Consider the following 230686-nt stretch of genomic DNA (forward strand, 5'->3'; position numbering starts at 1 on the left):
GCCTCCTTTTCATTCCATATCTAAAAATAGAAAAGAAGATTGAGATATAAGAATTTCGGTCGTAAAGTTTCTTAAAGTAAAATTAGATAGGCAAGATTATGAAAAAGCATCTTTCTTTTATTTCGGCTGTAACTTTGGCTTTGGGTATTTCAGCTAGTGGTATATCGGCTGCACAAGATGGTAGTATCTCTATCACAGGGGATGTCACTCAAGACGTGACCACAATGCAGACAGAAGATGGGTCTAAAAGTGCTGCATCCATTACAGGTGATGCCAATCTGATCGGTTTCTATTTTACACAAAAGAACTCAAATATGCGTAGTGGCCCGGGCACATCGCACGCTGTTATGACGACTGTTCCAAAAGGTCAGGAAATTTATGTGGATGGCCTTGAAGGGGAATGGTATCGCGTAAACTTCACCGAAGGCCAAATCGGATATATTTTCTCTACCTTGCTAGATAAAAATCCACCGAAATAAGGTTCGGATTAATAGGTTTGATCTGATGTGGTATCGACTTCTCAGTGTGAGTTTCTTTATAACACTGATCGCTTGTACACGCAGTGAAACCATTTCCTTATCACATGATGAAACTGTGGAAGTTAACTGTCTGCCAATTTATGGAAATTGGTGTGGCGAAGGATATCCCGCCTATCTTGATACCGGGTTTCACCCTGAACCAGTTGATGTGTGGGATCAAGCCTGCATGTCCCATGATATCTGTTATGATCAGACGAATGAAGATGGGCGTGCAGAATGCGATCTGGCTTTTACAAACGAAATCGATCGACTTTATCAGGATGGATATCCGGTCCCTGCGGCTATGAACGCAGCCTACATGTTATTCAATAAAGATTTAGTTTATCGCCAAATCTGGATCAGCCTACGCGATGTGGAAAAGACGTATAAATATTCCTGCCGTGGTGGAGATGGGCAGCCCGCGCTCTTCTGTGATGTGGGTATGGGACGAGATAATTGTGAGGTTGATCTGGACGCTTATGTTGAGACAGGTAAGTGTTCATGTGATTATGCCCCTACGATCTGGGATGACACAGTCAGAAAGTGGGGCACACGTATTTATTCAGCTATAGAATGACTAAGCTTCCAGACCAAAGGGATCGGTTATACTATGGGAGGGGTCAGTAAACCATTTTGGCCCCTCATCGGTCATATAAAAATGATCTTCCAGTCGTACACCAAATTCCCCGTAGATGCAGATCATAGGCTCGTTTGAAAAGCACATGCCACTGGCTAATGGTGTCTTATTCCCACGAACTAAATATGTATCTTCATGGACATCCATTCCAATTCCGTGGCCAGTACGATGGGGAAGTCCTGGTACTTGGTAATCAGGGCCCAACCCTGCTGCAGTAATAACATCGCGCGCGGCTTTATCTACATCCCCGCAAGCTGTGCCAATTTGTGCTGCATCAAAAGCGGCTTTCTGCGCTTTCTTTTCCAGATTCCAGATTTCTATTTGCTTTTCGGTTGGGTTGCCGAAGCAATAGGTGCGGGTTATATCCGATTGATATCCATGGATGCTGCAGCCAGTATCAATCAATACCATATCACCTTCTTTCAAGTTTTGTGGATAGCTTACCCCATGTGGATAGGCGGTGGGTTCCCCAAATAAAACAATGCAGAAGGTGGATCCATTATCTGCACCCATTGCCCGATGCATATCATCGATAAATTTTTTCACTTCTGTGGTGGTGATGCCTTTATGTAGGATTCGCGCAGCTGCTTTATGGACTTCCAGCGTTAAGTTTTTAGCTTGCTGTAGAAGGGTGATTTCCGATTTAGATTTAATGACACGGCAAGCGGATGTTACGACATTTCCGTTAATGAAAGAGAAGTCGCTCGCGACCTTTTGCAGACCGTCGACCACAAAGAATTGAGCCTTTTCATCAATTGCGACTGTTCCTGACTTAATATTTCGATCTCTAAGGGATTGTATCAGGATTTCATAAGGGCTTTCATGTTCTTCCCATCCGACTAAATCACCTATGAGTTTCATCTTTTCTTTGACGGTTTCAGCTTCAAACTGAGGGCAGATATAATATAGATCACCATTAGCTGGGATGATCGCACCTAATAGACGTTCGCTTTGATGAGATTTGATACCTGTGAAATAAGTAAGACTTGTAGTTGAGTCTAGATAAAGCGCATCAATGTTTTGTGTGCGCATGATGTCTTTTGCCTTTTTTATGCGGGCTTTATATTCATCTAAACTAATCGCTAATGCATCCTCACGCATGTTTTGCGCAGATGCCAATTCGGCTTCAATTGTTGATCCGCCTATACCAATCCCACTCATCTTTTGATCCCTAATCTGATATATCAATGATGATGACAAATATATCAGCTATAGGGCCAAGTCAATTTTGGGAGCAGTAGCAATAGGAATAATTGATTTATAAATTTTTAAATACTGTATCGAAGTCACGGAATGTATATTCAGACCGTGTTGCACGACGGTTTGGCCATTTTGGGGCAGATTTAAAAGATTTATTCTTCAAAATATGCTTCTTTAATAACCTATTGGCAGCACTTAAATTATCTTCACGGATAAAGTTAAGAATAACAGGATGGTCTGCTAATGTTTTGTTTTTACGGGTTTGTGTCAGCATAAAACGTGTCATCATTGCATTCATGATTGGAATGATATTGTCATAGCTGTCTAGTAAATATTGATTGCCGGCTGCCTGAACAATGGATCTATGGAAACGCGTATCATTCGTCTGACAGACTTCCCAATCCTCTAACTCAAATCCTTTTTGTAACTGCGTCCAGCAATCATCCAGTTCCTCTATCAACTTTGTTGAATCGCCACGCATGGCAATTTTGAGGGCATTTGTTTCGAGGATAACGCGAGTTTCCAATAATTGGCGTATTTGTTCTTTGTCGGGGACAGTTACGTAACAACCAGATTGAGGAACAATATCAACCAGACCTTTTCTTTGTAATTCTAGTAAAGCAGTCCGAACTGGTGCCTTACTGATATTTAGGGCCGTTGCAAGTGCATTTTCGGAAAGAGGTTCTCCGAAATCCAGCTTGGCCGAAATAATTGCATGTTCAATTTTTTCGTAAGCAAACTGAGATAAATTTGCAGGACGATCATTGTTATTTAGGGTCATGATTTTATTGTTTCATACTGGTACCAAATTCATTCGTTATCTTATGGAATGATTTCGAATTCTTCAAATAAAAACTGGAAATACTTAAATTACCACACTGTTTTTGTGGTAATTTAAAATATCTTATATGTTATTACAGGTATGAACTAGAAAATTGGTTCTAGTTTTATTGTCTATATGAAAATAAAATCTCTTACTTGGTAAGTTGGTGTGGTTTATTTAAAGCCTCTAATTCAAGTAATAGAGAAGAATGATCCAAGGTTTCATGCCCCTTACGAATCAATTTTTCATAGAGACATTTAGTGGTTTGAGTAACTGGAAGATTAATACCATCAATCGCCTCTAATGCGGTGCGTAAATCTTTTAGTTGTGTTTTACACATAGCACCTGGTTCAAAATTGCGCTCCAACATACGCATGCCATGTTCCTGCAAGATACGACTATCTGCAAAACCTCCAGATAATGCTTCTCGGACTGCCGCGGGATTTGCGCCACCAGCAGCAGCAAGAAGCAGGCCTTCTGATATCGCGGCAATGGTATTGCCAACAATCACTTGATTTGCGCATTTAGATAACTGGCCAGTCCCGCTTGGGCCGATATAGGTTGCTCGTCCCATGGCTTTGAAAATAGGTAAGGCTCTTTGGAAAATAGCTTCTTCACCACCGCACATAATTGTGAGGGTCGCTTCTGTGGCGCCTTTCGTGCCTCCAGACACAGGGGCATCCAGATGGTGAATGTTTTTCTCTGCAAGACGCTTTGAGTGATCTTGTGCCATGGCTGGTGGAATAGATCCCATATCAATGATAATTGCATTGTTTTGGATTGCATTAACATTGCCTTGTGTGAATAAAATATCTTCAACCACAGGCCCATTTTCTAGCATGGTGATGATCATATCAGCATTTTTGACGGCATCTGACACGGTTTCACAGACCGTTGCGCCATCTTGCTGTAATGGGGTTGCTTTTGTTTTTGTTCGATTCCAGACAGAAAGATTGAAGCCTGCTTTAAGCAAATTCTGAGACATGGGAAATCCCATAAGACCTGTGCCAAGTAATGCGATTTTTAATGACATAAAACCCTCCAAAATTTTTCATAGGGTAGTCAGCAATATCTTTGGTGCAAGTGGAAACTTGCCTAATGAGTATCAGGCTTTGAAGGGTGATATCTTGAAAAGTAACATGCCAGCCATCATTGAACTTACAAAGATTAAAATACTGACATTTCCTGTTCCTAGTGATGTAAGGGCAGGGCCAGGGCAAATACCTATGGTTCCCCATCCAACGCCAAACAAAGCGGAACCCAAAATTAATTTCATATCGATGTGTTGTTTTGACGGTATTTTAAAATCAGTTTCAAATAACGGATGTTTCAGCTTTTTTACAAAGAACCAAGATATAGACATGGGTAGCATCGCACCGCCCATCACGAACAAAAGGGTTGGATCCCATTCTCCGGCGATATCTAAAAAACCTAGAACCCTTTTTGGATTTACCATATCGGAAATTGTTAATCCGATACCGAATAGGCTGCCTGCAATCAGTCCTGTGATAAGCTGCATCATAATCCTCCTATATGATGTTGGGTGATATAGACAGTCAGTATAGCGAAAAACATGAAAGTACATGTCGCTATGATTGATCGAATAGATAAGCGAGATATCCCACAAACGCCGTGACCACTAGTGCAGCCGCTGCCAAGGCGCGTGCCAAAGCCGACCAATAAACCTCCAAAGAGAAGTGCGATCCAGTTATCTGATACGGTGATCGCAGGTTCCCAGAAAAATCTCATAAAGAGAGCTGGGACAAATATTAGGCTAATGAGAAATGAAACGGAGGACAGGTTTTTAGAATTCGATAATAGGTTGCCGAGTATCCCACTGATGCCCGCAATGCGACCATTGAAGAAAAGATAAAAAGCGCTCGCACAACCAATGAGGAGACCACCGATTAGTCCGTGTAACCATTCAGTTGGGAAATTATCCATAATGTTTCCTGACAATTAGTGTTTAGAAGGTCTTAAAGTAAATCCACGGGGATTTTAATGTAACTATGGCCATTTTGTTCTGGGGGTGGCATATGGCCTGCCCGCATATTGATTTGAACCGAAGGAATGATCAGTTTTGGCAGATCTATTTGTGCGTCACGAGAATCTCGTATTTGTTGGAATTCTGCTGCGGTTTTGGTGGCAATATGAATGTTAGTCTCTCGCTGTTCTTTTACTGAACTTTCCCAGCGATATTCATCTCGTTCAGCTGTTTTATAATCATGCCCTGTGAAAATACGTATATGATCGGGAAGAGATAGAATTTTATGAATGGACTTAAATAAGGTTGTGGCGCATCCTCCGGGAAAATCACAACGGGCTGTCCCAAAATCGGGCATGAAAATTGTGTCCCCTACGAAGGCGCAATTACCAAATACAATTGTGATGCAAGCTGGTGTGTGACCAGGCGTATGAAGAATTTTTCCGGGAATTGAACCTAAAGATAACACACTTTCTTCGTCTAGAAGGCGATCAAATTGACGCCCGTCTTTAGGGAATTCTTCTTCAACACAAAATATATCTGAAAACGCATTCTGGATGACGGATATTTCTTTGCCGATAGTCGTTATTCCACCAAGTTGCTCTTTCAGATATGGGGCTGCTGAAATATGATCCGCATGGATATGTGTTTCCATAATCCATTCAGTTTTTAAATCGTTTTCTTTGATATAATTTATGATTAAATCAGCAGGCGATTTGTCAGTGTGACCAGAAATAGGGTCAAATCCAAGAACAGAATCTATAATCGCGCATTCTTTTGTATCTGGGTTGTGGGCAATATAGGTAATCGTGAATGTAGGCTCGTCAAAAAATGCCTTCACAATTGGGTTGGGGGTCATTTACTTCATTCCTAGTGGTTTTGATTATGTCTAAACCTATAGAGGATGAAGTAAAAATATGTGACTAAGTCACTTTAATTATGTTGAGATTGTTTTGTTAAGCTTGAAATATCAAGAATATCAATAGCGCCACGGGCTAGTTTGATCCAGCCTCTACGTTGGAATTCTTGCAATTGGCGACTGATAACTTCACGTACACTACCTAATTCGACAGCCAAATCCTGGTGCGTGATATTTCGGATCTTATTATCTTTGGCGAGTTCTAATAACTTTTGAGCAAGCCTGATATCGATCTTGGTAAAAGTTACTTCTTGAATGAGATGAAATAGCTCAGTTATACGCCGTGAATAGGCTGTAAAAACGAAGTGTCGAAAATCTTTGGAATGCGATAGAAGGTCTTCAAAAACAGCACGTGGTAGGGCGGCAACTTTAATATCAGTTTCTGCAAAACCTTCTGCCAAATAATCTTCATATGCGAGCAGGCAGGCTGTTGTCAAAACACAGCTCTCGCCCGCATTTACACGATATAAAACTATTTCACGTCCACTGGGGGAAACTTGTTGGACACGAATTGTACCATCGATCAGAAACAATAGTTGATCTGGTGGTGTGCCTGGGCCGAATATTATCTGGCCTTGATGAATTGTTTTGATGATCGCTTCTTTCTCTAGGCGATCTTTGAGATCCGAATTCAAGCGAGACAGGCCATAAAATTTATCAACCCACATTTCAGTGTGTCTTTCTGCAATTTATCAAGTTTATATGTGTTTGATGCGGTTAAGTTTAACATCTAAATTTTGTTTAATATATTGACAGTTCCGTAACCTGTCATTAGCCATTTTAGAAGGAACTTGAATTAGAAAAGTTAGGGGGTTGCGATGCCATCGGCGAAAGAAATTAAGATTTATGCGAAAGAAAATAATCTTTCTAATGCAGAGGCTCGTAAAATTCTATTGTCGGAAGAAGCAAGTGTCATAGCCAAACCGGTTATTGAGGAAAAGGCTGAAGTAACAGAACAGCAATTACGTGAACTCGCACGCAGAGAGGGCACGATTGGGCTGGGGCTTGTTGTTGAAAAACGCGGTAGCGGTAAGCCCTCTAAGGGATTGCCAAAACTTAATAAGAAATCTCCAATTTTCCGAGTTGATGTTACCTTGGCAGAAATAGAGCAACTTGCGCAAGCTGCTCAAATGGCAATGCCGGGCGTGATGGTGGATGATTTCGCCTATATTTTAGGTGATGGATTAAAAGAAGGCGCACATCTTGAAAATGGAGAGCAATTTGCAGCCGCACTTTGTGGATATTTTGTGCATACAGAGGGATACCATCTAATCAAGGAAAATAGCGGAAATCCGGATTTTCAAGGGGCTATTATTCGCGTGATTTCTTACAAGGATGGTTATGTTATTCGGCCTGCTGATTATATTCGCAGCTATGAGCAAGTTGATAAAAGTTTTACTGAGATGAAAATTCAATAAGCATAATTTACTTTGCTTTTAGACTTGTCGGAATTTCTTGAAAGTTTGGTAAATGTTTTTCAAACCATATCTTTAACGGCTCCATCAATGGATTTTCCAGATGCTTGGCAAGTAATGCGCATACGCGTGGAAGATGTTGGAGGTAAACACCTTTCCCATCACGTTTATACAAGCGACTAAAGATACCGATAACTTTAGCATGACGTTGTGCTGCTAGGAAATTATACCAGTTCATAAATTGATCACGATTACTGCCAAAGGCTTTTTCAAAATACATATCAAGCATCTGGTTTTGTAGCTCTATAGGGATATCACGACGTGCATCCTCTAAGAGAGACATTAAATCATAAGCTGGATGTCCTAAGAGTGCATCTTGAAAGTCAAGTAAGCCGACCTGTGCATATGTGCTTCGGTCTCCAAGCAGCATTAGATTATCTACATGGAAGTCCCGCAAAACAATTGTGTTTTTTGCAGGTGGTAAATTGTTATACATCTCTGCCCATGCATCATGATATGTATCAATCTCGTTTTCTAGGGCCTTATGACCACGATGTTCGGGTAAATACCAATCTATAAGCAGGTCAGCTTCTTGTTGTAAAACGTCTTGAGAATAAGAGGGTATGGAGAGGAAACCGGCTTCAGGGGAATTGTGGAGAGCAACAAGTAAGTTTGTCGCAGCACGATACAGTTTTGTCTCGCTTGTTCCGTTATTTAATAGATTTGTGAAAGTGCCATCTCCGAAATCTTCCAGTAAAAGAAAGCCATCATCTTCATCCTGCTCAAGAACTTTGGGTGCTGAAAAACCTAAATTATTTAAATGATCGGAGATCGTAATGAATGGAACTGTGTCTTCATGTTCCGGTGGCGCATCCATTAGCATCACAGAGTGATTATCTTGTTCTAACCGAATATAACGCCGGAAGGATGCATCTGCTGCTAGCGGAACACGTTTGGCATTTCCCCATCCTGTGCGGGCGATAAAAACATCCATTGCTTTCTGGCGAATGGTAGGATCAAGAATGTCAGTCATTTGTTGATAGGCCTGTTAGAAAGGTCTGTGAAGACTTGTGAAAGAGAGACGAATATATTTATAGTCTGATTCTATACTCGGTGGGAAGGTGTATCCCCGTATCCAAAGGAAACTTTACTTGTTCTTCTATTTGTCCAAGATCTTTTATTTTCTATTAAATCCTATCAATGTATTTTTGATATTGATGCTGATTTCTGTGATTTTTTTATGGATGAATTGGTTAAAGCCTGCACGCTGGCTTATGACGGTAACAGTGACTATAGCCTTAGTTATTACTGTGTTCCCGCTTGGGACTTGGGGGCGAATTCATTTAGAGCAACGATTCCCGCCTCCGGCTATCTTACCTGCTGATGTGGATGGTATTCTTGTTTTGGGCGGTGCAGTGAACCCGGCATTAAGTGCGGAATACCAACAACTTATTTTGCAAAGCAATGTCGAACGACTCTTTGCTTTTGCCGAGTTGATGGAGCATTATCCCCAAGCAAAGGCTGTTTATAGCGGTGGTTCCGGAAGTTTGTTTGCGCAGGAGTATAAGGAGGCTGCTTTAGCTCAAGAGGTTTTGGAAAAGTTAAATATTCCTATGGGCAGAGTTTTAATAGAAGACCAATCAAGAAATACATTTGAAAATATCAAATTATCGAAGGAAATAGTCAAACCTGAACCTGATGAAACATGGATACTGGTAACATCCGCAGCTCATATGCCGCGAGCAGTCGGAATTGCAAGGCATTTGGATTGGAAGTTTATTCCTTTTCCAGTTGATTATAATTTCGGTAAGGAAATGGCGATTTCTCTGCAATTTCAATTTCATCAAGGGGCTGCAGATTTATACTCGGCTCTCTATGAGTTTGTAGGATTGCTTATGTATAAACTCACAGATAAGACAGGTGAGTTTTATCCAGCACCCGTAAAAGAAAATGACGATAAAGGAACAGGTTCATGACAATTGCTTTACTGACATCAAATGAAGACCCTGAAGAGTGGAAGCTGGAAGTTGAGAAGCAATTAGGCGCGGAGATACAGGTTTGGCCTGAAATAGAAAATCCCGAAACTATTGAATATGTTCTTGCTTCTGCCCCACCTAAGGGAGCAATCGCCAGCTTGCCAAATGTCAAAGCTGTGCAATCATTATGGGCAGGTATTGAGCATATTACATCTGATCCGGATTTCCCTAAACATCTGCCGATTATTCGTATGGTGGATATTGGTTTGACGGAAGGAATGCAAGATTACGTCTTAGGACATGTAATGCTGCATCACTTAAACACAACGAGATATATTAAGGCGCAGAGAAAGAAGAATTGGGATCCAATTGATCCGCCACTTGCACGTCAGCGTAAAGTTGCCATGCTTGGCCTCGGGAAATTGGGAGAAGCTTGCGCGCAGACGCTTCGTCAGGCAGGTTTTCAGATCTTGGGATGGAGTCGCAGTCAAAAAGAAATTGACGGTATTCAATGTTATTCCGGAGATACAGGCCTAAAAACGGTGCTTTCTGAAGCGAGTATTCTAGTTAATTTATTACCAAATACATCTGCGACAATTAAGCTTTTAGATGCTGAGAAATTATCCTGGATGCCAAAAGGGGCCTCGATAGTGAATCCGGGTCGTGGTACAATATTTGATGATGATGCCTTGGTAAATGCCCTTAAGTCAGATGCTTTATCCGCTGTTACGTTGGATGTGTTTTGGGAAGAGCCTCTTCCAAAGGATCATCCATTTTGGGAGATGGATAATGTGTTGATTACACCCCATATCGCTAGCGTGACACGTGTTGATACCGGGGCTGAAACTGCAATTGCCAATCTTAAGCATTTACAAGCAGGAAAAGATCTTGGCCAATTAGATGGCGTTGTTAACCCGGAGTTGGGCTACTAAATCATGCAAAGAAGATAAAGGATAGTTTAAGGCTATCCTTTTTGGTTTAGATCTCATATCCCAGACACACCAGAAGGCTCGCAGAATATATCTGCAAGCTCCGTAAATTAAATCGAAGCGAATTTCTAAGCGTATGTATCTACAACACGACCACGACCGCCTGTTGCGGCAGGGCTAGGTGTGTTGGTTACATCTGCAATCATTTCTACGATTTGTTCTTCTGCTTCTACTGCTTTCTTGATCGCAGAGATTGAGGTCGCATGCCCCATTGAAGCTTTGGTCGCCTGGACCGCGGTGGATATTTCCATATCAATTTCGACCTTTCTAGTCGCCTTTCCTAGTTAATGATACAGGCTGTTTCTGCCTATAATTTAAGGTCAGCTTTCTGCTGATAGAAATAACTATAGCATAAAAACAAAGAAAGTGAAGCGAGAAATATTATTTCATTCAACGTATGCGCCATTCCGCGATACGCTCCACAATTGCAGCATATAGTTTTTGAACGCCAGGGCTTGTTTGATAGGCACGTAACGATCCATGTAATAAACCCGTCCCGATATAAAGATGAGATTCAACACCAGCATCCTTCAACATCTCATGGTAAAGAACAGCATCATCCCGCAAGGGGTCATGTTCAACTGGCAAAAGCATTGTAGGAGGGAGGTTTGTTTTGTTTTCTGCATAAGCTGGGCGTGCAGACGATGGTGCGTTATTACGGCCACCATATACAATTTCACTATATTGTTCGATATCTGATTTTGTTAAGAGGGGAGCCTCAGCTTCGGTTTTGTATGAGTCGGTGGTCATATCGAACCCCAGACTGGGATAGATCAGAATTTGACCAGAAGGCATAATTTCACTGTTTTGATCGGCTAAATATTGTGACAGGCAAGCGGACATATGGCCGCCAGCGCTATCACCACATAAAATTATTTTATTAGTTTTAAAGCCATAAGTGTTTGCGTTCTCTAAACACCATTTCCATGCAAGACGTGCCGCTTCTTCGATTTCCTCATAGCTAGCGGCAGGTGCCAGCGGATAATCCACCGAGAGCAACTGTATTTGCGTTTCATTACATAGCCATGCAGTAAAACCGTCATGGCTATCAGGGTTGCCTACAACATATCCACCGCCATGGAAAAACAGAATCAAATGCTCAGAAATGCTACCTTCTTTTGTGTAAAGACGCGCAGGTATCGATTGCTCATCAACGACTAGATCAAAATCTTTAGCTAATACACCATTGGGACGAGGAGGCGTGAAAGCTTTGACATAATTTTCATAAATTGATTTTTGTTCTTCTGGGCCACGTAAAGCTGTATCTTCTGGGTAAAGGCGATTTGTTTCTTCCACGAAATCCAGCATTTCTTTTTCAATTGTCATGAAGATTTTTCCTGTTCATCTAATCAATTAAAGATTGATAGGTAAGTGCACGTAATTCTTTGCGTAATGGATAATGGCTGCTTGGTAAGAGTTGGGTCAAAAACATGACGATCATATCTTCTTTGGGGTCAACCCAGAATACCGTGGATGCTGCACCGCCCCAGCCATAATCACCGATATTGCCACTCAGTCCTGCTAGGTTGGGATTTAACATGGACCAAACACCTAGACCAAAGCCCACCCCTTTAAAGGACACCTCGCTAAAGACAGGTTGACCCATTGAGGCAAGGTCGCCAGGTAAGTGGTTAGCAGTTATTTGATCAACTGTTCTAGGACCAAGAATTCGTTCATTTTTGAATTGGCCTTTTTGACGCATCATATCTGCAAATTTTAAATAATCTGATGCTGTGGAGAGTAAACCGCCGCCGCCTGACAGGCATTTTACATTTCCTTCTAGATATTCAGTGTTTATCGCATTCTCATATAATTGCAGGCCATTTTCGGAGGTCGGAACATATAGAGAAGCAAGCCGATCTTGTTTTGAGGGCGAAATATCAAAGGCTGTATCTGTCATTCCGAGAGGCTGAAATATATTTTCTTCGAAATATCTATCCAATGTTTTACCCGATATCACTTCCACCAATATTCCTAGAATATCTGTATTAATACCATAATTCCATTTTGTGCCGGGTTCGAATTGCAAGGGGAGGTTAGCTACACGTTTTAGGACTTCTCGGTTGGTTCCATGAGTTGGGTCGAAATCTGTTTTTCTCTCAATATAAGCGTCAGAGAGTAAGTCGTTGTTAAATCCATATGTGAAGCCAGCTGTATGTAAGAAAAGGTCGTGGATCGTAACTTTATTTTTTGCCGGTACGCAATCATTCAAAGATATTGCATCTGGAAGCAGAACATTCATGTTTTTGAGTTCCGGTAAATACTCTTCAACCGGATCATCTAAATGAAACAACCCTTGTTCATACAACTGCATCATTGCAACAGATGTGATTGGTTTGGTCATGGAATAGAAGCGCAGTATGGTTTCAAAATCCCAATCCTGATTAGTATCAATATCTTTTTTGCCTATTGAATTTGTATAAGCAAGCTGTCCTTTTCGGGCGATAACGGTGGTTGCACCTGCCAATTTACCTGAATCAATATAGCGATGCATCCAATCAGTGATTCTCTGAAGACGCTTTGGACAAAAACCTAACTTTTGAGGGTCGTTAACTACTTGCATTGAATTACTCTTTACTTCCAATCGCTTTGATATCCAAATTATTATTCAATTTGTAAATTTTGCAAATGAAGAAAAGAAGGGGGGTGCATAAAAAAAGAGAGCTGCCCGAAATAGACAGCTCAGTTGAACAGGGGTTTAAAGGTACTACCCAACACTTGGGGAAAGGCTCTAGGGTTTAGGGGGAAGTCGAGCCTGTCGGGTAGTATGTTTTCTATATGGTTAGTATACGACAGATTTACACCCTTAGATGACTAAAAAAGATGTTTTTTTTAATCACAGATTTGTGAGCATGTTCTAAGCCCGTATTAATATTGAAAAATAAGATCAAAAAAATAGAGCCGCCAGCATATGCGGGCAGCTCAGTTGAACAGGGGTCTAAGAGTGTCACCTGATCCAATGAAGAAGGGTAGGGTTTGGATCTTGGGGTAGACATATACTTTATATATTCGAAACAGTTAATGTAGGGTTAACAAAATCAAAAAAAGTAGAAATTTTCAAAAAAACTTTCATTAACCCCTCAATTTTATGGTTATTGAGCCGTCCAGCCACCGTCTACTGGCAGTTCGGCTCCTGTCATCTGATTTGCGGCAGGACTACACAAGAAAAGAACCAGGTTGGCTAAATCTTCAGTTTTAACAAAATTCATGGATGGTTGTTTCTCACGCAGAATATCTTTTTCTGCTTCATCTTTTGAAACATCAAGTTTATCAGCGCGAATTTTAATTTGTTCATCGATTAATTCCGTATGGACCCAGCCCGGACAGATCGCATTGCATGTGATATTATCTTCCGCAGTTTCCAGTGCCACAACTTTGGTCATACCCACAACACCATGTTTCGCAGCAACATATGCTGCTTTATGAACGCTCCCTACTAAACCATGGACAGAAGCGGTATTAATGATGCGTCCCCAATCAGCTTGGCGCATATGCGGAACAGCTGCTTTCATTGTGTGAAAGACGGACGAAAGGTTAATTGCAATAATATCATCCCAATCTTGTTCCGGAAAATCTTCAATTGGGTGTACACGTTGAATACCAGCATTATTGATCAGGATATTCAAGCTGCCAAATGTATCTACAGTCTCTTGAATAAGAGTACGGATTTCATCTGGTTTAGCCATATTCGCAGAGCTGTAAGAAACCTTAACATTATGATCTTTTTCCATAGAAGCACGTATCTGTTCTATTTTATCTTCATCGCCAAAGCCATTTAGCATAACATTACAGCCTTGAGCTGCTAAACCTTGTGCCATGGCGAGCCCAATACCACTTGTTGAACCAGTCACAACTGCAACTTTATCTCTTAAATCAATCATGAATTTCCCCTAATGACCTTCTAGTCGAATTATTTTTAAGTTGGCTGCATTTTAAGATGCGTTTTTGCAGATGGCTACAGGCATTTTCATTTATCAATGTGCAAAATTGAACAGCAAAGTAACATGGTTAATTCTGGCGTATATGCATATATCTTGCTCAACTTTCTAAGACAGGATAAGACAGAAAAAACAAATCTAACAGGAGCAAAAAATGCCAAGAAAAACTGAAGTTATTCCTCTGCTTTCACCAAGTCCAGGTAGCCAACGTGAGTTGATTATTCATCGTTATGGTGAAAAGGGCAAAGGCAAGAAGGTTTATATTCAGGCAGCGCTCCATGCAGATGAATGGCCAGGTTTAATGGCTGCCCATCATCTTATTCCTTTGCTGGATGAAGCTGAGGCTGCGGGTGACATTCAAGGTGAAATTATTGTTGTGCCTTATGCAAACCCGATTGGAATGGCACAGCGCATCAATGGTAAAGTCGCAGGGCGATATTCTTTTGATGGCAGCGGAAATTTTAACCGTAATTGGGCTGATCTTGTTTCTGGTGCAGCCCCCTTGTTAAAAGGCAATTTGACAGGGAATGTAGAAGAAGATGTCGAAAAGGTACGCGCGGCATTCCGTGAAGTTGTCTCCCATCAATCTTGCCGGACAGAAGTTGATGAATTGCGTATGATACTCATGAGCCTGTCTTGCGATGCGGATTTTGTTTTAGACCTCCATTGTGATGGTGAAGCAGAATTGCATGTCTATGCAAATCAACAACATGAAGATGAGGCTTATGCTTTGTGTCAGGATTTGGATTCTCCCGTTTTATTGATTGAAACCGAAGCCGGCGGTGGTCCGTTTGATGAAGCTAATTCCTCTCCTTGGTGGCGCCTAAAGGACGTATTACCAGAAGCATCTCATCTACCACCTGCATGCTGTGCGGTAACTGTTGAGTTTCGTGGATTAAACGATATCTCCGATGAACTTGGTCGCAAAGATGCGCAGGGTTTAATGAGTTTCCTGAGAAGAATGGATATCATTGCAGGTAAGCTAACACCTCAAAGAAATGAAGTACAAGCTTCTTTCCTGCATGCAACTGATGTTCTACATGCCCCAATTGGTGGTTTGGTGAGTTATCAGGTTGAGCTTGGTAAGCAGGTCAAGAAGGGAGACTTGATAGCTGTGGTGATTGATATTGCTGCTGAGAATCCAACGGAAGGGCGTCATGAAGTGCATAGTCGTGCCAATGGTCGTTATTTTGCCCAGATGTCAGAACGACTCGTACGTCCGGGTGAGAGTATCGCAAAAGTCGCAGGCCAAGAAATCTTGGCGCATCGTGCCGAAGGCAACCTATTAGAGGCCTGATTTTGTAAATAAAATCAGAATAATATAATTTTGTTTGAAAGCGAGGCATCCAATGTCTCGCTTTTTTCGTACAATCCTTAAGAAAAATATTACTTTGCAATATTACTATTGATTTAATTAGTAATATTTAATTAAGATAAGAGAAAGCTATGGGGGTTTAGGCTAGCTTTTTCCGGGGGCTCGAAACTTAACATGTGGAGATAATTCCACAAAAAGGGGAAAGCATGTCTATTCAGAATAAACTTCTCGTCTCTATTCTATTATTGGGCGGTTTGTTATTTGCGCTGGCGGTAACGGACACCATTAAAGTTTCCCAATCATATATTGAGGATTTGGATGCTTTACATATCAACGAAGCATCCAACCAATTACTGGTAAGCGCTGGATCTTGGGCCGTGGAACGCGGCACATCCGCGGGAACATTGGGGAACCCGTCAAAAGCTTCTAGCGAGCAGCTTGCAACTATTAAAGAACGTCGAGAGATTGCAGACGCTGCTTTCCTAAAGGCAGTTGAAGAGATTGAAGAGCTGGAAAATGAACTGGTTCACAATGATATCATTAAAGTGAAGAAGCAGCTGAAGGTTGTACAGTCCTTACGTGGGGAAGTTGATAAAGCGTTAGCGTCTAAATCTGATCAGGATCAGAAAGATTTAAGAACAAAGTTCTTTAAAGAGATTACTGATCTGATCGTAATTTCCCAAAAGCTTCGATTGCATGGGGAATCCCTACTTGGCGAAAACGTGCCTTCCCATGTGGCGATTGCCTTTTCTATTCGCCATAATTTATGGATTGCCAGTGAGTTTTCTGGCCGTGAACGTGGTTTGGTAGCTGGAATTATTGGCGCCAATGTAAAGTTTACGCCAGAGCAAACCTCTCTGCTAGGACGAATGCGTGGTGAAGTGGAAGCTGGATGGTCTGTTGTTAAAGATTTGGAAAATGAATTAAGCCCGGAATTTAGAAAACAGGTTAAATTAGTTGAGAGCGTATATTTTGGCACCTTCACCTCCTTGCGGGATAAAGTAATCAAAGCCGGTCAATATGGTGAGCCTTACCCGGTTGAATCTGCAGCATGGTTTGCTTCTGCGACGGAAGGCATTAAGTCTCTTTTGGAAGCACAAGCTGTTGCAAAAGTCGATATTATCAACAAGATCGAAAAAGGACTTCAAGGGGCGCTCATCTGGTTAATTATTGATGTTGCTGTGGCAGTCATCTCTTTGATGGGGATGTGCTTTGTTGCCTATGTGATTTTATTCCAGGTTGTGAAGCCGCTTTATAAGATCAGAGATGCGCTCATCAAACTTGCGGATGGTGATTTTGATACCTTTGTTCCAAATATCGAAGGCAAAGGTGAAATGGCGGAAATGGCACGGGCGACCTATAAATTTAAACAGGAAAGCCGCGCGGCAGAAGCCTATCGTAAAGAACAACAGGAATTCCGTATCAAAACCCGTGAAGATCAACGTAAACAGATTATGAGTTTAGCGGATCAATTTGAAGAAACTGTGGGTGGCGTTATTGCTGCATTAACCGCTTCATCAACACAACTTTCATCAACCGCAAAAGAAGTCAGCGAGGTTGCTAATCGTACAGCAACGAAATCAAGCGGTGTACGTGATGCAGCCCATAGTGCAGGCAATGATATGAGTACGGTTTCGGACTCGGTTGAGGAAGTGAACCGTTCTGTGAATGATATTTCGACAACGGTTGCCGAAGCAAGCCAATTGACCACGCAGGCTTCTGAACATGCAGCCGAAGCTTCTGAGAAAGTGGCAGCGCTGAATGCATCAAGTGCCAAGATTAATGATATCGTGTCATTGATCGCAGATATTGCGGACCAGACAAATCTATTGGCCTTAAACGCAACGATTGAGGCGGCACGTGCAGGTGATGCGGGTAAAGGATTTGCCGTTGTTGCGAATGAAGTGAAGTCTTTGGCGTCACAAACACAGAATGCGACAGAGGAAATTTCGTCTCAAGTTGGTCAGATGTTATCTGAAATTAGCAGTTCAACATCAGCTGTGGATCAAATCACGGGTGCAGTTGAGCAAGTTAACGCAACCATGGGGCAGATTGCCTCTACAGTTGAACATCAAGCAGGTGATACACAGACCGTTGCATCTTCTGCAAAAGCGGCGATGTCATTGGTGCAATCGGTTGTAACAGATATTGATGCCGTGTCAGCAGATGCCGCAGGTACTGGTTCTGCGACAGAAGAACTACAGGCATCTGCCCATGAATTGTCACGTAACAGTGAAATTTTAGCTGCAGAAACGGCCAAATTTATCGCTCATATCAGAGAAGATAAAACAGAAAATGACCAGCCATCAGGTTAGTGTTGATCTATGTGACGAAACGAAAAGGCAGGAAGAATTTCCTGCCTTTTGCTTTTACAGCTCTTATAAAGCTTGAAAGGCTTCTAAAACTGACTGTTTCATAGGGGTCGTATCACGACCAATTAGTTTTGAAAGAGTTTTACTTTCATCAACTAGCCAACCATTTGAAATTCCTGTGCCTGCATCTGCCAAAGCGCCTGCAAAACCTTCAGGTAAGCCAGCTTCGATAAGTGCTGATTTAAAGTCATCTTCTTTAAGATTCACATAGGATATGTCTGTTCCGGCTGATTTACCAATTTCACTGGCAAAATCGCTTAAATCATAAGATGAATCCCCACCTAATTCATATGTTTGATTTAGATGTTGATCTGTTTCATCTGTTAACACGACAGCTGCAGCTTCCGCATATTCTGCGCGTGGTGCTGTCGTTAGGCGACCCTGACCAGCACAGTTATAAACAGCTTTCCCTTCTAAGGCCTGAGCAATTCCCATAGTATAATTTTCCGTATACCAACCATTTCGTAAAAACGTATAGTTCAAGCCCGACTCTTTAATTAAAGCTTCCGTTTCTTTATGTTCCTGTGCCAAAAAAATCGGCGATGTATCTGCTTTGAGTAAACTGGTATAGGCCAACAGATGTACGCCTGTTTCAGCAGCAGCATCAATGACAGCTTTATGTTGCGGCGTACGTTGTCCCACAGCGTTGGATGAAATAAGTAATAGCTTGTCGATCCCTTTTAAGGCTTTCACCAATGATGCAGGATCATTGTAATCCGCATGACGAATCTCAACACCTTTTGCGACAAATTCTGGGACGGAATTCGGATCTCGCACCACAGCTACAATATTCTCACTACTTGTTTTCGAAAGTAAGGATTCGATAACCAATCGACCTAGTTGGCCGGAAGCACCTGTAACAGCAATCATTCTTTTGTTTCCTTTGAATTATATGTTGGAATTATCAAAGGGAATATGGGTGATTGATTTTGTTATCGGTAGTGGATAATTTCGTAAATTATAGTTCGGGTTTTGAGTACAATGAATTTAAATCGTCTAAAGCTACTGGCAATATTTGCAATTGTTGTGGAACAAGGAAGTTTCGCGGGAGCCGCGCGACAATTACATTCCAGCCGTTCCCGAATTAGTGAACAGATTACCCAACTGGAAGAAATGTTAGGTATTAGGTTGCTCCATCGATCGACCCGTCAATTGTCTGTTACTGAGGATGGTAAGGTCATCTATGAAAGAGCGCGTGATTTACAAGATATCCTGGTCGATACGGATTCCCTGGCAGACCAATCTGTTCCCAAGGGGCGCGTTTCTATTACAACAACGAATGATGTTGGGATTAATAAACTATTACCATGTTTGAAAAGCTTTCAAACCCAGTATCCAGAAGTTTTTGTGGATGTCAGATTGGAAGATGAAAGAACCGATTTGATTGCAGAAGGTATAGACTTGGCGATCCGTGTGGGGGTGCCAAAGGATGATCGTCTTATTGCGCGTGTTTTGTATCGAGATCATTTCCAAATTGTTGCGTCTCCAGATTATCTTGAAAAAAATGGAACTCCTAAAAGCATAGAGGAGTTGGAACAACATAACTGGATATCTTTGGATATTTCTTCATCAGATGGCGTTCAACGGTTTTATAAAGATGGGAAACAAGTGCAGGTAAAACCGAGATCATATTACAGCTGTAATTCGCCATTGATGATGCAACAGATGGTTTTGGAAGGGATAGGTATAACGGCTGTTCTACCTTCGACAATGCAAGCTGCACTTACCAGCAGGCAATTAATCCCACTTTTTCCGGAGCTACAAGGCGCCCCAATAGAGTTTTATATTGTTTACCCTTCAAGACGACAATTGCCATCACGAACCAGATGTTTAATTGACCATCTGGTCCAGTCTAAGGAATTTCAAAAATAAGGCTTGTGAAATTTTAAGCTTCACGTGGTTTTAAATGCGCATGCCAATGGCCTTCGACCCATTTCAAGAATTTGGCAATAAAGAAAACCAAAATCATGTAGAGGATTGCAGCAGATATAAAACCTTCATAGGCCACATAATATTGCCCATTAATAATGCGTCCTGCTTTTAGGATATCTACGATCGTAATTGTGCTGGCAATTACACTGCCGTGAAGCATAAAGATGATTTCATTGGAATACATCGGTAAAGCGCGGCGCAAACTACTTGGCAAGATAATACGACGTAGACGCATTAATGGGGACATACCTGATGCGATCGCAGCTTCTACCTCACCAAATGGTGTGGCTTCAATAGACCCGCGAAGGATTTCAGTTTGATATGCACAGCTATTCAAAGAGAAAGCGATTAAAGCACACCACCAAGGTTCTCGTAGAATAGGCCACATAAAACTTTCACGTACAAATTCGAATTGCCCTAAGCCGTAATAAATCAGGAATACCTGAATAAGTAACGGAGTGCCTCTAAATAAGTAGGTGAAAGCCCAAATAGGCACATTAAAGATCGGGTGGCGATTGGCACGTGCAAAAGCAAATGGTACAGAGAAAATCCAACCAATGGCAATAGATAAAGCTGTTAATGCTAATGTATTACCGACACCTTGGATGAATAAATCATAGTGTTTGATTGGTAGGTTCCAATCAATAAAACCCCAGTTTAGCCAAGATAATTCTTCCATGATTAAGCCCTCCGTACACCGACATTGTATTTCTTATCCAGACGACGGAGGCCGAACTCGGAAATTGCGGTTAAAACCAAATAAATAAACAATGCGAAAAGCAAGAATGTGAATGGCTCGCGATATTTTAAACCGACAGCTTTTGCAATATATGTCAGCTCTTGTAAGCCAAGAACAGATACCAAAGCGGTTGTCTTCATAAGAACAAGCCAATTATTTGTGAAGCTTGGCAATGCATAGCGCACCATTTGTGGCCAAATTATGCGGCGGAAGATCATACCCTTGGACATACCGCAAGCAACGCCTGCCTCTATTTGTCCTCGTGGGATTGCCAAAATAGCCCCACGGAAAGTTTCGGTCATATAGGCGCCGAAAATAAATCCAATCGTTACTACACCAGCTGCAAAATGATTGATTTCGACATATTTCCAGAGGCCAGTTTGTTTACCAATATCGTTTAGAAGTTGTTGCCCGCCATAAAAGAGCAGCAACATCAAAACGAGATCAGGGATGCCACGTACGATTGTTGTGTAAGCATTCGTAACTTTATTTGCGATCCGGCTTTTACCGAGTTTACCCCAAGCACCTAATAAGCCAAAAAATACGGAAATAATTAAGGAACAGACAGAAACCAGAATGGTCCAGCCAATGCCTTGTAATAGTAGAACACGAAATTCCCAAATTTGTTCCATAGAAAAGCCTGATCAAGTGATAGTTAAGGATAGAGAGAGAAAGAAACGGGGCGAAATATTTAATATTCCGCCCCTGATATCTTACTTACGAATTAGCCACCGTAGATGTCAAAGTCGAAGTATTTATCGTTGATTTCTTTGTATTTGCCGTTTGCACGGATTGCTTTAATTGCTTTAGAGAAAGCATCACGCAATTCTGTGTCTTCTTGACGTACACCAACACCAGCACCTTCACCGAAATATTGTACGTCTGTGTGATCTTGGCCGAAGAATGCATAGCCTTGGCCAGCATCTGTTTTCAAGAAGCCGTCGTCGATCGCAATAGAGTCAGCCATGATTGCATCCAAACGACCTGCTGTCAGATCTAGGTAAACTTCTTCTTGTGTACCATATTCACGGATTTCGGAATCCTTGAATGTTGCTTTTGCATAATCAGCGTGGATTGTTGCAGATTGAACACCGATTACTTTGCCTGCCAATGTTGCTGGCTTATCGTCAGCAAACATACCAGCTTTTGAAGCTAGTTTCGCAGGTGTGTTGTAATATTTTTCAGAGAAGTCAATTTTCTTTTTGCGCTCTGGTGTGATGGACATAGAAGCAATGATGCCATCATATTTGGAAGCCAAAAGACCTGGGATCATGCCGTCCCAATCTTGTTCAACCAACTCACATTCAACTTTCATTTCCGCGCAAAGTGCGTTTGCAATATCAATATCGAAACCAATGAGTTCACCAGAAGGTGTTTTTTCAGAGAATGGAGGGTAAGCGCCTTCCACACCAATACGTACTTTGTCTGCTGCGTTTGCCATGCCAGCTGTCAACGCGATTGCCGCTGCAGCAACTGTCAATGAAACTTTTTTAAACATGGTTATCTCCCTTAGTAGTTATATTAAGTATCAACCGTTAATTTATTCTATCGGCCACCCTGTCCGATAGAGTTTTAAATTAAATGGGTGGGTCAGTCTCTTGTTTTCGCGAGGAACTGACGGAAACGTTCTGATTGAGGGTTCGTGAAGATTTCTTCTGGTTTACCTTCTTCCTCGATGCGGCCTTCATGCAGGAATATCACATCAGAGCTGACATCTTTGGCAAAGCCCATTTCATGAGTGACAACAATCATTGTACGGCCTTCGTCGGCCAGATCACGCATAACTTTTAAAACCTCGCCCACTAATTCCGGATCGAGGGCAGAGGTCGGTTCATCAAACAGCATCACTTCCGGATCCATTGCCAAGGCACGGGCAATAGCTGCGCGTTGTTGTTGGCCTCCGGACATGTGGGATGGATAATAATCAGCGCGTTCGTGGATGCCCACTTTATCCAATAAAGCTTTCGCTTGTTCTGTCGCTTCTGCTTTACTTTTTCCTAATACGTGAACCGGGGCTTCGATGATGTTTTCCAGCACCGTCATATGCGACCATAAATTGAAACTTTGAAATACCATCGCAAGTCGTGAACGAATACGTTCCACTTGTTTCATGTCTGCGGGAACTGGACTACCAGTGCGATCTGCGGACATGCCGATGGTTTCGCCATGTACTGTCACTTTACCAGAGTTGGGGATTTCCAACATATTCAGACAGCGCAAAAATGTACTTTTCCCGGATCCAGAAGATCCAAGCATGGAAATTACGTCACCTTGTCGTGCAGTCAGCGAAACGCCTTTTAATACTTCGACATTGCCAAAGCTCTTATGCAAGTCATCTACTTGCAAAACAACAGACTTATCCGTCACTACGGTACCCCTTGACCCTAAACTCTACAAAAAGCAGAGAATATAGTATTTTTATTTATTCTATATATTTATATAAGTAGGGTATTTTTTCGACCCATTCTTTATATCATTTTGTTAAGGTCAACATAGAATATAGGCAGGCGTCAAGACTTTTGGTGGTAAAATCCTGCCATTCTTGGTGAAGTTAAGTCATTCTTGCCTGATCTAAATTGGTTTTGATAATATTATTTCGTCACGTTTTCGTGTGTTTCGAATTTTACAAGATTAATTGCTTGTATTTTTATTATTTTGCATTTAGATAAAAATTTATCTATTTCATCTTGAAGTTGGTGATTAATTGAGTAGTCATTGATAATTATCATCTATATAGTATGGAAGAGATGGATGGGGGGACTCTTGTCTTGTGGCAGAGATGGGAGTGGAATTGATTAATAATAAGATAAAGACGGTTGGGTCTGACATAATGAAGCGATTTCTTGGGTTTTCACTCGCATCAGTATTAATGAGTAGTACTGCATTAGCTGTGCCTTTAGAGGAGGCCGTGCGTACGGCTTTGCAAACGAATCCGGATATTGGGATCGTAATCGAGGATCGTCGGGCAACGGAATATGAATTGAAGCAATCCGAAGCTGCTTATAAGCCAGATGTAGATCTTAATGCAGGTTTCGGTCATGAATATAATGACGATCCTGGTGCTAGAAACTCCGGTGATAGTTATAATTCAATGAACCGCTATGAAAGCGGATTAAGTGTCACTCAGATGCTTTTTGACGGTTATGCAACAGATTCAGAAGTCGCGCGTCAGGAAAGCCGCGTTATTTCTGCAACGCGTCGTGTGCGCCAAACATCAGAACAAATTGGTTTGGATGCCATTCAAGCATATCTTGAAGCACGCCGTCAGCGTGAACTTACCGAACTTAGTGAAGATAATGTGCTTATGCACGAAGAGACACTGGATTTAGTGACGCGTAAAGTTGAAGGTGGCGCGGCAACAATTGCTGATCAGCAACAAGCCGCATCTCGCTTGGCGTCTGCGCAAGCGTCCTTGGAGGATGCCCGTGTCCGTTTACGTGATGCCGATGCGACCTATGTGAGAATTATTGGTGAAAGCCCCGTGTCGTTGGAGCGTCCCGTTGCACCATTTTGGGCGATGCCTTCGAGTTTAGATGAAGCAATTGATTGGGCGATCGGTAATAATCCGACGGTAAATGTTTCAAAGGCTGATTTGGAAACAGCAATACGTGAATTTGATTCTGCGAAATCAGGTTTCTTTCCTACGGTGAATCTAGAGTTAGGAGCCGATGCTAATCGTAACGTAGATGGGACGCGTGGTGCTGAATATTCAGCAGAAGCAATGGTACGTATGACCTATAACCTCTATAATGGTGGCGAAGATACTTATCGACGACAAGAAGCATTGGCGCGTATCGCGCAGTCTCGGCAAGAATATAATCGGGCGGTTCGTTTAACTGAAGAAGATATGCGTCTTGCATGGAATGCGCGAGACGGTTCGGTAAGTCGTGTAAGAGCCCAGCGCCGTGAGGTCGAGGCTAATGACGTGGTGCGTACCACGTATCGTCAGCAATTTGATTTAGGTGGTCGAAGTCTATTGGAATTACTTGATGCGGAAAATGAGTATTTTTTCGCTCGTACGAATATGATTTCTACAGAGTTTCAGGCGATATTCGGCGTTTATCGTGTGTTGGCAACAGGTGGGGTGCTGCTGGCTTCCTTGGAAGTGCCTAAGCCGATCGAAGCGAGTAGTGAATTGGATCCTGTGCCTCATCAAAAGGTGGATTTGGCTGCAAAAGATGCTCAAAGCATTAATATTGATCCGGTGTTGGGCGAGGAAATGGAAGTATTGGATGCGCCAATTCTGGACCCGGCAGAGTTAGAAGAGATCGAGGGGGAAACGCTTGATCCAAATTCACTGGAACTTGATTCTGATGTTTTTGAATTAGAGGAACCGCTAACCTTAGATCCTGTTTCCGGCATTTCGGAACAAGTGACGCCCGTGTCAGAGCGGATTGTTGTGGATGTGGTTGATGTAAACACTTCGGAGAATGCTCAAAAAGAGAAGGTGTCTTCAGTGGTGCTCACATCGCTAGGGGGGGAGGTTCCTGAATATGCTGGATTGGGGCAAGATATCCCTGTGGTTGACTATGCGGCATTTGATGATCCTGATGAAAGCCCTGAGCAGGATTTAGAGATGGTGAGTAATAGTATTTCTGAGCTATATGGGGAAGAAGAGAGCGCTTTTTAGGCGATTTCTTTTAGGGTTCTGAAAAGATTTTCAGTCATAACTTGATATGTAATTACGTGTATTTTGGTTGGTTCTATATATCCTTATCTTTATAAAGATGTATTTAAGTATCTGATATTTATTATATTTTAAAATAGATAAAATTTTAAATATATTTTAATAATTTTTTGTTGAAATATATGGCTTATCCTATATCTTATAACTGAATTCTAATGTGGGGTGATCTGTTTTAGGTCGCCTTTATGTCGTGAGATATGGTGGGTGGGCTGCTAAAGCGACATTATCAAAAGAGGTAAAAGAGAATGTCTGATATTACAGGTAATGACGGTTCTGTTTTTAATGTAACTGCTGAAACGGCTGAATTGGCGGAGCGCGCAATCGTTCTTGAGCAGCCAGCTGGTGGGGAAATCGCGGAATATCAAATCGAACCTGGTCAGCCCTTGCGTTTGACTTTTTCTCTTGATGATGTGGATGTTGAGCAGACCGAAAATGATATTATCATTTCTTTTGCTGATGGTTCCCAGATTATCTTAAACTCCTTGGTTGATGCTGCTTTCTCGGAAGAACCTCCGATTTTGTTGCTTGCAGATGGTGGTACAATGTCTGCAGAGGAATTGATTGAGGCGACAGCTGACTTGGATGCCTTGGCTGATGCGTTGCAAGGTGTTGATACGGCCTCTGGCGAATCTGCGGGCTCGCCTGTGACAAGTTATGGTTCCCGTTTTTCAGATGCAATCGAAGCTCTTGATGGGTTTGATCGTCCAGATGATATTTTTGGTGGTTCTGAGCCTGATCCTATCCCTGGTCCTGTTCCTAATCCCACTCCTGATCCTGATCCTGAGCCTACTCCTGATCCTGAGCCGAACGACCCATTCGTGGAAGTAACGCCACCGCCATTGGTTGCTTATGATTTGGATCTTGATCTCGGGGCGCCGCCAGCATTTGATGCAAAATTCGCAGGTGATGATTTCCTTGATGCTGCTGATTTTGATGCTGCTGTATTTGGCGGCGGCGGTGATGACGTTATTGAAGGTACGACGCAGGATGATGTGTTGTATGGCGATGGTCAATCCGTTGGTGAGTTTACACTTGATATTGAGACGACTTACACAGAAACCACAGATGGTGTTGTTACTGATGTTGATTTGAATTCACCCGACGTGACTATTGTTGTGACGGTTCCTGAAGGGGTTACTGTTGCTGCGCCTGCAATTTCATTGGGTGATAATCAGTGGCAAGTGGCAGGCAATCAAATTAATGATGTGGTGTTTACTTCTGATGCTGATGTCGATGAAATTGACATTAGCTTCTCTGCAACTGCGCCATTCGTTGCAGGCGCGGTTGAGGATAGTTTTACAGTTACTATCAATGAAGAAACTGCAGGTGATGATACTATTGATGGCGGTTCTGGCGATGATGAAATCTATGGTCAGGAAGGCGACGACACGCTTGAAGGCGGGTCTGGTGAAGATGTAATTCGTGGCGGCATTGGAAATGATAACATCGATGGTGGTTCTGGCGCGGATAAAATTTACGGCGAAGACGGCGATGATGTGCTGGATGGCGGATCTGGTGATGATAGTATCAGCGGTGGTATTGGTGATGATACTATTGATGGTGGTTCCGGCGATGATTTGATTGATGGTGGGGCTGGTGATGATTTTATCGAAGCTGGCTCTAGTGATGATACTGTTGGTGGCGGTATAGGTTCAGATGAGATCTATGGCGAATCCGGTGATGACACCTTGCTTGGTGAGGCTGGTGATGATGAGCTATATGGCGGTAAAGGTAGTGATGCGCTTGATGGCGGTACGGGTATCGATACCGTCGATGCTGGCGAAGATGATGATGTTGGTAAATTCACCGTTGGTGAAGGTGGTGTTGGTGAAACCTATGCAGGTGGTGAGGGTACAGATACCTTACTTGTAAGTTACTCTGCGGATGATCTTTCTGATCCAGCAATTGTTGCCGATCTTGTTGCTTTGAAGCAATTTATTGCTGACAATAGTGATGCGTCTAGCTCTGATGGTCCATCTGAAACATTTGATGCTATTGGTTTGACCGTTAAAGATTGGGAAGATATCGAATTTGATGGCCCTGCTGTTGATGTAAGTGCAACAGTGAATGTTGGCCTGATGCAAGGTGATGAAGATACAGCCATTGCAATTGATGTCTCTGCTACATTAACCACAGATAATGGTGCGGCTGAGGTTACATCTTATACCTTCTCTGGTGCGGGTGATGCGCAGCTTTCTGCAGGCACATATGATGCGGATACAGGCACATGGACAGTTGATGCAGATGACATTGCAGGTCTGACTATCACACCGGTTGCTGATAGTGATGCAAATATCAACCTCTCTGTTGTTGCCAATGTGACTAACTTATTCACCGATGAAGTGACATCCACAAGCTCTGAGGCCGCAACTGTTATTGTTGAGGCGGTTGCGGATCAACCGAACCTAAGTGTGAATGATGCGTCTGGTAATGAAGATACAGCGATTGATCTGGACTTCTCTGCAGTTGTTACAGATACAGATGGGTCTGAAGCAATTACGTCTTACAGCATTACAGGTGTACCATCCGGTGCGACTTTATCTGCAGGCACTTATGATGCGGATACAGATAGCTGGACATTGACCCCGGCAGAAGTGGCTGCAGGTGTGTCTGTCACCCCGGCTGCTGATAGTGCGGCTGACTTCACCTTGAATGTGACAGCAACCACCACGGATAAAGATACAGAAACAGGTGAGACTTCTACAGCAACTTCTTCCGGTCAGATCAAAGTGACTGTTGATGCGGTTGCGGAAGCGGCTGATCTTGATGTTGAGAATGTGTCTGGCAATGAAGATACAGCCATTGCCTTGGATATTGCTGCTACTACAGATGATGGTTCCGTGATCACCACTTACACCATTACAGGTGCAGGTGATGCCCAGCTTTCTGCAGGCACATATGATGCAGATACAGGCACATGGACAGTTGATGCGGCTGATATTGCAGATCTGAAAATCACACCGGTTGCTGATAGTGATGCAAATATCAACCTCTCTGTTGTTGTGAATACAAAGAAGACTGATCCTGAAACAGGTGAAGTGTCTACAGCCTCTTCTGAAGCAGAGACAGTGACTGTTGCCGTGAATGCGGTTGCGGATAAACCGAACCTAAGTGTGAATGATGCGTCTGGTAATGAAGATACAGCGATTGATCTGGACTTCTCTGCAGTTGTTACCGACACAGATGGTTCTGAAGCAATTACATCTTACAGCATTACAGGTGTGCCATCCGGTGCGACTTTATCTGCAGGCACTTATGATGCGGATACAGATACCTGGACATTAACCCCGGCAGAAGTAGCTGCAGGTGTGTCTGTCACCCCGGCTGCTGACAGTGCGGCTGACTTCACCTTGAATGTGACAGCAACCACCACGGATAAAGATACAGAAACAGGTGAGACTTCTACAGCAACTTCTTCCGGTCAGATCAAAGTGACTGTTGATGCAGTTGCGGAAGCGGCTGATCTTGATGTTGAGAATGTGTCTGGCAATGAAGATACAGCCATTGCGTTGGATATTGGTGCGACTACAGATGATGGTTCCGTGATCACTACTTACACCATTACAGGTGCGGGTGATGCGCAACTTTCTGCAGGCACATATGATGCAGATACAGGCACATGGACAGTTGATGCGGCTGACATTGCGGATCTGACCATCACCCCAGTTGCTGATAGTGATGCAAATATCAACCTCTCTGTTGTTGTGAATACAGAGAAGACTGATCCTGAAACAGGTGAAGTGTCTACAGCCTCTTCTGAAGCAGAGACAGTGACTGTCACAGTGAATGCAGTTGCCGACAAACCGAACCTAAGTGTGAATGATGCGTCTGGCGATGAAGATACAGCGATTGATCTGGACTTCTCTGCAGTTGTCACAGATACAGATGGGTCTGAAGCAATTACATCTTACAGCATTACAGGTGTGCCATCCGGTGCGACTTTATCTGCAGGCACTTATGATGCGGATACAGATACCTGGACATTGACCCCGGCAGAAGTAGCTGCAGGTGTGTCTGTCACCCCGGCTGCTGACAGTGCGGCTGACTTCACCTTGAATGTGACAGCAACCACCACGGATAAAGATACAGAAACAGGTGAGACTTCTACAGCAACTTCTTCCGGTCAGATCAAAGTGACTGTTGATGCAGTTGCGGAAGCGGCTGATCTTGATGTTGAGAATGTGTCTGGCAATGAAGATACAGCCATTGCCTTGGATATTGCTGCTACTACAGATGATGGTTCCGTGATCACCACTTACACCATTACAGGTGCGGGTGATGCGCAGCTTTCTGCAGGCACATATGATGCAGATACAGGCACATGGACAGTTGATGCGGCTGATATTGCAGATCTGACCATCACCCCAGTTGCTGATAGTGATGCAAATATCAACCTCTCTGTTGTTGTGAATACAGAGAAGACTGATCCTGAAACAGGTGAAGTGTCTACAGCCTCTTCTGAAGCAGAGACAGTGACTGTCACAGTGAATGCAGTTGCCGACAAACCGAACCTAAGTGTGAATGATGCGTCTGGCGATGAAGATACAGCGATTGATCTGGACTTCTCTGCAGTTGTCACAGATACAGATGGGTCTGAAGCAATTACATCTTACAGCATTACAGGTGTGCCATCCGGTGCGACTTTATCTGCAGGCACTTATGATGCGGATACAGATACCTGGACATTGACCCCGGCAGAAGTAGCTGCAGGTGTGTCTGTAACGCCGGCTGCTGACAGTGCGGCTGACTTCACCTTGAATGTGACAGCAACCACCACGGATAAAGATACAGAAACAGGTGAGACTTCTACAGCAACTTCTTCCGGTCAGATCAAAGTGACTGTTGATGCGGTTGCAGAAGCGGCTGATCTTGATGTTGAGAATGTGTCTGGCAATGAAGATACAGCCATTGCCTTGGATATTGCTGCTACTACAGATGATGGTTCCGTGATCACCACTTACACCATTACAGGTGCAGGTGATGCCCAGCTTTCTGCAGGCACATATGATGCAGATACAGGCACATGGACAGTTGATGCGGCTGATATTGCAGATCTGAAAATCACACCGGTTGCTGATAGTGATGCAAATATCAACCTCTCTGTTGTTGTGAATACAAAGAAGACTGATCCTGAAACAGGTGAAGTGTCTACAGCCTCTTCTGAAGCAGAGACAGTGACTGTCACAGTGAATGCAGTTGCCGACAAACCGAACCTAAGTGTGAATGATGCGTCTGGCGATGAAGATACAGCGATTGATCTGGACTTCTCTGCAGTTGTCACAGATACAGATGGATCTGAAGCAATTACATCTTACAGCATTACAGGTGTGCCATCCGGTGCGACTTTATCTGCAGGCACTTATGATGCAGATACAGATACCTGGACATTGACCCCGGCAGAAGTAGCTGCAGGTGTGTCTGTCACCCCGGCTGCTGACAGTGCGGCTGACTTCACCTTGAATGTGACAGCAACCACCACGGATAAAGATACAGAAACAGGTGAGACCTCTACCGCAACCTCTTCCGGTCAGATCAAAGTGACTGTTGATGCGGTTGCAGAAGCGGCTGATCTAGATGTTGAGAATGTGTCTGGCAATGAAGATACAGCCATTGCCTTGGATATTGCTGCTACTACAGATGATGGTTCCGTGATCACCACTTACACCATTACAGGTGCAGGTGATGCCCAGCTTTCTGCAGGCACATATGATGCAGATACAGGCACATGGACAGTTGATGCGGCTGATATTGCAGATCTGAAAATCACACCGGTTGCTGATAGTGATGCAAATATCAACCTCTCTGTTGTTGTGAATACAAAGAAGACTGATCCTGAAACAGGTGAAGTGTCTACAGCCTCTTCTGAAGCAGAGACAGTGACTGTTGCCGTGAATGCGGTTGCGGATAAACCGAACCTAAGTGTGAATGATGCGTCTGGTAATGAAGATACAGCGATTGATCTGGACTTCTCTGCAGTTGTTACCGACACAGATGGTTCTGAAGCAATTACATCTTACAGCATTACAGGTGTGCCATCCGGTGCGACTTTATCTGCAGGCACTTATGATGCGGATACAGATACCTGGACATTAACCCCGGCAGAAGTAGCTGCAGGTGTGTCTGTCACCCCGGCTGCTGACAGTGCGGCTGACTTCACCTTGAATGTGACAGCAACCACCACGGATAAAGATACAGAAACAGGTGAGACTTCTACAGCAACTTCTTCCGGTCAGATCAAAGTGACTGTTGATGCAGTTGCGGAAGCGGCTGATCTTGATGTTGAGAATGTGTCTGGCAATGAAGATACAGCCATTGCGTTGGATATTGGTGCGACTACAGATGATGGTTCCGTGATCACTACTTACACCATTACAGGTGCGGGTGATGCGCAACTTTCTGCAGGCACATATGATGCAGATACAGGCACATGGACAGTTGATGCGGCTGACATTGCGGATCTGAAAATTACCCCAGTTGCTGATAGTGATGCAAATATCAACCTCTCTGTTGTTGTGAATACAGAGAAGACTGATCCAGAGACCAAAGAAGTGTCTACAGCCTCTTCTGAAGCAGAGACAGTGACTGTCACAGTGAATGCAGTTGCCGACAAACCGAACCTAAGTGTGAATGATGCGTCTGGCGATGAAGATACAGCGATTGATCTGGACTTCTCTGCAGTTGTCACAGATACAGATGGGTCTGAAGCAATTACATCTTACAGCATTACAGGTGTGCCATCCGGTGCGACTTTATCTGCAGGCACTTATGATGCGGATACAGATACCTGGACATTGACCCCGGCAGAAGTAGCTGCAGGTGTGTCTGTAACGCCGGCTGCTGACAGTGCGGCTGACTTCACCTTGAATGTGACAGCAACCACCACGGATAAAGATACAGAAACAGGTGAGACTTCTACAGCAACTTCTTCCGGTCAGATCAAAGTGACTGTTGATGCGGTTGCAGAAGCGGCTGATCTTGATGTTGAGAATGTGTCTGGCAATGAAGATACAGCCATTGCCTTGGATATTGCTGCTACTACAGATGATGGTTCCGTGATCACCACTTACACCATTACAGGTGCAGGTGATGCCCAGCTTTCTGCAGGCACATATGATGCAGATACAGGCACATGGACAGTTGATGCGGCTGATATTGCAGATCTGAAAATCACACCGGTTGCTGATAGTGATGCAAATATCAACCTCTCTGTTGTTGTGAATACAAAGAAGACTGATCCTGAAACAGGTGAAGTGTCTACAGCCTCTTCTGAAGCAGAGACAGTGACTGTTGCCGTGAATGCAGTTGCCGACAAACCGAACCTAAGTGTGAATGATGCGTCTGGTAATGAAGATACAGCGATTGATCTGGACTTCTCTGCAGTTGTCACAGATACAGATGGGTCTGAAGCAATTACATCTTACAGCATTACAGGTGTGCCATCCGGTGCGACTTTATCTGCAGGCACTTATGATGCGGATACAGATACCTGGACATTAACCCCGGCAGAAGTAGCTGCAGGTGTGTCTGTCACCCCGGCTGCTGATAGTGCGGCTGACTTCACCTTGAATGTGACAGCAACCACCACGGATAAAGATACAGAAACAGGTGAGACTTCTACAGCAACTTCTTCCGGTCAGATCAAAGTGACTGTTGATGCAGTTGCGGAAGCGGCTGATCTTGATGTTGAGAATGTGTCTGGCAATGAAGATACAGCCATTGCGTTGGATATTGGTGCGACTACAGATGATGGTTCCGTGATCACTACTTACACCATTACAGGTGCGGGTGATGCGCAGCTTTCTGCAGGCACATATGATGCAGATACAGGCACATGGACAGTTGATGCGGCTGATATTGCAGATCTGACCATCACCCCAGTTGCTGATAGTGATGCAAATATCAACCTCTCTGTTGTTGTGAATACAGAGAAGACTGATCCTGAAACAGGTGAAGTGTCTACAGCCTCTTCTGAAGCAGAGACAGTGACTGTCACAGTGAATGCAGTTGCCGACAAACCGAACCTAAGTGTGAATGATGCGTCTGGCGATGAAGATACAGCGATTGATCTGGACTTCTCTGCAGTTGTCACAGATACAGATGGGTCTGAAGCAATTACATCTTACAGCATTACAGGTGTGCCATCCGGTGCGACTTTATCTGCAGGCACTTATGATGCGGATACAGATACCTGGACATTGACCCCGGCAGAAGTAGCTGCAGGTGTGTCTGTCACCCCGGCTGCTGACAGTGCGGCTGACTTCACCTTGAATGTGACAGCAACCACCACGGATAAAGATACAGAAACAGGTGAGACTTCTACAGCAACTTCTTCCGGTCAGATCAAAGTGACTGTTGATGCAGTTGCGGAAGCGGCTGATCTTGATGTTGAGAATGTGTCTGGCAATGAAGATACAGCCATTGCGTTGGATATTGGTGCGACTACAGATGATGGTTCCGTGATCACCACTTACACCATTACAGGTGCGGGTGATGCGCAACTTTCTGCAGGCACATATGATGCAGATACAGGCACATGGACAGTTGATGCGGCTGATATTGCAGATCTGAAAATCACACCTGCGGCACATGATGCTGACGATTTCGAACTTTCTGTTGTTGTGAATACAGAGAAGACCGATCCAGATACCAATGAAGTGTCTACAGCCTCTTCTGAAGCTCAAACAGTTAAAGTAGTTGTAAATGCAGTTGCGGATGCGCCAAACTTGACTGTCGACGAAGATGTGACAGCGGTTGGGGATTCTGGCGAAGACTTGGTATTGGACGGCACAAGCGGCGATGATCGTATCACTGGTGGTTCTGGTAATGACGAAATTGACGGTGGTGCGGGTAATGACACCTTAATTGGCGACAGTTTCGAAGGTATGGCAACAACAAGCTTGGATATTGCGGCTTCGTTGAAGGATACTGATCTGTCAGAAACCTTGTCTATTACTCTTTCTGGGTTCGGTATTGATACAGTTTTGACAAATGCGGCTGGTGAAACATTCACAGGTGCAACAGAATATGATTTAACAGCAGATCAACTTGAAGGCCTAGAGTTGAGCGTTCCGATTGATACCGCTAACTTTGATATTACAGTTACAGCGACTGCAACAGATAGTGAAGCTGCAGGTGAAGTCGTAGATGCATCTGATGATGTGGCAGAAGAAGTTGCAACCATCAGTGTCGATGTATCTCATATGACAGGATATGGTGATGACATCATTACAGGCGGTGCCGGTGATGATTATATCGAAGGTAACGACGGTGATGACGTTCTAATTGGTGATGGCGAGCTTAGCCTTGGCGAAAATCTCATTGTGAATGGTGAGTTTGAGGCAGATACACCAGGTAGCTGGAGTACTTTCCAGAATATTGAAGGTTGGACAGCGACCGAAGGTCATATTGAAATTCAGGATCATGGCCATGGTGGCACACCTGTTTCTGATGACAGTTTCCTTGAGTTGGATGCCCATTATAACTCTACTGTTCAACAGGCAGTGGCCTTAACAGCTGGTAGCTTTGTTTTGGCATTCCAATATTCTGGTCGTGATAAAGGTGCTTTGGATGCGGAGGAAACAAGTGATTTCTCTGTATCTCTAGTGAACTCAAACGGTGAAGTCGTCTGGTCTGAATCTTTTGAAGATGTTGAGAAAGGTTGGCAGGATGCTTCCTTCGATATCGAAGGTATAGAAGCTGGCGATTACAATCTTGTCTTCTCTGGTGCGGGCTTAAGCGATAGCTATGGTGCTCTGATTGATAGCGTATCTTTGCGTGGTTACGAAGTAGCCGGAGATGATACTCTTGTTGGCGGTGCCGGGGATGATGATATTTCCGGTAATGCAGGTGAAGATATTCTTGATGGCGGTATCGGCGACGATACACTTGATGGCGGTGCAGGTATTGATACTGTCGAAGCTGGTAGTGGTGACGATACGGGTCATTTCACTGTTGGTGAAGGTGGTGCCGGTGAAATTTACGCCGGTGGTGAAGATGAAGATACCTTGGTCGTGTCTTACTCCGCTGATGATCTTTCTGATCCGGCGATTGTTGCTGACCTTGTTGCCTTGAAACAATTCATTGCTGACAATAGTGATGCGTCTAGCTCTGATGGTCCATCTGAAACATTTGATGCCATTGGTTTGACTGTTAAGGATTGGGAAGATATCGAATTTGATGGCCCTGCTGTTGATGTAAGCGCGACAGTGAATGTTGGCTTGATGCAAGGTGATGAAGATGAAGCTATTGCAATTGATGTCTCCGCCACATTAACCACAGATAATGGTGCGGCTGAAGTTACATCTTATACCTTCTCTAATATCCCGGATGGAGCTCTGTTTAATAAAACGGGTGAAGTGAATGCAGATGGTTCTGTGACATTCACTGCGGATCAAATGGATGGTTTGACCATTACACCGCCATCCAATGATGACAGTGTTATGGAGCTGGATGTTGTTGCGAATGTAACGAACTTATTAACTGATGAGGTTACATCCACGGATGCAGTTGATGCGAATGTAAATGTTGACGCAGTTGGGGATACACCGAACTTAAGCGTGAATGATGCGTCAGGTGATGAAGATACAGCGATTGATCTGGACTTCTCTGCAGTTGTTACCGACACAGATGGCTCTGAAGAGATTACATCTTATACCATTACAGATGTGCCATCCGGTGCGACTTTATCTGCAGGCACTTATGATGCGGATACAGATACCTGGACATTGACCCCGGCAGAAGTGGCTGCAGGTGTGTCTGTCACGCCTGCTGCTGATAGTGCGGCGGACTTCACCTTGAATGTGACAGCGACCACAACGGATACAGATACAGAGACAGGTGAGACCTCTACAGCAACTTCTTCCGGTCAGATCAATGTGACTGTTGATGCAGTTGCAGAAGCGGCTGATCTTGATGTTGAGAATGTGTCTGGCAATGAAGATACAGCCATTGCGTTGGATATCAGTGCCGAAGCCGCTGATGGCGGTGAGATGACAGGTATCACAATCACAGGCGTGCCATCTGGTGCGACTTTATCTGCTGGTACTTATGATGCAGTATCCGATAGTTGGTCTGTGGACGCGGATGACATTGATGGTCTAAGCATCACACCACCTGCGGATAGTGGCGCAGATATGACCTTGTCTGTTGTTGCGCATAGTGAGAAAACTGATCCTGAAACAGGTGATGTCACAACAGCATCTACTGATGCTGAAACGATGACTGTCGAAGTTCATGCGGTAGCCGATAAACCAACCTTGTCTGTGGAAGCCCCAGCGGTTGAGACTGTTACAATTGATATCAGCAATGTGAAAGATACAGATGCGGATCAAGGCTTTACAGTATCTGCGAAGAATATCGATGGATCTGATGGTGAAATCAGTATTAATACGCATCCATCACATACCGGTTTCGGTGTGGTTGGTCATGCGTCTGGGCATGGATCGGAACTTGGAAGTAATGAAAGTGGCTCTGAAAGTATCTCTGTAGAGTTTGATCAGGATGTATCTTCTGTCGATGTGTCCATGGCGTGGCAAAATCGTACAGAAGATGCGACTGTAGAATTCTATAAAGATGGTGTGAAAGTTGGTGAAGTTACCTTCCGTGGTGTGACAGATCGTATCGACGAGGCTGTGACATTAGCACCAACCAATGGCTCCGATTTTGATGAAATCGTCTTCCATGCAGGTACGGATCGAAATGATGACTATTTGATCAACTCTATTAGCTTCGAGCGTAGTGTTGAGCCAGATAACATTATTAATACAGATGAAGACACACCAATTGAGTTGGATATCTCTGCAGGTGTAACCGATACAGATGGTTCTGAAAGTATTGTGAATTATCAGATTTCAGGTCTACCTGAGGGCGCTGAACTATCTGCGGGTGACTATGATGAAGATACAGGTATCTGGACAGTGTCACCTGATGACATTGACGGTATTACACTGACATCTGCAGAACATAGTGCCGAAGATATGACATTAACCGTCACAGTTAACAGCCAGGATGTTGATCCAGAAACCGGGGCTATTGAGACAAATAGCACAACGGCACAGCTTCAAGTGAATGTGAATGCAGTTGCTGATCAACCAACCGTATCTGTTGATGAAAATGTAACAGCAACAGGTGATGCGGGCACGGATGATGTTCTTGTTGGAACGGATGGTGATGATCGTATCTTTGGTGGTGCTGGCGATGATACGATCGATGGCGGCGCGGGTAATGATGCAATTTATGGTGACGTATATGAAGGTATGGCGACTACAAGCTTGAATGTAGAGGCATATTTGAAAGATACGGATACGTCTGAGACATTGTCCATTAACCTATCCGGTTTCAGTACAGATGCAGTCTTAATCAATGCGGATGGTGAGGAATTCACAGGTGCTACAGAATATGATCTGACACCAGATCAACTGGATGGTCTTGAATTAAGCGTTCCAACGGGCACCGCAAACTTTGATATCACTGTTACAGCGACAGCGACAGATAGCGAGGCTGATGGCGAAGTTGCCGGTGCAACAGATGATGATGTTGCAGAGACAGTTGCGACAATTCATGTAGATGTTGCTAACGAAGTTGGTGCTGGTGATGATGTCCTAACTGGTGGTTCTGGTGATGATTATATTGCTGGTAACGCAGGTGATGACACAATCATTGGTGACGGTGGTACATATGTCGAAGGTGATGGTGGTTCCATTACTTGGGAAAATGTACGTGATACTGATATGGGCTTCACTGTAACGGCGAAAACATCCGATGGTGAAGGTGGCCTGCAAGATGCCCAAATCTCCACAGGTAATTCCCGTGCTGGTAAAGCCTTTGCCGTCATTGGAACACCAAGTGCCGGCGTGAATGGTCAGTTAGGATATGACAAAGAGAACGAAGTTTCTGAAGAATTATCCGTAGCTTTTGATCAAGATGTGAGTTCTGCTACTGTTGGAATCTCCAACCTTTATAGAAATGAAGGTAATCGTCATGAAGGTCGCAGCGAAGCCCATGAACAAGGTAAATGGGTTGCGATGAAAGATGGCGAAGTTGTAGGTGAAGGTACCTTTACTGCGACACAAGGTAGTAACCAGACTGAACTTAACATCAATATTCCGGACGGATTTGATCAATTAGTATTCACTGCAACAGAATATTCTGGCGGTCAGGAAACCACGAGAGATAGTTCTGATTATTGGATCACAAACATTGACTTCGATTGGAAAGATCCGGCAAGCTTTGATGATAGTCTGCATGGCGGTGCTGGCGAAGATCATATTTCTGGTAACCTAGGTGATGATATTATCACTGGTGGTGCGAATGATGATACGATCGTTGGCGGTGCTGGATCTGATTTCATTGTTGGTGGTACAGATGATGGTGAGGCTGAGATTGGCCAAGGAACTACAACCGAAATGCAATGGTTGAATGGTGATGGTACACAAGCTGATCTGATTTATGTAACAACCACAGAAACAACTTATACAGAGTTTGAATATGATGGTGGTGGTCGTAATGCCAATAACGTGAATGCAAATAATTATGCAGAAGCGTCTGAGGCGGCGAATGGCAGAAATCACGAGAATGGTGATTTGGTATTTAACAACATCAATAATTCAAGCTTCAATGTTGGCGGTGGTGATGATCTCTTCGTTGTGAAGGGGAATTCAAATAATGCGAACATTAATCTGGAAGGTGGAGATAACGTTGTTATTTTTGAAACCAATCCGGGCCAGAATGTAAATGTAAATGTTACAAATGGTGATGATGTTCTTGTATTGCCGGGCGATCAATCTGATTACAACCTAGGTGCATTGCATAACAATAATGGTGTTTACAGTGGCCAAATTACTGGTCCGAATAACATGAATTTGACGATCAACAATTTTGAGACAATCAAATTTGCTGATAGCGTTATTGGTGATGCAAGCTTGGTGGAAACCACAACAACGGTTACAACTGAAGAGATTGATGTGGTTGCTATGGAAGCATCTGGTGCAACATTAACCGCTGTTGAAGTTGAGGTGCCTGGTACAGTTACGGTGACATTTGAAAGCTCTCGTGCTGGTTATCATAATAGCTTTGGCTACTATGTGAAGGATGAGAATGGCGAACCTACTGAAGGCGTGTTGATCTGGAAAGATCTAAGAAACGAAACCGCACAAGGCGAAGAATACGAAATTGAAATCCCTGCTGGTAAGACAGCTGATGATATCGGTTTCTTCCTGATCCCGGATGGTGATCGTCGCAACAGTGATCTTGAGGATGGAATGGACGTTACCTTCCAGAAAAATGCTCAAGATGAATGGGTTGTTGTTGATCCAGATGGTGATGTCTTGAAAGGACGTAGTGAGCCTGCTTACTTCGATGGTCCTGCTGAGATGAACCCGGATGGTATTGTCCATGTTCAAATTGATGAAGATGGCGAACTTGGCTTCGAAGATCTGAAGGGCGGTGGCGATAGAGACTATGATGACGCTGTTGTGACTGTTGAGGTTGATGAAAATCTAGAATTTGATTTCGAAGGTGGTGATCAGCTTTGGGGCGGTGAAGAAGGTGGTGATGGCGATGGTCAACAAGATTTATTCTTCTTTGCAGAAGGTGATGGTGTTGACACTATTCACGACTTTGAAGCAGGTACAGATCAATTAATCATTAGTGGTTATGATCGTGATGATATGGATATCTTTGCGGACGGTAATGATACAATCATTAAACTTGGCGATAATGGTGACGCATTGAAACTGGTTGATGTAGACGCCTCAATCTTCGGTGAGGATAATATTTCTGAATATGATGCTGATACTGATGATAGTGGTGCGTTAAGCGCTGAAGAGTTAATGGACATGAAAGATGACCTGTTCAAAGGTGAGGGCGAGGAAGAGCGCGGTGGTAATGATGCCGATATCGTTCTTGTTGAAGGCCTTGATACAGCAGTTAATATCGAAAGTTCCGAGGAACCACCTACCTCTTAATAGCCCCTCAGGTAGAATGGATCGGAATGAATGGCACCTCTCTTATTTGAGAGGTGCCATTTTTCTTGAAGTGAAATGTGAATTTTAAGTAAAATTTGATGGATTTTCGGATGTGATACTCTTCTAATGTTGCCTTCGGCAGCGAATAAGTAGAAACTGAAACCGATTCGGTATAGTTTTATCCTTGAAAACCAATACCTATCTAACAATTTCTAATGTGATAGATAAGATGACGGATAAAGAGAAAATAGTAGATCAAGAAACAGGTAAAGACACTGCCCAAGCGTCTGAAGAACCTGTGACCACTGAGGCCGAGAGCCAAGCGGAAAGTGGGGAAGAAGTTTTACTTAAAATTCGTCAAGCCATAATGGACTCGAAAGCTGTACAAGAGGAAACGCCTGCTCTTTTAGATGCAGATAAGCCATTGGAAGGAAGCGCGGAAATACCTGCCAAACCTTCTGACGCAAATGGCGAAGATGAGGAGATAGATTTTACCGCAGCAAAGGTGGTGTCGACAACCGATGCAGTAAAAATTGCTGGTAAGGAAGAGGAGGAAGAAGAGATCGATTTTAGCGCTGCTAAAAAGATGAGTGAACATTCTTCCGATGAAACAAAATCAGATGCCTCAGAGGAAAAACTTTCGAAGCTTGATAAAACGAATATATCTCAAGAGGATGCTCAGCCACGTGTTATGAAAAAGGCTCGTAAAGCAGCTTTTGCACGTAAAAAAGATGAAAAAGAAGCTGTATCGGAAAAAGAAAAGGCAAATGAGTTTTCTGCGATTGGGGCACAAACATCTGCACAACAAAAGCCTGATGAAGAACGAAGAAGTGGTGAGCGTCGGGCAAGTGCACGCTGGCATATTAAACCCAATACAGGGCAAAATGATGATCCTTTACTGGGATGTTTGACTATCCTCTGTACCCTTCAAGATCGGCCTATTTCTGCAAATGCATTAACAGCTGGCCTTCCTCTTGAAGATGAAGGTCATATGACGCCAGATTTGTTTATTCGTGCTGCAGAGCGTGCGGGTATTACAGCAAGGCTTCAAAAACAAAATTTGGATGCAATTAGCCGCTTGGCGTTACCATGTGTTTTATTATTAAAAGAACAGCGAGCTGCGGTTTTAACTGAGATATCGTCCGGTGGTAAGGCAACCATTTTGTTACCAGAAATGGGCGCAGGAACTAAAGTTGTTAGTTTTGAGGAACTAAAAGAAAATTATATTGGTTACACCCTTTTTGCGCGACCAGAATTTCAATTTGATGCGCGTGCCAAAGAAGAAAAGGTAGAGAATCCGAAAGATTGGTTCTGGGGAAATATCATGTCTTCCTGGCGCCTTTATTTGGAAGTGATGATGGCTGCTTTGCTGATTAATTGCTTCGCGATTGCCAGTCCACTTTTTGTGATGAATGTGTATGATCGGGTCGTACCTAACTTTGCGGAAGAAACTTTGTGGGTTTTGGCGATCGGCGTTACGATGGTCTTTGGTTTTGATTTTATTCTAAAGCTTCTCAGGGGATACCTAGTCGATGTTGCGGGAAAGACTGCGGATACGCGGATTGCCGCACGTTTATTCCAGCAAATGTTAGGTATGAAAATGGCGGACCGGCCTCAATCAGCAGGTGCGCTTGCCAATTCCATGCGGGAGTTTGAATCTCTTCGAGAGTTCTTTACCTCTAGTACTTTGGTAACGCTGATTGATTTACCATTTATATTACTTTTCCTGACGATCATTTATGTGATTGGTGGTGGCTTTATTGTGATGGTACCAGCGTCGATCGTACTCATCGTTGCCTTGGTTGGTTTGCTGATGCAAATGCCAATGAAAAAGGTGATGAAAGATACACATCAAGAAGCTCAACAAAAACATGCAATTTTGGTGGAAGCGATTACAGGAATCGAGACGATCAAGTTGGCTGCTGCAGAAAGCCGTATGCAACGTGCATGGGAAGTTTTCACCAGTCGTACAGCCCGCTCTTCCATGTTAACGACTCGATGGGCACAATTGGCGATGAACTTTTCCGGCATGTCCATGCAGATGGTGACTGTGGGAGTTGTCGTCGTTGGTGTATATCTTATTCAAAACGGTGACTTAACAGTTGGTGCCTTGGTTGCTTGTACTATTTTATCAGGCCGTGCTTTAGCACCTCTTGGGCAAATCGCAGGTATTGCTACGCGTTTCCATCAGGCAAAACAAGCATTGTCAGCCCTTGATGATATGATGCAAACACCTGTTGAACGCCCACAAGGTCGTACATTTGTACATCGTCCAACATTCACAGGACATATTGAATATAAGAATGTAGGATTTACTTATCCCGAAGCACAGACTGAAGCTTTACGCAATGTTAGCTTTGATATTCAAGCCGGTGAGAAAGTTGGTATTATTGGTCGTATTGGATCAGGCAAAAGTACTGTAGAGCGCCTTATGCTCGGCTTGCATGATCCGACCGCAGGTTCTGTGATGATTGATGGCACAGATACTCGGCAGGTTGATCCGGCAGATCTACGCCGTAATATCGGTGTGGTGCCACAAGATGTTTATTTATTTTTTGGGTCTGTAAAAGAGAATATTGCCCTTGGTGCGCCTTATGTAGATGATGCCGCTATTATCCGTGCAGCTCGTATCGCGGGGGTTGAGGAATTTGCGTCCAAACATCCGATGGGATTGGATATGCCTGTTGGGGAGAGGGGCGCGAATTTATCTGGTGGTCAACGTCAAGCTGTAGCTGTAGCACGTGCTTTGTTACTTGACCCACCTATCCTAGTTATGGATGAACCGACCAGTTCCATGGATAATACTTCTGAAAGCCGATTTAAGTCACGTCTTGGAACGGTAATTGGGAATAAAACCCTGGTTTTGGTAACACATCGTGGATCATTAATGACATTGGTTGATCGATTGATTGTGATGGATGGTGGTATTGTTGTTGCAGACGGGCCAAAAGAAGCTGTGATGGAAGCTTTGGCCAGTGGTCGCATTCAAACAGCTAAAGATTAAGAGGGCGTATAGTTATGTCTATCAGAAGAAGCTGGGAAAGAGATATTGCCGATAGCGAGATGGGGCCTATGGCCAATCGCGGTGCCAGTCGTGTTGCCCATGTTATGTTGTTTTCAATTTTTACCTTTTTTGTTTGCTTTATTATTTGGGCGTATAATGCAGAACTTGATGAAGTAACCCGTGGTGAAGGGAAAATTATCCCATCTGGCCAAACCAAGATCGTTCAGCATTTAGAAGGCGGTATTATTTCAAACATTCTTGTCAACGAAGGTATGGTTGTTGAGCAAGGCCAAGTTTTATTACGGATTGAAAATAAAGTGGCGGAAGCTGCACTTGGCGAAAAGAGAAAGCAATATTTGAACCTAACAGCACAAGCTGCGCGTCTTGTGGCGGAAATCGATGGAAATAACAATATCCAATTTCCAGAAGAAGTGCGGATAAATGCACCAGAGATTGCACGACAGGAAGAATTGCTTTTTCAGGCACGTCGTAGTCAGCAAGAAAATCAATTAAGCTTATTACGCAATCAAGTCGAGCAAAAAGATCAAGAATTAAAAGAGATCGACAATAAATTTACTCAATTACAAAAAACACGAAAGGTGACACAAGAAGAATATGATCTTGTGAAGCCGTTGGTGGATGTGGGAGCTTCTCCGCGTCTTGATTTGTTACGTGTGCAGCAGAAACTTGCAGAAATCGATCAGGAAATAGACGCTAACCGTGGGGCTATTCCGCGTATTCAAACCCAAAAACGTGAAGCAGAAGAGCGTATCGGTGAGAAAAATTTAACTTTTCAGACCGAAGCTCAGGAACAGTTGAACCTTGTGCAGGTGGATGCAGCACGTTTGTTGGAAGATATTTCTGCTGGTGTGGATCGTGCGGTCCGCACAGATGTGCGTTCTCCAGTGCATGGGGTCGTAAAGCAAGTGCTGAAAAATACCATCGGTGGCGTAGTAGGGCCCGGAGATGACTTAGTTGAAATCGTTCCTTTGGAAGATACTTTATTGGTTGAGGCACGTATCCAGCCATCAGATCGCGCTCAACTATGGCCAGGATTACCAGCTGTGGTAAAAGTCTCTGCTTATGATTTTTCTATTCATGGCGGCTTGGATGCAACTTTGACGGATATTAGTCCGGATACGATCACAGATGAGCAAGGTGAAACATACTATCGAATCCGTTTGCGGACAGAACAAAATAATCTTGGCGAGGATAAGCCGATTAGAACGGGTATGACAGCGACAGTGGATATTTTGACAGGTCGCAAGACTGTTTTGGATTATCTATTAAAGCCTATTCTTAAGGCTAAAGAAAACGCATTACGAGAACGTTAATTTACAATTAATTATAGAACAGAGAGATATTAAGATCATGAATGATCCATTTAATGCATTTATTCGTGAAGAATGGCAGGCAGATGCAACAGGCGAGGGAAAGCTTAATAGGATGACATTTGCCGTGAAAGATATCTTTCATATGGCAGGTCATAAAAATTCATTTGGTAATCCAGATTGGTTACGCACCCATGACGCGGCAACGCAGAATGCGCCAGTTATTGAAAAACTACTGGCTGCCGGTGCGACAGGCCGGGGGGCAACCCATACAGTTGAGATGGCATTTTCCTTAATAGGCCATAATTCACATTATGGAACACCGATTAACCCTAATGCACTGGATTGTGACCCGGGAGGGTCTAGTAGTGGCTCCGCTTCTGCAGTTGCAGGTGGTTTGGTTGATTTTGCGCTTGGTTCAGATACTAGTGGCAGTGTACGCATTCCATCCAGTCATTGTGGTCTATATGGATTAAGACCGACACATAACCGTATCCCGTTGGAAGGTATCCTTCCTTTAGCGCCGGGGTTTGATACAATTGGTTGGTTTGCTCGTGATCCACAATTGTTGCGTCGCGTTGGTCAGGTGTTGTTTGATGATTGGGAAACGCCTTCCAAAGATCTTAAGTTTCTTGCGCCTAAAGAGATATGGGATCAAGCATCCCCTGCAGTGGTTAAAGAGTTACTTCCTAAATTGGAAGTTATTGCTGAAATCTTCGGGGATATAAAGGAAGTCGAACTTACTAGTCCGAATGAAACTATAGAAGATTGGTTTAATTCCAACCGACATGTTCAAGGTTGGGAAATATGGCAAACGCATAAAGATTGGGTTGAAAAAGAAAAACCAACCTTTAGTGATGGCGTGGCTGGTCGTATGGAGTGGGCACAGACAGTAACTGAGGCTGAATGGAAAGCAGGTGAAGAGGTACGTGCCGAAGTTGCCAATAATCTAAAAAAGATTATTGGAGACGGAACCATTTTGGTTTTTCCATCCTCACATGAGCCAGCGCCATTAAGGGATTTACCTGTTGAAGAGATGGAAGCATACAGATTTGCTTCTTTGCGCATGACATGTCTATCTGGAATCACAGGGACACCACAGATCACAATGCCATTGGGGCGTGTGAACCGTCGTCCGGTTGGTTTGTCATTCCTTGCATGGCGAGGAAATGATGAGAAATTGTTAGCTTTAGCAGAGGCTCTTGGGGGCGAAGCGAAAAATGGCCTCGCCCAATTTTCACTTTAAAATCTAGACCTCGTATTGAACAAGACTATGGCATGGGGCGTTCATTTCGTCCCGTCCACCTAAGCCTTCCAATTCAATAATGCATGCGCATGCCGCAACATCCGCACCTACTTTTGTTGCTAGATCAATCGCAGCACGCATTGTACCGCCTGTTGCAAGTAAATCATCGAGGATCACAACACGTTGACCTTTCTCGATCGCGTCTGCTTGAATTTCAACGGTATCGGTACCATATTCCAGTTCGTATTCGTGACCAATGGTTTGACCAGGTAATTTACCTTTCTTTCGTACCATCGTGAAGCCGATACCAAGTTCTAGTGCTAGAGGTGCAGCTGGTAAGAAACCACGAGATTCGATACCAATTAATAAATCTGGTTTGATTGGCTCTATAATTTCTTTCAATTGTGCTACGCATGCTTTCCAGGCATCTGCACTCGCTAGAATAGTTGAGATATCATAGAAAAGAATTCCTGGTTTAGGAAAATCAGGTACGGTACGAATATGATCGCGTAAGTCCATTACAGATACTTTCTTAGGAATGTTTAAGGTTGCCTTAAGCTAAACATTTTAAGATATATTGGCAATATACTGAACGCGAACCAGTGCTATAGAAAATTAAGGAATTAGAGATTTGTTCAATCCTCTTCGAACAAAGACGCAAAGAAAATTAAAGCTACAGATGTTTATCTTACTTCTGTTAGCCAATTTGTTCCCTTTAAAAGTTTACTCTCAAGAAAATTCCACAGCCAATAATTCTGCTTATCTCATAGGAACAGGTGACTATAATAGAACCAGTTATGCTATTGGTGGCGCAATATGTTACTTGTTCAAGAATATTCCAGAGGTGAGGAAAAGAGGATGTAAAGCGTTATCCGGGACATCTGTGCAGAATATTTATGATTTGGATGAAGCAGGAGTGAATTTCGCAATTCTTGAAGCCGATTGGCAGGAACAAGGATATACAGGTAGCTCTAAAGAGGATTTTCCTGACGGGCCAAGAGAAGAATTACGTCGCGTTTTCGGATTGCATGAAGAAGTTGTCATGGTTCTTGTAAAGGACGATAGCCCTTTTCAAGTTTTTGAAGATCTGAAGACTAAAAAATTACAGCTTGGACCAAATGGTACTGCCGCACGTGAAACATTTGAGTTGTTGCTTAAACAGAAAAATTGGTCGATGAATGATTTTACCATAACGACCGAACAAAATATCTTGAAACAAATTAAGGCACTTTGTGCCGGTGACGTAGATGCGATCCCGTTTGTGACTTCTTTTGCGAATGCATCTATTGTAAATGCATTAAATGAATGCAGTCTTCGATCAATCCCTTTCAGCAAAGAGTTGATTGGCGATCTGGTGGGGCAATATGGCTTCTATTCCTATACGATATTAGCGTCTGAAATGGATAAAGTGTTAAAAGGACATACGGGTGTTCTAACGGTTGGCTCTGGGTTGATTACATATGCAAATATGGATGAGGAAATCGTCTATAAGCTCGTTAAGACGGTTTTTGAAGACCTGGAACAGTTAAAGAAAATGCATCCTGCATTGGCAGGGTTAGGTCGCCAATTTATGTTACGTGAAGATGTGTCGTTACCCTTTCATCCTGGTGCATTACGTTACTACAAAGAACAGGGATGGAAATAAATCTGGTCAAAAGTGATTGAAATCATGTAGTTTCAACACATCATTATTTATATGCAGGAAAGCAAAATGGAAGTCACAGGGCAGGATATTTCCCAATATTTGGAACGCCTAAAATCTGCGCGTGTTTTATGTGTTGGCGATGTAATGTTAGATCGTTTTTGCGAAGGTGCTGTTGCACGCGTATCTCCAGAAGCGCCTATTCCTGTCTTACATGTTTCCCGGGAAGAGGCCCATCTTGGCGGCGCTGGTAATGTCGCGCGGAATTTGTCCGCCTTGTCGGTCTCAACAAATTTGGTATCTGTTTGTGGTGATGATGCACCTGCACGCGAGTTAGAGCATTTGCTAGAAAGTCATGATGGTGTGAGCGCCAACCTGATAAAGCTAGAAGATCGTCCTACGATTATTAAAACTCGCTTTGTTGCGGGAGGACAACAGTTACTGCGTGCCGATTGGGAAAAAATTGCATCTATTTCAAGTGAGATTGAAAAGAATATTTTGACACAAGTTGAGCAGCAAATATCTGAAGTTGGTGCTTTAATCCTTTCTGACTATGGAAAAGGTGTGCTTGGAGAAGATCTTATTCAAGCAATTATTAAAAAAGCCAATGAGGCGAATGTTCCAGTTATCGTAGATCCAAAAGGGGATGATTTTAGCTGTTATGCAGGTGCTTCCGTTTTGACACCTAATCGACAGGAATTGGCGCAAGCTTCAAAAATGCCGGTTGGCAGTGATGAAGAAGTAATCAATGCTTGTGAATACTTGATGGAAAACTGCACTATTTCTGGTGTGTTGGCAACGCGCTCAGAACAAGGAATGAGTTTAATCTATAAAGATCGCAAACCTCATCATTTAAGCGCACGTGCAATGGAAGTCTTCGATGTTGCTGGTGCAGGAGATACTGTTATAGCTACCTTTGCTGCAGGAATTGCTGCTGGGATGACAATGGAAGAAGCCGCGTGGCTCTCCAATGTCGCAGCGGGTATCGTTGTTGCGAAAGTTGGCACTGCTGTGGCTTATCCGGATGAAATTTTATCTTCTGCGCATAGTGGTTTCTGGCAGGAAGGAGAAGATAAAGTTATCTCATTGGATACTGCTGTTAATCGGGCACAACGTTGGCGTCAAAAAGGGTTGAAGGTTGGTTTTACGAATGGCTGTTTCGATCTATTGCATCCAGGCCATATATCGTTAATTGAACAAGCCGCAGCGAATTGCGACCGTTTGATACTTGGATTGAACAGTGACAGTTCGGTTAAACGGTTAAAAGGTGAAACCCGCCCGATACAAAATGAAGTAAGCCGTGCAACGGTTCTAGCCTCCTTGGCAAAAGTTGCCATGGTTGTCATCTTTAGTGAAGAGACGCCGATCGAACTTATTCGTGCGATCAAACCAGATGTCTTAGTCAAAGGCGCGGATTATACCGTGGAAACTGTTGTTGGCGCCACGGATGTTCAAAGTTGGGGTGGTGAAGTTGTCTTGGCAAACCTGGTTGAGGGACAATCAACGACAAGTACAATTGCTAAAATGAATAATTAATCAGGTAATTGAAAATCCGGATCTTCTATATAGGTAACTTTTTTCGCTGCCATACGTGCAAATCTGATAGTTAGTGCTTTGCGTCTTGCCGGGTTCAAGTCACCAATTGTTGCTGCCCTTATCACTTCTGCGCCATAGGCATCAGCGATAATAAATCCTATATCTGGTGGCAGTAATTCTGTGGGGAATTCTGAACTGACAGCAAAATAAAATTGGTCGCAAAATGGAAGATATTCTTCCCATTTCTCATCGACTTGAAAATCTTCTCTGGAAGATTTTACTTCCACGATGATGATTTTTCCTTTGTCGTTAAGACCAATCAAGTCAACACGTCTACCATTTTTGAGAGATAGCTCGGTTATCGTATGAAATCCAAGCTGCGCAAGTAAGCGTCTTGTACCGCGTGTTACGCTTAATGTGGTGTCCGGTCTTGAGGAGAGGTTTTGAATATCGGTCATTCAGAAATGATAAGCAGCCCATCATGTGATGACAAGAAGCTTAGACGTGATTGTTTTCCAATAACCAGTTTCCAATCTGTTCCGCAGGAAGAGGTTTAGCAACAAGATACCCTTGCACGAAATGACATCCTAACTCTTTAAGCAGGTCGTGTTGGTCATGTTCTTCGACGCCTTCAACGACAATATTCATACCAACATTCTGTCCCATTTGTACAATTGAGCGTACGAGTTCTGCATCTCTTGGTTCACGGGTGACATGTTCAATGAAGGATCTATCGATTTTTAAGGTGTCGAAGCTGTAGTTGCGGATATAAGATAACGATGAATAACCTGTTCCGAAATCATCGATACATATTTGAATGCCCATTTCCTTAATAGCATCAAGGATTTTCACGGTCTCTGTCATGCTTTTAATCAGCAGACTTTCAGTGATTTCGATCTTGATATCATTTCCCATTAACCCGGTTTCGTGCAAACCAAGTTTTAAATCATTGATAATTTCATCATCTTCAAACTGTACAGGTGATAAATTAATAGCCATTGTCATGTGGCGCATGTTAGGCACTGTTTCGCGCCAAGTAGCTAACTGTTTTAAAGACTTTGAGATTACCGTACGCGTTAATTCTCTTATAAGACCAGTTTCTTCCGCAACAGGAATAAATACATTTGGTGGCATTAAACCTTCATCAGGGTGATTGATGCGTACTAAAGCTTCAAAGCCAGTTGGTTTTCCTGATACAGATTCAATAACTGGCTGGTAATGAACTTCAATCCAATCTTCTGCAAGCGCATTTCTAATAATCTTCTCAAACCGTACTGAAGACAGAAGCTTTTCATGGAGTTCGCTATGGAATTCTGCGAAATTTGCCGCATTGCTTGATTTTGCTTCACGTAAAGCAAGGGAAGCATCACGTAGTAAATTCTCAGCACTTATATCTTCTGATGTCGTGCTACGTCGTAAGCCTATGTTTATTTCCAACGTAATAGGATCTTGGTTAGCGACTTCTCCTGACAAATTAATCGGGTCTGAAATGACTTGTCGAATTTTTTCAAGCCTAGAACTGATTTTAATATCATCCGTTTGTAAGGAAGATAAAATAGCAAAAGCAAATTGATCACCGCCTAGGCGCGCTAAAAAATCATCTCGGCGAAGTTGACGGCGTAATCGTTCGCCAACGATACGAATAACTTCATCCCCTGCAGCTTCTCCAAGGCTTTCGTTTATAAGACGAAAACGGTCGATATCTAAAACAGCCACATCCATCTTCTTTGAAAATTCCTGATTTCCATTTTGTTGTTGGCTTTGTTCGATTTGGGATAAGATTTGTTGACGGTTTGGTAAGCCAGTCATCATATCTTGATGGATCATCTCTGCAGCTTGCTGTTCTGTGGTTTTATAGCTTGTAATATCAAGAATAGCACCATGAATCTCAATAGGGTCACCATGTTCGTTTCGAATGGATTCAGCGCGAATGAGGACCCATTTATCGACACCATGATCCGTGATATCTAATCTGGCTTCGCGTTCTAGTTTATGAACACGTCCATGGGTTAAATCTGAAAAAGCAAGATAAATAACGCCATAATCTTCCGGATGGACAAGGTCGAGTAATGATCTGATATCATTTCCATTTAGCTGTTGACCTTGCAACAAGTCTTCCCAGCAACCATCAAACTGAGCTTCGTTTGTTTTAGTATTCCAAGAAAAGATTGATAGGCCAAAAGCTGCGCTCGCTTTTGTTACATGATCTGATGATGAGTCATCGCCACGCAGAGTTTCATCTTTGCGTAGTGATTTATCACTATCTAGTTCATCCTGCGCAGTTAATCTACCAACCGCGTCCTTATCAAATACTTTCATTTAACTTTATTCAGCACAGGTCCGTTCCCCAACGGTTCCCTGATGTGAAGAATATTGAGGAGCCCCTTTTTCTCCACAATCCTGATATATCTAACTTAGAATTTCTAAGTTATATGTCAAGGGAATGTAAGACTAATATTGATAAACCATAAGTAGTTTGAAGATAGAATAGATAGAGTTCTATTGATTAAGTTGCTGGAAATAAACTGATCTATCGAATATGCAAATTGAAATGGCGCTTTTAAAAAACTTTGCGTATGATAAAACCAAAGTTAGTGATTTGTAAGTCAGCTTCCCTTTTCAGGAGAAAAAACGTGCGTATTATATTATTCGTTGTACTTTTTGTCGTTGCCGCGTTTATCGGTGGCATTGCATTTATTTTATTTAATTTGGATGCTTTTGTTAAAGAAGCTGTAGAAACGGTGGGAACGGAGCTTACTCAAACCTCCGTAACTTTGAATGAGACCAATATTGATCCCGCAAATGGAAAGGCAAGTTTGTCTGGTTTAAATATTGCTAATCCCGAGGGTTTTGAAACTGATCATGCACTTGCCTTAGGATTAGTTTCCTTAAAAATGGACCCAACAACCGTGACTGGCGATGTAATTGTTATTAACGAGATTGTTGTTGATACACCATCAGTGATCTATGAGCTTGGTGAGAATGGCAGCAACATTGATGCTATCCATGAAAATGTGATGTCCTTTGCCAATAAATTACAGTCTCAAACATCAGACTCTTCTGGCGGAGAAACGACATCTTCCTCGACGGAAACTGCACCTTCTCAGGAAGCTTCTGAAGGTCCGAAATTTATTATTGAAAATGTTTATATTCGTAATGTTTCAACTGCAGTAAGCCTAAGTGTTCTTGGTGGTAAAAAACTGGAAGCACCTTCAGTGGATGTTCATTTGACAGATATAGGTAAGAAAGAAGGTGGTGTTTTGGCTGCAGAAGCTGCCATCTATATTATGGATAATTTATTCAAAGATGTGGCTGCCAGTGTAACAAATTCCGGTGCAGGAAAATTGATAGAAGAGGCTTTGGGCGGTGTTAATCTAGATAATGTTGAACAACAACTTCAAGAAAAAGCCGGTGAAGTTTTGGGTGATGATGCTATTAAAGATATCACCAAAGACGCTGAAGGAGCGCTTAAGAACTTGTTTGGAACAGGAAACTAATGCATATCTTTTGTTGATATGAGAAGAGCCCTGCAGAAATGCAGGGCTTTTTATTTTGCTAGGATGGCGTCCTTGAGAATTAGGACCGCTTTTTCCATATCTTTCTCTTTCACGGCTGCATATCCTAATAATAAACCGTGATAATGATCATTTATATCTTCTAGATAATGAAAAGCTGATAAAGGTGTAACAGAAATCCCTTTTTCCTGAGCACGGTCGGTTGCATCCATATCGCTTGTCATTTTTATGAGCTTTTCATTAAATCGAATAAGTAGATGCATCCCTGCTTCTGCCGATTCAATCGTTACATATTCCCCTAAATGTTTCTCAAGTAATTCTGACAAAGTGCATCGACGACTATCATATAGCTTTCTCATACGACGTAGATGTGCGGTAAAATAACCGTCCTCTATGAATTTCGCCAAGGCAGGTTGCGCAATTGTGCTGGGGTGATCATCTAGCGCGGCACGTGCCATGCGAAATGAATCTGTTAAATCTTCGGGAACCACAATGTAACCTAGCCGTAAACTGGGAAACATTACCTTGGAAAAGCTGCCAATATAAACGACGCGATTGTCACGGTCCAAGCCTTGTAAAGCGGCAAGTGGACGACCACTATAGCGAAACTCACTATCATAGTCGTCTTCAATTACCCAACCATCTTTCTGTGAGGCCCATTCAAGTAAGCGTAAGCGACGCGCTAATGACATAGTCACACCAAGTGGGTATTGGTGTGATGGTGCCACGCAGACCAGTTTTGCATCTGGTGCTAAGTCTTCAGCTTTGTCGATTTCTAATCCTTCCTCATCGACAGGTACAGGTATCAGTTGCGCACCTGCGGCGAGCAAGGCACCGCGAATGCCGGGGTAACCAGGTTCTTCTATGAGGGCTGAATCTCCATCATCAAGTAAGACATTTGCTGCAAGTCCAATACCTTGCTGAGCGCCAGATACAATGATTACTTGATCTGCTTCACATCTGACCGCGCGCGCTGTGCGAAGATAGTTGGCAATTGCTTCGCGTAAGGGGCGATAGCCGGCAGGTTCTGCATGGGCTAACAATTCGATAGGTGGGTTGCGCCAGGCACGTGCCATAAGGCGTGACCAAACATCAAACGGAAATTCATCAATGGCGGGCAGACCTGGCGCAAAGGCTGGTGTCCGTTTGCTACGACCTCGCCAGAGAGCTGCTAGTCTTTCACCGCGATTGGATAAGCCTCTTCTAGATGTGCCAGTTTCTTCACTTTGGTGTTCCGTGGAAGATGGGCGAATTTCATCGGGCAATAAATCTGATACAAATGACCCCGCGCCTACACGTCCTTCAAGATAGCCTTCGGCCAGTAATTGATCAAAAGCCGTCGCAACAGTATTACGAGATAACGCCATATCTTTGGCAAGACTTCGCGTAGATGGTAAGCGCTCTCCCGCGCTTAATCTATGTGTTAAGATTAACTCACGGATTTGGTCATATAGTTGACGATGCATCGGTTCTGATGATTTTTTATCGACTGCTATCGGAAGAAGGGCTGCTTTATCTGTTCTGCGCATATTGGCACCGTTGAAAATTCATTTATTTAAATTATTGAAAGCCAATTCTAGTGATAAATTAGAATTTGTCACTTTATTTTAATTGCAAACAAGCGTAATCAGAATAGAGGTAGGTTTAAGGAGATTATTATGAAAACTGATGGCATGACAGAAGAGCAGATTAATCAACGTCACGCAGAAAAAATGGCTAAGAAAAAAGCCGCACGTGACAAGATGATTGCAACAAAAACATCTACAGGTGGCTTGTTGATGGTCCATACCGGTAAAGGTAAAGGCAAAACTACCGCTGCGATGGGGCTTGCAACCCGTGCAATTGGTAATGATATGAAAATCTGTATTGTGCAGTTTGTAAAAGGTGCTTGGTCTACAGGTGAAAAGAAGATTCTGGATCAATTTCCTGATCAATGCGTGATGAAAGCCATGGGAGAAGGTTTTACTTGGGATACGCAAGATAGAGAACGTGATGTTGCTGCCGCGCGTGCTGCGTGGGATTATGCTAAGGATGCAATCGCAAATCCTGAATATGATATGGTGATTTTAGACGAACTTAATATCGTTATGCGCTATGATTACCTGCCTTTGGAAGAAATTATTGGCACCTTGGAAAATAAACCAGAAGATTTACATGTTGTGGTAACCGGTCGTAACGCAAAAGATGAATTAATTGAAATTGCCGATATGGTCACAGAAATGACACAAATAAAACATCATTTCCGTGATGGTTATAAGGCTCAAGTAGGCATTGAATTCTAGTCAGAATCAAGGAATTCTTATGCCTTAGGAATTATCGCAAGCTTCGGCTGCAAATGTAGTGATAAAGGTATTATCCATGAAGATGTATTTTTCTAAACTAGTCCAACTGTCTTTCTTGGCTGTGATGGCAATGTCTTTATTTTCTTTTTCTGCCCGTGCAGCTGAATTGGATGATGCGCATGAATTAGTTGATGAGGCTTATTATTCCATAAAAAAAATCCTTGAAAACGAACGCCAAGGTGATCGTGCGATGGGATATATTAAAACAGCGAAGGCAATCTTTATTTCACCCCAAATTTTAAAAGGCGCTTTTATCATTGGTGCTGAAGGTGGCAGTGGGATTATTATGGCACGCGCCTCAAATGGTGAATGGAGTTATCCGGGTTTCTTTAAAATGGGCGCTGCAAGTGTAGGGCTTCAATTAGGTGCACAGAATATGGAACTGCTTCTCACCATTCAAACAGGTAATGGATTGCGCGCTATTTTGGATGATAAGGTCACTTTGGGTGGCGATCTTAGTGCAGCAGTTGGATCAAAAGGAGAAGGCGTTTCAGGTACAACAACGACTAATATCGGTGCTGATGTCTATTCTTTTTCACGCAATCAAGGTGGCTTTGTTGGCGCATCAGTAGAAGGTGCTGCAATTTGGGAAGATAAAGCACGCAATGCTGCGTTTTATGGAGAAGGTGCAACCTCCGAAGATATCATTTTAAATGGAAAGTTTGCCAATGAAAAAGCGGATAAACTTCGTGATTATCTCTCCTCCTTGCCAATGAATTAAGCTGTCTATATAGGATTTTCATAACTAAAATTAGTATGAAAAATCTTAGGTAAACCTGTCTATGTCTGATCAAATTAAACTAGATCAAATGATCCCGTCTCTCATGTTTCAAGGGACGGGATCGGATGTTGGTAAGTCATTACTTGTGGCTGGGATATGTCGCGCGATGACTAGACGTGGGATCGTGGTCAGGCCCTTTAAACCTCAAAACATGTCAAACAATGCTGCGGTCACATCAGATGGTGGTGAGATTGGTCGGGCACAAGCATTACAAGCGCGTGCATGTGGCGTGAAGCCATCGGTGCATATGAATCCTGTCCTATTAAAACCGCAATCGGATATGGGATCGCAGGTAGTCGTGCAAGGCCAAGTCATGACGACAGCTAAAGCACGTGATTATTATACTTTAAAGTCACAACTTTTACCTAAGGTTCTAGAGAGCTTCGTAAAGCTTTCTAAGGAAGCCGATATTGTGTTGGTGGAAGGGGCCGGTAGTCCGGCGGAAGTTAATCTTCGTGCCGCCGACATTGCCAATATGGGATTTGCAGAAGCCGCAAATGTACCTGTAATTTTAGTGTCCGATATCGACCGTGGTGGGGTCATTGCAAGTATTGTAGGGACCTATAATCTTTTAAGTGATCATGAAAAGCATTTGTTAAAAGGGTATATTATTAACAAATTTCGTGGTGATGTAACTTTGTTTGAAACAGGACACGATATCATTCGTGATCACACAAATCTGCCTACATTTGGTACGCTTACCTGGTTTGATGAAGCACGTAAATTGCCAGCAGAAGATGCTGTTGCGTTGGAGAAAGCAGGGACTGGTAAGGCTGAAGCGAAAGATAAGTTAATTAAAATTGCGGTGCCGCGTTTAGGACGTATTGCTAATTTTGATGATCTAGATCCATTGCAAGCGGAACCTGATGTTCAGGTTGTTTTAGTGCAAGCTGGTGAACCAATTCCGGGTGATGTGGATCTGATAATATTACCGGGATCAAAAACCACGATGCCTGATTTGAAAGCTTTACGAGAACAAGGTTGGGATATTGATATTCAAGCTCATCTCCGTCGTGGTGGGCATGTTCTTGGAATTTGTGCTGGGTTTCAAATGTTAGGAACGAAGCTAGCTGATCCGCAGGGGATAGAAGGTCCTGCAGGTGAGGTCGACGGTCTTGGTTTAATTGATATGTCAACGACGATGTCAGGTGATAAACGTCTTGTTGAGATATCTGGTGTTGAGAGTTCAACAGGTAAAACTGTTTATGGCTATGAAATGCATATGGGAAGAAGTGAAGGAAAAGGTTTGGCCAGCCCAATGCTGACCCTTGAAGGTCATCCTGATGGTGCCGTCTCGCAAGATGGGCGGATTATGGGATGCTACCTTCACGGCTTATTCGCTTCAGACAGCTTTCGAAATGAATACTTAAGACGTTTTCGAGCAGGTCGTGAGGCTTCCATTGATTATGAACAGATGGTAGACGCGGTTTTGGATCGTTTTGCAGATCACTGTGAAGCGCAGATGGATATTTCTGCCATGATAGAAATGGCCAAGTCAGGTGTATGAACCTATATACTGCTGCCAACTAATACCATTAGAACGAAAACGGCCTGAACCACATTTGTGATTGCATAAAGGTCAAGCGCATACCCAATATGATTGGGTTCAAGGCGAGCTTTACCTTGCCCAATCCATGCAGCTTCGGATACACCGCCCGGATATTGACGAGGCCCACCTAATGCCCAGTTGAAAGCACCTGCCATTGCGCCTTCCGGCCAACCTGCATTTGGGGATGCATGTTTAGATGAATCGATCCACATAATTTTCATAGCCCGAAATGGATTGCTGTTGGGGTGAAGAAAGGCAGCGATCACAATCATGCAGCCACTAATTCGCGCTGGAAGCCAGTTAACGAGATCATCCAGTCGGGCGGCAAACATACCAAAATCTTTATGACGTTTTGTGCGATATCCAATCATGGAATCTAAGGTGTTTACAGCCTTGTATCCCAAAATGCCGGGTAAACCAAAAAGCAAATACCAAAAAGCAGGTGCGACCACCCCATCGGCAAAATTTTCAGCAAGGGATTCTATCGCTGCACGTATAACACCATGTTTATCCAGTGTTTTGGGATCTCGTCCTACAATATGGCCAACAGCTTCACGACCGCCGTCAAGGCCAGATTTGGCAAAGCCAGTAGCAACAGCACGAACATGCGTATAGAGACTGCGTCCGGCTAACATGACGGCTGTTAACCAAATATTTAAGATCCAGAACCAAGGTAGAATTTCAGCAATTTTTTCTAGAAGTAATCCTATGCAAACACCAATAGAAATAACAAAAAGACTGACCAACATGCCCCTGACCATTTTGTTATTAGCAGAGCGGTCTTCGCGATTTAGTTTTTTATCTAGAAAGGCAATAATTTTGCCATAAAAAACAACAGGGTGAGGAATTATGCGAAACAACCATTTCAAATCACCCTGAACCCAGTCCAGAATAAGGGCAAGAACCAATGTCGCAGATGTGGGCAGAATTAAGAATGCCCATTTAGACTCTACGCTAAAAATATCAGAAACAAATATGGTCAGGTTGTTGATTATATCTTCCATAGCGCAAGGAGGTATCCTGCCTTTTGCATTGGGTCAATATGAATTCGAATTAGAAGCGGAATTAGATGAATTTTTGTTGCTTGCGAATATGCGGTGGTGGCGGAGAATTCTCACGATTTCGCTGTGTTAAAATACCATCTAAATAATGTCCTTGAAACATTGTAATGCCCATTTTCTGACCATTTTCTATCATCAATTTATTATCACAACGAGATAATATGATGCGCCCTTGGCCAGCTTCTTCTACATATTGGGCAACTTCGTCAAATTTATCCTGTGCACTTTCCCCGTTAAATATGCCATTTGCAGTTAGTTTAATCAGGTCTACACCCATTTTTTTACGATCGATAAAACTCAATAAATCTGGTGTAATTCCGTCAAGACAAATGCGATATCCCTTTTCTTTGACAAAGTCGCGTGCGAATAGAAAGGCTGAGAAATCAGCCATAATATCTACAATTTGCATTTCCACGACTAGTGTTCCACGAGACCCTGTATGCAAATTCGCATCAAATTGAAGGAATTCAGGGGATAGCAACGTATTTACGTTCAAGTTGATAGAAAATGAGTCAAAGATGGTTCGATCATCTGCTTTGGATAGCATATGTAAAACGCGTCTATCTAATGTCTCTGTCAAATGTTGGAATAACCATCTATTGGCAGCTAAATTTACTTCGGGGAGCACCATTCGTGCTAATTCCATGATCGAGATATACAATTCATTGAAAACTGGTGTCGGATCAGAATTACCCGAGACCGCACAGATGGTCTGACGTTTAAATACGTTTGATAGATCTGTTCGCTTAAGAACTTCTTCCAACCGACCCAATTGGTCCGGTGAAAGTGGGGTTAGTATCTCTCCACGATCTTCTTCCGTCTGAGAGGCCATTGCGCTGAGGCGTTTTTCTCTTTGTTGAGCTGCCTCAGTGAGTTCACGGCTAAGTTCAAGGAATTTATCATATTGCCGATCAAGGCTGTACAGAGTTGCAAAGCGACCATGTCCTTCCATCGTAGAATTGATGGATGCAACTGGATCTTCACTAAACAAGGTGCGTAATCGCATGACAATATCGTCTAACTGCATCAGGTCCGCATCTTTTACAACGAAAAGCATGTCGGTATTACCAAGACGAAAGAGCTGGCCTTCAAAAGCAAATATGAAATCTTCTATGGTATTGGCGGCAATGCGTAAATGATGAGGACGGCGATGTTGCGGGCGCAAGCGCGATAAATGAATATGCACTGCGCGACGACCTTCTCTATATCGCTTTAAACGTTCTGCGTAATCAAGCAGAAGGTTTTCCTGACTATGTCGCCCAAAGGGTTGACCTTGAACCATATTTATTCCCGCCATATTCATCCTAAAACGCCCCCCGGATCTATAGCCTTGTTTAGGAATTCAAGTCTTGCCTAAACAATTGGTGAGTAAGGATGATACACGCAGAAATGATTTTTTCAAAGCATTTGAGATAAATTCTTTATAGCATGATTGTGAAGAAGGCTTATTTAACCGCGATGTAGCCACCAAGCGTCTTCATTGATTGAAAAGATGGGTTTGTAATGTTTAATGCGATCTGCATTGACAACTTTGGAAATCTGATTGTCTAAAATAAGAGCTTGTCCATCCACGTATACGACCAAGACAGCGTGCGGAACTTTTAGATTCAAATCTTGTAAAACCACAATACGCATCTGATCCTTTTCAAAACCCAAATGCGCCAGTGAAGCAAATTTTGCGATCGCATAATCTTCACAATCCCCATTGCGGTTTAGAAATTGTTTCGGGGTCGCCCAATAATCCTTGCGTTGGTAATTGACTGGATCAATCACATATAGCCATTTATTCATATATTGATTGACGAGTTCCATTTGTTCGCGTGGGGGCTTATCAGCAATCTTCTTCAGGAAGATACGCCATTTGGTAACAAGGCATTTATTACTTGCCGTTAAAGTACATTTATTGAGTTCGCTTTGCACTTCTGTTGCGTAACGATCAAGAACGGAAGTCCATTTTTTAAATTTGCTCAGCTTTTTGGATTGAATTTCGCCTGTTCCAAATAAGCGAGGCGACTTTTGCGCCAAAGCAGTATTTGGTGACATAAAAAGCATGCTAACAAAGGCCAATATGCAGGTGAAGCTAAGAAGTTTCACCATTACTTTCGTCAGCTTATAATCGCCCATCCTATTCATTCGGATTCTTCCTTGAGAGGATTTTCTGGATACTATGTGAATATTCGCAAGTATCTGGTTGATTTATACTGTTAATTTTCTCCAATATAAGGCATCATATCTGCAAATATCCAGTGAAACTTGTTCGCATTTTAGGTAAATCATTTTTATTAAAAAAAATGAAACTGCCCAGAACAGGGTGTGGAAGAAATTCGGAGAGGCTTGATGAGTAGTGATGAGGCAGTGGCCAAGGTCGTTGGTAAAGGAAAAACGACTGTTATTGGACGTATGGGATTAACAGTCGCCGGATTGTTAATCGGTGCGGTTATCGCCTTTTATTTAGTCTTTCAGTTTGGTGAAAATGAACGTCAGCGAGAATTGCAGGCGTGGCAAGTACGTATGGGTATTGTGACGGAAAGCCGATATGCGGATGTATCAGATTGGTTGAAGATGCAAAAAGCCGATCTACGCGCTTTGGCTGATAATGCTTCCTTGCAACTCTATATGACTATTTTACATGGCATTGATGATGATGAAGGGGCGAGTGCGGAATTAGAATATCTTGGTAATTTGTTAACAGTCACTGCCGAACGTGCTGGCTTTACTGCTGCCAATTCAGGGGCGTCGCAAGTCAATGCCAATGTGGCGCGCCAAGGAGTAGCTGGTATCGCATTATTGGATGCGAAAAACGAATTGGTGGTTTCAAGTCATGGTTTCCCTGCATTGGTGGGAAAGCTTCAGGCTTTCCTTGCAGAATTAAAACCGGGAGAGGCCGGTATCAGTCCAGTATTTCTAAACGCTGAAGGGCAACCGACAATGGCATTCGCGGAACCTGCTTTTGTGTTGCAAGGGGATGAAACAGCAGATTCTCATATCGGTGTTGTTGTTGGTGTTAAGCAAGTTACAGAAGAACTACCGCCGTTATTGATACAACCCGGTGCCGTTGAAAAATCAGCCGAAGCTGTTTTGTTGCGCCAAGAAGGCTTAAATGTTGAATATATCTCGCCATTGCAAGATGGAACTTCGGCTCTTAAGAAAAAGTTAAATATGGATACACCTGATCTCGCGGCTGCATTTGTGATGCGTGATGCAAGTGGCTTTGGGGTGATGAAAGACTATAAAGGCGATGAGGTTCTTGTTCTTGGTCGTGCATTCGAGGAAGTGCCTTGGGTGTTAATGTATAAGATCGACCGACAAGAAGCCTTGGCGGATTCAGAGGCACGTGTGAATATGCTGGTCATTGTTCTTGGCATGGTCATTGTAGTCGTGCTGATCGGTATGCTTGCATTATGGTATTTCGGAACATCAAAACGTGCTAAAGAAGCTGCGGATAAGTTTGAGAAACTGGCGGATCGATTTGCTGGTCAAAGAAACTTTATGCATTTGGTAACGGATAGTCAGCCAAACACCATTGCCATTTTTGACGCGGATGGAAATTATCGATGGTTTAACCAACGGGTAATTGAACAATCAGGTTTGGAACGCGCAGATCTGTTTGATAAAAATGTGTCAGCCGTTCTTGGACCGATTGAAGGTAAGAAAATGATCGGCTGGGTGCATGAATGTTTGGACAATGAGGCTCCGCATACCAAAACGCACAAAATGAACTTGGATGGTAAAACGGAACGTGTCTATAAATCTGACTTCATTATGATCCCATCCAATGAACAATATGCCGCGGCTGTTTTAGTTGTTTCTCAAGATATTACCGATTCTGTACGGGAACGTGAAAAACGTGAAACAGTTATGCGTCAGTTAGTCTCTACATTAGTGTCGTTGGTAGACCGTCGTGACCCGTTTTCTTCTGATCATTCGCAACGTGTGGCAGATGTGTCACGTGCTATCGCGTATGAGATGGAACTTGATAGTCTTGAGGCGGATACGGCCGCTATTGCTGGTAGTTTGATGAATCTTGGTAAGATTGCGGTGCCCGCTGAAATTCTTACCAAGCAAGGCGCCCTTACGGACGAAGAACGTAAGATCGTTCAAGATTCGGTTCTGTCATCGGCAGATCTGGTGGCGAATATCGACTTTGATGGCCCAGTACGTGATACCATGCGTCAAATGCTTGAAAATGTGGATGGAACAGGTATTCCAAATGGTCTGCTGGCAGAAGATATATTAATGCCTGCACGGGTCGCATCTGTGGCAAATGCATTCGTTGGGATGGTGTCTGCGCGTGCATGGCGTCAAGGAATGGATTTTGATAAAGCCGCGGGCATTTTATATTCTGAAACAGGTTCCAAATATGATCGTGCCGCAGTTGCAGCCTTAATCAATATTCTCAATAACCGTGGTGGTCGCGATACATGGAAAAGCTATGGTATTGCACCTGAAGAAGACGTTAAGCATGTAGATTAGAGGGTTGGTTAAGCGTTGTTCAGGACTCTTTTTCAGGTTTCTGATAGAAAAATGCTGAAACCCCCTTGCAAAACAATAGATAGAAAGTTATAAACCGCGCCTCTGCGACCCAAATTCGTTTGGGGCGTGGTTATTGGTGCGCTGGGCGAACCGATCTTAATCTGAAGGTCAATGGTTCAGGGTATGCCTTGCCACTATTTTGATGAAACCACTTTTTACAAGGGAAGATAAAATGCCCAAGTTGAAAACAAATAGCTCCGCTAAGAAGCGGTTCAAATTGACAGCAAAAGGTAAAGTACGTTTTTACTCTGCTTGCCTTCGTCATGGTACATCCAAACGTCCACAACAAATGAAGCGCCAAAACCGTGGTAGCCAAATTATGTGTGATGCGGATGCGCGTATCATCAAACGTAACTTCTTGCGCGGCTAACGCAACAGAAACGAACTGTTATAGTAGGAGCATAGTAAAATGGCACGTGTAAAACGGGGTGTAACATCCCACGCTCGTCACAAAAAAGTTCTTAGCGAAGCTAAAGGTTATAGCGGCCGTCGTAAAAATACGATCCGCGTAGCTAAGCAAGCTGTTGAGAAAGCTGGTCAATACGCATACCGCGACCGTAAAGCGAAGAAACGCGCTTTCCGTGGTCTTTGGATTCAACGTATCAACGCTGCATCCCGCGAATGCGGTTTGACATATTCTGTATTCATGAACGGCTTGAAAAAAGCTGGTATCGAATTGGACCGTAAGGTTTTGGCTGATATCGCAGTTCATGAACCAGCTACCTTTAAATCCCTTGCAGAACAAGCGCAGGCCGCGCTGGCTTAAAGCCATCTTCAAGGATTTATTGGACACTGTAGAGATACAGATCCAAAATCAGGTTTTGGGCGAAAGCGGGGCCAGCAATGGTTCCGCTTTCGTGCGTTTTTAACGCGTTTTCCGAAATCAAAATTTCACAAAAACCCGCTATATCTGATTTCTTAACCGGAAATTTGAACAAGCAATAAAAGGACTCGAAGTAGGGTATGAGCGATAGTCTTGAGACATTACGCGCTGAACTTCTGGCAGAAGTTGATCAGATCTCAGATCTGAAAGCTTTGGAAGATCTTCGTGTATCGGCCCTTGGTAAAAAGGGACGCATTACCGCTGAAATGAAAACATTGGGTGGACTTTCCCCGGAAGAGCGCAAAGAGAAGGGCCAAGCCCTGAATCAAGTGAAAGCATCTGTTGCAGAAGCTTTGAACGCGCGTAAGGAAAGCCTTGAAGCAGATGCCTTGAATGCACAGTTAGAAGCTGAACGTGTTGACGTTTCTTTACCTGTGCGTCCAGAAGAAATGGGTCGCTTGCATCCGATTAGTCAGACATGGGATGAGATTGTTGCGATCTTTGGTGAGATGGGCTTTACCGTTATGGATGGCCCGGATATCGAAGATGATTTCCATAACTTTACTGCGCTGAATATTCCGCCAGAACATCCTGCACGTCAGATGCATGATACATTTTATCTATGTGGTGAAGATGGCGAAGTAGATATGGAATCTGTGCTGCGTACCCATACAAGTCCCGTACAAATTCGTACGATGGAAAATCAAGAGCCACCTATCCGCATTATTGCGCCGGGTCGCACATATCGTTCCGACAGTGACATGACCCATACGCCAATGTTCTCTCAGGTGGAAGGCTTGGTTATCGACAAGAAAGCCAATTTCGGTCATTTGAAAGGTTGCTTGCAGGAATTCGTAAACGCCTATTTCGAAGTTGATGATATTCCATTGCAATTCCGTCCATCCTTCTTCCCGTTTACTGAACCATCTGCGGAAGTTGATATTGGCTGTTCCCGTAAAGGCGGTGAATTGAAGATCGGGGCTGGTGAAGACTGGTTGGAAATTCTTGGCTGCGGCATGGTGCATCCAAATGTATTGCGAGCATCCGGTATTGATCCGGAAGAATATCAAGGATTTGCCTTTGGGATGGGTATTGAACGTATCGCCATGTTGAAATATGGCATTCCTGATTTACGTACCTTCTTTGATGCGGACCTACGTTGGTTGCGCCATTATGGTTTCTTGCCGATTGAAGCGGCATCTATGACACGAGGTTTGACACCATGAAGTTCACATTGAGCTGGCTGAAAGATCATCTTGAAACAGATGCAAGCCTCGAAGAAATTACAAATAAATTAACAGCCATCGGTTTAGAACTTGAAGGCGTTGAAGATCCCAAAGAAGCCTTGAAACCTTTCACTATCTGTTATGTGGAAGATGCTTGGAAACACCCAAATGCAGATAAATTAAACATCTGTATGGTGAATAACGGAACGGAAACTGTACAGGTAGTTTGTGGTGCGCCTAACGCACGTAAAGGCATGAAAGGCGTATTCGCCCCATCTGGTTCATTTATTCCGGGATCTGATATGACCTTGAAGCCAGGTGTGATCCGCGGGGAAGAATCCAACGGCATGTTATGTTCTGAACGAGAATTGATGATCTCTGATGAACATGATGGGATCATTGATTTACCAGAAGATGCACCATTGGGCATGTCTTTTGCGGAATATGCAGGGAAAGATGATCCGATCATTGAAATTGCGATTACACCTAACCGTGGTGATTGCCTAGGTGTCTATGGTGTGGCTCGTGACTTGGCAGCTGCAGGCCTTGGCACATTAAAGGCACCAAACCTTGATCCTGTTGAAGGCAAATTTGATAGCCCGATTAACTGGAACCGTGTTGACGGTCTAGGGGATGATGCACCACGTGCGGTTGGTTGTTTGATCAAAAACGTGAAAAATGGTCCAAGCCCAAAATGGATGCAAGATCGTTTGAAAGCTATTGGCCTGCGCCCAATTTCTGCTTTGGTGGATATCACAAACTATGTGACTTTCGACCTTGGTCGTCCCTTGCACGTATTTGATGCAGACAAGGTTAAGGGAGATTTGACCATTGGATATGCCAAAGGTGGTGAAACACTTCTTGGATTAGATGGGAATGAACATACTTTCGAAGAAGGTATGATCGTTATTTCTGATGAGAATGGTCCCGAATCCATCGGTGGTATCATGGGCGGCGAAGTTTCCGGCTGTACCGAAGAAACAGTGAACGTATTCTTGGAATCTGCTTTATGGCATCCAATCCGTATTGCGGAGACAGGTCGTAAACTTGGCGTTGATACAGATGCGCGTTATCGTTTTGAACGTGGTGTTGATCCGTTGTCTTCTGATTGGGGTGTGAATGTGGGAACACGTTTGATCCTTGATCTTTGTGGTGGTGAGCCATCTAATGTGACTGCAGCTGGTGATATGCCTGCATGGGAACGTCAAACAAGCTTGCGTGTGTCTCGTCTAAAGACACATGGTGGCGCGGATGTATCCGTTGCTGAAGCAGAAGAAATCTTGAAACGTTTAGGTTTCGGTAGTTCTGTTGATGGTGATGTGATCACAGTGGATATTCCAAGCTGGCGTCCTGATATTGAAGGCGAACATTGCTTGGTTGAAGAAGTACTTCGTATCTATGGATTTGATAAAATCCCTGCTGTTGCTTTGGACCGTGAAACTGTTCTGCCTGAACTGGCGATTTCCTTGAAACAACGCCGTGTGGCATTTGCCAAAAAAATCTTGGCAGGCCGTGGCATGATGGAAGCCATCACATGGTCCTTCATGTCTGACAAAGATGCGGAATTATTTGGTGGTGTGCCTCAAAACTTGATGGTGGCAAACCCGATTTCCAGCGATTTGAATGCGATGCGTCCAAGTATCTTGGGTAACTTGATTTCTGCGGCCGCTCGTAACACAGACCGTGGTTTCAGCGATGTTGCACTATTTGAAGTTGGTCCGGCTTTCCGTGACCCGACACCAAAAGGTCAAGACATGGTTGCAGCAGGTGTACGTGCGGGTAAAACTGGTCCGCGTCATTGGGAGACATCCCCACGTGCCGTTGATCTGTTTGATGTGAAAGCAGATGCGTTGGCAGCTCTTGAACATTGTGGTGCGCCTGTGAAAAGCTTGCAGGTGACGACAGATGCGCCGGCTTGGTATCACCCTGGTCGTTCCGGTGCATTGCGCATGGGTAAGCAGGCTTTGGCTTACTTTGGTGAAATTCATCCAACCGTGTCGCGCAAGCTTGGCTTGAAAGGCCGCGTGGTTGCTTTTGAAATCTTCATGGATAATATTCCGGAACCGAAGAAAAAAGGTGGTAAGACACGTAGTTTACTGAACGCATCTAGTTTCCAGTCTGTTAACCGGGACTTTGCGTTTACAGTGAAAGATGATGTGACTGCTGAGAAAATTTTACGTGCTGCACAAGGTGCGGATAAGAAACTTATCTCTGCTGTAAATATCTTTGATGTATATAAAGGCGAAGATATGGGGGATGAGAAATCAGTGGCTATTTCGGTGACGCTTCAGCCGACAGATAAGACATTAACCGATGATGATATCGAAGCTGTATCTCAAAAGGTTATTGCTATGGTTGCGAAAGCCACAGGCGGCAGCTTACGTGGTTAACTAAGCTTCTGTTTTAATCGATTAAAAAGAGGTATCTTCCAGATACCTCTTTTTTTGTGACTTATTGCGATACATTGGATGAAGAGTTTTGAGTATATGCTCTACCAAGATATTTACTCGTAATCTCTTTTAAAGCACCATCCTTAATTGCTTGTTTCATAGCTTTACGCCAGACAGTGATTTCCTCGTCAGAAACTGCGGGAGAGGCTGCCATAAATAGTTCGCCTAATTCATCTGTATAGCCAGCTTGAAGTTGCGCACCACTATCAAATTCTTGAACTGTACGATGCGCAATAACATCCCATACCAGCCATGCATCAATACGCTTTCTAATTAGCATTTCTAATATAGCGCTTTGTTGTGAAACGACATCCACCATATGGGTGGGAAGTTGATGTTTCTTCGATGCATAAACGGCAGCACTTCCGCCTTTAATTGCGACTTTTAAACTTCTTGCTTGGTCTAAGTTTTCTACAACGGGTTGATCTAAGGTTGTCATATAGGTGATGCGCATTGGGAAGAGCGGACCAATCCATTTAAATTTACTTTCACGTTTGCCCGTCCGTGTAAGAGGGCCTATCGTGGCATCTGAAACTTCTTGGGCGATTTTCTGAGCACGTTTCCAAGGAAGATGAGATACACTAACTTCTCGCCCTGCATTCTTTGCAACGATTTGAAAGAAGTCTACAAACAGCCCCTCTGAACTGCCATCGGGTAGCTGCTTGCTAAGTAGAGGTTCATTTGATGAAAGTATTTGTTTGATTTCTGAAGCGACACTAATTTGGGTCGAAAAAATAAACATTAAAATAGATGTTATAAAAAGACGCATAATGACGCTCACTTTGTTGTTATTATTTCTAATCATTATACATGAAATGGTTCACTAGATTAAGGGAAATCTGGTGTGCTTGTTGTTTGGTTGAGTAATAATATTACAATATAAAAGCGAAACCTGATAAAAAATGAAAAAAGTTTAAAAACGCGCTTGATTCATTCTGTCTCGCGCCCTATGTAATTGGGCAAGATGTTTTGGCCAGTCGGGCCGAAAGTAACTGGGTCATCATTTGGTGACCTGCATATCAAATAGGGAACGAAAATATGTTTGCTCCGGCAGTTTTGATTGCAGTGATTGAAAAAGCTAAAGAGATGGTATGGACAGCTATGGCTGCGCCGACACTTTCCCCAGTTCGCGTAAAAGCTATTAAGACAACCAAAACAACTAAGACCCGGCATTAACCGGAACTCTTGTGTTGCATAAAGCAGGTCAACCGGGGTTCCAGAAACTCCGGTTTTTTTGTATGTGCAGCATGCTTTATTAAAATGTAACAAGTTTAAACGAAAGAAAGACAGACCAATGGGTTATAAAGTTGCAGTAGTAGGCGCCACCGGTAACGTAGGACGCGAAGTTCTTCAAACCATGGCAGAGCGTAACTTCCCCGCCGACGACGTGGTAGCATTGGCTTCCTCACGTTCTGTTGGAACAGAAGTGGCATATGGCGATGAAAAGAATATCAAGGTTCAGGACCTAGCAACATTTGACTTCACTGGTACAGATATTGTTTTGTCTTCTCCAGGTGCAAAAATTTCTGAGCAGTTTTCTCCAAAGGCAGCAGCAGCAGGTGCCGTTGTGATTGATAATACATCTTTCTGGCGTATGGACCCGGACGTGCCATTAGTTGTTCCAGAAGTAAACCCAGAAGCTTTGGACGATTGGAAGAAAAAAGGTATCGTCGCAAACCCGAATTGTTCAACCATTCAAATGGTTGTTGCGCTGAAACCTTTGCATGAAGCAGGAAAGATCAAACGTGTTGTTGTTTCTACCTATCAGTCCGTATCTGGTGGTGGTAAAGAAGCAATGGATGAGCTGTTTACTCAAACACGCGGTATTTTTGTGAATGATCCGATCACAAAAGAAAAATTCACAAAGCAGATCGCATTTAATGTGATCCCGCATATTGATGTATTCATGGATGATGGTTCGACTAAAGAAGAATGGAAAATGGTTGTTGAGACCAAGAAAATTCTGGATCCTTCCATTAAAGTATCTGCAACAGCAGTTCGTGCGCCAGTCTTTGTTGGTCATGCGGAATCTGTAAACATCGAATTTGAAAACGATATGGATCATGTAAAAGCGCGTGAAGTATTGGAATCTGCTGAAGGTGTCGTTGTCGTAGATTATCGTCAAGACGAAGGTTATGTGACACCTGTTGAATGTGCAGGTGAAGATGCAGTTTATGTAAGCCGTATTCGTGATGATATCACAGTTGAAAACGGTGTGAATATGTGGGTTGTTGCTGATAACTTACGTAAAGGTGCTGCGTTAAACGCGGTACAGATTGCAGAAAAAATGATTGAGCGTGGTTTGATTTAATCAGAAGTTTCATTTCTGTTAAAACTTTATGAAAATAGGCTATTTATCAAGTATTTCGTTGATTTATAGCCTATTTTCGACTCGACCCGGCGCCCCTCTGTAGTTTACACTTCTTCTATGAATAGTAAGGAAGATATAATTGTGAACTCTCCAGAGGGGCGTTCTGCGTTAGAAAAACATATTTTCGGCATTACCGATGATATGGAAATCGAACGTAAAAGCTCTGAAGGAGGGTTATTACCTGATAAGTTGGGTGATGAAGATCTATCCTTTGAAGATGTGCCTCCACCGCCCAGTAAAATGAAGACGACATCGGATTTATTCCGTATGGCGATAGAAGCCCATGAGGCTGGTAATTATGCTGATGCGGAACTTCTATATCGTAAATTGCTGAGCGAGCGTCCAAACGTACCTTCGGCATGGGGAAATCTAGGCGTTTTATTGCGTCGGCGAAAGATGACTGAGGCTGCTGTGATTTGTTTACGACGCGGTTTAGCATTGCGTCCAGATGATGGGACCAGCTGGTCAAACCTTGGTAATGCGTTACGTGATTTATGCCGCTATGATGAAGCCGTTAAAGCGCATAGACACGCTATCGATCTTGATCCGGGCGCACCTCAAATTCATTATAATTTAGGCTTGGTTCATCGAGACCTTGGGCATTTAAAAGAAGCAGAAGGCTGTTTTCGACGCGCTGAACTTCTGGGTTATGACAGTGCTGAGCTGCGCTGGGATCATGCATTATTGGATTTATTGAAGGGAGATTTGGAACAGGGGTTTGAAGGGTTGGAAGCGCGATGGCAATTACATGATTGTCATCCACATTTCCCAGAAATTCCAATTTGGAAAGGCGCCCCATTAGAAGGGCAAACATTGATGGTATATGCAGAAAATGGAATTGGAGATAGTCTTCAGTTTTGTCGGTATTTGCCATTAGTTCAAAGTAAAGCTGGGGCAATTGTTTTTTATTGTGACCCCTCGATTAAGCGCCTTATTCAATCTAGCCCAGAATTTGAAGGGGTAGAAGTTTATGGGTTCGACGATGCGCTTCCGGAAGATATCGATGCGGTTATTCCATTGATGAGTTTACCGCGGATGGTTGGTGCAAAGTCTGAAGATATTCCTAATCGTATTCCGTATTTGAAAGCGCCTGATACAGATGTTCCTATATTGAATAAGGGGCTTATTCCGCAAATCCGCGTAGGGCTGGTATGGGCGGGAGATATCCATCATAAGAACGATCATAATCGTTCCATAGCGCTAGAGCAGTTTGCACAATTACTTGATTTGCCGGGGATACAATTTTACAGCTTTCAAATCGGTGGGGCAGAAAGTCAGATTAAAGACCATTGTTTTGATCCTATGATTAGAGATCTTTCGGCTCATATTCGGGATTTTGCAGATACGGCGAGTTTATTAAATCAGTTTGATTTGGTTATTTCAGTTGATACGGCGGTGGCACATCTTGCAGGCGCATTGGATATACCTGTTTGGGTTTTAATTCCTTTTGCACCTGACTGGCGTTGGCAAATGTTACGAGGGGATAGCCCTTGGTATCGATCTATGTCATTATTACGTCAAACCAGTCCGGGAGATTGGCAAGAAGTTATGCATCGGGTTCGGGATCGTCTGATACATAAGTTGCACGAAATTACAGATATTGGGGAAGACTAACACAGCTGGGCAGGCTGTTTACGGGGATGGGAAATGGCTCAAAGAGAATCTAAGCGAACGAATTTTTTAATTCTGTCGCTTGTAGGCGCATTATGCCTAAGTATACCAATTTTTTATGTGTTCTTCGATCAAGCATCACCAGATCCAAGGGAAGATGCTGAGATTCTGGATTCAAGTGGCAAGATACGTGCGGACTATGATCCCGGGGTAGCCTGGCTGCAAAGTAAGCCAATTATGATACCCAATGGACATGGTAGTTATTATAACTTACGTGCCACTTTACGCATGAAGGATCGGGAATCTGCCGATACGATTTGTATGCGCCATCCACATCTGGCGGATATCATTTTAACTATTCTTACAGCGAATAAAGAATTGCTTGAAGATGCGCTCGCCGGGAAAAGTATGGCGCGTAAGGAAATTCATATGGCGATCGAAGGGCGTTTGGGTGGCGATATGTTTACTGAAACGATTATCAGCGATGAAAACCTTGATTTGATGAAGGCTTCAGATAAAGTGCGATACGAATGTGGTGGTAAAGGTCTTCGTTTTGTATTTAGAGATCCACCTGAGGGGCTAAAACAGGATTAATTTAGTATTTTAATCTTGTCTCGGGTAAAGAAAAGGCCAGATCAGCTGATCTGGCCTTTTTGTTCATTTGAATTTCTTTCGTTTAGTCTTCCTGTAAAGCTGCAATATTTACATAAAGATCTAATGCTTCTGGATTGGCTAAAGATTCTTTGTTTTTTACAGATCGTCCATGAACAACATCGCGTACGGCTAATTCTGTAATTTTTCCAGATTTAGTACGTGGAATATCAGTTACAGCAATGATTTTCGCAGGCACATGACGTGGGGTGCATTGTTGTCGAATATGACTGCGGATCGCTTGTTGAAGATCTTCTGTTAATTCGGCTTCTTCTGCTAAAGTGATGAAAAGGACAACGCGTACATCACTGTTCCAATCCTGACCGATTACCAAGGCTTCTTTAACTTGGGCAAAACTTTCCACCTGACGATAAATCTCAGCAGTACCAATGCGCACACCACCTGGGTTTAGTGTTGCATCTGAACGGCCATAGACGACAATACCACCTGTTTCTGTGACTTCAATAAAGTCACCATGATGCCAAATATTATCATATTCTGCATAATAGGCGTTGTGATAACGACTGCCATCTTCATCTTTCCAGAAACCAAGAGGCATAGACGGAAAAGGTTTAGTGCAAACCAACTCGCCTTTTTCCTGCTCAACGGAACTGCCATTCTCATCATAGACATGAACGTCCATAGCCAACATTTTACCTTGGATCTCGCCGCGATATACAGGCTTGGTGGGAATGCCGCCAATGAAACAGCCTAATAAATCTGTCCCGCCAGATAAGGATGAAAGCTGTACATCTTTCTTAATATTTTCATATACATAGTCGAAGCTTTCAGCGACTAAAGGAGAGCCCGTAGAGCCAATTACTTTAACGCTTTCTAGGCTATGAGTATTAATGGGTTTTACTTCTGCTTTGTTTAATGCATCGATATATTTCGCACTCGTACCAAAGAAATTTACGCCTTCAGCATCTGCAAGATCAAATAGAATATTGGCATCTGGTGCGAACGGGGACCCGTCATAAAGGACCAAAGTAGATTGACAAGATAAAGCGGCGACCAGCCAGTTCCACATCATCCAGCCGCATGTGGTGAAATAGAACACGCGACTGCCCAAACCATTATTACAATGGAGCATATGCTCCTTCTTTTGAGTTAGTAAAACGCCACCTGCTGAATGCACAATGCATTTTGGCACTCCAGTCGTGCCCGATGAATACATGATATAAGCTGGATGATTGAAATCCGTATATTCATATTCAATTTCTTTTGCATCGTAATCGGCAATGAAATGATCTAATGAGATAGAATTAATAATTTCTGCTTCGATTGGGTCATCGCTAAGAAGCGGTAAGATTACCACTTTTTCAACGGTAGGAAGGCCTGCTACGATTTCGCGGACACGACCTAAGCTGTCATGGCTTTTTCCATTGTAGTAATACCCGTCGGCGGTAAAGAGCACTTTTGGTTCCGTTTGTCCAAAACGATCCAAAACACCATTAATACCAAAATCAGGAGAACAGGAAGTCCACACAGCACCAACGGCAGTGGCTGCTAGCATGGCCATAACAGTTTCGGGCATGTTGGGTACAAAGCCTGCAACGCGATCGCCGGGTTTAACCCCCATGTCACGTAACGCCTGAGAAAGACGAGATACGCCATCATATAACTCTTTCCAAGTCATCCGACGCTTCACTTTATCTTCTGCCCAAAATACAATAGCATTTGAACCATCACGTTTTTGAAGCATGTTTTCTGCAAAATTAAACTTTGCATCTGGGAAGAATTTAGCGCCTGGCATTTTATCAGCATCTGCAATTACACGTTCGCCTTTAGTTTGAGCAACGATTTTGCCAAACTTCCAAAACGAATCCCAAAATTTCTCCAGTTCATTGACAGAGAAATCATGTAATGCATCATAATTGGATAATGTCACCCCGTGATCCGCTTCTAACATATTCATAAAAGCAGACATATTTGATTTGGCTACGCGCGCCGAATTCGGCGTCCACAATGGGTTTGTCATTCTATAGTCACCATTCAGAAAGATGTTTTACCAACAAATTGGCCTTAATCCGCACAGTTTTTTTAATTATTATTAATTCAATACAACGGCTTGAAAGGGGGGACAAGCCTTGGTCGTGCTTATTAAGTCTCATAACAGTGCAAAAATACTCAACAGTTGCTTTTTCCTGTGTTCTTTTTAATAACTAAGGAAAGGTAATATTATTATCCAAGTTTTGGGAGCGTAAACGTTATGGATGTAAATGGATTAGTTGCTGTTGTAACAGGTGGGGCGAGTGGTTTAGGAGAAGGTACAGCGCGTGCCTTGGCAGCCGCAGGTGCAAAGGTGGCAGTATTGGATATGGGGTTGGAGAAAGCTCAAGCCGTTGCAGATGAAATCGGAGGACTTGCTGTTGCTTGTGATGTATCCGATGCAATAAGTGCCGAAAAGGCAATGAACGAGGTACAGGAAAAGCTAGGGGCATGTGCCATTGCAGTTAATTGCGCGGGAATTGCACCTGCAATGAAAATTGTAGGACGAGAAGGACCATGTGACTTAGCGGCATTTTCAAAAGTGATTCAGGTGAATTTGATTGGTAGTTTTAACATTATGCGTTTAGCTGCTGCACAAATGCAAACACGTGAAGCAAATGAAGATGGTGAGCGTGGTTTAATTGTAAACACGGCATCTGTTGCGGCTTTCGAAGGTCAGATTGGCCAAGCTGCATATTCAGCTTCTAAAGGGGGGGTAGTCGGTATGACGCTGCCAGCTGCACGTGAATTTGCAAAAACTGGTATTCGTGTAAATGCGATTGCACCAGGTCTCTTTGGTACGCCCATGCTTTTAGGGATGCCACAAGAAGTTCAGGATAGTCTTACATCAACTCTGCCCTTCCCGTCGCGATTCGGGCGCCCAGATGAATATGCAAAGCTGGTGTTACATATGGTTGATAACGCAATTATGAATGGCGAAGTGGTACGTTTAGATAGTGCATTGAGAATGCAGCCAAGATAATGTAAATACTATTTCTCAATAAATACTCGCTTTTTGCGAGTATTTATTGGTTTAATTTACATAAATATATTGGGCAATATAGCTTTTCCCAAAAGTAACATATCGAAAATATCTTTTGATAACAAATGGTTAAAAATACTATTTTTTTGTGTTTAAAATATATAAAACATAAAAAGCTTGTTTTTATCTATTAATAACACCATTATCTTATCAATTGATTAAGCATGAAATAGATGCACTATGATTAGGAAAGATAATTGTTATGTCGGCTCTGCAACAAAAACAGATAGAAGAAGCTGAATTTTCAAATTATGAAGCATTGGTAGGGCATATGGATGATCCTGAGCAAGACCATGTGAAAACAGCTATTTCCTTTCTACAAGCTGCCAATGATGAATTAGGACAAGATGGACTGGCATCGGTTTCTTCTTTTGGTGCTGAGTCCGCTGTGTTGTTACATTTAATCAGCCGAGTGGATAAAAATTTCCCAATTTTCTTTTTGGACACAGGTAAGCATTTCAAAGAAACAATTGATTATGTTGATATGCTTTCTAAGCGTTTGCGCCTTACCAATGTGCAATTTGTTTCCCCCAATGTGAAGGAAGTCGCGGAATTGGATCCTGACGGTTCTTTGTGGGAAAGTGATCCTGATCAATGTTGTGCGATACGTAAAGTAAACCCGCTTTCGGATACATTGAATGGGTATAAAGGATGGATTACGGGACGTAAGAAATTTCACGGCGGCGGGCGTAAGGAGTTACCTCGTGTAGAGTGGGAAGAAGGTAAGATTAAGCTTAACCCAATTGTTGATTGGACTGCTGATCAAATTCAAGATCACTTCACTAATTTTGGTCTTCCACAACATAGCTTGGTTGATCAAGGTTATAAATCTATCGGATGTGAGGTTTGTACTGTAAAGGTCGCTGACGGCGAAGATGTACGTGCAGGCCGTTGGAAAGGGAAATCCAAGTTTGAATGTGGTATTCATCGTGCAGAGGCGATGAAATATGCGGAAAATATTTAATACATAGATCTATTAATATAGTAAAAGCCCGATATTAATATCGGGCTTTATTTTTATTCATTGCATTAAATTGTCTTGAGAAGTTCGCAGAATATCATTTTGTTCTGTAAAAAGTATTGCATTCTGATAAATCGAACTGATATATAGAGATATCTTTATATTAATAACAATAATGCACAGATCGAAAGTAACGTATTATGCCAATCAAGATCCCTGATAGTTTGCCTGCCCGCCAATATTTGGAAGGCGAGGGTCTTGTTGTCATGCGTGAAAGTGAAGCGTCACGTCAGGACATTCGCCCGTTAAGAATTGCGCTTTTGAATTTGATGCCTTTAAAGGAAAAAACTGAACTTCACTTTTCTCGTTTGATCGGTGCAACACCTTTGCAGGTGGAGTTAACTTTACTAACGACAGGTAGTTACACACCTACAAATGTTAGTAAGGAGCATATGCTTGCTTTTTACCAATCTTGGGAAGAAGTAAAAGATCAGAAATACGATGGGCTTATAATTACAGGCGCACCAGTAGAAACACTTGATTTTAAAGATGTAATTTATTGGTCAGAAATGGAATCCATTTTGGAATGGACGCAGACGAATGTGTTTAATACTTTAAACATTTGCTGGGGCGCGCAAGCAGCGCTTTATCATTTCCATGATGTACCAAAACATGAGTTAACTGAGAAGCGGTTTGGTATATACCCTCATAAAGTTGTGAAGAAACATTCAGTATTACTACGAGGTTTCGATGATGAGTTTATGGTGCCTGTATCGCGCCATACAGAAAATCGGGCAGCTGATTTGCCAGCTGAAGCGAACCTTGAGGTTCTAGCAGAATCTGAGGATGCGGGACTTTGTGTGTTGCGTGATCATGACAAGCGTCAAGTATACATGTTTAATCATCTGGAATATGATTCCACCACATTAAAAGATGAATATGATCGTGACGCGCGTCAGGGATTGGATATTACAGTTCCACTTAATTATTATCCGGATGATGATCCAACCAAGATGCCGCCGAACTTATGGCGTAGTCATGCGCATTTGTTTATTTCCAACTGGATTAATGATGTTTATCAACGCACACCATTTGATCTAAATGATATTGGTAAATAACTGAGATAGATTTTCAAATAGTGGTCTTGTCACGATAGTCAAAGCTGTTTTATTGTGTCGGCGATTTAACAATTGAGACTGCATTATTTATTCATGAAACGTCATTCACAACTTTGGTCATATGCGATCGGGCTGGCATTTTTTGCCTTTAGCCTTGGCATCTTTATGCCATTGTCGGTGAGTTTGGCCGGGGGGAATAGTAATACAAGTCCGGGCTTGATGCAGATATGTGGTATTGGTGGTGTGCAATTTGTGGCACCTGCCACCACGGAAGACGCAAACCAGACCCGTGTGACACAAGGGCATGAATATTGTGTCTATAGTGGTTTGGGTGATACGCCGTTTCTTGCTGTAAAACTGGATGGTAACCTGAAACGTGCAGAGAATGAATTGTCCCAGCAATTCTGCTCAGATGATCTTCATTTATCTGGTATCAAGTATTTAATAGGCCCAATTCGTGCACCACCCATAGCTGTTTAACATTCATTTATAAAAAATTGTTAAACTAACTTAAGTTATAGGTATCTCCTTATGAAAAACAAAATCTTGGGCGCAGTTGTAGCGCTATTTTCTGTCTTTGCTATTTCTACTTTCGCATCTGCTGATGAAATCAAGCATGGCGATATTATGATCAAGGACCCATGGGCACGCGCTGCTGCTAATCAAAAAGTTGGCGCGGGTTTCTTGAAATTGCATAATATGGGTGAAGCTGATGTGCTGCTGGCTGCAAAATCAGATATCGCTAAAAAAGTTGAAATTCATGAAAGTAGCATGTCTGCAGAAGGCATTATGCGTATGGTAAAGCAAGATAGCCTTCCAATTCCTGCCGGTGGTATGGTGGAACTAAAACCGGGTAGCTTCCATATTATGTTCATGAAGTTAAATGAAAAGATGACTGAAGGTGAAAAAGTCACTGTTGAGTTGATCTTTGAAAAGGCAGGACCTATTACTTTGGAGCTTCCTGTTCATAAAGCTGGGGCCATGAAACATGGCCATGAACATTCTCATAATTAAATGCAGCTGAAAGAAAGGCCTTTTATGAAACGTTGGAAAATCACAATCGAATATGATGGTGGCCCATATGTGGGCTGGCAACGTCAAAATAATGGCCCTTCTATTCAGCAATCTCTTGAAGAAGCAATCAATGCTTTCAGTCAGGAAGAGATTTATGTGCAAGGTGCTGGCAGAACTGATGCTGGCGTCCATGCCACCGGGCAAGTTGCGCATTTCGATATGATCAAAGAGATGACTGATCTGAAAATACGCGAGGCCATAAATGCACAATTGCGTAACAATTCAATCTCCGTTCTTGAAGTAGAAGAAGTAGATATGGAATGGCACGCGCGTTTTAGTGCTGTTGGGCGTGCTTACCTTTATCGCATACTTGATCGTCGTGCCCGTCCGGCATTGGATAAGGGGCGCGTGTGGCATTGCCGAACCCGTCTAGATCATGAAGCCATGCATGGTGCGGCGCAACGTTTGATCGGACAACATGATTTTTCTAGTTTTCGCGCGAGTGAATGCCAAGCAGAATCCCCGATAAAAACATTGGATAAGCTTGATGTCAGCCGTCACGGTGATGAAATTCATATCATTGTAGAGGCCAAGTCTTTCTTACATCATCAAGTGCGCAATTTTGCAGGTACATTGCAATTAGTTGGATCAGGCCGATGGACTGCAGATGATATTACAAAGGCGCTTGAGGCAAAAGACAGACAAGCAGGCGGACCAACAGCCCCATCTGATGGTTTATACCTCACCACTGTTATTTATCCCGATTAGAAAACTTATTGGGGGAAGTTATGGTTATCTCTAAGCATAGTGAGCACTCATCTTATAGAGAGAAATTGATTGAGCATCTCTTTATAGGGGAGTTGCTGAAATTTTCATGGCAGCAATGTGATTGCGAAATTGAGATTTCAAAACCGGAAGTGGATAATGCCGGATATGATTTGATTGTCGAAGCGGAGAAGGTTGTTCGTCATGTTCAACTAAAGGCTTCCTTTAGTACTTCCACAACGAGCCAATGGAAGGTTCATCGGAAATTGTTTGATAAACCCTCCGGTTGTGTGATCTCAGTGGTATTTGATGAGCAGACTTTAGAACTAGGACCTTTTTTGTTTTTTGGAAGTGAACCTAATGAACCTCTTAAAGGTATTGAAGACCTAAAAGTAGCACGTCATACCAAGGGCAATAAGGACGGCGATAAGGCAGAGCGGCCAAATATCCGAGTAGTGAATAAAGGTCGGTTTGAAAAAGTTGATACTATAGAACAACTTGTCACTAAACTAATTGGCTAGAGACTAATTCTAATCAAAGTAATTCTTCATAATATGTGCGTAAATATCGCGTAGTTTGACGATATCATCAACGGCGACACATTCATCAACCTGATGCATTGTTTGACCAACTAAACCAAAATCCAAAACAGGACAATAATCCTTAATAAATCGGGAATCGCTGGTGCCGCCTGTTGTGCTCAATTCGGGACGAATACCAAGCACTTCTTGGCAGGCGTCAGACACAAGGTCGGAAAGTTGTCCTGGTGGTGTTAAGAAGGATTCGCCAGAAACCTTGCATTCCAGCTCATAATTCACATCTTCTCCGCCGAATTCTTTAATCATTTCATGCATTTTTGCGATCAAAGTTTCACTAGTGTGAAGATCGTTGAAGCGAATGTTGTATGTGGCTTCTGCAATGCCTGGAATAATATTGGTGGTCGGGTTGCCGATATCAATGGTGGAGACAGCTAATGTGGACGGTTGGAAGTGATCTGACCCTTGATCGATCTCCCAATCCGTCAAGCCCTTTAGGATTGATACCAATCTGTGGGCAGCATTGTCTGCAAGATGAGGGTAACCTACATGACCTTGGACACCGTGTATTGTTAAATAGCTATTCACACTACCACGTCGGCCGATTTTAATCATTTCACCCAAAACTTTTGGGTTGGTTGGCTCACCCGTGATACATGCGTCAAGCTTCTCCCCCATAGCAGCCAAAGCAGGCAACATTTTGACAGTACCATTGACGGAAGGGCCTTCCTCATCACCAGTAATCAATAAGCTGATTGAGCCATTTGGTGTGCCCATTTCCTCTAGCACAGAAGAAATAGCCGCAACCCAGCTGGCAATTGCGCCTTTCATGTCAGAGGCACCACGACCATATAGCATGCCTTCGTGGATTTCTGCATGGAACGGATGGGAAGACCATAGATCTTCCTGCCCGACAGGTACAACATCAGTATGTCCTGCAAAACATAAATTCGGTTCTGCAGTACCTAATCGGGCATAAAGATTATCTACATCATCTTCTCCTTCTTCGGAAAAAGGCAGACGTGTGCATTTGAAACCCATTTCTTCCAATGTAGATTGGAGGAGATCAAGCGCGCCACCTTCAATAGGAGTAACGCTTGGGCAGCGGATCAAATCCTGTGCCAGAATAACGGGGTCAAGTGCCATGATATCGTTTGCCTTTTTCTTTAAAAGTCGGAGATTTAGTCGCGAAGAAGATCGTTGATGGATGTTTTAGAACGTGTTTTCTCATCAACACGTTTTACGATCACGGCACAATATAGACTTGGGCCGGGTGTGCCATCAGGTAGTGGTTTGCCTGGTAAACTGCCGGATACAACCACAGAATATGCAGGAACGCGACCCATAAAGATTTCGCCCGTTTCACGATCAACGATCTTAGTGGAGGCACCAATGAATACGCCCATGGAAATCACAGACCCTTCTTCAACAACGACACCTTCTACTACCTCGGAGCGTGCGCCAATAAAGCAATTGTCTTCAATGATTACTGGGCCAGCTTGCAATGGTTCAAGTACACCACCGATTCCAACACCACCGGAAAGGTGAACGTTTTTACCGATTTGCGCGCATGAACCAACTGTAACCCATGTATCAACCATAGTGCCAGTATCAACATAGGCGCCAAGGTTTACAAAGGATGGCATTAACACCGCACTCGGTGCAATATAAGCAGATTTACGAACCACGCAGTTTGGTACTGCACGGAAACCACTTGCTTTAAATTCTTCTGCGCCCCAACCTTCAAATTTGCTAGGCACTTTGTCCCACCAAGAAGACTGGCTACCTGGACCGCCAGGGATGAGTTCCATATCATTCAGACGGAAAGAAAGCAGAACTGCTTTTTTTAGCCATTGATTAACCTGCCAGCCCTCGGCTGTTTTTTCTGCAACACGTGCTTTACCAGAATCCATTAAGTTCAACGCATCATTAACTGCGTCGCGGATTTCACCAGTTGTGGAAAGATTTACATTGTCACGGTCATCAAATGCTTTTTCAATGACAGCTTGCAGATCAGAATAACTCATAATGCCTGTTCCTGATTAATAATCAAAGGGGGAAGCCTTTGGGGTTATAGAAAAGAGTTTCAAAAAAGTCGCTAAATCCCAGTATCTCGAACCTTTTGGTTTTCGACCATTAAGTTACCAGCTTTTTTGAAACTGTTTTGACTGTTTTAAAGCGGGAACAAAATTACCTAGATGTAGATTTAGGTCAAGCAAGGAAAGCGTCATTTTTTATTTATTTTTCCCCACCGGACCCGCGGAATCCCTTACATTCGTGTAAGTTGAAATAATTAATGTTCTATTTATAGGAATAAATACAAAAATATATATTGACTTTTGTTTTTTGTTCTATATATTGAGTTGTGTTGAAGGATTGGAACACTCTCATATCAAGATAATATAAACTTTTTGGGTAATTTTGATCTTATTCATTATTCAGTCGGGTAGCCGACTATTTTTTGAATTAAAATGTTCTTGTTTTATTCTTTAGGGTGGTGCTGGCGACATGTTGATTTGTATTGGCTATGGCGCTGCTCTGAGGCGGGGAAGTGTTGTCTAGTTTTGTTCTTTTCTAGAAGGCTTCCTCGCCGGTAATAATCAAATGAATGAGAATATTATATTCATTTTGTAATTTTATGCAGGATAACCTGTCTTGAAAATTTTGATGCGGAATTGACATGCGAAATCGAAAATTCCCATGTTTGGTTTTGAAGTTTTAGGCCCTGATAAATCTTAGAGGTGACAATGTGGCCCTTGCGCGATGCAGATAACTATATATCTGCTGTCTCTGGTCTCGCTGCATGTGATAACCACATTTTCATCTTCTCCTGAAAATATGAACTTTTGACCTCTAATATTTTGGAGTTGACGATTTATGTCTACGTCTATTGCGAATAGTTTTACAAAGCACTTCCAGGCTGAAGTGCACGAATCCTATCAACGTATGGGTTCGAAGTTGCGCAACACTGTGCGCAGCAAAAACAATGTGAAAGGTTCCAGTACAACCTTCCAGAAAGTTGGCAAAGGTACTGCAAGTACAAAAGCACGTCACGGTAAGGTTCCGGTGATGAATGTAGATCACGAACCAATCGAAATTACTTTGCAGGATTATTATGCCGGTGATTGGGTTGATTCTTTGGATGAGCTGAAAACAAATATTGATGAACGTATGGTTACAGCGAATGCAGGTGCATATGCACTTGGTCGCAAAACTGACGAGTTGATTATTGAAAAGTTGAATGATCTCGATGCGTCACGCGAGGCAAAGGGAACAGGGGCTCAACTGGATGATACATCTGGTTTGACAAAGGAAAAGATTCTTATGGCTTTCGAAATGCTTGGCGAGTCTGACGTCCCTGACGATGGTCAACGCTTCGCAATCATTGGCTGGCGCCAATGGGGTGAATTATTGGCGATCGAAGAATTTTCCAATGCTGATTATGTTGGTGACGATACTTTGCCTTGGAAAGGTACACAGGCAAAGCGTTGGTTAGGTACTTTGTGGATGCCGCATTCCGGGCTTTTAAAAGATGGCTCTGATTTACGACATTGTTACTGGTACCATAAAACTGCAATTGGTCATGCATCCGGTCAGGATGTGAAATCTGATGTTACGTATCACGGTGATCGTGCTTCCTATTTTGTGAATAATATGATGTCTCAAGGTGCTGGCCTTGTAGATCATTCTGGTATTGTTCGTATGCGTTGTAAGGAGGTTTAATCATGGCTTATCAATCAAAAAACCTCTCGGTAATTGCGTATGCAAATGGCTTCACTTTTTGGCATTATGCCACGGAAGATACGGCTGTATCTGTGGCAACCGACGGCTATTTTAATGATGCTGCCGATATGTTGCGTGTGGGGGATGTGATTTTGGCAAATGTTGAGACCGCAGCGTCACCATCTACGGGTTTCTTTTCTGTCGCCAATAATACTTCGGGTGCGGTGGATGTTAACGATATGACAGGTATCGGAACATCAAACAGTAACTAAAAGTCAAAATTTTTGAGTTAGTTAAGTTTTACAAGCTAAGGGGTTATTTACAGCCCGTGAATAACCCCTTTTGTCTTTCATTCTGAGAAAGGAACATTCTATGGCTTTAAGTGCTGTGGCTTTGTGCAGTCGTGCCTTGTTGAAGCTTGGTGCTGACCCCATTTCAAGTTTTGAAGATGGTACTGCTGAGAGTATGGCTGCGAGCTTGCTTTATGGTTCAACACGTGATGCTGTCCTATCTGCATATCCTTGGACTTTCGCGACGGCCCAAAAAGGATTGGCGCGTCTTGGAAGTAAGCCGGTTGCCGATTTTCAATATGCATATCAGTTGCCACCAGATTTCCTCCGTATTCTATCAGCGGGCGAAGGCGGACGTAGTCGTGGAATTGATTATCAAATCATAGAAAATCGATTGCATACAAATGCATCTGCTGTAACGGCTACCTATATTTTTAGACCCTATGAGTCCATGTTTCCTGCCTATTTCGACCAGCTAATGATCTTGCGATTAGCTGCAGAATTATGCTTACCGTTGACCGAAAGTACGTCTCGCGCTGAAAGTATGTTGAATTTGGCAGAAAAGGAATTTCGTAAAACTAAATCTATTGATGCACAGCAAGATACGCCTCAATCCATCGAAGGTTTCAATTTAATCGAGGAACGCTACTGATGCCTCGGATTACTCTTGTTAAAACAAATTTCACGCAGGGAGAAGTTTCTGAAAAACTTCTCGGGCGAAGTGATTTGCAAGCCTTTGCAAATGGGGCACGTAAAATGTCTAATGTTCACGTGTTTCCAACCGGTGGAACAACGCGTCGGGCCGGCTTGCGTTATGTTGATGATTTATCGATTTTAAATGATGATGACACCCGTCAATCATTTGATTACGGACGCGTAGTTTCTTTCGAGTTTAATACCGTAAAAACATATATTCTTGTTTTTGTGGATATGAAGCTTCTCATCTACAGACCTCTTGAAGCTTACCAAGATGATGATTTGTCCCAAAATATCGAACCAGAAGTGTTAGATGCATTCTGGACGAAGGATCAATTAAAGCAAATTACATGGACGCAAAGTGCGGATGAGTTGTTGATTTGCCATCCTGATGTCGCGCCGAAAAGATTGATACGACATAGCGATACAAATTTTTCGTTGAATGATTGGGCGTTTTATTCTTCTGGAGGAAAGGTTTTCGCCCCATATCATAAGTATGAAGCTGATGAGATTGCGCTAGAACCACTTAAGTCTTCTGGAAATAATGTGCAAGTTAACGCAACGGGAGCCGATGGAAACCCTGCTTTAATTTTCAATGGTGGACACATCGGATCTCGTATCCGGATGCATAATGGTGAAGCGATAATTAAGTCTGTACCTGATGCTTCGTACGTTTATGTGGATATCAAATCTAATTTTAGTTCGGATGCAAAAACTACGGATTGGGAAGAGATCGCATTCTCTGAATATCGCGGTTGGCCTAAATCTGTGTGCTTCCATCAAGACCGTTTGGTCATTGGTGGGTCAAAAGGATTACCAAATCGACTCTGGATGTCTAAGTCGTCAGACTTATATAACTTCGATCTCGGAGAGGGCTTGGATGATGAAGCAATTGAGTTTGCGATCTTATCTGACCAAGTGAATGCTATCCAAGGGGTGTTCTCGGGGCGACATTTACAAGTGTTTACGTCTGGTGCCGAATGGATGGTGACTGGTGATCCTTTAACGCCTGAAAACATTCAGTTGAACCGACAAACACGTATTGGATCTATTACCAGTCATTCAGTTCCTCCGCGTGACGTAGATGGTGCGACTTTATTTGCGTCACGAAATGGTATGGAGTTACGAGAGTTTCTTTTTGCCGATGTTGAGCAAGCATATCAGTCTAATGATTTGGCGACGCTGTCACGCCATTTAATGAAGTTTCCAGTGGATCAAGATTTTGAGAAATCGAAACGACTTATGCATATTGTTATGGCAGATGGAACAATGTCCGTTGTTACACTTTATCGACAAGAAAAAGTAACTGCCTGGACATCATTTGAAACAGATGGAGATTTTATATCAGTTGCTGTTGTTGGTACTGAAATCTATTGCATTATCGATAGAGAAAGTCATGTAACTTTGGAAAAGTTTGATGCTGATCATTATACTGATAGTGGTCGTATTTATCATGAAACATCGGCTCAAGAGGCGTATTTAGCTGATGGTTTAGAACATCTAAATAATGCGGCAGTGCAGATTATTGTTAACGGAATTTATCAAGGATTAAAGACGGTTCAAGAAGGACATGTATTGGTCGGAAACATTCCATCTAACTCTATAATTGAGGTCGGCTTACCTTTTACACATGAAGTGATTCCATTACCAATTTATCAGCAGGGTGGAAATAGCGCAGGATTTGGTAAGCCAATACGACTGGTGCGTGCAACATTCCGACTACATGAATCAAAAGCGTTACAGGTAGATACGGGGCAGGGGCCTAAGATTCAGTCTTTTAGACGATTAGGATCTACAGAGGTTTTGGACAAAGAAACCGAAGTCTTCACAGGTGATAAAACGGTCCGTTCTTTGGGTTGGATAAGAGGGGATGCAAGGCCGCTATGGCATGTGCATCAGGATGACCCAATGCCCTGTACTATTCTGTCTGTTGCGACGGAAGTTTCCGTTATGGGGCAATGAAGGAAGGAGAAATAAATGGGATGGCTTCAAATCGTAATGATGGTTGCTGCAATGGTACTTTCAGAGAAGCAAGCTAGCCAACAACGTAAGCATCAAAAGAAGCAATTAGCGGCACAAGAAGCACGCTCGGAAGAGCAGAAGAAACTTCAAATTAAGCAGGAGAAGAAAGCTCTTGAAAGGCGGCAAGCTCAACTTCGTGCGAAGATGGGAGCTTCAGGAACAGGTTACGGCGGCGGATCTTCGGATGCGATTTTAGATGGAATGCGTAAACAGTCGCGGGAAAATTTACTTACAATTTCTACAGAGCATCAAATGAATAAAGAAATTGGACGTTTGAACGCTACGGATGGCGTGAATGAAGGTTTGAAAAAAGCCCAGAGATATTTGGGGTATGCGGAACAACTTAGTAATTCTCAGATAGGAAATTAAATGACAGACATACCAAGAGAAAGGTTAATGGCGACTGAAGACATAAAAAACAATTTTGTCAGCAGTTTTAAAACGCTTTCTAAAGATCATGTAAATATTGAGTTTCTTGGAGGCATTGAAAGGTTTCCGACAGTCACTTTAACTGCGGATGGGCGTGCCTTAGTAAAGTTTGAAACTGATTTAGTGCCAGGAGATGAATTTATTCTTTATCGGGAAACGGAAATTGATTCTTCTGATATTTATGTTGAGGGGCAGCCATTAAGATCTGCAAGCTTAAACGCTGAACATAATCGTACTTCTATGTTGCTTGAAGAAATGAAGATGCGGGTAATGGATACTATTCATAAGCCGGAGCATGGGGATGACAGTGTTTTAACTTTACCCAAAATTGAGGAGAGAAAGAATAAATTTCTATATTTTGATGAGGATGGGAATGTAAAAACATCTGCATCAGGTAGCGAATGGGTTGCAGGTTTAGAGCAGCTGCAGAATGAAATTGAAGATGCAATTCAAGCTTCCAAAGACCATGTTGCCGCTTTGGAGCTTCCGTTAACCGGGGATAAAATTGCTAGTCAGTCAATTACTCAAGACAAAATTGATCCAAGTGTGAGGTTGGGAGGGCTTTCCGTTGGTGAAGATTCTCTTATTCGCCTCAATGCGAATGTGATTGAAGAAGATGTCATTATTGAAGAATATCATAATGGTATGTCGGCTGGCCCAATTACTATTAAGTCGAAAAATGACTTACTTAAGTCAGAGGATTTAACTGATAATACAGTCTGGAGTTTAACCGAAGCATCTGTGTCTATTGAAGATATACCAAAACCTATCCAGCTGAGTGTTGTTAATAAACTAAAATCTTCATCTTCAATTATGACCCGTCATTATATTGATCAAGTTTACTCACGATCAACGTCGCTGGGAAATGTATATGTGCTATCTATTTTTGCTAAACAAGCTGAACTAGATTCATTGCGTTTAGCTTTGAGAACAAATGATGTCCATTCAGTAAGTGAGAGTGAGTATTTATCATATGCAGATTTTGATTTATCGGATCGCGTTATTAAGGAAGAAGTACAGGTTATGAGCTCAGGTCTACAGGATCTGGGGGATGGTTGGTATCGATGTTGGTTTATTAGTAACCCTCAATCTGTAGTGGAAAATTTAAAAATAACCGTTTATCTCTTGGACAAAGATGGAAATGCAAACTTTACCGATATTGATAGTGGCGGGTTATATGTATCCGGTGTACAGCTTTTAGAGGATGCTCAGTTGAAACCTTATATTAGAAGCAATGAAGAGTTCCCTGGATATACAGTTACTGTAAACGGAGCCTGGAGTATTGTGTAATGACTGGTTCATTGAGAGTTGATAATGTATCAGCAAGGAATGGAAAGCCAACAAATCTTGTTGGTCAATCTGCAGCAAAAGTAGTCCTCTCGTTACAAGATTATGACACTATTTTGTATAGTTTAAATGTCTCTGGTACGACTGACAATGGTATAGGCCGGTATGGTGTCTCCTTTTTAATCCCATTGTCAGGTGAATGGGCAAGCGCAACTTCAGATAGAAGTGCGCCTAGAAATGGATGTGTTGTTAGTCGTACCGTATATGATTGTGAGATTAGAACATATAATTCTTCTGCAGATTGGGCACATGGAGCGCCGGATTTGATAATTTTTGGAGATTTGGCATGAGCGAAATTAAAGTGGACAAAGTTTCGAAATGCGATGGTTCTCAAGGGGTTCTGATGGATTATTTGATCCATGGTACGAATAAAGCATGGTCAAACATTGACGCCGGCTCGGGTATTACCGTGAGAGATAGCTTCAACACTTCCGGTGTCATAGAGCATGGGGATGGACAATATAGTTATAATTTTACACATGTGTTTAGATCATCCGATTATGTTCTCGCAGGTATGCCAAGCCTTGAAGTTACAAATGGTGCTACAACTTCTATTCACTATGGAGCTACTCCTCCAACCGCAGCAAGTGTACGCCTAATAAATACCAACACTAATAACGGTTTAACTGATCATCGATATGCAACAATGAGTGTTATGGGGGAGTTGGTATGAGTAATTTGATTGTTCAAAAGATTAATGGAAGTGAATATGTCTTACCTTTAGGAGTGGGGCAGTCATGGTATGATATGACTGCGGAACGTAACGCTGGAGTAACGTATACAAACACAACAGGACGTACTCTTGTCGTAGCATTGACTTTTAGTATTGGATCGCATGGCAAAGCCTATGCATATGTTGATGATCTCTTAGTGGCAAGTTCGCGAATTTATGATGGTGTTGCTGGGGCTCATCAATTTGCATGCTCTTTCTTAGTGCCCAATGGTTCCACTTATAGAACTACAAATTTTGCAGTTTTTTGGTCGGAGTTAAGATAATGAGATATTTTAAAGATGCTAAAGGTAATGTATTTGCGTATGAAAGTGACGGTTCGCAAGATAAGTTGATCCAAGCTGATATGTTAGAAATTTCTTTTGAGGAGATGAAGGATCTTCAGCGAACAAAGATGGAATCAGAAATAGAAATGCTATCCTATTCTGACAAGCGTCGTAGAGAGTATCCTGAAATCACCTCTTATTTAGATGCTATAGTTAAGAATGATCAAGCTCAAATGGATGCATATGTGAAAGCATGTAGAGCCGTAAAACAGAAATACCCAAAACCATGATGAATCTTTTTGAGCGCCTGTTATGGGCTAAAGAGAACCTATCCCCTTATCACTCACAATATACTATAGTGTATGAAGATGATTTAAATGATGCATGTGCAATTATGTATCCTGACCCAAACTGGATGGCATCTGCATTATATGGAGGCATTCTGCCACCAGTTGAAGCCTACCAAAAATTGGAGAGTATTGATGGAAAAATCACGAATGGCCATATTCTGCATGATCATGTAATCCCTGCTATGAGTGAAGAAGAGGCTATCGAGTATCTTATTCAAAAAGATATTCCGCCTCGAATATGGAGAGGGGATTTAAGGAATCGTCAAAAGTTCAAAATTTGTAAACGGGATCAGATCCCCTTAAATCGAAATTATAGAAATGCTTGGAGTCTTATTGCATGACAAAATCTTACATTCAAATCAAAGCCGATATAGTTGAAAATGCCTTGGTCGATAAACCGGATAGTCGAATTTTTCGAGAAGCATGGCAACTAGAAGGAGATGTGATTTCTGTAGATATGATTAAAGCTAGAGAGATTCAACGAAACAGATTAAGAAAAGCGCGTGTATCGGCTTTAGAAATTTTAGATGCTGAATTTATGAAAGCTTTAGAAAAAGGTGAGGCAACTTCTTCGATTGCAGCTAAGAAGCAGAAGCTTCGTGATATGCCCTCGGACAAACGTTTAATGGATGCTGAAACGCCTGAAGAATTGGAATTATTAACTCTGGATTATCTGATGAATAATTAACGGAACAAAAAGTGAATATTTATAATGAGAGAAATGTTAAACGATGCAGAAAAATCTCTGCTGAGAGAAGCGAGACGTGTGGACCAGCTAACAAAGCAGATTCAAGAAGAAGCGAAATGTAGAATCTTGGAAAAGGTTCCTGAGTATAAACAGCGAAATCTGCTAATGACTGCTTTTCAGCTTTTGATACATCTCAAACAGGCTGGGCAACTCACTAATTTAGAAAAGAAACTCTGGTTAGAAGTACAAAATGAGTGGCAACAGATAGATGCGATTCGACAAATATCGAATGAGCTAGAACGTAGAGCTGAGGAGGGGAAGTTACCGCGTAACTGGCGAGACGACATCTGCTGGGGATAGTTTTAATGCAGGATTGAAGGAGATTTTAGTGCCTAAAGAGGAAACTGGAAAATCGTCAATGGAGGCTATTAATACAGGCTTACATTGCACAAATGAACTAAAATTACGTCTGGCAGATCGCTTGCCTGAAATGTTGTCCTTGGCTTTGGAAGCTTATGATTTGATCACTAGTCAACCGATACCTGAAGATCCAAGAGTTTTTACCGCACAACAAGGAGGTGCAAAAGCCGCGCTAACTCATATGGAAGTACTGTTGAAATTGGCACAATCAACAATGATCCAGTCGGATGTGGAGGGTAAAAAAAGAGAAAGTGACAATGAGTTATCGTCTCTATTGAAACGCGCAAAGAAAGCTGTTCGTGAAACTCAGGACATTTCCGAAGAAGGAGATGAGATTGGAGGAGAGGTTTCATGAGGCTCTCCTCTAATTCACAAAAGCGAATTACTATTACATTTACGGAATTCGTTTGGATTTGGAATGAGATACAGGGGCAAGGAACTCCCGATATTCATTGCCGTATGGCACATTGGTTAAATGTAAGATGGAGACAAAAAGACCAACGCCTATTATTAATGGCTTTCCGTGCGGCAGGTAAGTCCACAATTATTGGATTGTTTTGTGCTTGGATTTTATATCTCAATCCTAATTTAAGGATAATGATCTTAGCTGCCGAGCAGTCTTTAGCGATAAAAATGGTACGTAATGTGAAGCGTATTATTGAACGTCATCCCTTAACTCAAGAGCTTAAACCATCTCGCCCTGATCAATGGGCTTCAGATAGATTTACATTAAAGCGATCAATAGAATTACGTGATCCGTCAATGATGGCTAAGGGTATTCAAGCAAATATGACAGGGAGCCGGGCGGATATCGTTATTTGCGACGATGTCGAAGTGCCAAATACATGTGATACGGTACCAAAACGCGAAGATCTACGTCAACGATTATCAGAAATTGATTATATTCTTACACCAGATGGAACACAACTTTATGTTGGAACACCTCATAGTTATTTCACCATTTATGCAGATGTTGCACGTAAAGAAGCCGGAGAGGATTTTCCATTTCTCAACGGATTTAAACGATTAAAAATCCCAATCTATAACGTCAAGGGAGAAGCGAGCTGGCCTGAAAGATTTGGGTTGTCTGAAATAGCAAATTTGAAGCGTAGACAAGGTCCGAACAAGTTTAAGAGCCAAATGATGTTAGACCCCGTTAGTATTAATGGAGGGCGTTTAGATTTGGATAAACTAGGCAGCTATGCTGATGAATTGAACTACGAAGAACGTAATGGCCAAGATATTCTGTTACTTAAACAGCGGAGGATGATTTCAGCGAGTTGCTGGTGGGATCCAGCTTATGGGACCCCAGTGAGAGGAGATCATTCAGTAATTGCATGTGTATTTACGGATGAAGAAGGTAGGTATTGGCTTCATCGATTGAAATATCTTCGAACAGATACAAACGCTGAGCTGGATGAGGCGCGTCAGCAATGTAATCAAGTTTTACATTTCGTACGTGAATTGCATTTGCCAAGTGTGACAATTGAAACGAATGGAATAGGTAAGTTTTTACCTGGGTTACTGCGAGCTGTTTTCAGAGAAAATGGATGTAGAACAGCTGTCTTGGAGCATCATTCAACAGTGAATAAAGACAAACGCTTAATGGAAGCATTTGATTCTGTGCTAGCTGCAGGTCAGTTAAAAGCACATAAATCAGTCTGGAAAACGTCTTTTATAACAGAGATGCGTGAGTGGAAACCAGGGCAGAATAGAACTGGCGTGGATGATGGATTGGACGCAGTAGCAGGATGCTTGTTGAGCGAACCAGTACGTTTAAATCGTTATATGTTTGAAGCAGACAGTAAGTTGCAAAAGCATAAGCAACCGCGATGGCAAGGCGGCGGGCAGCAACATCAGGCACATACACAATTTGAAATTTAGGAAGGTTAGAATATGGAGGAAACCTCTATGGGAATAGATATTATTTGGTGGATTACCGCTGTGGAATTGCCAGCACTGGCGGCATTATTCTGGATGAATTGGAGAAGTCGAGAAGAGTTAGATAATCGCATGGATGAATTGGATCAACGTGTTTCAATATCAATCGCGCAAGCGAGGGAAAGTTTAGCCGCCTATAAATTAGAGGTCGCCAAAAGTTATGTAACAATTTCTTATCTAAAAGATGTCGAACGTCGATTAACTGGGCATTTGTTGCGAATTGAATCCAAGCTTACTCATCATCCAGCTGAGGGTAAGTAAAATGTTGTGTAAATCTGTGAAATCTAAGCCTTTAAAAATTTTAAATAATGAAGAGGTCGATGTTTTAGCCCGAACGATTTGGGGCGAAGCGCGTGGGGAGCAACTTTCAGGAATGGAGGCTGTCGCATCATGTGTCATGAACCGAGTTGCAAAATCTCAAGCGCGTGGCGGGCATTGGTGGGGGAACAATGTTGTGGATGTCTGTAAGAAACCTTATCAGTTTTCATGTTGGAACAAAGATGACCCTAATCTAACGAAGATGTTGGAGGTCAACGAAGAAGATAAAGTTTTTGCATCTGCTAAACGCATCGCCAAGCGTGCTTTACGAGGTTCTTTAGCCGATAGTACGAATGGAGCTACCCACTATCATGCCGCTCAAATATTACCTTGGTGGGCCAAGGGACGTACTCCAATTGCAGGAATTGGCCGTCATAAATTTTATAAAAATATCGGATAGGAGATAGCATCATGATCCCTTTACTATCGGCACTAACACCTTTGATAGGAAATGTTTTGGATCGGGTGTTACCTGATCAAGTTGAAAGAGATAAAGTAAAGGTAGAATTAGAAACAGCACTTCTGTCCCATGCGGCAGATATTGAAAGAGCAGCAGCTTCAGTTGTTATTGCAGAGGCAAAAGGAGAAAGTTGGTTACAACGAAACTGGCGTCCTATGTTGATGGTGTTGTTTGGATATATCGTGGCTCATAACTATGTAATCGCCCCGGTTTTTAGTGTGGCTTCTGTGGTGATGCCAGACCATTTATGGGAACTTCTAAAGATAGGTGTTGGTGGATATATTGTGAGCCGAGGTGCTGAAAAGGGAATAAGTCTTTGGAAAGAGAAATAAGAAGTTTCTCATGACATATAGATGTGACCTGCCATAATAAAGTTTCTAGATACTGAGAGAGTTCACGATATGTCATTTTATAAAAGTTTAGGCCTTTCATATCCTTTGATTCAAGCTCCTATGTTAGGAATACAAGGAAGTGCGATGGCAATTGCTTGCAGTGAAGCGGGAGCTTTGGGGTCGCTTCCTTGTGCGATGTTAAATGCTGAAAAACTGGAAGAAGAATTAGTAACTATCAAGGGGGCAACTTCTAAACCAGTTAATGTGAATTTTTTTGTTCATGAAGACCCTGCTCCTAATGCTAGTCGTGACGTTAAATGGCGGGAAACGCTTGCGCCATATTTCAATGAAGTTGGTCTAAATTCAGCGGAAGTTAAAGCAGGGCCTGGCCGTGCTCCATTTAGTAGCGACATGGCTGATGTCTTGGAAAAATTTAAACCGGAAGTGGTTAGTTTTCATTTCGGCTTGCCATCATCTGAATTATTGCAAAGGGTTCGATCTTGGGGCGCGCGAATTCTATCTTCTGCCACGACGGTTGAAGAAGCTGTTTTTTTGGCGGATCAGAGTGTAGATGCGGTTATTGCCCAGGGACTTGAAGCCGGTGGTCATCGTGGGCATTTTTTATCTGATGACATAACTAAACAGCTGGGTGTTTTTTCTTTGCTCCCTCAAATTAAGCAAGCAATAGACCTACCCGTTATTGCCGCAGGGGGGATTGCATCGCCTAAAGAGGTGAAGGCAATGTTGGAACTTGGTGCGGATATGGTACAAGTGGGGACAAGTTATATGCTTTGCGATGAAGCAAACACGATTTCCTTACATAGGGAGGCACTTAAATCTAGCGATGCTCAACATACAGCACTTACAAATTTATTTTCGGGGAGACCTGCCCGAGGTATTGTAAATAGACTGATGCGTGAACTTGGCCCGATGAGTGAATTACCACCTGAATTCCCGCTTGCGGGAGGGCTTATTGGTCCGTTAAAAGCAGCTGCTGAGAAGCAAGGTATCCATGACTTTTCCTCTCTTTGGGCAGGCCAAAATACAACTGGTTGTAAAGAGGTTTCAGCAGTAGATATGACAAAGTGGTTGGTTTCAGAAATATAGATTCCCTTTGCTTGTTAATGTTGGACAAGCTATGTATAGCGCCAATAGATACTATCAATTTATGGGAAACTAAATCATGGCGACGATCTATCATCTGGCAGATAAAACTTGCTGGATAAAACAAGCTGAAGAAGGTGTTTATACCGGTCGTGAAGAAGATTTAGGAGATGGTTTCCTCCACTTTTCAAATAAAGAGCAAATTATAAAATCTGCTGCGGTGCATAAAGCGGGTAATCCTGATTTAGTCCTACTGGCGGTGGATGAAAGCATGTTGGGTGATGAACTGAAATGGGAAGAATCTCGTGGCGGTGCATTATTTCCTCATCTATATGGTGAATTACAGCTAGAAGCGGTGGTTTGGGCAACGCCTCTTGCGCTTGATGATCAAGGTCTTCATATTTTCCCCGAAATGGATGATTAATAATCTAAACGAGATGAATGGATAGACCATGTCTGTATTAGCTGATTTTGCATTACCGTTTTTACGCTGTCTTGATCCCGAAAAGGCACATAATATGACATTGGCGGCTTTAAAAATGGGATTAGGGCCAAAGGCATTTGCAGATGAAGATGGACGCTTAGTGACTAAGGTCTGGGATATGTATTTCCCAAACCCTATCGGATTATCGGCCGGGTTTGATAAAAATGCAGAAGTTGCTGATGCTATGTTGGAAACGGGGCTTGGTTTTGTTGAAGTGGGTTCTATCACTCCGAAGGCACAAGATGGAAATCCAAAGCCACGTATTTTCCGTTTGCCGAAGGATGGCGGCGTTATTAACCGCCTCGGTTTTAATAACAAAGGGATGCAAGTCGCGGCCAAAAATTTAGCGCATCGCCATGGGAACGGTATTGTTGGCGTTAATCTTGGTAAAAATAAAACGACGGAAGATGCTGCGTCGGATTATGCAATTGGTGCAGAAAAACTTTCCCCATTCGCGGATTATTTGGTGATTAATGTTTCTTCACCAAATACGCCGGGCTTGCGCGCATTACAGGATAAAACGGAGCTGGCCAATTTGGTTGCAGCGACTCTAGAAGCACGTGATAAAGCGATGGGGGAAAAACGAAAGCCGCCATTGTTGGTGAAAATTGCGCCGGATTTGAATGATGATGATTTGAGCGATATTGCAAGCCTTGCGCTCGAGATGAATATCGATGGATTGATTATTTCCAACACAACCATTTCGCGTCCAGACACTTTAAAAGATAAGAAAACCGCAGAAGAGACAGGTGGTTTAAGTGGTAAGCCATTAATGGAACTATCTACCGAAGTTCTAGCGGATGTTTATAAACGTACAGATGGTAAGATTCCGTTGATTGGCGTTGGCGGGGTCGCATCAGGTCAAGATGCATATTTAAAAATTAGAGCGGGAGCCTCTCTAGTTCAGTTATACTCAGCACTTGTTTATCATGGGCCAAGTTTGATACCGCGTATCAAGCGTGAGTTATCTGAATGTTTGGCTAGGGACGGGTTTGAAAATGTTGGCCAAGCTGTGGGTGCAGACCATAGATAGGTATTATGCCTCTAGTCAAATTGGGGCGACTCAGGCTAAACCCTTTTTAGTGAAGTATTTAACTTGTTTCACAATTGGGGTTTTTATCTGGCAGGTGGATCGATGCAGCAGATCTTTATTATTATAGGGTATTTGTTACTTTCCCTGACCTTAGGCATTGCCTTGCCAACTTTTATGGCAACAGTGTCATTGGGTGAAGGTATTACAGTTGGCATTTTAGTTGCCGCTGTATCCGGTCTGGTCCATGAAAATATCCATCGCCGCCAAATTGAAGCAACACAAGCACGCCACTTACTTCTTCTTAAAAAAGCGTATGATAAAACCAAGTTGGAATTGCTTGATATCCGCAATGACATGTTGGTTTTTGATCAAGAAGAGAAAGTTGATCCTATATCTGAAGAGGTTGCAGCACTTCCAAAAAGCAAACCTGCAATTAAACGTGCTAGACCTGCTGCGGCCATCTCAAATACACAAGAACCAGCCGTATCGGAAAATGTTGAGGTGCCGTCTTTCCTAGCTGGAAATCATGAAACTCCTGAAGAGGAGAGCTATGAGGAAAAATATTACGAAGAAGATGGCATAGAAGAAGGCGAAGAAGAGCCTCATTGGTTAGATGCCTTAGAGGCCGGAGAAGATTCTGACTTTGAGGATGAAGGCTACGAAGAAGAATATGACGAGGAAGATGAACTTCCCCAAGAAACCGAAGATGAACGCCGTCAAGCCATGGCGAAGGAAGTTGAAGTTCTCCAAGGTCTTGTAGACAAACTATATTCTGAAGGGTTACCTCCACAAGTTAAAGATCGTGCTGTCGAAGAAGATAGTGGTGATGATATTTATGAGGATGGTACGCCGCGTATCAAACCGCATGTGGAACTTGATGAATCCTTACTTCCAATCGTTCGTGAGGCGCTAGAAGCTAAACGTCTGGACGCGCATCTACAGCCTATCCATACATTGCCGCAACGCAAGCGCCGCTTCTTTGAAGCTTTTGGTCGATTGCGTTCTAAGGATGGCGAGTTACTAGTACCAGAACGCATCCAGATGTTGATGGATGAAGATGGGCTTAACCCGACTGCTGATACATTGCTGCTCTATCGTTGCGCACAAATTTTGAAGCAGAATGGCGGGCTTGAATTTGATCGTGCGATTTTCTGTAACGTATCGCCGGCAACCTTGTCTGATGTTTCTTTCTTGCGTGATTTTTCTGAATATATGGAAAAACGACGTACGTTGGCACGCAGTTTGGTTCTGGAACTTGATCATGAAACCATCGATCCATTATTGGATGACTTACGTGAACCTATGGGACGTTTAGCTGGTATTGGATTACGTTTCGCGCTGGACAATGTACGTGACTTCAATCTGGATGCAATGGCTATGGGGCGATCCCATATTAGTTATGTAAAACTGGATAGCCCGACTGTCTTGGCACTCATTAAACGCATCGGTGATGCACGTTTCCAGCATATGAAAGCTAATCTTGAGAAAGAGAATATTGAGCTGATTGGTAATCATATCGCATCGGAACGTATGTTGATGGATGTAATGGATTTGGGCATTGAATATGGGCAGGGCATCTTGTTTGGAGAGGCTAAACCCGTTAAAGACCCTTCTAGCGGCTTACGAATTGCCTAAGCCTTTTCTGTTTCTTTGAGTTTTGAAAGTAGAAATGTGATGCCTGCACATGTAACCAGTAAGATGATTTCTGGTTTATCAGAAATTGTTGATGAATTTGATTTGTTCCTCATTGATCAATGGGGGGTCTTGCATAATGGTGAGACTGCACATGAAGGTGCTGTTGAAGCCATGGAAGAATTACGTAAGGTTGATGGTAAAACAATAGTCATTCTTTCAAACTCTGGTAAGCGCGTAGATGATTCTTATGACCGTATGGAAGGCATGGGTATCCATAAAGGTCTGTATGATCATGTGGTGACATCGGGCGAACTTTGCCATCGTAATTTTATGGCTAAATCCGATCCTATATTTGCTTCGTTAGGTGCGAAAACGCTACCTTTCACTTGGAATGATGACAATCTTGCCATTCTTGATGGAACAGGCAAGGAGGTTGTTAAAACAGCAGAAGAAGCAGATTTTATTCTATGCACAGGCACAAATGAAGGCGATCTAGATTATTATCGTCCCTATTTACGGGTCGCGCTGGAAAAGAAGTTGCCATTGATATGCGTGAACCCGGATTTAGTAAGTGTTGCGCCGGATGGCACCTTAAACATGTGTCCGGGGCAGGTAGCGTTGGAATATGAAAATATGGGCGGCACAGTACGTTGGCATGGTAAGCCTCAAGAGGAGACTTATGAATATTGTAAGTCCCTTGCACCGAATGCAAAACGTATTGTGGGGATTGGTGATTCATTAGCCCATGACATCGAAGGCGCGCATATTGCAGGTGGTGAAGGCTTGTTCATTTGTGGCGGCATTCATGGTGATGAATTAGGTCATCCACCGCAACAAGTTAAAATCGATGCGCTGACAGCTAAGCGTGGTATCGTACCTAAATATTCAAGTTATAGATTTGTTTGGTAATATGTGCATGACAAGGCGTAGATAGTTTCTACGCCTTTTGTTCAAGCCTGACTAATTAGGTCTTTAGAAACTATATCCTGAATAGCATCGGCTAGCTTTTTATAATCATCCATTTCGTTGTAGATATAGGCGCAAATTCGTATCCAGATTTTGCCATTGATGATTTTAGGTTCTACTTCCACTTGATATTCATTTCGCAAAATGAGGCGGATATTATTCACATTCTCTAACGTGGCTTTATCTTTCCCCGGCCAGGCAAATGTTGTCATAAAGCCCGTCATATTATCCGGGGCGCCGCGTTCTACACCTAAAACTGTGCTTAGGTGATTGGCCGCTTTGATGATCAAATCCTGACAATAGTTGGCGATTTTGTCTTCCCCGAAGCGAGCGCGAAATTGAATGGCAGCTGTAATAGATAGGTAAGGGGAAAAATCTTTCGTACCTGGCCAATCAAACGCGGCTGTATAGCCATCACTGATAAAGTTACTGATCGTTGTCGGGCGAACGCGCGCTTGCAAATCTTGATGCGTCCAGAGGAAAGCTGAGCCACGTGGGGAGCCAAGCCATTTATGCGCATTTCCCACATACCAGCTACATCCCATTTTTTCGATTTCTAGATTGACCTGCCCGGGTGCATGAGCGCCATCAACCAATGTTGGAATAGCGCGATCACTGCATTCATCCAAAATAGTTTGTAATGGCAAAGTAAGGCCTGTTAGAGATGTGATATGATCAATGACAACCAAACGTGTGCGTGGTGATAATCGGTCAGTGATAGCATCCACAGCATCATCCCGATCTTCGATTGGGAACGGAATGTTAGCGATATGTAATCGTGCCCCTGCACGTTCACAAATGAATTCCAAAGTTCGCAAGACAGTGTCATGTGCGTGGTTACTTGTAACCACTTCGTCACCCGGGAGAAGCACTAATGAGCGTAAAACAGCATTAATTGCGGTGGAGGCATTATCTACGAAAACGATATCGTCTCCTTGGGCACCAACGTAATTTCCAAGAAAGTTCGCTGTTTTTCGTAAGTTGGGACGTAAGATTTCACGGATAAATTCAGATGGCTGTCTTTCCATTATCATGCGCCAATTATTGGCAACCTCATGAACATCTTTCGCAAGAGCACCAAAAGCCCCATGGTTCAGATATGTTATGTCAGGCTCTAACAGCCAATAGTCACGGACAGTATGTCCTGTTGCGGTGATAGGTTTATCATGGTCACGCAGAGCGGGTGTTTCCGACATTTAAATCCCTTGCTTCGATACCGATTTTTTTTGATTATTTGATTAATTATCCCGATATGTCTCTCATTTAGAAGATTTTGCAAGTAAATTCTGCGTTTACATAATATTTCTTTTTATATGTGAGTTTTGAAATATAATTCAATCTAACGTGCTTCTCTGCGCCAACAAAGTATGATCAGGGTGATTGCCATGATTACGCCAAACCACCCATTGATTAGATTTCTGTAGATAACGCCTGTAATTTTGTATGAGTCATTTTTCACAAAGCTGATCCAACTTTTTCCAGCATATTTGCGGCTAGCATTTTTGTAATGGATGTCAGGTAATCCATCCTCAATGAACCGATAACTACCGTTGGTGCTTTGTGTAAGGGGTTCAATATGTGCAGTGGTTGCATTCAGCGCTTGCCACTCTTTGTTTTGTCCTACGTTTTCTGTCGCCAAAACGGTACGATTTCCATTGCTAACCTGATGTAGACCGATAACTTCTAATTGTTTCTCACCAAGATATCGACCATTCCCAACATCACGTAATGGAAGCTGACTTGAGAGGCCATCTGGACCTTCGATCGTTACATTTGGGTGCTGTTGCTGTTCCAAGCTTCGCATTTCAATGAATAATTTATCGCCTCTTATTTGAGCTTTCAGGTCATTCTCTTCCAGCTCTGGTTCTTTCATGAGCCAATGGGACAGTCTTCGAATGAGTTCGGAATATGGGCCACCGCCTTCATAGCCTTTTGCCCAAAGCCATATTTGATCAGAAAACAGTTGCGCGACACGACCTTTTTCAACACGATTTAAGATAAGTAAGGGTTGCTCAGCAACACCATTCATCAGGACATTTCCTTCCTTAGCTTCCACACTTATTTGGCGTAACCAACGTCCCCAACGAATGTCATCATTCATTGCAATTACAGGGCCCATTGGTAAGCGTGCTGTTACCGGATGTCGGATACCTTCTTCAGTCACTGTGGGTTTGAAGGCTTCTTGGTGAACTTCCCCATCTGGCTCTCCTGGAAGAATATCTCCAAGGGACGTTCGATAAAGGCTATATGGGCTTGCATAGCTAGGGCCACCGATTTCAAGTAATGCGCCGCCTTCTTCGACATATGTGACGATGTTACGTAGATAGATAGATGGTAAAACGCCTCTACGTCGATATCTATCAAAGACAACCAGGTCAAATTCGTGAAGTTTAGTCTGAAAAAGTTCTCTAGTTGGAAAGGCGATCAATGATAATTCATGCACAGGTGTGTCATCTTGTTTTTCTGGTGGGCGTAGAATTGTGAAATGAACTAGATCTACAGAAGGATCGGATTTTAATAAGTTACGCCAAGTACGCTCCCCAGGATGAGGCACGCCAGATACTAATAAGACTTTTAGTCGATCCCGTACAGCATTGATAGAAATTGCAGTTTGGTTATTTCCTAAACTGATTTCATTCGGAATTTCTTCAACGTGAAGTGCTACATTTAATGGACCACGTCTTTCAAGTGGAATTCTTAGTTCTGTAAGTTGCCCGACAGTCGTTTCTACGCGGCGTGTTTTTTGTCCATCCGCACGTATTGTTAACAAGGCATTTTGTGGCGTAGAAGCGCCAACCTGATCAATTCTAAAACTAATCACAGCTTCCTCATCTACCATGCCGTAAGATGGAATATTAACCAAAGTTATTCGGCGATCGACCTCCTTCTTAGAACCTGTGACCAATACATGTAACGGCTTATTTTGAAATTTTCTTTGTGCTTTAAGTGTTTCTATTTCTTCAATGCTATCATGCGCTTGACCATCAGTGATTAAAACTGTTCCCGCATATTGTTCTTCAGGTATATCTGCAATGGCACGGCTTAATGCTTCTGTTATAAGTGTTTCTGATCGATTTTCCTCTATGCTTATCAAGTTGTTAAGTTTTAAGTTTCTTATTTCAAGTGAGGTATTCTGTGTTGTGATTACTTTCTGTAAGTAATCTAAGGCTTCCTGTGTCTGATTGGTGCGATCATTAACCCGTTGTGACGGACTATCATCAATTAGTAGTAAGGCAATATCAGGTTGGGCTTCTTTTTCTTTCTCGACCCATACAGGATTGGCGAGCGTAAGCAGTAAAAACACTGCTACGAAAAGTCGTAACAAACTACCTTTAATTTTGTTAAAGAAGCTGTAAACAAAAAGAACTAAGGTGACGCTTAATCCTACCCATAGAAATGTTGTTGAAATATACGGATCCCATAAAATTGAACTTGCTGTATTGGGAGATGTCACAAAGCTTAACACACTATCCATAATCACCTCTATTGCCCAAGGCGTTCAAGTATAGCTGGGATATGTACCTGATCTTTTTTATAATTGCCGGTCAGCATATACATCATCAAATTTACCCCGAAACGATAAGCCATTTCCCTTTGACCTTCGCCACCCGGTGTAACTGGGAAACGAGGTCGGCCATATTCATCCATGGCCCAGGCGCCTGCCCAGTCATTTTGTCCAACCATTATACGGCTTACGCCATCAGCAGTACCTGCCTGAATGGGTTCAACCCAAAGATTTCCACCTTGCCAGCGTCCCGGGAAATCTTGAAGCAGATAGAAACTTTTTGTCAGTACATGATCTGTTTCAATCGGCACCAAAGCAGGAATATTAATACCATTCGTCAATCTTTGTAGATGTGACATCATGGTCGTATTTGAATGTTCGGGACTGCGTGAATCAAAAAGAATACTACCGCCGAACGATAAATAGTTATTTATATTATTGATTTCTGTTTGAGTAAGATTTCGTTGATCTTGCGTAATTGGCCAATAGATCAAAGGATAGAAGGCCAATTCGCTTTGTTTTAAGTCGATACCGACAGGGGTTGCAGCTTCTATCGCTGTGCGTTGATTAAGTATAAAAGCGAGCCCAGCTAAGCCTTCATGACTGGTTTTGTCGACCTTTGAGTTTCCTGTAAGGACATATGCTAAACCCGTACTCGTATCAAAGTTACTGCTTTGAGGTGTGATTAAAGATTGAACAATCATATCTTCAATCTGGGCTTCTTGAGCATGTGCTATATGTGGTATAAACCAACTCATTCCTGTAGTAAGAAAGGCAGCTAAAATAAAACGTTCAAATTGAGTTGAAAGACGAGGCAGTTGACCTCTTAATGCAAGGGAGCTAATCGCATCAAGAAGTAATAAAATCAATGCAAGACTCAATAAAACTGGCTTCAAATCTGTAGATTTAGCGATCTCTTTGCTCAACCTATGAAGAGCTTTCGTTTTTGGAATGTATAGTTGTAATGGTACAAGGCTTTGCACAAGATTTAAGGCTTGATTATACCCTTGTCCCCCATAGATACCTGGTGGAGTATGTCGCGTGACAGCAGGTGCCTCCTTTAAATCCAACGAATGAACATCTGATACAGGTGAGGTCAGTTGACCTTGCCCATTAACGATCCGTATTGGGTGATACGGTAAGGATGTATTGTTTAAATCATTCGCCTTTATATGATCTGGTAGAAAGGAGAGACGGGTTAAGCGTTCTAATACTTTTGGGAAAATGCCAGATAACGCTAAGTTGGACCATTCCGCATTTGCAGTTGTATGGAAGAGAATAAGCCAGCCTTTTCCTTGTTTTTTGCCGGAAATTAAACTGGTACCATCTTCAAGTTGTGCCCAGCTTGTCTTTTTCGAATCTGCGCTTGTTTGAGAAAGAACCTGTTGTTTGATGATAACATCATCCGGGACGCCAAGGCCTGCCAGTGGGCTTTCGTTATTAAAGTTTTTAAGATGTGCAGGTTTTTCCCATTGCAACATACCATTAAGAGCACGTCCTCCATGACGCAATGATATGGGAAGCAGCGGATCCGTTTCGGCATTATGGGCCAAATTCCTCCCCGCAAATCGGATCAAAACTCCACCTTGTTCTAACCAATTGGTTAGCTCAACTGTTTCATCCGCTGAGAGGGAAACCGCATCTGGCATCATTATCACACCAGTTCGTAACCTGAGTAGCATATGTAACGGGGCAACGCTGACTGATCCTAATTCTATACTGGCTTTATCGAGGTAATAACTTTCGGATAAAAGGGGAAGGTCGTTTGCGCCCTCCGGCTGTAAAATACCAATTTGTGTGTTTCTCCAGCGATCATCTAGCAGGAATATTGCACCTGCATGTGATTGCCCATCAATGGATATCTGGGCAATTTCGCCAATCAGGTTTTTAGGTAAATTAAGTGGAACTGACTTTTCAAATTCTCCTTGACCAAATTGGATAAGCTGTTGACCAAGTAAACGCCCATTTTGTGCTTTTATTGATAAAGTAATCTCACGGGCGATACTAATTGCATCATTCTGGGACAGGTTCTGTGTTCTTGTTCGTGTAATTAGGACCTCAATCCCAGAAGGTTCGGCTAAGCTATCTTTTGAGAGAGATAAAGTAACAGGTAAGTTATAACTTTGGGGTTGATAAAGATGTACCTCACCAATTTGAGTAAGTCGTTTTTCAAAATTCAATGTCTTAGAATCTTGAATGCCACTTTGTAACCAAACGATATCGGGTGAAATTTCAAAGTTTGTCTTTTTTAGCTGATTGAGTAAGGGCTGGTAATCCACAGTTATGGGGATAGATGAAAGCTGAGCCAGTTGATCTTTTGCTGTTTGTGGCGAAAGTGGGCCATGGAAGTTGAATTTTTTGTCGAGATCAGAAGACTGTGTTGAAGCAATATAAATTTCACGATTTTGACGAGATGCATCATCCAGAATAGTGTCGGCGATCTGCATAAGTTCGGACCAATTTTGCCCGCTCGTCCAGTCATTTTCGATGACAAGCACTACCGGCCCTTGTCCTGGAATGACTTTCTCTTGATAGATGCGTGGATGTGCAAAAGCAAATATGAGAGTCGCTAGTAATGTTAAGCGCAATGCAACCAGCCACCACGGGGCTTTATCTGAAGATTGATTTTGATTGAATATGCCTGTTAGGAGCATGATTGCGGGAAAGGCTATTTGTTTGGGCGGTGGCGGTGTTACACGGAGAAAAAACCAAAGTGCCGGTAATCCTAACAAACCCAGTAGTAACCAAGGTGCAGCAAAATTGATATGGAGTAGGTTCGAAAAGAGATCTGGGATCATAATCTTACCTCTCTGACCTTTGCTGTATGCTGGGGCCGGTCCATCATTTGATATAATGCCATCAAACAACTCTCGGCTGAGTTCTTCGTATTGTGGGACAACCATTGCCAATTGTTGTGATACGCCAGATTTTGTAGATAGGTAAAATGCGCCTTACGTTTTTCTTTGTAGTCTGGACGGATGGATTGTGTACGCCTAATTAAAATAGGTAACTCGTTTTTCAAACCGTTAAAACGTATGCGCCCTTTGAAAGGTAACGATTTTTCCGCAGGATCGAAGATACATAGGAAACTTACTTTTATTTTACGTTCCGCTAAAATACGAGTGCGTTTTTCAATAACTTCTGGACTATCCAGAAAGTCGCTAATGAGAAGAATATGGGCATTGGGCGGTAGTTTTTGTAAAAAACTGACGAAGGTATCTTCATCCTGATTAGCTTCCCGATTTTCAATGAGGGCATGTGCAAGTTTCTGAAGCATCATGCGTCCTTGTCCTGCAGTATCCATGTGCTGTAATAAACCAACCCTTTCGCCGGCTTGCAAAGCAAGATGCGCAACAGCTAAGGCCAGAATATCGGCACGTATCCCTTTTTTTATTTTTTTCTTATGGGAAGAATAGTTCATGGAGGGAGAGGAATCTCGCCAAATCCAGAGAGATTGAGCAGCCTCCCATTCTGTTTCACGTACATAAAGTGAATCCGAGCGAGCGGACCGGCGCCAATCAATTTTTTGTCGACTATCTTCCATATTAAATGGACGATATTGCCAGAAGCTTTCACCTGTACCTGCACGTCGTCGCCCATGTACGCCTTGTGCAACTGTAGTTGCAACGCGTTCCGCTGCAAGTAAAAGTGCAGGGAGGGATTTTGCGATATCTTGCGCGTCTGCTTGTAGATAGGTTAAATGATCTGAGTGTTCTTCAAAAACATGAAGCTTTTTCTGCTTTTTTAGGGACAGCCCAAGCAGAGATAATCTCTTTTTTTTCTTTTTGGTTTTTGATCCAATCATCAGATTAACTATATCTCTTTAACGGAACGGAATTAACAATTCATCAATAAGCTTATCCAAAGTGATATCAGCACTGTAAGCCGCAAATCCTAAAGCCATACGATGTCGTAAAATCGGTTTGGCTAGGGCAATGACATCGTCGATAGAAGGTGAAAGTCTTCCTTGTAAAACAGCGCGTGCACGCGCTGCTTGAATAAAGGCCTGACTTGCACGTGGTCCAGGTCCCCAGGCTACATGCTCTTTCACCAAGGAATGTGCACTTTGTTCCGGGCGACAAGATTGTACTAGTTCAAGTATGACTTCTATAACGCTTTCTCCAACCGGTATTTGTTTTACAAGTTTTTGAATGTCCATTAGATCTGCAGGTGTTAGAACCGCTTCAGGCTGCTTCATTTCGATACCGGTGGTGTTTAGAATAATTTCTCGCTCGGTTTCTTTATCAGGATACTCAATGGTGATTTCCATCAAAAAGCGATCAAGTTGAGCTTCAGGAAGTGGATAAGTACCTTCCTGTTCCAACGGGTTTTGGGTCGCTAAAACATGGAAAGGTTGAGGTAAGTCATGGTAATGACCTGCGATAGATACACGTCGTTCTTGCATTGCTTGAAGCAAGGCCGATTGCGTTCGCGGGCTTGCACGATTAATTTCATCAGCCATTAAAAGTTGACTGAAAATCGGTCCTTGCAGGAAACGAAAGCGACGACGACCGCTTTCATTTTCCTCTAAAACTTCTGACCCTAGAATATCGGCAGGCATTAAATCCGGTGTGAATTGTACACGTTTTTCTGAAAGACCCAAAACCTGCCCTAGAGTTTCAACCAGTAAAGTTTTTCCAAGGCCTGGCACCCCAATTAAAACCGCATGTCCGCTTGCAAGAACAGTAATTAAACTTTGTTCAACGACATTCTCTTGCCCGATGATGACCTGCGCAATTTCTGTGCGTATTTTCTGGATTTTAGTAGAAGCCTCAGCAAGAGATTGAGTGAGAGCTGTTTCCAGATCTTCGTTTAATGAATTGATTTCAAAAGTTTCATTTGTCGCGGACATGGATAAACCTTAAACTAGAGGTAAGATGTAAGACTTAGCATAACACTTTATGAGGTAAGTCTAACACATGCTTTTTATGCAGACTATAGAAACCGGATCACAGAATTATGAATGACCCATTAAAACAACTGGAATCTGGCATGAATGAGGCGGAAAAAGCCGCTAAGCAAAGCATCAAAGAACTGATGGAAAACGGACAAGGATTACGCGATTTTCCATGGCCGGATCAGATTTGCAATTATGATATGTTTATTGCGCGTAATGGGGATTGGTATCACGAAGGCGGACAAATTAAACGTCAGGCTTTATGCAAACTTTTTTCTACGATTTTGCAAAAGGATGATGAAGGCCAATTTTGGTTGGTTACGCCAGTTGAAAAAGGCAAAATTGAAGTTGAGGATGCACCTTTTGTTGCTGTTGAAATGATTGTTGAAGGGCAGGGAAAAGATCAAACTCTTTCTCTTCGAAGTAATTTAGATCATTGGGTAACGGTGGATAAAGAGCATCCATTGCGCATTGACGTTGATCTTGAAACCGATGAACCTGCACCTTACGTTTTAATAAGAGATGATCTTGAAGCCCTGATTGTACGAAGTGTGTTTTATGATCTTGTGGCATTGGCAGAAGAGATTGAACATGAAGGACAGGTAAAGTTAGGTATATGGTCTTCAGGTCATTTCTTTGAAATTGGTTCATTGGAAGAAGGTTAATGCATATAGCTGACGTTATCGCTGCTTTGGAGGCACATAGAATCAGGCAACCTGATGATACACGCAAACGGGGGGATGCGGATTTAAATCCGGGCATGAAACCTATGCGAGACCCATTGACGCCAGCTTCGGTTCTTGTACCATTGGTGCAAAGAGACGATGGAATAACAGTCCTTTTAACACAGCGTACGGATCATCTGCATGATCATGCCGGACAAATCAGTTTTCCGGGGGGACGAGCAGAAAAAGACGATTTAGATGCGATCGACACGGCGTTAAGAGAGACAGAAGAAGAAGTCGGACTTGATCGCCGACATGTGGAAACCATTGGGCAATTGGATCCGTATATTACGCGTACGGGATTTGACGTGACACCTGTGGTAGGGGTGGTAACACCTCCTTTTGAAACTGAATTGGATGACTTTGAGGTCGCCTCTATTTTTGAAGTCCCATTGACCTTTTTCTTGAACCGTGAGAACCACGTAAAACAAGCGTATGAATTTGAATCCATCCGTCGTCATTTTTACGTTCTACCTTATAAAGACTATCATATATGGGGTGCGACGGCGGGCATGTTAGTTAATCTGGTTGATATTCTGGAGGGAAAATGATCCGGATAATTTTGACAGTGGTATTACCACTTATCGCACCGACTTTAATTTATTTCTTTTTGGTTCGCTTGCGTGCCAAATGGAAAAAAGAAGATGAGACAGCGGAGCATATTCCAGCCTATCATGCATGGCCTTGGTTTCGTTTAATTGGTTTTGGTGGTGTCTTGTTGATCCTTACTTTTTTGGTGTTCGGTTTTCCAAATTATGATGGGTTCCACGGCAAGTATGTACCACCACATATGGAGAATGGTGAATTGGTACCTGGCCAATTTGTCAAAGAAACTGACGAGTAATGCTTTCAGATGCAACTCTTGTAACGACGAAGGTATCCATGAGGCCTAATTGGCTTGATGATCCAAATATTTTACGTCTGTTTCAGGTGTTGGAGGCTTCGGGTATTGAAGGGCGTTTTGTCGGCGGCTGTGTAAGAGATTTTCTGATTGGGCGTGAGGTAAACGATTTTGATATCGCTGTTGATCGTGATCCCGACTATGTAATGAAATCTCTCAAGGCAGCGGGTTTGAAGGTGATCCCTACAGGATTGTCTCATGGTACAATAACTGCAGTTTTAAATCATGTTCCCTATGAGTTAACTACTCTTCGTAAAGATGTAGAAACAGACGGACGGCATGCTGTTGTAGAATTCACCGATGACTGGCAAGAGGATGCGGCTCGCCGGGATTTTACGATGAATGCGCTGTATATGGATATTGGCGGAAATCTGTATGATTATTTCGGTGGATGGGATGATTTAAAAGACGGGCATGTGCGATTTGTCGGTGATCCACGTCTACGTATGACAGAAGATGCATTGCGTTTATTACGTTATTTTCGTTTTTCTGCACGCTATGAACGTCAAGGATTTGACCAGAATGTTCTAGCGATATGTGAAGAGTTCGTAAGTCATCTTCCGCGTTTAGCCACCGAACGCATCTGGCAGGAATGGTCTAAGTTACTCACCATTTCAAAAATTTCATCCACTCTATCTGCGATGAACCAAATTGGTATGTTTGATCAGATATATAGGCAGATGCCCGTTAGGGTCATTGATCAAGATATTTTTTGCATGGATGAATTAAATGCGAAAAATCCATTACAACGATTAGCATTGCTGCATGCCCATCTTGATCAAAAAGAAGCAAGACAACTTGCAAATACTTTACGTTTTTCTAATGCAGAAAAGAATTACTTTATTGGCCTTTATACACCACGTGAGGTTTTTAAGGATTTATCCGATAAAATTTTCTATGACACTTATAATAAGATCGGTCCTGACTTAGCGAAGGATATTGCCCAACTAGGCCAAATTCGTGATGAAGTTGGGAACTGGGATACGTTACGTCTTTTTGCCGAGAAAATGGGGCAACCTGAATTCCCATTGCTGGGTCGAGACGTCATAAATATGGGGGTTGAAGCAGGTCCCGAAGTGGGGCAAATTCTTAAACAAGTGGAAGATGAATGGATTGGCAGCGGTTTTCAAATGGATCGCGAAACCTGTTTGTCCAGATTAGAGAAAATCGCGAAGAAGGAATAATCATTATGCGCGTCGATCAACCAGTTGCTATACAACTTGCCGATTACACGGCGCCTGCTTTTTCGGTGTCGCGGGTCGAACTTGAATTTGATTTGGAGCCTGAATTCACACTGGTCACAGCAACTCAATATCTAAAACGTTGCGATGGTGGGAATGATGATTTGGTTCTACATGGGGAAGAATTAGGATTGAATTCCATTCGTGTGAATGGCCGCGAGTTACGTGAAGATCAATTTACGTTGACGGATGAACTTCTGACATTATCCGATTTGCCTGACGAATTTACGCTGACGATTCAGAATACAATCAATCCAGCTGCCAATACACGCCTTGAAGGTCTATATCGTTCCAGCACGATGTATTGCACACAATGTGAAGCGGAAGGTTTTCGCCGGATCACCTATTTTATGGACCGACCGGATGTGATGACCACCTATAAGGTGACAATCCGTGCTGATAAAGAGACTAACCCGGTATTACTTTCTAATGGTAACAATATTGAAAATGGTGATTTAGAAGGCGGGCGTCATTACGCAATTTGGGAAGACCCGCATGCAAAGCCAAGTTATCTATTTGCACTGGTAGCAGGTGATTTAGCGAAAGTAGAAGATAATTTTACCACTAAGTCAGGCCAGGATGTGACATTGCGTATCTTTGTGGAACATGGAAATGAGACACGCTGTGATTATGCGATGGATAGTCTGAAACGATCCATGCGCTGGGATGAAACGCGATTTGATCTGGAATATGATCTGAATATTTTTAATATTGTGGCTGTATCCGATTTCAATATGGGTGCGATGGAAAATAAAAGCCTGAATGTGTTTAATGATAAATATATTCTGGCAGATGAAAAAACGGGAACAGATACAGATTTCGATCTCATCGAAGGTATTGTTGCCCATGAATATTTTCATAACTGGACGGGGAACCGTGTTACTTGTCGTGATTGGTTCCAGTTGAGTTTAAAAGAAGGTTTAACTGTTTTCAGGGATCAGGAGTTTTCTGGTGATCAACGCAGCCATGCCGTGAAGCGCATTGAAGATGTGCGCATGTTACGCGCCCGTCAATTCCCGGAAGATGCAGGGCCTTTATCCCATCCTGTACGCCCGGAAAGCTATATTGAAATTAATAATTTCTATACAGCGACGGTTTATGAAAAGGGCGCAGAAGTTATCCGCATGATGCATACTTTGTTGGGGGAAGAGAACTTCCAAAAAGGTATGAAGCTGTATTTTGAACGTCATGATGGGCAAGCAGTTACATGTGATGATTTCGCAGCTGCCATGCAAGATGCCAGTGGGGTGGACTTAGCACATTTTAAATTATGGTATAGTCAATCCGGTACACCAAATGTGGATGTGATGTCTGCGGAGTATGATCAGGAAACGCAACGTTTTAGTTTGACCTTGCGACAAGAAACAAAGCCAACAGCAGGGCAGGCGACTAAGCAGGCGCTGCATATCCCTTTACGTGTTGGTCTTTTAGGTGAGGCCGGTGAAGATCAGAAATGCTACTTTGATGGCGTTGAAGCAAGTGAACATCTTTTGCATTTAAAAGAAGAAGAACAAACATTTGTATTTGAAAATGTTGTGACGAAGCCTGTGCTTTCTCTAAATCGAGGTTTCACTGCACCTGTCCATTTGAAAACGGGTCAGAGCCAAGCTGAAATGGCGTTTTTGATGGGGAATGATCATGACAGCTTTAATCGCTGGGAAGCTGGTCAACAATATGCAGCAGAATTATTAACCAAGATGGTTGCTGAATATCAGGCTGGAAAGGATTTCAGCATTGATAACGATTTTGTTGCCGCAATGGGACATATTGCCAGAAATGAAGATTTGGAACCTGCCTTTAAGGCCTGTGCATTGAAACTACCTTCTGAAGAATTCGTATCTGAACAGATGGATATGATAGATGTAGATGCCATCCATGCGGCGCGTGAAGCCCTACGCGTTGCTGTCGCAACAGCGCATAGATCTGTCTTTGAAGAAATTTATGATCATTCCACCGTTCACGGTGCATTTGAACCAACAGCTGAACAAGCTGGATTACGGGACCTTCGCAATACAGCTTTGGCTTATATGGCTGCTGCGGATGCTAATAAAGCACCCGCATTACTCAAGGCTCACTATGAGGCGGCTGACAATATGACAGACGCAGTCGCAGGTATGCGATTGATCACCGATTATCCGGGGGAAATGAAGAAGACTGTTTTTGATCATTTCCATGATATCTGGAAAGATAATGCGATTGTAATGGACAAATGGCTAGGTGCACAAGCGATCTCCTCACATCCTGATGTGTTATCTGACGTAAAAGCTTTAATGGATCATCCAGTCTTTAATTTTAATAATCCAAATCGCCTACGTGCTCTAATCGGATCATTCTGTATTGGCAATATGGTTCGCTTCCATACTGCCGACGGGGCCGGATACGACTTCTTAGCTGATATTATTATTCGTTTGGATAAGATGAATCCGCAAGTGTCTGCGCGATTAGCTGGGCCATTAGGGCAGTGGAAACGTTTTGATGAGGGCCGTCAGATAAAAATGAAATCTGCCCTACAACGTGTTGCGGATGTAGATGGTCTGAGCCGGGATGTCTTTGAGGTAGTAAACAAGTCACTCGTCTAAAATTCCGATCCGATCACAAAATTGTTAGGTAATGTTTAAGGGATTTTTTGGATCATATGCCTTACATGATAGATATCAGAATGAAAAAGGTGACGTATGACCGAAACAATGAAATTTGATATTTGTGTGATTGGCGCCGGATCCGGTGGTTTGTCTGTCGCTGCAGGTGCTGTGCAGATGGGTGCTTCTGTTGCTTTGATTGAAAAAGGCAAGATGGGCGGCGATTGCTTAAATTATGGATGCGTGCCATCAAAAGCTTTGCTTGCTGCCTCTCACGCAGCGCAATCACATAAGCATGCCGCAAATTTCGGTGTTACATATGACGATCCCAAGATTGATATGTCGGCAGTGCGTGGTCATGTTGACTCGGTTATTAAGACCATTGAACCCCATGATTCCGTGGAACGTTTTGAAGGTCTAGGTGTCAAAGTCTATCAAGGAGTGGGCAAATTTGTCGGGCCGCGTAAAGTGGAAGTGAATGATACCATCATCCAGGCAAAATATATTGTTGTTTCAACTGGATCATCCGCTTTTGTGCCACCAATTTCAGGTGTTGAAGACACGCCATATTTCACCAATGAAACCATTTTCTTTAACGAAGAGAAAATAGATCATCTGGTGGTGATTGGTGGTGGTCCCATTGGCGCGGAAATGGCGCAAGCGCATGCGCAACTTGGGATCAAGGTTTCGGTCGTGGATGCATTAACTATTCTGAACAAAGATGATGAACAAGCTGTTCAAGTCGTACGTGAGCAATTGGTTGCGGATGGCATTGATCTCTATGAAGGAACATCTGTGCAATCTGTTACAAAAACCGCAACAGGTGTTGAAGTTCAAATTGAGAAAAACGATGAGCAATCCGTTATAAAAGGCAGCCATATTTTGATGGCGGTTGGGCGTGCGCCCAACGTGCACGGTTTGGATTTGGAAAAAGCAAATATCAAGTTCTCACCACGTGGGATTGAAGTGGATGAACGCCTACGCACTAGTAATAAACGTGTCTTTGCCATTGGCGATGTTACAGGTGGATATCAATTTACGCATATGGCTGGATATGACGCCGGTATCGTTATTAGAAATGCGCTTTTCAAAATGCCTGCAAAAGTGAGCCATTCAGCAGTGCCTTGGGTAACTTATACATCCCCTGAAATTGCGCAAGTGGGTGTGAATGAGTTAACGGTCAAAGAAAAATATGTCGATAATTACGATATGTTGGAATGGCATTTTAAAGAAAATGACCGTGCGCAGGCGGAAGGTAAAACAACAGGTTTTGCAAAAGCTTTTGTTGACAAAAAAGGTAAAATCCTCGGCTGCACCATTGTCGGTGATGGCGCTGGGGAATTAATTGCCCCGTGGTGTTTAGCGATTTCAAAAGGATTAAAGATCGGGGATGTTGCGGGAATGATTTTGCCTTATCCAACACGTTCTGAAATCTCCAAGAGAGTGGCAGGAAGTTATTATACACCCAAGCTTTTCTCTGATCGTGTGCGTAAGATCGTTTCCTTCCTGATGAAATTTTCCTAATTGGCACTTCTAAATGGCATCAAAATTGCTTTCTTAATCTCAGTAAGAGTTTCTTAGAGATTTAAGGAGGCAAAAAATGAAACTAGGACATATTTTTAATGCGCTTGGTTGGACTCGTGAAGAGGCGCTAAGCCGCACAACACAAGAGCCTTATTTGTTGACACCTTCTCGCGAACGTGTTTCTGCATCCTCCGTAAAACGGTCTGCGCCTCGGCATTATTTGCCTGACGGGTTTGAAACATCGGTAAAAATTGATACTCAAGCCGTATTTCGTTTAGCCAATCGCAAATTTGACCCACGTAACATGACACGTGATGATAATCGTCGCTTAGCGGCATTATTGTTGGATGCTGGTGCGATCAATCGTCGTGATCATCGTATTTTGACAGATGGCCCGGTAAAACGTTCCGGTGCGCTGGAAGAAGATAAAATTACCTTGGATATGATTTCTGCATGGCAAGGTAAATTACATAAAGATATGGCGGCTCATGACTTTCAATCTGTAGATCAAGGAAGCCGTGCTTTAACGATCCTTGGTCGCGTGGAAGCTGCCGGGGAAGTTGCTTAATTTACAGTAATTCCAAAACAAAGAGCTCTCTCTGTAATGAGTTATATCGTGGTGGGTTTTGCCTTTACCTTCGTAAGATATAGTTTGTTACTCTTGCCAAAGAAAAGCCCATGATTTTGTATCATGGGCTTTTCTATTTATTTAGTGAGTGTATTTGGTAATTAATTCAGAAAGAAGTTTCTGGTTTTCTGGTTTAATCAAGGTGCTGTCTAAACGTTGTAAAAGGTCATTTGTCCAGATCTTGGAAGGGTTTAATCCTATGAAGAAAGGATTTTCATTGAAGCAACCCACATTTTTAACCTTGGCGTGACCAGCATGGTTTTTCAGGTGCCATGCAATGACTTGTTCGTTACTCAAAAAGGCATCTATTCTATGTCGTTCTAAAAAAGTAAACAGGATATCTAATCCATTTCGATCCGAAACTCTTTCAATAAATGCTGCATTAAGACTATTGGCGGCAAATCTATCGAAAACAGGATCATAGCCGTAACCATTAATAATCCCAACTTTTCTTGCTTGTAAGTTATACAATAGCTCTTTCTCTGTATCTGCGGGCTTAAACTGCCATTTTGTATCGTCATTGGTAAACATGCAGATTTGATATGTCATTGTTGGCACATTGGTAAAGGCAAGGTCGGGCGCTTCTTCAAAGACAGCAGCAAGCAATCCATCAATTTCCTGCCCCTCATTGGCACGTCTAACGGCATGCGACCATGGTAAATTTTTAACGATAAGTTTAATTTCAAGCTGTTCGAAAATGGAAGTTAAGTATTCTACAATTAGACCATCTGTGATTTGATCCGTGGATGAGGGATCTTTCAGGCAAGTATAAGGACACCATTCTGTTGTTGATAAAGTAATTTCCTTTGGCAAATCACTTGCAGATACCTTTGATAGATTAAAACTGACACCAACGATAAAAAATAAGAGGCAAAGAGCCTTAAGCCTAAACATTCTTTTCCCCAGAGAGCTTATATTACATCCACTATACATTCATGGCGGATCAGAGCAATATTTGTCAGAATTAATTGCCCATAGGTAACTTTATAATAAAGCGTGCGCCTTTGGGACTGCCGTCAGGATTATGTCGGTTTTCCGCATAAATGCGACCATGATGTGCATCGATGATTTGTTTGGAAATTGCTAAACCAAGACCAGAATGTTTGCCAAATGCTTCCCCCTCTGGTCTTTCAGAATAGAAGCGGTCAAAAATAGCATCCAGTTTATTTTCTGGAATACCGGGGCCCTCGTCCTCAACCGTAATCATGATTTGTTTTTCAACATTCTCTAGGCGAACAGAAATGCGACCATTATCAGGCGAAAATGTTTCCGCATTACCAAACAAGTTACGGAAAACTTGGACAAGCCGTCCTTCTATTCCTTGGATCATAAACGGACCATTTCCTAGGCAATCCAAGTGGATCTGAGGACGGTTGCGATCCTCAGCCATCGTATTATGCATATCTACTAACGTATCCAGCATTTCTGCCATATTAACAGGTGTTGCATCCGTCCTTGATAATTCGGCATCGAGACGAGAAGCATCAGAAATATCTGTGATTAAACGATCAAGACGCGTTACATCATCTTCAATGATCTTGAGTAATTTTTTCTTTTGTTCTTCATCTTTCGCGAAGGACAAAGTTTCCACAGCACTTCTTAGTGAAGTTAAAGGATTTTTAATCTCATGGGATACATCTGCAGCAAAGCTTTCAATGGCTGAAAGCCTTTTCCGTAATGCATCGGTCATTTCTCTCAAAACACCTGATAACTCACCAATCGCATCTCGACGAGAGGTGAAGTCTGGAATGATATCATCTTGTCGGCCCACATTTTCGCGAATGCGTTCAGCTGCATGGGCTAGTCGTTGGATCGGACTCACAATACTAGCGGCTAGATAAAGCGATAAACTGATTGTTAAGACAAAAGCGAGTCCGGATAGAATTAGTAGATTAAGGCGAATTTCCCGCATGGCAGCATCAATTTTTGCCCCACCTTTTGAAAGCATTAATGCGCCCGCAATTTGATAATATCGTTGAACTGGGAAAGCGACCGAAAGAACCAGGTTGCCATTGGATTTCTGCCTGACGACACCTGTTATACCACCACGCAGCGCATTTTGGGCTTCCGGAAAATCGCTGGCAACTGGAATGGCGTTATTCTGATATAGAGGAAGATCATGACGGGATGTGATTTCCGTTAAATTTTCCATCATTTCTAACAGTGGTTCTAGGATCTGTTCTGCAGTTGAATCATGTTCAGGCAAATCCTCTACCTCAACAATTTGATTGATTCCACCTAATCTTTCGCTATCTGCAGCTAGTTTTCCATCATTTAAAAACAAGCGGGCATGCACACGGCCTGGAACAGATAAGCGATGAATGATATGGCGCGCAGGGACGAGATTTAAAATTTCTTGTCCTGTGTTCAGGCGGGTAATTGCAGCTTCACCTAATGCACCGGAAAAAATCTCACCCTGTGTTCGTAAGGCTTCTAATTCTTGCTGGATTAATTGATCTTTATAAACGCCCTGATAAAGAAGTCCTGCAACAGGGATAGCGAGTGTCAGCATATTGATCGCAAGAATCTTGCGTGCTAAAGGCGTTAAAAAGCGCGACTTCTTTACCGTCGGGCTTTTTTCTGGTTTTAACGTTTTATTTGGCGCCTTAGCGGGGTCAGCTTTTAACATATTGCTCGTATAATGAAGTGGGTTTAGGCTGGTTCTTTATAACGATAACCCACCCCGTAGAGGGTTTCAATTTCATTAAATTCATTATCGATGTCACGGAATTTTTTACGCAGACGCTTGATATGACTATCAATTGTACGATCATCAACATAGATGTTCTCGCCATAAGCAGAATCCATCAATTGATCACGGTTTTTGACATGCCCCGGGCGTTGTGCCAATGTTTTGATTAACAAAAACTCTGTTACAGTTAAATTTACAACCTTACCGTTCCAGCTGCAAATATGACGGTCAGAATCTAAGACAAGTTTGCCGCGAGTCATAACACCACCAGCTGAATTATCACCGCCACTGGTTTCTAATTCTTTACGACGCAAAAGCGCACGAATGCGTTCAATCAAAAGACGCTGAGAGAAAGGTTTCTTGATATAATCATCTGCCCCCATACGTAACCCAAGAAGTTCGTCGACTTCGTCATCTTTAGAAGTCAGAAAGATAACCGGCATGGTGTTAGTTTTACGCAAACGTTGCAATAATTCCATACCATCCATGCGTGGCATCTTAATGTCGAGAACCGCCAGGTCAGGATTTCCTGTGTTGATTCCAGCAAGAGCGGTTTCTCCGTCATTATAGGTCACAACTTCAAAGCCTTCTGATTCTAAGGCAATGGAAACAGAGGTCAGGATATTTCGGTCATCGTCAACAAGTGCAATCTTATGGCTCATTTTTTGTCTGGCTTATGCCAGCCCCTCATTCAACTTTGGTGATTACATAACATAATGGAATTTCTAGTATGCTACAATCAATTCGAATTAAGGCACAATTGGGGCATCAATAGGAAATCACCGTGGCAAAAGCGATTTATTATTACGATTTCGTGACTTGCAATTATTTGGATAGCTGCCTATTTCTATCGCAGATGATATCCGATAATGCGGATGTAACGGTTTAAAGGATTAGTAATTATGAAACGCTTGATTCTGTCGCCCGCCTTTATGGCGATTTTCGCTGTGGCTGCGGCTGCGTTGATTGCAACCTATTTATATCTCTATCAAACGCAACAAAAGAGCAGTAATTCCTCTTTGGCGATGGGGCAGGTGGAGTTAGGTGGTCCATTTAATTTGATTGATGAAACTGGAAAGCCGGTAACAGAGAAAGATTTCGCTGGCAAATATATGCTGATCTATTTTGGTTTCACCTATTGTCCTGATGTTTGTCCGACTGACCTTGCTGTCATGGGAGAGGCAATGGCGATGATGGAAGATGAAGATAATGACAAAGCGAGCAAAATAACGCCAATTTTCGTTACTATTGATCCTGAACGTGATGTGCCTCAAGCCATTGCAGAATATACAGATCATTTTCATGAACGTATGGTTGGTTTAACAGGTGATTTACCTGAAATAGCGAAAACAGCAAAAGCTTATCGTGTTTATTTTAATAAAGAGGAACCAGATGAAGATGGTGATTATGTAATGAGCCATTCCGCTTTTACATATCTGATGGATCCTAATGGTGATTTTGTAACCATGTTCAAGCATGACAGTAAGCCAGAACAAATGGCCAAAGATGTTTTGGCTTTGGTTAAGTAATCTATTTCAGTAACTATTATTCCAAGTATTGAACACCATTCTGTCGTAATGTGGCAGGATGGTGTTTTTGGTAGATCCTGTTAACAGTCCCATCTTGATGGATGGTGAGAAGATGTTGGGAAAGTTCTTCCATGACCCGTTTTTTATCTGGGATTTCCGCCTTCTTGGAAATAACCAGATAGGCTTCCTTTGGCATTTGAATGGGGTTGGGTAGGTCAACAATATGGTCCAAATCTGGGTTTAAGCCTTTGTTGAACAATATTTCATGATAATTTCCAATCAGCACATCTACTTTACGATTTGCTAAAACGGCTAAAGCTTCGCCTGTATAGGGAATGCGTAATACTTTCACTTTGCCTGCTTTGATGGCGCGCTCCAATGGGGAATTGATATAATATCCAAGATTTAGGACAACGCTTTTCCCATAAAGATCACTGACATCCTGATAGATAAACTCTTCGCCAGTTCGAACAAATAATTTGTATGTGCTGTAATGGATGGCTGGCTCAATGAAATGGGCATAACTCGCCCTTTTTTGATTATGGAAGAGCGAAAACATCCCATCCACTTCACCGATTTCAGTTTTCTTAAGGGCGCGTTTCCAGGGTAGGGTCACATAGGTGAATTTGACGCCTGACCTTCTGCTTAACTCGTCCAGAATATCGATGTCGATACCTGTAAGTTGTTCGTCTATCAAATAGGTATAAGGTGGAAAATTGCCAATTGTTGCAATTTCAAGGGGTTCAGCAGAATAAGCACTTTCAATCCATAAGAATTGAAGTGAAAATAAAAGGGAGATACATTTTCCTAAATTCGCCAATCTTCGCCGCACATTATACCCCTTATATAATTTGCAAGAGGTCTATGAGACTGCGAAATGAAAAATTTGTCAATATGAGTAGTAGGAAATTCTAATATTCCCTCAAAGGTTATTGGTCGTCATCGCCACCAAAAATGACTTCAGGACTTGGTAAGGCAAGCCAAATACGAATGAGTTCCGAGATGGATTGTGCAAGGAAAAGAATAAGTTCTGTTCCTTGGCCAGGGTCAAATCTTTCAGGATCGCCGCTACCAAATGCCAATAAAGCAGGGGGAACTTCCGGAGAAATTTCCAAACGCACTAAAACTTCAGATTTCACCACCTCAAATTTTTCAACATATACATTAGGATCTGGCATGGTGTTATCGCGTAACGCGATAACCTGTCCATCTGGTAATAAATAATCGATTAGAGTCGTCGGAATGACGCGTAAGCCATCGATGGGTGGCATGGTCATATCATCATTCTCAACACATAAAGCGACGCAATCCAGTTCCAGAATTTTCGGCAAATCGCGGCTGATTACTTCTAATAATTCTTCAAAAGATTCTGTAGACATCAATTGCAAGACACATTCATGTATCTGTGTGGTGCTCGCAAGATTATCGCGGCTGTTCACGATCATGACATTGGCGAGATCTTCTGTGCGTTCTACTTGATCACGCAATCGATGAATCATTGTTTGCTGGAGGTCGCTTACCCCTTCACCCATTTCGCGGGAAGGTGGTTGCAAAATGCCAAGTAAATCAGGAAAGTCAGATAGAAAATCCGGATGATCCCGTAAATAGTCAGCAACTATTTCCGCAGTCAGGTTTTCATTTGCAGCGCGAATGGTATGTTCTGCCATTTGAAAATCTCTCCAACATCAAAGAAATAAGGCAGACAAGAAATATGCTTGCCTGCCCTAAAAGAAATTACAGAATTGTTTGACCTGTTTTTTCCCAATCTTTCATAAAGGCATCCAATCCTTTATCTGTTAATGGGTGGTTATACAGAGCACGCAATGCTTTTGGTGGAAGAGTGCCAACATCAGCACCCATTTTAGCGGCTTCAATCACGTGACCCGGGCCACGAATAGAGGCAACTAATACTTCTGTTTTGAAATCGTAATTTGCATAAATCTGGCAAACATCTGCAATCAAATCCATGCCATCAAGACCGATATCATCTAAACGACCAACAAATGGTGAAATATACGCAGCACCTGCTTTTGCCGCCAATAATGCTTGCCCAGCAGAGAAGCATAATGTCACATTCACCGGAATGCCTTCGTCAGACAGAACTTTACATGTTTTCAAGCCATCTGCTGTTAATGGTACTTTAACAGCGATATTATCAGCTAGTTTAGCTAGTTTTAGGCCTTCTTTCAGCATTGTTTCATGGTCAAGTGCAACTGTTTCTGCACTTACCGGACCGTCAACAACAGCTGCAATTTCTTGGATAACTTCTAAGAAATCACGACCGGATTGCGCGATCAAAGATGGATTTGTTGTTACGCCGTCAACCAAGCCTGTGCTGTTAAGGTCTTTGATTTCGTCGATATCTGCGGTGTCTACGAAGAATTTCATTTATCTCTTCCGTTAAAAAAAGGGTGGAGGGAGCTCGCCTCATATGATTAATTCTGTCCGAATCGCTCTAGTCTGCCTAGTCTTAAATTGTAAAACTTTCGCAACAACCAGAAGAAACCAGTTTTATGGCCCCATCGGATCAATATTCACAGGACCTTTTCGCCAAAGATGACCCCTTCGTCAAGGGGGCAGAGAAAACACGGGTAAAAGTTCTTATGCCGCTGCCTTTGGCTGGAACATATGATTATGGCGTACCTGAAGGTATGGATGTTTCGCCGGGTGATTTTGTGAAAGTGCCGCTTGGTCCAAGAAAAGTGATTGGCGTTATATGGGGATATGCAGATGAAAGTGATGTTGCGGCTTCAAAATTAAAAGATGTAGATAGTGTTCTTCGGATTGGACGTTTACCGGAAGCCAACCGGAAATTTGTAGATTGGATGGCGGCTTATTGTTTGGCAGCTCCGGGGGCTGTCTTGCGTATGGCTATGTCTGTGCCTGCCGTCTTTGAACCGCAAAAACCAAAATATCTTCTGACCGCGAAAGAGGGTGAGATTTCCATAAAAATGACGGCAGCTCGCCAACGGGTGCTGGATGTCGTGCGTGAATTTCCCCCCATGTCATCGGCAGATATCGCACGAGAGGCAGGAGTGTCCGCATCTGTTGTAAAAGGATTGATGACGGCTGATGCGCTGGATGCAGTTATGATTCCTGTCGGTGGATTATGGCCGGAACCTCATCCTGATAGTAAAGGTTTCAAACTGTCGGAGGCACAAAAAAATGCTGCAGATCATATTTGTAAGGAAGTAAAGAAGCATAAATTTGCGGTGTCTTTATTAGACGGTGTGACTGGGTCCGGTAAAACAGAAGTTTATTTTGAGGCAATTGCCGAAACGTTACGTCAGAATAAACAAGTACTCATTCTGTTACCAGAAATTGCTTTATCTGCACAATGGCTATCCCGATTTGAGGCCCGTTTTGGTGTGCGTCCGGGTGAATGGCATTCTGATGTGGGCGGAAGTAAAAAACGTGATTGTTGGCAAGCAATTGCTGCGGGTCGGTTGAAAGTCGTTGTTGGCGCACGCTCTGCTTTGCATCTTCCATTTGCTGATCTTGGCTTGATAATCGTGGATGAGGAACATGAAGCATCTTTCAAGCAAGAAGATGGCGTGATCTATCATGCGAGGGACATGGCGATCGTACGGGGGCAGATCACAAATTGTCCCGTGGTATTAGCCTCTGCGACGCCCTCCATGGAAACGACAATTAATGTATCACAAGGGCGTTTTGATCATTTGATTCTGCCTGAACGACATGGGCAGGCAGTTTTACCGGAAGTGACCTTAATTGATCTGTTAAAAGATAAGCCGGGACGACAGCAATGGATATCCCCACCACTGGCAGATGCGGTTAAAGAAACGCTCGACAAAGGTGAGCAAGTCTTGTTGTTCTTGAACCGTCGAGGATATGCACCTCTTACGCTTTGCAATACCTGTGGGCATCGTTTGCAATGTCCCAATTGTACGGCATGGTTGGTGGAACATCGCTTTTCAAATCGTCTTGAATGTCATCATTGTGGATATCAGGCGCCTATGCCTACAGAATGTCCGGAATGTAATGATCAGCATAGTTTTCGGGCTTGCGGTCCGGGGGTGGAGCGTTTGGCGGAAGAAGTATCAAATTTATTACCTGATGCTCGTGTAGAAGTTGTGACCTCTGATACTTTATATGGACCTGTAGCGGCTTCAGCATTTGTGGACCGGGTGACCTCGCATGAAACCAATGTGATTATTGGTACGCAGATTGTGGCAAAGGGATATCACTTTCCGGATTTAACACTTGTGGGAGTGATTGATGCGGATTTGGGGTTAAGTGGGGGGGACCTTCGTGCCTCAGAAAGATGTTTCCAACTCTTGCATCAGGTGGCAGGGCGTGCGGGGCGTTCTGATCGTCCAGGGCGCGTGATGATTCAGACCAGTAATGTAAAAGAACCTGTGATGGCCGCACTTGCAAATGGGGATCGCGATGGTTTTATGGCTGCAGAGGCAGAACAAAGGGAAGCAGCTGAAATGCCACCTTATGGTCGCTTGGCCGCTTTAATTATCTCTGGCCCTGATCCAGATATGGTCAACGCGGTCAGTAAGCGTCTTGCGCAATCCGCCCCATTTGGTGATGGCATAATTGTTTTGGGGCCAACCCCTGCTCCTTTGGCAGTTTTGAGGGGTAAGCATCGTCGTCGTATGTTGTTGAAAGTGGGGAAAAATATTTCCGTCCAGAAATTGTTAAAGCCTTGGTTGAATGCTCAGAAAATCCCTTCATCCGTGCGGGTTCAGGTTGATATTGACCCCTATAGTTTCTTTTAGGCTTATTGCGAAGCAGCTTCGATCAATTGGGCGGCGATCATTTTTGCGGTATTGGCGGCGTCGTCAGATTTGGAGACTTGCGCAGTAACAGTGGCGCCCTCGATTAAGAGTACAAGTTTATCTGCTAAAGCCTCTGGCGTTTTAAGGTTTGCTTCAAGGCAAATTTCGTAAAGATAGTCACGCTTCAGTTTTTTGGATTGTTGGCAAATGTTACGAATCTGACTGGTATCTTCTGAATATTCAGCGATCACATTTACAAATGTGCAACCAAAAAAATCCTTTTGATTGAACCAGTCTTTTGTGGCATCGAAAGCGGCAAGTAATTTTTCTTTTGGATCTTCTGAAGATCTATCGACGATTCGCATGAAATTGTTTCGAGATACCGCATCCCCATATTGGAGAACAGCTGCAATCAAATCGTCTTTAGTTCGAAAATGCGCATAGAGGGTTTTCTTTGAAATTCCAGCTTTTTCCATAATCAAATTAACACCCGTATTATGGAACCCATATTCATTAAATAAGGGAAGTGCGCTTTCAATAATATGTTGTCGTTTCGAATTTTGCATAATTTAATATAAACAGATTGGTTTATTTTGTATAGGGAAAATAAGGGTTTTATACTTACTCACGTTTATGTGATCTTTTGTGAGTATTCAAAAATAAAAAAACATGATTATGTATCTTCAAGGAAACAGATCGGTTTACTTTGATTTGTTCCACGATATAACCCTTCAGGAGATAGATTATGTTAAAGTTTGTTAAGAAAATTGCTTTGTTTGTTGGATTGGCAGTATCCGTTGCTGCATTTGGTAAGGCTGCTGTAGCAGAAACAAGTGTTGTTGGTGCATCAGGTTATGACCTTGTATCTTACCATCAAGATGGTGGCCCGGTTCGCGGCAATGGTAACTTCACATTTAACCACAATGGCACAGACTATTTATTCAGCAGCAAAGAGAATGCGGATCAGTTTGCAGCTGCACCGGAAAAATATCTTCCAGCTTATGGTGGTTACTGCGCATATGGTGTGAAATTCGGTAAGAAATTCATCGCAGATCCAGAAGCATGGAAAGTAGTTGATGGTACATTATACTTAAACTTGGATGAAAAAGTACAAGCTCTTTGGGTGAAAGACATCCCAACATACATCAATGAAGCAAATGCTGAGTGGGTAAGCATCGAAAACACACCAGCATCTGAACTATAATATTAGCACAGATATCTGTGACCCAACTTAAGGGGAGTCTTTAGGACTCCCCTTCTTTGTATTTGCGGGCGATTACTCTGAAGGCGCCTTTCTGGGAAAGATTACTGATTGCTTCAAAAAGCTTGGCTGTGATCTCTTTGGGAAGACCTTCGCGGGAAATCATCAGATGCATTGGGGTGGATTGAAGAATGACCCCTGTATCTATGATTTGATTTTCCTTATCAGTTTGTTTGGCGTGGTAGTTAAAAACGGCGCGCTCTTCGATTGTGCCATCAATGCGATCATTGGCTAGCTTTAATACATTTAAAGCCGGCGTGTTTGCATATTCTATCTGGCCTCGTATAGCGGGGTCATTAAAGTCATGAATTTCGCCATATAAATAACCGCTTACGAGACCTAATTTGAGTTTTGAATCTAAAAAACTGTGAAAAGAACTCGTCTTTAACCCATCCCGAATGAATAGGCCTCTTTCTGCAAATCGATAGGCGGGAGAAAAGTATACGAATTCTTGCCTTTCAAGATTCATCAGGGCGGATGTTGCAATATGAATGCGCCCGGACCTTAATTCCTGTAAAATACGTTTCCATGGGCGTGACACCCATTTAATTTTACAGCCTGTTTCTTGTCCAAGAGCTTCCAGGATGTCAAAATCGTATCCGCCCTCAAGTGGCCCATCTGGGGCTATTAGAAAGGGCGGGTAATGTTCATAACCAACGACAATATCCGTTTCACAAGCACTTTGGGCATATGTGGGGGATGTTACATGAAAAAAACAGGAAAAAAGAATCGTCGCACTAAATTTGGGTCTGCGACATATTCTAAAAGTAGCTTCTTTAAGTTGGCGAAGTTTTCTCATGCTGGTCAGAGTAGTGCTTTTTGAGTTTTTCAGCAAGAAAAACAGGGCTTCTGGTCGGGCTGGATTTAGAACGATTCTATCCAAAATGGGGTTTTGAAACAGCTATTGTCGCTTTTTTTAAATTTTAATCCTATACGTCTATACAAGTGTGAGTCGCCTGTGGTTACTGGCTTTAAGATGCATTCGCATCTGTTAACAAAAGGCGGGGTAAGGAATTTATGGGAAATTTACAGGGGACTCATATTGCAAGGGTAGGTTCGCTGTGCTAAACGAAAGCCGCTTGTAAGAAAAGGTTTGGGCTCGGAAGCAATTTCGGGTCACTAACTGTGCAAGCATTAACTTATGTTTTCATAGTGTTGGAAGAGGGGTCTCGCAACCGTGGCAGCCTCAAGTAGTATTAAAGAGATTGCCGGTCGTTATGCGACCGCATTGTTTGAGTTGGCTGAAGATGCGAAAGCATTGGATGTCGTGGCGGAGGATCTTCGTCACATTCAAGCAGGTCTCAATGAGAGTGATGATCTGGCCGCAGTATTACGCAGCCCGGTCATGAGCCGAGAAGATCAAGGTAAAGCCATGAGCGCCGTTTTGGACAAAATGGGTGCCAATGATCTAACTAAAAAATTCGTGGGTTATGTTGCTGCAAACCGTCGTTTGTTTGCAATGGAAGCCATGATCACTGCATACCTGGAAGCCTTGGCGACAAGCCGTGGTGAGGTAACCGCAGAGGTGGTATCTGCCAAGTCAATGACTAAGACACGTTTGAGTGCTATTGAAAAAGCAATCAAAGCTGCTGTCGGTGGTAAGGTAGCCATCAATCATTCTGTGAACCCGGATCTCATCGGTGGGCTAACTGTTAAAGTTGGTTCCCGCATGATTGATGCATCCGTGAGCACGCAGTTGTCTAAACTCAAGCTTGCAATGAAGGGAGCTTAGGGATGGAACTCCGCGCGGCGGAAATTTCCGCGATCCTTAAAGACCAGATTGCTAATTTCGGCGCAGAAGCCGACGTAGCAGAAGTAGGTCAAGTGATCTCAGTGGGTGACGGTGTTGCCCGTGTACATGGTCTGGACAATGTTCAGGCTGGTGAGATGGTAGAATTCCCAGGTGGAATTAAGGGTATGGCCCTTAACTTGGAAACCGATAATGTCGGTGTCGTGATCTTTGGTTCCGACCGTGACATTAAAGAAGGTGACACAGTTAAGCGTACCGGTGCTATCGTGGACGTACCAACAGGCCGTGGTCTGCTTGGTCGTGTTGTTGACGGTTTGGGTAACCCAATCGACGGCAAAGGTCCAATCGAAGGCGCTGAGCGTAGCCTTGTTGAAGTAAAAGCACCTGGTATTATTCCACGTAAATCTGTACATGAGCCAGTACAATCCGGTATTAAAGCGCTAGACGCATTGGTACCAGTTGGCCGTGGTCAGCGTGAATTGATCATTGGTGACCGTCAAACAGGTAAAACAGCCGTTGCAATCGATGCAATCTTGAACCAAAAGAAAATCAACGATGGCGATGACGAGTCCAAGAAATTGTACTGCGTTTACGTTGCTGTTGGTCAAAAACGTTCTACAGTTGCACAGGTTGTGAAGACTTTGGAAGCTATGGGCGCTATGGAATATTCCGTAGTTGTTGCTGCGACAGCATCTGATCCTGCTCCATTACAGTTCTTGGCACCTTATACAGGTTCTGCGATTGGTGAATACTTCCGTGATAACGGTATGCATTCCTTGATCATCCATGATGACCTATCCAAGCAAGCTGTTGCTTATCGTCAAATGTCCTTGTTGTTACGCCGTCCTCCGGGTCGTGAAGCGTATCCAGGTGACGTATTCTACTTGCATAGCCGTTTGTTGGAACGCGCTTGTAAATTGAACGAAGATAACGGTTCCGGTTCCATGACTGCTTTGCCAGTTATTGAAACAATGGGTAACGACGTATCTGCGTTTATTCCTACAAACGTTATTTCCATTACCGATGGTCAGATCTTCCTAGAGACAGATTTGTTCAACAAAGGTATTCGTCCGGCGATTAACGTTGGTCTATCCGTATCTCGTGTAGGTTCTGCAGCTCAAACCAAAGCAATGAAAAAAGTTGCTGGTTCCATTAAGGGTGAGTTGGCTCAGTATCGTGAGATGGAGGCGTTCTCTCAGTTCGCATCCGATCTTGACGCTGCGACACAGAAACTATTGGCACGTGGTGCACGTTTGACCGAGTTGTTGAAGCAGCCTCAGTTCTCTCCACTAACAGTGGCTGAACAGGTTCTTTCAATTTACGCTGGTACAAAAGGCTACATTGACGACATCGCCGTTTCTGACGTTGGTCGTTTTGAAGCCAAGTTGCTTGAACATGCTAATAACGAACATGCGGACTTGATGAATGAAATCAACTCCACAGGTTTGTTGTCTGATGAGTCTGAAGAAAAAATGAAGGCTTTATTGGACGCATTCGCTAAAACTTTCGCTTAATTAAGCGAAAGGGTTGATTTTAACCTAGGAACCAAAGGACAGGTAAAATGCCAAGTCTAAAGGATCTCAGAAACAGTATTGCCAGTGCGCAATCTACGCGGCGTATTACGTCTGCCATGAAAATGGTAGCGGCCGCGAAGTTGCGCAAAGCGCAGTCCGCAGCTGAAGCTGCTCGGCCTTATGCTGAGAAGATGGAAGCTATGTTGGGCTCGTTGGCATCTGGAGCTGTGGCATCTAATGCCCCGAAATTGCTCGCTGGGACCGGTAAGTCTGACACGCATCTTATTGTTGTTGTGTCTTCTGACCGTGGTCTTTGCGGTGGTTTCAACGCAAATTTGGTTCGCGATGTTCGTGTAAAAGTAAATGCACTTCAAGCTGAAGGCAAAACTGTAAAGCTTATGACAATTGGCCGTAAGGCTTCTGGTCAGCTTCGCAGTGACTTGGGTTCTTTATTCGTAGAAACCTACGATGAATTATCCAAGCCAGAGCCTAGCTTTGAAGGTGCTGATACTGTTGTCCGTAAAATTACAAATATGTTTGATAATGACGAATTTGACGTTTGTACTATCTACTACAACAAATTTGTAAATGCTTTGACACAAGAGGTTACACCTCTTCAACTTATCCCGTTTGCACCTGCTGATACAGCAGGCGCAGATGAGGCAACAGATGGTGCTGCTCCTTATGAGTATGAACCAAATGAAGGGGCTATCCTTTCTGCCTTGTTGCCTAAAAACCTGTCTGTACAGGTTTTCCGCACCATGTTGGAAAGCTTTGCTGCTGAGCAAGCTGCCCGTATGACTGCGATGGATAACGCGACAAGCAACGCAGGCGACATGATCGACTCGTTAACCATTACCTACAACCGTTCGCGCCAAGCTCAGATCACAAGTGAGTTGATCGAGATTATCTCTGGTGCGGAAGCATTGTAAGCCGGAAGGAATAGTTACAATGGCAACAAAAAATGTTGGTAAAATTACGCAGGTACTCGGCGCTGTTGTCGACGTGCAGTTTGATGGCGAATTGCCACCAATTTTGAACGCCCTGCATACCGAAAACACTGGTAAAACTCTTGTGCTAGAATGTGCTCAGCATTTGGGTGAGAACACAGTTCGTACCATTGCTATGGATGCGACTGAAGGTTTAGTACGTGGCCAGGAAGTTGTTGATACTGCTGACAGCATCAACGTTCCAGTTGGTCCAGAAGTACTTGGCCGTATCATGAACGTGGTTGGTGAGCCAATCGACGAACGTGGTCCAGTTGAAAACAAAAAAACATACCCAATTCACCGTGAAGCTCCTGAATATGTAGAGCAAGCGACTGAAACAGAACAGTTGGTAACTGGTATTAAGGTTATTGACTTGCTTACCCCATATCCAAAAGGTGGTAAGATTGGTCTGTTCGGTGGTGCTGGTGTTGGTAAAACAGTGACAATTATGGAGCTGATCAACAACATCGCTAAAGGTCACGGTGGTTACTCTGTATTCGCGGGCGTTGGTGAACGTACTCGTGAAGGTAACGACTTGTATCACGAGATGATCGAATCCGGCGTTATCAACTTGGATGGTGAATCCAAATGTGCGCTTGTATACGGTCAGATGAACGAGCCTCCAGGGGCGCGTGCGCGTGTTGCTTTGACAGGTTTGACACAGGCGGAATACTTCCGTGATGAAGAAGGCCAGGATGTATTGTTCTTCGTAGACAACATCTTCCGCTTCACACAGGCTGGTTCTGAGGTGTCTGCGTTGTTGGGTCGTATTCCTTCTGCGGTGGGTTATCAGCCTACATTGTCCACAGATATGGGCGCGATGCAGGAACGTATTACATCCACAAAGAAGGGTTCCATTACATCTGTACAGGCCGTTTACGTACCTGCCGATGACTTGACTGACCCTGCACCTGCTACAACCTTCTCTCACTTGGACGCGACAACCGTATTGAACCGTTCTATTGCTGAGATGGCGATTTTCCCAGCTGTGGATCCATTGGATTCTACATCCCGTATTTTGGAACCAAAAACAGTTGGTGAAGAACATTACACTGTAGCACGTCGTGTACAGCAAACACTTCAGCACTATAAAGGTCTACAAGAGATCATCGCGATCTTGGGTATGGACGAATTGTCCGAGGAAGATAAATTGGTTGTTGCGCGTGCGCGTAAAATCCAACGCTTCTTGTCCCAACCTTTCCACGTAGCGGAAGTATTTACTGGTTCACCTGGTAAATTCGTTGATTTGGCGGACACAATTAAAGGCTTTAAAGGCATTGTGGACGGTGAATATGATGATCTTCCAGAAGCAGCATTCTACATGGTTGGTAACATCGATGAAGTTATCGAAAAAGCCAAGAAACTTGCTGCAGACGCTGCATAAGACGCTGATTTAAGGAGAAGGGCCAATGGCTGAAACAGTCAAATTAGATCTGGTATCCCCTGAGAAACTTCTGATGTCCAAAGATGTCGAAATGGCAATCTTACCGGCAGCAGAAGGTGACATGGGTGTGTTACCTGGCCATTCTCCGGTAATCTCTACAGTACGTCCGGGCACAATTGCTGTGTTCAATGGTAATGCTGTGGAAGAGCGTATTTTTGTAGCGGGTGGTTTCGTTGAAGTGAACGAAGAAGGCTGTATTATTCTTGCTGAAACAGCGATCCCTGTATCCGAATTGGATGCAGCAGTTGTTCAAACAGAAGTAAACAATCTTCGCGACGACGTGAACGCCGCTAAGGATGACGCAGAAAAAGCTGACGCGGAAGCTGCTTTGGCAATTGCCGAAGCAAAGCTTGAAGCTGTTCAAGCACCTGCATATTCCTAATATGCGCTTATAGATTGCCGGAAGGCGTCTAAAAAGTTTTAAAGAAACGCCTGTAGATTTTTTCTACGGGCGTTTTTTTATGCGTAATATATTGTTTTATCAGTGTTAGCGAGGTACCTAAGAAGCTTGCGAAAATTTCGGAGTTTCTTAATGTCTTTTCTGGCAAATCCTACCTCATCCATTCTTGTTTTCGGCGCCATGCATATGGATAAGCTGGCCCATTGTATTCGCCCCTTTATGGCGGGTGTTTCCAATCCGGTGAAAAGTGAATTTGCGGTTGGCGGTGTGGGCTTTAATATTGCACGTAATCTAAAACAGCGTCGTTTGAATATAGGGATGGTGTCTTGCGTTGGGGAAGACCCAGATGGGCGCTATGTAAAGAAAAGCGCAGAAGAATGGTCGATCAATATTCATCTTGTACAAGTATCCAAAAGAAAACCGACCGCAACCTATACCGCCATCCTGAATAATGACGGAGAGCTGGCGGCCGGCCTGTCTGAGATGGATATTTATGACTTGCTAAGCGTAGAGCGTTTAGAGCCATACCTGAAAGATTTCTATCGCTATCCCTATTGGGTGATTGATGCGAATTTACCTGCAGAGACGATTGAATGGCTCGGCAAGCATAAAGGCGACAGTAAAATCCTTGCTGCACCTGTCTCCGTGGTAAAGGCGGAACGTTGGCAGCTTGCCTTGGAAAATGCAGATGTCTGGATTGGGAACGGGACTGAGGCAACCGTGTTATCAGGTGTGCTCGTAAATGATGCGGAATCTGCACAAATTGCGGCAGATAAACTTATTACCATGGGGCCGAAACTGGCCGTGATTACATTGGCTGCGGATGGCGTCGTTGTTTCATCCGAAAAGACAAGGGGGCACTGGTTTATTCCACCGACAGAGGTAAAAGATGTGAATGGGGCTGGGGATTCATTCTTTGCGGGTTTCACTGCGGCCCTTTCTAAAGGTTTTGGCGTTGAGAAGGCTGCATCGATGGGAATTTCGGTGGCAAGCTTAACAACTGAAAATGATGGTCCGGTTATTAAAGATTTAAGTGATGAGATGATTGAAGCACGTATGCGTCAATTGCCTGATCCGGTTATTCTATAACAAGCTATTTTATAATTTATATTTGGGAAGAATTTAATGAACGAATTTCTAGAGATTTCCGCGGAAGTAAAATCTGCACTTGATGCAGGTAAGGCTGTGGTGGCACTTGAATCCACAATTATTACGCATGGCTTGCCTTGGCCACAAAATAAGGAAATTGCTTTGGATTTGGAAACTGCCATTCGTGAAGAAGGCGCTGTTCCCGCAACGATTGGTATCATTGAAGGTAAAATGATTGTTGGTCTTTCCGAAACGCAAGTGACTGACATGGCGCAAATGAAAGATGTGGTAAAAGCCAGCCGTCGCGATCTTGCAACGGTTTGTGCGTTGAAACAAAATGGTTCCACAACTGTGGCTGCGACTATGATTATCGCCGCGATGGCTGGTATCCGCCTTTTTGCAACTGGTGGTATTGGCGGCGTTCACCGCGGCGCAGAAAGTGATTTTGATATTTCTGCCGATTTGACCGAATTTGCCAAAACACCAATTTGTGTCGTTTGTGCAGGCGCTAAATCTATTTTGGACTTACCTAAAACTCTTGAATTCTTGGAAACGCAAGGCGTGCCGTTGGTTGGATTTAATACCAAGGATTTTCCTGCCTTCCATTCTCGTGAATCCGGTTTAACCTTGGATGCATCTGTTGCCAATGCGGATGAGGCTGCCGCCATGTTAAAGGCACGTGATCATTTGGCGCTTGGCGGTGGTGAAGTGATTGCCAACCCAATCCCGGAAGCGGATGCTATTGCCAAAGATGTGGTGGATCAATGGGTTTCAAAAGCACTTGCTATGGCAGCAGAGCAAGGGGTGACGGGTAAGGCGGTGACACCATTCTTACTGGCCCAATTAGCGGATATCTCTGATGGCGAAAGTATCAAAGCAAATCTTGCCTTAATCCTGAATAACGCACGGGTAGCCTCACGTATTGCTATCGCCTATAGTAAAGGTTGATAAGGATTTAAAGTTTAACAGGGGGATTTCATGTCAAAGAAACTGGCGGTTTTTAGTCATCATCGATCTGGCACCCATTTTTTGATGAAATCCCTTTCGTTAAATTCGCAATATATTGATGATCCGGAATTATCTTTGGATGTGAATCTGGGATTTGATCTATGGAATCCGAATGATTTCACAGATTTAATTTTGCAACTCCGTGATAAACCAATCTTGAATATTGCTAAATGTCATTACGAGGTGGATTTCATTGCGCCTCTTATTGATAAATTTTTAGACGACTTTCATCTTATTTACATTGTCCGTAGACCAGAAGATGTATTGAAATCTTACTTTGATTTTTCCAGTCAACTTTTTTGGAAAGAAGCCCCAAAAACTACAAATGTGAATGAGTTTGTGAAAGCAGTTCCCATCGGATCATGTTTGCGATGGCAGCATCGACAATATGACACAATGACACATCGATGGGTTGGACATGTGCAGGGATGGTTAGAAATTACCTCCGTACGATCAAATATTATTTTGATAACTTATGACGATTTGAAAGATCGATATCAAGAAACGATGACCTATCTTGTCGATAGGCTTGGTTGGAAGAAACCACAGGATTTTGTCTTGCCGCCATCATCAGGCATCTTGCCGGGGCAAGGTGGATCTCATATTGATAGTTATGAGACTGAAACGTTGAAATGGGTGAAATCCCTAACGTCTTCTGTTTATGATGAGGCGGTTAAGCTCTCTCGATTTTAGGACAGTTTTCTAAACTGCAAGGGTGTTATGCCGGTTTTCTCTTTAAATCGTGTGGACATATGTGCTTGACTGCTGAACCCGCATTTTAGGGCGATTTCAGATAAGGCTAGTTCGCTTTCTCCAAGTAACTCTTTCACCTTTGCAACACGACGAGAAAGTACATATTGATGCGGGGCTTCATTCATACTGGTTTTGAACATGCGTGCAAAATGAAAGCTGCTCAAATTCACCTCCCCGGCAAGATCATCAATTGTAATATTTTGCTCAAGAGAGGCTTCCACGTAATCTTTCACCTGCTTTAAGAGGTAAGGGGCCAATCCACCTTTGATTGGCGAGATGGCTGCTTGTCTGTTTGTATAGTGCCGCATCAAATGTTGGATCATAAGCTGGCTTGCATTTGAGATACTCATCTGATCGGCAGCGCTATCCCAGTTCAATGGGGTAATAACATCACGGCAAAGATTTTGAATGAGAGGGTCTGTATCATAAGTTAGATCTTTGAGTTCCACCAAACGGCTATCTAGATCAAAATTTTCTTCAATGATTTTATTGAAGTAATCCTCTTTGAAATAGAGATGAATGAAGTGAAATTTGGACTCAATACTCCATTCCGATGTAATGCCAGCAGGCATCAAGCAAATGGCCCCGGGATAACCATGATCTGTTGTGCGATAAGGTGAATAGTGGCGTCGCGTACCTTTACCACCCCTTAAATAGAAGCTTAATGTGTGGTGATTTGGTTTTTCATAAACTGCGTATCCGCCCGCATTTTCCCATGACGCCATAGAGAAGCCTTGCCCTAGATCGACGGATCGAGGGGAGTAAGCGCCTACTTTCTGTAGGGCCTGGAATATGTCGGCTTCTTCAGGTCTCATAATAGGGTCTTTATAATATCTCCCCACTTACTTGGGAAGGATCGTGAAAGATAAAACAGCAAGAATATATAAAAACCACAATAACGAAGAAGATTTGCTAGGGGGATGAGCTTAGTAAAACTCCGTAACTTGGAGAAAATAAAAATGAATGCTGTTTTATATCTTTCTACGATCCTTATTTGGGGCACCACATGGTTAGCCATTGCCTTTCAGATTGGAGAGGTCTCCGTTGAGGTCTCCGTTTTTTATCGGTTTGCTTTAGCCGCAATTTGTCAGATCACTGTATTGATATTGCTTAAGAAATTGAACTGGGTTCCGTTCAGACAGCATGGATGGATGATGATCCAGGGCTTATTACTATTTTGTGTGAACTTCCTGTTTTTCTACAATGCGACAAAATATATCCCAAGCGGTTTTGTCAGTGTGGTTTTTTCAATGGCGACAATTTTCAATTTGCTAAATGGTTTGGTTTTCCTAAGGCGTATGCCACCCATGCAATCAGCGTTTGGCGCCTTGATTGGTGTTTGCGGGATTATTATGATTTTCTGGCCTGACCTAACTACAGGCGATTGGCGGGGGGATCGAATTATTGGGTTGGCGCTCGCAACTGCCGGTACATTCTGTTTTTCTTTGGGGAATTTAGTCTCTCAACATCAGCAGAAACAGGGACGTAATGTTCTGACTGCCAATAGTTATGCGCTAGTTTATGGCAGTTCGGCTTTATTGGCCTGGTGTATGGTGAACGGATATGAATTCAATCTTGAATTCACAGGAAAATATCTGGGAAGTTTGTTCTATCTGGCAACCATTGGAACGATAGTTGGGTTTGGTTGCTATTTAGCATTAGTTGGAAGAATTGGGCCTGATCGGGCCGCCTATTGCACCGTGCTTTTCCCTATTGTTGCACTAACTCTTTCCACTATTTTTGAAGGATATGAATGGACGGCATTAAGTATTTCCGGTGTGGTGATTACTTTGTTAGGGAATCTTATTGTTTTCTCGAAATTCAGAGTGATTTCGTCACAACTCGTCAAAACATGAAAAATGCGCGGGGATTTTGTCTCCGCGCGATTTTTTTAGGCCCGATCAATTCGACAACTAAAACAGCCATTTGTCGCTGAACGTATATGAAGATAGCTAACATCTTCATTACTTAAAATTTCTTTGGCATAATTTTCAATCTCTGACGGCGGTATAATTTTTCCAGTACCATAGAAGATACTGTCATCTTCTTTATAACCTTTCACCAGATAAGATTCTCTTTTCAGAAACATTTCGGGTGTTGCGCTTGTTTCAGGATAGCGAGTGCAGGCATGTTTATGCAGGAATATCGGGCCTGTTTCTGTGAAGGGTTGATCTTTTTCAAAAGGCTTATAGGCCAGTAAGAAAAACTCTTCCCCTTCTTCGATATCCTGTTGGCAGTGACGGCATGGGAGGCCTGATCCGTCAGAAATGCCTGATTGTGGTTTTTGACCATATGCATCTAGACCGCCATTCCAGTAATGTTCCGCATCTTTGGTTGGCATGGATGTAAATTGAATATTAGCCATTTTGAAATTCCCTCATCATTTGTCGTGGAGAGAATTTAGGGGAAATATATTCTTCTCCCCACCCGTTTCTTGGTAGCAGATAAAAAAACGCCTATCAAAATTGATAGGCGTGTAAAGTAGGGTCGGTGCGGTACCTAAAACCGAGGGAGATACTGTCAACCGACCAACCGGTTGAATTGAGTTCGTATGCTCGGTAATTCAAACAAACTCCAGTAATGCGTTCTGAGAGGCTTATGGAATTGGAAGGGCCAATCTGACAAAGCCCTTCCGCCCCCTCCCAGATGCACAGTTTCTCTTAGTGGAACTGTGCAGTTTCAGTAGATTCACCCATCGCAGTGGTAGAGCTTTCACCTTGGGCTGTCGCATTGTTCACGGCATCGAAGTAGCTTGTGCCAACTTCATGTTGGTGGCGTGTTGCTGTGAAGCCATTGGCTTCTGCAGCAAATTCTGCTTGTTGCAATTCAGAATATCCAGCCATACCACGATCGTTATAAGCGCGTGCCAATTCAAATGTCGCGTAGTTCAAGCTGTGGAAGCCTGCCAAAGTGATGAACTGGAATTTGTAACCCATTGCACCAATTTCACGTTGGAATTTCTCCATTGTTGCAACATCCAGATGTTTCGCCCAGTTAAAGGATGGAGAACAGTTATATGCCAACATTTGATCCGGATATTCTTTGCGGATTGCTTCGGCAAATTTCTTCGCTTGATCCAAATCTGGTGTAGAAGTTTCCATCCATAACAAGTCCGCATATGGTGCATAAGCAAGGCCACGTGCAATGCCCATATCCATACCACCTGTAATGCGATAGAAGCCATCCGCTGTACGTTCGCCAGTTAGGAATTCATGATCGCGTTCGTCAATATCGGAGGTGATCAATCGTGCCGATTCTGCATCTGTACGTGCCATAATGATGGTTGGTGTACCCATTACATCAGCTGCAAGACGTGCGGAGTTTAAGTTACGAACCGCTTGCTGTGTTGGCAGAAGAACTTTACCACCTAGGTGACCACATTTTTTCTCAGAAGCAAGCTGATCTTCGAAATGCACACCAGCTGCACCAGCTTTGATCATTGCTTTCATAAGTTCAAATACGTTTAACGGACCACCAAAACCTGCTTCTGCATCTGCCACGATAGGTGCAAACCAGTCTATATCTGTTGTCGGTTCACCATTTAGGCGCTCCATTGTCTGGATTTGATCCTGACGTTGGAAGGCTGAATTGATGCGCTCAACCACCTGTGGAACAGAAGATACAGGATATAAAGATTGATCCGGATACATGTTGCCAGAATTATTTGCATCCGCAGCTACTTGCCAGCCAGATAGGTAGATAGCTTTTAATCCCGCGCGGATATGTTGTGTTGCTTGGCAACCTGTATAAGCACCCAATGTGTTTACATATGGTGTTTCTGTGATCAGTTTCCAAAGTTTTTGGGCGCCCATCTCAGCCAGAGTATGTCGGATTTGAACAGAACCACGAAGTTTGCGTACATCATCCATTGAATAATCACGACGTGTTGTTGCCCAACGATCTGGTGCATAATCCGGTGCAGGGAAGTTTTCACCTTTACCTTCGTCGCCATTCCAGTTGAATTCGATACCTAGATTGTCAGTCATTTTCTTGATCCTTTTCAATCTTTACAATTAAAATTTACAAAATTTGTTTAAATGAAACTTATTTTCTATGCCCTGTTTGAAAGCCTTAAAACTCGCTTCATTCCTTGTTGAGTATTTGATAGCGCATAGCTGTGATTGAATTCAACGCTTTCTAACATTACAAAATTTAACAGGTTTTTTGTTGATAATTTACAAAATGTAAATTATGTAAATTATAGTAGAAAAATTTGTAATATTTGATGGGGCCAGTTATGGCGAAGCAAGCATCATCCCTTAAAGGGGGTGGGAATCCTAAACTCGGCGCAAAAATCCGACGGCTTCGCCGAGATCATGGGAAGACGCAAGCTCAACTAGCAGAACAGCTTGGCGTTTCGGCTAGCTATTTGAATTTGATTGAACATAACCATCGTAAAGTCACGGTGGATATGTTGTTGCGCCTTTCTGAAATCTTTGATCTGGAGATGAAGGATCTAGCTGAGGGAGATGAAAGCCAGCTGCTGGCAGATGTTATGGCTGTGCTAGGGGATGACTTGTTTGAAGAGCTGGATTTAACCAATACGGATGTAAGAGACTTTGTGTCTACCTCCCCACAAGTGGCTAAGGCAATGTTGCTTGTTCATGATGCCTTACGATCCACTGTAGATGATGCACGAGATTTGGCGTTTCGATTAGCAGAAGATGACGACGAAGATGGTGTGATAGGTATTTCCAGTGGACAGGCAGCTCCTGCGGATTTGGTTTCTGACTTTATGCAGGAAAGTAACAACTTCTATCCAGATTTGGAGGATGAGGCAGATCGTATACGACGTGAAATAGGGATTTTGGGGGCGATCACATTTGATACGTTAATCAATTATATGAAAACCGCATTGGATGTGAGTGTGGTTCTTTCAGATCAATATGTAGAGTTTCAACGTAGATATGATCCAGCCACCAAGCAGTTGATTTTATCGCCGCGTGTTGATGTGCATAGTCGCAAATTTCAGATTGCCCATCAGATAGCGTTACTGTCTGCGGGACCTGTTATTGATATGTTGTTGATGGAGGGGCGCGTTAAAGAAGGTGAAGCAAGAAATCTGGGTCGCGTCGCATTAGCCAATTATTTAGCAGCAGCCCTGTTAATGCCATATGATGAGTTTTTAAATGCTGCACGGCAATTTCGATACGATATAGAATTGCTGCAGCATCGATACAACGTGAGTTTTGAGCAAGTTTGCCAACGTTTAACCAGTCTTAATAATCCGGATAATAAAGGAATTCCTTTGCATTTTCTTCGGGTAGATATCGCCGGTAATATTTCGAAACGCTTCACTTTATCTGGTTTACCTATCCCGCGCCATGGAGGCGCGTGCTCTCGCTGGAATGTTTATTCTGCCTTCATGAGTCCTGATATTGTTCAGGCACAAGTGAGTTATTTACCGGATGGTGCAGGTTTCTTTTGTATAGCACGTAGTATCCGTAAAGGCGCGATTGGATATGGGGCACAACAAAGTGTGTTTTCCATCGGTTTGGGCTGTAGTTTAATACACGCCCATGAAATGGTCTATGCGGATGGTCTTGATCTTGTGAATAGGGAGGCTGGGGGACAAATAGGCGTGCAATGCAAAATTTGTGATCGTATGGATTGCGGCCAGCGTGCATTTCCGCCAATTCATCAACGTTTCCGTGTGGATGAAAATGCAAGAGGAATGTCACCTTATGCCTATGCGGGATGGCCTCATACACATAATGACCCAGGTGGTACCCGTTAAATTATTTATTAGTTTTTTGTGAAGTACGTAAAAATATCATGGATTCCTCCTGAACCTTCAGGTAGCATTAACTTGTAACTCATTGTTTCTTCAAGTGCTTATTTATCATGCGATCAATTCTAAAAATATTGGCTTTTTTATATGGCTTTTTATTTCCATTTTTGGGACACGCCAGCGATCTACCCACTCCTAAAGGGGAAGTTATACTCACCATAGATGGAAATGTTGGCGCACGTAATGTGGGTAATGCCGCAACTTTTGATATTGAGATGTTACAGGCGCTGGAAGTCAAAACTTATGAAACTCATACGCCTTGGAGCGATCATATGTATCGTTTCAAAGGGCCAACATTGGAATCTATCTTAAAAGCAGTGCGATTTGAGGAAGGTCAGACATTAACCCTTTATGCATTAGATGGGTACCAGACCGATTTAAATTGGAAAGATGCGACTGAGTTTAAGCCTATTTTGGCCTATAGCCGAAATAATGTGCCTATGAGTCGCCGTGATAGAGGGCCATTATGGCTTATATTTCCTTATGATACTCATGAAGAACTGAAAGATGCGCGTTATGATAACTTTTGGGTCTGGCAGGTATATCGGATTGAGGTGAAGTAATGGGGGGGATGTCACGCGCCGGAACTTATCTGATTGCTTTGGCATTACTCGTGGCTACAGGTTTGTTTTTTGTAACAGGTGTTAAACTTGTACAAACTTTGGTGGTTATTAATGAATCTAAACCTGAAAATGCGCTTTGGATGGGCGGACGTTTAGCGATTGCCTTAAGAGACTTTGAAAAATCTGTATTGAAATATGAATTAGACCCGAGTGAAGACAACCTTCGGGAGTTGTCCGTTAAGCTGGATTTATATTGGAGTGCCACTTCTGTTTTTCATAGTACAGCAGGTCGTATTTTTAGAAAAACATATGAGTCGCAACAAAATGTTTTTATCGAAATAAACCAAGGACTGGATTATCTAGATTTTTTGGTTGGTCGTATGGAAGATCGTCCCGACGAGAGCCTTGTTGATATAAAACAGGTTATTTCTAGGGCTTTGCCGCAAGTAGATCAAATTCGTCGATATATTTTGCAAGTTGAAGCATCGGAAGTGAATAGATTACGTCAACTGCAGGAGGAACGGGTCTATATCCTGTTCTGGCAATTCGTATGCTGGATATGTTTGTTGTTAGTGCTTGCTGCAATCTTATATCGGAAATACCAGTTACGTGCTATTCAAGCGAAGATACTAGGGGAAACGAGAGATCGTTTTATTGCCTTGTCAAAAGAGATGCCTTTTGGCTTGTCCATGACAACACCGGAAGGCAAGGATGTCATAAGAACAAGGGGGTATCGTGATTTAGGTGGGTTAGGCGAAAAGCGTTTAGAGGACACCTATTTATCAGACATTCAATTCAGGCTTTATGATTATCCAGATGGACGTGTGGCCATAGGGCATGATGTTCAGTTGGATGATGGTTCTGTCATGCATTTCCGCTTTGATGTGAGTAACCTGAACCAAAAAATCGAAGAAATTCAATTGGCTCTTATGAATCATGAAAGTGCGACAGAAGCCAAATCAGATTTTATGGCGACTATGAGCCATGAAATGCGTACACCATTGAATGGTGTTCTAGGGTTATTGGGATTACTTTTAGATGGTGAATTGGAAGCAGAGCAACGAGGATATGTGCTAACCGCACGAGAATCCGCCGAAGTCTTGTTGCATCTTATAGAAGATATTCTTGATTATTCCAAAATTGAAGCTGGGAAATTAGAGATAGAGTCTACAGAATTCTCGATCTCTGAATTGGTCGGCGGTGTATGTGATATGCTTGCACCAAAAGCATATGAAAAGGGAATTGAAATAGGTTGGGATGTTGATCCTGCTGTTCCCGATAATTTACGTGGTGATCCTGGGCGCTTAAGACAAATCCTTCTTAATCTTGCGGGCAATGCGGTAAAATTTACAGAACGTGGAGGTGTGGCTGTCGAAATGGCCTTAGCTTCAGATCAAGGTGGGGATATCTTTCTATCTGGGCAAATCAGTGACACGGGCATCGGTATTCCATATGAATCTCAAGATTCTATGTTTGGAGAATTTAATCAGTTAGATGCGTCTTTTTCGCGTCGTTTCGGTGGCAGCGGTCTTGGTCTTGCTATTACACGGCGCTTGGTAGAGGCCATGGGTGGATCTATTCGTGTCAGTAGTGAACCAGATCACGGTAGTGTGTTTAGTTTTTCAGTGAAAATGAAAAAAACACATGAAATGAATTTACCGATACAGCCTGTTCAACCTGATGAAAAACTGACCTTATTGCTATGGTCTGTTGAAGGGTTATACGCTGATTTACTGATACGGTCGTTACGGAACATGGGACATGAAGTGGTTATGGCCCAGACGGATAATGAATTATTAGCTTTGGTCTCAAAGTCTCAAGTAGATGTGGTTTTACTGGATTGTAAAATTGGGGACGACACAGGAAAAAACTTAGCCCGTACTCTTTTTGATGTTAACAAAGATGTAGATTTATATGTCTTACATGCCACTAAAAATGCTGAATTGGATCAGGAGTTGCTTGCTGGTGGCTTTGTTAAAAGTTTTATCCAAAAACCGATAAATCCTCCTCAACTTTCTCAAATACTTACTGGTGCGGGGCCTTTGGTGATGCAGCCAACTGCTATCGAAGAAGAGACCAATGAAGGCTTGGTCGGTGAAGGCTATCGTTTGCTGTTGGTTGAAGATAGCCCGACCAATCGCATGGTCGCTTCGGTTTTGTTGCGTCGTGCAGGTTATAAAGTTGATTGGGTTATTGATGGCGTTGAGGCAGTTGAAGCTGTTCAGAAATCAACTTACGATCTTGTTTTGATGGATATTTCTATGCCGAATATGGATGGTGAGGAAGCAACAAAAATTATTCGAAATTTGGGTGGGGACCATATAAAGTTACCGATTATTGCTTTGACTGCACATGCAATGCCAGGAGATCAAGAACGCTTCCTCGCGGCGGGTATGAATGGGTATTTAACCAAACCATTGGAGGCGAAGAAGATGCTGGAAATGATCCAGTTCTATTTGCCGAAGAAGATAACAGCTACGCTTAATGACAACTTGTATCTGCAAAATAAAGCGCTAGAGGAGAAGGATAGAATGATGGAAAGTTTGCCACTCATTGATATGGCTGTCATCGAACAGATGCGAGAAGATGCAGGTGAAGAGGCCATTCCAATGTTGATTGAGGTATTTAAGAGTGAGGTGCCCGTACGTGTGGAAGGTATAAAATCCAATTTGGCATCACGTAATTTTATTGAATTGGCGAGGGATGCTCATACGTTAAAAAGTAGCAGCGGAAGTTTCGGTGCAACACGTCTCAATAGATTAGCTTTGGAGATTGAAACAGCTGCTAAGGCAAGTAATGTGGAAGCTGTACAAAGCCTTGTAACTGGCCTTGATGGTATTTCAGAAAAAACCCTTTCTTCTTATGACAATGTGTTGCGATAAAAAAAAGGCGGGAAGATTCCCGCCTTTTTTGTGTTTAAATCTTAATTCTTAGAGACGTGACAGCACAGATTCCGCAGATGATACGTCAAAAGCACCACCTTCTTCTACGGCTAAGTCCTTTAAGACACCATCTTCAATAATCATTGCAAAACGTTGACCGCGAACGCCCATGCCTGCGGCGACCAGATCCAATTCGAGGCCTACTGCTTTAGACCATTCTGCTGAACCATCCGCAAGCATCGTAACTTTATCGCCAACTTCCTGAGCTTTTCCCCAAGCATCCATAACAAAGGCATCGTTAACGGCAACGCATCCTATTGTGTCGACGCCTTTTGCTTTTAAGGCATCAAAATTTGCAACGAAGCCTGGAAGATGCTTCGCAGAACATGTTGGTGTGAACGCGCCAGGAAGGGAAAAGATAACAACCTTTTTACCTGCAAATAAATCTTGTGCGCTTAGCGCTTCGGGGCCATTAGAGCCCATCACTTTGAAACCAACTTCAGGAAGTTTATCACCAACATTGATCATGGTCTTGCCTTTCGTAGACGTTAAAAATTTAAGTTATCATATAGGAAAGATTGAACTAATTGGAAGAGCTTGTTTTACTTTCTTCAATTTTTTCAAGCATGCTTTCCACAGTTAGGAGTTCAGGTAAAATTACACCATCCGGTTTCTCCGGACTGTAGATAATATTGAAAGGAATGCCGTAACGCCCATATGATTGCAGATAATTTAAAATATTATCACTTGGTAAAGTCCAGTCTGCTTGCATGGCAATCACGTCTTCTTTGTTTAACCATTCAGTGATTTCAGAATCGGTAAGAGTGGAGCGCTTATTATACTGGCAGGTAATACACCAATCCGCTGTTACATCGACAAAAACAGTTTTGTTCTGTCCAACGAGACCATTAATTTTTTCCCGATTAAATGCGATCCAGTCGATGTCACTCTCTTGAAGGGTGATAGCTGTTGCTGGTTTTGCGGGTAAAATATAGGGAATTGCAAGGCCTAACAGAACTGGAATGATCGCTAGAACGATATATTGTTTGCGATGGTGGTGCTGATTTTTTTTGCGAAGATATAAGGCAATGAGCATAAAGCAGGCGAAGGCAAATCCTGTCCAAGCTGATATGGTGCCAATGCTTGTTTCCAATACAGTGATCAGCCATAGGGCCGTTAAGATAAGCGCTGCTGCCAGTATAAGCTTGACCCATCCCATCCATTTTCCTGGTCGCGGTAGTTTTTTTGCGAGTCCGGGAACCAGCATGAATACTATATAAGGTGAGGCAAGGCCAATCCCTAGGGCGGCAAAGATTGAAAAGATCTCGGCATTGCCTTGTGATAATGCGAAGCCAACGGCCGTACCAAGGAAGGGAGCTGAGCAAGGTGTTGCTAACAAGGTAGCAAAAACACCTGTCAGGAAATGTCCTTTTAAACTACTGCCTTGAGATGCATTTGAAGCAGAGGTGGCAAGCTGACTTGGTAACTGAATTTCAAAGAAGCCTAATAAATTTGCAGCGAATGCCATAACCACAAAGAGCATAAAGATGAGGAAAATAGGGTGTTGAAATTGAATACCCCAGCCGATTGCGACACCACCTGCTTTTAATCCTGCTAGAACCGCAGCAAGTACTAAAAAGGCAACTAAAATGCCCATCGTTGTTGCCAAGAAACTTATGCGAATTTTCGCAGGACTACTATTTCCATGATTGATGATTGAGAGTACCTTCAAAGAGAGAACAGGTAGAACACATGGCATCAGATTTAAAATAAGCCCGCCTAGTAAAGCAATTAAGATAATTTCTAGAGATAAGCTTGGTTGATTATTTGATTTGTAAGTTTGAACCCAACTGGCATCATTTGAAGCTAACGTACTTGTCTCAATAGATTGGCCTGCAGCAGAAACAGTATAGGTAACTGGTTCTGTTTGCCTAGCCTCTTCCTCAAAACCGCCGCCGAGTGCAGTGATTAAAGCAGTTTTTCCGTTGTTAGAAAAAGTGATGACTGGCGGATCAAAAAAGCTGCCAATCGGACCTTCTATAAATAGATCTAGGTTTTCAAGTTTCTCATCGCCCTCGACCAAAATTGAAAGTTGGTTCTCTCCATTTATTTCCTCAAGCGAAGTTCGTGTTATTTTCAATCCAACAGGATTGTCTTTACCATATTCAACTATAACCGGGACTTCGGATAAATATTGATTGATCGTAAAGGCATGGTCTGTTGGTTCAGCTTTTCCTTTGGGAAGAGAGAAATCCAGTGAGGCAGTATAAGGAATACAAATTTCTTCACATGTTAGATAGTTTATCTCACCTTTTAGACGCAGTTCTTGCCCAATTGTTTCTGGTGTAACATTAAAAGGTAGAATTACGTGATCTTTATAACCAAGACTTTCTAATCCAAGAATGGAAAAGCGTGTAGGTAACGGCCAACGAATTTCTGAATTTTTTAAATTCTCCGCATCCATCCAATCTGGTTGTGGCGGATAGCCGGCATCACCTGGGTTACGCCAATAAATTTTCCAATTTTTCTTTATTTCAAATTCTAGCCCAAGAGGAATTTCTTCTAGATCCCCGACGGCGTCTACCGCACTGATTAATCTTACAGAAACATGATCATTGCGATCCCACTCACTTTCCGCTGCATTCGCAGGGTTTGATAAAGAAACTGCAAAAACGCTAAGAAGCATTACAAGAAATAAAGAATACAAGTTTCTGAATTTGTACATAAATTAACCTGAATGAAAAGAAGGCCTAAGCCAGAGTAAATAACGGTTGATGTAGCGATTTTACTGATTTTTTCAATGAAAGCATGGTTTATTTTTTCACCATCGATCAAAAAAAAGTGTGTGAAAACTGGCGAAGCTTGTTTTGCTAGGCTACAATTTTATGTAATACTGATTTTAAGCTATATTTTTTACAGCTTTTAAACGAGTGGATTTATTTATGGTTCAAGTTTTAAACGCACATTCAGGTTATTTGGCAGGGCATCTTTTAGTAGCGATGCCTGGGATGACTGATCCGCGTTTTGAACGAAGTGTCATCTATATGTGCGTTCATAACGAAGATGGTGCAATGGGACTGATATTGAATCAATTAATTGATACCATTACATTTAATGAATTACTTGAACAGCTTGATATCCCTACAAGTGATCCTTCTAGTGAAATAAAGGTGCATTTTGGTGGTCCTGTGGAAGCTGGACGTGGCTTCGTCTTACATTCGTGTGATTACAAAAAGGATGGCACTGTTGTGATGGAAGATGGCGTTGGGTTGACTGCAACTGTTGACGTATTGAGGGATATTTCCCGCGGTGAAGGGCCTTTGAATAAAGTTCTTGCGCTTGGTTATGCAGGCTGGGGGCCAGGACAACTCGACGCGGAAATCCAGGAAAACGCTTGGCTACATTGCCCTGCGAATGGAGATATTATGTTTGATCCCGATCTCTATTCCAAATGGGATCGGGCTATGACCGTAATTGGTATTGATCCCAGCTTGTTATCTGGCGAAGCTGGGCATGCTTAGTCTCTGTTAGATTTATTCTATCCCCGACATAGTGTTTTTTTTGATATGTCAGTTTTCTGCTTTGCAAAAATCTGCAAGGGAGATCAATATACTGGCTAATGAAACAAAAATAACTGATTGATCATGCTAGGGGGCTTGGATGTTAAAAGATTATTTCACTTATAAAGATGGTGGCGATCAAGCCTTTACGGTGGAAGCACCAAAAATTAAGTTTGGCGCTGGCTCTTTGTCAGAAGCAGGTGGGGATGCGGTTTCCTTAGGCTTAAAACGCGTTGTTGTTTTTTCTGACCCTCGTGTTGCGGTCATGGATTGTACATCACGTTTAATATCTTCTTTAAATGACGCAGGTGTTGAAGCCATTCTATATGATGCTTGTGAAGTTGAGCCAACAGATGCGTCTTTTGTCGCAGCCGGTGAGTTTATGAAAACGGGTAACTTTGATGGCGTATTCTCTATCGGAGGTGGTTCCGTAATGGATACAGCAAAGACTGCGAATCTACTCTCGACTTATCCGGATGATCTGATGGCTTATGTGAATGCCCCAATCGGGCAGGCGAAAGCAGTGCCAGGGCCCTTGAAGCCACATGTCGCATGTCCAACTACATTTGGAACAGCGAGTGAATGTACAGGGATCGCGATTTGTGATTTTCCATCCCTTGGTGCAAAAAGTGGTATATCTCATCCACGTCTACGTCCTGTTTTGGGAATCATTGATCCGCTGAATTTAAGCAGTTTGCCGAAGAACGTGCTTGCAGCAAACGGGTTTGATGTCTTCTCTCATGCGGTTGAATCTGTAACTGCGCGTCCATATACCCATCGCCCCGCTCCTGAAACACCGGATAAGCGCCCCTTAAGCCAAGGGGCAAATCCATATAGCGATCTTTCATGCTTGGAAGCTATTCGTTTGATCGGTCATAATCTAGTAGAAGCCGTAAATAATCCTAGCGATGAGGGATATGAAGCCATGGCAATGGCAGGTATGTTAGCGGGGATCGGGTTTGGCAATGCGGGATGCCATTTACCGCATGGTATGTCTTATGCGGTCGCTGGATTGTCGCATGATTATGTGGCTGAAGGTTGGCCAGGAAATCATCCAATGGTGCCACATGGCATATCCGTGATTGTCAACGCCCCTGCTGTTTTCCGTTTCACAGGAAAAGCCTGTCCAGAACGTCATTTAAAAGCAGCAGAGGCAATGGGGGCTAATATCGATGGTGTTGCGTTGGAAGATGCCGGTAATGTATTGGCAGAACGTGTAATTGAGATGATGCAACAAACAGGCATGCCAAATGGTGTTTCTGCAGTAGGATATAGTGACAATGATATTGATGCTTTAACCGAACGTGCCTTTATGCAAAAACGTTTATCTGATAATGCACCTTTACCTGTTTCTAAAGAGGATATGCGTGCACTTTTTGTTGATGCAATGAAATATTGGTAAAGTTGAGTTTATTTGAAGATGCCAGAAGACAGAATACCTACACATCTTTGGGCAGGGGGCGTGATGCGCCAACTGGCTATGGAAGGTCGGCCCGCTTATGTGATGCAGAAAGGTGATGCCTCTGGAGGTATGTTGCTTGTGAAAATCGCCTTGTTGGATGGTCATTGTTATCTTAAAACTCAGCAACGTGATATAGACGGGCGACTTGGATGGGTTTCGGCTTTGAAGGACGACTTACTCACGGAAACGCGTGCAGATGAATATATTCGTCGGGCTATAGATCGAGATCGTGATTTGTGGGTGATTGAAGTAGAAGACCGGGACGGTAAAAATCCTTTTGAAGACATATAGAAAATTATAAGGGGAGCAAAGAGCTCCCCTTAACTTATTGAGTTGGATATAGGCGTCCGAAACCTTTTGTAACTTTTTCAATCATTTCTGGGTCACGTTCACGCCAATAACGCGGATCACGCATCATTTTGCGTAAAGCTTCTTCGGAACCAGAAGCAGCCTGTGGCCCGGTATGTTTCTCTTTATAAAATTCCATATCACGATGAGCTTCTTCATGTGGTTCCAAGTTTTCGTCGTCCTCGGTTAAAGGTACTAATAACTCGTAAATGCCATGTCCAAACGCTTTTGAAAGCAGTTCCGCAGCACGTGGCGTGATGATTTCGTCTAATTCCTGCAACTCCATAGGATTTAGGGATTTGAGATTATTTTTCATTTGATGAATAGTTTGTGTTTGGTAGTCCATGATTTCTTCCATTTTATTCACTTTTTGTTCCGATTATTGGTTGCCGTAAAGACGTTGAAAACCTTCGCTGACCTTGCGAATTGTTACTGGATCTCGGTCTTGCCAATATTTTGGTGACTTCATCAATTTCCGAAGGTCACCTTCTTCTAGCTGATTAGATAAAGTTTCACCGTTTAGCAGGCTTGGTTCTTCGGCTTTGTCTAGCATTGCATGCATGGCAAGAATACCTTCATAAGAGGAAGATAGAGCGTCATACGCATGATGGGGTAAATTCTTACTTGCCCAATTTCGAATTTGACGGCTAATTTCGCGCCAGCGGGCTTTTCCACCGAAATGCTGCTCTAAACGTTTAAGATCATTTTCCATGCGGTATCGGTTACCAATTTCTTCAGCAATTGGCATCAATTCAGCTTCAGCCAAATCATAAACCAATTGAGCTTGCTCATTACTGAAGCCAGCTTGATGCAAAACCTTGTTTATCCAAGGGTCGTTATCAAATAGTCGATTATCTACATGAATATCATATTCTTCAGGTGATTGCGGAGGTGTGCTATGGAGGCGACTATTCGGGTTTGTGAAGGTAACTTGTGCCTCTTCCCCGCTGATTTCTATTGTATCTAAAAGAGCGTCATTCTCTTCTTTCAATTCAGTTAGGCGGCGTTCCAATTCTTTGTAGGATTTTAAAAGTGCTTCGATACGAATCTTTTGTTTTTTCTCATCCCAGAATTTAAAAGGAATGCCTTTGGGTTTGTCACTACAATTGCAGGCTGGTTCTAGGTGTGCTTTTTGATCCTGAATAAAACTGTTTTCAATAGAATTGTGCGTTTGATCAAGGGGGGGGCTAGTTGGAATTTCTGTATTTTCCATATAATTTTCCTTTGATAAGAATTTATTCTGGGTGTTGCGCAGCTTGTTTGATGATTTGTTCAATACGAAGAACAAGTTGTCTCTGTCCTTCTAGTTGCCGAAGTGCATCATGATTACTATCTGGACCAAGAGCGCGTTCAATTGTGGTTTGCCGCATATGAGATAATACGATTTTACCTTCTGGGGAGTTAAAGCAACGTGCATATGCTTGATTTAGGCGAAAGGCATGGTCTGCATCTTTGTCTATTTGAGTAATATTTACACTATTTTCTAATAAATCTGATGGATTTACTGCATCCCAAAGCCAATCTGGATGTTGCTGATAATGAGCCATATTTTAACAGAATCCTATACTTGAGATGATGTTGGTGTTGCAGAAAGACGTGATTGAACCTGTGATAAATCGAGTTTTCCATCGGTAACATCTTTAGCCATTTGCTGTGCCATTTTTTGCATGTCTGGCGGTAATTGGTTAAGGAGCATATCTGGATCCATATCTGAAAGATATTGCCCTAAATCTTGCATGCCATCTGCAGGCATCGAATCTGCTCTATCCATGACTTGATTGCCGCCTTGTGTCGCCCGAGAGGTTTGCTCTTCTTCTGAATGCAGAAAAGTTTCAGGAACTCCCAGTAAATCCGCCAGGTATCGGCCAATATTATTGCTTTTAAGTAAGCCAACAGCGTCTGGACTAGCTTGTTTGATCATGTCTAACCATCGGATAATGGGTTTTGCTTTTTGCATACGTTGTCGCATGGCCAATGGCGCATTGATTTGCAAGTTGATTTCCCGACCATCAATCATGATGTCACCAATATCACCGCGTCTCCGTAAAATGGCCAAGGCTCGTTCTGCTGTAGGTAATATCAACTCGCCATGAAGACGACCAAAGATGGCGCTTAAATTTCGTGTGGCACTTTCTGTGCGCTCCATAAACTCAGTCGCGCTCATGCCCTGTGCCATCGGTTGTCCTAACTGATCGCGATAAAGAGCGAGCGAGATTTGAGCTCTAATTTTCTCAAGAAGTGCTTCGGATAGATTGATGTCACTAGCTGTTGTTAGCGGTTGAAGGCCTTTACTACCAACGGCCTTAGGAATAATCGTACCTGGCGTCAGTTTAATATTTGCAGGGTTTAAGACGCCATCATCGTCAGCTTGCCATATACCGGTTACAGCGATACTGGCGTTTTTTAACATGAGCTCGACAATTTTATTAGCTGTTTTTATATCAGGCAGCGCTTTCATTACTGGTGATCGACCATAAATTTCTCCCGGTGCTTTGATCCATCGGAAAGTTATAAAAGGACTACTTTCAAAAGATCCTTTGGTTAAGATCATGGGGTGGCCGTCACTTGCAGTTTCATTAGTTAGAATGGCCATGTAATCATAGCGGCCAGACTTGTTCGGTTGAACTGCTTCTAAAACATGGAATGTCTTCTGATCTAAGTTTTCATCATTTATAACTAACTCTTCAGGTAATGAGACATTGGGAAAACGACTTTGCAGCTGTGTTTCATTGAGGGTGGATTTGCGATAAACGATATCAAGGCGGCCTTTGCCTCCTTCTTCCATTACTACTTCACCAAGTGGGACAGCCGTGAACTTGAAGGCGCTGGCCTCCCCTAATGGTGCTTCTTCAAATAAAAGGCATGCGGTACCAACTGTGACCAGATCTAGGTAACATTGGTGTAATTCAACAATGAAATTTGATCGGTCAAAATGACCTTGGATAGTTTGGGATAATTGTTGAAGTGCTTGTTCAGTATCTGCCTTCGTTTCCTCCGGTATTTCTGAACCGGGGATTAACTGGAACCAACTGGACCATGCAGGAGTTAATTCTGCCATGATGGAAGAGGCAAGTTGTTCTACGGCATCTGGAGCAGTTCCATCAAACAGATGTTGTCGTTTCATTTCTCCAATTGGTTGGCTCTGGATAGCGCCGTCGCGACGAGGTAGAGCGTAATCATAGCAATCTTGCCAATGGCTCTCCCATTGGCTGCGCTGACTTTTTGCTTTTTCAAATTTTCGTTCTAGGATTTCTGGTGTGAGCTCCATATATCACCCTCCTAAGGTAGTTTTTAAATCGCTTGCAGATTGTGAGGGCGAGGAGGTATTCCCACTATTATTGTCAGAAAAGTTTAACTCCTCCGGGATTTCGACTTTGTTACCTGTCCAACTTGTGTGGAGTGTGCCTGCGCGCCCACGGCGACGACGTCGTATCATCTCAAGGCGATCCTCTCGTGCTTTTTCTTCGGATAGATCTTCTTCGATTGGTTCTTCAACTGGCGGTACATAAGTGCTACCACCTCCTAATACACCACCCATAAATATTCTCCTTTTGTTCTTATTTGGGATAAATAAAAAGAACAAGCTTTGTTCCACTGATGATGTTCTCTATATATTCTATAAATAAATAAGTCAATAATTATTTTCTTATTTTGTTCTATTTATGTGATTGTGAAGTTGCCATGGGGTAAGAATAGAAAATGCATGTAGACCAAGTAAACGTTTAACCGTCTCAACACAACTAAAGGGAAGCGGTATAGCTATCTTCTGTGGTGGAAGGGGTGGTGGGGTGAAGAGCCGGCATATATGTCCCTGTTTTTTATGGTTTTTAATAAGTTCGTGAGGCGTATGGTCGTGTATTTGCTGGACTAATGTTATATTCGAAAGAGAATCAATTTTGACGATATTATTCCTTTCAACTTGATATACAAAGCAATGTCGAAAACCCTTTTTAAGGAGTTTTAGTAGAGGAATATTTGTTTCATTTTGAAAAACGACGATAAAGTATTTGGTTGGATCTGGTGTGAAATGGTCCGATTTCATTGGGTAATCACTTTCTTGTAATTATATTCCTATTATGTTCTTATTTTGGAGGATTTGTCAATTAATGTTCATGAAAACTTGCATAATATAGGAAAATTTGTAAATAATAGGAACAAGATATGAGATTTAAAGGGGAACAGCTTTGAATTGGAGTTGTTCTCAATCAGTGTGAGGGTGCCATGTTAAAGCATGACCAATTATGGCGGGCGTTGGATCGTTACGCAGATCATTATGGAATGACAAGTTCTGGTCTTGCAAGGCATGCAGGTCTGGACCCAACCAGTTTTAATCCCAGCAAGCGCCAAACAAAAGAGGGAAAGCCTCGTTGGCCGAGTACGGAAAGTATAGGTAAAGTTCTGGAAGCAACAGGCGGCACAATGGTTGAATTTGTGTCCTATCTTCAAGATGTGCCAGGTGCCGTGCTTTCTCAGGATATTCCTTTTCTTAGTTTTGAAGAGGCACATGATCTTCTTCAAAAAGAAGGGGATGAAGGCTTATTTGATGATCATGGCTTTCCTATACGAGAAAACTGGGATTTTATGGTGTATCCAGATGTGAATGATGCTGAGGCTTTCGGGATTGAGGTTACAAATGACGATTTGGCCCCTGTTTATCGCACAGGTACTGTTTTGGTAATGTCGCCCAATGCTAGCATTCGTCGTCTAGATCGGGTTCTGTTATGCATGGCGAATGGTGATATTTTAGTACGTGAATTAATACGTCAGACCGCCCATCGTATGGATCTTGCGATGGTGACCAATCCGGATGAAGTCGAAACTATCATGGCAAATGAGGTGATTTGGATGACCCGTATTGTTTGGGCAAGTCAATAAAATAATCGGTGAGTCTGTGTTCTGACTTCTTAAATTTCCGAATTTTATAAATGACTGTAACAATCATCCAATCTTTATATAAGCCGCAGTTTAGAAGGTGTTTTTTCTTTTCCTATACGCTGTCTGGTGTAAGATAAGTAATAAAATTACTTTCTTATAATAATGTTTTGACGGGGTAAATCTAATGGATTCTACAAATGCAATCATGTGGACCGAGGGGCAATGGCAGGACGCAAATACACCTATTATTAATGTGACGTCTAACAGTTTTTGGCTAGCTTCTACTGTTTTCGATGGGGCACGCTCATTTGACGGTGTGGCACCGGATTTGGATTTACATTGTCAACGTGCCGTGCGTTCAGCTGAGGCTTTAGGATTGAAAGCGATTAAAAGTTGGGAAGAGATCTATGCCTTGGCTTGGGAAGGAATTAAAAAATTCCCGCAAGAGACGGTTTTATACATTAAGCCTGTTTTTTGGGCAGATGAAGGGTTTATTTCGCCTGATCCGGATAGCACAAGATTCGCGCTGACATTATATGAAGCACCTTTTCCGCCGAATACAGGTTTTAGCGCCAAACTATCTTCTTATCGCCGTCCATCAGAAGAAGTAGCCCCAACAAATGCGAAGGCTGCATGTCTTTATCCAAATGCAGGTCGTGCTCTTCAAGAAGCTATTAAAGATGGCTATAACAATGCTGTTATGTGCGATAGCATGGGCAATGTGGCTGAATTTGCGACGGCAAATCTTTTTTGTGTGAAAGATGGGCATGTGATGACGCCTGCACCAAATGGAAGTTTTTTGAATGGTATTACGCGTCAACGTGTCATTGCGTTGTTGAAAGGCCAGGGGATTGAGGTGGATGAATGTCGTGTCACACCTGCAATGCTTGAAGAAGCGGATGAAATCTTCAGTACTGGAAATTATGGCAAAGTTGTTGCCGTGATTAATTATGAAGGCAGAGAGATGCAACCTGGGCCTATCATGCAAAAAGCGCGTGATCTATATTTTGAATATGCTAAGAAAGAGGGCGGCGAATAAGCCGCTCTTTTGCAATGCCTAAAGGTCTTATGGATTTATTAACCTGTTGCATGGTAAAAGAAATCTGTAATAAGGGCATTGTGAATGAAATCCGAACTGAAGTTTCCAAATCGCATTTCATATAAACTGGTAGGAACGAGCGTGATCCTGGCTTTCGGGATTGGCTTGTTCATGAGCATGCTGCAATTGATTTGGGATTATCGAATTGAACAAGAAACGATTGATCATACAATAAAACGTATTCTTGAGGTTGCTGAACCTCCGGCTTCTCGTGCAGTTCATATTCTTGATGAAGATCTTGCGCAGGAAGTGGTGGCAGGCTTGCTTCAATATGACTTTGTTGTAGAGGCCCGTATCATAGATGACTTAGATATTCATCTTGCAGCCATGAACAAGGAAACAATTGTAAGTGCAACCCGATGGATCACAAAGAGTATTGCAGAAGAGTATGTAGAGTATTCAATCCCCTTAACGAGCTCTGAACTGCAATCCAGTAAGCCGGGGCGTTTAGTTATCCTCGTTGATTGTGATGCGGCCCTAGAAGGATTTTTTGATCGTACAACTTTCGTTATGATTGCTGGTTTTATCCGGAATATGCTTTTGGTTTTAGCTCTGCTAATTGCTTTTTATTGGATGTTGACCCGCCCTTTGGTTGAGCTTGCTGAAGATATCGGAGGATTGGAACCAAGTGATATGGATGGACGTTTAGTTAAGGTTCCGCACGATCACGAAAATGACGAGTTAGGCATTGTTGCTGAGCGGGTGAATGGCTTCATACTCTCCATTCGTAACTTACTAGAGATTCGTCGGAAGAATGAAGAGGATTTATTGCAATCCAAGCAAGATTTGGAAAATCGTGCTATTGCTTTGCAGGACGAGATTAGTGAGCGCGAAAAAGCACAAGAAGAAGCCTTGGAAGCTAAAGAAACGGCGGAACTTGCTAATCGCACAAAGTCTGAATTTTTAGCAAATATGAGCCATGAATTAAGAACGCCGTTAAACGCCGTGATTGGTTTTTCTTCGATCATGAAGGAAGAAATGTTTGGTCCGGTCTCAAACGATAAATATCTGGAATATTGCCATGATATCCATGGGGCGAGTAGTCATTTACTAGAAGTTATCAACGACATTTTGGATGTATCAAAAATTGAAGTAGGGGAATTTAAATTATCTGCTGATTCAATAGATACATCGGATTTATTGGATGGATGTTTGCGGACAATGAGCACGACTTTTGAACATCGTGGTCAGGTGATTGTTAAAGAGATACCGGAGCCAACTTTGATGCTTCTGGCTGATAGCGTTCGGGTGAAGCAAATTTTGTTTAACCTATTAACCAATGCGTCAAAATTTACGTCTGCTGGAGGTACGATTAGTTCAAAAATTGAACTATTGGCTGGAAACAGAGTTGCTATTTCTATTCAAGATACAGGTGTTGGTATTCCGGCAAAAGAATTATCAAATGTATTAGATCCATTTGTTCAGGTAGATAACGCTTTTTCGAAAACGCATGATGGTGTTGGACTTGGATTATCTTTATGTCGATCCTTGATGCAAATGCATGAAGGGGAACTATTGCTTGAAAGTGAAGAAGGAATAGGGACCAAAGTTACAATTATTTTCCCGTCTAGTCGTACACTTGAAACATAAAAAAAAGCCCTGTGAAATGAAACACAGGGCTTTCTATAATAAGGTCTAATTGTTTAGCCTGCTAAGCCTTCAGCAGAAAGCGCTTGGTCTATCAAGGCAACGGTTTCTTTGATACCGTAAAGCGCAATAAATGACCCCATACGCGGTCCTTGTTCTTGGCCAAGAAGAACTTCGTAGTTAGCCTTAAACCATTCACGTAAATTCTCATATTCAAACTCTTTACCAATGGCAAAAACGCTGGATTGTACTTCATCAGACGGTGTGTCCACATCCATCTCATCCAATTTATTGCGAAGCGCTGTAAATGCTTCACGTTCTTTGTCGCTCGGCGCACGGTAGTTTTTATGTGGTTTCACAAAGTCGGTGTAATAACGGATTGCATATCCAACCAGATCATCTAATTGTTTATGAGATTCTGGAGATGCATCCGGTGCATAACGACTGATAAAGCCCCATAACACAGATTTATCATCGGTATTACAAACGCTCGCCAAGTTTAGCAGAATGTTAAAGCTTAGTGGCATATTTGCTTTTGGTGGGTTGCCATTATGTATATGCCAAACTGGGTTTTCCAGTTTCTTGGCATCTTCCATACCTTCGAAAGAAGAGAGATGACTGTAATATTCATCCACATTCTTTGGAATGACATCAAAATACAGACGTTTTGCTGTTTTTGGCTTTTGATACATAAACAAGGACAAGCTTTCCGGTGTGGCATATGTTAGCCATTCTTCCATGGAAAGGCCGTTGCCTTTGGATTTGGAAATCTTTGTACCTTCACCATCCAAGAATAACTCGTAAGTCAATGTTTGTGGTGGATTGCCACCCATTGCACGTACGATAGACGAAGAAGCCTTTACAGAATCGATCAAATCTTTACCGGACATTTCATAGTCAACGCCCAAAGCCCACTGGCGCATCGCCCAATCGGGTTTCCATTGAAGTTTGGTACGACCGCCTGTGACCAAAGTTTCAACTTCTTGACCATCTTCGCGTTTGTAAACAATTGTGCCTGCTTTGGCATCGGTATGAAGCACCGGAACCTGTAATACATTGCCTGTTTCTTCGCAGATGGGCAGAAACGGGCTATATGTTTGACGGCGTTCTTCCCCTAATGTTGGTAACATGATGCCCATGATACGATCATATACCTCAAGAACGCGGATTAACGCCTCATCAAATTTACCGGAAGTATAGTAATCTGATGCAGAGGCAAATTCATACTCAAAACCATAAGAATCCAGGAAATCACAGAGGCGCGCATTGTTGTGATGCGCAAAACTCTCATGTGTGCCAAATGGATCAGGCACTTTAGTCAATGGTTTATGCAAATATTCCGCTAGCATTTCTTGATTAGGAAGGTTTGTTGGTACCTTACGGAAGCCATCCATATCATCAGAAAAGGCAATTAATTTTGTTGGAATATCGGATAGTAATTCAAAGGCACGACGTACCATAGTGGTACGTTGTACTTCGCCAAATGTGCCAATATGCGGCAAGCCAGATGGGCCATATCCAGTTTGAAAAAGTACATATCCCTTTTCAGGTGTCTTATTGTTGATACGTTTGAGCACCTTTCGAGCTTCCTCAAAAGGCCATGCTTTTGCGGTTTGGGCTAATTCTCGAAGGGCGTTATCGCTCATTTTCTTCACCTTGAAAGTAATAGTTAAAAAGACCGGAGAAAGAGGGCAAAACCTTGATCAATAACATCTCCGGCGAAACCCGCGGAAACTAAGAGAAATTCATGCTTCCGTCAACTAAATAGACCGAATGACGTATGCTTTTCCTGCCGATTCGCATGAAAAGACCATCAACCAGGGATGAGCACTGAACAAAACAATAGATAAGGTATTGGGAGGATTGAGAAATTATGGTTGTTGTGACTTTCTTCGTGACCAATAAAGAACAGTGGGTATGATGCGGCTATGAATGACTTGCCAGATAATGTAATGCCCTTTCCGGATGCAACCTCACAGAATGCAGAAATACCTGCAGGCGAGGTACGTATTATGGTGCCTGATACGTCTATAATGGTAACGTCAGCAACGCATGCTGTCGCGTTGACAGGCGATGGTGAGATTTTAGAGGGGACGCCAGTTGAACTAGCTGACATTTACAAGGCCGAGATACCACCAATTCTTGTGCATTCACCTTCAGTGGCTAAACGGATAGGATTACAATCGCCACGGCGTTGTTATGATTTGTTAGAACTTTTCGCATTTGTAAAACCTGCCGCCTTTTGCTTGCCTACGCCGGGCGGGATTATGCAAGCTTGCGGTCTGGAAGATAGTTGGGAATTGTCTTCTTATCCAGTAGGATTGCATCGTGTTGTTACATCACTTTTGGAACAATTTTCCCTAACCGGCAGCCGCCCTGACACAAGGCGTATTCTGTGGAGTATGACCCGCGATGGATGGCTTTGGGGGCCATATCTTTTGGCAGCTATTGGTGAAGATGTTGGGCAAGATAGCAATGTTAAATCACCAATGTCTGGTTTGGATGTCTGGAAAGCTTTACCTGAATGGGAAGAGCAACCACCACCACCACCACCGGGAACCTATCCGGTTGAACCAAATGAAGCACGCCAGCGGTTGGCAGATTTACTAGGTCAACGTGCAGAAGATCGACCCAGTCAGTCAGATTTTTCCAGTGCCGTTTCCGAAGCTTTCACAAATCCTGAAAGCGAAGATATGCCGCGTTTTGTGATGGCAGAAGCAGGCACGGGCGTTGGTAAAACCATGGGCTATATTGCACCGGCAAGTTTGTGGGCTGAAAAAAATCAGGCACCTGTATGGTTGAGTACCTATACACGAAATCTTCAGCACCAAATTGATGATGAATTAAATCGTCTTTATCCGGACGAAACAATTAAACAGGATCGTGTTGTATTGCGTAAAGGGCGTGAAAACTATCTGTGTTTATTGAATTATGAAGATAGTGTGCGTGGATCAAGTTTGCCGGGGCGTACGGTTGGATTAGGGTTAATGGCACGCTGGATTGCAGCCACACGTGATGGGGATCTAAGTGGGGGGGGCTTTCCCTCCTGGTTGCCGGATTTGATCGGTCAGGCACAGTCCGTGGGGTTAAGCGATAAGCGCGGCGAATGTATTCATTCAGCCTGTAATCATTATAGTCGCTGCTTTATTCTGAATTCTATCCGTCGTGCGCGTTATGCTGATCTTGTGGTGGCTAATCATGCATTGGTGATGATCCAAACAGTACAAGGCGGTTTGGATCGAGATGGTCGTGCTAATCGCGTGGTTTTTGATGAGGGGCATCATGTTTTTGATGCAGCAGATAGTGCTTTTGCTGCCTATCTCACTGGGCGTGAGATGTGGGAATTGCGTCGATGGCTTCGCGGTAATGAAAGCCGTGCTCGCAAAAGCCGTATTAGAGGCCTTAAAACCCGTTGTGAGGATCTACTTGGAGAAGAAGTGCAAGCGATTGAAGCTCTGGAACATGTTCTTCATGCTTCTCGTATCCTACCGAATGAGAATTGGACGCAGAATATCGGGAATGGACAACCACAAGGTCCGGCTGAGAATTTCCTTTATATGATTCATGAATTGGTTTTAGCGCGTGCAAATAATACCGACGGCCCGTTTAGCTTGGAAATCCCTGCAGTGGATATGCCGGAAAAATTGCTGGATGTCGCGACAGAGCTGGAAGAAGCGCTTATGGCGATCTTTAAGCCCGTGATTAAGTTGCGTGAAGGTTTAATGCGTCGCTTGGATGAAAAGTCAGATACGCTGGATAGTTCTACACGCGGGCGGATCGAACAAGTTGCGCAATCCCTTGAATTCAGATGTTCGCATCTTCTGGGCGCTTGGATTGAAATGTTAAAGGCATTGAAGTTGGAAGCAACGCAACCGACTGAATTATTTGTGGACTGGCTTGGGATTGAGAAAATATCAGGCCGTCCGGTTGATGTGGGGTATTACCGACATTGGCTGGATCCAACCAAACCTTTTGCCGGGGTTGTCGCGAAAAATCTAAGCGGGGTTTTGTTGACTTCGGCCACATTAACCGATGGATCAGGGGATGTGGATACGGATTGGGCGCGGGCCGAAGAACGCACAGGCGCCAATCATCTACCGGATTTTGCAACACGTGCAAAAGTTCCATCACCGTTTGATTATCCCAATCAAACGAAGGTGTTGGTTGTAACAGATGTGCGTAAAGATGACCTTGATCAGGTCGGGGCCGCTTATCGCGAATTAATGTTGGCATCTGGTGGCGGGGCGTTGGGATTATTTACGGCAATTAGCAGATTGCGCGCTGTACATGAACGAATAGTGAAGCCTATCGAACAGCAGGGTTATCCTCTCTACTCCCAGCATATTGATGCACTGAACTTACCAACTTTGATCGACATATTTCGGGCAGAAACAGATAGTTGTTTATTGGGCACTGATGCGGTGCGTGATGGCGTGGATGTGCCGGGAGATAGTTTGCGCCTTATTATCTTTGATCGGGTCCCATGGTCACGGCCGACTATTTTACATAAGGCGCGCAAGAATGAATTTGGTGGGGCAAAATATGAAGATATGCTTACACGCCTCAAATTGAAGCAGGCTTTTGGTCGTTTGGTACGTCGTGGTAATGATAAAGGTGTATTTGTTTTACTTGATCCAATGATGCCAAGCCGTTTAGCTGGCGCTTTTCCAGAAGGTGTTGAGGTTGAACGTGTTGGGCTTGCCGACGCCGTTCAACAAATCAAAGATTTCTTCCCGGATCATCAGGTTGGTTAGCCTGGTACGAGATAACTTAACAGCGCTGATAGGGTAATGATGGAAACGAGTGTAGAAATCAGGATAATCGACGCAGATCGATCCACATAGGTGTTAAATTGTTGCGAAACAAGGAAAACCAAACCACCAGTTGGTAATGCTGCCATAATGATGGCGGAAGCTGCAAAAAGAGGCGGAAGGTCTAACATAATCACAAGTATCCACGTAATCGCTGGATGGATGATTAGTTTTATGAAACTTGCCCAGCCACTTTCAATCAATCCTGATTTAATTTCACTGTTAACCAGAAACAGCCCCATAGCAAAGAGAGCAGCAGGGCTCGCAGCAGCGCCTAATAATTCGGTGAAGGTTTCAACAGGTAAAGGCAATGCAATACCCGTAAAGGCAAAGAACAAACCAATAGCAGCGCCAATAAGAAGCGGATTGCGGACCACCGCGCCAAAGACACGACGCATCATTTGGCCTTTGGTTTCTCCATCTGATTTATCTAACTCTAAAATCACGATAGCGAGCGGGGTTAAGACACCACCATTGATGATCGTAGCAACAATCGCAGGTACTGCGCCTTCTTCCCCAAAGGCCGTGATCATTAATGGGATACCCATATAGCCCGTATTGGCAAAGGCTGCGGACCAACCATGTTGGCTCATAGCGCCCAGACGATCGGCAAAAAAGAAACTAGCCACAAATAATGCAATACCATATGTAGCAAAGGTACCACCGACATAGGCCGCCAAATAAGGGATATTCAAAATATCATCAACAGGCGCACGGCTCATAGAGACGATAAAAAGCGCTGGTAAAGCCGCATAATAGACGAATCCATTCAGGGCAGCGGTGCTATCCTGACCAAGAAAGCGAAAACGCCCACAGAGGAAACCAGCCCCCATGATGGCAAAAACGGGTAAAGCGACATTAAGAATTGCATACATAAGAATAACTTATGCCGCGTTGCAGTATTTGTCGATATGGGGATTGAGGAAAATCTGGAATAGCAGTCTTGGTTTTTTGATATAGAAGACTAGAAATTTAACGTAATCCTTCCTATTCTTTTAAGAGTTAAATATTTATTGAAAGCGAAATTTATGCTCACAAAACACCAATCCCTTATTTATACAATGGTTCTGATGTCAGCAGCCGATAGTGAGATGTCAGAAACAGAGATGTTAAAAATTAAAGAAGTGATTTCTTATTTACCGATTTTTGAAGGGTATGAGCAAAGCAATATTGCAAAAGACGCAGGTGCGGTTGCCGAACTTCTTTTAGATGAGGATGGTTTTGAAAAAGCTTTGGAACTGGTTCGCGAAAGTTTACCTGTCCATCTTCGCGAAACGGCCTATGCCTTGGCTGTTGAAGTTGCCGCGGCAGATCTTGAAGCTGCAGAGGAAGAATTAAATTTATTACAGATGATTCGTCATATACTGGAAATTGATCGTTTAATCGCCGCAGGAATCGAACGTGGTGCCCGGGCGCGATATGCACAAGCCTAGAAAGCTTCGATGAAATGGTTTGAAGATCTCTAAGCAGAGTGTTCAAAACTAATTTTTTAAAGAAAATATTTTAAAAGTCAGGGTAAAAATTACTCTGACTTTTTTGATTTTTGGCTCAAAATAAGAGGTTTCTTGACCAAATGGTCAAGCCCTTCGTGAGCTATGCGATTATTGCATGGCAGCATTGCTATTTTGGCTCTGGTCTTTGGGGCTGTTCGGACATACATAGAGGGCGCTTCAGTTGTTGCAACGCGCAACAACGATTTGAGATGGCGCCCCGGCAAGTCCGGCAGAGCGCGTCTCTATACGTCTCCCAGACGTGAAGCCTCCCTGTTCAACTTTGCCGGTGGCCTGCGCTACCGGCAATTTTTTTGTCTTTTTTTAGGGAGACTGATGGTTTGCACTGTTAAACCACTTGAATTTAAAAGCTAAACGTCCTACTTTCTTGCTCAAGTGTTGTTTTATTTGTTTTTGAAGCCATTCGATTATAGTCGAATAACAGGCATTCTCTACGAACATGGTGAACTTTTTTCTATATGAAGCAAGTTTTTCCGCGGATTGTAATATTTCTGACCTTCAAATAGTGAATGATGCGTACTTACAAGGCTCTCCCGATTTTGGGTTGAGAAAAATATTATGAAGTTTTAAGGAATAGTCTCATGGCGACTGGTACAGTTAAATGGTTTAACACAACAAAAGGATATGGCTTTATCGCACCGGATGATGGTGGCAAAGATGTTTTTGTTCACATTTCTTCTCTGCAAAAAGCAGGTCTTCAACAATTGGATGATGGTCAAAAAGTCAGCTATGAGCTTACAACACACCGTGATCGTGAATCTGCATCTGACATCCAACTTGTATAATTGTTGATGTAAAGATCAAAGATTTGAAAAAGGCCGAGCTTTGAATAAAAGCTCGGCCTTTTTGTATGTCTAGCTTTCCGGTTTTTCCAAAGAAAGTGGGACAGATAAATAAACACCAAATTCTTCGCCGATGTCACAGCTTACACGGGCATGGACTTTACCTTGTCGGTCCAAGAAGCGCTGGTTGTCTGTAACTGGAAAAATACCTTCATGCCAAATGTTTGCATGAATATAGAGGCCTTTTGATCCATCACACCAGAATGCAACGACCTTTTCCGGTTTCAAATCATCGCCGGGTAGGGCCGCAGGAATGACAAATGGTTTGTTATCCAGTGGATAAAATAACTGCCCACCATCCGGATGGTAATTCATATGCCAAAGTAGAACTTGCTCTCTTGGGCATGTTTGTTCTGTGAAAGAGGATTCTTTTGGATCACGGCTGAAACCCAAGATGTAATCACCTGCAACGGCTTCGTTTTTACCTTTCAGGATATCGCCTTCCCAATTACCATGGAAGATACCTTCGACATGTCCGGCTTCATTACCGGTGCCCGCATCAATTTTGCGCCATCCTTGGGCTGGCCAAGTTGTGATTTCAATTTCAAAATTTTCTGGGTCATCGACAAGGCAACCATATCCTTTTACAGATTCCTCGGTTGCCTCAATCAGAGGGACCTGAACTAAGGGAAGGGTCGGTTTGCTTTTGGGGTCGAAGATATATTCTGGCGCATCTGCTAGCATGGAATTCCTGATCCTTTATAAAAAGTAACTTGGCAAAAGATAGCCAATATCACTAAACTTTGTCATCAAGAGAATGTCTCACATAGTTAGTATGCATATGAATAAATACTCATGAGGTTCCGATGCCTGTCGAAATTGCAGATAAATGGTTTGATACCAAAAAAATTGATAATGATATCACTTTACTATGGGAACCATATGTAGATCCATTGGTGCAATGTAACATCTGGCATATTCGTGGGCGAGATCAAGATATGCTGGTTGATACTGGTCTTGGTGTCGCTAGTCTTTATGATGCAACACGTCATTTGATCGATAAGCCTGTTGAAGCCGTTGCCACGCATACACATCTGGATCATGTAGGCAGTCATTATGAATTTGAAAAACGCACGGTTCATAAGGCTGAAGCAGATTTGCTGACACATCCTGAAGAAACAACGCTGGATACAGATTACTGGCGGGAAACTTTAGCAGGTACTGGCTGCGAACCACAATGGCCAGAGATGTTATGCAAGTTGCCTTATCATGGATATTGCATGGACCATTATCATGTGAAACCCGCAGAACCCACACGAATTGTGATCGAAGGAGATATTGTTGATTTGGGAGATCGGCAATTTGAAGTCCTTCACCTTCCCGGGCATTCCGTTGGCAGTATTGGTCTTTGGGAAGCATCTAGTGGGATCTTGTTTTCTGGGGACGCGATTTATGATGGCCCATTGATAGAAGAAGATATACCTGCCTATATTGAAACCATGAAAAGATTAAGGGAGTTACCTGTATCCGTTGTGCATGGTGGTCATGAACCAAGCTTCGGTAGGGAAAGATTGATTGAACTTTGTAATGAATTCTTAGCAAAAAGAGATTGTTAAATAGATTACAGGCCATATTATTCTTATCAGGGGGCTTCGATTTTGAGGTGCGATAGTGAAAGCTTTGGTTAAAAGTTTATGGATCTCCATCACTGTTTGTATAGCGATGACATCCTTGCCTGCTTTTGCAGATGAATTGATGCTATTAAGTGGTGCGCATCTTCCTTATTCAATTCCAGACGAACAACGTGGTGTACATTCCGATGTTGTGAAAGAAGTGCTGGCTTTATCAGGGCATGATGTAAAGGTAACTTTTGTACCTTTTATCAAGGTCGAACCTGCAATACATACAAAACAATATGATATTTATGTGCCTGTATTTGTACCTAACTTGCCTTCCAATATGTATGTATCGCTGAAAGCTGAGTTTTTCCAAAATGGGGCTGTTACATTGATAAATCAGCCCCCGATCAAAAGCTACCAAGCATTTAAGGACAAAAGATTGATCGCCTTTCGTGGCGCAAAGATGTTTTTAGGGCAAGAATATGCAACTGCGGTGGAATATGCAGCAGAATACAGAGAAACAGATATGTTTCTTAACCAGCTCATGGCGCTTGAAAAGGGAAATGCAGATATTTCAATCGGTGATATTAACTTAGCAGCCTATGCAGCGGTACAGTATCCGTTCCTTGCGCCGAATGATTTAAGGATGAACCCCATTTTCGAACCGATCCCTTATCATTTTGTTTTTAAAGATGAAGCTATTCGGGACCAATTTGATATAGGTTTTCAAAAACTTAAAGAAAATGGCCGATATCAGGAAATTATGAATTCCTACATAGTAGAATAAATAGAAAAGAAAAGGCCTGAGATATACTCAGGCCTTTTTTGAAATTAGCATTCAATCTCTACTTGTCCAATTGGGTGCGAACAACAGGCTAGGATAAATCCGTCTTCCACATCTTCTTCGGAAATACCGCCGTTGTGAACCATATGAACTTCACCTTTGGTTTTCTTAACCTTACAGGTTCCGCATACGCCAAAGGTACAACCAGAAGGAATATTTAGGCCGGATGATCGTGCGGCTGCTAATACCGTTTCTGTCTCAGGCACTTTGATAGTTACATCTGATGAGGTGAAGTGGATTTCGGCCTTGCTTTCATCATCAGGGATAACATCATCCAAATCAGGTTGTTCTGCCTCGGTTTTAACAGGCGCGCCAAAGCTTTCTTGGAAATAATTATCCATGTTAAAGCCAAGTCCGGCTAAGGCTTCACGAACCGCTTGCATAAATGGTTCCGGGCCGCAGCAATAAACTTCGCGATCAAGATAATCTTGCGCCATAAGACCAAGCATAAGCTGATTGAATTGACCTTGATAGCCAGTCCAAGGGCTATATGGGTCAGGTTCTTCAACCACGAATTTTAGATCAAGACCAGGTGCACGGCTTGCCATTCTTTCTAAGCCTTGCTTGAAGATGATTTCAGAAGGTCTCTTAGCACAGTTGATGAAGACGATATCTAGGTCGTGACCTTCATCCCACATATAAGTGGTCATCGACATCATCGGTGTGATGCCAGAACCTGCTGAGATAAAAAGATATTTAGAGGCTTTGCTATCTGCGTTTGTGAAAACACCTGCAGGCCCCATAGCTTTCATACGCATGCCCGGTTTCAGGTTATCAAGCATCCAGCGGGTCCCAATACTACCTTCCTGAGCCTTCACTGTAACTGCAATCAATCCCGGACGTGAAGGTGAGGAGGAGATGGTATAGGTTCGATGAACAACCCCGCCCGGTTGATCCGGTGCGGGGATTTCCAATGTTACAAATTGGCCTGGTTTATAGTCAAAATACGCGCCACTTGGTGAGCGAAAACTAAAAGTAGCCGTATTTGGAACTTCTGGTACGACAGAAACGCATTCAAGTATTTCGCTATCTTTCCAGAACGATTTGTTCGCCATGTTCATTTGAATTACTCCGCTGCCAATGTAATTGGCGACAAGCCTTTTTGAAGTGTTTTACAATACCAGTCTACGAATTGGATAACGCCGCTTTCTTGGGTTGGTGAATATGGTCCTGGTTCGTAAATAGGGCTATTAATACCTTGTTGATTATCTTCAACAACGCGACGATCTTCGTCATTTGTCGCTTCCCAGACTTCCGTTAGGCGTTTGATGTCATAATCAACACCTTCAACAGCATCTTTATTAACAAGCCATTTTGTTGTGACTTCTGTTTCTGTCGGGCTTACCGGGGTGACACGGAAGACGATAGAATGATCAGGAAGGAAATGGTTCCAAGTTGTTGGATAATGGAATTTAACCAATGCACCTGCATCAGGAAGAGCAATGCGACCCAAAGGTTTTGTCACAGCTGGTTTTGTGTCCATTGTGTAACTTTGTGCCCCATCTTTTAATGGCATACGTGCAAGACGATATTGTCCATCTTGGTTGATGTGGAATTTAGACGTTAATCCAACGGCTTCGCATCGATCAAAATGAGCCTGTAAATGTTCAGGAGCTTCATCACCTTCAACGCCAGTGATAGAAGGATCATCGGAATAGGTGCGACATAAAGCCGGGTGGTTACCACCACAATGATAACATTCGCGGTTGTTTTCCCAAACCAGTTTCCAGTTGCCATTTTCGATAATCGTGCTTTCGAACGCGACCTTCGCATTTTCTAGATCGTGTGATTGCAAATAGGGCTCCGCAACTGATTTAAACTCTTCAAAATCTGGTGCATCATCAGCAAGGCAAATATAGACTAAACCTGCAACTGTACGACAATGTACTGTTTTTAAGCCATGTTGGGATGGATCAAATTCCGGTCCCATATCACGGGCCCAAAGCAAAGATCCATCCAACTCATATGTCCATTGGTGATAGGGGCATACAAGCTTAGGTGCTGTGCCTTTTGCCACTTTACAAATCACAGAACCTCTATGACGGCATGTGTTATGGAATGCACGGATTTGCTGATCAGCGCCCCGCACAATGACAACACTATATTCACCAACTTTATAGGTGACAAAGTTACCTGTTTTTGGAATTTCACAACTTGGAATGGCGAATAGCCATTCGCGATAATGAATGTTTTCTAAATCCGCCGCAAAAATTTCCGGATCGGTGTAGAACGGCCGCTCTAAAGAATGATTTGGCTTCCGTGTATTTAACAAAGACAACATATTAGGTGTCGTATTCATAATAACCTTGCTCCTCAAAAAAAGGTCGTTATGAATTACGGATTGGCTTTATTTATGGTGGGAACAAGGACCGAAAATGCTGCTGCCTAGCATTTTCATCGGTACCTATATCTCAGCCAAATCGCCCGCCGCAATTCTGTGGACTGTTACATCTAGGCTGGTTTCCGGGCTTAAAGGATGAAGTGTTACGCCTCATATTTGAACAACCTTCCCGGGTGGCTAGACCCAGTGGTATTTTGTTCAAACTACACCTTATTACCGTTGCGGGGGCAGCACTGGATTCGATTACTCTCACCAGTTTCCCAATTATCTCCATCTAGTTTTTGATCAGAAAACGAGATGGGGCACCAAAATGTAAATCTTGATCTCTCAAGATGAGCACACATTACCAATTTTTGTCTGGAGCATATTTCAATTTGCGCCAAGTTAAATTAATCTCGCGACGAAGTAATATAATTTTGAGAAAAAGAAATAAGCGAAATTTCAAAATTTGGGTCTTATTATGATGTTGGGGTCATAAAATTTGATCCAAAAAAATGAGGGTGGATAAATGAAGATTACAGTTGTCTCTGGAAGCATACGTGAAACGTCACAATCTGATCGTATTGCAAAGATAGTTCAAAATACAATTAATGAACTGGATATGGATGTTGAGGCGGATATGGTTTTTTTGAAAGATGAAAAGATACCGCTATGGGATGAAGGGAAATGGAAGGCTGACAGCGATATCACGAAACATTGGAAACCAATCTCGGATAAATTAAAAGCATCTGATGGTTTTGTGATCGTGACACCTGAATGGGCTGGTATGGCACCACCACATCTTAAAAACTTCTTGTTAATGTGTGAGGCGGGTGAGTTGGCCCATAAGCCTGCACAGATTGTTTCAGTGAGTTCTGGTATGGGAGGCGCTTATCCTGTTTCGGATTTACGCGTTTCAGGATCAAAGAATAATATGATCACATGGTTACCTGATCATATCATTTTGCGAAATGTCACAAATTTGTTCATTGAAGACTTACCGACTGACCTTGATACCGAATTATTGGCACGGATCAAATATAGTATGACTTATCTGGCGGCCACAGCAGAAGCGTGGAAACCTGTTCGTGATAAATATCAAAATCGTAAAGAGTATAAATTTGGTATGTAACTGAAACTTTATACGACGTTTAGAAACAAAAAAATGGGTATCGACTTTAATCATCGATACCCAATAACTTGTTCAATAATGAACAGAGTTAGAGCCTTAATCTAAGACTCGCAGGAAAATCATAAATTCTTAAGCCATTTGACGGGCAATAATAATTTTTTGAATGTCGGAAGTACCTTCGTAAATCTGGCAAATCCGTACATCGCGATAAATTTTTTCAACTGGATATTCGCGTAAATATCCATACCCACCTAATGTTTGAATGGCAGCTGAGCATACTTCTTCCGCAATTTCAGAAGCGAAAAGTTTTGCCATTGCTGCTTCCCGTAAGCAGGGCACACCTGCATCTTTCATACGTGCCGCATGTAAAATCAACTGACGTGCAGCTTCAAGTTTTGTATCTGCATCGGCCAGACGGAATTGGACAGCTTGATGTTCAAAGATAGGCTTACCGAAACTTGTCCGTTCTTTGGAATAGGCAAGCGCATAATCAAAAGCAGCTTGTGCCATGCCAACAGATTGAGAGGCAATGCCGATACGTCCTGTTTCTAGGCTGCTTAAAGCGATACTATAACCCTGACCTTCGCTGCCAATAAGATTTTCATCAGGCAAAAACATATCATCGAACTGCAGGGCGCATGTGTCAGACGCCATTTGGCCCATTTTTTCTTCGACACCGGCGATATTGAAACCTTTTGTATCATTGGGGGCGTAAAAGGCACTTAATCCTTTTTTACCTGCTTCTGGATCCGTCGCGGCAAATAGGATCGTTGCCCCACCAATACGGGCCGAAGAAATAAATTGCTTTGACCCATTAATAATGTAGCCGCCATCCGTTTTAACTGCCCGCGTGCGAAGTGCGGAAGCATCTGATCCGGCATGTGCCTCTGTTAAGGCAAAACAACCAATGAACTCTCCGCGCGCGGCAGGCTTCATCCATTTTTCTTTTTGCTCATCACTTGCAAATTTATCAAGGATGGCAAGGAAAGGCGCATTGTGAACGGACAGCATTGTTGAAACTGCACCATCCCCCGCTGCGACTTCCATTAAGGCAAGTGCATAAGACACATAATCCGCACCTGCACCATCCCATTCTGGATCAATGGTCATACCTAGGAAGCCAAGTTCTGCCAGTTGTTTACGGACAGATTCCTCAATCTCGTGATTTTCTTCGCGTTCAACGGCTTTTGGTTTTAAGACATCATTTGCGAAGTTACGTGCCATATCCTGAATGAGTTGTTGTTCTTCTGTCAGCATTATATGCCTCCTTTGAATTCAATCAGTGATTATACACGTTCAATCGCAACAGCAGTACCTTCACCACCGCCAATACAAACGGCGGCAACACCACGTTTTTTGTCTTCTACTTCTAAGGCGTTTAGTAAGGTGACGAGAATACGTGCACCGGATGCCCCAATTGGATGGCCTAATGCACAGGCGCCGCCATGGATGTTTAACTGATTACGGGATACGCCTAATTCATTCATGAAAGCCATCGGCACAACGGCAAAGGCTTCATTCACTTCCCATAGGTCAACATCTTCAACAGACCAATCTAGCTTTTCTAGAAGTTTTTTTGTTGCGGGAACCGGCGCGGTAGAGAACCAGCCCGGTTCTTGTGCATGCGACCCATGTCCCATGATTTTCGCGCGAATTTTATAACCATGTTTTTTTGCAACAGATTCCCGCATTAGAACAAGCGCGGCTGCACCATCGGAAATGGAGGATGCATTTGCCGGTGTCACTGTGCCATCTTTGCGGAAGGCTGGTTTGAGATGTGGAATTTTTTCCGGACGTGAATTACCCGGTTGTTCATCCTTATCAACAATTGTCTCGCCTTTGCGGGTTTTAACTTTGACCGATGTGATTTCATTTTTAAATTTATCACCTTCTTGCGCTGCTAACGCATTACTTAACGACTTCAAGGCATATTCGTCTTGTTGTTCACGGGTGAATTGATATTTATCTGCACAGTCTTCGGCAAATGTGCCCATCAGGCGGCCTTTTTCATAAGCATCTTCCAGACCGTCAAGGAACATATGATCAATCACTTCGCCATGACCAAGGCGGGCGCCTCCACGCATTTTAGGTAAAAGGTAAGGCGCGTTTGTCATGCTTTCCATGCCGCCAGCAACAACGATCTCACCATTATCTGCTTTAAGTTGATCAAAGGCCATCATCACAGTGCGCATACCAGACCCACACATCTTATTTAGAGTATTCGCAGGTGTCATATCTGTGAGGCCTGCCGCAAACCCTGCTTGACGCGCCGGTGCTTGTCCTTGTCCAGCTGATAGCACACAACCCATATGTAATTCGTCTACAAGCTTTGGATCAACATTGCTTTCTTCCAAGGCAGCTTTGATCGCTGCTCCACCAAGTTGAGATGCAGTAACATCGGAGAAATCGCCTTGCATACCGCCCATCGGGGTACGTTTTGCGCCTACAATTACGATTGGATCATTTGCTTCAGCCATGGTTCTTCCTCACCTGAGTAGCTTTTATATGGCGAGAGTATACGCCAATAATTACATTGATGTGATTGCTAATTTGAAAAGTAGAGTGCTTTACGTTAACGTAAACGTCAAGTAAAAAGAGTTGTGAATTATTGCAATGCAGCAAAGTTAAAAATAGCTAAATCCGTGTCATGTTGGCATTTTAACATTGATTGAGATACTCCTTGTATAAATTTTCATAAGCCAAACTGACCAAACAGTTTTATAAAGACGCTAATGAAACTTATAAAATAAGCCTCTGACAGGGAGATAAAGATGAAACTATTACGTTATGGTGATGCAGGGCAAGAAAAGCCGGGCCTTCTAGATATTGATGGTAATATTCGCGACTTGTCCGGCATTGTGGATGACATTGATCCAAAATTGTTATCAGATATTTCCATATTGAATAATGTAAATATTGCGAATTTGTCTGTTGTCTCGGGCGAGCCACGGATCGCGGCGCCTGTATCAGGTGTCGGGAAAGTTATTGGCATAGGATTGAACTATTCCGATCATGCGGAAGAGGCGGGGATGGACGTGCCATCTGAGCCTATCATGTTTATGAAGGCAACGTCGTCTATTTGTGGGCCGAATGATCCAGTTATCATTCCACGCGGATCTGAAAAAACCGATTGGGAAGTAGAACTTGGCGTCATTATTGGCAAAGGCGGCAAATATATTGAAGAGGAAGATGCGCTGGATGCTGTTGCCGGCTATTGCGTGATTAACGATGTGTCTGAACGTGCCTTTCAAATAGAAAGACAGGGTACTTGGGATAAAGGTAAATCAGCCGATCATTTCTGTCCCATGGGGCCATGGCTAGTGACTGCTGATGAATTTGGTGACCCGCAAAATAAAGATTTGTGGTTGGATTTAAATGGCAAGGTAACCCAGCGAGGCAACACCAATAAAATGGTATATGGCGTAGCCCATGTGGTTTCATACTTAAGCCAATTTATGACATTGCATCCGGGTGATGTGATTGCGACAGGCACACCGCCCGGGGTTGGTATGGGGATGAAACCTCCTCTATTCTTGAAGACGGGTGACGTACTTGAGCTAGGTGTCGAAGGTTTAGGTCGACAGCGACAAGCCGTGATCGCGGATTAAACGATGCTTGGTTATGAAAGAGAGAAACGCCCATGTTAACACTCAATGAAAAACGGGCGCTGGCGTTGAATGCTTTTCTCGCAGCAATTAAAGCTGCTGATCCAAAGGAGGCGATAGAGAGGCATCTGTCGAAATGGCTGGAAGAGGAGGGAGTGAATGTTTCTTCTATTATTCCTATTGCTGTCGGGAAAGCTGCTATTCCTCTAATGCAGGGGCTTTTATCTGTCATCCCCTCTGAGAAATTGAAACAAAAAGGTTTGGTGATTACCAATCGCGAAAATCATATGGATATTGATGGTGCTGAGGTTCTTGTTGCTGGCCATCCCTTGCCAGATGAGCAAGGATTAATAGCCACACAGAAACTGATCGAAATTATCTCTGATGCATCTGACGAAGATCATATTCTATTCTGTGTCAGCGGCGGTGCTTCCGCTATGTTACCAGCACCTTTGGACAGTATTTCATTAGCAGATAAAATTGCTACGACCGATCTTTTGTTGGCAAGTGGCGCTGACATTGTTTCTGTGAATACTGTCCGTAAGCATCTATCGAAGATCAAAGGCGGTGGTGTTGTAAAGTTGGCGGCCCCCGCAAGAATAACATCCTTTATCCTATCAGATGTGATTGGTGATGATTTAAGCTCAATTGCTAGTGGGCCCACAGTGGCTGATGAAACCACATTTCAGGATGCAGAAAATATTTTAAGACAGTTTCATATTTGGGACAAAGTGCCTCAATCAGTCCGTGATGTTTTAGGGGCTGCGGATGAAGAAACATTGAAACCCGATGATCCGCGTCTATTTCTAACTCAAAATTATTTGATTGGTTCAAATGCTGTTAGTGTTGAAGCTGCTATGAATTATCTCTCAGAGGCTGGGGTGGAGTTGCTTGAAACACCATATCCTTTGGAAGGAAATGCCAGAGAAGAAGCTGTTGCTCTGGTTTCGTCTGTTTCAGCTATTCCTAGTACTGATCAAGTTAGTGCTCTCGTAACAGGTGGGGAAACAACCGTGAATCTTATCGGAGATGGGAAGGGGGGGCGCAATCAGGAATTTGCGCTGGCCTTTATGTTATACGCTATGGAAAAAAGACTTCCACATGAGTGGGTTTGTTTAAGCGGTGGTACAGATGGGCGGGATGGCCCAACTGATGCTGCTGGTGGCATCACAGATAAAGACAGCTTCATGCGTATGATGAAGAAAACCAGAAACCCCGTACCTGAACTTGAAAATAATAATGCGTATGAAGCGCTTAAGGCTTCGGAAGACTTAATTATGACAGGCGGCACAGGTACGAATGTAGCGGATATTCAGATTGTTTTGATCTAAACATCACCTTTGTTTTTGATATAATCCCGCGTGGCTTGCATGAAGGCTTTGATCGCACCCAGATGTGCACGATCTTTCATGCAAACAACTGATTCTGTAAGGAGACGCGTGCAATCATCAATCGGGATCGCTTTCAGGCGGCGATCATAACCAAATTCCGGTTGGGTCACAAAGCCGACACCAATACCTGCGGCTACTGCATCTTTTAAGGCTTCCAATCCATCCACATCCATCACAACTTTCGGCGTGATTCCCTTATCCGCAAATTCCTGTTTAATGGTTTGAATTGTACGTGATCCACCTTCACGGAATACAAGTGCTTCTTCACGTAAATGATCCAAAGTAATGCTATCATATTGGGCTAGTGGATGGCTATTTTCAACAAAGGCAACCAATGGATCACTGCGTAAGGGAATGAATTCAAGACGATCATCACCCGGAGGTTCCGCCAAGACGGCTACATCGGCCGTAAAATCAAAAATCTGATAAAGTGCATTTTGGGAATTCGCGACCTTAAGAGAAACGGAAACGCCGGGATGTTTTCGACGAAAATCCCCGACAGTCTGGATGATATGTAAAGGTGAATCCGCAGTAATGTTCAAATGACCAACACGCAGTTTTTGGCTTTCTGAAAGTAGCTCAATCGCCTGTTTTTCATATTCAAACTGACGCTTGGTAATTTCAAATAAGGCCTGCCCCAATTCGGTTGGTGTTACCAAGCGTTTATGACGATTAAAAAGCAAGATACCAAAACGTTCTTCTAGTTTACGAACCTGATCAGAAATCGCAGGTTGTGTAAGGCCTAACTCATTGGCAGCCTTAGAAAAACCACCATAAGTGGCAACTGCATGAAAGGCACGAAACTGGGCATAATACATGGCATTATCTCTTACATATTAGTGTCACATAGTTCTGCTATAAACATATCTGCTTTAATATAAGTAAAACTTATAAATTTGATATGAATTAACGATTTGAATTATTATTAGCGATATGCGAAACAATGTCCAGAAGATAATTTTCAGAAGTTACATACCTAATTTGAGAAAAACAGATGACGAAACAAACACCACGTGAGAACGGTCCATTTGCTGATTTAGCACCTGCAGGAACAGAACCTGCATTGTTGACACCGGGCCCTTTGACTACTTCCATGCGTACAAAAGAATCCATGCTTCGGGATTGGGGGTCTTGGGATGATGACTTTAAAGCGATCTCCAAAGAAATTCGCATTCGTTTGGTTGATATGTGTGACGGTGGTGAAGATTACGATTGTGCCTTGATGCAAGGCAGCGGTTCTTTCTCTGTGGAGGCAATGTTGTCTTCCTTCATCCCGAAAGAAGGCAGTAAAACACTATTGTTGATGAATGGTGCTTATGGGCAACGTTCCAAGAAAACAATGGATTATCTTGGTCGTGATTACGTTGAATTGGATAAAGGTGATTACTTGCCACCAATGCCAAATGAAGTTGCAGATATTCTGGATAATGATCCGGCAATCAGCCATGTGGTTTTGGTTCATTGTGAAACCAGTTCCGGTATCTTGAACCCGCTAAAAGAAATTTCTGATGTTGTTGTTGCTAAAGGTCGCAAGCTTTTAGTCGATTCAATGTCTGCATTTGGTGCTGTGCCATTATCAGTTAAGGATATCCCTTTTGAGGCTATGGTATCTTCTGCCAATAAATGTATCGAAGGTGTGCCGGGCTTTGGATTTATTGTGGCAAAGAAATCAGCGCTGGAAGCAGCAAAGGGAAATAGCCATTCTTTGGCCTTGGATGTGCATGATCAATGGGCGCATATGAATAAGACAGGCCAATGGCGTTTCACTCCGCCAACCCATACAGTGGTGGCCTTTCTAGAAGCGCTTTACCAACATGAAGAAGAAGGTAATGTGGAAGGTCGTCATGGCCGTTATCTAAATAACCGTCAGGTGTTGGTTAAAGGTATGCGCGAATTGGGCTTTGAAACATTATTGGAAGACCGTTGGTTATCTCCAATCATTACAACTTTCTTCTGCCCTGCTCACAAAAATTTCGATTTCGCAACTTTCTATGCAGAAATCAAAAAGGAAGGTTACATCATCTATCCGGGCAAATTAACGGTGGTTGATAGCTTCCGCGTTGGCAATATCGGCCAACTTTTCGAAGAAGATATGAATGGTGTTCTGGCTGCCATGAAAAAAGCCTGCGCTTCTATGGGGGTGGATGATTGTTCCCCGCCTGCGGAAGCTCTTGAACAACGCAAGCTGCAAGCTTGATTGAATAAACTAATGGATTTGAATTAAAGGATAAAATTATGTCTGATAAACCAGCTTCTGTATCTGTAAATGGCCGCGATTATAAATGGCCGTCCCGTCCGGTTTGCGTTGTATGTATCGATGGTTCTGAGCCAGCTTACATTGAAAAAGCAATTGAAATGGGTGTGATGCCTTATATGAAAGAGGCTTTGGCAAAAGGCGCAGACCTTCGTGCTGATTGTGTGATCCCAAGTTTCACAAACCCAAATAATATGTCCATTGTGACAGGCCAACCACCAAAGGTTCATGGCATTTGCGGTAACTATTTCTATGATATGGAAAACGATACTGAGGTTATGATGAATGAGCCACGTTTCTTGCGTGTACCAACAATCTTCAAAGCATTTCAGGATGAAGGTGCAAAGATTGCTGTTGTAACAGCGAAAGACAAATTGCGTCGTATGTTAGGTAATGAGTTGGATTTCTCCAAAGGGACAGCGATTTCCTTTTCGTCTGAGAAATCAAATGAAACAAATATGGCAGAACATGGCATCGAAAACGCTTCTGAGTGGTTAGGCCGTGAAGTGCCTTCTGTTTATTCTGCTGAATTGTCCGAGTTCATTTTTGCCGCAGGTGTAAAGCTTGCAGACGAATTCAAACCTGACCTAATGTATCTTTCCACAACAGATTATATTCAGCATAAACATGCACCAGGTACACCTGTTGCTAATGAATTTTACGCAATGCTTGATAAATATATGGCTCAGTTGGATGAGCGTGGCTTTGTTATCGGTATGACCGCTGACCATGGGATGAAACCAAAACATACAGGCAAAGGTGAGCCTGACGTTATTTTCTTGCAAGATGTTTTGGATGAGTGGTTGGGCAAAGGTAAAAGCCGTGTGATCCTTCCAATTACCGATCCATATGTGGTTCATCATGGTGCTTTGGGCTCTTTCGCCACAGCATATCTTCCAGAAGAAGGTCGCGAAGAAATTATCGCGAAACTAGCTGCGATGGATGGCATGATGGTTGCGCTAAATCGTGAAGAAGGTTGCGCAAAGTTTGAATTACCAGAAGACCGTACAGGTGACGTTATTCTTGTTTCCGATACAAATAAAGTATTGGGTACATCAGCTGATCGTCATGATTTGAGCGCGTTGAAAGAACCTCTTCGTTCTCACGGTGGTATTTCTGAGCAGCAAGTACCTTTGCTTTGTAACAAAGCAGTTGAAGGTATCACAGCAGACCGTCGCCTTCGTAACTTTGATGTATTTGATGTGGCGTTGAACCACGCTTCCTAAATCTCGGGAAGGAGAGAAATTATGCCTGCAAATTTTGAGGTAAGACATGAAGCCATGCGTATCGCTGGCAAGAAGATATTAACGGATGAACGTATTGATGTTTTACATCCATATGACAATCAGTTGGTCGGAACTGTCCCGAAAGGGAAAGTGGAGCATGTTCGTGATGCTTTTGAAAAGGCTGCGAATTTTGAATCTAAACTAACTCGACATGATCGTTATGAAATCTTGCAAAAGACAGCAGATATTCTTGTGGAACGCAAAGAACTGATTTCAGATGTGATTACTGCGGAAGCGGGGCTTTGCAAAAAAGACAGTCTTTATGAAGTTGGTCGTGCCTATGATGTATTTAGCTTATCTGCGCGCTTATGCATTATGGATGATAGTGAAGTTTATTCCTGTGACATCACACCACATGGCAAACAACGTAAGATTTTCACAACGCGTGAACCTCTTTCTGCAATTAGTGCGATCACCCCGTTTAACCATCCGTTAAATCAGGTTGCACATAAGGTTGCACCATCCATCGCAACAAATAACTGCATGGTTTTAAAGCCGACTGAAAAAACACCGTTAACAGCGATGCTATTAGCAGATGTCCTTTATGATGCAGGTTTGCCGCCTGAAATGTTCTCTGTGGTGACAGGGGATCCTGCAGACATCGCGGATGAAATGTTGACGAATGAACATGCTGAATTGGTGACATTCACCGGTGGTGTGCCGATTGGTAAATATATCGCGGAACATGCAGGTTATAAGCGTAAAGTCCTTGAACTTGGCGGGAACGATCCACTGATCGTTTGTGCTGATGCCGACTTGGATAAAGCGGCTGAACTGGCTGTTGCAGGTTCTTTCAAAAATTCCGGTCAACGTTGTACGGCTGTGAAACGTATCTTGGTTGTTGAAGACGTTGCGGATGAATTTGCAGCATTGGTGGCTGAAAAAACCAAGGCAATTAAATATGGCGATCCGTTTGATGCTTCCGTAGATATGGGAACCGTGATTACCGAAGATTCTGCAATTCTGTTTGAAAATCGTGTGAATGATGCCGTTTCAAAAGGGGCAAAATTGCTTCTTGGAAACGAACGCCATGGAGCACTTTATTCTCCAACCGTTGTGGATCATGTGCCTTATGATTGTGATCTGGTACGTGAAGAAACATTCGGTCCTGTTGCACCGATCATCCGTTGTAAAGATATCGACGATGTTATTCGTGTTTCTAACTCTACTGCCTTTGGTTTGTCATCTGGTGTTTGCACCGATGATTGGCCAACGATCCAACGTTTTATCAAAGAGCTCAAAGTCGGCACTGTGAACGTTTGGGAAGTTCCTGGATATCGTATTGAAATGTCTCCGTTTGGAGGTATCAAAGATTCCGGCCTTGGCTATAAAGAAGGCGTTTTGGAAGCAATGAAAAGTTTCACCAACGTGAAATCTTACTCTCTGCCTTGGGTGTAGTTCACAGACCACCCATTAGGTTATCCTGAGACTTGGCTTTGTAGGAAGGCCAAGGTTTCAAATAACTGGGCTGCTCTCTTAGAAGGGGCGGCCCATTTTTTATCCTTGTATATATGTGAATGCTAATAAATAATGGGGAACTAGTTACGAGGGTAGAAATGGCGGTATGCGATGTTGCCATAGAGAGAGTCTTAAACCATCAGTTGATGCAACTGTATAACTATTGGCTTTCTATTTCTGATGGGGGAAGTCTCCTTCCACCAAAATCTTCGTTTGATCCTGTTGACCTTCCAAAACTACTTTCCTCCCTTATCATGGTAGAGATGCGTCAAGAAGGCGATGGTGAACCACGTGTTTTTTATCGTTTGGTGGGGTCTAATATGGTGCGTAATTGGGGCGCGGATAATTCAGGAAAATATTTAGATGAATTAACAGACGGCAAATTTACCGGTTATTTAAACTCTCAATACCAACAAGTCGCACAATTAAAACGGCCGTTATATTGGCATTACCTTCTTCGTTGGGAAGATGGACATCTATCTAATAATAGCCGACTTTACATTCCATTTTCTTCCGAAGCTGATCCCAATAGGGTCTCAACAATAATCGTTGGGCAGATCATTCGACATGATACCAAAATCTTGATGGAACCTATGTCGCCTCATGTGAAAGATTTGGAAGTGATCGAGCTGGATTTCCAAGAATTTTAGAGAATAAAAAAAGCCCCTGATTACGGATAATCAGGGGCAAACTTACAAGGAGTAAGATGTAAAATTATCTTATCTTGTACGCCAAGCTTGGAAATGGCGTTGCATCAGATAAGAGGAAATTGCATGAACAATCCTTGCACCGATACAGGTATAGGCAATCATCATCGCCATAGCTGCAGCTGGTGCAATATCACCCGCATCATCCATGTTCAAAACAGCAACAGATGCCAATGTGGTATCTGAAGAATATAAGAAGACAACCGCAGATACGGTGGTCATCGCATTCAAGAACAGATACATGGACACATCCAAAATTGCTGGTGAACATACTGGTACGGTCACACGTCCAAAGGTTTTATAGAATGGCGCCTTCAAACTTGCCGAAACGGATTCAAATTCATTATCCATTTGTTGTAAGGCAGTCACTGAGGTTAAATGACATACTGTGTAAAAGTGAGTAATCGTCACTAATACAAGGATAGCCATCGTACCATAAATCATTTCCCCTAACCCATTCCATGGCGCGTTAAAGAAGAAGATATAAGCTAAACCAAGAACCATGCCTGGTACGGCAAGTGGAACAATGGCGATCATTTGGAAGATGCTACGACCCAATTCGAAACCACGTCCTTTTTGTACAAGATATGCCCCAAAGAAAATGATGATTGTGCCAAAGAATGCGGAATAGAGAGCCATCTCAATAGAATTGTAGAAAGCTTCCCAGCCGCCGCCGTCCATAAGATCGAAGTCATAGTTGGCTAAGCTTAATTCTAGATTATACGGCCAGAATGTAACAAGAGCAGCATATTGCGCCATACCAATCATACCAATGATGATCGCTGCAATCGCCAGGCAGAAGCCAAAGAAGAACCAGTCACGTTTTGCATCTGGTTTAGGGATCAAAACCACAGCTTTCGCAGAAAGCAATGCAACTTGTTTCTTTTGTACAATACGATCGACAACGAATGCCAAAATTGCTGGTGCTAAAAGAACCACAGATACAACCGCACCCATTTGGAAGTTCTGCTGACCAATCACCTGTTTATAGATATCTGTCGCCAAAACGTTAAAGTTGCCGCCAATTACTTTTGGTACACCAAAGTCTGTGAAGACAAGTGTGAAGACAACAAATGCCGCACTGATCAAGCCATATTTTGCACCTGGTAGAGTTACAGTAAAGAATGTCTTAATCTTACTTGTACGCAATGCATCTGCTGCCTCATAGAGGCGGGCATCAGCAATGGATAGGGCAGTGATGATGATCATCAAGGCATGTGGGAAAACCCAATAGCTTGACCCGATAACAACCCCAATCGGGCCGTAAATTGATTCACCCATCAGCATGTCTTTGGCAACACCCTGATTACCAAACCAGTATACTAAGGAAATACCGGACAGCAGGGATGGTGTCAGAAGAGGAATTAGAGCAATGAGCTTAAAGAACCACTTAAATGGCATACATGTGCGCGTTAATGCGTATGCGTACATGAAAGAGACGGTTAACACCACAACCGATGCAATGATCGCGATATATAAACTGTTGAAGATAGAATTAAACAATGCAGGCGTTGCAAAGAATTCAATATAATTGGCAAGACCAACGAAAGCGCCATCATCATTCTCAAAGGATTTTGAAAGCATAGTGAAGAGTGGCAAGATAATGCCAACAACTAACAAGATGCCAATCACGATCATTGCAATGCGCATGATCCAGTCATCCCGGCTTACCTTTGGTTTTACAATTTGAGCTGTATTTTCTGTCATATCTGTCATGGCTTAACCCTCAACCGGAAACAGACGAAGATGATTTTTAGGTAAACGAACTTCAATCTCATTACCAACAGCCAATTCAATACGACGGGACAAGTTGATGGAGAAATCAGCTTCGATTGTATTGTCACCTAATGGTCCGCCTGTAAGTTCAGCACGGAAGAAAGAGCCCAAGAATTCTAGATGTTTGATGGTCACATGCATGCCATTGTCATCATGCTTGCCATCTTCAATCGCTACAATGTCCTCTGGACGGATTGCCACTTGAACTTTATCGCTAACCTTGAAATCTGTATCTTCCTTAAGGACAAGTTTGCAACCGCCCACATTCACTGTGTGATCGTCTATCATTTCGCCTTGCATGAAATTCATGGTACCGATGAAATCTGCGACGAAAGCAGTTGTCGGGTGACGATAAATTTCCATTGGTGTACCGATTTGCTCAATCACCCCATGGTTCATAACAACGATCCGATCCGCCATGGTTAATGCTTCTTCTTGGTCATGGGTTACCATAATTGTTGTTACGCCTAATTTTTGTTGAAGCGATTTGATCTCATGACGCAAGTGAGTACGTACGCGTGCATCCAAAGCAGAGAGTGGCTCATCAAGCAATAGCAAGCCGGGATTTGTTGCGATCGCACGGGCAAGGGCGACACGTTGTTGCTGACCGCCGGAAAGTTGTGCAGGATATTTGTTGCCTTGATCTGGAAGGCCAATCGTATCCAGAAGTTCATCCACACGCTTTTCGATTTCAGGCTTAGGCATTTTGCGGTTTTCAAGACCATAAGCAATATTTTTGCGTATCGTCATATTTGGGAAAAGCGCATAGGACTGGAACACGATACCAAAGTCACGCTCTGAAGGTGGTAGTGCGGAGATATCCTGACCAGCTTGATTGATGCTGCCTGTCGTTTGAATGTCTAAACCGGCTACTGCACGTAATAATGTTGTTTTACCGCAACCAGATGGGCCGAGGAAGCAGACAAATTCGCCTTCATTCACACTCATAGAAACATCATTGAGCGCGACGAATTCGCCAAATTTCTTCACTACGTTATCAATTTTTAAGTAAGTCTTTTCCGACATTTATTTTTCTCCCCAGCTTCCAGTTGTCCGCTGATCCATACGCCAAAATTATACATGGCATGATGATATTATTATAACTAATGGTTTCTATGATTAATACTAATAGAACCTATGTAACGAATGACCCGAGGTATCTGTGAAGATACCTCGGGCCTTTTTCCAACTCACGTTAGATTATTCGCATTCGCTGAATATGCAAAAGATTATTTTGCTTCAGACTTGGAATCGTAACGTTTTTGCCACTCTGCCAAGATATCCTTGCGATTAACCGCAGCCCATTCAAAATCGTTGTCGATCATTGCATCGCCAAGATTTGCTGGGAAGTGCTCAACAGGTTTCGCAACGCCAGGATAAGCAACTACCGCATAACCTTTGTTATACATTTCGTTTGCTTGTTTGGTCACTGTGAAGTCTACAAGCTTTTGAGCTGCTTCTAGTTTCTTTGTGCCTTTCACGATAGCTGTCGCTTCCATGTCCCAGCCAACGCCTTCAGATGGAACAACGATATCAATCGGTGCGCCTTTAGCTTTGGACTTAGCACCACGGAATGCGAAGCTGATACCAATTGGTGCTTCACCAGATGCTGCTTGTTTACAAGGCTTGGAGCCAGAGTGAGTATACCATGCGATGTTTTCATGTAAGCCATCCATGAATTCCCAACCGCCTTCTTCACCGAAGATTTGCAACCAAGAAGATACGTCTAGGAAACCTGTACCAGAAGAGTTCGGGTTAGGCATAACTACATGGCCTTTATATTCAGGCTTTGTTAGGTCTTTCCAGCTTGTTGGTGTTGCAAAGCCGTGTTTAGCTTGTTCAACTGTATTCACACATACAGCCGCAACCCATGCATCCATACCTGTCCAAGATGGAGGTGTATCGCCGTCAACGAATGCTTTTTCCAATTTGTCGACACCAACTGGTGCATAAGCTTCCAACATGCCTTCGGATTTCAAAAGCATCAAAGATGTTGCTGCAAGACCCCAAACAACGTCAGCTTTTGGGTTTTCTTTTTCAGCAAGCAATTTCGCAGTTACGATACCTGTGGAATCGCGAACCCATTTGATTTTAATATCTGGGTTTTCTGCTTCAAAAGCTTTTTTGTACTTTTTCAAGTCTTCAGCTTCTACAGCTGTGTATACTGTCAATGTTTCCGCAGCCATTGCAGAAGTAGCCATTGTTGTCGCAACGGCGCCGAATACAGCAGCTTTCAAGATAGAAGAAAATTTCATTTTATATTCCCTGTCTGTTAAGGATAACCGAGGTTATCCGGACTGATAAAAAAGACCGACCTTTTTCGGTCTCTGGTCTAGTCAGATAGCGTTACTTTGAAGTGACAAAAATATGACAATTTTTTTACATGTTCTTTCCGCATAAAACTGCGGAATGTAGGAAGAATGTGAAAAATTTATGACTTTAATATGTCAAAAAATTTAAATTGTCCGATCTCCATCTGTTCTGTAACTTATTGTATTTATTTAATTTTTTTACAATATTGTCCGGAAGTCAATATCAATTACAAATAAAGTGTAACCTGAAAAAACCACAAAAGTCTACATAAAAACCAAAAATTTTAACACAAATGTCACAAATGCAATTGTAGAATGTGGTAAATTGTGGTTTTATGTGTGTAGATTATTAGGGGACTAATTATGAAGCGTCGGCTTTCAGATATTCTCAAGGAATTACGATTAACCGGACATGCGACAATTTCTGATCTTGCGAATAGATTAGAAGTTTCAGAAGAGACAATTAGACGTGATCTAAAATTATTGTCGAAAGAAGGTTTGATCGAAAAGCACCATGGTAGTGCAACCCTTAGAAATTATAGCAGTGAGCCGGAGTTTCACCATCGTATTGAAGAAAACCGAGAGATTAAAAAACAGGTCGCTAAATTAGCTGCATCAAGCATCAGTGATGGTGATGTGGTGTTTTTAGATATTGGGACAACTACTGCTTTCGTAGCAGAGGCACTTATGAACCATAGAGACCTAACGATTGTGACTAATTCTGTGGTTATTGCCAATACGACTTTTGCGGAACGAGGGTTCAAAACCTATCTAACCGGTGGTGAAATTCGATCTCATGATGGCGGCATGTTTGGCCCTGAAGCTTATGATGCGATTAAACGTTACTGCATTAACAAAGCAATTCTGTCTACGGCGGGTATTCACCATGCATATGGTTTTTTGACCCATCATCTTTGTGAGGCAGAATTGTATAGTGAAGTAGCTAAAATGGCAGAGATGACAATTATTTGTGCGGACTCGGAAAAATACAATCGCCGAGCACCGATTAAATTATTGGATTTTGATGATGTGGATATTTTATATTCGGATCGTGTACCTGCCAAAGCGCTTCGTAAGGAATTAGAAAAACATAATGTGACTATGCGGTTATTAGATCGCATGGCAAAAAACGATGTGATTGAGGACGCTGCCGCCGATTAGCTAGGTAGCCCCGGTCAGGAAGGTATATATGTCTGCGACGTCTGTATTGATTCAACTGCTTGGCACTATTGCTCTATTACTTTGGGGCATGCGGATGGTTAGAACTGGGGTTCAAAGAGGTTTTGGAAGTAAGTTACGTTCTTTTCTAGGAGAATGGTTATCCAATCGCTTTGCCGCTTTTGGCGCTGGTCTAGGTGTGACAGCTATCTTACAAAGTAGTACGGCGACATGTTTGATGGTGGCTGATTTTGCCAGCCGTAATATTGTTATACTTCCTGTTGCGTTGGCGATTATGTTAGGCGCGGATGTTGGAACTGCACTTGTTGCACAAATTCTAAGTTTGAATTTTTCTTGGCTTTCTCCTGTGTTGATTTTTGTGGGATTTGTTGTTTTCACAATCACAACCAGTCAGAAGAAAAGTAATATCGGAAGAATTGCTATTGGGCTTGGGATTATTCTTCTTTCTTTAAAATCCATTGTCGGGGTTTCTGAACCCTTAAGAAATTCTGAAACATTGGTTCTGGTGATTAATGCGTTGGCAGGTGAACCACTTGTGGCCGTTTTGTTGGTTGCTTTATTAACATGGGCTGCACATTCCAGTTTGGCGATTGTTTTACTAGTTTGTTCTATGGCCTCTACAGGTGCAATTCCCGTTGAACTTGGAATGGTATTAATTCTTGGGGCAAATTTAGGGGGCGCATTACCGCCAATTTTTGCGACTCTTTATACATCACCGGCAGGTCGTCGTGTTGCTATTGGTAATGGGATTTTTAAATTGTTAGGCTGTATTTTGATTTTCCCATTCCTGTCCATCGTAGAGCGGGAGTTAACGCCATATAGTATGGGAGTGGCTGGTTTGCTAATTAATTTACATCTCGTATTCAATGTGGGATTGGCCTTTATCTTCATGCCTTTTACGTCTTTGATGGATCGCTTGTTAAAGAAAGTGATCGTGGATCAAGATATGGGCGATTCGCCAGAAGTTGTTCGTTATCTGGATATGAGCATTCCAATTGACGCCACATTGGGGTTGAGTAATGCGTCTCGTGAAGTGTTACGCATGGGGGATGAATTGGACCACATGCTTAAGCAATCTTTCAATATGCTTCATGAGGGCGATAGCGAGACAATTAAGGAAATCTCAAAGGGTGACGATGTTGTTGATGAACTATATGAAGCTGTGAAAGTTTATCTAACTGAAATTCGTAAAGAGGAATTGGATGAACAAGAAAGTCAGCGTTGCGGTGAAGTGATGGCCTTTTGCGCAAATTTGGAACATATCGGTGATATCATTGATAAGAATTTGTTAGCAACTGCGATGAAATTGATGGAGAAAAATTTATCATTCTCTGAAGCGGGGCTTAATGAATTGGAACAAATTCATCAGCGAGTGCATGATAATCTTCGTTTGGCTATGGGCGTTTTTATGTCCCAAGATATCAGCATGGCGCGTCGTTTGATTCTGGAGAAAGAAACTTTCCGTCAGATGGAACATGAAGCTGCTAATAGTCATATGGAACGTTTCCAGGCGGGACGTCCTGAAACGTTGGAGACATCCAGTTTGCATCTTGATGTTATCCGGGATTTGAAACGAATCAATTCCCACCTGACTTCTGTTGCTTATCCAATTTTGGACCAAGCAGGTGAGTTGCGTAAGACGCGTTTGCGTAAAAAGTTTATGAAGATGGCGTAAGCCTAATCAGCCTTGTTTCTTAGGCCATGTGTCGGTGAGGCGATAGCCTTCCGGCCATGGGTCATCAGGGTCCAGCATATGTTGGTGTGTGCCTGTAATCCAACCACGCCCGGAAATTTTGGGAATGATGGCCGTTTTTCCATTTAATTCTGTTGTATTGGCGATTTGTCCGATAAAGGTTGAATCAATTACAGATTTCATGATCAGGCGTTCACCTTGCTTCATTTTGCCTTGTGCATGAAGAACTGCCATACGAGCGGAGACACCTGTTCCTGTTGGTGACCGATCTAATTTACCCGGATCGATGACAACCGTGTTTCTCATTGTCCAATCGTTCGATGTAGTGTCTTTGCTTAAAGGGCCCGTAATCTGGCAGAAGGAAATATGTTTCCAATCCGGATTGGTTGGATGGGTGAAGCCGAGCTGCTCATTGGCTGCATGGGTGATTTTTGCACCAATTGTTGCAAGATCCTTCGCTTCATCTTCTGTAATAGAAAATCCCAAATCTGAGGCATTGATCATAACAAAACTATCACCGCCATAGGCCGTATGGACATTGAAGCTGCCTAAGCCTTCTACTTCTATTTGCTGATCAAGTTGGTCCACAAAGGAAGGCACATTCTGAACAGTAATGACCTTAGCTTTTCCATTTTCGCATTGGGCTTCAACTTCTACCAAACCACCTGGCGCTTCAAGCGTGATTTTGGTGATAGGTTCTGTCATCGGCAAGATGCCGCTATCCAGTAAAACTGTGGAAACGCAAATGGAGTTTGACCCGGACATAGGAGGTGTATGTTCCGGCTCCATGATTATAAAACCCATATCTGCTTTCGGATTTTTGGGCGGTACCAATAGATTGATATGGCGAAAAACACCTCCACGAGGTTCATTTAATACGAAGTTACGTAATGTATTATCTTGTTCAATCCATTTGCGCATATCCCATAATGTGTCACCGGGCGGTGGAGCAACGCCGCCAACAATAACATCACCAACTTCCCCTTCTGCATGACAGCTGACGATATGAATTGTTTTACTGCTGCGCATTTATGGTACTCCCTATACCTTTCACTTTCTTCTGATATATCTGTAAATTGAGTGACAGGGAAGAGGCAAATTTGTATATAGCGTATATTGCTGGGAATTAGGTTTTTTATGAAATTATCTACCAATCAAATGTCCAAAGAATATTGGGAAGAGTTAAATCCTCTATTGTCTATTGGAAGGAACTATTCTGAAAAACTTGATGCGTTTCTTTCAGACGAAATGCTAGATTCGGTTTCAGAGAGTCTAAACAGGGATGGCTATTTCACACTACCTTCCGTCATATCTGACGAATTGGTGTGTGATCTTCGTCATGCAATGATGAATTTAAAACAAGTAAATATTCCACCTGCATATATATATGTCTATGATCAGGCTTGGTTCCTTTTTGCGTCTGTTAGCAAATTATTGTCACGCTTTTTAGGGGAAGAGCATGTATTGCTTCCTAATTTCTGGGCATGGCATTTAGAAACTGCCAAAGGGGCTGCCGGCTGGCCGCCGCACCAAGACTGCCAAGCTGAAACCAGTTTTCAGATTGAACATGATAGTTACGTATTTATGAGTTTGTCCTTATGGATTCCTTTAAATGATACGGATGAAGATAATGGCTGTATGATGGTTTTGCCTCGGCCTGTTGCGGATAGATATGAGCCGCCAATTACAGATGTGGATCAGGTAGGTTTAGAAGATGGCAAGGCGTTGCCTGCAAAAGCGGGAAGCGTTATGGGATGGGCGCAAGATATCTATCACTGGAGCAGCTGTGCGACAGGTCTATCGGATACGCCACGTATTAGTTTGTCTCTAGAATTTCAAAACCCTGTATTTGACCCACTTGCGACACCTTGGTTAAATGCAAGGGTTCCAGTTTCTTTTGAAGAACGGCTTGAAATTATTGCTCTTCAATTTAAAAAATATTCGCATATGACAAGCTAAACTCTTTGTAAGAATTTAACTTCACTCAAAATACCGATTCATTGTACTTTTCTATGGCAAGATTAACTTCAAGGAAATTGGTATGGCTGAAACTTGTATTTGGAATGATGAAAGAGCTTTATTTGGCGCAGTTGAGCTGAATGAAATTGCAGAGGCATTTTTTCCAGATATGGGATTAGAGGATGCTCTTTACCCTAGTTTAAAACAGTATCTTGAAGAAAAGAAAACTATTCTAGAACTTCTTGAGCTAATTTATGTTTTTTTTAAGCAAATACCTGATGATGTTTTTCAGGCTTTACCGTGTACAAGAGCTGAATATATAGAAAAAATCAAACAAGTATCGGAAGAAATTAATTTTAAACGAGGCATATACACGAAAGAGAATAAGCCTAATCCAGATGGTGTTTATTGGCCGCGTGAAAATTCATTTCTAGAAGAAACAATAGAGCCTTTTGCTAAGAAGTATCCCATCATGGATATGAATACTTTACTTGGTGCTGCTGGTAGTTGTTTTGCCTCTGAGTTTTCTTTTGCAATGCAAAGTAATAAATTCAACTATCTTATCAAAGAGCCGCTTCACACTGGAGAGCATGGCATATTTAATTCTTCCACGCGCAATAACCCAAATATGCCTGATTCCTCGGCACAATGGGGGACATTGTTTAATACGCCCAGCTTTACGCATTTAGCGGAAAGGGCTTTTGGTGATCGAAGTTTCCCTAAAATCTTAGTTTCAGAGACGAACAAAAATGGTTTAACCCAATATAATGATCCTTACCGTGAGGGGGTCTTTTTTCAATCTCAAGAAATTTTTGAAGATGATTATGAACTTCATTTGAAGGCGGTGAGAGAAGTATTTGAAGAATGTGAGGTTTTTGTCTTTACGCCGGGGCTTAGCGAATGTTGGGAATATATGCCACATGGTTCTGTGATGTCGCGAAATCCACGTAATGAGACGTTACGTTCCTTATCTCGTCCAAGAGTATTAACATACGAAGATAATGTACATTATATGCAGCGTTTTATTGATATAGTTAGGCACCATAACCCGAAGATTAAATTTATTATTTCAGTTTCTCCTATTCCATTTTTGGCAACGACTAGAGGTCACGAGATGCATGTGATGGAAGCTAATGTATTGTCAAAAGCCGCAATTCGTTTGGCGGTTGATCATGTCTGTAGGAATAATCAGGACGTATTTTATTTTCCAAGTTATGAATTGGTTACGACTGTTTTACCTAAGCCATGGGAAGAAGATATGCGTCATGTGACGAAAGAAACGGTTGGTAAGGTGGTCGGATTGTTTGAGAAAATGTTTGTGAGACATTAAAAAAGGGAAGCAAATGCTTCCCTTTTTTACTAGCTATAGGCAAACCTTAATCAGCAAAGGCTTTCTCAATTACGAATTGAGATGGTGCTGCATTAGAACCTTCATGGAAACCATGGTCCAAAGACATTTGTTTGCAAGATTTCAGCATATCTGTGGATCCACAAATCATAATGCGGTCAATTTCAGGATCAAATTTTGGTACGCCTAAATCTTCAAATAACTTACCGGATTCAACCAATTCTGTAATACGGCCTTTTACCGGATAATCTTCGCGGGTTGCGGATGTATAATGCACAAGCTTTTCTTGTGCCATTTCACCAATCAACGGATCATCCATAACATCTTTAACCAGTTGTTTGCCATATTCCAGTTCTGCAACTTCGCGACACGTATGGGTTAGGATCACTTGATCAAATTTTTCATATACTTCCGGATCACGGATCAAGCTTGCAAATGGCGCAATACCTGTCCCTGTCGATAGCATATATAAACGTTTGCCAGGAAGAAGCGCATCAACAACCAGTGTACCTGTTGGTTTTTTACCAAGAAGGATTTTATCGCCCGGTTTAATATGTTGTAGGCGGGATGTTAATGGGCCGTCTTCAACTTTGATGGAATAAAAATCCAATTTCTCATCCCAACTTGGGCTTGCCACTGAATAAGCACGCAATAATGGTTTTCCATTAACCATCAAGCCGATCATGATAAATTCACCGGAACGGAAACGGAAAGAGCCCGGGCGGGTGATGGAGAATGAGAATAAACGATCTGTCCAATGTTTTACGTCTAGTACAGTTTCAGCTGTGACAGATTTTGGCAGCGTTGTGTTTTCATCAATTGCGTCAAAAGGCATGGCTACGTCCTATGTCCTATCTAATCCAAACAAAAAATAACCATATGTCCGACTTTGAACCAAGCCGATACAAATGATTTTTATCCCTAATCCCGAAAACAATTATGCAGTCTATATACGTTTCTTTATAAGAAATCGCATTGATTTAAATCTAATATTTGAAGAGGGGAAGCTCTTCAAAGCCGCATTATTTTTCGCATTCTTCTACTCTCTTTTCTGGAAAATTCAAGAAGAAAGCAGTGGGATAGTAAAAACTCTCATATAATACAAATAAAAAATGTAAATATATTATATAACATATTATATAGGTGAATTAGAATTGAGATGCAAGGAAACTCTTGCATAAAAGATATGTATATTTAAAAAGACTGCTATTCCAATTGGTCATCAATCACGATGATCTCTTGATGCTTCTATAATTTAAAACGGAGACGATCTGATGCAAGATTATAAACGTGAATTTATTGAATTGGCTATGGCACGTGAGGTTTTGCAATTTGGGGAATTTACCCTGAAATCTGGTCGTAAAAGTCCGTTTTTCTTTAACTTTGGCAAATTCCATACAGGCAAAGATATGTCTTTGATCGGGAAAGCTTATGCAGCCGTGATCAAGGAAAAAGGTATCGAGTTTGATGTGATGTTTGGCACCGCTTACAAAGGCATCCCGATTGCGGCAGTCACAGCAGCGGCACTTTATGACCAATATGGCGAAGACAATAATTACTGTTATAACCGTAAAGAAGCTAAAACCCATGGTGAGGGCGGTAATATCGTTGGTGCAAAGCTTGAAGGTAAAACCTTGTTGGTGGACGATGTGATGACAGCGGGGACAGCCATTAAAGAAGCTGCGGGTATGGTAAAGGATGCAGGTGCAGAGCTTGGCTGTATTTTGATCGCGCTGGACCGCCAGGAAAAAGGCGCAGGTGACCTGTCAGCTGTTCAAGAGATTGAAAAAACTTTCGACATTCCAGTTCATTCCATTATCACACTTTCTGATGTTCTTACCTATCTGGAAGGTCGTGCTGATATGGCAGAGGATCTCAAAAATCTTTATGCCTATAAAGAGCAATATGGAATATAGTGAAGTGAGCAATATCACTATTGAAATGTATAACCCTGATTGGCGTGATGCGTTTGAAAGAGAATGCGACTCGTTAAAGGGGGGCATCTCTGACTCTTCTCTTGTTCTACATCATATTGGAAGTACTGCAGTGTCAGGTATCTATGCGAAACCCATCATAGATATTTTGGGGGTGGTCGAGGATTTCGATAAACTAGATAGCCAAAAGGCGCAATTCGAGAGAATTGGCTATGAAGTTATGGGAGCTTTTGGAATTGAAGCGCGTAGATATTACAGAAAAATAACAGCTGATGGTGTTCGTACCCATCATCTACATATATTTTTACAGGGTAGTGAGCATATAGATAGACATCTAGCTTTCAGAGATTATTTAAGATTACATCCGGCTGTTGCGAAAGAGTATTCTGATTTGAAACTTAAGTTACTGGATAAAAAAGATCTATCTTGGGATAGTTATATTGATGGCAAAGAAAGCTTTGTGCAACGAACTGAAGAAAAGGCACTAGATTGGTATTTAGCAACTAAATGCTAATGGTAGCATCAATCTAATATCCTGTTTGCATGTGTTCTATAATAGTCGGAAGTTTCCTTTCGGCTTTTTTATTGAGAAATGTTTTCATAAATTACATTTCTTAAAGAAATTATACGTTGAAATGAATTTTAATTCCCTACAGAATTTAATAGGAGGTCGACATGCCTTCAAAATCGGGGAGTTTGAAACATGGATATGTATATTAACGGAAAATGGTGTGCCGCGGAAAACAACGCCACATTGGATGTCTTTAATCCCGCCACCGAAGAATTGATTGATACGGTTCCTAATGCCACTGCAGGGGATGTGGATAAGGCAGTCGCGGCTGCAAAGGCAGCTTTTCATCCTTGGCGAAAAATGACGGTGATGGAACGTAGTGAGATGTTGCGTGAAATCGGGATCAAGCTGGATGCGAAACGTGCGGATTATGCCAAGCTTTTAACACAGGAAGAAGGCAAGCCATTTGATGAACATATGAATGATGAATTGGTAGTTTGTCTTCATATTGTCGATTATTACGCACAATTGATAAAAAACTCTATCGGACGGGTTTTACCAACAGATCAACATGAAACGTTTAACTTTGTGCTAAAAGAACCTTATGGTCCAACGGCTTGTATCGTGCCTTTTAACTATCCATTGCTGATCATGTTTTGGAAAGTGATCCCGGCCTTGGCGGCAGGTAATACAGTGATCGTGCGCCCGTCGGACAAAACCCCATTGGCGACGTTGCAATTGGCGAAAGATGTGATGGATCATCTACCTGCAGGTGTGTTGAATATCATCACAGGTGATGTGGTGTCGGGGCAGGCTTTGGCAACACATCCTGATGTGCCGACAGTTTGTTTTACGGGTTCAAATAAGGTTGGCGAAGAAATTGTACGTTCCACAGCCCATCAATTTAAAAACCTGCTTATGGAATTAGGTGGAAAAGACGCAGCTGTTGTAACCGAAGATATGGATGTGAAGATCGCGGCCAAAGCTTTGGCCACATCTGCCTTATGGAATTGCGGGCAAGTCTGTACCTCAACCGAACGTATTTATGTGCAAAAATCTATCTACGAAGACTTTGTTGCAGAGATCACAACCAATTTTGAAAAGGTTAAGATCGGTAATGGTCTGGATGAAGGGATTGAAGTGGGGCCGATGGTGGATAGAGCCGCTTTTACCAAGGTGGAAACGCATATTCAGGATGCCGTTGCCAAAGGCGCACGCATGGCCACGGGCGGTAAAGCCCATACAGGTTTTGATAAAGGATATTACTTTGAACCAACTGTCTTGGCGGATGTAACATCCGATATGTTATGTATGACAGAGGAAACATTCGGCCCTACGGTTGCGATTATGCCCTATGAAACTATTGATGACGCCATTGAACTGGTGAATAGCAGCCGGTATGGGCTAGGCGCAGTGATAATGAGTATGGATATGCTAAAGATCAAACGCTTCTTTGAAGATGTGAAGGCCGGGACCATTTGGGTGAACGATCCATTGCCAGACAATGTAGGCGGACCCTTTGGTGGTATGAAAGATAGTGGTATGGGGGATTTCCGAGAGCTTGGTGAAGAAGGTTTGGAAGCCTTTATGGAAACCAAACATGTGCATTGGTCCTTTGATCCTAAAGCCTTGCAAGATGGCTGGTTCGGCGAAAAGATCGAATAAATCGCGATATAGGGTGAGGAAATGAATAAAGAAGACGCCAAGAAACTGGCAGAGGCTTATATCGATTGTTGTCATTCCGGATTTGAGGAACGCATCAGCGAGATTTTCTCACCCGATAGCTATATCTTTGATACGGCAACTGCGCGGGTTATTGCACCAGATAGCTTGATCGAAGATGTGCGTCTTTTGCGGCGCGCTTTTCCGCATGTGCGATTTGAACTCACCCAATATGCTTTATGTGATGATCAAAATATGATGGTGCGCTGGCGATTGGTGCGAAACTCCATTCCATCAGATGTTTTGGATAAAATCGGTGGGCTGAATGAAGACTATACGGGTGTCGATTTCTTAAAGCTTAACGGCAATCAAATTGTTCAAACCCAATCTTATCTGGATCGATCTGGCGAAACGCTGGAATATTTTGCCCGTCGTATTAATCAGGAATTAAACGAACAGGAAATTGCTAAATATAAAGCGGGGGCGGGGCGGCAGGAAAAATCCGACCAATTGATTTTTGAAAATCTGAAATCCATGATGACGGTTGAAAAACTATATCGAAATTCAAAAATCCGCATGCCCGCCATTGCAAAGCTTTTAGGGATTGGAAGTAACCATCTATCCCGTGTGGTGAACCAATTGGCGGATCAAAATTTTAATGACTATTTAAACGGATATCGTATCGCGGATGCGAAATTACTGCTGGAACAAGTTGCAGAAGATAAGCGACTGACCATGGGGCAAGTCGCTTTGAAATGCGGTTTTAACTCACAATCTGTTTTTAACGCAGTTTTTAAAGCACGTGTTGGCGTAACCCCCTTACAATATCGTATGTTACGTGATACCGAATAGCTTCTTGTTTTTGCACCATAGGCTTAATTTATGTCCAATATCCCAAAGAATCGATCACATCTGATAGAGCTGATTGAAGGTAACTTTGCGAAGCTTTCAGTGGAGTTAGATACTTTAACCAATGAAGATGCACAACTAATTGTTGAGGAAGATATTTCTATCAAGGACATTCTGGCGGTACGTCTTTGGTGGTGTGAAGCGACGTTGATGTGGATATCGGTGGGGCGTGATGGTGGGACATGTGAGTTACCCGCAGAAGAATATAGCTGGCAGCAAACACCTGCATTAAATAAGCATATTGCTGAACAGGCGGTTACAGTATCGATTGAAGATCTTATTGGTGATTTAAAACAAGGCGTGAAAGAAGTTTTGCGGGTGATAGATACACTTACTGAGGCAGAACTTTGTGATGTTGGTATGTTTAAATGGGCAGGAAAATGGCCTGTAATGCGTTGGGTTTCTGTGAATACTTCCAGCCAATTTGATAGCGCACGTAAAATGATTCGAAGGGCCAAAAGAGCGAAAAATGTATGATTTCGGACAATTTGTCATAAGAATTTGTCGAAATTGGACCTTTGTGAAATAGGGCAAAGCCCCTAAACTTCTTTTTAAATGATGCTTTAATTAGCTAATGATAATCTGATTTTTGAATGAGATTATTCTTGGTTGAGTATTTTTCATCTGATGAACAGATTATTTCCATAAAGGGTGTATGGAATCTTCTTTTCGCACTATGGCAAATACCGTAAAATTAGAGCAGTTAAAAATTATAAAACGATAACTTTAGGGATCGAAGACTAATGAGATATGAAGCTCCTACAACCGTAGAGGCGGCTGTAAGCCTTTTGTCTGCAGAGGCAGGCTTGGCAAAGGTCTTGTCTGGTGGCACCGATCTGCTTGTGCAAATGCGTATGGGCATGGTGGAACCAGATTTGATTGTGGATACAAAACGTATTCCGGGTTTTGGTGATATTGTCGAAGAAAATGGCGGCTACCGTGTTGGTGGGGCTGTGCCTTCTGCGGAATTGAATGAACATGCAGGTTTTACCGCGATGTATCCGGGTGTTGCCGAAGGGGCTGACTTGATTGGGTCTACCCAAGTACAAGGGCGCGCGACGATTACAGGTAATTTATGTAATGCTGGTCCTGCAGCAGATAGCGTGCCTTGTGCCGTGGCTGTTGGATGTGTTGCACGTATTGCAGGTCCAAATGGCACACGTGATGTTGCCATCGAAGATATCCCGCAAGCACCGGGTAAAACCTCCCTTGAAAAAGGGGAATTGGTTGAAAGTTTATTCTTCCCGGCGAAACCTGCCAATACAGGTGATGCTTATTTGCGTTTCATTCCACGTACTGAAATGGATATTGCCGTGGCGGGGTGTGGTATCTCTATTACCCTAGACGATGCTGGTACATGTACCGCTGCAAAAGTTGCAATCGGTGCGGTTGCCATAAAGGTATTGGTGGTTGACGAAGCTGCACAAGCATTGATCGGCACAAAGGTTGATGACGCTGCTTTGGAGGCTTTGGCATCTGCTTGTTCTGAAGCGGCAAAACCAATTACAGATAAACGCGGTACAGTTGAATTCCGCAAAGAAGTTGTCGGCGTGTTGGCAAAACGTGCTGCGAAAATTGCGCTTGATCGCGCGAAAGGGGCATAATCATGGGTATTCATGTTTCTACAAAAATTAATGGTGATGATGTTGAATTTGTCTGCGATGCAGAAGAAACATTATTGGATGTATTGCGTGACCGTTTGAACCTGACGGGCGCCAAAGAAGGCTGTGCCACAGGGGATTGTGGTGCGTGTTCTGTGACGATTGATGGTCGCTTGACCTGTTCTTGCCTGACATTGGGCGCAGAAGTTGAAGGTCGTGAAATCGGCACTGTTGAAGGTGTTGCCAAGGGCAATGAACTTCATCCGATTCAACAAAAGATTTTGGATAATGCAGCCCTTCAATGTGGTGTTTGTACACCAGGTATTGTGGTTGCGGCTAAAGCGTTATTAGAGAAAAAGTCAAACCCATCCGAAGAAGAAATTCGTTACTGGATGGCAGGCAATCTGTGCCGTTGCACAGGATATGACAAAATCATCCGTGCAATTCAGGATGCAGCAGCAGAGATGAGAGGATAAAGATCATGGCGTCTTCTACAGGTGAAGCTCCAGAGAGCAAAGGTACACATCAGTATCAGCCACGTGATTTTAAAGTCGTTGGTACAACGCCTCTTCGTCCGGATGGGGTTGATAAAGTGACAGGCCGTGCCCGTTTTGGCGCGGATATGAATTTACCCGGTCAATTGGTTGGTAAGGTTCTGCGTAGCCCACATCCACATGCCAAGCTTGTATCTATTGATACATCCGAAGCAGAAGCATTATCTGGCGTAAAAGCAGTTGTAACCCGTGATGATTTTGCGGAAAACGAAGCCCATCATGATATTCTATGTAACATCATGGCACGTGATAAAGTGCTTTATGAAGGTCATGCCGTAGCAGCGGTTGCTGCAACTTCACGTGCTATTGCCTTGAAAGCATTGAAGAAGATTAAGGTTGTATACGATATTCTTCCACATGTGACTGATGTAGATGAAGCGATGAAAGCGGATGCGCCTATTCTTCATGATGACATGTTTACCCATGGTGTTGATCCAATGCCGACAACTGCGTCTAACATCGCAGGGCGTTGCGAATTTGGTCATGGGGATGTGGATGCCGGTTTCGAACAGGCAGATATCATCATTGAACGTAGTTTCAAGACCGCAGCAACCCATCAGGGCTATATTGAGCCGCATGCTTGTGTGGCGACGGTTACATCTGATGGCTATGGGGAACTTTGGGGCTGTACGCAAGGTCACTTTGTGTTGCGTAATGTGTCTGCCTCTCTGGTCGGTATGGACGTGTCCAAACTTCGTGTGACCGCGTCTGAGATTGGCGGTGGTTTCGGCGGTAAGACAACAGTCTTTTTAGAACCTGTATGTTTGATGTTGGCCAAGAAATCCGGCAAGCCAGTTAAAATGGCAATGACCCGTGATGAAGTGTTTAAAGCATCTGGTCCAACGGCATCTTCCAGCATGGATGTGAAAATTGGTTGTACAAAAGATGGTCGTATCACGGCTGGTTTTGCAGAAGTTCGTTATCAAGGTGGTGCTTTCCGTGGGGCGCCTGCTGATTTCGGGGCGATGTGTGCTTTTGCATGTTACGCCTTGGAAAATGTCAAAGCTGTTGGTTGGGAAGTTGTAACTAACCGTCCGAAAGGTGCCGCTTATCGTGCACCAGGGGCGCCAATGTCTGTGTATGCGGTTGAATCCGTTGTTGATGAATTGGCAAAAGCCATTGATATGGACCCGATTGATTTCCGTTTAAAAAATGCGGCACGTAATGGCGATAAATCTTCCTATGGACCAAAGTTTGAATCTTTAGGTCTGGTTGAAACATTGGAAGCTGCCAAAAACCATCCAAACTACCAAATCCCGTTAGGACCAAATCAAGGCCGCGGTGTTGCGAGTGGTTTCTGGTTTAACTTTGGCGGGGAAACTTGTTCCACATTGAACGTCAACCAAGATGGCACGGTGGCGATTTCTGTGGGGACACCTGATATTGGTGGGTCCCGTGCTTCGATGTGTCAAATGGCGGCCGAAGAACTTGGTATTCCATATGATCAGGTTCGTGCGATCGTGACAGATACCTCAAGCCTCGGATTTAACGATACGACAGAAGGCAGCCGTGTTACTTTCTCAAGCGGGATGGCCGTTATCTTTGCGGCACGTGAAATTATTGGCAAGCTATGTGAACGTGCGGCAATGATGTGGGATATTCCGGTTGAAGCAGTAAAATGGGAAGAAGGTAAAGCCATTCCTGCTGGTGCAAATGCAGGTGATTTTGAACCTTTGACTTTGGCTGAAATTGCGGATGCTGCTGGTGGCACTGGTGGTCCGATTGCAGGACATCATGAATATAATGCAGATGGCGCTGGTGTGTCTTTTGGGACCCATTTAGTAGATACAGAAGTTGATCCGGAAACAGGTTTTGTGAAAATCCTACGTTACACTGTTATTCAGGATGCAGGTAAAGCGATCCACCCATCTTATGTAGAAGGCCAATTCCAAGGCGGTGCGGTACAGGGTATCGGCTGGGCTTTGAATGAGGAATATATCTATGGTGATGATGGCAAGTTGCAAAATGCAGGCTTCCTTGATTATCGTTTGCCTGTGGCATCTGATTTGCCAATGATCGATACAGTGATTGTAGAAGTACCCAATCCGGGTCATCCATATGGTGTACGTGGTGTCGGTGAAACAGGTATCGTGCCGCCATTGGCTGCGATTGCGAATTCTGTTTCTGATGCGGCAAATGTACGTATGACTGAATTACCGATGAGCCCGCCACGGATATTAAAGGCAATCCATCAAGCGGAAGCAGCTGAGTAAATCAGAAAGGATATCCATGGTTCAGGTCGTTCTATCGGGCATTATGAAAGCAGCTGTTGATGATCAGGCGGAGATTGAGATCGAAGCTAAAAACATCAAACAGCTTCTGGATGCTTTGGCACGGGACTACCCGAAGATGGAGCCTTATGTGAAAAAGGGCCTCGCGGTGTCCATCAATGGTGTGATTTATCGCGATAGTCTTTATCAGAAAATTCCTGAAGACGCAGAAATCTTTGTGATACCGCGTCTTGCAGGAGGGTAAAATAAAAGCCGCAGTCATTTGATTGCGGCTTTTTCTTTAGGGGCGTTGAAAAACTTCTCGCGCTTTTGCGGCTTTTTCTCGCATGACACAGCCTTCTGCATGATCATTGATTAATCCCATGGCTTGCATAAAGGCGTAGGCGGTTGTCGGACCAACGAATTTCCAGCCACGTTTTTTTAAATCTTTGGAAAGGGCGATAGACTCCGGGGAGGTGGAGACGGTTTGAGGTTCAGGTAAATCCTCCGGCTTTGGCTCATAGGACCAGACATATTTTGCGATAGAACCCTCTGAGGCAACCAGTTCTTGTGCACGTTTTGCATTGTTGATTACGGCTTCAATCTTGCCGCGATGGCGGACTATGCCTGCATCGTTTAAAAGGCGTTCTTTGTCTTTTTCATCAAATTCAGCAACTTTGTTAAAGTCGAAATGATGAAAAGCTTTACGAAAGTTTTCCCTTTTTTCATAGATTGTGCGCCAACTTAGGCCTGATTGAAAACTTTCCAGGCAGAGCTTTTCAAATAAACGTTGGTCATCCCCCACGGGGTAGCCCCATTCATTATCGTGATATTCAAAGAAATTCGGAGCACTATCACACCATTTACAACGTGGTTTTCCATCAGGACCAATTGTTGTTTTACTCATCATTATTCTCCGGAAGGAATCAGAAAACCAAGACGATCAACCGCTTTACCCGGCTTGATTTCCAGAATCTCAACATCGACAATTTCATTAGCCACAAATGGGTCTTCATTCACGCGTGTTTCAAAATCCTCACGACTGATATTATGCGCGATGACCGACCCGCCTTGGTTTGGCTGTAAACTACCTATCAGGATAAACACACCATCATCAAAGCCTTGTTTGATCCATGCATTATGATCTGACATAAACTTTGGGGCCTCCGCCTTGTTTTTTCCAAACCGTAATAGGGCAATAAACATATATAAAACTCCCGTTAGTGAATTTGTTTTAATGTGAGGTGATCAACCCAATCACACATTTGATCGACTTCAGATTGGACATAGCTTTCATCTTTAAATGCATTGGCAAGAGAGGCGACACCTTGACTACGACCCAGAAGATGCATGGAAAGCTGATCAGCATTTTCTTTATGTCCAAGCGTTTCGAATTGTCTTTGCAGCCAAACTCGAAATAGGGTGAAAAGTTTATTCGCACCATCTTGTGCATCATGATCTAACTTAATGAGTTCTGCGGATAGAGTGCCAACAGGACAACCGAATTTCATAATTTTAGTTTGATTTACAATCAGAATTTTGATGAAGCTCTTAATACGGTCAGCTGCACTATCAGCATCTATTTCCCATTGATCTAGCATAGATTCTGTACGGGTGAGGCGTGCAAGAATGACCGCATCCAATATCTCATCCTTGGTTTTAAAATGATAATAGAAATTTCCACGTGAAATATTAACAACCTCCGCAATATGGGCAAAGGAGGTTGCCTCAAATCCATGTTCATAAAAAAGTTGATCGGCGGCTTCGATAATCTTGGTTTGGGTTTTCATCATAACACCAAATTTAAAAATTAGGACATTTGTCCTAAAATATAGGTGCATTATGAAAATTGTCAAGAGATCCAGTATACTAATCGGTGAAACAGTAAAATGTTGTGAATTAAATTACGAATCAGCTAAAGGATGTATATGTGCTTGTTTCTGATGCAGGGGAGCTTGAGTAGGCTGTTAGAAGACCACTTAAGAGCAGGGATAAAGACATTATTTGGCGTTTGTTGAAACAGGGACAGGAAATCTGTCATGTCTTATAAGCTTTTTGGCGATCTTTTTAGATTAGCCCCTTATCTTGCATTGGTTGTTCTGGCTGCGTGGCTGGGGCAGCAAGAAGCTTTTGTTGTTGATAGCCAGTTCGCGGCTACTCTACCTGTATTACCTTATGTCCTATGTGTTGTTGGATGTTTATTCGCTTGGAATTTCAAAATGAGTACGAGTGTACTGGGATTCCTTGTAATTGGAATGGTGTATTGGACATCTGCGATGTTCTTACCTTACGGCAATACCGCTGATGTTTTCGGTGACGTTTTATTTGCGGGCATATCAATTTTGCTACCAGTTAATCTCGTATGGCTATGTTGGGCAGAGGAGCGCGGCGTACTTAGTCGCCAAGGTATAATCAGGCTTGCCCTCATCTCAACTCAATTCGCATTCTTATATCTGTTTACCTATGTGATTGAAGGGGCGATGCAACAAGTAGTGATCGCCATACTAAATCTAAAATTGATAAGTACTTTCTGGACGGCATGGTCCAATTTGCCTCAACTGGCAATAGGTGCGTATTTTATTAGTCTAGGCTTTATGTTGTTACGCTTTATGTTGCAGCGTTCGCCTCTACAAATGGGTTGGATTAGTGCGTTAATTGCAAGTTATTTCGCTTTTCAAGAGGCAGGTAATCCAGATCAGGTTGCCCTTTACATCTCTGTTGCATTGCTTGCGCTCATTATCGCCAAGGTTCAGGTTTCTTATCAAATGGCATTTGTGGATGAGTTAACCGGTATTCCAGGACGTCGTGCTTTAATGTCTGATATGAAGAAGTTAGGCAGCAAATATGTGATTGCGATGAGTGATATTGATCATTTTAAAAAGTTCAATGACACATATGGTCATGATATTGGCGATGAGGTCCTGCGGATGGTTGCCAACCGTTTGTCCATGATAACGGGTGGTGGGCGTGCCTATAGGTATGGTGGTGAAGAATTTTGTGTTTTGATGCCTGTTGGTGAGGTTGAAAAAGCGATCCCACATCTTGAAAAACTGCGGGAAACGGTTGAACATTCCGAGTTTGTCATACGATCAAAAGATCGCCCGAAGAAAGATAAAAAGGGCAGTAAAAAACGAGGCGGGTCTGAGACTAATCAATCGGTACAGGTCACAATTAGTATTGGGGTCGCAGCTAAAGGGAAAATGCATAGTGATCCAATGGCCGTGATGAAGTCGGCTGATGAAGCATTATATCGCGCTAAGAAAAAAGGCCGTAATCAAGTCGCAAAATAAGTTCAAAAAATAAAACCCTCTGTCGATTTAACAGAGGGTTTGAATTATTTGTTTAGGCCACCATGATTTTAAGCGGCTGCGCCACAGCATTTTTTATATTTTTTACCAGATCCACAAGGGCATGGTTCGTTGCGACCTACTTTTGTCACAATACGTTGCTCTTGACGTGGGTTCATATCGCCATGGGAATATAACCAGCGATCGCCTTCTTTTACGAAAGTACTTACTTCGTGGTGTGCGTGATGTTCTGGTCCTACTTTGAAATTCGCAACGAATTCAACAGTGCCTGTCGTGTCGTCTTTGCCACCGCCTGTTGTATTGCGAACTTCTAATTTTAACCATTTCGCGTTTTCCGCCCAAGTTTTAGTTTCTTCGGCATCATAGTCGCTTTTACTTTCTTCTGTCAGCGTATCTTCTAAATATTGTAATTTATCGACGACAAAAGCACTGTAACGGGAACGCATAACTTGTTCTGGAGTTTCTGCAATAGCGCCATTATGAAAGGGGGCGCAACAAGCGTCATATTCAGCATGAGAGCCACAAGGACATTCAGACATTTTTTTAATCCTAATCAGATAAAATCTAGTTAATTTTCTGTTGTCCTTTTGCCTTTAGAGGTCTGGGATGTCAAGATAATGCCTCAGAGAAGGGAGGTATTCTTCTCCTTGGGAAATGCTTCGTTTAAGGTGAAGAAATCGCGCTCTTCTCCGTCTACTCGCTCGCGTTTTAACGACAGGCCATAGTTGATCGATGAAAATAATTCAGGAGAGACCTCTTCACCTTTCGCCATTTTGATTTGCGCTGTAGCAGTGTCAAGACCTGCATTCAGCGCAAGAATGGATGCGCCACCAAAACGTAGATTGGCTTCAATAAAGATTGGATTACCTGAATCATCCAAGAAAGCTTGAATGATATTATGGCCTTTTAAGCCAAGTTTTTGCGCCAATAGAATTGCCATATTTTTAAGATGCAGCTGATTTTCTACTTGTGCCCATTTTGACTCCCCGTCAACCACACGCAAACGTCTGCGACAAACGGCCTCTAAAGGGGTGGAATTAAAATCCAATAATACATCAATTGTGTATTCTGGATAAGCTATTAATGGATGTAGAAGTTGCTTTTGAGATTTTGTAATCAGAATAGCATCTTCTAAGCTTTTTATTAAGTATGCACCTTTGCTTCCGGAAGAATATCTAGGGCGCGTATAATAAAGAAGTTCTGTCCCAGATACCTCATTTAGTATTGGAATTGTTTTCATCCCAAAGCTATTTACAAGTTCAGAAAAACGTAATTTATCTTGGCAAATTTCTATTGTTTCAAGTGATGGAAGCGGTAGGACGCAATCAAGCTTGTTGAGGTCAGCTTTTAGTTTAGCAAGCGGTATTAGATCGCCATCACGTGATGGAAGAATTAGACGAATACCGTTTTCTTTTACTGCCCGAAGCAATGATTTTTTATAATCTGGATCGGCGACATGAGGAAGTTGGATTAAGGCATCTACATCTCTGGATGCAGGAACATCGAGATTCAAGTCGCTACCATAACATCGCCAATTTTCTTTATGTGCCGCGGTTGTAAAAGTTTGAACCATTGGACGTTTGTTGTTGATACTTGTGATCAATAAGCTCACGAATTTGTATCCTTTTTAAACATGGTCAGATCTAAAGGTGTGCCTGAAACAATATCCTTAATAAATCTTTGACCTATAACACTCTCATAATATCGTGTATGCAAACCTTGTGCCGGACGGATACTGCGAATGTGCTCTGGAGTGATAATATCACCGGCCTTTGCGTCTTTGACGACGTAAAGCGATCGACGAAATTTTAGACCTACCTGCTCTTTTTTCGTTGGTTCGAGCTTGGCTTGACCAAGACTTGATTGTGCATTTTTCACCTGCTCTACCATCTCTTTAAATTCATATGGCTCAAGTGAGAAGGCAGCGTCAGGGCCTCCGTCTTTTCTGGATAAAGTAAAATGTTTCTCAATGACACAGGCACCCAACACTGTACTAGCAATCGGGACAGTAGAGCCCAATGTATGGTCTGATAGACCAATAGGGCATTCAAACTTTTGCTGCATCATAGGGATAGCAAGAAGATTGGCTTCTTCAGCTAGGGCTGGGTAAGAGGCTGTGCATTTTAGTAAAATGAGCTCTTTGCAACCATGCTTACGTAGGGTGGTTACCGCTTCTTCAATCTCCTTTTCTGTCGCCATGCCAGTTGAAAGAATAACAGGCTTGTTTGTATGTGCGACAATTTTTAGGAGTGGTAAATCCACAAGTTCGCTACTCGCGATCTTATAAATAGGAACATCAAGATTTTCCAAGAAATCAACAGCCGTTGGATCAAAAGGAGCAGAAAATGCATCTAAACCTAAACGTGACGCTTCCTTGAAAATTGGCTCATGCCATTCCCACGGTGTATAGGCTTGTTGGTACAAACTATACAGATCAGTACCTTCCCAAATAGTGCCATCAACTTGAAATTCTGGACGATCAGATTTGATCGTTATTGTATCAGGTGTGTAGGTTTGTAATTTAATGGCATCTGCACCCGCTTCGGCCGCAGCATGGACCAGTTTTATGACACGCTCAAAATCATGATTATGGTTCGCAGATAATTCAGCAATAAAATATACAGGTTCGTTTGTTCCTACTTTTTTATTATTAATTTTAATGAACTGAGACATTTAGCTGTTTATCTCGCTTTCGAAGATTAGATTTCATAATTTTGCGTTTGCATTCGCTTTACCTTTAGATATAGCTTAGCTTTAATACCTCATGCAACGGATTTGCTGCGAATGTTGGTGGCGGGGGAGATATGGTTCGGTTTTGTATGCATAGATTACTATGTCATATAAAGAGGTCCCAAACTTTGATAGCGCTTATTGTCGGGACTATCGCTATACAGGCGCAAATTGCTTCTGCGGATGAAGAACACGTATCTGCGTTGGTGTATGACTTTCCGCCCTATTATCAATTGGAAGAAGACGGCAGTTATTCGGGTCTTGGTATCGAATTGTTAAGGACTATGTCAGAGCTTTCGCCTGATTTTGAATTTCAGATCATAAATGCGAGCCCGCGCCGCCGTCATATGATTTTTAAAGATAAAAAAGTTGATATCTCTCTCTTTGATCAAGCGAGTTGGGGGTGGTCCGATATGAATGTAGATCATACATCAATCTATATGCGTGGAGGTGAAAAATACATCACTAAGAAGCAGAACGGAGAGTCGCAAGAGACGCTTTTCGATAATCTTAAAGATAAACGAATTGCAGCAATCCTAGGGTATCACTATCTATTTGCAAATTTTAATGCGGATCCACTATTTCTAGAAGAAAATTTTGAAATAACTTTAGTTTCCAAGCAAGATCAAATTATAAAGATGGTGCGCTCTCGTCGTGTAGAGATTGGAATTGTGACTGAAGCTTTTTTGCAGCGATATCTTGCCCGACGTCCGTTCCTTAAAGATAAATTAATTATATCTGACTTCTATGATCAAGAGTATGAATTTGTAGGTATTCGGCGTAAAGATGCGAAAATTTCCCTATCAACGTTAGATAGGCTGATTGCGGCAGCTATGAAAGCAGAAGATTTTCAGTTAATTCTGGAGGTAAATGATATTATGACGATCAATGGAAACTAGATATCATGTTTTTACAGGAAGTTTAACTTTGAAAATAGCACCTTTATCCGGTTTGTTTTCAACCCAGATCTGACCATCGAAATGTTCAATAACGCCTTTTGATATTGCAAGGCCCAAGCCACTTCCTGTTGGACGATTAGGCGTGTCTTCATCCGCACGTGCGAATTTATCGAAAATCATTTCATGATCAGCTTCTGGAACACCTGTTCCATTATCTTCCACAGAAATTAGGTATGAATTTTTAATCACATATGCTGATATTTTGACATAAGGTTTAGTCTTGTCGCAAAATTTGATCGCGTTGGATAACAAGTTTAATAGGACCTGTAAGAGGCGATCCTGATCCACGGAAACCTTTACGAATACCTGTGAGATATCTGTTTCAAGTTGCGTATTGTTTTCACGTATCATTCCATCAATTGAGGCGATTGCATCATCTATAACTTGCCTTGGATCGATATCCTTCATATGCCAAACCATATGACCTGCTTCAACGCGTGCAAGATCTAAATGTTCGTCAATCAATCGAGTGAGGCGCATGCTTTCTTTCATAATGATATTTAGAAACTTGGAGGCTTGTTCAGTATCTAAATCTTTATGATCGGATAAAATTTCAGAGAATGATCTTATTGAAGTTAATGGGGTTCTGAATTCATGACTCACTACCGTCAAGAAATCATCTTTAAGACGATCTAATTCCTGAAGCTGATCATTAGCAAGACGTAACTCAGAGGTAAGTGTTTCTAGTTCATTGGATTTTTGTTCTAACTGTTGACTATATTCAATGACTTGCGATGTCTCTTGCAGCATGGCCATCACTTCATCAAATGGGACGACTTCACCTTTAACCACAGATGAAACGACGATCCGGGCGGAGGCCGCCCCGATTGAAGAAGCTAAAAGTCGTTCAGCAAAGGCAATTGTATCAGCATCTGCCGGGCCTTCTTTTTTCCAGTTTGGCCCGCGTGTTATTTGGTAGCGTGTAAAGACATCATAAGTACGCTGGCCACCAAGAAAACGTTGAACAAGATTGTATAGGTCTTGTCCGCGAACGGCACCTCGCCAAACCCGTGTTTCTTTATCTGTTGGATGATGGAATGCATTCACAAATAAAGTGGCCTGAATACGTTCAATTGTGCCTTGGTCCGTGAAGACTGAAGTGATAACAAAGCCGCCGATATTAAAAATCATGCTCCAGAATAAAGCGTGGGTGAGCGGTTCCATGCCTGTCACGCCGAATAGATGTTCTGGGTGTAGCCAATCAATTCCCCAAGGGCCTGTGAATACAAAAGAGGGGTCCAGCCAACCAAAGCGTGCAATAGATGGAGCAAATAACGTATAAAACCAAACAATGAAACCTAGGATAAGGCCGACTTGTGCACCTTTTTTATTTCCGCCTTTCCAGAATAATCCGCCGACCATTACCGGTATGAATTGCGCAGTTGCCGCGAAAGAAATCAAACCGATTGACACAAGTGCACTGCCAGAGCCGGAAGTTCGATAATAGAGATAACCAAGCATTAACACGCAGATGATACTAAAGCGACGGGTGGTTAGAAGAACGCCTGTTAAATCCATACGCGCGTTAATACCAAGCCAATTCCATCTGAGGAGGGCAGGAATGACTAAGTCATTACAAACCATGGTAGATAAGGCGATCGTCGCAACGATCACCATGCTGGTAGCCGCGGATAATCCGCCAATATAGGCGATGAGGGCTAATGATTCCTGATTGTAATGCAGTGGCACAGTTAATACGAAGAAATCCGGATCGGTGCCTGCTGGAAGTAAGTCTAATCCGGCAAGTGCAATTGGTAAGACAAAAATATTCGTCAGCAACAAATAGGCAGGAAACATCCATGAGGCTGTTCTGAGGTGATCTTCATCAACATTTTCTACGACCGTCATTTGGAACTGTCGAGGCAGTGCGATAATTGCAGCCATGGAGAGTAACATTAGTGTTAACCATCTAGGCCCAACATCGCTATCTAAAGTTAAAATGCGTGCTGTATCTGGCATGGATTGGGCTTTGTTAAATAAATCTTCAAAACCGTTATAGAGGCCAAAGACAACAAAAATGCCAACAGCTAATAAGGCGAATAATTTGAAGAAAGATTCAAAGGCAACAGCGGCAACGACGCCTTCGTGATGTTCGCTGGCATCGATATGGCGTGTCCCGAAGAGGATTGCAAAAGCGATCAGTAAAACGGTTACCCAAAAACCTGTATCGCGTAAAACAGATTCACTGGCATCAAGAATGTTGGAGCTTTGAACAACTTCCCCAACTCCTGTTAACACAGTAAAGCTGGTCGTGATGGCTTTTAGTTGTAGAGCGATATAGGGTGTCGTTCCGATTACGGCAATTAGGGTTACGATTACTGCTAGTCGTCCGCTTTTGCCGTATCTGGATGAGATGAAATCGGCGATGGAGGCGAAGCCATATGACTTTGTGATGCGAACCATTTTTCTTAAGATGAGCCACCATCCTAAAAAAACGACGGTTGGCCCAAAGTAAATGGTCAGAAACTCCAATCCACTACGCGCCGCATAGCCAACAGATCCATAAAAGGTCCATGTTGTGCAATAAACCGCGATAGACAAGGTGTAGACGATCGGATTTCGAAGTAAGCTGTTTCCCTGACGTGCAAGTTTGTCACCCCACCAAGCGATCATGAAGAGGAGTAACAAATATCCAAATGATGTAATGACAACAACTGAGGTGGATAACATTAGTCTTGTTTGCCTCCATCTTCAGAAGTTGAAGAAGGTGGTAACGGCTTTTTTGCATAAACCAACTCAGATTTAATTAGCCTGTTGGTAAGTAATTTGCCAAGAATGATCAGGAAAACCCAAATGACAAAGGCATAGAAGTAAAGAGTTGGAATGCCCCAGATTTCACTTTCATCATTAAATATTAATAAAATGGGGGGCGTTAACAAAAGAAAGCCAATGACAGGTAAAGCAAGGGCACGTTCGTTTAATTGATCTAGGCTTGCCATAAGAGTTTCTTTCTGCTCAGGAGTTGAGCATTTCCTTCACTTTGTCAACGACTTCTCGTGTTGAAAAAGGTTTGGTCATAAAAGCAGTCACACCAATTTCATGGGCTTTTTCTTGATCAATTGGACGGTTCTTCGCAGTTAACATTAATATGGGGATATGTTCACTTGCTTGGTGGCTACGGATATTTCTTGCAACCTCAAATCCGTCACAACCGGGTAGCATCACATCCAGAATCATAACATCGGGGATAGCTTCTTTGACAAGCTCAATAGCTTTGGGCCCCTCACGCGCAATACGGACGTCAAAACCCGCTGTTTCCATAAGAAAATTTAATGCTTCGACAATACTGTCGTCATCTTCAACAATTAGCACAGAATGCGTCATTGTCTAGCCTCCCCGCGATGCGTCCCTGTTTGCATCATATGAGATTTAGGAAGAGCCATTTATTGTTATTTCGGCTTCTTCTTTTTATTTTTTTGAGGCGTAACGATAGCCTCGAAAAAAATATTTGTCACGTTTTAGGATTAACTTATCTTCAAAAAGCGACTTAAAATTGTAATTTGGTTTAAGTCTCTACGAAGTCATGGGCTCTTTGATTGCAATTCTCCATATGGCATTGGCGGCAGGTTAATCCAACATTTGTGATGGAATCGGCATTTTCGCGATCTAGGCCATCGGCATAGACTAGGCGGTCTGCATAGGTGGCATCGCAACCAAGTAAGATGGAATAGATGCTGCGTGGTTCTTTAAAAGCAGCCCCCAGTTTTGTAACCGTGCGTGCGATAAACAAATAAGTAGACGTATCTGGCGCTTTTACTAACTGAGACTTAATGTTGCCCGGGGTTAGAAAGGCGGAATGGATCGCCCATCTTGGGCAAATGCCACCGTAACGCGGGATTTGCAACCCAGAGGCCGAAAATCGTTTTGAAATATTGCCTGCAATGTCGCTGCGAACGAAGTGAAAAGGAACGCCTTCTTCGCCCGGACGGCGCAGAGTTGTTAAGCGATGACATACTTGTTCCCAACTTGCCGCATAGAGTTGTTGGATCATTTCGATGTCATGACGCAGATCGGTCACAGTTTGTAGGAAGCTACTGTATGGAAAGATTAAGGCGCCCGCAAAATATCCGTGAAGAGATTCTCTTGCGCGTTGACGGGCTTTATCTGTGGTCAGTCGGGGAGATGCGACTAGCTTTTCAACTTCTTCATGCGCGTCAAGCCGACTGATCATTTTGGCCGCTTCAAATCGGCTTGCTGTCAAGGGGGCTGCCTTTGAAATATATAGGCTGCGAGTTTCTTCGTCCCAAATGCTGTTCTTTTGATCTAGTTTTTCCGGGGTTTCCCGATGAAGCTCAACATTATGTTTTTTCTTTAAATAGCTGATGATGTCTGCAAGAAAAACGCCATGGTCCGGATCTGTTTCGACCTTTGGACGTAGTTTGTCTGCAAGTGTCTCCAGGCTGTCAAAGTAATTGCCATGATCATAAAGTAAATCATCTACCTCATCAGCAGGTAGCATGGTTTGGCGCGCGCCTTCAAAGCTGTTTAGGAAGCTGAACATTTCACTTGCAGCGCTGGAAAGTCGTTCACTTTCTTCTGCCATGGATTCTGTGAACTTTTCTCTTTGTTCCTGACTCATATCGCTATGATCATGAAGAATTTCGGCAAAGGATCTTATGGATGTGATGCGTGAAACAACGTCGTGGGCAGCATGGGCGAGAAACGGATCATAACTGATCCGTTCAGATAGAGCGTCGATTTGTTCATTAGCTGAACGGTAGGCCCGATATAGAGCGACCATGGCGCTGGCCATGGTTGGGGCAACGCCAAGAGTTTTGGTGATGTCCTGTTTGTCTAGGTTGGTTTTTGTAAATAATGGATCGCCACCAATTTCTTCCAAATCAGCAAGTAGGCGTGCTTCCTCACTACCTGTCAGGTCTGCAGGGGGGACTTCTAACGCTTCGGCAAGGCGTAAAAGCAAGGCGCCGCCAATAGTTCGCCTGTTGTGTTCTATTAAGTTGAGATAGGCGGCTGATACGCCAGCATCACCTGCTAGTGCAGCTTGTGTTTTACCTAAATCCTTACGAATAGTGCGGATGCGATGCCCCAATAATGCACGGCCAGCCATGATGTAATCCTGATTTTTCTAATATTTTATTTATAATGGCAAAAATTTACAGATTTACAAGTTTGTAAATTTTTCATTTAAATTGTTAACAAAAAACTCTTTATACTTCAATATGTTGTTGAAATATTTTCTGGCCCCCTCATAATTCGCAACATCTCCATCTCTAAAAATAAAAATATCGGATGGGTTCGGGTGTCTTCGGGCACGTCATTGAATAGATGTATGAACATCAATAGGGAGGCTTTTAGCCATGAAATCAATTATTACTCGTCGTGGACTGTTGAAGGGAACAGCTGCCGGTGCAGGTGTTGCGGCGTTGGGCTCTGTTGCGCCAACTCACTTCATCAAGAATGCTTGGGCAGAAGAATTTCGCAATGACCCAACAAACAAGTCTGCAATTACATTAGGTTTTAACGTACCACAATCTGGTCCATATGCGGATGAAGGTGCGGATGAACTTCGTGCATACAAGCTTGCAGTTAAACATCTGAACGGTGAAGGCGATGGTGGTATGTTGAATACCATGAAGCCACTTTCCTTGAAGGGTAATGGTATCCTCGGTAAGAAAGTTGAATATGTAACAGGTGATACGCAAACCAAATCTGACGCGGCGCGTGCTTCTGCGAAACGTATGATGGAAAAAGATGGTGTGAGCATGGTTACAGGTGGCTCATCTTCTGGTGTGGCTGTGGCTGTACAAGCACTATGTCAGGAAATGGGTGTTATTTTTATGGCAGGTTTGACCCACTCCAATGACACAACAGGTAAAGATAAGCGTCGTTATGGTTTCCGCCACTTCTTTAACTCCTACATGTCTGGTGCAGCACTTGGTCCTGTATTGAAAGATGAATATGGTACAGAACGTCGTGCATATCATCTAACAGCTGACTATAACTGGGGTTATACAACAGAGGAATCTGTGAAAAACACAACTGAGGCTCTTGGTTGGGAAACAGTTGCAACAGTGCGCACACCTGTAGGTGCTGGTGACTTCTCTCAATATATTACACCTGTTTTGAATTCTGGCGCGGATGTGTTGATCTTGAACCACTATGGTAAAGACATGGTGAACTCATTGACACAAGCTGTATCCTTCGGTCTTCGTGATAAGCAAGTGAATGGTAAGAATTTTGAAATCATCGTTCCGCTATTCTCTCGTTTGATGGCGCAAGGTGCTGGTGACAATATTAAAGGTATTTTGGGTACCACAAACTGGAACTGGTCTTTACAAGATGCCGGTTCGCAAGCATTTGTTAAATCTTTCGGTCAGGAATACGGTTTCCCACCATCGCAGGCAGCGCATACATGCTATGTTCAAACATTGCTTTATGCGAATGCATGTGAAATGGCTGGTACTTTCAACCCTGTTGAAGTTATCAAAACACTTGAAGGCTTTAGCTTCGATGGTATGGGTAACGGGGCTACAGAATATCGTGCTGCGGATCACCAATGCTTCAAAGATGTATTGGTTGTACGTGGTAACGAAAACCCATCTAGCCAATTCGACCTTCTTCAGGTTGTACAACAGGTGCCTCGTTCTCAGGTTGAGTACGATCCATCTATCTTTGGCGGTGAATTAGGTCCTTATAAAGCTTAATCCGCCAATATGAATGTTCCTGCCCCTTCACGGGTTTTATCAGAAGGGGCAGAACTTTCATTTATCTCGCTGCATAACTTTTTTTCAAAGCAATTATTCAGGGCAAAGGCCTGTTTAGGAATAATAACGCTACACTTGTATGCAGTGTCATCTAAAGCTGAGACAAAGACCAATGGATGCAATATTTTTACAAATTTTAAACGGGCTCGATAAAGGGGGGGCATATGCCCTGATCGCGCTTGGTTTGACCTTGATTTTTGGTACATTGGGTGTCGTGAATTTCGCACATGGTGCGGTATTTATGTTGGGTGCATTCTGTGCCGTTACGCTCAATAAAATTCTTACCCTCTCTCAACGTGTTCGCGATGAGAGTGTGACATTCTTTGAAGCATATAAAGAAGTTCCTTATCTGGAAGTTTGGTTCGGTGAGACAGGTTCTACCCTCATTGAATATTCAGTTCCTATTTCCATTTTAGTTGCAATTCCGGTCATGTTGTTAGTCGGTCTGGCGATGGAGCGTGGCTTATTCCGCTTCTTCTATAACCGTACCCATGCGGAACAAATTTTGGTTTCCTTTGGTTTGGCGATCGTGATTCAGGAGATTGTGAAAGCCTTTTACGGTGCAAATCCAATCCCTCAAGCGCCACCTGAGATTTTTTCAGGTAGTGCTAATATTGGCGCAATGTTAGGGATGAGCGAGGCTATTGTTTATCCTTGGTGGCGTCTTGTTTACCTGGTCTTTGCAGGCATTGTTATTGCTGCTGTATTCTGTTTCTTACAGTTTACGACCTTCGGTATGGTCGTGCGCGCAGGCATGATGGATCGTGAAACTGTTGGTTTATTGGGTATTAATATTGAACGTCGTTTCACAATTGTATTTGGCTTGGCTGCTGTTGTAAGTGGTTTGGCAGGTGTGATGTATACCCCGATTTTACCACCTGATTATCATATGGGTATGGACTTCCTGGTTCTTTCCTTCGTGGTTGTGGTTGTTGGTGGTATGGGCTCCTTAGGTGGCGCGGTTGCTGCGGGCTTCTTGTTGGGTGTGTTGCAATCTTTTGCAGCAATGGCAGAAATAAAGGCCATTATCCCAGGTATTGACCAAATTATTATTTACCTTGTTGCGGTTGTCATCCTGTTGGTTCGTCCACGTGGATTGATGGGTCGTAAAGGCGTGATGGAGACCTAAGACAATGATAGCACCTACTACTCCTCGCAAAGACATGGTGATGTTTATCGTATTTGCGATAGCGATCTTAACTTTGCCAATCTGGATGGCCCCACTTGGTGGCAGTTATCCAGACCTTCTGCAGAAATTTGCTATCTTTGGCTTATTTGCTGTTGGATTTAACATTCTGTTTGGTTTAACCGGTTATTTATCCTTTGGTCATGCAGCCTTCTTAGGTGTGGGTTCATATACTGCAGTTTGGAGCTTTAAACTGTTAAGTATGAACATTTTGCCAGCCATTTTCTTTGGCATGATTACATCTGGTTTATTTGCATTGATTATCGGTTATGTAAGCTTGCGTCGTTCCGGGATTTATTTTTCAATTTTGACATTGGCTTTTGCGCAAATGTCTTACAATCTCGCTTATTCCGTTTTGACACCGATTACTTATGGTGAAACAGGTTTACAGCTTGCACAATATGACCCACGTATCTTGGATGCAGAGGCGACTGTTGAAGGTGGTGGTATTCCGCTGACCAACCTCTTTGGATTGGAAATGCAAGGCTGGCCGGGTTTCTATTTCTGTGCAGTCGTTTTGATTATTGGTTTCTATATTGCGATGCGTATCACACGGTCTCCGTTTGGTATGATGTTGTTGGCTGTGAAATCAAACCAGAACCGTATGAATTACACAGGCTTGAACACACGTCCTTATACATTAGCTGCATTTGTGATTTCCGGTATTTATGCAGGATTAGCTGGCAGCTTAATGGCGGTGACTGACCCATTGGCTGGTGCAGAACGCATGCAATGGACTGCATCCGGTGAGGTGGTATTAATGACCATTTTAGGTGGCGTTGGTACATTGCTTGGCCCTGTGCTTGGCGCCGCAATTATTAAATATTTCGAAAATATCTTCTCTGCGATTAATGAAAGTGTACTTCACGCATTCTTCAGCTTCCTTCCTGATTTTATTGAGAACGGGTTGGTAAATGTTGCAAGTCTGTTTGTCGGTAAGGGCTGGCATCTAACCTTAGGTGTGTTGTTCATGGTGATGGTGATCTTCCTACCAGGTGGGGTTATCGAAGCTTATGATCGTATTCGTAAACGTTTCTTTTCAAAAGAAACGCGAAGCTCTGCGGCACCGCAGGCTGGCGATGATTAATCCGTGACCAACTAGACTTAGGAATTCTGTTATGAAGATATTAGAAGTAAGTAACGTCAATAAACGCTTCGGTGGTTTACAGGCCCTTGATGACGTTAATTTGACTGTTGAACAAGGTCACGTGCATGCGATTATCGGACCAAACGGCGCGGGTAAATCTACTTTGCTAAACTGTTTCGTTGGTCGCTTGATGCCAGATACTGGCAGTGTGATCTTTGATGGAACTTCCCTTTTAGGGTTAGCGCCACATGAAATTAACCAAACAGGTGTGTCCCGTGTATTCCAAACACCGGAGATTTTTGAAGATCTGTCTCTTTTGGATAATCTGATGATCCCTGCACTGGCAAAACGTGATGGTGCCTTTACGCTAAATGCTTGGGGTCGTGTTGATCAAGATGCCGAAATTCGCGATCAAGCGGAACATATGTTGGAAGATGTAGGGCTTCAGGATAAACGTCATTTGCAATCCGGTACCATGTCCCGTGGTGACAAGCGACGTTTGGAACTAGCTATGTGTCTAGTGCAAAATCCGAAGTTGTTACTTTTGGATGAGCCTACAGCGGGTATGTCCCGTGCAGATACCAATAATACCATTGATCTTTTAAAGAAGATTGGTGAGCGCGGTATTACCAAAGTGATTATTGAACATGACATGCATGTTGTATTTTCATTAGCAAATCGCGTGAGTGTATTGGCACAAGGTCATGTGATTGCGGAAGGTACACCTGAAGAGATGAAAGAAGATCAACGCGTGAAAGACGCATATTTGGGAGCAGGTCATGAGTAAGAATGTCGCAAAGAATGCACCAGCTTATTTCTCCTGCTGGGATCTGAAAGCTTACTATGGTGATAGTTATATCGTTCAAGGTGTCAGCTTTGATATCCATGAAGGTGAGGTTTTAGCGTTATTGGGCCGAAACGGTGCGGGTAAAACATCTACCTTACGGGCAATTGCGCGTATGGATGACCCTATGCTGACCCATGGGGAAGTTTGGTTAGATCATAAACCACTTCATGATATGAAATCTCATGAAGCTGCTCAAAATGGTATTGGTTTGGTGCCGGAAGATCGTCGTATTATTCCGGGATTAACTGTGGAAGAAAACCTTCAACTTGCTCAAATCGCAAAACCAAAAGGTTGGTCGATTGAGCGTCTATATGAGCATTTCCCACGTCTTGCTGAACGTCGTAATCAAGAAGGTGTTACCTTGTCTGGTGGTGAGCAGCAAATGTTGGCCGTGGCGCGTGCATTGGCGCGTGATGTGAAACTGTTATTGTTGGATGAGCCTTATGAAGGTCTCGCACCTGTGATTGTCCAAGAAATCGCAAGCATTGTTGAAGAAATCCGTAACCATGGATTAACCACAATTATCGTGGAACAAAATGCTGTCGCTGCGTTGAAGCTGGCTGATCGTGCGGTGATCTTGGATATGGGCCAAGTTGTTTATGACGGTACTGCACAAGAAGTATTAGAGAATGAGGAACTTCGTCACGAATATCTCGCGATCTAAAAATCCTTAATTGATTTCAGAAATACTGGTAACTTTCCCTTGAGTTACACCTAGAGGCTATCACCTTGGTGATAGCCTTCTCTTTATCTTTAATCTTGACCATATGGTCAGTTTGTAATCTAAGGCTGTTTTCTGCTAAGAATAGGCAGTTTCGAAATAAGAATAACTAGAGGTTACCATGACGGTTGTACTAGAGGCGGTTGATTATCAGGATCCTGATGCTGCGGAAAAATTTGTGAAATCCTTGCGTGAGACAGGATTTGGTGTGTTGAAGAACCATCCAATCAGTCAAGATGAAGTTCATAGCATTTATGATAACTGGTATGACTATTTTCAAAATGGGAATAAATATGATTTCCTTCGCAACCCTGAAACTCAGGACGGGTATTTCCCGCCAGAAGAGTCAGAATCCGCCAAAGGGATGGAAGTTAAGGATATCAAGGAATATTATCATTTCTATCCACATGGCCGTTGCCCGGAACAACTAAGAGAACAACTAGATACTTATTATAAAAACACATCTGCTTTTGCAGGTGAATTATTGTCATGGGTTGAAAAATATTCCCCGGCTGAAGTTTCTGCAAAATATAGCCAATCCTTGTCCAGTATGATTGATGGATCCACGCAATCCTTATTGCGTGTGTTGCATTACCCCCCATTCACAGGGGATGAAGAACCGGGGGCCATTCGTGCCGGTGCACATGAAGATATCAACTTGCTGACAGTGTTGCCTGCGGCTAACGAGCCAGGATTACAGGTAAAAGCGAAAGATGGTAGCTGGATTGATGTGCCATGTGACTTTGGTAATCTTATCGTCAATATTGGTGATATGTTGCAAGAAGCATCCGGTGGTTATTTCCATCAACGACACATCGTGTGATTAACCCTGAAGGGATGGACAAAACCAAGTCCCGTATCTCATTACCGCTATTTTTACATCCTTATCCAGAAGTTAAACTATCTGAACGCCATACGGCAGATAGTTATTTGATGGAACGTTTACGCGAATTAGGTGTGATCTAGATATAATGTAGTATCGCGAAAGTTTATGTGGGAAGGGGCTTGTATCTTCCTGCATAAAAAGAGTATAGAATGGCCAGAATTTAGGGCGTGCTACGCTCATCTTATGAGGTTAAGGAAGAGATTATGATTACTCCGGAAGAAATTGCACGCGTTGTTGCTTATTTGCGTGGTCAGTTCAAAAACGATCGCATCAATATTAAACCACCTGCAAAGCCAAATGCACCTGTTGAAGTGTATATCGGTGATGAATTCATTGGTGTATTGCACCGTGATGATGATGAAGGTGAAGTATCATACGATTTGAATATCAGCATTTTGGAAGAAGATTTACCAGGTATGGTATAAGCTTTTAGCTGAAGACAAATTTAAAAAGGCCTGCGATGTTTCGCAGGCCTTTTTCTTTAGGTTTGAGACGCTTTCTTTCTTGTGGCCAATGTGACGCCGATAGCTGTGATTGCCATGCCGCCCCAAGCGACAATTGGCATTTCCTCACCAAGCAGGAACCAGCCGAATAAGGCCGCCAAAGGTGGCACTAGGAATAATAAAGAAGACACACGGGCGACTTCGCCAGCACGGATCATGGCAAGTAACAAACTGATGGCCAGAATTGAATTTCCAATTACCAAATATCCAAGAGCCGCCATAAAGGTAGGGTTCCAGTCAACTTCCATTGTTTCGCTAAAATAAGCGAGAGGCAGAACGATTGCGAGGCCTGCGGCATATTGCACTAGATTAGAAACGATTGGATGATAGCTGATCCCAAATCGTTTTTCATAAATCACACCACCTGTCATGCCTGCTAAGCCAATTACGCTAAAGATAATGCCAAAAAGGGTCGGTGGTTCAATATCGGATCGGGCAACAATCACAACCAAAACGCCACCTAGGCCTAGTAAAAGGCCCATCCATCTTTTCCAGCTGACATGTTCGCTGGCAAGGTAAGGGGCGAGAATGGCAACCAAGATAGGTTGCAAAGCCATAAAAATAGCTAGAACGCCTGCAGATACACCGGTTTTGAAAGCCCACCAGCAGCCACCAAAATATACAGCCTGCATCAAGGTACCAACCACCATGAGGTGCATCCAGTTAATAAGGCGCTTCGGGAATTTGGGCCGAAAGATCAAGGCTAAGGGGAGTAATAACAATATGACGGCCCCAAAACGCAAGCTTAGAAGGGTCATCGGTTCCGCAAATTGAAGTCCTAATTTGGCAACGCTATAGCCACCTGCCCAAAGTAAGGTGAAGATGACAGGGGCTAAAACCAGCCATAAAGGTTTATTACTTGTATCCATATCTTTTGATCCTGAAAAATCTATCTAATCCCATAGCTGGTTTTGTGAAAAAGAGGAATGAAATTCTATTCACAACTGAATTGAATTTTCCCGTCTAATCAATCCAATAAGTTGATATGTCTCAAGGACAAAATTATCAAAATGTAATATTCATTCCCTTAGATTTGAAATACTTGATGGCTGATGCAAGTGGCGACGGAGAAAACAAATGACAGAGTTAAAGAATGAAAAGATCGAAGAGGCTGTTGTGAAGAAAGGTCACGCTTTGCTCACATCAGACAAGCAAGATAAAAAAAGTAAGAAAGCGCCTTTGCCAGCCAACTATCCTTATGACCGTCGCATGGGGCGAACTGAATATGAAGATCAAAAGGAAGAGTTACAAATTGAGCTTCTAAAAGTTCAAAACTGGGTCAAAGAAACTGGACAGCGTATCTTATGTATATTTGAAGGGCGTGATGCTGCTGGCAAGGGGGGGACCATTAAACGTTTTACGGAGCATCTTAATCCGCGTGGCGCCCGTGTTGTTGCCCTTGAAAAACCAACAGATGAGGAAAAGGGGCAATGGTATTTTCAGCGCTACGTTAATCAATTGCCAACGAAAGGAGAGATCGTTTTCTTTGACCGTAGTTGGTATAACCGGGCCGGGGTAGAACGGGTAATGAAATTTTGTTCCCAAGCCGAATATATGGAATTTATGCGTCAGGTTCCAGAATTTGAACGGATGTTGGTACGTAGTGGGATTAAGCTGTTTAAGTTCTGGTTCTCTGTAAGTCGTGAGGAACAATTACGTCGCTTTCAATCTAGAAAAAACGACCCATTGAAACAGTGGAAGTTAAGTCCTGTAGATGTGCAGTCCCTTGATCTTTGGGAGGAATATTCAGATGCCAAAGAAACGATGTTCTTTAACACCCATACCGCCGATGCGGGATGGACTGTTATTCGGTCTGACGACAAAAAGCGAGCACGTATAAACTGTATGCGTCACTTCTTACATTCGCTAGAATATCCCGCAAAGAATGAGGAAATTATAATTCAGCCTGATACGCAAATCGTAGGTCCTGCTGACAGTATTTATGAAAAACTGGATGATTATGATCCTGATAAACAGATTAGAATTAGAACGTAATAAAGATTTTGGCAGATGTTAGATATTTAGATTTAGGATAACTCTTGCTTCAGAAAATCTATCATCACTCTTGTTTTAGCAGGTAGGAAACTGCGGCTAGGATAAATAATCCAGGCTCCGGTTTCAAAATCTGTTGCTGTAACCTGATGGTTTGGAAGGACGTCTTGGCAGTCACCGAATTCAATGTCTCGTTCAATTAACCAATCAGGTAACATTGCAATACCTAAACCGTCCATCATCGCTTGTTTTATCGCAATTGCGTTTGAGAGAATAAGATCACCGTTGATCTGAATTTCTTCGATACCACTGGTTTTATCTTTCACCAGCCACCTTGATTGATAATCGGGCAAGTTAAATAAGATTGCATTCATTTCAGATAAAATTTTTGGAGAGGTAATCTCCCTCTGATCCGTGAGATATGCCGATGTAGCGACAATGAAATATTTTGTATCATGTAACTTGCTGCAAATCAGGTCTTGTTGAATACGTGGGGCAAGGCGAATGGCGACATCTATACGGTCTGAAACCAGATCAAGATTGTCATCTGAAAAGACAATCTCCAGATCGATCTTTGGATAGAGCGTTTTAAATTTTCCAAGTAAAGGCAAGATCATGTGATGACCATACGCAATAGACGCAGTTAAGCGCAATTTACCCACGGGCTTTTGGCTTAACGTTTTCGCATCATCTTCTGCTTGATCTAAATCTTCTAAAATGGATTGGAGGCGATTTAGATAAACCTCACCTGCTTCGGTCAAATGTAGATTTCTGGTGGTTCGCTGAAATAAACGAATGCCAAGTTCTTCTTCTAATCCAGAAACAATACGGGAAATTTGTGACGGATCTAATGATAAGTCACGGGCAGTTGCAGCGAAACTGCCCGATTGATGAATGGAAAGTAATAATTTTAAGTTTTCTATCTTCATTAATGTTAAATATACATGAATATAATGAAAATTAAACTATTTAATGATGAATTCTTCTTGGGTATAGTTCACATAGATTTTAAAAATACTCCAACTGAGAGATCAATAAATGTTTGATTTAAAAGATAAAGTAATTCTGGTGACTGGCGCGAGCCGAGGTATTGGCGCATCTGCTGCAAAAATACTTGCAAAATGTGGAGCTTCCGTTGTTTTGACGGCACGTAGCGAAGATGCATTGACCGAATTATGTGATGAAATTAAGACTGATGGCGGTAAAGCTGCTGCGATCACCTGTGATGTGGCGACTTATCAGGATGTTGAAAAAGCGATTAACTTTACAATTGAAACATTTGGTAAGCTTGATGTGTTGGTGAATAATGCAGGTGTTATTGATCCTATTACTAGGTTGGTAGATTCTGATCCTGATGCCTGGGACCAAGTTGTCGATATCAACTTTAAGGGGGTTTATCATGGTATTCGTGCCGCATTGCCTTCTATGCTGTCACAAGGGAGTGGCACAATTATCAATATCAGTTCCGGGGCAGCGACCTATGTTTTGGAAGGGTGGAGCCATTATTGTTCAACAAAAGCGGCTGTTTTATCTTTGACCCAAGCCGTGCATCTAGAACATCAGGAAGATGGTATTCGATCTATTGGTTTGAGCCCGGGAACTGTTGCGACACATATGCAAGTTGCAATTAAGGATTCTGGTATCAACAAAGTAAGCCAGCTTGACCCATCAGTACATATTTCGCCAGATTGGGTTGGACAGGCTATTGCTTATCTTTGTACGCCCGATGCAGATAAATATTGTGGAACAGATTTCTCATTAAAGACGGATGAAGGGCGTTTGGCGGTCGGTTTGCCGACTGTAAGTTAAGTCTGTTGGATTAGATGTAAGGGGAATAAGATGAAAAATGTTGCAATTACAGGTGTCTCACGCGGATTGGGATATGCATTTTTAAAAGAATGTGTCTCTCGTGACATTACAGTATTTGGAACCTGTCGTTCAGAAAAGCAACTGAAAGAGCTTCAGGACGAATTTGGAACCCAACATAAATTTTTCCTCTTAGATACGACGAATGTGGAACAGATGAATGAATTTGCGACACAAATCTATGAGCATGGACAACTGGATGCTTTTATTGCCAATGCCGGGATTATTAATGATCGACAACCTGTCTGGGAAATTCCTGCACAAGTTTGGAAAACAAATATAGATGTTAATTTGATGGGGATGGTTCATTCAATCAATACCTTTATTCCCAAAATGATTGATGCAGAACATGGTTGTTTTATTGGTATGAGTTCTGGTTGGGGGCGGGAAGCAAGTGACGGCCTTGCCCCATATTGTGCCAGCAAGTTCGCTGTTGAAGGATTGATTGGAAGTTTGGTTTTAGATTTGGTCCAAGCTTACTCATCAGTGCAGGCTATCGCCCTAGATCCGGGTGGGGGTATTAATACAGATATGTTAGCTGCTTGTTTACCCGATAGTCATACAGAGTATAGAACACCAGAGATATGGGCGAAGGTGGCCGTGGACTACATCATTAATGATCTGATTAAGAATAATCGATCCGGCTCATTTACGATTCCAGATTGATATTCAATATTGTCGCCAGTTCTTCCACATTATCAGATGAGAAGACTTTTATCCCTGCTTGGATAAGCAGAGCGCTGGCGACACCCATACCTCTATGTGTGGTTCCTGAAAAGTTGCCGTCATAGATAAATGTAGAACCGCAAGACGGGCTTTTTTCCGTCAATAAGGCATATTTGCAATTATGTTCCTGGGCGATTTTTAAAGCGATCTTTGCCCCCGATATAAATAGGTCGGTCACATCATTCTTCGTGTCATCCAGAATGCGCCCATTCCCTAATAATATATCTTCACCAGATTTTGTATCTTGAATCTCTGCGGGCGGGCGCGGTGTTTCAAATCCTGCCATTACCTCTGGACAGATCGGGACCAATCTATCTTCATTTTTCAAAAAATGGATCAGTTCATGGCAGAAGAGTTTACCATTCCCATCATACCGAACTGGTTGCCCTAAAAGGCAGGCACTGATTAATATCTTATCCTGATTTTGCATTTTATAATTCTCATGTGATGCTAAGGTAACTTAATGGCCTTGATTGAAAAATAAAAGTGGCTCTTGGGAAAAAAGGTCAATGAAATTACTGGATACCTATCTTAACGAAGTAAGGAAATCCGATGAGTAAAAAGATCAACATCCGTCCATGCGAAACAAAGGATAAATCAAGCTGGCGAGCGCTTTATGATGGATATGCCACATTTTATAATGCTGAAATGACGGATGAGATGGCTGATCGTGTATGGAATTGGATCCAGGATACCGAACATGATCTTAAATGTATCTTGGCCGTTTGTGATAATGAGATTGTCGGACTGGCACATTATCGCCCTATGCTTCGCCCTTTGAGAAGCTGTTACATTGGATATCTGGATGATATTTTTGTATCACCTAAAGCCCGTGGGTTGAAAGTCGCTGATGCATTGATGGCGGAACTAAAAGTGATTTGTAAAGAAAATGGCTGGTCTGTTATGCGCTGGTTGACCGCTGATGATAATTACCGCGCCCGCGGGTTATATGACCGCCACGCGGTGAAATCTCATTCTAATTTGTATGAGTTAACGTTGGAAAATTAACTAACTAGACCTGCGTTCCATTTTCTTTTTTCTGAAGTTCTTCTCCCCATTTGATCGCCCAATGACCAAGTGGGGAGAGGAGAGAGAAAAGTTCCTTCCCCGTGTCTGTCAAAAAATAGCCAGATTTTTCATGGTCTAGGATATTGCTTGCACGTAACTCCTTAATACGCCGATTTAAAACGCTGGGGGAGATATCGCCGCATTTGTCTTGTAGGGCACGAAATGTAAGCGGGCCATCTGATAAAGACCATATGATTCCTAGCGCCCAGCTACGTCCTAACAAATCGAATAGAACCATAATAGGTTTGCCGGAACTTGAGCCGCGAACGGCTTGTCCAATTTGGGGAATATCTACATCCATAAATTTTTTCTTTCCAAATGTGCTACTAATATGATAGCAAATTATCTGCTATTAAAAAGATAGCAATTTGTGGAGATGGTGTCATGATTATTCTTTCGGTATTTGCTTCTCTTGGTGCATCCCTTGGCTGGGCGAGCGGTAGTATGTTGGCGGAAAGGCCTGCTAGCCTTGTGGGGGCTTTTGAATTTACGCGCATTCAATTGCTCACTTCCGGGGCGATACTCGCTTTGATTTGCAGTATGTTTGGTTTGTGGACTGGTTTGCAGGTTGATCACTGGCCCGCATTTACAATCAGTATTGTCCTAAGTGTGATTGTAGGTAATTTGGCGATGATCGAATGTATCCGAACAGGTGGGCCACGTATCACCGAATTGCTTGTTTCATTAAAGGCGCCAATAGTGGCCGTGATCGCTTATCTTTGGTTAGGCGAAAGCCTTACTTTTTTAAGTGTTATAGGGATCCTGATTGCTCTATCTGGAATTTTTCTAGCTATCCTTTACGGAGAAGGAAAAGGAAAGCCAATTCTTGAGAAAGATGTAAATTTGCTATGGGTGCTGGGGTTAGGTATTGCTGCGGCTTTTTTTCAAGGTGTAGGTTTCTTGGTTTTAAAACCTGTCTTAACGTCAGGTGCTGATCCTTTTGCTGTATCAGCAGTACGTATCTGTGGGGCTGCCTTTTTGATTTCGCTTGTTGGCTTATGGCCCTATCAAGGCTTTCAATCCAAAACAGATATAACACCTTACTTGTTGATGCGGACAATTTTGCCCGGGTTTATTGGCTATGGCATCTCAACATCTTTATTACTTTATGCGCTCGCACATGCAGATGCGGCTGTGGCCACAATTTTAGCCTCTTTATCTCCTATCCTAATCTTACCTTTGCTATGGATAAGTAAAGGAAAAATACCTTCCGTTAATGCCGTGTTGGGGGCGATCCTAGCTATTGTTGGTGTATCGATGATTTTGCTGGTTTGAGGAATAACCTCAAGATCAACGGTATGTTTACCAGCCAATTTCTTAAATGCATGATAATTACAAGGTTATAGTTACTTTGAAATTTTTCTCTTGAGTATATTACTTTATCAAGATAACTTTATTTATTAAATGATCGTTTAATAGTTGTGTTCGAGAAAAGTTATGATTAAAACATTTGATAAAGGTTCCGATATTGATGAGATGATCAACGCATTGGAACAGGACGGGGCTGTAATAATTGCTAATCTTGTTGACCATTATGTAGTTGATCGGGTGAAGTCTGAACTGCGTCCACATTTTGAGGAGCAGGGGCACAAATTCGAAAATGATTTTAACGGATATAAAACTTTGCGTCTGGGGGGAATACTTGGGTTATCGCGCGCATCTGCCAATCTTATCGCGCATAAGTATGTTTTGAAAATTGCGGATGCTATTCTAAAGCCAAATTGTGCGAGTTATAGATTAGGTAGTAGCTCGGCAATTGAAATCCTTCCTGGTGAGAAAGCACAAGTTTTGCATCGTGATGAGGGTTTTTATCCTGTTGATGTTTTAAATATGGAACTTCAAATCGGCGCTATGTGGGCATTAGATGAGTTTACCAAAGAAAATGGCGCAACGCAGATTATTTCAAAAGATCAAAACTATACGGAAGACATGGACCTTTCAGATGCTAATATTGAGCAAGCAGTTATGCCAAAAGGATCTGTAGTTGTTTATTTGGGGTCAACTATTCATGGTGGCGGCGCAAATAAATCGACATCATCTCGTTCCGGCTTGATTAACACATATAGTTTGGGATGGTTGCGTCAGGAGGAAAATCAATATTTGGCAATACCTCGCGAAATAGCTGATAGCTATCCAGAGCATATTCGTCGTCTGATAGGGTATCAGGTTCATGGAGATCATTTAGGCGTCTATCCAGGAGACCCTGATGGTAAATGGTTTGATTCCTGATTAACTGTTGGTTTGATCTGTAATGATGAGGATAAAATATTAAGAACTAATCATAGCTCAGATCATTTAAAAGGCGTTTTTGCAATTGAACTGGATCAGTTTTTAGATCATGGATAAACTGATCAGGGACTTCTGTTTTCTCATCATATTTTTGCGACCATTCGATGATCTTTAACATGATCGGAAGTAACTCTAGGCCTTTGTTAGTAAGGCGATAATATTTTTTCGATCTTTTAATCGGGTCTGTATTTTTTGATATAATGCCATTCTGTTCGAGTTTAGCTAATCGGTCTGCGAGAATATTCGTGGAAATACCTTCACCGGCATCTAGAAAATCTCCATAATAATTTCTGCCTTTGAACATTAGATCTCTTAGAATCATCATGTTCCATTTATCACCAAATACTGAGGATGCATAACGAATTGGGCATCCACGCCATTCATTTAAATTCGAATTTGTCATTCGAAAATTATAAACCCATAACCATTCACTTGCAATTCACAAGTGAATGGTTATTATATTACTTGCAAAAAACAAGTAATATAATTTGAGGGAAAGAATGCTAAAACATATATTAACGATTTTATCATTTATGGTGATTACATTTATTGTTCAGGGAGGTTCACATTTTGTGGTGAATAAAGAGCATTTCGACGCAATTACATTTACGAGAGCTGAACCGATTATGGAGTTAGGCTTTCTAGTGATGTTTATCGAGGGCGCAATACTGTCAGTTGCTTTTCATACTTGGACAAATGGAAAGGCAACTATAAAACGGAGCTTGTTGACTTCTTATGCTTTCGGTACCTTCCTGATTTCTTATATCGCCTTTACAGAGCCTGCAAAATATACTGTTGATCAAATATCAAATTGGATGATTGTTGAAGGGATCGTTGGTATTATTCAGTTTGGTCTTTTCGGTTTTGTGATGGCTGGGATACATATAAAATTCATGCAAAAAGATACTAGTCAATAAAGGCGAATTAATGGGAAAGCTGACAACAAGATTATTTATACTCTGTGGTAAGATTGCAGCAGGAAAAACAACGCTTTCCCACAAACTTGCAAAAGATCAGAGCGCTATTTTAATCTCGCAAGACCAATGGATGTCGACGCTTTATCCTGATGAGGTTCAGGACTTAAAGGACTATGTGAAATACTCTAATCGGCTTGATGCGGTCATTGGTCCACATGTGAAATCACTTTTAACTCAGAGTATTTCCGTTGTGATGGATTTTCCTGCGAATACACTTGAACAACGTGCATGGTTAAAGGGGTTGGCTGATGAGGCGGGCGTGGTTCATCAGTTATATTTTCTAGATGTATCAGATGATGTTTGCAAAGAGCGATTACGTGAAAGAAATGCATCAGGGGAACATCCATATGATGTAAGTGAGGCGATCTTTGATCAATTCAATAAGTATTTTGTAGCGCCAACTGCCGATGAAAATCTAAACGTTATAGTTTTGTAATTTCCTTATGTTTCGAAAGTAATTTTCTCACAATGTTTCCAGACAGTTTCGACGGATTGGGAACGTGATGTCGTTCGATTGCGCGCAAATACAAGATGACGTGTTTTTTCGGGATGAAGAGGTATCGCAGTAACGCCGTCTAATTTTGGCGGTAAAGCTAATTCGGCGACAATAGAGATACCGCTTTTTGCTTTGACCAAGGCAAGAATGGATGTGATTTGAAGGATGGAATGAGTAATCAACGGTGTGATCTGGGCCTGTTGAAACCATTCCAAAACAAAGGGAGAGCTTCCCCCAGTTGTCATGATAAAGGGGTTCCCGTCGATGTCAGTCGCGCATAGAGAAGCTTTTTCTGAAAGCCTATGATTTGTAGGTATGAGAGCCACAAGCCTGTCACTGGTAATCGGTAAGGTTTCGATTTCTTCGTCAACAGGTTCTGTCATGATAGCGATATCTATGCGCCCTTGTTGTAAGTCGCTCATGGTTTCTTTATCTGGTGCTTCGTTGATTTGTAGCTCTATATCAGGATAAAGATTTGAAAGTTTCTTGATTAGGTTGGGCAAGATATGGGTGGAGGCTGATGCCCCAATTGATCCTATTTTCACAATTCCTTTCTGATTCAACCTGGATTGTTCGATGTTTTTGAAAGTGTTTTCACGTAATTGATCAGAGAAGATCGCATATTGTGCAATCTCACGCCCTTCATCGGTTAATTGTAATGGGCGACTTCCACGACGGATTAAAGCAACTTTTAACTGTGTTTCCAGTAAAGTAACGCCTTTACTGATCGCAGGCTGACTGACGCCAAGAAGTTTGGCGGCTTTGGATAGATTTCCTTCATGTTCAATAATATGTAGCGCCCGGGCAATGGTGATTGGGATATCGTCTATCGCTTGAGGTGAAGAAGGCATGTTTCAATTCCATAACTTAAAGTTATTAATTTATCCAAATAAGTTCATTTATGTAATTGCATGAATTTGATAACTTGTGAAGGAATAGATGGTATGACTATTGAGGTTTGGATTTCCTTTGTAGCGGCATCGATGGTGCTGACGATGACACCGGGACCAAGTATTTTTCTTGGCGTTGTACATTCCATTAATTTTGGTCCGACTAAAACGATCTATACAGCTTTGGGTGATATTTCAGCTAACTTTATTCAGATGATTTTGGTTGCAGTTGGTTTAGGAGTTGTAATTGCGAACTCTGAAATAGCATTCGAATTTATTAAATGGGCGGGAATTGTGATGCTGTGTTATTTGGGCGTGAAGATGTTATTTTTTTCCAAGCCAGTAACCCCCAATTACAGCGAAAGCCTTTCGAATGTCTCAGCATGGCGACTTTATATGAGTGGTTTTGGCGTAGCGATCAGTAACCCAAAAGCCATTGTGTTTTTTACAGCTTTCTTTCCTCAATTTATTGATCCAACCGCACCCTTATTTCAGCAAATGGCTTGGTTGACGGTCACGATGGCTGTTTTGGATTTCTCTTGGGTGATGATCTATGCCTTGCTTGCACGCAAGTTTTTAGGATTTTTGCAGAGCCACCCCCTGATCTTTAATCGTAGTGCGGGAATAGTGCTGATAATGGCTGCCGTTTTTCTTTGGTTTACCTCTCAATAAAATGAATAGGTTAACTACAGCTTCAGGACATTGAAAGAAACTGCATATGGAAAGGGCTTGTAAAAACGTGGCAAAACCATTATCTCCTCGCCTGCATTTAAATGCATAGTTATTTATTAACTCCGGTCGCAGCCTACCCGGATAAAACAAGGACTAAAAATGAAAACTATTGTTGTTTGCTCTGGCGGATTGGATTCAGTCTCGTTAGCGCATAAAGTTGCTCGTGAGCACGAGCTGGTGGGCATTGTGTCGTTTAATTACGGACAACGTCACCAAAAAGAAATCGACTTTGCCAAATCCTGTGCGGAACGTCTTGATGTTCCTTTTGATGAAGTTGATATCCGTTCCATTGGCAAGCATCTTGGCGGATCTGCATTAACGGATCAAATTGATGTGCCTGATGGTCACTATGCCGAAGATACAATGAAGATCACAGTGGTACCTAATCGTAATGCGATTATGTTAGCTATTGTCTTTGGGATTGCTGCTGCCAAAAAGGCAGATGCCGTCGCAACAGCCGTGCATGGCGGGGATCATTTTATCTATCCGGATTGTCGTCCTGACTTTGTGGATGCTTTTCAAAAGATGCAGGATAAAGCCCTTGATGGGTATGCGGATGTGAAGCTTTACACACCCTTTGTGCATGTGCCGAAATCTGACATTGTAAAGGCAGGCGCAGCCGCCGATACGCCATTTGCGGAAACATGGTCCTGTTATAAAGGAGGCGATATTCATTGTGGGCGTTGTGGAACTTGTGTTGAAAGACGCGAAGCATTCCATGAAGCTGGCATTGAAGATCCAACCATTTATGCCGATCCAGATTATTGGAAAGACGCTGTCGAAGAGGCAGCGCGAAACGGGACCACTGGATAGTCGTTATGTTTTGCATTTCAAAAGAATTTCATTTTTCTGCCTCCCATCAACTTTTTGGTCTGGCGGAAGATCATCCCTGTGCGCGTTTACATGGACATAACTATATTGTGAAAGTCGAACTTCAGGCTGAAGACTTGAACGAAGTAGGGTTTGTCCGCGATTATCGTGAATTGGGACCATTGAAAAACTATATTGATGACAATCTTGATCATCGGCATTTAAATGATGTGTTAGGGGATGACCTGACCACAGCGGAATCCTTGGCACGTCATCTCTATAATTGGTGCAAGTCGCGCTGGCCGGAAGTCAGTGCCGTCGCTGTTAGTGAAACCCCGAAAACATGGGCGGAATATCGACCATGATCCGGGTGAGTGAGATATTTGGGCCGACTGTTCAGGGTGAAGGTGCCTTAATTGGTCAGCCTACCGTTTT

General features: G+C 42.8%; 213 protein-coding genes and 1 riboswitch (1 of these 214 running past the window's edge). Of the genes, 133 read left to right on the forward strand and 80 right to left on the reverse strand.

Going from position 1 to position 230686, the window contains the following annotated elements:
- The first annotated feature begins 98 nt into the window (after positions 1-98).
- Both ACOQOA_RS12325 and ACOQOA_RS12330 read left to right on the forward strand, forming a co-directional pair.
- The gene (locus tag ACOQOA_RS12325; RefSeq protein WP_420548922.1) at positions 99-479 is read left to right on the forward strand and encodes an SH3 domain-containing protein; all 381 of its coding nucleotides are present in this window, start codon (positions 99-101) and stop codon (positions 477-479) included.
- A gap of 25 nt (positions 480-504) precedes the next feature.
- Positions 505-1095, forward strand: a complete 591-nt coding sequence (locus tag ACOQOA_RS12330) for a hypothetical protein (protein ID WP_420548923.1) — start codon at positions 505-507, stop codon at positions 1093-1095.
- Here ACOQOA_RS12330 and ACOQOA_RS12335 read toward each other — a convergent pair whose 3' ends face one another.
- The 7 genes from ACOQOA_RS12335 to ACOQOA_RS12365 all read right to left on the reverse strand — a co-directional run bounded on the left by ACOQOA_RS12335 (position 1096) and on the right by ACOQOA_RS12365 (position 6749).
- Positions 1096-2316 carry a M24 family metallopeptidase gene (locus ACOQOA_RS12335; protein WP_420548924.1) on the reverse strand — a complete coding sequence of 407 codons (1221 nt, stop codon included), beginning with the start codon at positions 2314-2316 and terminating at the stop codon, positions 1096-1098.
- 97 nt (positions 2317-2413) lie between these two features.
- Positions 2414-3136, reverse strand: a complete 723-nt coding sequence (locus tag ACOQOA_RS12340) for a GntR family transcriptional regulator (RefSeq protein ID WP_420548925.1) — start codon at positions 3134-3136, stop codon at positions 2414-2416.
- 193 nt (positions 3137-3329) lie between these two features.
- Positions 3330-4223: an NAD(P)-dependent oxidoreductase gene (locus ACOQOA_RS12345; RefSeq protein ID WP_420548926.1), complete on the reverse strand. Its 894-nt coding sequence runs from the start codon at positions 4221-4223 to the stop codon at positions 3330-3332.
- Between the two features lie 60 nt (positions 4224-4283).
- Positions 4284-4700: a DUF6691 family protein gene (locus ACOQOA_RS12350; RefSeq protein WP_420548927.1), complete on the reverse strand. Its 417-nt coding sequence runs from the start codon at positions 4698-4700 to the stop codon at positions 4284-4286.
- Complete coding sequence (locus ACOQOA_RS12355) at positions 4697-4927, reverse strand: YeeE/YedE family protein (protein WP_420548928.1); 231 nt, start codon at positions 4925-4927, stop codon at positions 4697-4699. Before ACOQOA_RS12355 ends, ACOQOA_RS12350 begins: the two co-directional genes overlap by 4 nt.
- 227 nt (positions 4928-5154) lie before the next feature.
- On the reverse strand, positions 5155-6021 hold the full coding sequence (locus ACOQOA_RS12360) for an MBL fold metallo-hydrolase (RefSeq protein WP_420548929.1): 867 nt from the start codon (positions 6019-6021) through the stop codon (positions 5155-5157).
- 74 nt (positions 6022-6095) lie between these two features.
- Positions 6096-6749 carry a Crp/Fnr family transcriptional regulator gene (locus tag ACOQOA_RS12365; RefSeq protein ID WP_420548930.1) on the reverse strand — a complete coding sequence of 218 codons (654 nt, stop codon included), beginning with the start codon at positions 6747-6749 and terminating at the stop codon, positions 6096-6098.
- Between the two features lie 150 nt (positions 6750-6899).
- Here ACOQOA_RS12365 and ACOQOA_RS12370 point away from each other — a divergent pair, with 150 nt between their 5' ends.
- Positions 6900-7499: a hypothetical protein gene (locus ACOQOA_RS12370; protein ID WP_420548931.1), complete on the forward strand. Its 600-nt coding sequence runs from the start codon at positions 6900-6902 to the stop codon at positions 7497-7499.
- Between the two features lie 7 nt (positions 7500-7506).
- Here the strand turns inward: ACOQOA_RS12370 and ACOQOA_RS12375 are convergent, their stop codons facing one another.
- Positions 7507-8529: an aminoglycoside phosphotransferase family protein gene (locus tag ACOQOA_RS12375; RefSeq protein ID WP_420548932.1), complete on the reverse strand. Its 1023-nt coding sequence runs from the start codon at positions 8527-8529 to the stop codon at positions 7507-7509.
- A gap of 118 nt (positions 8530-8647) precedes the next feature.
- On the opposite strand from ACOQOA_RS12375, the gene ACOQOA_RS12380 reads away from it, so the two are divergent.
- Both ACOQOA_RS12380 and ACOQOA_RS12385 read left to right on the forward strand, forming a co-directional pair.
- Complete coding sequence (locus ACOQOA_RS12380; protein ID WP_420548933.1) at positions 8648-9472, forward strand: YdcF family protein; 825 nt, start codon at positions 8648-8650, stop codon at positions 9470-9472.
- Positions 9469-10404, forward strand: a complete 936-nt coding sequence (locus tag ACOQOA_RS12385; protein WP_420548934.1) for a 2-hydroxyacid dehydrogenase — start codon at positions 9469-9471, stop codon at positions 10402-10404. Before ACOQOA_RS12380 ends, ACOQOA_RS12385 begins: the two co-directional genes overlap by 4 nt.
- Before the next feature lie 125 nt (positions 10405-10529).
- Here ACOQOA_RS12385 and ACOQOA_RS12390 read toward each other — a convergent pair whose 3' ends face one another.
- The 4 genes from ACOQOA_RS12390 to ACOQOA_RS12405 form a co-directional block, all read right to left on the reverse strand.
- Complete coding sequence (locus ACOQOA_RS12390) at positions 10530-10712, reverse strand: hypothetical protein (RefSeq protein WP_155153567.1); 183 nt, start codon at positions 10710-10712, stop codon at positions 10530-10532.
- Positions 10713-10851: 139 nt separating this feature from the next.
- Entirely contained in the window at positions 10852-11787 is a 936-nt protein-coding gene (locus tag ACOQOA_RS12395) for an alpha/beta hydrolase (RefSeq protein WP_420548935.1), read from the reverse strand.
- A 19-nt stretch (positions 11788-11806) separates the two neighbouring features.
- The gene (locus tag ACOQOA_RS12400; RefSeq protein ID WP_420548936.1) at positions 11807-13024 is read right to left on the reverse strand and encodes a serine hydrolase domain-containing protein; all 1218 of its coding nucleotides are present in this window, start codon (positions 13022-13024) and stop codon (positions 11807-11809) included.
- A 529-nt stretch (positions 13025-13553) separates the two neighbouring features.
- Positions 13554-14342 carry a 3-hydroxybutyrate dehydrogenase gene (locus ACOQOA_RS12405; RefSeq protein ID WP_420548937.1) on the reverse strand — a complete coding sequence of 263 codons (789 nt, stop codon included), beginning with the start codon at positions 14340-14342 and terminating at the stop codon, positions 13554-13556.
- 211 nt (positions 14343-14553) lie between these two features.
- Here ACOQOA_RS12405 and ACOQOA_RS12410 point away from each other — a divergent pair, with 211 nt between their 5' ends.
- Both ACOQOA_RS12410 and ACOQOA_RS12415 read left to right on the forward strand, forming a co-directional pair.
- Positions 14554-15696: a succinylglutamate desuccinylase/aspartoacylase family protein gene (locus tag ACOQOA_RS12410; protein WP_420548938.1), complete on the forward strand. Its 1143-nt coding sequence runs from the start codon at positions 14554-14556 to the stop codon at positions 15694-15696.
- Between the two features lie 224 nt (positions 15697-15920).
- On the forward strand, positions 15921-18029 hold the full coding sequence (locus ACOQOA_RS12415; RefSeq protein ID WP_420548939.1) for a methyl-accepting chemotaxis protein: 2109 nt from the start codon (positions 15921-15923) through the stop codon (positions 18027-18029).
- Positions 18030-18092: 63 nt separating this feature from the next.
- On the opposite strand, the gene ACOQOA_RS12420 is transcribed toward ACOQOA_RS12415, so the two are convergent.
- Positions 18093-18956 carry an SDR family oxidoreductase gene (locus tag ACOQOA_RS12420; protein WP_420548940.1) on the reverse strand — a complete coding sequence of 288 codons (864 nt, stop codon included), beginning with the start codon at positions 18954-18956 and terminating at the stop codon, positions 18093-18095.
- Between the two features lie 111 nt (positions 18957-19067).
- On the opposite strand from ACOQOA_RS12420, the gene ACOQOA_RS12425 reads away from it, so the two are divergent.
- A complete protein-coding gene (locus tag ACOQOA_RS12425) occupies positions 19068-19958 on the forward strand; it encodes a LysR family transcriptional regulator (RefSeq protein WP_420548941.1) in 891 nt (296 codons plus the stop codon).
- Between the two features lie 13 nt (positions 19959-19971).
- Here ACOQOA_RS12425 and ACOQOA_RS12430 read toward each other — a convergent pair whose 3' ends face one another.
- The 4 genes from ACOQOA_RS12430 to ACOQOA_RS12445 all read right to left on the reverse strand — a co-directional run bounded on the left by ACOQOA_RS12430 (position 19972) and on the right by ACOQOA_RS12445 (position 23124).
- The gene (locus tag ACOQOA_RS12430; RefSeq protein WP_420548942.1) at positions 19972-20697 is read right to left on the reverse strand and encodes an ABC transporter permease; all 726 of its coding nucleotides are present in this window, start codon (positions 20695-20697) and stop codon (positions 19972-19974) included.
- Between the two features lie 2 nt (positions 20698-20699).
- Positions 20700-21389: an ABC transporter permease gene (locus tag ACOQOA_RS12435; protein ID WP_420548943.1), complete on the reverse strand. Its 690-nt coding sequence runs from the start codon at positions 21387-21389 to the stop codon at positions 20700-20702.
- Between the two features lie 92 nt (positions 21390-21481).
- Complete coding sequence (locus tag ACOQOA_RS12440; protein ID WP_155156369.1) at positions 21482-22255, reverse strand: ABC transporter substrate-binding protein; 774 nt, start codon at positions 22253-22255, stop codon at positions 21482-21484.
- Between the two features lie 92 nt (positions 22256-22347).
- A complete protein-coding gene (locus tag ACOQOA_RS12445) occupies positions 22348-23124 on the reverse strand; it encodes an ABC transporter ATP-binding protein (RefSeq protein ID WP_420548944.1) in 777 nt (258 codons plus the stop codon).
- Positions 23125-23587: 463 nt separating this feature from the next.
- Between ACOQOA_RS12445 and ACOQOA_RS12450 the strand changes: the two genes are divergently transcribed.
- From ACOQOA_RS12450 to ACOQOA_RS12470, 5 genes are all read left to right on the forward strand, one after another.
- Complete coding sequence (locus ACOQOA_RS12450; RefSeq protein WP_420548945.1) at positions 23588-25387, forward strand: TolC family outer membrane protein; 1800 nt, start codon at positions 23588-23590, stop codon at positions 25385-25387.
- A gap of 302 nt (positions 25388-25689) precedes the next feature.
- On the forward strand, positions 25690-40407 hold the full coding sequence (locus tag ACOQOA_RS12455) for a DUF4114 domain-containing protein (RefSeq protein ID WP_420548946.1): 14718 nt from the start codon (positions 25690-25692) through the stop codon (positions 40405-40407).
- 229 nt (positions 40408-40636) lie between these two features.
- The gene (locus ACOQOA_RS12460) at positions 40637-43411 is read left to right on the forward strand and encodes a type I secretion system permease/ATPase (protein WP_420548947.1); all 2775 of its coding nucleotides are present in this window, start codon (positions 40637-40639) and stop codon (positions 43409-43411) included.
- A gap of 14 nt (positions 43412-43425) precedes the next feature.
- Complete coding sequence (locus ACOQOA_RS12465) at positions 43426-44745, forward strand: HlyD family type I secretion periplasmic adaptor subunit (RefSeq protein WP_420548948.1); 1320 nt, start codon at positions 43426-43428, stop codon at positions 44743-44745.
- 37 nt (positions 44746-44782) lie between these two features.
- The gene (locus ACOQOA_RS12470; RefSeq protein ID WP_420548949.1) at positions 44783-45988 is read left to right on the forward strand and encodes an amidase; all 1206 of its coding nucleotides are present in this window, start codon (positions 44783-44785) and stop codon (positions 45986-45988) included.
- 3 nt (positions 45989-45991) lie between these two features.
- On the opposite strand, the gene ACOQOA_RS12475 is transcribed toward ACOQOA_RS12470, so the two are convergent.
- The gene (locus ACOQOA_RS12475; RefSeq protein WP_420548950.1) at positions 45992-46507 is read right to left on the reverse strand and encodes an adenine phosphoribosyltransferase; all 516 of its coding nucleotides are present in this window, start codon (positions 46505-46507) and stop codon (positions 45992-45994) included.
- A gap of 160 nt (positions 46508-46667) precedes the next feature.
- Here ACOQOA_RS12475 and ACOQOA_RS12480 point away from each other — a divergent pair, with 160 nt between their 5' ends.
- Positions 46668-47633 carry a TAXI family TRAP transporter solute-binding subunit gene (locus ACOQOA_RS12480; protein WP_420548951.1) on the forward strand — a complete coding sequence of 322 codons (966 nt, stop codon included), beginning with the start codon at positions 46668-46670 and terminating at the stop codon, positions 47631-47633.
- 66 nt (positions 47634-47699) lie between these two features.
- Positions 47700-49166 carry a D-glycero-beta-D-manno-heptose-7-phosphate kinase gene (rfaE1, locus tag ACOQOA_RS12485; RefSeq protein ID WP_420548952.1) on the forward strand — a complete coding sequence of 489 codons (1467 nt, stop codon included), beginning with the start codon at positions 47700-47702 and terminating at the stop codon, positions 49164-49166.
- On the opposite strand, the gene ACOQOA_RS12490 is transcribed toward rfaE1, so the two are convergent.
- Complete coding sequence (locus ACOQOA_RS12490) at positions 49163-49624, reverse strand: MmcB family DNA repair protein (protein ID WP_420548953.1); 462 nt, start codon at positions 49622-49624, stop codon at positions 49163-49165. The genes rfaE1 and ACOQOA_RS12490 overlap by 4 nt on opposite strands.
- A 40-nt stretch (positions 49625-49664) precedes the next feature.
- Positions 49665-51485, reverse strand: a complete 1821-nt coding sequence (locus ACOQOA_RS12495; RefSeq protein ID WP_420548954.1) for a putative bifunctional diguanylate cyclase/phosphodiesterase — start codon at positions 51483-51485, stop codon at positions 49665-49667.
- Positions 51486-51799: 314 nt separating this feature from the next.
- On the opposite strand from ACOQOA_RS12495, the gene ACOQOA_RS12500 reads away from it, so the two are divergent.
- The gene (locus ACOQOA_RS12500) at positions 51800-52663 is read left to right on the forward strand and encodes a hypothetical protein (protein WP_420548955.1); all 864 of its coding nucleotides are present in this window, start codon (positions 51800-51802) and stop codon (positions 52661-52663) included.
- A gap of 50 nt (positions 52664-52713) precedes the next feature.
- Here ACOQOA_RS12500 and ACOQOA_RS12505 read toward each other — a convergent pair whose 3' ends face one another.
- Positions 52714-54210 (reverse strand): PLP-dependent aminotransferase family protein, encoded by a 1497-nt coding sequence (locus ACOQOA_RS12505; RefSeq protein ID WP_420548956.1) that lies wholly within the window; start codon positions 54208-54210, stop codon positions 52714-52716.
- 129 nt (positions 54211-54339) lie between these two features.
- On the opposite strand from ACOQOA_RS12505, the gene cobO reads away from it, so the two are divergent.
- The 3 genes from cobO to ACOQOA_RS12520 all read left to right on the forward strand — a co-directional run bounded on the left by cobO (position 54340) and on the right by ACOQOA_RS12520 (position 57311).
- Positions 54340-54963 carry a cob(I)yrinic acid a,c-diamide adenosyltransferase gene (cobO, locus tag ACOQOA_RS12510; RefSeq protein ID WP_420548957.1) on the forward strand — a complete coding sequence of 208 codons (624 nt, stop codon included), beginning with the start codon at positions 54340-54342 and terminating at the stop codon, positions 54961-54963.
- Positions 54964-55039: 76 nt separating this feature from the next.
- Positions 55040-55744 (forward strand): lipid-binding SYLF domain-containing protein, encoded by a 705-nt coding sequence (locus ACOQOA_RS12515; RefSeq protein WP_420548958.1) that lies wholly within the window; start codon positions 55040-55042, stop codon positions 55742-55744.
- Positions 55745-55805: 61 nt separating this feature from the next.
- Positions 55806-57311, forward strand: a complete 1506-nt coding sequence (locus tag ACOQOA_RS12520; protein WP_420548959.1) for a cobyric acid synthase — start codon at positions 55806-55808, stop codon at positions 57309-57311.
- 2 nt (positions 57312-57313) lie between these two features.
- On the opposite strand, the gene cbiB is transcribed toward ACOQOA_RS12520, so the two are convergent.
- The 3 genes from cbiB to ACOQOA_RS12535 all read right to left on the reverse strand — a co-directional run bounded on the left by cbiB (position 57314) and on the right by ACOQOA_RS12535 (position 60547).
- Positions 57314-58357: an adenosylcobinamide-phosphate synthase CbiB gene (gene cbiB, locus ACOQOA_RS12525; protein WP_420548960.1), complete on the reverse strand. Its 1044-nt coding sequence runs from the start codon at positions 58355-58357 to the stop codon at positions 57314-57316.
- Between the two features lie 61 nt (positions 58358-58418).
- On the reverse strand, positions 58419-59711 hold the full coding sequence (locus ACOQOA_RS12530; RefSeq protein ID WP_420548961.1) for an EAL domain-containing protein: 1293 nt from the start codon (positions 59709-59711) through the stop codon (positions 58419-58421).
- 152 nt (positions 59712-59863) lie between these two features.
- Entirely contained in the window at positions 59864-60547 is a 684-nt protein-coding gene (locus ACOQOA_RS12535) for a transglutaminase-like cysteine peptidase (RefSeq protein ID WP_420548962.1), read from the reverse strand.
- A 204-nt stretch (positions 60548-60751) separates the two neighbouring features.
- Between ACOQOA_RS12535 and ACOQOA_RS12540 the strand changes: the two genes are divergently transcribed.
- From ACOQOA_RS12540 to pheT, 5 genes are all read left to right on the forward strand, one after another.
- Positions 60752-62887 (forward strand): HD domain-containing phosphohydrolase, encoded by a 2136-nt coding sequence (locus ACOQOA_RS12540; RefSeq protein WP_420548963.1) that lies wholly within the window; start codon positions 60752-60754, stop codon positions 62885-62887.
- Positions 62888-63119: 232 nt separating this feature from the next.
- Positions 63120-63317 carry a 50S ribosomal protein L35 gene (rpmI, locus tag ACOQOA_RS12545; RefSeq protein ID WP_155156335.1) on the forward strand — a complete coding sequence of 66 codons (198 nt, stop codon included), beginning with the start codon at positions 63120-63122 and terminating at the stop codon, positions 63315-63317.
- 39 nt (positions 63318-63356) lie between these two features.
- Complete coding sequence (gene rplT, locus ACOQOA_RS12550; RefSeq protein WP_155156333.1) at positions 63357-63713, forward strand: 50S ribosomal protein L20; 357 nt, start codon at positions 63357-63359, stop codon at positions 63711-63713.
- 197 nt (positions 63714-63910) lie between these two features.
- Entirely contained in the window at positions 63911-64996 is a 1086-nt protein-coding gene (gene pheS / locus ACOQOA_RS12555) for a phenylalanine--tRNA ligase subunit alpha (protein WP_420548964.1), read from the forward strand.
- Entirely contained in the window at positions 64993-67386 is a 2394-nt protein-coding gene (pheT, locus tag ACOQOA_RS12560; protein ID WP_420548965.1) for a phenylalanine--tRNA ligase subunit beta, read from the forward strand. The genes pheS and pheT overlap by 4 nt, the downstream gene beginning before the upstream one ends.
- Before the next feature lie 61 nt (positions 67387-67447).
- On the opposite strand, the gene ACOQOA_RS12565 is transcribed toward pheT, so the two are convergent.
- A complete protein-coding gene (locus tag ACOQOA_RS12565) occupies positions 67448-68215 on the reverse strand; it encodes a substrate-binding periplasmic protein (RefSeq protein ID WP_420548966.1) in 768 nt (255 codons plus the stop codon).
- A 269-nt stretch (positions 68216-68484) separates the two neighbouring features.
- On the opposite strand from ACOQOA_RS12565, the gene ACOQOA_RS12570 reads away from it, so the two are divergent.
- The 4 genes from ACOQOA_RS12570 (at position 68485) to ACOQOA_RS12585 (ending at position 72022) form a co-directional block, all read left to right on the forward strand.
- Positions 68485-68622, forward strand: coding sequence for a hypothetical protein (locus ACOQOA_RS12570; protein ID WP_420548967.1), 138 nt, complete (start codon positions 68485-68487; stop codon positions 68620-68622).
- Positions 68623-68740: 118 nt separating this feature from the next.
- Positions 68741-69757: an aspartate-semialdehyde dehydrogenase gene (locus ACOQOA_RS12575; protein WP_420548968.1), complete on the forward strand. Its 1017-nt coding sequence runs from the start codon at positions 68741-68743 to the stop codon at positions 69755-69757.
- Positions 69758-69898: 141 nt separating this feature from the next.
- Positions 69899-71431: a tetratricopeptide repeat protein gene (locus ACOQOA_RS12580; protein WP_420548969.1), complete on the forward strand. Its 1533-nt coding sequence runs from the start codon at positions 69899-69901 to the stop codon at positions 71429-71431.
- A 33-nt stretch (positions 71432-71464) separates the two neighbouring features.
- Positions 71465-72022 (forward strand): hypothetical protein, encoded by a 558-nt coding sequence (locus ACOQOA_RS12585; RefSeq protein WP_420548970.1) that lies wholly within the window; start codon positions 71465-71467, stop codon positions 72020-72022.
- Positions 72023-72104: 82 nt separating this feature from the next.
- Here ACOQOA_RS12585 and ACOQOA_RS12590 read toward each other — a convergent pair whose 3' ends face one another.
- Positions 72105-74060, reverse strand: coding sequence for an acetoacetate--CoA ligase (locus ACOQOA_RS12590; RefSeq protein ID WP_420548971.1), 1956 nt, complete (start codon positions 74058-74060; stop codon positions 72105-72107).
- Positions 74061-74291: 231 nt separating this feature from the next.
- Between ACOQOA_RS12590 and ACOQOA_RS12595 the strand changes: the two genes are divergently transcribed.
- The 7 genes from ACOQOA_RS12595 (at position 74292) to ACOQOA_RS12625 (ending at position 79492) form a co-directional block, all read left to right on the forward strand.
- Entirely contained in the window at positions 74292-75053 is a 762-nt protein-coding gene (locus ACOQOA_RS12595; protein ID WP_420548972.1) for an SDR family NAD(P)-dependent oxidoreductase, read from the forward strand.
- A gap of 262 nt (positions 75054-75315) precedes the next feature.
- On the forward strand, positions 75316-76077 hold the full coding sequence (locus tag ACOQOA_RS12600; protein WP_420548973.1) for a phosphoadenylyl-sulfate reductase: 762 nt from the start codon (positions 75316-75318) through the stop codon (positions 76075-76077).
- 197 nt (positions 76078-76274) lie between these two features.
- Positions 76275-77192 carry a homoserine O-succinyltransferase gene (locus ACOQOA_RS12605; RefSeq protein WP_420548974.1) on the forward strand — a complete coding sequence of 306 codons (918 nt, stop codon included), beginning with the start codon at positions 76275-76277 and terminating at the stop codon, positions 77190-77192.
- Positions 77193-77285: 93 nt separating this feature from the next.
- Positions 77286-77672, forward strand: coding sequence for a hypothetical protein (locus ACOQOA_RS12610; protein WP_420548975.1), 387 nt, complete (start codon positions 77286-77288; stop codon positions 77670-77672).
- A 51-nt stretch (positions 77673-77723) separates the two neighbouring features.
- Positions 77724-78206 (forward strand): copper chaperone PCu(A)C, encoded by a 483-nt coding sequence (locus ACOQOA_RS12615; protein ID WP_420548976.1) that lies wholly within the window; start codon positions 77724-77726, stop codon positions 78204-78206.
- Between the two features lie 24 nt (positions 78207-78230).
- The gene (gene truA / locus ACOQOA_RS12620; protein ID WP_420548977.1) at positions 78231-78974 is read left to right on the forward strand and encodes a tRNA pseudouridine(38-40) synthase TruA; all 744 of its coding nucleotides are present in this window, start codon (positions 78231-78233) and stop codon (positions 78972-78974) included.
- A gap of 20 nt (positions 78975-78994) precedes the next feature.
- A complete protein-coding gene (locus ACOQOA_RS12625; RefSeq protein WP_420548978.1) occupies positions 78995-79492 on the forward strand; it encodes a hypothetical protein in 498 nt (165 codons plus the stop codon).
- A 9-nt stretch (positions 79493-79501) separates the two neighbouring features.
- Here the strand turns inward: ACOQOA_RS12625 and dapE are convergent, their stop codons facing one another.
- Positions 79502-80653 (reverse strand): succinyl-diaminopimelate desuccinylase, encoded by a 1152-nt coding sequence (dapE, locus tag ACOQOA_RS12630; protein WP_420548979.1) that lies wholly within the window; start codon positions 80651-80653, stop codon positions 79502-79504.
- Between the two features lie 35 nt (positions 80654-80688).
- On the reverse strand, positions 80689-81534 hold the full coding sequence (dapD, locus tag ACOQOA_RS12635; RefSeq protein ID WP_420548980.1) for a 2,3,4,5-tetrahydropyridine-2,6-dicarboxylate N-succinyltransferase: 846 nt from the start codon (positions 81532-81534) through the stop codon (positions 80689-80691).
- An 850-nt stretch (positions 81535-82384) separates the two neighbouring features.
- On the opposite strand from dapD, the gene ACOQOA_RS12640 reads away from it, so the two are divergent.
- The 23 genes from ACOQOA_RS12640 (at position 82385) to ACOQOA_RS12750 (ending at position 98684) form a co-directional block, all read left to right on the forward strand.
- On the forward strand, positions 82385-83230 hold the full coding sequence (locus ACOQOA_RS12640) for a phage capsid protein (protein ID WP_420548981.1): 846 nt from the start codon (positions 82385-82387) through the stop codon (positions 83228-83230).
- A 2-nt stretch (positions 83231-83232) separates the two neighbouring features.
- Positions 83233-83502 carry a hypothetical protein gene (locus ACOQOA_RS12645; protein ID WP_420548982.1) on the forward strand — a complete coding sequence of 90 codons (270 nt, stop codon included), beginning with the start codon at positions 83233-83235 and terminating at the stop codon, positions 83500-83502.
- Positions 83503-83602: 100 nt separating this feature from the next.
- Complete coding sequence (locus ACOQOA_RS12650) at positions 83603-84172, forward strand: hypothetical protein (protein ID WP_420548983.1); 570 nt, start codon at positions 83603-83605, stop codon at positions 84170-84172.
- A complete protein-coding gene (locus ACOQOA_RS12655) occupies positions 84172-86178 on the forward strand; it encodes a hypothetical protein (protein ID WP_420548984.1) in 2007 nt (668 codons plus the stop codon). Before ACOQOA_RS12650 ends, ACOQOA_RS12655 begins: the two co-directional genes overlap by 1 nt.
- A 15-nt stretch (positions 86179-86193) precedes the next feature.
- Positions 86194-86607: a hypothetical protein gene (locus tag ACOQOA_RS12660; protein ID WP_420548985.1), complete on the forward strand. Its 414-nt coding sequence runs from the start codon at positions 86194-86196 to the stop codon at positions 86605-86607.
- The gene (locus tag ACOQOA_RS12665; protein WP_420548986.1) at positions 86608-87957 is read left to right on the forward strand and encodes a phage head spike fiber domain-containing protein; all 1350 of its coding nucleotides are present in this window, start codon (positions 86608-86610) and stop codon (positions 87955-87957) included. It abuts the gene before it with no gap.
- Complete coding sequence (locus ACOQOA_RS12670; protein ID WP_420548987.1) at positions 87957-88304, forward strand: hypothetical protein; 348 nt, start codon at positions 87957-87959, stop codon at positions 88302-88304. Before ACOQOA_RS12665 ends, ACOQOA_RS12670 begins: the two co-directional genes overlap by 1 nt.
- A complete protein-coding gene (locus ACOQOA_RS12675; RefSeq protein WP_420548988.1) occupies positions 88301-88687 on the forward strand; it encodes a hypothetical protein in 387 nt (128 codons plus the stop codon). Before ACOQOA_RS12670 ends, ACOQOA_RS12675 begins: the two co-directional genes overlap by 4 nt.
- Complete coding sequence (locus tag ACOQOA_RS12680; RefSeq protein ID WP_420548989.1) at positions 88684-89010, forward strand: hypothetical protein; 327 nt, start codon at positions 88684-88686, stop codon at positions 89008-89010. Before ACOQOA_RS12675 ends, ACOQOA_RS12680 begins: the two co-directional genes overlap by 4 nt.
- Positions 89010-89300, forward strand: coding sequence for a hypothetical protein (locus tag ACOQOA_RS12685; RefSeq protein ID WP_420548990.1), 291 nt, complete (start codon positions 89010-89012; stop codon positions 89298-89300). Before ACOQOA_RS12680 ends, ACOQOA_RS12685 begins: the two co-directional genes overlap by 1 nt.
- The gene (locus ACOQOA_RS12690; protein ID WP_420548991.1) at positions 89297-89701 is read left to right on the forward strand and encodes a hypothetical protein; all 405 of its coding nucleotides are present in this window, start codon (positions 89297-89299) and stop codon (positions 89699-89701) included. The genes ACOQOA_RS12685 and ACOQOA_RS12690 overlap by 4 nt, the downstream gene beginning before the upstream one ends.
- Entirely contained in the window at positions 89698-90048 is a 351-nt protein-coding gene (locus ACOQOA_RS12695) for a hypothetical protein (RefSeq protein WP_420548992.1), read from the forward strand. Before ACOQOA_RS12690 ends, ACOQOA_RS12695 begins: the two co-directional genes overlap by 4 nt.
- Positions 90049-90081: 33 nt before the next feature.
- On the forward strand, positions 90082-90408 hold the full coding sequence (locus ACOQOA_RS12700; protein WP_420548993.1) for a hypothetical protein: 327 nt from the start codon (positions 90082-90084) through the stop codon (positions 90406-90408).
- Positions 90409-90436: 28 nt separating this feature from the next.
- Positions 90437-90823: a hypothetical protein gene (locus tag ACOQOA_RS12705; RefSeq protein ID WP_420548994.1), complete on the forward strand. Its 387-nt coding sequence runs from the start codon at positions 90437-90439 to the stop codon at positions 90821-90823.
- The gene (gene terL / locus ACOQOA_RS12710; protein ID WP_420548995.1) at positions 90820-92352 is read left to right on the forward strand and encodes a phage terminase large subunit; all 1533 of its coding nucleotides are present in this window, start codon (positions 90820-90822) and stop codon (positions 92350-92352) included. The genes ACOQOA_RS12705 and terL overlap by 4 nt, the downstream gene beginning before the upstream one ends.
- A gap of 27 nt (positions 92353-92379) precedes the next feature.
- Entirely contained in the window at positions 92380-92670 is a 291-nt protein-coding gene (locus tag ACOQOA_RS12715) for a hypothetical protein (protein WP_420548996.1), read from the forward strand.
- A 1-nt stretch (position 92671) separates the two neighbouring features.
- A complete protein-coding gene (locus ACOQOA_RS12720; RefSeq protein WP_420548997.1) occupies positions 92672-93127 on the forward strand; it encodes a cell wall hydrolase in 456 nt (151 codons plus the stop codon).
- Positions 93128-93138: 11 nt separating this feature from the next.
- Positions 93139-93519, forward strand: a complete 381-nt coding sequence (locus ACOQOA_RS12725; protein WP_420548998.1) for a 3TM-type holin — start codon at positions 93139-93141, stop codon at positions 93517-93519.
- A gap of 36 nt (positions 93520-93555) precedes the next feature.
- The gene (locus ACOQOA_RS12730) at positions 93556-94626 is read left to right on the forward strand and encodes an NAD(P)H-dependent flavin oxidoreductase (protein ID WP_420550109.1); all 1071 of its coding nucleotides are present in this window, start codon (positions 93556-93558) and stop codon (positions 94624-94626) included.
- 76 nt (positions 94627-94702) lie between these two features.
- Entirely contained in the window at positions 94703-95047 is a 345-nt protein-coding gene (locus tag ACOQOA_RS12735) for a DUF952 domain-containing protein (RefSeq protein ID WP_420548999.1), read from the forward strand.
- 28 nt (positions 95048-95075) lie between these two features.
- Positions 95076-96140 carry a quinone-dependent dihydroorotate dehydrogenase gene (locus ACOQOA_RS12740; protein WP_420549000.1) on the forward strand — a complete coding sequence of 355 codons (1065 nt, stop codon included), beginning with the start codon at positions 95076-95078 and terminating at the stop codon, positions 96138-96140.
- A gap of 102 nt (positions 96141-96242) precedes the next feature.
- Positions 96243-97775 (forward strand): EAL domain-containing protein, encoded by a 1533-nt coding sequence (locus ACOQOA_RS12745; RefSeq protein WP_420549001.1) that lies wholly within the window; start codon positions 96243-96245, stop codon positions 97773-97775.
- A gap of 39 nt (positions 97776-97814) precedes the next feature.
- Positions 97815-98684 carry a TIGR01459 family HAD-type hydrolase gene (locus ACOQOA_RS12750; protein ID WP_420549002.1) on the forward strand — a complete coding sequence of 290 codons (870 nt, stop codon included), beginning with the start codon at positions 97815-97817 and terminating at the stop codon, positions 98682-98684.
- A 41-nt stretch (positions 98685-98725) separates the two neighbouring features.
- Here the strand turns inward: ACOQOA_RS12750 and ACOQOA_RS12755 are convergent, their stop codons facing one another.
- The 5 genes from ACOQOA_RS12755 to ACOQOA_RS12775 form a co-directional block, all read right to left on the reverse strand.
- Positions 98726-99937, reverse strand: a complete 1212-nt coding sequence (locus ACOQOA_RS12755) for an aminotransferase class V-fold PLP-dependent enzyme (protein WP_420549003.1) — start codon at positions 99935-99937, stop codon at positions 98726-98728.
- A 143-nt stretch (positions 99938-100080) separates the two neighbouring features.
- A complete protein-coding gene (locus ACOQOA_RS12760) occupies positions 100081-102216 on the reverse strand; it encodes a hypothetical protein (RefSeq protein ID WP_420549004.1) in 2136 nt (711 codons plus the stop codon).
- A gap of 8 nt (positions 102217-102224) precedes the next feature.
- Complete coding sequence (locus ACOQOA_RS12765; protein ID WP_420549005.1) at positions 102225-105044, reverse strand: DUF4159 domain-containing protein; 2820 nt, start codon at positions 105042-105044, stop codon at positions 102225-102227.
- Positions 105041-106051 (reverse strand): DUF58 domain-containing protein, encoded by a 1011-nt coding sequence (locus tag ACOQOA_RS12770; protein ID WP_420549006.1) that lies wholly within the window; start codon positions 106049-106051, stop codon positions 105041-105043. Before ACOQOA_RS12770 ends, ACOQOA_RS12765 begins: the two co-directional genes overlap by 4 nt.
- A gap of 18 nt (positions 106052-106069) precedes the next feature.
- Positions 106070-107098 carry an AAA family ATPase gene (locus ACOQOA_RS12775; RefSeq protein WP_420549007.1) on the reverse strand — a complete coding sequence of 343 codons (1029 nt, stop codon included), beginning with the start codon at positions 107096-107098 and terminating at the stop codon, positions 106070-106072.
- Between the two features lie 107 nt (positions 107099-107205).
- Between ACOQOA_RS12775 and ACOQOA_RS12780 the strand changes: the two genes are divergently transcribed.
- The 7 genes from ACOQOA_RS12780 to ACOQOA_RS12810 all read left to right on the forward strand — a co-directional run bounded on the left by ACOQOA_RS12780 (position 107206) and on the right by ACOQOA_RS12810 (position 114681).
- Entirely contained in the window at positions 107206-107808 is a 603-nt protein-coding gene (locus ACOQOA_RS12780) for a DUF1285 domain-containing protein (RefSeq protein ID WP_420549008.1), read from the forward strand.
- Complete coding sequence (locus tag ACOQOA_RS12785) at positions 107808-108419, forward strand: CoA pyrophosphatase (protein ID WP_420549009.1); 612 nt, start codon at positions 107808-107810, stop codon at positions 108417-108419. The genes ACOQOA_RS12780 and ACOQOA_RS12785 overlap by 1 nt, the downstream gene beginning before the upstream one ends.
- Positions 108416-108712 carry a hypothetical protein gene (locus ACOQOA_RS12790; RefSeq protein ID WP_420549010.1) on the forward strand — a complete coding sequence of 99 codons (297 nt, stop codon included), beginning with the start codon at positions 108416-108418 and terminating at the stop codon, positions 108710-108712. The genes ACOQOA_RS12785 and ACOQOA_RS12790 overlap by 4 nt, the downstream gene beginning before the upstream one ends.
- Positions 108712-109953, forward strand: a complete 1242-nt coding sequence (locus tag ACOQOA_RS12795) for a CCA tRNA nucleotidyltransferase (RefSeq protein ID WP_420549011.1) — start codon at positions 108712-108714, stop codon at positions 109951-109953. The genes ACOQOA_RS12790 and ACOQOA_RS12795 overlap by 1 nt, the downstream gene beginning before the upstream one ends.
- A gap of 5 nt (positions 109954-109958) precedes the next feature.
- Positions 109959-112589 (forward strand): aminopeptidase N, encoded by a 2631-nt coding sequence (pepN, locus tag ACOQOA_RS12800; protein ID WP_420549012.1) that lies wholly within the window; start codon positions 109959-109961, stop codon positions 112587-112589.
- Positions 112590-112685: 96 nt separating this feature from the next.
- The gene (locus ACOQOA_RS12805) at positions 112686-114113 is read left to right on the forward strand and encodes a dihydrolipoyl dehydrogenase family protein (RefSeq protein WP_420549013.1); all 1428 of its coding nucleotides are present in this window, start codon (positions 112686-112688) and stop codon (positions 114111-114113) included.
- 76 nt (positions 114114-114189) lie between these two features.
- Positions 114190-114681, forward strand: a complete 492-nt coding sequence (locus tag ACOQOA_RS12810; protein WP_155155152.1) for a hypothetical protein — start codon at positions 114190-114192, stop codon at positions 114679-114681.
- 141 nt (positions 114682-114822) lie between these two features.
- On the opposite strand, the gene ACOQOA_RS12815 is transcribed toward ACOQOA_RS12810, so the two are convergent.
- From ACOQOA_RS12815 to ACOQOA_RS12825, 3 genes are all read right to left on the reverse strand, one after another.
- Complete coding sequence (locus ACOQOA_RS12815; protein ID WP_420549014.1) at positions 114823-115635, reverse strand: substrate-binding periplasmic protein; 813 nt, start codon at positions 115633-115635, stop codon at positions 114823-114825.
- Between the two features lie 70 nt (positions 115636-115705).
- The gene (locus ACOQOA_RS12820) at positions 115706-117370 is read right to left on the reverse strand and encodes a stimulus-sensing domain-containing protein (protein WP_420549015.1); all 1665 of its coding nucleotides are present in this window, start codon (positions 117368-117370) and stop codon (positions 115706-115708) included.
- Between the two features lie 23 nt (positions 117371-117393).
- Positions 117394-118095: a response regulator transcription factor gene (locus ACOQOA_RS12825; RefSeq protein WP_420549016.1), complete on the reverse strand. Its 702-nt coding sequence runs from the start codon at positions 118093-118095 to the stop codon at positions 117394-117396.
- Between the two features lie 240 nt (positions 118096-118335).
- On the opposite strand from ACOQOA_RS12825, the gene ACOQOA_RS12830 reads away from it, so the two are divergent.
- Positions 118336-118962, forward strand: a complete 627-nt coding sequence (locus ACOQOA_RS12830; protein ID WP_420549017.1) for an SCO family protein — start codon at positions 118336-118338, stop codon at positions 118960-118962.
- A gap of 16 nt (positions 118963-118978) precedes the next feature.
- Here the strand turns inward: ACOQOA_RS12830 and ACOQOA_RS12835 are convergent, their stop codons facing one another.
- From ACOQOA_RS12835 to fsa, 3 genes are all read right to left on the reverse strand, one after another.
- The gene (locus ACOQOA_RS12835) at positions 118979-119794 is read right to left on the reverse strand and encodes a substrate-binding periplasmic protein (RefSeq protein ID WP_420549018.1); all 816 of its coding nucleotides are present in this window, start codon (positions 119792-119794) and stop codon (positions 118979-118981) included.
- 97 nt (positions 119795-119891) lie between these two features.
- On the reverse strand, positions 119892-120629 hold the full coding sequence (locus tag ACOQOA_RS12840; protein ID WP_420549019.1) for a DUF484 family protein: 738 nt from the start codon (positions 120627-120629) through the stop codon (positions 119892-119894).
- Positions 120630-120696: 67 nt separating this feature from the next.
- Positions 120697-121350: a fructose-6-phosphate aldolase gene (gene fsa, locus ACOQOA_RS12845; RefSeq protein ID WP_155155148.1), complete on the reverse strand. Its 654-nt coding sequence runs from the start codon at positions 121348-121350 to the stop codon at positions 120697-120699.
- A 125-nt stretch (positions 121351-121475) separates the two neighbouring features.
- Here fsa and ACOQOA_RS12850 point away from each other — a divergent pair, with 125 nt between their 5' ends.
- Positions 121476-123710 (forward strand): primosomal protein N', encoded by a 2235-nt coding sequence (locus ACOQOA_RS12850; RefSeq protein ID WP_420549020.1) that lies wholly within the window; start codon positions 121476-121478, stop codon positions 123708-123710.
- Positions 123711-123712: 2 nt separating this feature from the next.
- On the opposite strand, the gene ACOQOA_RS12855 is transcribed toward ACOQOA_RS12850, so the two are convergent.
- Positions 123713-124276 carry a TetR/AcrR family transcriptional regulator gene (locus tag ACOQOA_RS12855; protein WP_420549021.1) on the reverse strand — a complete coding sequence of 188 codons (564 nt, stop codon included), beginning with the start codon at positions 124274-124276 and terminating at the stop codon, positions 123713-123715.
- A 179-nt stretch (positions 124277-124455) separates the two neighbouring features.
- Between ACOQOA_RS12855 and ACOQOA_RS12860 the strand changes: the two genes are divergently transcribed.
- Entirely contained in the window at positions 124456-124914 is a 459-nt protein-coding gene (locus ACOQOA_RS12860; protein ID WP_155153725.1) for a YHS domain-containing (seleno)protein, read from the forward strand.
- A 40-nt stretch (positions 124915-124954) separates the two neighbouring features.
- Here ACOQOA_RS12860 and ACOQOA_RS12865 read toward each other — a convergent pair whose 3' ends face one another.
- Entirely contained in the window at positions 124955-125770 is an 816-nt protein-coding gene (locus ACOQOA_RS12865) for a substrate-binding periplasmic protein (RefSeq protein WP_420549022.1), read from the reverse strand.
- A 378-nt stretch (positions 125771-126148) separates the two neighbouring features.
- Between ACOQOA_RS12865 and ACOQOA_RS12870 the strand changes: the two genes are divergently transcribed.
- The 8 genes from ACOQOA_RS12870 (at position 126149) to ACOQOA_RS12905 (ending at position 133858) form a co-directional block, all read left to right on the forward strand.
- Positions 126149-126703 carry a F0F1 ATP synthase subunit delta gene (locus ACOQOA_RS12870; RefSeq protein ID WP_420549023.1) on the forward strand — a complete coding sequence of 185 codons (555 nt, stop codon included), beginning with the start codon at positions 126149-126151 and terminating at the stop codon, positions 126701-126703.
- A gap of 2 nt (positions 126704-126705) precedes the next feature.
- Positions 126706-128235, forward strand: coding sequence for a F0F1 ATP synthase subunit alpha (gene atpA / locus ACOQOA_RS12875; RefSeq protein WP_420549024.1), 1530 nt, complete (start codon positions 126706-126708; stop codon positions 128233-128235).
- 47 nt (positions 128236-128282) lie between these two features.
- On the forward strand, positions 128283-129167 hold the full coding sequence (locus ACOQOA_RS12880; RefSeq protein ID WP_420549025.1) for a F0F1 ATP synthase subunit gamma: 885 nt from the start codon (positions 128283-128285) through the stop codon (positions 129165-129167).
- Positions 129168-129186: 19 nt separating this feature from the next.
- Positions 129187-130608, forward strand: coding sequence for a F0F1 ATP synthase subunit beta (gene atpD, locus ACOQOA_RS12885; RefSeq protein ID WP_420549026.1), 1422 nt, complete (start codon positions 129187-129189; stop codon positions 130606-130608).
- Between the two features lie 25 nt (positions 130609-130633).
- The gene (atpC, locus tag ACOQOA_RS12890; protein WP_420549027.1) at positions 130634-131050 is read left to right on the forward strand and encodes an ATP synthase F1 subunit epsilon; all 417 of its coding nucleotides are present in this window, start codon (positions 130634-130636) and stop codon (positions 131048-131050) included.
- A 150-nt stretch (positions 131051-131200) separates the two neighbouring features.
- Complete coding sequence (locus ACOQOA_RS12895; RefSeq protein ID WP_420549028.1) at positions 131201-132157, forward strand: carbohydrate kinase family protein; 957 nt, start codon at positions 131201-131203, stop codon at positions 132155-132157.
- 36 nt (positions 132158-132193) lie between these two features.
- A complete protein-coding gene (locus ACOQOA_RS12900; protein ID WP_420549029.1) occupies positions 132194-133105 on the forward strand; it encodes a pseudouridine-5'-phosphate glycosidase in 912 nt (303 codons plus the stop codon).
- A gap of 30 nt (positions 133106-133135) precedes the next feature.
- Positions 133136-133858: a sulfotransferase domain-containing protein gene (locus ACOQOA_RS12905; protein WP_420549030.1), complete on the forward strand. Its 723-nt coding sequence runs from the start codon at positions 133136-133138 to the stop codon at positions 133856-133858.
- On the opposite strand, the gene ACOQOA_RS12910 is transcribed toward ACOQOA_RS12905, so the two are convergent.
- Positions 133855-134733, reverse strand: a complete 879-nt coding sequence (locus tag ACOQOA_RS12910; RefSeq protein WP_420549031.1) for a helix-turn-helix domain-containing protein — start codon at positions 134731-134733, stop codon at positions 133855-133857. The two genes, ACOQOA_RS12905 and ACOQOA_RS12910, sit on opposite strands and share 4 nt — an antisense overlap.
- A gap of 144 nt (positions 134734-134877) precedes the next feature.
- On the opposite strand from ACOQOA_RS12910, the gene ACOQOA_RS12915 reads away from it, so the two are divergent.
- A complete protein-coding gene (locus tag ACOQOA_RS12915; protein ID WP_420549032.1) occupies positions 134878-135774 on the forward strand; it encodes a DMT family transporter in 897 nt (298 codons plus the stop codon).
- A 35-nt stretch (positions 135775-135809) separates the two neighbouring features.
- Here the strand turns inward: ACOQOA_RS12915 and ACOQOA_RS12920 are convergent, their stop codons facing one another.
- Together ACOQOA_RS12920 and aceA are read right to left on the reverse strand one after the other, a co-directional pair.
- Positions 135810-136283, reverse strand: coding sequence for a DUF1203 domain-containing protein (locus tag ACOQOA_RS12920; RefSeq protein ID WP_420549033.1), 474 nt, complete (start codon positions 136281-136283; stop codon positions 135810-135812).
- A gap of 295 nt (positions 136284-136578) precedes the next feature.
- Positions 136579-137904, reverse strand: a complete 1326-nt coding sequence (aceA, locus tag ACOQOA_RS12925) for an isocitrate lyase (protein WP_155153714.1) — start codon at positions 137902-137904, stop codon at positions 136579-136581.
- Between the two features lie 251 nt (positions 137905-138155).
- On the opposite strand from aceA, the gene ACOQOA_RS12930 reads away from it, so the two are divergent.
- From ACOQOA_RS12930 to ACOQOA_RS12940, 3 genes are all read left to right on the forward strand, one after another.
- Entirely contained in the window at positions 138156-139655 is a 1500-nt protein-coding gene (locus tag ACOQOA_RS12930; RefSeq protein WP_420549034.1) for a helix-turn-helix domain-containing protein, read from the forward strand.
- A 107-nt stretch (positions 139656-139762) separates the two neighbouring features.
- Complete coding sequence (locus ACOQOA_RS12935) at positions 139763-140272, forward strand: molybdopterin-dependent oxidoreductase (RefSeq protein ID WP_420549035.1); 510 nt, start codon at positions 139763-139765, stop codon at positions 140270-140272.
- On the forward strand, positions 140272-143154 hold the full coding sequence (locus ACOQOA_RS12940; RefSeq protein WP_420549036.1) for a response regulator: 2883 nt from the start codon (positions 140272-140274) through the stop codon (positions 143152-143154). The genes ACOQOA_RS12935 and ACOQOA_RS12940 overlap by 1 nt, the downstream gene beginning before the upstream one ends.
- A 48-nt stretch (positions 143155-143202) precedes the next feature.
- Here ACOQOA_RS12940 and ACOQOA_RS12945 read toward each other — a convergent pair whose 3' ends face one another.
- Both ACOQOA_RS12945 and ACOQOA_RS12950 read right to left on the reverse strand, forming a co-directional pair.
- Positions 143203-143682 (reverse strand): peroxiredoxin, encoded by a 480-nt coding sequence (locus ACOQOA_RS12945; protein WP_420549037.1) that lies wholly within the window; start codon positions 143680-143682, stop codon positions 143203-143205.
- 55 nt (positions 143683-143737) lie between these two features.
- The gene (locus tag ACOQOA_RS12950) at positions 143738-145879 is read right to left on the reverse strand and encodes a protein-disulfide reductase DsbD family protein (RefSeq protein WP_420549038.1); all 2142 of its coding nucleotides are present in this window, start codon (positions 145877-145879) and stop codon (positions 143738-143740) included.
- A gap of 217 nt (positions 145880-146096) precedes the next feature.
- Here ACOQOA_RS12950 and ACOQOA_RS12955 point away from each other — a divergent pair, with 217 nt between their 5' ends.
- The 3 genes from ACOQOA_RS12955 (at position 146097) to ACOQOA_RS12965 (ending at position 148467) form a co-directional block, all read left to right on the forward strand.
- Positions 146097-146675 carry a YqgE/AlgH family protein gene (locus tag ACOQOA_RS12955; protein WP_420549039.1) on the forward strand — a complete coding sequence of 193 codons (579 nt, stop codon included), beginning with the start codon at positions 146097-146099 and terminating at the stop codon, positions 146673-146675.
- Between the two features lie 139 nt (positions 146676-146814).
- Positions 146815-148116: a hydroxyacid-oxoacid transhydrogenase gene (locus ACOQOA_RS12960; RefSeq protein WP_420549040.1), complete on the forward strand. Its 1302-nt coding sequence runs from the start codon at positions 146815-146817 to the stop codon at positions 148114-148116.
- 18 nt (positions 148117-148134) lie between these two features.
- Positions 148135-148467, forward strand: coding sequence for a DUF1491 family protein (locus ACOQOA_RS12965; protein WP_420549041.1), 333 nt, complete (start codon positions 148135-148137; stop codon positions 148465-148467).
- 34 nt (positions 148468-148501) lie between these two features.
- Here the strand turns inward: ACOQOA_RS12965 and ACOQOA_RS12970 are convergent, their stop codons facing one another.
- From ACOQOA_RS12970 to ACOQOA_RS12990, 5 genes are read right to left on the reverse strand one after another with little or no spacing between them, the layout of a single operon-like run.
- Complete coding sequence (locus ACOQOA_RS12970; RefSeq protein WP_420549042.1) at positions 148502-148870, reverse strand: hypothetical protein; 369 nt, start codon at positions 148868-148870, stop codon at positions 148502-148504.
- Between the two features lie 33 nt (positions 148871-148903).
- Positions 148904-149737, reverse strand: a complete 834-nt coding sequence (locus tag ACOQOA_RS12975) for a capsid assembly protein (protein ID WP_420549043.1) — start codon at positions 149735-149737, stop codon at positions 148904-148906.
- Between the two features lie 22 nt (positions 149738-149759).
- Positions 149760-150071: a hypothetical protein gene (locus ACOQOA_RS12980; RefSeq protein WP_420549044.1), complete on the reverse strand. Its 312-nt coding sequence runs from the start codon at positions 150069-150071 to the stop codon at positions 149760-149762.
- 14 nt (positions 150072-150085) lie between these two features.
- The gene (locus ACOQOA_RS12985) at positions 150086-151792 is read right to left on the reverse strand and encodes a portal protein (protein WP_420549045.1); all 1707 of its coding nucleotides are present in this window, start codon (positions 151790-151792) and stop codon (positions 150086-150088) included.
- 3 nt (positions 151793-151795) lie between these two features.
- The gene (locus ACOQOA_RS12990) at positions 151796-152062 is read right to left on the reverse strand and encodes a hypothetical protein (RefSeq protein ID WP_420549046.1); all 267 of its coding nucleotides are present in this window, start codon (positions 152060-152062) and stop codon (positions 151796-151798) included.
- 683 nt (positions 152063-152745) lie between these two features.
- On the opposite strand from ACOQOA_RS12990, the gene ACOQOA_RS12995 reads away from it, so the two are divergent.
- The 3 genes from ACOQOA_RS12995 to ACOQOA_RS13005 all read left to right on the forward strand — a co-directional run bounded on the left by ACOQOA_RS12995 (position 152746) and on the right by ACOQOA_RS13005 (position 156088).
- The gene (locus ACOQOA_RS12995) at positions 152746-153399 is read left to right on the forward strand and encodes a S24 family peptidase (protein ID WP_420549047.1); all 654 of its coding nucleotides are present in this window, start codon (positions 152746-152748) and stop codon (positions 153397-153399) included.
- Between the two features lie 184 nt (positions 153400-153583).
- Positions 153584-154438, forward strand: a complete 855-nt coding sequence (locus tag ACOQOA_RS13000; RefSeq protein ID WP_420549048.1) for a branched-chain amino acid aminotransferase — start codon at positions 153584-153586, stop codon at positions 154436-154438.
- 84 nt (positions 154439-154522) lie between these two features.
- Entirely contained in the window at positions 154523-156088 is a 1566-nt protein-coding gene (locus ACOQOA_RS13005) for an ATP-binding protein (protein ID WP_420549049.1), read from the forward strand.
- A 53-nt stretch (positions 156089-156141) separates the two neighbouring features.
- Here ACOQOA_RS13005 and ACOQOA_RS13010 read toward each other — a convergent pair whose 3' ends face one another.
- Positions 156142-157731: a lysine--tRNA ligase gene (locus ACOQOA_RS13010; RefSeq protein ID WP_420549050.1), complete on the reverse strand. Its 1590-nt coding sequence runs from the start codon at positions 157729-157731 to the stop codon at positions 156142-156144.
- 282 nt (positions 157732-158013) lie between these two features.
- Here ACOQOA_RS13010 and ACOQOA_RS13015 point away from each other — a divergent pair, with 282 nt between their 5' ends.
- On the forward strand, positions 158014-160839 hold the full coding sequence (locus tag ACOQOA_RS13015; protein ID WP_420549051.1) for an ATP-dependent DNA helicase: 2826 nt from the start codon (positions 158014-158016) through the stop codon (positions 160837-160839).
- Here the strand turns inward: ACOQOA_RS13015 and ACOQOA_RS13020 are convergent.
- Positions 160836-161771 carry an AEC family transporter gene (locus tag ACOQOA_RS13020; RefSeq protein ID WP_420549052.1) on the reverse strand — a complete coding sequence of 312 codons (936 nt, stop codon included), beginning with the start codon at positions 161769-161771 and terminating at the stop codon, positions 160836-160838. The two genes, ACOQOA_RS13015 and ACOQOA_RS13020, sit on opposite strands and share 4 nt — an antisense overlap.
- A gap of 153 nt (positions 161772-161924) precedes the next feature.
- Between ACOQOA_RS13020 and ACOQOA_RS13025 the strand changes: the two genes are divergently transcribed.
- Together ACOQOA_RS13025 and ACOQOA_RS13030 are read left to right on the forward strand one after the other, a co-directional pair.
- Positions 161925-162329 (forward strand): tellurite resistance TerB family protein, encoded by a 405-nt coding sequence (locus ACOQOA_RS13025; RefSeq protein ID WP_155155941.1) that lies wholly within the window; start codon positions 161925-161927, stop codon positions 162327-162329.
- A 659-nt stretch (positions 162330-162988) separates the two neighbouring features.
- Positions 162989-163192: a cold-shock protein gene (locus ACOQOA_RS13030; protein WP_420549053.1), complete on the forward strand. Its 204-nt coding sequence runs from the start codon at positions 162989-162991 to the stop codon at positions 163190-163192.
- Positions 163193-163261: 69 nt separating this feature from the next.
- Here the strand turns inward: ACOQOA_RS13030 and ACOQOA_RS13035 are convergent, their stop codons facing one another.
- A complete protein-coding gene (locus ACOQOA_RS13035) occupies positions 163262-163933 on the reverse strand; it encodes an ureidoglycolate lyase (protein ID WP_420549054.1) in 672 nt (223 codons plus the stop codon).
- 122 nt (positions 163934-164055) lie between these two features.
- Between ACOQOA_RS13035 and ACOQOA_RS13040 the strand changes: the two genes are divergently transcribed.
- Both ACOQOA_RS13040 and ACOQOA_RS13045 read left to right on the forward strand, forming a co-directional pair.
- Positions 164056-164805, forward strand: coding sequence for an MBL fold metallo-hydrolase (locus ACOQOA_RS13040; protein WP_420549055.1), 750 nt, complete (start codon positions 164056-164058; stop codon positions 164803-164805).
- Between the two features lie 55 nt (positions 164806-164860).
- Positions 164861-165595: a substrate-binding periplasmic protein gene (locus ACOQOA_RS13045; RefSeq protein ID WP_420549056.1), complete on the forward strand. Its 735-nt coding sequence runs from the start codon at positions 164861-164863 to the stop codon at positions 165593-165595.
- Positions 165596-165639: 44 nt separating this feature from the next.
- Here the strand turns inward: ACOQOA_RS13045 and ACOQOA_RS13050 are convergent, their stop codons facing one another.
- Positions 165640-166713, reverse strand: a complete 1074-nt coding sequence (locus ACOQOA_RS13050; protein ID WP_420549057.1) for a 2Fe-2S iron-sulfur cluster-binding protein — start codon at positions 166711-166713, stop codon at positions 165640-165642.
- Positions 166714-166718: 5 nt separating this feature from the next.
- Positions 166719-167951: an aromatic ring-hydroxylating oxygenase subunit alpha gene (locus ACOQOA_RS13055; RefSeq protein ID WP_420549058.1), complete on the reverse strand. Its 1233-nt coding sequence runs from the start codon at positions 167949-167951 to the stop codon at positions 166719-166721.
- A gap of 137 nt (positions 167952-168088) precedes the next feature.
- A riboswitch (cobalamin riboswitch) is annotated at positions 168089-168318 on the reverse strand.
- Between the two features lie 183 nt (positions 168319-168501).
- Between ACOQOA_RS13055 and ACOQOA_RS13060 the strand changes: the two genes are divergently transcribed.
- Positions 168502-169104 carry an NADPH-dependent FMN reductase gene (locus ACOQOA_RS13060; protein WP_420549059.1) on the forward strand — a complete coding sequence of 201 codons (603 nt, stop codon included), beginning with the start codon at positions 168502-168504 and terminating at the stop codon, positions 169102-169104.
- 129 nt (positions 169105-169233) lie between these two features.
- Here ACOQOA_RS13060 and ACOQOA_RS13065 read toward each other — a convergent pair whose 3' ends face one another.
- Both ACOQOA_RS13065 and ACOQOA_RS13070 read right to left on the reverse strand, forming a co-directional pair.
- Positions 169234-170361 (reverse strand): acyl-CoA dehydrogenase family protein, encoded by a 1128-nt coding sequence (locus ACOQOA_RS13065; RefSeq protein WP_420549060.1) that lies wholly within the window; start codon positions 170359-170361, stop codon positions 169234-169236.
- 29 nt (positions 170362-170390) lie between these two features.
- On the reverse strand, positions 170391-171581 hold the full coding sequence (locus ACOQOA_RS13070; RefSeq protein ID WP_420549061.1) for an acetyl-CoA C-acyltransferase: 1191 nt from the start codon (positions 171579-171581) through the stop codon (positions 170391-170393).
- 294 nt (positions 171582-171875) lie between these two features.
- Here ACOQOA_RS13070 and ACOQOA_RS13075 point away from each other — a divergent pair, with 294 nt between their 5' ends.
- Positions 171876-172712, forward strand: a complete 837-nt coding sequence (locus ACOQOA_RS13075; protein ID WP_420549062.1) for a fumarylacetoacetate hydrolase family protein — start codon at positions 171876-171878, stop codon at positions 172710-172712.
- 32 nt (positions 172713-172744) lie between these two features.
- Entirely contained in the window at positions 172745-174040 is a 1296-nt protein-coding gene (locus ACOQOA_RS13080) for a glycerate kinase type-2 family protein (protein WP_420549063.1), read from the forward strand.
- Here the strand turns inward: ACOQOA_RS13080 and ACOQOA_RS13085 are convergent.
- Complete coding sequence (locus tag ACOQOA_RS13085) at positions 174037-174918, reverse strand: LysR substrate-binding domain-containing protein (RefSeq protein WP_420549064.1); 882 nt, start codon at positions 174916-174918, stop codon at positions 174037-174039. The two genes, ACOQOA_RS13080 and ACOQOA_RS13085, sit on opposite strands and share 4 nt — an antisense overlap.
- 176 nt (positions 174919-175094) lie before the next feature.
- On the opposite strand from ACOQOA_RS13085, the gene ACOQOA_RS13090 reads away from it, so the two are divergent.
- From ACOQOA_RS13090 to ACOQOA_RS13105, 4 genes are all read left to right on the forward strand, one after another.
- A complete protein-coding gene (locus tag ACOQOA_RS13090) occupies positions 175095-176297 on the forward strand; it encodes a 2-aminoethylphosphonate--pyruvate transaminase (protein ID WP_420549065.1) in 1203 nt (400 codons plus the stop codon).
- A 38-nt stretch (positions 176298-176335) separates the two neighbouring features.
- Complete coding sequence (phnA, locus tag ACOQOA_RS13095; protein ID WP_420549066.1) at positions 176336-177580, forward strand: phosphonoacetate hydrolase; 1245 nt, start codon at positions 176336-176338, stop codon at positions 177578-177580.
- Between the two features lie 21 nt (positions 177581-177601).
- Positions 177602-179038, forward strand: coding sequence for a phosphonoacetaldehyde dehydrogenase (phnY, locus tag ACOQOA_RS13100; protein ID WP_420549067.1), 1437 nt, complete (start codon positions 177602-177604; stop codon positions 179036-179038).
- Positions 179039-179196: 158 nt separating this feature from the next.
- A complete protein-coding gene (locus tag ACOQOA_RS13105; RefSeq protein ID WP_420549068.1) occupies positions 179197-179748 on the forward strand; it encodes a PAS domain-containing protein in 552 nt (183 codons plus the stop codon).
- Between the two features lie 69 nt (positions 179749-179817).
- Here ACOQOA_RS13105 and ACOQOA_RS13110 read toward each other — a convergent pair whose 3' ends face one another.
- The 3 genes from ACOQOA_RS13110 to ACOQOA_RS13120 all read right to left on the reverse strand — a co-directional run bounded on the left by ACOQOA_RS13110 (position 179818) and on the right by ACOQOA_RS13120 (position 183836).
- Positions 179818-181521 carry a putative 2-aminoethylphosphonate ABC transporter permease subunit gene (locus tag ACOQOA_RS13110; RefSeq protein ID WP_420549069.1) on the reverse strand — a complete coding sequence of 568 codons (1704 nt, stop codon included), beginning with the start codon at positions 181519-181521 and terminating at the stop codon, positions 179818-179820.
- Between the two features lie 3 nt (positions 181522-181524).
- A complete protein-coding gene (locus tag ACOQOA_RS13115) occupies positions 181525-182607 on the reverse strand; it encodes a putative 2-aminoethylphosphonate ABC transporter ATP-binding protein (protein WP_420549070.1) in 1083 nt (360 codons plus the stop codon).
- 203 nt (positions 182608-182810) lie between these two features.
- Positions 182811-183836, reverse strand: a complete 1026-nt coding sequence (locus tag ACOQOA_RS13120) for a putative 2-aminoethylphosphonate ABC transporter substrate-binding protein (protein WP_420549071.1) — start codon at positions 183834-183836, stop codon at positions 182811-182813.
- Between the two features lie 420 nt (positions 183837-184256).
- Between ACOQOA_RS13120 and ACOQOA_RS13125 the strand changes: the two genes are divergently transcribed.
- Both ACOQOA_RS13125 and ACOQOA_RS13130 read left to right on the forward strand, forming a co-directional pair.
- Positions 184257-185054, forward strand: a complete 798-nt coding sequence (locus ACOQOA_RS13125; RefSeq protein ID WP_420549072.1) for a DeoR/GlpR family DNA-binding transcription regulator — start codon at positions 184257-184259, stop codon at positions 185052-185054.
- Positions 185055-185082: 28 nt separating this feature from the next.
- On the forward strand, positions 185083-186747 hold the full coding sequence (locus ACOQOA_RS13130; RefSeq protein WP_420549073.1) for a Na/Pi cotransporter family protein: 1665 nt from the start codon (positions 185083-185085) through the stop codon (positions 186745-186747).
- A 6-nt stretch (positions 186748-186753) separates the two neighbouring features.
- Here ACOQOA_RS13130 and ACOQOA_RS13135 read toward each other — a convergent pair whose 3' ends face one another.
- Positions 186754-187794 (reverse strand): trans-3-hydroxy-L-proline dehydratase, encoded by a 1041-nt coding sequence (locus ACOQOA_RS13135; RefSeq protein WP_420549074.1) that lies wholly within the window; start codon positions 187792-187794, stop codon positions 186754-186756.
- A gap of 108 nt (positions 187795-187902) precedes the next feature.
- Here ACOQOA_RS13135 and ACOQOA_RS13140 point away from each other — a divergent pair, with 108 nt between their 5' ends.
- Positions 187903-188724, forward strand: a complete 822-nt coding sequence (locus ACOQOA_RS13140; RefSeq protein ID WP_420549075.1) for a phytanoyl-CoA dioxygenase family protein — start codon at positions 187903-187905, stop codon at positions 188722-188724.
- Between the two features lie 82 nt (positions 188725-188806).
- Positions 188807-190054, forward strand: a complete 1248-nt coding sequence (locus tag ACOQOA_RS13145) for a GSCFA domain-containing protein (protein ID WP_420549076.1) — start codon at positions 188807-188809, stop codon at positions 190052-190054.
- Between the two features lie 46 nt (positions 190055-190100).
- Here the strand turns inward: ACOQOA_RS13145 and ACOQOA_RS13150 are convergent, their stop codons facing one another.
- A complete protein-coding gene (locus ACOQOA_RS13150; protein WP_420549077.1) occupies positions 190101-190907 on the reverse strand; it encodes a ferredoxin--NADP reductase in 807 nt (268 codons plus the stop codon).
- A gap of 439 nt (positions 190908-191346) precedes the next feature.
- On the opposite strand from ACOQOA_RS13150, the gene pyrE reads away from it, so the two are divergent.
- The 9 genes from pyrE to ACOQOA_RS13195 all read left to right on the forward strand — a co-directional run bounded on the left by pyrE (position 191347) and on the right by ACOQOA_RS13195 (position 199718).
- Complete coding sequence (gene pyrE / locus ACOQOA_RS13155; RefSeq protein WP_420549078.1) at positions 191347-191988, forward strand: orotate phosphoribosyltransferase; 642 nt, start codon at positions 191347-191349, stop codon at positions 191986-191988.
- Positions 191978-192520 (forward strand): GrpB family protein, encoded by a 543-nt coding sequence (locus ACOQOA_RS13160; RefSeq protein WP_420549079.1) that lies wholly within the window; start codon positions 191978-191980, stop codon positions 192518-192520. The genes pyrE and ACOQOA_RS13160 overlap by 11 nt, the downstream gene beginning before the upstream one ends.
- Before the next feature lie 189 nt (positions 192521-192709).
- Positions 192710-194182 carry an aldehyde dehydrogenase family protein gene (locus tag ACOQOA_RS13165; protein ID WP_420549080.1) on the forward strand — a complete coding sequence of 491 codons (1473 nt, stop codon included), beginning with the start codon at positions 192710-192712 and terminating at the stop codon, positions 194180-194182.
- A gap of 21 nt (positions 194183-194203) precedes the next feature.
- Entirely contained in the window at positions 194204-195031 is an 828-nt protein-coding gene (locus ACOQOA_RS13170; protein ID WP_420549081.1) for a helix-turn-helix domain-containing protein, read from the forward strand.
- Positions 195032-195061: 30 nt separating this feature from the next.
- Positions 195062-195565 carry a ClbS/DfsB family four-helix bundle protein gene (locus tag ACOQOA_RS13175; RefSeq protein ID WP_420549082.1) on the forward strand — a complete coding sequence of 168 codons (504 nt, stop codon included), beginning with the start codon at positions 195062-195064 and terminating at the stop codon, positions 195563-195565.
- A 266-nt stretch (positions 195566-195831) separates the two neighbouring features.
- Positions 195832-196692 carry an FAD binding domain-containing protein gene (locus ACOQOA_RS13180; RefSeq protein ID WP_420549083.1) on the forward strand — a complete coding sequence of 287 codons (861 nt, stop codon included), beginning with the start codon at positions 195832-195834 and terminating at the stop codon, positions 196690-196692.
- 2 nt (positions 196693-196694) lie between these two features.
- Complete coding sequence (locus ACOQOA_RS13185) at positions 196695-197165, forward strand: (2Fe-2S)-binding protein (protein ID WP_420549084.1); 471 nt, start codon at positions 196695-196697, stop codon at positions 197163-197165.
- Between the two features lie 5 nt (positions 197166-197170).
- Entirely contained in the window at positions 197171-199456 is a 2286-nt protein-coding gene (locus ACOQOA_RS13190; RefSeq protein WP_420549085.1) for a xanthine dehydrogenase family protein molybdopterin-binding subunit, read from the forward strand.
- A 16-nt stretch (positions 199457-199472) separates the two neighbouring features.
- Positions 199473-199718: a MoaD/ThiS family protein gene (locus ACOQOA_RS13195; protein WP_420549086.1), complete on the forward strand. Its 246-nt coding sequence runs from the start codon at positions 199473-199475 to the stop codon at positions 199716-199718.
- A gap of 36 nt (positions 199719-199754) precedes the next feature.
- Here ACOQOA_RS13195 and ACOQOA_RS13200 read toward each other — a convergent pair whose 3' ends face one another.
- The 3 genes from ACOQOA_RS13200 to ACOQOA_RS13210 are packed head-to-tail and all read right to left on the reverse strand — an operon-like array spanning position 199755 to position 201246.
- On the reverse strand, positions 199755-200360 hold the full coding sequence (locus ACOQOA_RS13200; protein ID WP_420549087.1) for a DNA-3-methyladenine glycosylase I: 606 nt from the start codon (positions 200358-200360) through the stop codon (positions 199755-199757).
- A 2-nt stretch (positions 200361-200362) separates the two neighbouring features.
- Complete coding sequence (locus tag ACOQOA_RS13205; RefSeq protein ID WP_420549088.1) at positions 200363-200659, reverse strand: YciI family protein; 297 nt, start codon at positions 200657-200659, stop codon at positions 200363-200365.
- A gap of 14 nt (positions 200660-200673) precedes the next feature.
- Positions 200674-201246, reverse strand: coding sequence for a TetR/AcrR family transcriptional regulator (locus ACOQOA_RS13210; protein WP_420549089.1), 573 nt, complete (start codon positions 201244-201246; stop codon positions 200674-200676).
- 246 nt (positions 201247-201492) lie between these two features.
- Here ACOQOA_RS13210 and ACOQOA_RS13215 point away from each other — a divergent pair, with 246 nt between their 5' ends.
- Positions 201493-202743 (forward strand): diguanylate cyclase, encoded by a 1251-nt coding sequence (locus tag ACOQOA_RS13215; RefSeq protein WP_420549090.1) that lies wholly within the window; start codon positions 201493-201495, stop codon positions 202741-202743.
- 68 nt (positions 202744-202811) lie between these two features.
- Here the strand turns inward: ACOQOA_RS13215 and ACOQOA_RS13220 are convergent, their stop codons facing one another.
- The 3 genes from ACOQOA_RS13220 to pseI form a co-directional block, all read right to left on the reverse strand.
- Positions 202812-203300, reverse strand: a complete 489-nt coding sequence (locus tag ACOQOA_RS13220) for a YchJ family protein (protein WP_420549091.1) — start codon at positions 203298-203300, stop codon at positions 202812-202814.
- Positions 203301-203383: 83 nt separating this feature from the next.
- The gene (locus tag ACOQOA_RS13225) at positions 203384-204373 is read right to left on the reverse strand and encodes an ATP-grasp domain-containing protein (protein ID WP_420549092.1); all 990 of its coding nucleotides are present in this window, start codon (positions 204371-204373) and stop codon (positions 203384-203386) included.
- Positions 204370-205434, reverse strand: coding sequence for a pseudaminic acid synthase (pseI, locus tag ACOQOA_RS13230; RefSeq protein WP_420549093.1), 1065 nt, complete (start codon positions 205432-205434; stop codon positions 204370-204372). Before pseI ends, ACOQOA_RS13225 begins: the two co-directional genes overlap by 4 nt.
- 185 nt (positions 205435-205619) lie before the next feature.
- On the opposite strand from pseI, the gene ACOQOA_RS13235 reads away from it, so the two are divergent.
- On the forward strand, positions 205620-206390 hold the full coding sequence (locus tag ACOQOA_RS13235) for a substrate-binding periplasmic protein (RefSeq protein ID WP_420549094.1): 771 nt from the start codon (positions 205620-205622) through the stop codon (positions 206388-206390).
- A 3-nt stretch (positions 206391-206393) separates the two neighbouring features.
- Here the strand turns inward: ACOQOA_RS13235 and ACOQOA_RS13240 are convergent, their stop codons facing one another.
- The 4 genes from ACOQOA_RS13240 to ACOQOA_RS13255 form a co-directional block, all read right to left on the reverse strand.
- Positions 206394-209120: an ATP-binding protein gene (locus ACOQOA_RS13240; protein ID WP_420549095.1), complete on the reverse strand. Its 2727-nt coding sequence runs from the start codon at positions 209118-209120 to the stop codon at positions 206394-206396.
- The gene (locus ACOQOA_RS13245) at positions 209120-209389 is read right to left on the reverse strand and encodes a hypothetical protein (protein ID WP_420549096.1); all 270 of its coding nucleotides are present in this window, start codon (positions 209387-209389) and stop codon (positions 209120-209122) included. The genes ACOQOA_RS13240 and ACOQOA_RS13245 overlap by 1 nt, the downstream gene beginning before the upstream one ends.
- Before the next feature lie 16 nt (positions 209390-209405).
- A complete protein-coding gene (locus ACOQOA_RS13250) occupies positions 209406-209774 on the reverse strand; it encodes a response regulator transcription factor (RefSeq protein ID WP_420549097.1) in 369 nt (122 codons plus the stop codon).
- A gap of 181 nt (positions 209775-209955) precedes the next feature.
- On the reverse strand, positions 209956-211518 hold the full coding sequence (locus ACOQOA_RS13255; protein WP_420549098.1) for a helix-turn-helix domain-containing protein: 1563 nt from the start codon (positions 211516-211518) through the stop codon (positions 209956-209958).
- Between the two features lie 250 nt (positions 211519-211768).
- On the opposite strand from ACOQOA_RS13255, the gene ACOQOA_RS13260 reads away from it, so the two are divergent.
- The 8 genes from ACOQOA_RS13260 (at position 211769) to ACOQOA_RS13295 (ending at position 218327) form a co-directional block, all read left to right on the forward strand.
- Positions 211769-213115, forward strand: coding sequence for a substrate-binding protein (locus ACOQOA_RS13260; RefSeq protein WP_420549099.1), 1347 nt, complete (start codon positions 211769-211771; stop codon positions 213113-213115).
- A gap of 172 nt (positions 213116-213287) precedes the next feature.
- A complete protein-coding gene (locus ACOQOA_RS13265) occupies positions 213288-214304 on the forward strand; it encodes a branched-chain amino acid ABC transporter permease (protein ID WP_420549100.1) in 1017 nt (338 codons plus the stop codon).
- Between the two features lie 4 nt (positions 214305-214308).
- Entirely contained in the window at positions 214309-215448 is a 1140-nt protein-coding gene (locus ACOQOA_RS13270; RefSeq protein WP_420549101.1) for a branched-chain amino acid ABC transporter permease, read from the forward strand.
- A 31-nt stretch (positions 215449-215479) separates the two neighbouring features.
- Positions 215480-216235, forward strand: a complete 756-nt coding sequence (locus ACOQOA_RS13275) for an ABC transporter ATP-binding protein (protein WP_155154664.1) — start codon at positions 215480-215482, stop codon at positions 216233-216235.
- Complete coding sequence (locus ACOQOA_RS13280) at positions 216228-216959, forward strand: ABC transporter ATP-binding protein (RefSeq protein ID WP_420549102.1); 732 nt, start codon at positions 216228-216230, stop codon at positions 216957-216959. The genes ACOQOA_RS13275 and ACOQOA_RS13280 overlap by 8 nt, the downstream gene beginning before the upstream one ends.
- A 178-nt stretch (positions 216960-217137) precedes the next feature.
- Entirely contained in the window at positions 217138-217839 is a 702-nt protein-coding gene (locus tag ACOQOA_RS13285) for a 2OG-Fe(II) oxygenase family protein (RefSeq protein ID WP_420549103.1), read from the forward strand.
- Positions 217840-217853: 14 nt separating this feature from the next.
- The gene (locus ACOQOA_RS13290) at positions 217854-217982 is read left to right on the forward strand and encodes a hypothetical protein (RefSeq protein WP_420549104.1); all 129 of its coding nucleotides are present in this window, start codon (positions 217854-217856) and stop codon (positions 217980-217982) included.
- A gap of 123 nt (positions 217983-218105) precedes the next feature.
- Positions 218106-218327, forward strand: coding sequence for a DUF3126 family protein (locus ACOQOA_RS13295; RefSeq protein WP_420549105.1), 222 nt, complete (start codon positions 218106-218108; stop codon positions 218325-218327).
- A gap of 56 nt (positions 218328-218383) precedes the next feature.
- Here ACOQOA_RS13295 and ACOQOA_RS13300 read toward each other — a convergent pair whose 3' ends face one another.
- Positions 218384-219274, reverse strand: coding sequence for a DMT family transporter (locus ACOQOA_RS13300; protein WP_420549106.1), 891 nt, complete (start codon positions 219272-219274; stop codon positions 218384-218386).
- Positions 219275-219482: 208 nt separating this feature from the next.
- On the opposite strand from ACOQOA_RS13300, the gene ppk2 reads away from it, so the two are divergent.
- Positions 219483-220400, forward strand: coding sequence for a polyphosphate kinase 2 (gene ppk2, locus ACOQOA_RS13305; protein ID WP_420549107.1), 918 nt, complete (start codon positions 219483-219485; stop codon positions 220398-220400).
- Positions 220401-220432: 32 nt separating this feature from the next.
- On the opposite strand, the gene ACOQOA_RS13310 is transcribed toward ppk2, so the two are convergent.
- The gene (locus ACOQOA_RS13310; protein WP_420549108.1) at positions 220433-221326 is read right to left on the reverse strand and encodes a LysR family transcriptional regulator; all 894 of its coding nucleotides are present in this window, start codon (positions 221324-221326) and stop codon (positions 220433-220435) included.
- Positions 221327-221435: 109 nt separating this feature from the next.
- On the opposite strand from ACOQOA_RS13310, the gene ACOQOA_RS13315 reads away from it, so the two are divergent.
- A complete protein-coding gene (locus ACOQOA_RS13315) occupies positions 221436-222206 on the forward strand; it encodes an SDR family oxidoreductase (protein WP_420549109.1) in 771 nt (256 codons plus the stop codon).
- A 30-nt stretch (positions 222207-222236) separates the two neighbouring features.
- Positions 222237-222929 (forward strand): SDR family oxidoreductase, encoded by a 693-nt coding sequence (locus tag ACOQOA_RS13320; RefSeq protein WP_420549110.1) that lies wholly within the window; start codon positions 222237-222239, stop codon positions 222927-222929.
- Here ACOQOA_RS13320 and ACOQOA_RS13325 read toward each other — a convergent pair.
- A complete protein-coding gene (locus ACOQOA_RS13325; protein ID WP_420549111.1) occupies positions 222913-223419 on the reverse strand; it encodes a DUF523 domain-containing protein in 507 nt (168 codons plus the stop codon). The two genes, ACOQOA_RS13320 and ACOQOA_RS13325, sit on opposite strands and share 17 nt — an antisense overlap.
- A 122-nt stretch (positions 223420-223541) precedes the next feature.
- Between ACOQOA_RS13325 and ACOQOA_RS13330 the strand changes: the two genes are divergently transcribed.
- Complete coding sequence (locus ACOQOA_RS13330; protein ID WP_420549112.1) at positions 223542-223997, forward strand: GNAT family N-acetyltransferase; 456 nt, start codon at positions 223542-223544, stop codon at positions 223995-223997.
- A 4-nt stretch (positions 223998-224001) separates the two neighbouring features.
- Here the strand turns inward: ACOQOA_RS13330 and ACOQOA_RS13335 are convergent, their stop codons facing one another.
- On the reverse strand, positions 224002-224358 hold the full coding sequence (locus ACOQOA_RS13335) for a winged helix-turn-helix transcriptional regulator (protein WP_420549113.1): 357 nt from the start codon (positions 224356-224358) through the stop codon (positions 224002-224004).
- Between the two features lie 83 nt (positions 224359-224441).
- Here ACOQOA_RS13335 and ACOQOA_RS13340 point away from each other — a divergent pair, with 83 nt between their 5' ends.
- The gene (locus ACOQOA_RS13340) at positions 224442-225332 is read left to right on the forward strand and encodes an EamA family transporter (protein WP_420549114.1); all 891 of its coding nucleotides are present in this window, start codon (positions 224442-224444) and stop codon (positions 225330-225332) included.
- Positions 225333-225494: 162 nt separating this feature from the next.
- Positions 225495-226286 (forward strand): phytanoyl-CoA dioxygenase family protein, encoded by a 792-nt coding sequence (locus ACOQOA_RS13345; RefSeq protein ID WP_420549115.1) that lies wholly within the window; start codon positions 225495-225497, stop codon positions 226284-226286.
- Between the two features lie 46 nt (positions 226287-226332).
- Here ACOQOA_RS13345 and ACOQOA_RS13350 read toward each other — a convergent pair whose 3' ends face one another.
- Entirely contained in the window at positions 226333-226749 is a 417-nt protein-coding gene (locus tag ACOQOA_RS13350) for a winged helix-turn-helix transcriptional regulator (protein WP_420549116.1), read from the reverse strand.
- A 97-nt stretch (positions 226750-226846) separates the two neighbouring features.
- Here ACOQOA_RS13350 and ACOQOA_RS13355 point away from each other — a divergent pair, with 97 nt between their 5' ends.
- On the forward strand, positions 226847-227263 hold the full coding sequence (locus ACOQOA_RS13355; protein WP_420549117.1) for a hypothetical protein: 417 nt from the start codon (positions 226847-226849) through the stop codon (positions 227261-227263).
- Between the two features lie 10 nt (positions 227264-227273).
- Entirely contained in the window at positions 227274-227759 is a 486-nt protein-coding gene (locus ACOQOA_RS13360; protein WP_420549118.1) for an AAA family ATPase, read from the forward strand.
- A 5-nt stretch (positions 227760-227764) separates the two neighbouring features.
- On the opposite strand, the gene ACOQOA_RS13365 is transcribed toward ACOQOA_RS13360, so the two are convergent.
- The gene (locus ACOQOA_RS13365; RefSeq protein ID WP_420549119.1) at positions 227765-228670 is read right to left on the reverse strand and encodes a LysR family transcriptional regulator; all 906 of its coding nucleotides are present in this window, start codon (positions 228668-228670) and stop codon (positions 227765-227767) included.
- A 93-nt stretch (positions 228671-228763) separates the two neighbouring features.
- Here ACOQOA_RS13365 and ACOQOA_RS13370 point away from each other — a divergent pair, with 93 nt between their 5' ends.
- The 4 genes from ACOQOA_RS13370 to queE form a co-directional block, all read left to right on the forward strand.
- A complete protein-coding gene (locus tag ACOQOA_RS13370) occupies positions 228764-229381 on the forward strand; it encodes a LysE family translocator (protein WP_420549120.1) in 618 nt (205 codons plus the stop codon).
- A gap of 159 nt (positions 229382-229540) precedes the next feature.
- Positions 229541-230254 carry a 7-cyano-7-deazaguanine synthase QueC gene (queC, locus tag ACOQOA_RS13375; protein ID WP_420549121.1) on the forward strand — a complete coding sequence of 238 codons (714 nt, stop codon included), beginning with the start codon at positions 229541-229543 and terminating at the stop codon, positions 230252-230254.
- 5 nt (positions 230255-230259) lie between these two features.
- Positions 230260-230616 carry a 6-pyruvoyl trahydropterin synthase family protein gene (locus tag ACOQOA_RS13380; RefSeq protein WP_420549122.1) on the forward strand — a complete coding sequence of 119 codons (357 nt, stop codon included), beginning with the start codon at positions 230260-230262 and terminating at the stop codon, positions 230614-230616.
- A protein-coding gene (gene queE / locus ACOQOA_RS13385; protein ID WP_420549123.1) for a 7-carboxy-7-deazaguanine synthase QueE crosses the window boundary here: on the forward strand, positions 230613-230686 show its 5' end (the start). 643 nt of this gene lie beyond the right edge of the window; the window shows 74 of its 717 coding nt (coding positions 1-74); the start codon lies at positions 230613-230615; its stop codon lies beyond the right edge, outside the window. Before ACOQOA_RS13380 ends, queE begins: the two co-directional genes overlap by 4 nt.

Origin of the sequence: Curvivirga sp., from assembly GCF_965219885.1 — a bacterium.
Lineage (GTDB): Bacteria > Pseudomonadota > Alphaproteobacteria > UBA8366 > Aestuariispiraceae > Curvivirga.

What these genes read in the sequence shown, in the direction of transcription:
- ACOQOA_RS12695 (WP_420548992.1), top strand. Translation starts at nt 89,698, where the DNA reads ATGACAAAATCTTACATTCAAATCAAAGCCGATATAGTTGAAAATGCC.
- ACOQOA_RS12415 (WP_420548939.1), top strand. Translation starts at nt 15,921, where the DNA reads ATGTCTATTCAGAATAAACTTCTCGTCTCTATTCTATTATTGGGCGGT.
- ACOQOA_RS12860 (WP_155153725.1), top strand. Translation starts at nt 124,456, where the DNA reads ATGTTAAAGTTTGTTAAGAAAATTGCTTTGTTTGTTGGATTGGCAGTA.
- ACOQOA_RS13260 (WP_420549099.1), top strand. Translation starts at nt 211,769, where the DNA reads ATGAAATCAATTATTACTCGTCGTGGACTGTTGAAGGGAACAGCTGCC.
- ACOQOA_RS12335 (WP_420548924.1), bottom strand. Translation starts at nt 2,316, where the DNA reads ATGAGTGGGATTGGTATAGGCGGATCAACAATTGAAGCCGAATTGGCA.
- ACOQOA_RS12700 (WP_420548993.1), top strand. Translation starts at nt 90,082, where the DNA reads ATGTTAAACGATGCAGAAAAATCTCTGCTGAGAGAAGCGAGACGTGTG.
- ACOQOA_RS13035 (WP_420549054.1), bottom strand. Translation starts at nt 163,933, where the DNA reads ATGCTAGCAGATGCGCCAGAATATATCTTCGACCCCAAAAGCAAACCG.
- ACOQOA_RS13175 (WP_420549082.1), top strand. Translation starts at nt 195,062, where the DNA reads ATGTCCAATATCCCAAAGAATCGATCACATCTGATAGAGCTGATTGAA.
- ACOQOA_RS13320 (WP_420549110.1), top strand. Translation starts at nt 222,237, where the DNA reads ATGAAAAATGTTGCAATTACAGGTGTCTCACGCGGATTGGGATATGCA.
- ACOQOA_RS12540 (WP_420548963.1), top strand. Translation starts at nt 60,752, where the DNA reads ATGAGTAGTGATGAGGCAGTGGCCAAGGTCGTTGGTAAAGGAAAAACG.
- ACOQOA_RS13015 (WP_420549051.1), top strand. Translation starts at nt 158,014, where the DNA reads ATGAATGACTTGCCAGATAATGTAATGCCCTTTCCGGATGCAACCTCA.
- ACOQOA_RS13020 (WP_420549052.1), bottom strand. Translation starts at nt 161,771, where the DNA reads ATGTATGCAATTCTTAATGTCGCTTTACCCGTTTTTGCCATCATGGGG.
- ACOQOA_RS12340 (WP_420548925.1), bottom strand. Translation starts at nt 3,136, where the DNA reads ATGACCCTAAATAACAATGATCGTCCTGCAAATTTATCTCAGTTTGCT.
- ACOQOA_RS13120 (WP_420549071.1), bottom strand. Translation starts at nt 183,836, where the DNA reads ATGAAATTTTCTTCTATCTTGAAAGCTGCTGTATTCGGCGCCGTTGCG.
- ACOQOA_RS13350 (WP_420549116.1), bottom strand. Translation starts at nt 226,749, where the DNA reads ATGACAAATTCGAATTTAAATGAATGGCGTGGATGCCCAATTCGTTAT.
- ACOQOA_RS12775 (WP_420549007.1), bottom strand. Translation starts at nt 107,098, where the DNA reads ATGTCCGCGACAAATGAAACTTTTGAAATCAATTCATTAAACGAAGAT.
- ACOQOA_RS13310 (WP_420549108.1), bottom strand. Translation starts at nt 221,326, where the DNA reads ATGAAGATAGAAAACTTAAAATTATTACTTTCCATTCATCAATCGGGC.
- ACOQOA_RS12395 (WP_420548935.1), bottom strand. Translation starts at nt 11,787, where the DNA reads ATGACAATTGAAAAAGAAATGCTGGATTTCGTGGAAGAAACAAATCGC.
- ACOQOA_RS12665 (WP_420548986.1), top strand. Translation starts at nt 86,608, where the DNA reads ATGACAGACATACCAAGAGAAAGGTTAATGGCGACTGAAGACATAAAA.
- ACOQOA_RS13080 (WP_420549063.1), top strand. Translation starts at nt 172,745, where the DNA reads ATGTTAACACTCAATGAAAAACGGGCGCTGGCGTTGAATGCTTTTCTC.
- ACOQOA_RS12400 (WP_420548936.1), bottom strand. Translation starts at nt 13,024, where the DNA reads ATGCAAGTAGTTAACGACCCTCAAAAGTTAGGTTTTTGTCCAAAGCGT.
- ACOQOA_RS13115 (WP_420549070.1), bottom strand. Translation starts at nt 182,607, where the DNA reads ATGTCGGAAAAGACTTACTTAAAAATTGATAACGTAGTGAAGAAATTT.
- ACOQOA_RS13040 (WP_420549055.1), top strand. Translation starts at nt 164,056, where the DNA reads ATGCCTGTCGAAATTGCAGATAAATGGTTTGATACCAAAAAAATTGAT.
- ACOQOA_RS12680 (WP_420548989.1), top strand. Translation starts at nt 88,684, where the DNA reads ATGAGTAATTTGATTGTTCAAAAGATTAATGGAAGTGAATATGTCTTA.
- ACOQOA_RS12950 (WP_420549038.1), bottom strand. Translation starts at nt 145,879, where the DNA reads ATGTACAAATTCAGAAACTTGTATTCTTTATTTCTTGTAATGCTTCTT.
- ACOQOA_RS12975 (WP_420549043.1), bottom strand. Translation starts at nt 149,737, where the DNA reads ATGGAAAATACAGAAATTCCAACTAGCCCCCCCCTTGATCAAACGCAC.
- ACOQOA_RS13255 (WP_420549098.1), bottom strand. Translation starts at nt 211,518, where the DNA reads ATGGCTGGCCGTGCATTATTGGGGCATCGCATCCGCACTATTCGTAAG.
- ACOQOA_RS13065 (WP_420549060.1), bottom strand. Translation starts at nt 170,361, where the DNA reads ATGCTGACAGAAGAACAACAACTCATTCAGGATATGGCACGTAACTTC.
- ACOQOA_RS12690 (WP_420548991.1), top strand. Translation starts at nt 89,297, where the DNA reads ATGATGAATCTTTTTGAGCGCCTGTTATGGGCTAAAGAGAACCTATCC.
- phnA (WP_420549066.1), top strand. Translation starts at nt 176,336, where the DNA reads ATGTCTGATAAACCAGCTTCTGTATCTGTAAATGGCCGCGATTATAAA.
- ACOQOA_RS12615 (WP_420548976.1), top strand. Translation starts at nt 77,724, where the DNA reads ATGAAAAACAAAATCTTGGGCGCAGTTGTAGCGCTATTTTCTGTCTTT.
- ACOQOA_RS12375 (WP_420548932.1), bottom strand. Translation starts at nt 8,529, where the DNA reads ATGACTGACATTCTTGATCCTACCATTCGCCAGAAAGCAATGGATGTT.
- pyrE (WP_420549078.1), top strand. Translation starts at nt 191,347, where the DNA reads ATGCAAGATTATAAACGTGAATTTATTGAATTGGCTATGGCACGTGAG.
- ACOQOA_RS12935 (WP_420549035.1), top strand. Translation starts at nt 139,763, where the DNA reads ATGCGATCAATTCTAAAAATATTGGCTTTTTTATATGGCTTTTTATTT.
- ACOQOA_RS12575 (WP_420548968.1), top strand. Translation starts at nt 68,741, where the DNA reads ATGGGTTATAAAGTTGCAGTAGTAGGCGCCACCGGTAACGTAGGACGC.
- ACOQOA_RS12740 (WP_420549000.1), top strand. Translation starts at nt 95,076, where the DNA reads ATGTCTGTATTAGCTGATTTTGCATTACCGTTTTTACGCTGTCTTGAT.
- aceA (WP_155153714.1), bottom strand. Translation starts at nt 137,904, where the DNA reads ATGACTGACAATCTAGGTATCGAATTCAACTGGAATGGCGACGAAGGT.
- ACOQOA_RS13160 (WP_420549079.1), top strand. Translation starts at nt 191,978, where the DNA reads ATGGAATATAGTGAAGTGAGCAATATCACTATTGAAATGTATAACCCT.
- ACOQOA_RS12640 (WP_420548981.1), top strand. Translation starts at nt 82,385, where the DNA reads ATGTCTACGTCTATTGCGAATAGTTTTACAAAGCACTTCCAGGCTGAA.
- ACOQOA_RS13270 (WP_420549101.1), top strand. Translation starts at nt 214,309, where the DNA reads ATGATAGCACCTACTACTCCTCGCAAAGACATGGTGATGTTTATCGTA.
- ACOQOA_RS12940 (WP_420549036.1), top strand. Translation starts at nt 140,272, where the DNA reads ATGGGGGGGATGTCACGCGCCGGAACTTATCTGATTGCTTTGGCATTA.
- ACOQOA_RS13240 (WP_420549095.1), bottom strand. Translation starts at nt 209,120, where the DNA reads ATGTTATCCACCTCAGTTGTTGTCATTACATCATTTGGATATTTGTTA.
- pheT (WP_420548965.1), top strand. Translation starts at nt 64,993, where the DNA reads ATGAAGTTCACATTGAGCTGGCTGAAAGATCATCTTGAAACAGATGCA.
- ACOQOA_RS12685 (WP_420548990.1), top strand. Translation starts at nt 89,010, where the DNA reads ATGAGATATTTTAAAGATGCTAAAGGTAATGTATTTGCGTATGAAAGT.
- ACOQOA_RS12955 (WP_420549039.1), top strand. Translation starts at nt 146,097, where the DNA reads ATGGTTCAAGTTTTAAACGCACATTCAGGTTATTTGGCAGGGCATCTT.
- ACOQOA_RS12820 (WP_420549015.1), bottom strand. Translation starts at nt 117,370, where the DNA reads ATGTTAAAAGCTGACCCCGCTAAGGCGCCAAATAAAACGTTAAAACCA.
- ACOQOA_RS12945 (WP_420549037.1), bottom strand. Translation starts at nt 143,682, where the DNA reads ATGATCAATGTTGGTGATAAACTTCCTGAAGTTGGTTTCAAAGTGATG.
- ACOQOA_RS12910 (WP_420549031.1), bottom strand. Translation starts at nt 134,733, where the DNA reads ATGAGACCTGAAGAAGCCGACATATTCCAGGCCCTACAGAAAGTAGGC.
- ACOQOA_RS13150 (WP_420549077.1), bottom strand. Translation starts at nt 190,907, where the DNA reads ATGCCTTTTGACGCAATTGATGAAAACACAACGCTGCCAAAATCTGTC.
- ACOQOA_RS13110 (WP_420549069.1), bottom strand. Translation starts at nt 181,521, where the DNA reads ATGACAGATATGACAGAAAATACAGCTCAAATTGTAAAACCAAAGGTA.
- ACOQOA_RS13300 (WP_420549106.1), bottom strand. Translation starts at nt 219,274, where the DNA reads ATGGATACAAGTAATAAACCTTTATGGCTGGTTTTAGCCCCTGTCATC.
- ACOQOA_RS12450 (WP_420548945.1), top strand. Translation starts at nt 23,588, where the DNA reads ATGAAGCGATTTCTTGGGTTTTCACTCGCATCAGTATTAATGAGTAGT.
- ACOQOA_RS12460 (WP_420548947.1), top strand. Translation starts at nt 40,637, where the DNA reads ATGACGGATAAAGAGAAAATAGTAGATCAAGAAACAGGTAAAGACACT.
- ACOQOA_RS12655 (WP_420548984.1), top strand. Translation starts at nt 84,172, where the DNA reads ATGCCTCGGATTACTCTTGTTAAAACAAATTTCACGCAGGGAGAAGTT.
- ACOQOA_RS12325 (WP_420548922.1), top strand. Translation starts at nt 99, where the DNA reads ATGAAAAAGCATCTTTCTTTTATTTCGGCTGTAACTTTGGCTTTGGGT.
- cobO (WP_420548957.1), top strand. Translation starts at nt 54,340, where the DNA reads ATGAAAACTGATGGCATGACAGAAGAGCAGATTAATCAACGTCACGCA.
- ACOQOA_RS13025 (WP_155155941.1), top strand. Translation starts at nt 161,925, where the DNA reads ATGCTCACAAAACACCAATCCCTTATTTATACAATGGTTCTGATGTCA.
- ACOQOA_RS12745 (WP_420549001.1), top strand. Translation starts at nt 96,243, where the DNA reads ATGCAGCAGATCTTTATTATTATAGGGTATTTGTTACTTTCCCTGACC.
- ACOQOA_RS12570 (WP_420548967.1), top strand. Translation starts at nt 68,485, where the DNA reads ATGTTTGCTCCGGCAGTTTTGATTGCAGTGATTGAAAAAGCTAAAGAG.
- terL (WP_420548995.1), top strand. Translation starts at nt 90,820, where the DNA reads ATGAGGCTCTCCTCTAATTCACAAAAGCGAATTACTATTACATTTACG.
- ACOQOA_RS12795 (WP_420549011.1), top strand. Translation starts at nt 108,712, where the DNA reads ATGCTTTCAGATGCAACTCTTGTAACGACGAAGGTATCCATGAGGCCT.
- ACOQOA_RS12565 (WP_420548966.1), bottom strand. Translation starts at nt 68,215, where the DNA reads ATGCGTCTTTTTATAACATCTATTTTAATGTTTATTTTTTCGACCCAA.
- fsa (WP_155155148.1), bottom strand. Translation starts at nt 121,350, where the DNA reads ATGAAATTCTTCGTAGACACCGCAGATATCGACGAAATCAAAGACCTT.
- ACOQOA_RS13295 (WP_420549105.1), top strand. Translation starts at nt 218,106, where the DNA reads ATGATTACTCCGGAAGAAATTGCACGCGTTGTTGCTTATTTGCGTGGT.
- ACOQOA_RS13365 (WP_420549119.1), bottom strand. Translation starts at nt 228,670, where the DNA reads ATGCCTTCTTCACCTCAAGCGATAGACGATATCCCAATCACCATTGCC.
- ACOQOA_RS13355 (WP_420549117.1), top strand. Translation starts at nt 226,847, where the DNA reads ATGCTAAAACATATATTAACGATTTTATCATTTATGGTGATTACATTT.
- ACOQOA_RS13315 (WP_420549109.1), top strand. Translation starts at nt 221,436, where the DNA reads ATGTTTGATTTAAAAGATAAAGTAATTCTGGTGACTGGCGCGAGCCGA.
- ACOQOA_RS12625 (WP_420548978.1), top strand. Translation starts at nt 78,995, where the DNA reads ATGGTTATCTCTAAGCATAGTGAGCACTCATCTTATAGAGAGAAATTG.
- ACOQOA_RS12815 (WP_420549014.1), bottom strand. Translation starts at nt 115,635, where the DNA reads ATGTTTAGGCTTAAGGCTCTTTGCCTCTTATTTTTTATCGTTGGTGTC.
- ACOQOA_RS12720 (WP_420548997.1), top strand. Translation starts at nt 92,672, where the DNA reads ATGTTGTGTAAATCTGTGAAATCTAAGCCTTTAAAAATTTTAAATAAT.
- ACOQOA_RS12480 (WP_420548951.1), top strand. Translation starts at nt 46,668, where the DNA reads ATGTTTATCTTACTTCTGTTAGCCAATTTGTTCCCTTTAAAAGTTTAC.
- ACOQOA_RS12960 (WP_420549040.1), top strand. Translation starts at nt 146,815, where the DNA reads ATGTTAAAAGATTATTTCACTTATAAAGATGGTGGCGATCAAGCCTTT.
- ACOQOA_RS12790 (WP_420549010.1), top strand. Translation starts at nt 108,416, where the DNA reads ATGATCCGGATAATTTTGACAGTGGTATTACCACTTATCGCACCGACT.
- ppk2 (WP_420549107.1), top strand. Translation starts at nt 219,483, where the DNA reads ATGACAGAGTTAAAGAATGAAAAGATCGAAGAGGCTGTTGTGAAGAAA.
- ACOQOA_RS12880 (WP_420549025.1), top strand. Translation starts at nt 128,283, where the DNA reads ATGCCAAGTCTAAAGGATCTCAGAAACAGTATTGCCAGTGCGCAATCT.
- pheS (WP_420548964.1), top strand. Translation starts at nt 63,911, where the DNA reads ATGAGCGATAGTCTTGAGACATTACGCGCTGAACTTCTGGCAGAAGTT.
- ACOQOA_RS13215 (WP_420549090.1), top strand. Translation starts at nt 201,493, where the DNA reads ATGTCTTATAAGCTTTTTGGCGATCTTTTTAGATTAGCCCCTTATCTT.
- ACOQOA_RS12725 (WP_420548998.1), top strand. Translation starts at nt 93,139, where the DNA reads ATGATCCCTTTACTATCGGCACTAACACCTTTGATAGGAAATGTTTTG.
- ACOQOA_RS13180 (WP_420549083.1), top strand. Translation starts at nt 195,832, where the DNA reads ATGAGATATGAAGCTCCTACAACCGTAGAGGCGGCTGTAAGCCTTTTG.
- pepN (WP_420549012.1), top strand. Translation starts at nt 109,959, where the DNA reads ATGCGCGTCGATCAACCAGTTGCTATACAACTTGCCGATTACACGGCG.
- pseI (WP_420549093.1), bottom strand. Translation starts at nt 205,434, where the DNA reads ATGTCTCAGTTCATTAAAATTAATAATAAAAAAGTAGGAACAAACGAA.
- ACOQOA_RS13050 (WP_420549057.1), bottom strand. Translation starts at nt 166,713, where the DNA reads ATGAACATGGCGAACAAATCGTTCTGGAAAGATAGCGAAATACTTGAA.
- ACOQOA_RS13330 (WP_420549112.1), top strand. Translation starts at nt 223,542, where the DNA reads ATGAGTAAAAAGATCAACATCCGTCCATGCGAAACAAAGGATAAATCA.
- ACOQOA_RS12370 (WP_420548931.1), top strand. Translation starts at nt 6,900, where the DNA reads ATGCCATCGGCGAAAGAAATTAAGATTTATGCGAAAGAAAATAATCTT.
- ACOQOA_RS12360 (WP_420548929.1), bottom strand. Translation starts at nt 6,021, where the DNA reads ATGACCCCCAACCCAATTGTGAAGGCATTTTTTGACGAGCCTACATTC.
- ACOQOA_RS13075 (WP_420549062.1), top strand. Translation starts at nt 171,876, where the DNA reads ATGAAACTATTACGTTATGGTGATGCAGGGCAAGAAAAGCCGGGCCTT.
- ACOQOA_RS13140 (WP_420549075.1), top strand. Translation starts at nt 187,903, where the DNA reads ATGAAATTATCTACCAATCAAATGTCCAAAGAATATTGGGAAGAGTTA.
- ACOQOA_RS13380 (WP_420549122.1), top strand. Translation starts at nt 230,260, where the DNA reads ATGTTTTGCATTTCAAAAGAATTTCATTTTTCTGCCTCCCATCAACTT.
- ACOQOA_RS12535 (WP_420548962.1), bottom strand. Translation starts at nt 60,547, where the DNA reads ATGAATAGGATGGGCGATTATAAGCTGACGAAAGTAATGGTGAAACTT.
- atpC (WP_420549027.1), top strand. Translation starts at nt 130,634, where the DNA reads ATGGCTGAAACAGTCAAATTAGATCTGGTATCCCCTGAGAAACTTCTG.
- ACOQOA_RS13220 (WP_420549091.1), bottom strand. Translation starts at nt 203,300, where the DNA reads ATGTCTGAATGTCCTTGTGGCTCTCATGCTGAATATGACGCTTGTTGC.
- ACOQOA_RS12735 (WP_420548999.1), top strand. Translation starts at nt 94,703, where the DNA reads ATGGCGACGATCTATCATCTGGCAGATAAAACTTGCTGGATAAAACAA.
- ACOQOA_RS12670 (WP_420548987.1), top strand. Translation starts at nt 87,957, where the DNA reads ATGACTGGTTCATTGAGAGTTGATAATGTATCAGCAAGGAATGGAAAG.
- ACOQOA_RS12595 (WP_420548972.1), top strand. Translation starts at nt 74,292, where the DNA reads ATGGATGTAAATGGATTAGTTGCTGTTGTAACAGGTGGGGCGAGTGGT.
- truA (WP_420548977.1), top strand. Translation starts at nt 78,231, where the DNA reads ATGAAACGTTGGAAAATCACAATCGAATATGATGGTGGCCCATATGTG.
- ACOQOA_RS12865 (WP_420549022.1), bottom strand. Translation starts at nt 125,770, where the DNA reads ATGAGAAAACTTCGCCAACTTAAAGAAGCTACTTTTAGAATATGTCGC.
- ACOQOA_RS13200 (WP_420549087.1), bottom strand. Translation starts at nt 200,360, where the DNA reads ATGAGTAAAACAACAATTGGTCCTGATGGAAAACCACGTTGTAAATGG.
- ACOQOA_RS12365 (WP_420548930.1), bottom strand. Translation starts at nt 6,749, where the DNA reads ATGTGGGTTGATAAATTTTATGGCCTGTCTCGCTTGAATTCGGATCTC.
- ACOQOA_RS13280 (WP_420549102.1), top strand. Translation starts at nt 216,228, where the DNA reads ATGAGTAAGAATGTCGCAAAGAATGCACCAGCTTATTTCTCCTGCTGG.
- ACOQOA_RS12585 (WP_420548970.1), top strand. Translation starts at nt 71,465, where the DNA reads ATGGCTCAAAGAGAATCTAAGCGAACGAATTTTTTAATTCTGTCGCTT.
- ACOQOA_RS12675 (WP_420548988.1), top strand. Translation starts at nt 88,301, where the DNA reads ATGAGCGAAATTAAAGTGGACAAAGTTTCGAAATGCGATGGTTCTCAA.
- cbiB (WP_420548960.1), bottom strand. Translation starts at nt 58,357, where the DNA reads ATGGAAGATATAATCAACAACCTGACCATATTTGTTTCTGATATTTTT.
- ACOQOA_RS12810 (WP_155155152.1), top strand. Translation starts at nt 114,190, where the DNA reads ATGAAACTAGGACATATTTTTAATGCGCTTGGTTGGACTCGTGAAGAG.
- ACOQOA_RS12905 (WP_420549030.1), top strand. Translation starts at nt 133,136, where the DNA reads ATGTCAAAGAAACTGGCGGTTTTTAGTCATCATCGATCTGGCACCCAT.
- ACOQOA_RS12440 (WP_155156369.1), bottom strand. Translation starts at nt 22,255, where the DNA reads ATGTTTAAAAAAGTTTCATTGACAGTTGCTGCAGCGGCAATCGCGTTG.
- ACOQOA_RS13285 (WP_420549103.1), top strand. Translation starts at nt 217,138, where the DNA reads ATGACGGTTGTACTAGAGGCGGTTGATTATCAGGATCCTGATGCTGCG.
- ACOQOA_RS12610 (WP_420548975.1), top strand. Translation starts at nt 77,286, where the DNA reads ATGAAACGTCATTCACAACTTTGGTCATATGCGATCGGGCTGGCATTT.
- ACOQOA_RS12430 (WP_420548942.1), bottom strand. Translation starts at nt 20,697, where the DNA reads ATGGAAGAATTATCTTGGCTAAACTGGGGTTTTATTGATTGGAACCTA.
- ACOQOA_RS12470 (WP_420548949.1), top strand. Translation starts at nt 44,783, where the DNA reads ATGAATGATCCATTTAATGCATTTATTCGTGAAGAATGGCAGGCAGAT.
- ACOQOA_RS12350 (WP_420548927.1), bottom strand. Translation starts at nt 4,700, where the DNA reads ATGATGCAGCTTATCACAGGACTGATTGCAGGCAGCCTATTCGGTATC.
- ACOQOA_RS12995 (WP_420549047.1), top strand. Translation starts at nt 152,746, where the DNA reads ATGTTAAAGCATGACCAATTATGGCGGGCGTTGGATCGTTACGCAGAT.
- rplT (WP_155156333.1), top strand. Translation starts at nt 63,357, where the DNA reads ATGGCACGTGTAAAACGGGGTGTAACATCCCACGCTCGTCACAAAAAA.
- ACOQOA_RS12355 (WP_420548928.1), bottom strand. Translation starts at nt 4,927, where the DNA reads ATGAGATTTTTCTGGGAACCTGCGATCACCGTATCAGATAACTGGATC.
- rpmI (WP_155156335.1), top strand. Translation starts at nt 63,120, where the DNA reads ATGCCCAAGTTGAAAACAAATAGCTCCGCTAAGAAGCGGTTCAAATTG.
- ACOQOA_RS12600 (WP_420548973.1), top strand. Translation starts at nt 75,316, where the DNA reads ATGTCGGCTCTGCAACAAAAACAGATAGAAGAAGCTGAATTTTCAAAT.
- ACOQOA_RS12985 (WP_420549045.1), bottom strand. Translation starts at nt 151,792, where the DNA reads ATGGAGCTCACACCAGAAATCCTAGAACGAAAATTTGAAAAAGCAAAA.
- ACOQOA_RS12425 (WP_420548941.1), top strand. Translation starts at nt 19,068, where the DNA reads ATGAATTTAAATCGTCTAAAGCTACTGGCAATATTTGCAATTGTTGTG.
- ACOQOA_RS12715 (WP_420548996.1), top strand. Translation starts at nt 92,380, where the DNA reads ATGGGAATAGATATTATTTGGTGGATTACCGCTGTGGAATTGCCAGCA.
- ACOQOA_RS13145 (WP_420549076.1), top strand. Translation starts at nt 188,807, where the DNA reads ATGGCTGAAACTTGTATTTGGAATGATGAAAGAGCTTTATTTGGCGCA.
- ACOQOA_RS12980 (WP_420549044.1), bottom strand. Translation starts at nt 150,071, where the DNA reads ATGGCTCATTATCAGCAACATCCAGATTGGCTTTGGGATGCAGTAAAT.
- ACOQOA_RS12765 (WP_420549005.1), bottom strand. Translation starts at nt 105,044, where the DNA reads ATGATCCCAGATCTCTTTTCGAACCTACTCCATATCAATTTTGCTGCA.
- ACOQOA_RS12605 (WP_420548974.1), top strand. Translation starts at nt 76,275, where the DNA reads ATGCCAATCAAGATCCCTGATAGTTTGCCTGCCCGCCAATATTTGGAA.
- ACOQOA_RS12840 (WP_420549019.1), bottom strand. Translation starts at nt 120,629, where the DNA reads ATGGCAGAACATACCATTCGCGCTGCAAATGAAAACCTGACTGCGGAA.
- ACOQOA_RS13245 (WP_420549096.1), bottom strand. Translation starts at nt 209,389, where the DNA reads ATGGCAAGCCTAGATCAATTAAACGAACGTGCCCTTGCTTTACCTGTC.
- ACOQOA_RS12965 (WP_420549041.1), top strand. Translation starts at nt 148,135, where the DNA reads ATGCCAGAAGACAGAATACCTACACATCTTTGGGCAGGGGGCGTGATG.
- ACOQOA_RS12590 (WP_420548971.1), bottom strand. Translation starts at nt 74,060, where the DNA reads ATGACAAACCCATTGTGGACGCCGAATTCGGCGCGCGTAGCCAAATCA.
- ACOQOA_RS12490 (WP_420548953.1), bottom strand. Translation starts at nt 49,624, where the DNA reads ATGACCGATATTCAAAACCTCTCCTCAAGACCGGACACCACATTAAGC.
- ACOQOA_RS12930 (WP_420549034.1), top strand. Translation starts at nt 138,156, where the DNA reads ATGGCGAAGCAAGCATCATCCCTTAAAGGGGGTGGGAATCCTAAACTC.
- ACOQOA_RS12495 (WP_420548954.1), bottom strand. Translation starts at nt 51,485, where the DNA reads ATGAAAGTATTTGATAAGGACGCGGTTGGTAGATTAACTGCGCAGGAT.
- ACOQOA_RS12755 (WP_420549003.1), bottom strand. Translation starts at nt 99,937, where the DNA reads ATGTCGGAAACACCCGCTCTGCGTGACCATGATAAACCTATCACCGCA.
- ACOQOA_RS13210 (WP_420549089.1), bottom strand. Translation starts at nt 201,246, where the DNA reads ATGATGAAAACCCAAACCAAGATTATCGAAGCCGCCGATCAACTTTTT.
- ACOQOA_RS13090 (WP_420549065.1), top strand. Translation starts at nt 175,095, where the DNA reads ATGACGAAACAAACACCACGTGAGAACGGTCCATTTGCTGATTTAGCA.
- atpD (WP_420549026.1), top strand. Translation starts at nt 129,187, where the DNA reads ATGGCAACAAAAAATGTTGGTAAAATTACGCAGGTACTCGGCGCTGTT.
- atpA (WP_420549024.1), top strand. Translation starts at nt 126,706, where the DNA reads ATGGAACTCCGCGCGGCGGAAATTTCCGCGATCCTTAAAGACCAGATT.
- ACOQOA_RS12855 (WP_420549021.1), bottom strand. Translation starts at nt 124,276, where the DNA reads ATGCAAAATTCGAAACGACAACATATTATTGAAAGCGCACTTCCCTTA.
- ACOQOA_RS12990 (WP_420549046.1), bottom strand. Translation starts at nt 152,062, where the DNA reads ATGGGTGGTGTATTAGGAGGTGGTAGCACTTATGTACCGCCAGTTGAA.
- ACOQOA_RS12465 (WP_420548948.1), top strand. Translation starts at nt 43,426, where the DNA reads ATGTCTATCAGAAGAAGCTGGGAAAGAGATATTGCCGATAGCGAGATG.
- ACOQOA_RS13275 (WP_155154664.1), top strand. Translation starts at nt 215,480, where the DNA reads ATGAAGATATTAGAAGTAAGTAACGTCAATAAACGCTTCGGTGGTTTA.
- ACOQOA_RS13250 (WP_420549097.1), bottom strand. Translation starts at nt 209,774, where the DNA reads ATGACGCATTCTGTGCTAATTGTTGAAGATGACGACAGTATTGTCGAA.
- ACOQOA_RS12420 (WP_420548940.1), bottom strand. Translation starts at nt 18,956, where the DNA reads ATGATTGCTGTTACAGGTGCTTCCGGCCAACTAGGTCGATTGGTTATC.
- ACOQOA_RS12760 (WP_420549004.1), bottom strand. Translation starts at nt 102,216, where the DNA reads ATGGATAGTGTGTTAAGCTTTGTGACATCTCCCAATACAGCAAGTTCA.
- ACOQOA_RS12455 (WP_420548946.1), top strand. Translation starts at nt 25,690, where the DNA reads ATGTCTGATATTACAGGTAATGACGGTTCTGTTTTTAATGTAACTGCT.
- ACOQOA_RS13125 (WP_420549072.1), top strand. Translation starts at nt 184,257, where the DNA reads ATGAAGCGTCGGCTTTCAGATATTCTCAAGGAATTACGATTAACCGGA.
- rfaE1 (WP_420548952.1), top strand. Translation starts at nt 47,700, where the DNA reads ATGGAAGTCACAGGGCAGGATATTTCCCAATATTTGGAACGCCTAAAA.
- ACOQOA_RS12900 (WP_420549029.1), top strand. Translation starts at nt 132,194, where the DNA reads ATGAACGAATTTCTAGAGATTTCCGCGGAAGTAAAATCTGCACTTGAT.
- ACOQOA_RS12805 (WP_420549013.1), top strand. Translation starts at nt 112,686, where the DNA reads ATGACCGAAACAATGAAATTTGATATTTGTGTGATTGGCGCCGGATCC.
- ACOQOA_RS13185 (WP_420549084.1), top strand. Translation starts at nt 196,695, where the DNA reads ATGGGTATTCATGTTTCTACAAAAATTAATGGTGATGATGTTGAATTT.
- ACOQOA_RS13345 (WP_420549115.1), top strand. Translation starts at nt 225,495, where the DNA reads ATGATTAAAACATTTGATAAAGGTTCCGATATTGATGAGATGATCAAC.
- ACOQOA_RS13360 (WP_420549118.1), top strand. Translation starts at nt 227,274, where the DNA reads ATGGGAAAGCTGACAACAAGATTATTTATACTCTGTGGTAAGATTGCA.
- ACOQOA_RS12780 (WP_420549008.1), top strand. Translation starts at nt 107,206, where the DNA reads ATGAATGACCCATTAAAACAACTGGAATCTGGCATGAATGAGGCGGAA.
- ACOQOA_RS12850 (WP_420549020.1), top strand. Translation starts at nt 121,476, where the DNA reads ATGGCCCCATCGGATCAATATTCACAGGACCTTTTCGCCAAAGATGAC.
- ACOQOA_RS13030 (WP_420549053.1), top strand. Translation starts at nt 162,989, where the DNA reads ATGGCGACTGGTACAGTTAAATGGTTTAACACAACAAAAGGATATGGC.
- ACOQOA_RS12915 (WP_420549032.1), top strand. Translation starts at nt 134,878, where the DNA reads ATGAATGCTGTTTTATATCTTTCTACGATCCTTATTTGGGGCACCACA.
- ACOQOA_RS12410 (WP_420548938.1), top strand. Translation starts at nt 14,554, where the DNA reads ATGCCAAGAAAAACTGAAGTTATTCCTCTGCTTTCACCAAGTCCAGGT.
- ACOQOA_RS13055 (WP_420549058.1), bottom strand. Translation starts at nt 167,951, where the DNA reads ATGAATACGACACCTAATATGTTGTCTTTGTTAAATACACGGAAGCCA.
- ACOQOA_RS13340 (WP_420549114.1), top strand. Translation starts at nt 224,442, where the DNA reads ATGATTATTCTTTCGGTATTTGCTTCTCTTGGTGCATCCCTTGGCTGG.
- ACOQOA_RS12650 (WP_420548983.1), top strand. Translation starts at nt 83,603, where the DNA reads ATGGCTTTAAGTGCTGTGGCTTTGTGCAGTCGTGCCTTGTTGAAGCTT.
- ACOQOA_RS13070 (WP_420549061.1), bottom strand. Translation starts at nt 171,581, where the DNA reads ATGGCTGAAGCAAATGATCCAATCGTAATTGTAGGCGCAAAACGTACC.
- ACOQOA_RS13190 (WP_420549085.1), top strand. Translation starts at nt 197,171, where the DNA reads ATGGCGTCTTCTACAGGTGAAGCTCCAGAGAGCAAAGGTACACATCAG.
- ACOQOA_RS12530 (WP_420548961.1), bottom strand. Translation starts at nt 59,711, where the DNA reads ATGGCGGGAATAAATATGGTTCAAGGTCAACCCTTTGGGCGACATAGT.
- ACOQOA_RS13135 (WP_420549074.1), bottom strand. Translation starts at nt 187,794, where the DNA reads ATGCGCAGCAGTAAAACAATTCATATCGTCAGCTGTCATGCAGAAGGG.
- ACOQOA_RS12785 (WP_420549009.1), top strand. Translation starts at nt 107,808, where the DNA reads ATGCATATAGCTGACGTTATCGCTGCTTTGGAGGCACATAGAATCAGG.
- ACOQOA_RS13010 (WP_420549050.1), bottom strand. Translation starts at nt 157,731, where the DNA reads ATGAGCGATAACGCCCTTCGAGAATTAGCCCAAACCGCAAAAGCATGG.
- ACOQOA_RS13130 (WP_420549073.1), top strand. Translation starts at nt 185,083, where the DNA reads ATGTCTGCGACGTCTGTATTGATTCAACTGCTTGGCACTATTGCTCTA.
- ACOQOA_RS12505 (WP_420548956.1), bottom strand. Translation starts at nt 54,210, where the DNA reads ATGCGCAGAACAGATAAAGCAGCCCTTCTTCCGATAGCAGTCGATAAA.
- ACOQOA_RS13000 (WP_420549048.1), top strand. Translation starts at nt 153,584, where the DNA reads ATGGATTCTACAAATGCAATCATGTGGACCGAGGGGCAATGGCAGGAC.
- ACOQOA_RS13205 (WP_420549088.1), bottom strand. Translation starts at nt 200,659, where the DNA reads ATGTTTATTGCCCTATTACGGTTTGGAAAAAACAAGGCGGAGGCCCCA.
- queC (WP_420549121.1), top strand. Translation starts at nt 229,541, where the DNA reads ATGAAAACTATTGTTGTTTGCTCTGGCGGATTGGATTCAGTCTCGTTA.
- ACOQOA_RS12750 (WP_420549002.1), top strand. Translation starts at nt 97,815, where the DNA reads ATGCCTGCACATGTAACCAGTAAGATGATTTCTGGTTTATCAGAAATT.
- ACOQOA_RS12825 (WP_420549016.1), bottom strand. Translation starts at nt 118,095, where the DNA reads ATGAGCCATAAGATTGCACTTGTTGACGATGACCGAAATATCCTGACC.
- ACOQOA_RS12520 (WP_420548959.1), top strand. Translation starts at nt 55,806, where the DNA reads ATGTCTGATCAAATTAAACTAGATCAAATGATCCCGTCTCTCATGTTT.
- ACOQOA_RS13195 (WP_420549086.1), top strand. Translation starts at nt 199,473, where the DNA reads ATGGTTCAGGTCGTTCTATCGGGCATTATGAAAGCAGCTGTTGATGAT.
- dapD (WP_420548980.1), bottom strand. Translation starts at nt 81,534, where the DNA reads ATGAGTTATTCTGATCTGCAAGCTGTCATTGAAAAAGCATTTGATGAC.
- ACOQOA_RS12770 (WP_420549006.1), bottom strand. Translation starts at nt 106,051, where the DNA reads ATGATTGGATCAAAAACCAAAAAGAAAAAAAAGAGATTATCTCTGCTT.
- phnY (WP_420549067.1), top strand. Translation starts at nt 177,602, where the DNA reads ATGCCTGCAAATTTTGAGGTAAGACATGAAGCCATGCGTATCGCTGGC.
- ACOQOA_RS13005 (WP_420549049.1), top strand. Translation starts at nt 154,523, where the DNA reads ATGAAATCCGAACTGAAGTTTCCAAATCGCATTTCATATAAACTGGTA.
- ACOQOA_RS13325 (WP_420549111.1), bottom strand. Translation starts at nt 223,419, where the DNA reads ATGCAAAATCAGGATAAGATATTAATCAGTGCCTGCCTTTTAGGGCAA.
- ACOQOA_RS12390 (WP_155153567.1), bottom strand. Translation starts at nt 10,712, where the DNA reads ATGGAAATATCCACCGCGGTCCAGGCGACCAAAGCTTCAATGGGGCAT.
- ACOQOA_RS12385 (WP_420548934.1), top strand. Translation starts at nt 9,469, where the DNA reads ATGACAATTGCTTTACTGACATCAAATGAAGACCCTGAAGAGTGGAAG.
- ACOQOA_RS12405 (WP_420548937.1), bottom strand. Translation starts at nt 14,342, where the DNA reads ATGATTGATTTAAGAGATAAAGTTGCAGTTGTGACTGGTTCAACAAGT.
- ACOQOA_RS13265 (WP_420549100.1), top strand. Translation starts at nt 213,288, where the DNA reads ATGGATGCAATATTTTTACAAATTTTAAACGGGCTCGATAAAGGGGGG.
- ACOQOA_RS12970 (WP_420549042.1), bottom strand. Translation starts at nt 148,870, where the DNA reads ATGGACTACCAAACACAAACTATTCATCAAATGAAAAATAATCTCAAA.
- ACOQOA_RS13370 (WP_420549120.1), top strand. Translation starts at nt 228,764, where the DNA reads ATGACTATTGAGGTTTGGATTTCCTTTGTAGCGGCATCGATGGTGCTG.
- ACOQOA_RS13165 (WP_420549080.1), top strand. Translation starts at nt 192,710, where the DNA reads ATGGATATGTATATTAACGGAAAATGGTGTGCCGCGGAAAACAACGCC.
- ACOQOA_RS12330 (WP_420548923.1), top strand. Translation starts at nt 505, where the DNA reads ATGTGGTATCGACTTCTCAGTGTGAGTTTCTTTATAACACTGATCGCT.
- ACOQOA_RS13085 (WP_420549064.1), bottom strand. Translation starts at nt 174,918, where the DNA reads ATGTATTATGCCCAGTTTCGTGCCTTTCATGCAGTTGCCACTTATGGT.
- ACOQOA_RS13105 (WP_420549068.1), top strand. Translation starts at nt 179,197, where the DNA reads ATGGCGGTATGCGATGTTGCCATAGAGAGAGTCTTAAACCATCAGTTG.
- ACOQOA_RS12435 (WP_420548943.1), bottom strand. Translation starts at nt 21,389, where the DNA reads ATGGAACAAATTTGGGAATTTCGTGTTCTACTATTACAAGGCATTGGC.
- ACOQOA_RS13335 (WP_420549113.1), bottom strand. Translation starts at nt 224,358, where the DNA reads ATGGATGTAGATATTCCCCAAATTGGACAAGCCGTTCGCGGCTCAAGT.
- ACOQOA_RS12920 (WP_420549033.1), bottom strand. Translation starts at nt 136,283, where the DNA reads ATGGCTAATATTCAATTTACATCCATGCCAACCAAAGATGCGGAACAT.
- ACOQOA_RS12475 (WP_420548950.1), bottom strand. Translation starts at nt 46,507, where the DNA reads ATGGACTTACGCGATCATATTCGTACCGTACCTGATTTTCCTAAACCA.
- ACOQOA_RS12645 (WP_420548982.1), top strand. Translation starts at nt 83,233, where the DNA reads ATGGCTTATCAATCAAAAAACCTCTCGGTAATTGCGTATGCAAATGGC.
- ACOQOA_RS12830 (WP_420549017.1), top strand. Translation starts at nt 118,336, where the DNA reads ATGAAACGCTTGATTCTGTCGCCCGCCTTTATGGCGATTTTCGCTGTG.
- ACOQOA_RS13290 (WP_420549104.1), top strand. Translation starts at nt 217,854, where the DNA reads ATGGACAAAACCAAGTCCCGTATCTCATTACCGCTATTTTTACATCCT.
- dapE (WP_420548979.1), bottom strand. Translation starts at nt 80,653, where the DNA reads ATGGCACTTGACCCCGTTATTCTGGCACAGGATTTGATCCGCTGCCCA.
- ACOQOA_RS12895 (WP_420549028.1), top strand. Translation starts at nt 131,201, where the DNA reads ATGTCTTTTCTGGCAAATCCTACCTCATCCATTCTTGTTTTCGGCGCC.
- ACOQOA_RS13170 (WP_420549081.1), top strand. Translation starts at nt 194,204, where the DNA reads ATGAATAAAGAAGACGCCAAGAAACTGGCAGAGGCTTATATCGATTGT.
- ACOQOA_RS12660 (WP_420548985.1), top strand. Translation starts at nt 86,194, where the DNA reads ATGGGATGGCTTCAAATCGTAATGATGGTTGCTGCAATGGTACTTTCA.
- ACOQOA_RS13060 (WP_420549059.1), top strand. Translation starts at nt 168,502, where the DNA reads ATGAAGATTACAGTTGTCTCTGGAAGCATACGTGAAACGTCACAATCT.
- ACOQOA_RS12515 (WP_420548958.1), top strand. Translation starts at nt 55,040, where the DNA reads ATGAAGATGTATTTTTCTAAACTAGTCCAACTGTCTTTCTTGGCTGTG.